Origin of the sequence: Pedobacter sp., from assembly GCF_965249885.1 — a bacterium.
Lineage (GTDB): Bacteria > Bacteroidota > Bacteroidia > Sphingobacteriales > Sphingobacteriaceae > Pedobacter.
The window spans coordinates 403,700-634,385 of sequence record NZ_OZ252254.1 but is presented as its reverse complement, the minus strand read 5'-3'; the positions used below and the strand labels follow the sequence as shown (position 1 = coordinate 634,385).

The 230,686-nt window shown below is 38.0% G+C and carries 206 protein-coding genes and 1 tRNA gene (2 of these 207 cut by a window edge); 95 read left to right on the top strand and 112 right to left on the bottom strand.

Annotation, left to right across the window (positions count from 1 at the left end; all coding sequences use genetic code 11):
- The 3 genes in view from ACY2A0_RS02715 to ACY2A0_RS02705 are tightly spaced (at most 45 nt apart) and all read left to right on the top strand, a layout consistent with a single transcriptional unit that may run on beyond the window.
- Window positions 1–3,680, top strand: partial view of an Ig-like domain-containing protein gene (locus ACY2A0_RS02715; RefSeq protein ID WP_461791237.1) — the end only. 3,817 nt of this gene lie to the left of the window's left edge; 3,680 of the gene's 7,497 nt are visible here — the last part of the coding sequence; its start codon lies off the left edge, out of view; it ends in the stop codon at window positions 3,678–3,680.
- A gap of 45 nt (window positions 3,681–3,725) precedes the next feature.
- Window positions 3,726–4,718 (top strand): PorP/SprF family type IX secretion system membrane protein, encoded by a 993-nt coding sequence (locus ACY2A0_RS02710; protein WP_461791236.1) that lies wholly within the window; start codon window positions 3,726–3,728, stop codon window positions 4,716–4,718.
- Between the two features lie 12 nt (window positions 4,719–4,730).
- Window positions 4,731–6,743: an OmpA family protein gene (locus tag ACY2A0_RS02705; RefSeq protein WP_461788070.1), complete on the top strand. Its 2,013-nt coding sequence runs from the start codon at window positions 4,731–4,733 to the stop codon at window positions 6,741–6,743.
- A 501-nt stretch (window positions 6,744–7,244) separates the two neighbouring features.
- Here ACY2A0_RS02705 and ACY2A0_RS02700 read toward each other — a convergent pair.
- Window positions 7,245–8,327: a hypothetical protein gene (locus tag ACY2A0_RS02700; RefSeq protein WP_461791235.1), complete on the bottom strand. Its 1,083-nt coding sequence runs from the start codon at window positions 8,325–8,327 to the stop codon at window positions 7,245–7,247.
- A 417-nt stretch (window positions 8,328–8,744) separates the two neighbouring features.
- On the opposite strand from ACY2A0_RS02700, the gene ACY2A0_RS02695 reads away from it, so the two are divergent.
- Together ACY2A0_RS02695 and ACY2A0_RS02690 are read left to right on the top strand one after the other, a co-directional pair.
- On the top strand, window positions 8,745–9,845 hold the full coding sequence (locus ACY2A0_RS02695; protein WP_461788068.1) for a hypothetical protein: 1,101 nt from the start codon (window positions 8,745–8,747) through the stop codon (window positions 9,843–9,845).
- A 305-nt stretch (window positions 9,846–10,150) separates the two neighbouring features.
- Window positions 10,151–10,609, top strand: a complete 459-nt coding sequence (locus ACY2A0_RS02690) for a JAB domain-containing protein (protein ID WP_461788067.1) — start codon at window positions 10,151–10,153, stop codon at window positions 10,607–10,609.
- 592 nt (window positions 10,610–11,201) lie between these two features.
- Here the strand turns inward: ACY2A0_RS02690 and gap are convergent.
- The 3 genes from gap to pfkA form a co-directional block, all read right to left on the bottom strand.
- Window positions 11,202–12,200, bottom strand: a complete 999-nt coding sequence (gap, locus tag ACY2A0_RS02685; RefSeq protein WP_461788066.1) for a type I glyceraldehyde-3-phosphate dehydrogenase — start codon at window positions 12,198–12,200, stop codon at window positions 11,202–11,204.
- Window positions 12,201–12,319: 119 nt separating this feature from the next.
- A complete protein-coding gene (locus ACY2A0_RS02680) occupies window positions 12,320–13,162 on the bottom strand; it encodes a hypothetical protein (RefSeq protein ID WP_461788065.1) in 843 nt (280 codons plus the stop codon).
- A 5-nt stretch (window positions 13,163–13,167) separates the two neighbouring features.
- Window positions 13,168–14,157, bottom strand: coding sequence for a 6-phosphofructokinase (gene pfkA / locus ACY2A0_RS02675; RefSeq protein WP_461788064.1), 990 nt, complete (start codon window positions 14,155–14,157; stop codon window positions 13,168–13,170).
- A gap of 123 nt (window positions 14,158–14,280) precedes the next feature.
- Between pfkA and ACY2A0_RS02670 the strand changes: the two genes are divergently transcribed.
- Window positions 14,281–14,970: an NUDIX hydrolase gene (locus ACY2A0_RS02670; RefSeq protein ID WP_461788063.1), complete on the top strand. Its 690-nt coding sequence runs from the start codon at window positions 14,281–14,283 to the stop codon at window positions 14,968–14,970.
- A gap of 758 nt (window positions 14,971–15,728) precedes the next feature.
- Here ACY2A0_RS02670 and ACY2A0_RS02665 read toward each other — a convergent pair.
- Window positions 15,729–16,580 (bottom strand): BadF/BadG/BcrA/BcrD ATPase family protein, encoded by an 852-nt coding sequence (locus tag ACY2A0_RS02665; protein ID WP_461788062.1) that lies wholly within the window; start codon window positions 16,578–16,580, stop codon window positions 15,729–15,731.
- A gap of 450 nt (window positions 16,581–17,030) precedes the next feature.
- On the opposite strand from ACY2A0_RS02665, the gene ACY2A0_RS02660 reads away from it, so the two are divergent.
- Entirely contained in the window at window positions 17,031–18,053 is a 1,023-nt protein-coding gene (locus ACY2A0_RS02660; protein ID WP_461788061.1) for a threonine aldolase family protein, read from the top strand.
- Between the two features lie 164 nt (window positions 18,054–18,217).
- Here the strand turns inward: ACY2A0_RS02660 and ACY2A0_RS02655 are convergent, their stop codons facing one another.
- Entirely contained in the window at window positions 18,218–18,658 is a 441-nt protein-coding gene (locus ACY2A0_RS02655) for a DUF2721 domain-containing protein (RefSeq protein WP_461788060.1), read from the bottom strand.
- 306 nt (window positions 18,659–18,964) lie between these two features.
- On the opposite strand from ACY2A0_RS02655, the gene accC reads away from it, so the two are divergent.
- From accC to ACY2A0_RS02640, 3 genes are read left to right on the top strand one after another with little or no spacing between them, the layout of a single operon-like run.
- Window positions 18,965–20,452, top strand: coding sequence for an acetyl-CoA carboxylase biotin carboxylase subunit (accC, locus tag ACY2A0_RS02650; RefSeq protein ID WP_461788059.1), 1,488 nt, complete (start codon window positions 18,965–18,967; stop codon window positions 20,450–20,452).
- Between the two features lie 39 nt (window positions 20,453–20,491).
- On the top strand, window positions 20,492–21,079 hold the full coding sequence (locus tag ACY2A0_RS02645) for a riboflavin synthase (protein ID WP_461788058.1): 588 nt from the start codon (window positions 20,492–20,494) through the stop codon (window positions 21,077–21,079).
- Between the two features lie 32 nt (window positions 21,080–21,111).
- A complete protein-coding gene (locus ACY2A0_RS02640; protein WP_461788057.1) occupies window positions 21,112–21,579 on the top strand; it encodes a DUF4268 domain-containing protein in 468 nt (155 codons plus the stop codon).
- A 268-nt stretch (window positions 21,580–21,847) separates the two neighbouring features.
- Here ACY2A0_RS02640 and ACY2A0_RS02635 read toward each other — a convergent pair whose 3' ends face one another.
- Complete coding sequence (locus ACY2A0_RS02635; protein WP_461788056.1) at window positions 21,848–22,987, bottom strand: tetratricopeptide repeat protein; 1,140 nt, start codon at window positions 22,985–22,987, stop codon at window positions 21,848–21,850.
- 118 nt (window positions 22,988–23,105) lie between these two features.
- Between ACY2A0_RS02635 and ACY2A0_RS02630 the strand changes: the two genes are divergently transcribed.
- Window positions 23,106–23,405, top strand: a complete 300-nt coding sequence (locus tag ACY2A0_RS02630) for a hypothetical protein (protein WP_461788055.1) — start codon at window positions 23,106–23,108, stop codon at window positions 23,403–23,405.
- A gap of 112 nt (window positions 23,406–23,517) precedes the next feature.
- Here the strand turns inward: ACY2A0_RS02630 and ACY2A0_RS02625 are convergent, their stop codons facing one another.
- Window positions 23,518–25,281, bottom strand: coding sequence for a sensor histidine kinase (locus ACY2A0_RS02625; protein ID WP_461791234.1), 1,764 nt, complete (start codon window positions 25,279–25,281; stop codon window positions 23,518–23,520).
- Between the two features lie 174 nt (window positions 25,282–25,455).
- On the opposite strand from ACY2A0_RS02625, the gene dnaE reads away from it, so the two are divergent.
- Together dnaE and trxA are read left to right on the top strand one after the other, a co-directional pair.
- On the top strand, window positions 25,456–29,886 hold the full coding sequence (dnaE, locus tag ACY2A0_RS02620; protein ID WP_461788053.1) for a DNA polymerase III subunit alpha: 4,431 nt from the start codon (window positions 25,456–25,458) through the stop codon (window positions 29,884–29,886).
- A gap of 212 nt (window positions 29,887–30,098) precedes the next feature.
- A complete protein-coding gene (gene trxA / locus ACY2A0_RS02615; protein WP_113639635.1) occupies window positions 30,099–30,416 on the top strand; it encodes a thioredoxin in 318 nt (105 codons plus the stop codon).
- A 104-nt stretch (window positions 30,417–30,520) separates the two neighbouring features.
- On the opposite strand, the gene ACY2A0_RS02610 is transcribed toward trxA, so the two are convergent.
- A complete protein-coding gene (locus tag ACY2A0_RS02610; protein WP_461788052.1) occupies window positions 30,521–30,994 on the bottom strand; it encodes a GyrI-like domain-containing protein in 474 nt (157 codons plus the stop codon).
- A gap of 277 nt (window positions 30,995–31,271) precedes the next feature.
- On the opposite strand from ACY2A0_RS02610, the gene ACY2A0_RS02605 reads away from it, so the two are divergent.
- Window positions 31,272–32,192 carry a DUF58 domain-containing protein gene (locus ACY2A0_RS02605; RefSeq protein WP_461788051.1) on the top strand — a complete coding sequence of 307 codons (921 nt, stop codon included), beginning with the start codon at window positions 31,272–31,274 and terminating at the stop codon, window positions 32,190–32,192.
- 60 nt (window positions 32,193–32,252) lie between these two features.
- On the opposite strand, the gene ACY2A0_RS02600 is transcribed toward ACY2A0_RS02605, so the two are convergent.
- From ACY2A0_RS02600 to ACY2A0_RS02575, 6 genes are all read right to left on the bottom strand, one after another.
- Window positions 32,253–32,534: a GNAT family N-acetyltransferase gene (locus tag ACY2A0_RS02600; protein WP_461788050.1), complete on the bottom strand. Its 282-nt coding sequence runs from the start codon at window positions 32,532–32,534 to the stop codon at window positions 32,253–32,255.
- A gap of 98 nt (window positions 32,535–32,632) precedes the next feature.
- On the bottom strand, window positions 32,633–32,830 hold the full coding sequence (locus ACY2A0_RS02595; RefSeq protein WP_461788049.1) for a hypothetical protein: 198 nt from the start codon (window positions 32,828–32,830) through the stop codon (window positions 32,633–32,635).
- 112 nt (window positions 32,831–32,942) lie between these two features.
- A complete protein-coding gene (locus tag ACY2A0_RS02590; protein WP_461788048.1) occupies window positions 32,943–34,271 on the bottom strand; it encodes a sensor histidine kinase in 1,329 nt (442 codons plus the stop codon).
- An 11-nt stretch (window positions 34,272–34,282) separates the two neighbouring features.
- Window positions 34,283–34,960, bottom strand: a complete 678-nt coding sequence (locus tag ACY2A0_RS02585; protein ID WP_461788047.1) for a response regulator transcription factor — start codon at window positions 34,958–34,960, stop codon at window positions 34,283–34,285.
- Window positions 34,961–34,966: 6 nt separating this feature from the next.
- Window positions 34,967–36,172, bottom strand: coding sequence for an aspartate aminotransferase family protein (locus ACY2A0_RS02580; protein WP_461788046.1), 1,206 nt, complete (start codon window positions 36,170–36,172; stop codon window positions 34,967–34,969).
- A 40-nt stretch (window positions 36,173–36,212) separates the two neighbouring features.
- Window positions 36,213–36,569, bottom strand: a complete 357-nt coding sequence (locus tag ACY2A0_RS02575) for a LytR/AlgR family response regulator transcription factor (protein WP_461788045.1) — start codon at window positions 36,567–36,569, stop codon at window positions 36,213–36,215.
- Between the two features lie 237 nt (window positions 36,570–36,806).
- Between ACY2A0_RS02575 and ACY2A0_RS02570 the strand changes: the two genes are divergently transcribed.
- The 3 genes from ACY2A0_RS02570 (at window position 36,807) to ACY2A0_RS02560 (ending at window position 40,670) form a co-directional block, all read left to right on the top strand.
- Complete coding sequence (locus tag ACY2A0_RS02570; RefSeq protein WP_461788044.1) at window positions 36,807–37,118, top strand: hypothetical protein; 312 nt, start codon at window positions 36,807–36,809, stop codon at window positions 37,116–37,118.
- A gap of 145 nt (window positions 37,119–37,263) precedes the next feature.
- A complete protein-coding gene (locus ACY2A0_RS02565; RefSeq protein ID WP_461788043.1) occupies window positions 37,264–38,022 on the top strand; it encodes a GLPGLI family protein in 759 nt (252 codons plus the stop codon).
- Window positions 38,023–38,024: 2 nt separating this feature from the next.
- On the top strand, window positions 38,025–40,670 hold the full coding sequence (locus tag ACY2A0_RS02560) for a hypothetical protein (RefSeq protein WP_461791233.1): 2,646 nt from the start codon (window positions 38,025–38,027) through the stop codon (window positions 40,668–40,670).
- Between the two features lie 164 nt (window positions 40,671–40,834).
- Here the strand turns inward: ACY2A0_RS02560 and ACY2A0_RS02555 are convergent, their stop codons facing one another.
- The 5 genes from ACY2A0_RS02555 to ACY2A0_RS02535 form a co-directional block, all read right to left on the bottom strand.
- A complete protein-coding gene (locus tag ACY2A0_RS02555; protein ID WP_461788041.1) occupies window positions 40,835–41,293 on the bottom strand; it encodes a hypothetical protein in 459 nt (152 codons plus the stop codon).
- A gap of 63 nt (window positions 41,294–41,356) precedes the next feature.
- Window positions 41,357–41,968, bottom strand: coding sequence for a hypothetical protein (locus tag ACY2A0_RS02550; RefSeq protein WP_461788040.1), 612 nt, complete (start codon window positions 41,966–41,968; stop codon window positions 41,357–41,359).
- Window positions 41,969–42,007: 39 nt separating this feature from the next.
- Window positions 42,008–42,559, bottom strand: coding sequence for an RNA polymerase sigma factor (locus ACY2A0_RS02545; protein ID WP_461788039.1), 552 nt, complete (start codon window positions 42,557–42,559; stop codon window positions 42,008–42,010).
- 92 nt (window positions 42,560–42,651) lie between these two features.
- On the bottom strand, window positions 42,652–43,608 hold the full coding sequence (locus ACY2A0_RS02540) for a transketolase family protein (protein ID WP_461788038.1): 957 nt from the start codon (window positions 43,606–43,608) through the stop codon (window positions 42,652–42,654).
- Window positions 43,609–43,755: 147 nt separating this feature from the next.
- Window positions 43,756–44,601 carry a transketolase gene (locus tag ACY2A0_RS02535; RefSeq protein ID WP_461788037.1) on the bottom strand — a complete coding sequence of 282 codons (846 nt, stop codon included), beginning with the start codon at window positions 44,599–44,601 and terminating at the stop codon, window positions 43,756–43,758.
- A gap of 223 nt (window positions 44,602–44,824) precedes the next feature.
- Here ACY2A0_RS02535 and ACY2A0_RS02530 point away from each other — a divergent pair, with 223 nt between their 5' ends.
- The 4 genes from ACY2A0_RS02530 to ACY2A0_RS02515 are packed head-to-tail and all read left to right on the top strand — an operon-like array spanning window position 44,825 to window position 51,365.
- Window positions 44,825–47,188 (top strand): hypothetical protein, encoded by a 2,364-nt coding sequence (locus ACY2A0_RS02530; RefSeq protein ID WP_461788036.1) that lies wholly within the window; start codon window positions 44,825–44,827, stop codon window positions 47,186–47,188.
- On the top strand, window positions 47,188–48,393 hold the full coding sequence (locus ACY2A0_RS02525) for a gliding motility-associated C-terminal domain-containing protein (RefSeq protein WP_461788035.1): 1,206 nt from the start codon (window positions 47,188–47,190) through the stop codon (window positions 48,391–48,393). Before ACY2A0_RS02530 ends, ACY2A0_RS02525 begins: the two co-directional genes overlap by 1 nt.
- A 3-nt stretch (window positions 48,394–48,396) precedes the next feature.
- Window positions 48,397–49,374: a PorP/SprF family type IX secretion system membrane protein gene (locus tag ACY2A0_RS02520; RefSeq protein ID WP_461788034.1), complete on the top strand. Its 978-nt coding sequence runs from the start codon at window positions 48,397–48,399 to the stop codon at window positions 49,372–49,374.
- 11 nt (window positions 49,375–49,385) lie between these two features.
- Window positions 49,386–51,365 carry an OmpA family protein gene (locus tag ACY2A0_RS02515; RefSeq protein ID WP_461788033.1) on the top strand — a complete coding sequence of 660 codons (1,980 nt, stop codon included), beginning with the start codon at window positions 49,386–49,388 and terminating at the stop codon, window positions 51,363–51,365.
- Window positions 51,366–51,444: 79 nt separating this feature from the next.
- Here the strand turns inward: ACY2A0_RS02515 and bcp are convergent, their stop codons facing one another.
- The 4 genes from bcp to ACY2A0_RS02495 form a co-directional block, all read right to left on the bottom strand.
- The gene (gene bcp / locus ACY2A0_RS02510) at window positions 51,445–51,909 is read right to left on the bottom strand and encodes a thioredoxin-dependent thiol peroxidase (RefSeq protein WP_461788032.1); all 465 of its coding nucleotides are present in this window, start codon (window positions 51,907–51,909) and stop codon (window positions 51,445–51,447) included.
- Window positions 51,910–51,988: 79 nt separating this feature from the next.
- The gene (locus tag ACY2A0_RS02505; RefSeq protein WP_461788031.1) at window positions 51,989–53,710 is read right to left on the bottom strand and encodes a M23 family metallopeptidase; all 1,722 of its coding nucleotides are present in this window, start codon (window positions 53,708–53,710) and stop codon (window positions 51,989–51,991) included.
- Window positions 53,711–53,719: 9 nt separating this feature from the next.
- A complete protein-coding gene (locus ACY2A0_RS02500; RefSeq protein WP_461788030.1) occupies window positions 53,720–54,331 on the bottom strand; it encodes a fumarylacetoacetate hydrolase family protein in 612 nt (203 codons plus the stop codon).
- A gap of 110 nt (window positions 54,332–54,441) precedes the next feature.
- Window positions 54,442–54,951: a T9SS type A sorting domain-containing protein gene (locus tag ACY2A0_RS02495; protein WP_461791232.1), complete on the bottom strand. Its 510-nt coding sequence runs from the start codon at window positions 54,949–54,951 to the stop codon at window positions 54,442–54,444.
- A 172-nt stretch (window positions 54,952–55,123) separates the two neighbouring features.
- On the opposite strand from ACY2A0_RS02495, the gene ACY2A0_RS02490 reads away from it, so the two are divergent.
- Together ACY2A0_RS02490 and ACY2A0_RS02485 are read left to right on the top strand one after the other, a co-directional pair.
- A complete protein-coding gene (locus ACY2A0_RS02490) occupies window positions 55,124–56,722 on the top strand; it encodes an arylsulfatase (protein WP_461788028.1) in 1,599 nt (532 codons plus the stop codon).
- A 71-nt stretch (window positions 56,723–56,793) separates the two neighbouring features.
- Complete coding sequence (locus ACY2A0_RS02485; protein WP_461788027.1) at window positions 56,794–58,758, top strand: KUP/HAK/KT family potassium transporter; 1,965 nt, start codon at window positions 56,794–56,796, stop codon at window positions 58,756–58,758.
- A 74-nt stretch (window positions 58,759–58,832) separates the two neighbouring features.
- On the opposite strand, the gene ACY2A0_RS02480 is transcribed toward ACY2A0_RS02485, so the two are convergent.
- Together ACY2A0_RS02480 and yihA are read right to left on the bottom strand one after the other, a co-directional pair.
- Window positions 58,833–59,690, bottom strand: a complete 858-nt coding sequence (locus tag ACY2A0_RS02480; protein WP_461788026.1) for a UbiA-like polyprenyltransferase — start codon at window positions 59,688–59,690, stop codon at window positions 58,833–58,835.
- Window positions 59,691–59,714: 24 nt separating this feature from the next.
- Complete coding sequence (gene yihA, locus ACY2A0_RS02475) at window positions 59,715–60,356, bottom strand: ribosome biogenesis GTP-binding protein YihA/YsxC (RefSeq protein WP_461788025.1); 642 nt, start codon at window positions 60,354–60,356, stop codon at window positions 59,715–59,717.
- A 199-nt stretch (window positions 60,357–60,555) separates the two neighbouring features.
- On the opposite strand from yihA, the gene ubiE reads away from it, so the two are divergent.
- The 14 genes from ubiE (at window position 60,556) to ACY2A0_RS02405 (ending at window position 74,204) form a co-directional block, all read left to right on the top strand.
- Window positions 60,556–61,284 carry a bifunctional demethylmenaquinone methyltransferase/2-methoxy-6-polyprenyl-1,4-benzoquinol methylase UbiE gene (ubiE, locus tag ACY2A0_RS02470; protein WP_461788024.1) on the top strand — a complete coding sequence of 243 codons (729 nt, stop codon included), beginning with the start codon at window positions 60,556–60,558 and terminating at the stop codon, window positions 61,282–61,284.
- Window positions 61,281–62,027 (top strand): type IX secretion/gliding motility protein PorT/SprT, encoded by a 747-nt coding sequence (gene porT / locus ACY2A0_RS02465; RefSeq protein WP_461788023.1) that lies wholly within the window; start codon window positions 61,281–61,283, stop codon window positions 62,025–62,027. The genes ubiE and porT overlap by 4 nt, the downstream gene beginning before the upstream one ends.
- A gap of 47 nt (window positions 62,028–62,074) precedes the next feature.
- A complete protein-coding gene (locus ACY2A0_RS02460; RefSeq protein ID WP_461788022.1) occupies window positions 62,075–62,833 on the top strand; it encodes an SDR family NAD(P)-dependent oxidoreductase in 759 nt (252 codons plus the stop codon).
- A gap of 132 nt (window positions 62,834–62,965) precedes the next feature.
- Window positions 62,966–63,412, top strand: coding sequence for a GatB/YqeY domain-containing protein (locus tag ACY2A0_RS02455; RefSeq protein ID WP_461788021.1), 447 nt, complete (start codon window positions 62,966–62,968; stop codon window positions 63,410–63,412).
- 104 nt (window positions 63,413–63,516) lie between these two features.
- Window positions 63,517–64,281, top strand: coding sequence for an alpha/beta fold hydrolase (locus tag ACY2A0_RS02450; protein ID WP_461788020.1), 765 nt, complete (start codon window positions 63,517–63,519; stop codon window positions 64,279–64,281).
- 56 nt (window positions 64,282–64,337) lie between these two features.
- Window positions 64,338–65,000, top strand: a complete 663-nt coding sequence (locus tag ACY2A0_RS02445; protein WP_461788019.1) for a CBS domain-containing protein — start codon at window positions 64,338–64,340, stop codon at window positions 64,998–65,000.
- Window positions 65,001–65,069: 69 nt separating this feature from the next.
- Window positions 65,070–65,951, top strand: coding sequence for an NAD kinase (locus ACY2A0_RS02440; protein WP_461788018.1), 882 nt, complete (start codon window positions 65,070–65,072; stop codon window positions 65,949–65,951).
- The gene (gene porG, locus ACY2A0_RS02435) at window positions 65,952–66,758 is read left to right on the top strand and encodes a type IX secretion system protein PorG (RefSeq protein WP_461788017.1); all 807 of its coding nucleotides are present in this window, start codon (window positions 65,952–65,954) and stop codon (window positions 66,756–66,758) included.
- Between the two features lie 17 nt (window positions 66,759–66,775).
- Window positions 66,776–67,516, top strand: coding sequence for an isoprenyl transferase (locus ACY2A0_RS02430; RefSeq protein WP_461788016.1), 741 nt, complete (start codon window positions 66,776–66,778; stop codon window positions 67,514–67,516).
- Window positions 67,517–67,579: 63 nt separating this feature from the next.
- Window positions 67,580–70,120, top strand: a complete 2,541-nt coding sequence (gene bamA, locus ACY2A0_RS02425; protein ID WP_461788015.1) for an outer membrane protein assembly factor BamA — start codon at window positions 67,580–67,582, stop codon at window positions 70,118–70,120.
- A gap of 29 nt (window positions 70,121–70,149) precedes the next feature.
- Window positions 70,150–70,680 (top strand): OmpH/Skp family outer membrane protein, encoded by a 531-nt coding sequence (locus ACY2A0_RS02420; RefSeq protein ID WP_461788014.1) that lies wholly within the window; start codon window positions 70,150–70,152, stop codon window positions 70,678–70,680.
- 32 nt (window positions 70,681–70,712) lie between these two features.
- Window positions 70,713–71,306, top strand: a complete 594-nt coding sequence (locus ACY2A0_RS02415; protein WP_461788013.1) for an OmpH/Skp family outer membrane protein — start codon at window positions 70,713–70,715, stop codon at window positions 71,304–71,306.
- Between the two features lie 57 nt (window positions 71,307–71,363).
- Window positions 71,364–72,188: a glutamate racemase gene (murI, locus tag ACY2A0_RS02410; protein WP_461788012.1), complete on the top strand. Its 825-nt coding sequence runs from the start codon at window positions 71,364–71,366 to the stop codon at window positions 72,186–72,188.
- A gap of 114 nt (window positions 72,189–72,302) precedes the next feature.
- Complete coding sequence (locus ACY2A0_RS02405; RefSeq protein ID WP_461788011.1) at window positions 72,303–74,204, top strand: amidophosphoribosyltransferase; 1,902 nt, start codon at window positions 72,303–72,305, stop codon at window positions 74,202–74,204.
- Window positions 74,205–74,266: 62 nt separating this feature from the next.
- Here ACY2A0_RS02405 and ACY2A0_RS02400 read toward each other — a convergent pair whose 3' ends face one another.
- Window positions 74,267–74,725: a type I restriction enzyme HsdR N-terminal domain-containing protein gene (locus tag ACY2A0_RS02400; protein WP_461788010.1), complete on the bottom strand. Its 459-nt coding sequence runs from the start codon at window positions 74,723–74,725 to the stop codon at window positions 74,267–74,269.
- A gap of 121 nt (window positions 74,726–74,846) precedes the next feature.
- Between ACY2A0_RS02400 and holA the strand changes: the two genes are divergently transcribed.
- Window positions 74,847–75,866: a DNA polymerase III subunit delta gene (holA, locus tag ACY2A0_RS02395; protein WP_461788009.1), complete on the top strand. Its 1,020-nt coding sequence runs from the start codon at window positions 74,847–74,849 to the stop codon at window positions 75,864–75,866.
- Between the two features lie 155 nt (window positions 75,867–76,021).
- Complete coding sequence (locus tag ACY2A0_RS02390; protein WP_461788008.1) at window positions 76,022–78,589, top strand: zinc-dependent metalloprotease; 2,568 nt, start codon at window positions 76,022–76,024, stop codon at window positions 78,587–78,589.
- A gap of 74 nt (window positions 78,590–78,663) precedes the next feature.
- Here the strand turns inward: ACY2A0_RS02390 and ACY2A0_RS02385 are convergent, their stop codons facing one another.
- The 12 genes from ACY2A0_RS02385 to ACY2A0_RS02330 all read right to left on the bottom strand — a co-directional run bounded on the left by ACY2A0_RS02385 (window position 78,664) and on the right by ACY2A0_RS02330 (window position 89,532).
- A complete protein-coding gene (locus ACY2A0_RS02385) occupies window positions 78,664–79,680 on the bottom strand; it encodes a hypothetical protein (RefSeq protein WP_461788007.1) in 1,017 nt (338 codons plus the stop codon).
- Window positions 79,674–80,387 (bottom strand): NRDE family protein, encoded by a 714-nt coding sequence (locus ACY2A0_RS02380; protein WP_461788006.1) that lies wholly within the window; start codon window positions 80,385–80,387, stop codon window positions 79,674–79,676. The genes ACY2A0_RS02385 and ACY2A0_RS02380 overlap by 7 nt, the downstream gene beginning before the upstream one ends.
- On the bottom strand, window positions 80,375–80,875 hold the full coding sequence (locus ACY2A0_RS02375) for a hypothetical protein (protein ID WP_461788005.1): 501 nt from the start codon (window positions 80,873–80,875) through the stop codon (window positions 80,375–80,377). Before ACY2A0_RS02375 ends, ACY2A0_RS02380 begins: the two co-directional genes overlap by 13 nt.
- A 143-nt stretch (window positions 80,876–81,018) precedes the next feature.
- Entirely contained in the window at window positions 81,019–81,414 is a 396-nt protein-coding gene (locus ACY2A0_RS02370; RefSeq protein ID WP_461788004.1) for a DoxX family protein, read from the bottom strand.
- A gap of 10 nt (window positions 81,415–81,424) precedes the next feature.
- Window positions 81,425–81,886, bottom strand: coding sequence for a YHS domain-containing (seleno)protein (locus ACY2A0_RS02365; protein WP_461788003.1), 462 nt, complete (start codon window positions 81,884–81,886; stop codon window positions 81,425–81,427).
- A gap of 4 nt (window positions 81,887–81,890) precedes the next feature.
- Entirely contained in the window at window positions 81,891–82,352 is a 462-nt protein-coding gene (locus tag ACY2A0_RS02360; RefSeq protein WP_461788002.1) for a YHS domain-containing (seleno)protein, read from the bottom strand.
- A gap of 54 nt (window positions 82,353–82,406) precedes the next feature.
- Window positions 82,407–83,105, bottom strand: coding sequence for a Crp/Fnr family transcriptional regulator (locus tag ACY2A0_RS02355; RefSeq protein WP_461788001.1), 699 nt, complete (start codon window positions 83,103–83,105; stop codon window positions 82,407–82,409).
- A 144-nt stretch (window positions 83,106–83,249) separates the two neighbouring features.
- Window positions 83,250–84,083 (bottom strand): hypothetical protein, encoded by an 834-nt coding sequence (locus ACY2A0_RS02350; RefSeq protein ID WP_461788000.1) that lies wholly within the window; start codon window positions 84,081–84,083, stop codon window positions 83,250–83,252.
- Window positions 84,084–84,309: 226 nt separating this feature from the next.
- Window positions 84,310–84,504, bottom strand: a complete 195-nt coding sequence (locus tag ACY2A0_RS02345) for a YqaE/Pmp3 family membrane protein (RefSeq protein ID WP_461787999.1) — start codon at window positions 84,502–84,504, stop codon at window positions 84,310–84,312.
- A 133-nt stretch (window positions 84,505–84,637) separates the two neighbouring features.
- Window positions 84,638–85,963 (bottom strand): UDP-N-acetylglucosamine 1-carboxyvinyltransferase, encoded by a 1,326-nt coding sequence (gene murA, locus ACY2A0_RS02340; protein WP_461787998.1) that lies wholly within the window; start codon window positions 85,961–85,963, stop codon window positions 84,638–84,640.
- A 49-nt stretch (window positions 85,964–86,012) separates the two neighbouring features.
- Window positions 86,013–86,666, bottom strand: a complete 654-nt coding sequence (locus ACY2A0_RS02335; protein WP_461787997.1) for a DUF4290 domain-containing protein — start codon at window positions 86,664–86,666, stop codon at window positions 86,013–86,015.
- Between the two features lie 577 nt (window positions 86,667–87,243).
- Complete coding sequence (locus tag ACY2A0_RS02330; RefSeq protein ID WP_461787996.1) at window positions 87,244–89,532, bottom strand: ATP-dependent helicase; 2,289 nt, start codon at window positions 89,530–89,532, stop codon at window positions 87,244–87,246.
- Window positions 89,533–89,726: 194 nt separating this feature from the next.
- Here ACY2A0_RS02330 and ACY2A0_RS02325 point away from each other — a divergent pair, with 194 nt between their 5' ends.
- Window positions 89,727–90,050, top strand: coding sequence for a DUF493 domain-containing protein (locus tag ACY2A0_RS02325; RefSeq protein WP_461787995.1), 324 nt, complete (start codon window positions 89,727–89,729; stop codon window positions 90,048–90,050).
- 294 nt (window positions 90,051–90,344) lie between these two features.
- Here ACY2A0_RS02325 and ACY2A0_RS02320 read toward each other — a convergent pair whose 3' ends face one another.
- From ACY2A0_RS02320 to ACY2A0_RS02305, 4 genes are read right to left on the bottom strand one after another with little or no spacing between them, the layout of a single operon-like run.
- Entirely contained in the window at window positions 90,345–90,983 is a 639-nt protein-coding gene (locus ACY2A0_RS02320; protein ID WP_461787994.1) for an alpha/beta fold hydrolase, read from the bottom strand.
- A 15-nt stretch (window positions 90,984–90,998) separates the two neighbouring features.
- Window positions 90,999–92,513 (bottom strand): PH domain-containing protein, encoded by a 1,515-nt coding sequence (locus ACY2A0_RS02315; protein ID WP_461787993.1) that lies wholly within the window; start codon window positions 92,511–92,513, stop codon window positions 90,999–91,001.
- Between the two features lie 4 nt (window positions 92,514–92,517).
- Complete coding sequence (locus tag ACY2A0_RS02310) at window positions 92,518–93,042, bottom strand: PH domain-containing protein (RefSeq protein WP_461787992.1); 525 nt, start codon at window positions 93,040–93,042, stop codon at window positions 92,518–92,520.
- A gap of 5 nt (window positions 93,043–93,047) precedes the next feature.
- A complete protein-coding gene (locus ACY2A0_RS02305; RefSeq protein WP_461787991.1) occupies window positions 93,048–94,346 on the bottom strand; it encodes a DUF2268 domain-containing putative Zn-dependent protease in 1,299 nt (432 codons plus the stop codon).
- Window positions 94,347–94,441: 95 nt separating this feature from the next.
- On the opposite strand from ACY2A0_RS02305, the gene ACY2A0_RS02300 reads away from it, so the two are divergent.
- Complete coding sequence (locus tag ACY2A0_RS02300) at window positions 94,442–94,888, top strand: DUF2059 domain-containing protein (RefSeq protein ID WP_461787990.1); 447 nt, start codon at window positions 94,442–94,444, stop codon at window positions 94,886–94,888.
- An 85-nt stretch (window positions 94,889–94,973) separates the two neighbouring features.
- On the opposite strand, the gene hscA is transcribed toward ACY2A0_RS02300, so the two are convergent.
- Together hscA and ACY2A0_RS02290 are read right to left on the bottom strand one after the other, a co-directional pair.
- Window positions 94,974–96,833, bottom strand: a complete 1,860-nt coding sequence (gene hscA, locus ACY2A0_RS02295) for a Fe-S protein assembly chaperone HscA (protein WP_461787989.1) — start codon at window positions 96,831–96,833, stop codon at window positions 94,974–94,976.
- Between the two features lie 99 nt (window positions 96,834–96,932).
- A complete protein-coding gene (locus ACY2A0_RS02290) occupies window positions 96,933–97,358 on the bottom strand; it encodes a VOC family protein (RefSeq protein WP_461787988.1) in 426 nt (141 codons plus the stop codon).
- A gap of 159 nt (window positions 97,359–97,517) precedes the next feature.
- Between ACY2A0_RS02290 and ACY2A0_RS02285 the strand changes: the two genes are divergently transcribed.
- Window positions 97,518–98,546 (top strand): quinone-dependent dihydroorotate dehydrogenase, encoded by a 1,029-nt coding sequence (locus ACY2A0_RS02285; RefSeq protein WP_461787987.1) that lies wholly within the window; start codon window positions 97,518–97,520, stop codon window positions 98,544–98,546.
- 36 nt (window positions 98,547–98,582) lie between these two features.
- On the opposite strand, the gene tamL is transcribed toward ACY2A0_RS02285, so the two are convergent.
- On the bottom strand, window positions 98,583–101,000 hold the full coding sequence (gene tamL / locus ACY2A0_RS02280; RefSeq protein ID WP_461787986.1) for a translocation and assembly module lipoprotein TamL: 2,418 nt from the start codon (window positions 100,998–101,000) through the stop codon (window positions 98,583–98,585).
- Between tamL and ACY2A0_RS02275 the strand changes: the two genes are divergently transcribed.
- The 3 genes from ACY2A0_RS02275 to ACY2A0_RS02265 all read left to right on the top strand — a co-directional run bounded on the left by ACY2A0_RS02275 (window position 100,991) and on the right by ACY2A0_RS02265 (window position 102,127).
- A complete protein-coding gene (locus ACY2A0_RS02275) occupies window positions 100,991–101,731 on the top strand; it encodes a TrmH family RNA methyltransferase (RefSeq protein ID WP_461787985.1) in 741 nt (246 codons plus the stop codon). The genes tamL and ACY2A0_RS02275 overlap by 10 nt on opposite strands.
- A gap of 117 nt (window positions 101,732–101,848) precedes the next feature.
- Window positions 101,849–101,919 (top strand) — tRNA-Cys (locus ACY2A0_RS02270).
- 37 nt (window positions 101,920–101,956) lie between these two features.
- On the top strand, window positions 101,957–102,127 hold the full coding sequence (locus tag ACY2A0_RS02265; RefSeq protein ID WP_113639047.1) for a spore protein: 171 nt from the start codon (window positions 101,957–101,959) through the stop codon (window positions 102,125–102,127).
- Between the two features lie 150 nt (window positions 102,128–102,277).
- On the opposite strand, the gene ACY2A0_RS02260 is transcribed toward ACY2A0_RS02265, so the two are convergent.
- The 11 genes from ACY2A0_RS02260 to ACY2A0_RS02210 all read right to left on the bottom strand — a co-directional run bounded on the left by ACY2A0_RS02260 (window position 102,278) and on the right by ACY2A0_RS02210 (window position 111,535).
- Window positions 102,278–102,805, bottom strand: coding sequence for a hypothetical protein (locus ACY2A0_RS02260; RefSeq protein ID WP_461787984.1), 528 nt, complete (start codon window positions 102,803–102,805; stop codon window positions 102,278–102,280).
- A gap of 1 nt (window position 102,806) precedes the next feature.
- Window positions 102,807–105,116 carry a patatin-like phospholipase family protein gene (locus ACY2A0_RS02255; protein WP_461787983.1) on the bottom strand — a complete coding sequence of 770 codons (2,310 nt, stop codon included), beginning with the start codon at window positions 105,114–105,116 and terminating at the stop codon, window positions 102,807–102,809.
- 47 nt (window positions 105,117–105,163) lie between these two features.
- Window positions 105,164–105,652, bottom strand: a complete 489-nt coding sequence (locus tag ACY2A0_RS02250) for a TspO/MBR family protein (protein ID WP_461787982.1) — start codon at window positions 105,650–105,652, stop codon at window positions 105,164–105,166.
- A gap of 89 nt (window positions 105,653–105,741) precedes the next feature.
- Window positions 105,742–105,897, bottom strand: a complete 156-nt coding sequence (locus ACY2A0_RS02245) for a DUF5522 domain-containing protein (RefSeq protein ID WP_461787981.1) — start codon at window positions 105,895–105,897, stop codon at window positions 105,742–105,744.
- Window positions 105,898–105,910: 13 nt separating this feature from the next.
- On the bottom strand, window positions 105,911–106,858 hold the full coding sequence (locus ACY2A0_RS02240; RefSeq protein WP_461787980.1) for an MBL fold metallo-hydrolase: 948 nt from the start codon (window positions 106,856–106,858) through the stop codon (window positions 105,911–105,913).
- A gap of 40 nt (window positions 106,859–106,898) precedes the next feature.
- Entirely contained in the window at window positions 106,899–107,504 is a 606-nt protein-coding gene (coaE, locus tag ACY2A0_RS02235; RefSeq protein ID WP_461787979.1) for a dephospho-CoA kinase, read from the bottom strand.
- The gene (locus tag ACY2A0_RS02230) at window positions 107,504–108,427 is read right to left on the bottom strand and encodes a YbbR-like domain-containing protein (protein ID WP_461791231.1); all 924 of its coding nucleotides are present in this window, start codon (window positions 108,425–108,427) and stop codon (window positions 107,504–107,506) included. Before ACY2A0_RS02230 ends, coaE begins: the two co-directional genes overlap by 1 nt.
- 102 nt (window positions 108,428–108,529) lie before the next feature.
- Window positions 108,530–108,838 (bottom strand): preprotein translocase subunit YajC, encoded by a 309-nt coding sequence (gene yajC, locus ACY2A0_RS02225; protein WP_461787977.1) that lies wholly within the window; start codon window positions 108,836–108,838, stop codon window positions 108,530–108,532.
- An 85-nt stretch (window positions 108,839–108,923) separates the two neighbouring features.
- On the bottom strand, window positions 108,924–109,382 hold the full coding sequence (locus ACY2A0_RS02220) for a DUF1573 domain-containing protein (RefSeq protein ID WP_461787976.1): 459 nt from the start codon (window positions 109,380–109,382) through the stop codon (window positions 108,924–108,926).
- A 56-nt stretch (window positions 109,383–109,438) separates the two neighbouring features.
- Window positions 109,439–110,389, bottom strand: coding sequence for a transcription antitermination factor NusB (gene nusB / locus ACY2A0_RS02215; protein ID WP_461787975.1), 951 nt, complete (start codon window positions 110,387–110,389; stop codon window positions 109,439–109,441).
- A 57-nt stretch (window positions 110,390–110,446) separates the two neighbouring features.
- A complete protein-coding gene (locus ACY2A0_RS02210) occupies window positions 110,447–111,535 on the bottom strand; it encodes a Glu/Leu/Phe/Val family dehydrogenase (protein WP_461787974.1) in 1,089 nt (362 codons plus the stop codon).
- A 245-nt stretch (window positions 111,536–111,780) separates the two neighbouring features.
- On the opposite strand from ACY2A0_RS02210, the gene ACY2A0_RS02205 reads away from it, so the two are divergent.
- The 3 genes from ACY2A0_RS02205 to ACY2A0_RS02195 all read left to right on the top strand — a co-directional run bounded on the left by ACY2A0_RS02205 (window position 111,781) and on the right by ACY2A0_RS02195 (window position 115,057).
- Window positions 111,781–113,562, top strand: coding sequence for an ABC transporter ATP-binding protein (locus ACY2A0_RS02205; protein WP_461787973.1), 1,782 nt, complete (start codon window positions 111,781–111,783; stop codon window positions 113,560–113,562).
- A 101-nt stretch (window positions 113,563–113,663) separates the two neighbouring features.
- Window positions 113,664–113,987, top strand: coding sequence for a DUF3276 family protein (locus ACY2A0_RS02200; protein WP_461791230.1), 324 nt, complete (start codon window positions 113,664–113,666; stop codon window positions 113,985–113,987).
- Between the two features lie 152 nt (window positions 113,988–114,139).
- Window positions 114,140–115,057 (top strand): serine hydrolase, encoded by a 918-nt coding sequence (locus tag ACY2A0_RS02195; RefSeq protein ID WP_461787971.1) that lies wholly within the window; start codon window positions 114,140–114,142, stop codon window positions 115,055–115,057.
- Here the strand turns inward: ACY2A0_RS02195 and ACY2A0_RS02190 are convergent.
- Window positions 115,054–115,227 carry a hypothetical protein gene (locus ACY2A0_RS02190; protein ID WP_461791229.1) on the bottom strand — a complete coding sequence of 58 codons (174 nt, stop codon included), beginning with the start codon at window positions 115,225–115,227 and terminating at the stop codon, window positions 115,054–115,056. The genes ACY2A0_RS02195 and ACY2A0_RS02190 overlap by 4 nt on opposite strands.
- Window positions 115,228–115,247: 20 nt before the next feature.
- The gene (locus ACY2A0_RS02185) at window positions 115,248–115,508 is read right to left on the bottom strand and encodes a hypothetical protein (protein WP_461791228.1); all 261 of its coding nucleotides are present in this window, start codon (window positions 115,506–115,508) and stop codon (window positions 115,248–115,250) included.
- 312 nt (window positions 115,509–115,820) lie between these two features.
- On the opposite strand from ACY2A0_RS02185, the gene ychF reads away from it, so the two are divergent.
- Complete coding sequence (gene ychF / locus ACY2A0_RS02180; protein ID WP_461787969.1) at window positions 115,821–116,915, top strand: redox-regulated ATPase YchF; 1,095 nt, start codon at window positions 115,821–115,823, stop codon at window positions 116,913–116,915.
- An 86-nt stretch (window positions 116,916–117,001) separates the two neighbouring features.
- On the opposite strand, the gene ACY2A0_RS02175 is transcribed toward ychF, so the two are convergent.
- The gene (locus ACY2A0_RS02175) at window positions 117,002–117,265 is read right to left on the bottom strand and encodes a hypothetical protein (RefSeq protein WP_461787968.1); all 264 of its coding nucleotides are present in this window, start codon (window positions 117,263–117,265) and stop codon (window positions 117,002–117,004) included.
- A gap of 28 nt (window positions 117,266–117,293) precedes the next feature.
- Window positions 117,294–118,526: a glycosyltransferase gene (locus ACY2A0_RS02170; RefSeq protein ID WP_461787967.1), complete on the bottom strand. Its 1,233-nt coding sequence runs from the start codon at window positions 118,524–118,526 to the stop codon at window positions 117,294–117,296.
- A 189-nt stretch (window positions 118,527–118,715) separates the two neighbouring features.
- On the opposite strand from ACY2A0_RS02170, the gene ACY2A0_RS02165 reads away from it, so the two are divergent.
- Window positions 118,716–119,297, top strand: coding sequence for a MiaE family protein (locus ACY2A0_RS02165; RefSeq protein WP_461787966.1), 582 nt, complete (start codon window positions 118,716–118,718; stop codon window positions 119,295–119,297).
- Between the two features lie 18 nt (window positions 119,298–119,315).
- Here the strand turns inward: ACY2A0_RS02165 and ACY2A0_RS02160 are convergent, their stop codons facing one another.
- Window positions 119,316–120,374 (bottom strand): DUF3810 domain-containing protein, encoded by a 1,059-nt coding sequence (locus ACY2A0_RS02160; protein WP_461787965.1) that lies wholly within the window; start codon window positions 120,372–120,374, stop codon window positions 119,316–119,318.
- Between the two features lie 34 nt (window positions 120,375–120,408).
- Window positions 120,409–121,743, bottom strand: coding sequence for a dihydroorotase (locus ACY2A0_RS02155; RefSeq protein ID WP_461787964.1), 1,335 nt, complete (start codon window positions 121,741–121,743; stop codon window positions 120,409–120,411).
- A gap of 131 nt (window positions 121,744–121,874) precedes the next feature.
- Between ACY2A0_RS02155 and ACY2A0_RS02150 the strand changes: the two genes are divergently transcribed.
- From ACY2A0_RS02150 to ACY2A0_RS02135, 4 genes are all read left to right on the top strand, one after another.
- Window positions 121,875–123,188: a DEAD/DEAH box helicase gene (locus tag ACY2A0_RS02150; protein WP_461787963.1), complete on the top strand. Its 1,314-nt coding sequence runs from the start codon at window positions 121,875–121,877 to the stop codon at window positions 123,186–123,188.
- 305 nt (window positions 123,189–123,493) lie between these two features.
- Window positions 123,494–123,829 carry a gliding motility protein GldC gene (gene gldC, locus ACY2A0_RS02145; RefSeq protein ID WP_461787962.1) on the top strand — a complete coding sequence of 112 codons (336 nt, stop codon included), beginning with the start codon at window positions 123,494–123,496 and terminating at the stop codon, window positions 123,827–123,829.
- Window positions 123,830–123,859: 30 nt separating this feature from the next.
- Window positions 123,860–125,707, top strand: coding sequence for a response regulator (locus ACY2A0_RS02140; protein ID WP_461787961.1), 1,848 nt, complete (start codon window positions 123,860–123,862; stop codon window positions 125,705–125,707).
- Between the two features lie 16 nt (window positions 125,708–125,723).
- Complete coding sequence (locus ACY2A0_RS02135; RefSeq protein ID WP_461787960.1) at window positions 125,724–126,128, top strand: hypothetical protein; 405 nt, start codon at window positions 125,724–125,726, stop codon at window positions 126,126–126,128.
- On the opposite strand, the gene ACY2A0_RS02130 is transcribed toward ACY2A0_RS02135, so the two are convergent.
- The 15 genes from ACY2A0_RS02130 to ACY2A0_RS02060 all read right to left on the bottom strand — a co-directional run bounded on the left by ACY2A0_RS02130 (window position 126,121) and on the right by ACY2A0_RS02060 (window position 137,878).
- A complete protein-coding gene (locus ACY2A0_RS02130; protein WP_461787959.1) occupies window positions 126,121–126,690 on the bottom strand; it encodes a Maf family nucleotide pyrophosphatase in 570 nt (189 codons plus the stop codon). The two genes, ACY2A0_RS02135 and ACY2A0_RS02130, sit on opposite strands and share 8 nt — an antisense overlap.
- Window positions 126,691–126,767: 77 nt before the next feature.
- Entirely contained in the window at window positions 126,768–127,175 is a 408-nt protein-coding gene (locus ACY2A0_RS02125; RefSeq protein WP_461787958.1) for a hypothetical protein, read from the bottom strand.
- 183 nt (window positions 127,176–127,358) lie between these two features.
- Window positions 127,359–127,883 (bottom strand): KdsC family phosphatase, encoded by a 525-nt coding sequence (locus ACY2A0_RS02120; protein WP_461787957.1) that lies wholly within the window; start codon window positions 127,881–127,883, stop codon window positions 127,359–127,361.
- A gap of 76 nt (window positions 127,884–127,959) precedes the next feature.
- Complete coding sequence (gene iscX / locus ACY2A0_RS02115) at window positions 127,960–128,202, bottom strand: Fe-S cluster assembly protein IscX (RefSeq protein ID WP_113639019.1); 243 nt, start codon at window positions 128,200–128,202, stop codon at window positions 127,960–127,962.
- A 117-nt stretch (window positions 128,203–128,319) separates the two neighbouring features.
- The gene (locus ACY2A0_RS02110; RefSeq protein WP_113639018.1) at window positions 128,320–128,652 is read right to left on the bottom strand and encodes a 2Fe-2S iron-sulfur cluster-binding protein; all 333 of its coding nucleotides are present in this window, start codon (window positions 128,650–128,652) and stop codon (window positions 128,320–128,322) included.
- A gap of 41 nt (window positions 128,653–128,693) precedes the next feature.
- Window positions 128,694–129,461, bottom strand: coding sequence for a Rossmann-like and DUF2520 domain-containing protein (locus ACY2A0_RS02105; RefSeq protein WP_461787956.1), 768 nt, complete (start codon window positions 129,459–129,461; stop codon window positions 128,694–128,696).
- Window positions 129,461–131,926, bottom strand: a complete 2,466-nt coding sequence (locus ACY2A0_RS02100; RefSeq protein WP_461787955.1) for a heme lyase CcmF/NrfE family subunit — start codon at window positions 131,924–131,926, stop codon at window positions 129,461–129,463. The genes ACY2A0_RS02105 and ACY2A0_RS02100 overlap by 1 nt, the downstream gene beginning before the upstream one ends.
- Window positions 131,926–132,360: a cytochrome c maturation protein CcmE domain-containing protein gene (locus ACY2A0_RS02095; RefSeq protein WP_113639015.1), complete on the bottom strand. Its 435-nt coding sequence runs from the start codon at window positions 132,358–132,360 to the stop codon at window positions 131,926–131,928. Before ACY2A0_RS02095 ends, ACY2A0_RS02100 begins: the two co-directional genes overlap by 1 nt.
- Before the next feature lie 145 nt (window positions 132,361–132,505).
- Window positions 132,506–133,927 (bottom strand): Glu/Leu/Phe/Val family dehydrogenase, encoded by a 1,422-nt coding sequence (locus tag ACY2A0_RS02090; protein WP_461787954.1) that lies wholly within the window; start codon window positions 133,925–133,927, stop codon window positions 132,506–132,508.
- 138 nt (window positions 133,928–134,065) lie between these two features.
- A complete protein-coding gene (locus ACY2A0_RS02085; protein WP_461787953.1) occupies window positions 134,066–134,284 on the bottom strand; it encodes a CcmD family protein in 219 nt (72 codons plus the stop codon).
- Between the two features lie 5 nt (window positions 134,285–134,289).
- Entirely contained in the window at window positions 134,290–134,946 is a 657-nt protein-coding gene (ccsA, locus tag ACY2A0_RS02080; protein WP_461787952.1) for a cytochrome c biogenesis protein CcsA, read from the bottom strand.
- 85 nt (window positions 134,947–135,031) lie between these two features.
- Window positions 135,032–135,694: a heme exporter protein CcmB gene (locus ACY2A0_RS02075; protein ID WP_461787951.1), complete on the bottom strand. Its 663-nt coding sequence runs from the start codon at window positions 135,692–135,694 to the stop codon at window positions 135,032–135,034.
- Between the two features lie 170 nt (window positions 135,695–135,864).
- Entirely contained in the window at window positions 135,865–136,587 is a 723-nt protein-coding gene (locus ACY2A0_RS02070) for a ZIP family metal transporter (protein WP_461791227.1), read from the bottom strand.
- Entirely contained in the window at window positions 136,587–137,150 is a 564-nt protein-coding gene (locus tag ACY2A0_RS02065; RefSeq protein WP_461787949.1) for a phosphatase PAP2 family protein, read from the bottom strand. The genes ACY2A0_RS02070 and ACY2A0_RS02065 overlap by 1 nt, the downstream gene beginning before the upstream one ends.
- Window positions 137,147–137,878, bottom strand: coding sequence for a class I SAM-dependent methyltransferase (locus tag ACY2A0_RS02060; protein ID WP_461787948.1), 732 nt, complete (start codon window positions 137,876–137,878; stop codon window positions 137,147–137,149). Before ACY2A0_RS02060 ends, ACY2A0_RS02065 begins: the two co-directional genes overlap by 4 nt.
- A 231-nt stretch (window positions 137,879–138,109) precedes the next feature.
- On the opposite strand from ACY2A0_RS02060, the gene glmM reads away from it, so the two are divergent.
- From glmM to ACY2A0_RS02040, 4 genes are all read left to right on the top strand, one after another.
- On the top strand, window positions 138,110–139,498 hold the full coding sequence (glmM, locus tag ACY2A0_RS02055; RefSeq protein ID WP_461787947.1) for a phosphoglucosamine mutase: 1,389 nt from the start codon (window positions 138,110–138,112) through the stop codon (window positions 139,496–139,498).
- Window positions 139,499–139,655: 157 nt separating this feature from the next.
- Window positions 139,656–140,804 carry a cysteine desulfurase family protein gene (locus ACY2A0_RS02050; RefSeq protein WP_461791226.1) on the top strand — a complete coding sequence of 383 codons (1,149 nt, stop codon included), beginning with the start codon at window positions 139,656–139,658 and terminating at the stop codon, window positions 140,802–140,804.
- A 325-nt stretch (window positions 140,805–141,129) separates the two neighbouring features.
- Complete coding sequence (locus ACY2A0_RS02045; RefSeq protein WP_113639007.1) at window positions 141,130–141,414, top strand: DUF485 domain-containing protein; 285 nt, start codon at window positions 141,130–141,132, stop codon at window positions 141,412–141,414.
- Entirely contained in the window at window positions 141,411–143,327 is a 1,917-nt protein-coding gene (locus tag ACY2A0_RS02040; RefSeq protein WP_461787945.1) for a solute symporter family protein, read from the top strand. The genes ACY2A0_RS02045 and ACY2A0_RS02040 overlap by 4 nt, the downstream gene beginning before the upstream one ends.
- A 111-nt stretch (window positions 143,328–143,438) precedes the next feature.
- Here ACY2A0_RS02040 and ACY2A0_RS02035 read toward each other — a convergent pair whose 3' ends face one another.
- Together ACY2A0_RS02035 and ACY2A0_RS02030 are read right to left on the bottom strand one after the other, a co-directional pair.
- Window positions 143,439–143,990 carry a DNA-3-methyladenine glycosylase I gene (locus ACY2A0_RS02035; protein WP_461787944.1) on the bottom strand — a complete coding sequence of 184 codons (552 nt, stop codon included), beginning with the start codon at window positions 143,988–143,990 and terminating at the stop codon, window positions 143,439–143,441.
- A gap of 64 nt (window positions 143,991–144,054) precedes the next feature.
- Entirely contained in the window at window positions 144,055–144,711 is a 657-nt protein-coding gene (locus ACY2A0_RS02030) for an oxidoreductase (protein WP_461787943.1), read from the bottom strand.
- Between the two features lie 17 nt (window positions 144,712–144,728).
- Between ACY2A0_RS02030 and ACY2A0_RS02025 the strand changes: the two genes are divergently transcribed.
- The 4 genes from ACY2A0_RS02025 to ACY2A0_RS02010 all read left to right on the top strand — a co-directional run bounded on the left by ACY2A0_RS02025 (window position 144,729) and on the right by ACY2A0_RS02010 (window position 148,424).
- The gene (locus ACY2A0_RS02025; protein ID WP_461791225.1) at window positions 144,729–145,001 is read left to right on the top strand and encodes a hypothetical protein; all 273 of its coding nucleotides are present in this window, start codon (window positions 144,729–144,731) and stop codon (window positions 144,999–145,001) included.
- A 59-nt stretch (window positions 145,002–145,060) separates the two neighbouring features.
- Window positions 145,061–145,963, top strand: a complete 903-nt coding sequence (locus tag ACY2A0_RS02020) for an MBL fold metallo-hydrolase (RefSeq protein WP_461787941.1) — start codon at window positions 145,061–145,063, stop codon at window positions 145,961–145,963.
- Between the two features lie 134 nt (window positions 145,964–146,097).
- Window positions 146,098–147,417, top strand: coding sequence for a cytochrome ubiquinol oxidase subunit I (locus ACY2A0_RS02015; RefSeq protein ID WP_461787940.1), 1,320 nt, complete (start codon window positions 146,098–146,100; stop codon window positions 147,415–147,417).
- Between the two features lie 2 nt (window positions 147,418–147,419).
- The gene (locus ACY2A0_RS02010) at window positions 147,420–148,424 is read left to right on the top strand and encodes a cytochrome d ubiquinol oxidase subunit II (RefSeq protein ID WP_461787939.1); all 1,005 of its coding nucleotides are present in this window, start codon (window positions 147,420–147,422) and stop codon (window positions 148,422–148,424) included.
- Between the two features lie 42 nt (window positions 148,425–148,466).
- Here the strand turns inward: ACY2A0_RS02010 and ACY2A0_RS02005 are convergent, their stop codons facing one another.
- A complete protein-coding gene (locus tag ACY2A0_RS02005) occupies window positions 148,467–148,922 on the bottom strand; it encodes a YciI family protein (protein WP_461787938.1) in 456 nt (151 codons plus the stop codon).
- On the bottom strand, window positions 148,919–149,239 hold the full coding sequence (locus tag ACY2A0_RS02000; RefSeq protein ID WP_461787937.1) for a hypothetical protein: 321 nt from the start codon (window positions 149,237–149,239) through the stop codon (window positions 148,919–148,921). Before ACY2A0_RS02000 ends, ACY2A0_RS02005 begins: the two co-directional genes overlap by 4 nt.
- Window positions 149,240–149,928: 689 nt before the next feature.
- Here ACY2A0_RS02000 and ACY2A0_RS01995 point away from each other — a divergent pair.
- On the top strand, window positions 149,929–150,354 hold the full coding sequence (locus ACY2A0_RS01995) for a hypothetical protein (protein ID WP_461787936.1): 426 nt from the start codon (window positions 149,929–149,931) through the stop codon (window positions 150,352–150,354).
- A 270-nt stretch (window positions 150,355–150,624) separates the two neighbouring features.
- On the opposite strand, the gene ACY2A0_RS01990 is transcribed toward ACY2A0_RS01995, so the two are convergent.
- The 6 genes from ACY2A0_RS01990 to tgt all read right to left on the bottom strand — a co-directional run bounded on the left by ACY2A0_RS01990 (window position 150,625) and on the right by tgt (window position 157,799).
- Window positions 150,625–150,771 (bottom strand): hypothetical protein, encoded by a 147-nt coding sequence (locus ACY2A0_RS01990; RefSeq protein WP_461791224.1) that lies wholly within the window; start codon window positions 150,769–150,771, stop codon window positions 150,625–150,627.
- Between the two features lie 292 nt (window positions 150,772–151,063).
- Window positions 151,064–151,345, bottom strand: a complete 282-nt coding sequence (locus ACY2A0_RS01985; protein WP_461787935.1) for a LapA family protein — start codon at window positions 151,343–151,345, stop codon at window positions 151,064–151,066.
- Between the two features lie 16 nt (window positions 151,346–151,361).
- Window positions 151,362–154,136 (bottom strand): TolB family protein, encoded by a 2,775-nt coding sequence (locus ACY2A0_RS01980; RefSeq protein WP_461787934.1) that lies wholly within the window; start codon window positions 154,134–154,136, stop codon window positions 151,362–151,364.
- Between the two features lie 848 nt (window positions 154,137–154,984).
- Entirely contained in the window at window positions 154,985–155,482 is a 498-nt protein-coding gene (locus ACY2A0_RS01975) for an SRPBCC family protein (RefSeq protein WP_461787933.1), read from the bottom strand.
- A gap of 82 nt (window positions 155,483–155,564) precedes the next feature.
- Window positions 155,565–156,668: an LptF/LptG family permease gene (locus ACY2A0_RS01970; RefSeq protein WP_461787932.1), complete on the bottom strand. Its 1,104-nt coding sequence runs from the start codon at window positions 156,666–156,668 to the stop codon at window positions 155,565–155,567.
- Entirely contained in the window at window positions 156,669–157,799 is a 1,131-nt protein-coding gene (gene tgt / locus ACY2A0_RS01965; RefSeq protein ID WP_461787931.1) for a tRNA guanosine(34) transglycosylase Tgt, read from the bottom strand. It abuts the gene before it with no gap.
- Between the two features lie 587 nt (window positions 157,800–158,386).
- Between tgt and ACY2A0_RS01960 the strand changes: the two genes are divergently transcribed.
- On the top strand, window positions 158,387–159,508 hold the full coding sequence (locus ACY2A0_RS01960; protein ID WP_461787930.1) for a glycosyltransferase: 1,122 nt from the start codon (window positions 158,387–158,389) through the stop codon (window positions 159,506–159,508).
- 70 nt (window positions 159,509–159,578) lie between these two features.
- A complete protein-coding gene (gene rsmG, locus ACY2A0_RS01955; protein ID WP_461787929.1) occupies window positions 159,579–160,208 on the top strand; it encodes a 16S rRNA (guanine(527)-N(7))-methyltransferase RsmG in 630 nt (209 codons plus the stop codon).
- On the opposite strand, the gene ACY2A0_RS01950 is transcribed toward rsmG, so the two are convergent.
- A complete protein-coding gene (locus tag ACY2A0_RS01950; RefSeq protein WP_461787928.1) occupies window positions 160,209–162,134 on the bottom strand; it encodes a M56 family metallopeptidase in 1,926 nt (641 codons plus the stop codon).
- Window positions 162,134–162,502 carry a BlaI/MecI/CopY family transcriptional regulator gene (locus tag ACY2A0_RS01945; RefSeq protein WP_461787927.1) on the bottom strand — a complete coding sequence of 123 codons (369 nt, stop codon included), beginning with the start codon at window positions 162,500–162,502 and terminating at the stop codon, window positions 162,134–162,136. Before ACY2A0_RS01945 ends, ACY2A0_RS01950 begins: the two co-directional genes overlap by 1 nt.
- A gap of 108 nt (window positions 162,503–162,610) precedes the next feature.
- Here ACY2A0_RS01945 and dprA point away from each other — a divergent pair, with 108 nt between their 5' ends.
- On the top strand, window positions 162,611–163,705 hold the full coding sequence (gene dprA, locus ACY2A0_RS01940) for a DNA-processing protein DprA (RefSeq protein WP_461787926.1): 1,095 nt from the start codon (window positions 162,611–162,613) through the stop codon (window positions 163,703–163,705).
- Between the two features lie 187 nt (window positions 163,706–163,892).
- Window positions 163,893–165,254 carry a pyridoxal-phosphate dependent enzyme gene (locus tag ACY2A0_RS01935; protein ID WP_461787925.1) on the top strand — a complete coding sequence of 454 codons (1,362 nt, stop codon included), beginning with the start codon at window positions 163,893–163,895 and terminating at the stop codon, window positions 165,252–165,254.
- A 61-nt stretch (window positions 165,255–165,315) separates the two neighbouring features.
- Here ACY2A0_RS01935 and ACY2A0_RS01930 read toward each other — a convergent pair whose 3' ends face one another.
- Window positions 165,316–166,023 (bottom strand): hypothetical protein, encoded by a 708-nt coding sequence (locus ACY2A0_RS01930; protein ID WP_461787924.1) that lies wholly within the window; start codon window positions 166,021–166,023, stop codon window positions 165,316–165,318.
- Between the two features lie 177 nt (window positions 166,024–166,200).
- Between ACY2A0_RS01930 and ACY2A0_RS01925 the strand changes: the two genes are divergently transcribed.
- The 6 genes from ACY2A0_RS01925 (at window position 166,201) to ACY2A0_RS01900 (ending at window position 173,894) form a co-directional block, all read left to right on the top strand.
- Window positions 166,201–167,829 (top strand): acyl-CoA carboxylase subunit beta, encoded by a 1,629-nt coding sequence (locus ACY2A0_RS01925; protein WP_461787923.1) that lies wholly within the window; start codon window positions 166,201–166,203, stop codon window positions 167,827–167,829.
- 36 nt (window positions 167,830–167,865) lie between these two features.
- Complete coding sequence (locus tag ACY2A0_RS01920) at window positions 167,866–168,501, top strand: toxin-antitoxin system YwqK family antitoxin (RefSeq protein WP_461787922.1); 636 nt, start codon at window positions 167,866–167,868, stop codon at window positions 168,499–168,501.
- A 23-nt stretch (window positions 168,502–168,524) separates the two neighbouring features.
- Window positions 168,525–169,682 (top strand): dipeptidase, encoded by a 1,158-nt coding sequence (locus ACY2A0_RS01915; RefSeq protein ID WP_461787921.1) that lies wholly within the window; start codon window positions 168,525–168,527, stop codon window positions 169,680–169,682.
- A gap of 243 nt (window positions 169,683–169,925) precedes the next feature.
- Window positions 169,926–170,882: a thioredoxin-disulfide reductase gene (trxB, locus tag ACY2A0_RS01910; protein ID WP_461787920.1), complete on the top strand. Its 957-nt coding sequence runs from the start codon at window positions 169,926–169,928 to the stop codon at window positions 170,880–170,882.
- Window positions 170,883–171,036: 154 nt separating this feature from the next.
- On the top strand, window positions 171,037–172,953 hold the full coding sequence (locus ACY2A0_RS01905) for a beta-N-acetylhexosaminidase (protein ID WP_461791223.1): 1,917 nt from the start codon (window positions 171,037–171,039) through the stop codon (window positions 172,951–172,953).
- Window positions 172,954–173,288: 335 nt separating this feature from the next.
- Window positions 173,289–173,894 (top strand): hypothetical protein, encoded by a 606-nt coding sequence (locus ACY2A0_RS01900; protein ID WP_461787918.1) that lies wholly within the window; start codon window positions 173,289–173,291, stop codon window positions 173,892–173,894.
- 31 nt (window positions 173,895–173,925) lie between these two features.
- Here ACY2A0_RS01900 and ACY2A0_RS01895 read toward each other — a convergent pair whose 3' ends face one another.
- Genes ACY2A0_RS01895 through ACY2A0_RS01885 form a run of 3 tightly spaced genes read right to left on the bottom strand, consistent with a single transcriptional unit; the run spans window position 173,926 to window position 175,586 of the window.
- Window positions 173,926–174,465, bottom strand: a complete 540-nt coding sequence (locus ACY2A0_RS01895) for a DUF922 domain-containing protein (protein ID WP_461787917.1) — start codon at window positions 174,463–174,465, stop codon at window positions 173,926–173,928.
- Between the two features lie 31 nt (window positions 174,466–174,496).
- Window positions 174,497–175,102, bottom strand: coding sequence for a hypothetical protein (locus tag ACY2A0_RS01890; protein ID WP_461787916.1), 606 nt, complete (start codon window positions 175,100–175,102; stop codon window positions 174,497–174,499).
- Entirely contained in the window at window positions 175,089–175,586 is a 498-nt protein-coding gene (locus ACY2A0_RS01885) for an RNA polymerase sigma factor (protein WP_461787915.1), read from the bottom strand. Before ACY2A0_RS01885 ends, ACY2A0_RS01890 begins: the two co-directional genes overlap by 14 nt.
- A 206-nt stretch (window positions 175,587–175,792) precedes the next feature.
- Here ACY2A0_RS01885 and ACY2A0_RS01880 point away from each other — a divergent pair, with 206 nt between their 5' ends.
- From ACY2A0_RS01880 to ACY2A0_RS01790, 19 genes are all read left to right on the top strand, one after another.
- Complete coding sequence (locus tag ACY2A0_RS01880) at window positions 175,793–177,208, top strand: dicarboxylate/amino acid:cation symporter (protein WP_461787914.1); 1,416 nt, start codon at window positions 175,793–175,795, stop codon at window positions 177,206–177,208.
- 105 nt (window positions 177,209–177,313) lie between these two features.
- Window positions 177,314–177,817, top strand: coding sequence for a hypothetical protein (locus ACY2A0_RS01875; protein ID WP_461787913.1), 504 nt, complete (start codon window positions 177,314–177,316; stop codon window positions 177,815–177,817).
- Entirely contained in the window at window positions 177,814–178,317 is a 504-nt protein-coding gene (locus ACY2A0_RS01870) for a hypothetical protein (RefSeq protein WP_461787912.1), read from the top strand. The genes ACY2A0_RS01875 and ACY2A0_RS01870 overlap by 4 nt, the downstream gene beginning before the upstream one ends.
- 390 nt (window positions 178,318–178,707) lie before the next feature.
- Window positions 178,708–179,580, top strand: coding sequence for a hypothetical protein (locus tag ACY2A0_RS01865; RefSeq protein WP_461787911.1), 873 nt, complete (start codon window positions 178,708–178,710; stop codon window positions 179,578–179,580).
- Window positions 179,581–179,687: 107 nt separating this feature from the next.
- Entirely contained in the window at window positions 179,688–182,405 is a 2,718-nt protein-coding gene (locus tag ACY2A0_RS01860; RefSeq protein ID WP_461787910.1) for a beta strand repeat-containing protein, read from the top strand.
- A 77-nt stretch (window positions 182,406–182,482) separates the two neighbouring features.
- Window positions 182,483–183,226, top strand: coding sequence for a FadR/GntR family transcriptional regulator (locus tag ACY2A0_RS01855; protein WP_461791222.1), 744 nt, complete (start codon window positions 182,483–182,485; stop codon window positions 183,224–183,226).
- Window positions 183,227–183,276: 50 nt separating this feature from the next.
- Complete coding sequence (locus ACY2A0_RS01850; RefSeq protein ID WP_461787908.1) at window positions 183,277–185,409, top strand: heparinase II/III domain-containing protein; 2,133 nt, start codon at window positions 183,277–183,279, stop codon at window positions 185,407–185,409.
- Window positions 185,410–185,496: 87 nt separating this feature from the next.
- Window positions 185,497–185,832: a cupin domain-containing protein gene (locus ACY2A0_RS01845; RefSeq protein ID WP_461787907.1), complete on the top strand. Its 336-nt coding sequence runs from the start codon at window positions 185,497–185,499 to the stop codon at window positions 185,830–185,832.
- Window positions 185,833–185,897: 65 nt separating this feature from the next.
- The gene (locus ACY2A0_RS01840; RefSeq protein WP_461787906.1) at window positions 185,898–186,767 is read left to right on the top strand and encodes an alpha/beta hydrolase fold domain-containing protein; all 870 of its coding nucleotides are present in this window, start codon (window positions 185,898–185,900) and stop codon (window positions 186,765–186,767) included.
- 21 nt (window positions 186,768–186,788) lie between these two features.
- The gene (locus tag ACY2A0_RS01835) at window positions 186,789–187,808 is read left to right on the top strand and encodes a right-handed parallel beta-helix repeat-containing protein (protein ID WP_461787905.1); all 1,020 of its coding nucleotides are present in this window, start codon (window positions 186,789–186,791) and stop codon (window positions 187,806–187,808) included.
- Complete coding sequence (locus ACY2A0_RS01830; protein ID WP_461787904.1) at window positions 187,809–189,089, top strand: MFS transporter; 1,281 nt, start codon at window positions 187,809–187,811, stop codon at window positions 189,087–189,089. It abuts the gene before it with no gap.
- 19 nt (window positions 189,090–189,108) lie between these two features.
- Entirely contained in the window at window positions 189,109–189,861 is a 753-nt protein-coding gene (locus tag ACY2A0_RS01825; RefSeq protein WP_461791221.1) for an SDR family NAD(P)-dependent oxidoreductase, read from the top strand.
- A 249-nt stretch (window positions 189,862–190,110) separates the two neighbouring features.
- Window positions 190,111–193,320: a SusC/RagA family TonB-linked outer membrane protein gene (locus ACY2A0_RS01820; protein WP_461787902.1), complete on the top strand. Its 3,210-nt coding sequence runs from the start codon at window positions 190,111–190,113 to the stop codon at window positions 193,318–193,320.
- 12 nt (window positions 193,321–193,332) lie between these two features.
- On the top strand, window positions 193,333–194,943 hold the full coding sequence (locus ACY2A0_RS01815; protein WP_461787901.1) for a RagB/SusD family nutrient uptake outer membrane protein: 1,611 nt from the start codon (window positions 193,333–193,335) through the stop codon (window positions 194,941–194,943).
- Between the two features lie 12 nt (window positions 194,944–194,955).
- Window positions 194,956–196,536, top strand: a complete 1,581-nt coding sequence (locus ACY2A0_RS01810; RefSeq protein ID WP_461787900.1) for a hypothetical protein — start codon at window positions 194,956–194,958, stop codon at window positions 196,534–196,536.
- A gap of 157 nt (window positions 196,537–196,693) precedes the next feature.
- Window positions 196,694–198,985 (top strand): chondroitinase-B domain-containing protein, encoded by a 2,292-nt coding sequence (locus tag ACY2A0_RS01805; protein WP_461787899.1) that lies wholly within the window; start codon window positions 196,694–196,696, stop codon window positions 198,983–198,985.
- A 1-nt stretch (window position 198,986) separates the two neighbouring features.
- The gene (locus tag ACY2A0_RS01800) at window positions 198,987–200,360 is read left to right on the top strand and encodes a polysaccharide lyase 6 family protein (RefSeq protein ID WP_461787898.1); all 1,374 of its coding nucleotides are present in this window, start codon (window positions 198,987–198,989) and stop codon (window positions 200,358–200,360) included.
- A gap of 98 nt (window positions 200,361–200,458) precedes the next feature.
- Window positions 200,459–200,824 (top strand): BlaI/MecI/CopY family transcriptional regulator, encoded by a 366-nt coding sequence (locus tag ACY2A0_RS01795; protein ID WP_461787897.1) that lies wholly within the window; start codon window positions 200,459–200,461, stop codon window positions 200,822–200,824.
- Between the two features lie 2 nt (window positions 200,825–200,826).
- The gene (locus ACY2A0_RS01790) at window positions 200,827–202,314 is read left to right on the top strand and encodes a M56 family metallopeptidase (RefSeq protein WP_461787896.1); all 1,488 of its coding nucleotides are present in this window, start codon (window positions 200,827–200,829) and stop codon (window positions 202,312–202,314) included.
- A 70-nt stretch (window positions 202,315–202,384) separates the two neighbouring features.
- On the opposite strand, the gene ACY2A0_RS01785 is transcribed toward ACY2A0_RS01790, so the two are convergent.
- The 7 genes from ACY2A0_RS01785 to ACY2A0_RS01755 all read right to left on the bottom strand — a co-directional run bounded on the left by ACY2A0_RS01785 (window position 202,385) and on the right by ACY2A0_RS01755 (window position 209,164).
- Window positions 202,385–202,879: a hypothetical protein gene (locus ACY2A0_RS01785; RefSeq protein ID WP_461787895.1), complete on the bottom strand. Its 495-nt coding sequence runs from the start codon at window positions 202,877–202,879 to the stop codon at window positions 202,385–202,387.
- A gap of 166 nt (window positions 202,880–203,045) precedes the next feature.
- Window positions 203,046–203,417 carry a DoxX family protein gene (locus ACY2A0_RS01780; RefSeq protein WP_461787894.1) on the bottom strand — a complete coding sequence of 124 codons (372 nt, stop codon included), beginning with the start codon at window positions 203,415–203,417 and terminating at the stop codon, window positions 203,046–203,048.
- A 9-nt stretch (window positions 203,418–203,426) separates the two neighbouring features.
- A complete protein-coding gene (locus ACY2A0_RS01775) occupies window positions 203,427–203,783 on the bottom strand; it encodes a YciI family protein (RefSeq protein ID WP_461787893.1) in 357 nt (118 codons plus the stop codon).
- Between the two features lie 76 nt (window positions 203,784–203,859).
- Entirely contained in the window at window positions 203,860–204,429 is a 570-nt protein-coding gene (locus tag ACY2A0_RS01770; RefSeq protein ID WP_461787892.1) for a Crp/Fnr family transcriptional regulator, read from the bottom strand.
- Between the two features lie 94 nt (window positions 204,430–204,523).
- Entirely contained in the window at window positions 204,524–207,172 is a 2,649-nt protein-coding gene (locus ACY2A0_RS01765) for a carboxypeptidase-like regulatory domain-containing protein (protein WP_461787891.1), read from the bottom strand.
- Window positions 207,173–207,237: 65 nt separating this feature from the next.
- Entirely contained in the window at window positions 207,238–208,182 is a 945-nt protein-coding gene (locus ACY2A0_RS01760) for a GLPGLI family protein (protein ID WP_461787890.1), read from the bottom strand.
- Window positions 208,183–208,261: 79 nt separating this feature from the next.
- Window positions 208,262–209,164 carry a GLPGLI family protein gene (locus tag ACY2A0_RS01755; protein ID WP_461787889.1) on the bottom strand — a complete coding sequence of 301 codons (903 nt, stop codon included), beginning with the start codon at window positions 209,162–209,164 and terminating at the stop codon, window positions 208,262–208,264.
- Window positions 209,165–209,488: 324 nt separating this feature from the next.
- Between ACY2A0_RS01755 and rplU the strand changes: the two genes are divergently transcribed.
- Together rplU and rpmA are read left to right on the top strand one after the other, a co-directional pair.
- The gene (rplU, locus tag ACY2A0_RS01750; protein WP_113639596.1) at window positions 209,489–209,800 is read left to right on the top strand and encodes a 50S ribosomal protein L21; all 312 of its coding nucleotides are present in this window, start codon (window positions 209,489–209,491) and stop codon (window positions 209,798–209,800) included.
- A gap of 58 nt (window positions 209,801–209,858) precedes the next feature.
- Window positions 209,859–210,263 carry a 50S ribosomal protein L27 gene (gene rpmA / locus ACY2A0_RS01745; protein ID WP_461787888.1) on the top strand — a complete coding sequence of 135 codons (405 nt, stop codon included), beginning with the start codon at window positions 209,859–209,861 and terminating at the stop codon, window positions 210,261–210,263.
- 299 nt (window positions 210,264–210,562) lie between these two features.
- Here the strand turns inward: rpmA and ACY2A0_RS01740 are convergent, their stop codons facing one another.
- The 11 genes from ACY2A0_RS01740 to ACY2A0_RS01690 form a co-directional block, all read right to left on the bottom strand.
- Window positions 210,563–214,297 (bottom strand): DUF3857 domain-containing protein, encoded by a 3,735-nt coding sequence (locus ACY2A0_RS01740; RefSeq protein WP_461787887.1) that lies wholly within the window; start codon window positions 214,295–214,297, stop codon window positions 210,563–210,565.
- A gap of 55 nt (window positions 214,298–214,352) precedes the next feature.
- Window positions 214,353–215,315: a polyprenyl synthetase family protein gene (locus ACY2A0_RS01735; RefSeq protein WP_461787886.1), complete on the bottom strand. Its 963-nt coding sequence runs from the start codon at window positions 215,313–215,315 to the stop codon at window positions 214,353–214,355.
- Window positions 215,315–216,499, bottom strand: a complete 1,185-nt coding sequence (locus ACY2A0_RS01730; RefSeq protein WP_461787885.1) for a carboxypeptidase-like regulatory domain-containing protein — start codon at window positions 216,497–216,499, stop codon at window positions 215,315–215,317. Before ACY2A0_RS01730 ends, ACY2A0_RS01735 begins: the two co-directional genes overlap by 1 nt.
- Before the next feature lie 63 nt (window positions 216,500–216,562).
- On the bottom strand, window positions 216,563–218,698 hold the full coding sequence (rnr, locus tag ACY2A0_RS01725) for a ribonuclease R (RefSeq protein ID WP_461787884.1): 2,136 nt from the start codon (window positions 218,696–218,698) through the stop codon (window positions 216,563–216,565).
- A gap of 208 nt (window positions 218,699–218,906) precedes the next feature.
- Window positions 218,907–220,118 carry an LVIVD repeat-containing protein gene (locus tag ACY2A0_RS01720; RefSeq protein WP_461787883.1) on the bottom strand — a complete coding sequence of 404 codons (1,212 nt, stop codon included), beginning with the start codon at window positions 220,116–220,118 and terminating at the stop codon, window positions 218,907–218,909.
- A 174-nt stretch (window positions 220,119–220,292) separates the two neighbouring features.
- Window positions 220,293–221,999 carry an ABC transporter ATP-binding protein gene (locus ACY2A0_RS01715; protein ID WP_461787882.1) on the bottom strand — a complete coding sequence of 569 codons (1,707 nt, stop codon included), beginning with the start codon at window positions 221,997–221,999 and terminating at the stop codon, window positions 220,293–220,295.
- Between the two features lie 91 nt (window positions 222,000–222,090).
- Window positions 222,091–222,804 (bottom strand): 3'-5' exonuclease, encoded by a 714-nt coding sequence (locus tag ACY2A0_RS01710; protein WP_461787881.1) that lies wholly within the window; start codon window positions 222,802–222,804, stop codon window positions 222,091–222,093.
- A 177-nt stretch (window positions 222,805–222,981) separates the two neighbouring features.
- Complete coding sequence (locus ACY2A0_RS01705; protein WP_461787880.1) at window positions 222,982–224,373, bottom strand: arginine decarboxylase; 1,392 nt, start codon at window positions 224,371–224,373, stop codon at window positions 222,982–222,984.
- Between the two features lie 531 nt (window positions 224,374–224,904).
- Window positions 224,905–225,822 carry a citrulline utilization hydrolase CtlX gene (gene ctlX / locus ACY2A0_RS01700; RefSeq protein WP_461787879.1) on the bottom strand — a complete coding sequence of 306 codons (918 nt, stop codon included), beginning with the start codon at window positions 225,820–225,822 and terminating at the stop codon, window positions 224,905–224,907.
- Window positions 225,823–225,888: 66 nt separating this feature from the next.
- Window positions 225,889–227,331 carry an arginine deiminase family protein gene (locus ACY2A0_RS01695; RefSeq protein ID WP_461787878.1) on the bottom strand — a complete coding sequence of 481 codons (1,443 nt, stop codon included), beginning with the start codon at window positions 227,329–227,331 and terminating at the stop codon, window positions 225,889–225,891.
- Between the two features lie 1,126 nt (window positions 227,332–228,457).
- The gene (locus ACY2A0_RS01690; protein WP_461787877.1) at window positions 228,458–229,408 is read right to left on the bottom strand and encodes a hypothetical protein; all 951 of its coding nucleotides are present in this window, start codon (window positions 229,406–229,408) and stop codon (window positions 228,458–228,460) included.
- 519 nt (window positions 229,409–229,927) lie between these two features.
- Between ACY2A0_RS01690 and argS the strand changes: the two genes are divergently transcribed.
- Window positions 229,928–230,686 carry the 5' portion of an arginine--tRNA ligase gene (gene argS / locus ACY2A0_RS01685; RefSeq protein WP_461791220.1) on the top strand. Its footprint extends 1,014 nt past the window's final position, so only the first 759 of its 1,773 coding nucleotides appear in the window; it begins with the start codon at window positions 229,928–229,930; its stop codon lies beyond the right edge, outside the window.

Sequence of the window (230,686 nt, the reverse complement as noted above, 5' to 3'; positions counted from 1 at the left end):
CACTATCGGTATTGCCTTCGATTAGCGTACTTACTTATAACGGTACCAACAGTAATAATGATGCAATAACTGCCAATAGCTCGTTAGTTAATCTAGAGTTATTAAGCGACGGAAGTGCAGCAACGCTGACCTTTGTGCCAACGCAACAATTTGATGCGATTGAATTACGCTTGAATTCAGGTTTAGTGAGCGCATTTAATTCCATTAACTTTAATTATGCACAGCGTATCGGTGTAGCTCCTCAAGTAGATGTGGCTGCGGTAACTGCGTGTGCTGGTGGTTCTGCGGTATTAAGTGTAAGAAATCCAGTGCCAGGTGTTACCTACAGATGGTATTTGAATAATACAGGTACGGCTAACGAAGGTGCGAATTTCACTACGCCTAACAATTTAGCGGCAGGCACCTATAATTACTATGTAACGGCGGTAGTAAATGGCTGCGAAAGTGCAGGTACAAAAGTGGAAGTTACCATATTGCCAGTGCCAGCTCCTCCAGTTCCGCTGAATACTAATCCAACCAATATCTGTTTTGGAGCTAGCGCAACTTTAGGCGTGGAGAGCGTTGCAGGTGTATCTTTCAACTGGTATAATGCTAATGGAACTTTAGTAGCATTAAACACTGCAACCTATACCATACCTGCCAATCTACCAGTTGGAAGTTATACCTATTCGGTAGAGGCAACTAACGCTAACAGTTGTGCAAACGCCACTAGAACATCCATCACTATCAATATTGGCGAAAGAGCAGTTGCTAACGATATCATGGTAGTTGGAGCTGATATTTGTGCTTCAAACGCAGCTACGTTAACTGCAAGCAGTACCACGGTGACTAACCCTCAATTTAAATGGTATGCTGATGCAGCCTTAACTGTTCCATTGGCAACAACAGCCACATACACTACGCCTGTAATTAATAGCAGCGTTACGTATTACGTTACGGTAAGTGGCAGCAATAAGTGCGAAAATTTACCAATGGATGCCAAAGCGGTAACTATCAATGTCAATCCACCGGCTACTGCATCTGATTTAATGGTATCTCCAGCAGTTGAAATTTGCGGAACCTCTAGTGTGAATCTAACAGCAAGTAGTGCTACTGTAGTTAACCCAGTATTTACTTGGTATACCGATGCGGCATTGACAAACGTTGCTGGTACAGGTTCTCCATTCGTAACGCCGGTATTAACAGCTAGCCAAACTTATTATGTGACTGTTAAAGGCGATAATAGATGTGAAAGTCCTGCTTCTCAAGCTAAAGCTGTAGTGGTAACTGTTAAAGCCAACGCTTTAGCTTCGGATATCACAGTAAACGGAAACAGAAATGTTTGCTTGAATTCAAGTACGATTTTAAATGCCACTACCACTACGGTAAGCAATCCTATTTTTACTTGGTATGAAGATGCTGCTTTAACTACAATTGCTTTTGTAGGAACTCCGTTCACTACACCAAATCTTAATGCCAACAAAACCTATTACGTAACGGTAAAAGGGGCTGATAAATGTGAAAATCAACCAGCAAATGCATTGAGAATCGATATCAATGTAAATAACAGGGCTGCAGCTGCTGATTTAACGGTATCTACACCAAATGAACTTTGTGGCCCTGGTGCGGTTACAATTACAGCGAGTAGTACTACGGTAACCAATCCTGTATTTACTTGGTATAGCGATGCCAATTTAACTACGGTAGCTGCTACTGGATCAAGCTTTACCACGCCTACCTTGGCCGCTAGTCAAACCTACTATGTAACTGTAAAAGGAGATAACCGCTGTGAAACTCCTGCTAGCGATGCGAAAGTAGTCACAGTAATTGTTAAACCATTTGCTACCAACGCTGATTTGGCCGTTGCACCTAGTACCACCGAAATTTGTGGGTCTGGTACAGCTACATTTACTGCCACCACCAATACAGTAACTAATCCTGTGTTCACTTGGTATAGCAATGCTGCTTTAACGAATGTAGCTTTTGTTGGTGCTAGTTTCACTACGCCTGCATTAACTGCCAATCAAACTTACTACGTTACTGTAAAAGGCGATAATCGTTGTGAAACACCAGCTGCCGATGCCAGAGCGGTTACGGTAACCATTAAACAAAGAGCGCTTGCTAGTGACATCACAATTAATGGCAACACCACTATTTGCGCCAATGGAACAACAACCCTAACCGCTAGCAGTACTACGGTAACTAATCCAATATTCACGTGGTATAGCAATGCTGCTTTAACTACTGTGGTGAACGTGGGTCCAGGTTTTACCACACCGGTACTTAGTGCAAATCAAACGTATTATGTTACGGTGAAAGGAGATAACCGTTGCGAAAACGCAGTGGGTACTGCCGCTAGTATCACCATAAATGTGGCTGCAGCACCTGTGGCACCAATTGTGGCAAGCACTGGAACTACCATATGCAGCAATAATGCTACGGTGTTAACGGTAAGCAATGTACAGGCTAATACCGTTTACGAATGGTATAACAGTGCCAATAATGGAACACTTTTATTCACGGGTTCAAGTTACACTACGCCTGTGTTAAATAGCAATACCACTTATTATGTTCAGGCAGTGGCCACTTCAGGTTGTACTACAGCTTCGGCACGCACTGCTGTGGCAGTTACGGTAAATGCCAGACCAGCCAACCCAACCGTTGCTTCGACGACTGTAACTACTTGTACCAATAGCACGGCAACTTTGACGGTAAGCAATCCAGTAGCAGGTGTAACGTATACTTGGTTCACTAGCGCAATGGGTGGCACGTCAGTTGGTACTGGAAGCACATTCACTACGCCAGCACTAAATGCCAACGCCACTTATTATGTAGAAGCCAGTGCTGGAAGTTGCGCTTCATCAGGCCGTACTCAAGTGAATGTGACGGTAGGTACGCAGCCAGCTCCTCCAGCTAATGTTACCGCTGCGGCAACAAGCATTTGTGCAGGCAGCACCACGGTACTCACGGTAAATAATCCTGTTGCAGGCGTAACCTACAATTGGTACAGTGCAGCCACAGGTGGAACATCGTTGCATAGCGGGGTAACTTACACTACCATGCCGCTAAATGTAACTACCACTTATTATATAGAGGCGGTAGCGAATGGTGGCAATTGCGTAAGTGTAAGCAGAACACCAGTTATTGTAAATGTGTTGTCGGTGTTACCTGCCCCAGTAGTAACGGTAGGCAATGTAACTACCAGCAGTATCCAATTCAATTGGAATGCAGTTACTGGAGCTTCGGTTTACGAGGTATCAATGGATGGTGGAAACAATTGGGTAACTACTATTGTGCCTAATTACTTAGCCGCCGGATTAAATCAGGGCCAGAGCATTACGGTAGTGGTAAGAGCAAAAGCAAGCTCGGCTTGCCAAACCAGTGCCAATTCAAATGCGGTAACGGCCAGTACCACCGAACCGTTCAAAGATGAACTGTACATCCCTAACACCTTTACGCCAAACAACGATGGCCGTAATGACTTCTTCTTGGCCTACGGCAACAACGTGGCTAAGTTCCGAATGAGGGTGTACAATCAGTGGGGCGAGTTCATCTACGAATCGCAGAATTTATTGCAAGGATGGGATGGTACTTATCGTGGTAGGCAACAGCCAAGTGGCGTTTACGTGTACTACATCGATGTAACCTTTAACAGTGGCGTAACTAAAACCTTTAAAGGTACTGTAACTCTGCTCAGATAATGATAAAAAAGAACATGGTTTTATTTAAAAATAGCACCAATGAAAATGACAAGAATAATAGTTACAGTAGTAGTTGTATTAACGCTAGCTGTGAACAATATACAAGCACAAATAGATCCACATTTTTCGCAATACTATGCCAATCCGTTATGGCTTAACCCGGCATTAACGGGTGTAACCGATGGGGCTTACAGGGCTAATTTAAATGCTAAGCAACAGTGGAACAATATCAATAATGGTTATTTAACGGTAGGGGCTTCATTTGATGCGGCCCCCAACCAAAAAAATATCGCCTTTGGCGCAATGGTGATTAACCAAAGAGCTGGGGAGGTGGCCTACAATCAATTAAGTGCGCTAGCATCGGCATCATATCGCATCCGTTTTGGTCAAGCTGGCGATAAGATCATTAATTTCGGTTTGCAGGCAGGCATCATCAACAAAAGCATCGATGTTTCCCGTATCACTTTGGGCAGTCAATACAATCCTAATATGGGTTACGACAGCGGAATGGGTTTTGATGAAACTTTCGCAGCCCAAAATTTTACAGCTCCTGATGTAAATGCAGGCATCATGTTTTTTGATGCTGCGGATTACAAATCTGTGAATGTGTTTTTTGGTGGGTCAGTAGCGCATTTAACCCGGCCAAAAGATAAATTTATAGGAGGAGATGCCAAATTGCCTATGCGTTTCACAGGGCATGGCGGAGCTAGGGTACGCTTGAATAACGTTTTTGATATCACACCTAATGCGCTATTTCTGAGACAAGGTAATGCCCAACAAATTGCTTTTGGCGCTTATGCACAAATGATGCTGAACACCGAAACAGATCTGCTTTTCGGTTCCAATTACCGGGTAGATGATGCTGCAATTGCCTTTCTTGGCTTCCATATCAAAAGCATGGTGTTTGGCGTAAGCTACGATTTCAACACCTCGGGATTAAACAGGGCCACCAGCAGTAGGGGCGGGTTAGAACTTTCCATTTCGTTTAATGCCCGTAAAGGTATTGTTGGTCCAAATTTCTTTTGTCCTCGACTTTAAAAAATTAAGCTCATGAAATCTTTTAAAATAATTGCGCTGCTCATCTGCTTTGCTAGTACAGCAGGTGCGCAAATTGGCCCAAGTGCCAAACGTATTGCCGATGTATATTTTCTCAACAAGGAATATTATGCAGCTGCCGAATACTATAAAAAAATGCTATCAATTTCACCAGATAGCGCCGGATTCGTGGTGCCTTACGCTTTTGAACAAAAAATGAAGGAAACTAGTCCGCGTAAAGATGATTACGAATATGCCGTGTATCAGCTGGCAACTTCATTGCGCTTGTACAAAAACTTCAGAGATGCAGAAAAATGGTATGCCATCTCTAATAAATTTACCAATCCTAAGTATGCGCAAAGCGAATTTTGGCATGGCGAATGTTTAAGGGCTAATTTGAAATATGAAGAGGCCATTAAAGCGTTTGAAAATTTCATCAGTAGGTACAAGGCTAATGATGATTGCATCCCGAAGGCGAAGCTAGAAATTGCCTCTTGTAAATATGCCATGAACGAAATGAAATATCCGCGGATGTATAAAATCTCCAGATTGAGCAATAACATCAATCAAGCGGGTTCAAATTATGCTCCTGCTATTAGCGATTCTGAATTTTATTTTACATCGTCGAGACCCATCGGTAGTGAAGGCAAAAATCAGGTGCTTGATGCTGGAAAAGGGAAACCAAAAATAGTGAAGAAGGAAACACCTTATATCAATACCATTTATGCTGTAGGCAACGATAGCCCAATGGCAGATCAGGTGAGTGTTCAAAAAATAGATATCGACCTGAAGAAAATGGAAACTGCGGCTGCAACTATTCATCCAAACGGGGAAATCATGTTTTTAACTGCTTGGGGAATGGATAAGGAAAATCAGAAACGCAACATCTACATCAGTAAAAAAGAAAAAGGAAATTGGTCTTCGCCGGTGGCGATGGGAAGTCAAGTGAATTTAATGGGCTTCAATTCCATGCAGCCTTCCGTAACCAGAGATGGCAAATATTTCATTTTCTCTTCAGATAGACCTGGAGGACAGGGCGGCTACGATTTATGGTATGCGGTATTACGCCCCGATGGCACCGTAGGCAATGCCATTAACATGGGCAGAAAAATAAATACGCCTGAGGATGAGCAAGCAGCTTATTACTTGCCTGCTACTAAAAAATTGCTTTTCAGCAGTAATGGAAGGGTAGGTTTAGGTGGTTTCGATTTTTATGAAGTCGCGGGAGACTTCGTAGAATGGTCGGAACCGGTAAATATGGGCTATCCATTTAATTCAGCAAAGGATGATATCTATTTCGCCGCTTTAGATGACAGTGGAAGAGAAGGCTATATCAGCTCCGACCGCGAATCCGTTTGTTGTTTAGAAGTTTTCCATGTGGTGCGTGAGTACCTAAGTGTACAGGGAACTATCATGGATTGCCTTACCCAAAAACCTTTAGCAGGCGCTACCATTACTGCGGTTGGCACCAATATCCCGCAACAAAGTGTACAAACCAATGCCGATGGTGTTTATACCTTGCAAGTGGGAAGTAACAGAGATTTGCAAATCCATGCGGAAAAGGATAAATATTTCGCTAAGAATATCAGTTTTAACTATGCTCAGTTGGTAAATGCCGATACTTTGCTTAGTGCAGAACTTTGCTTGGAACCTATGGAAATCAACAAACCAATTGTGCTTAAAAATATCCTTTATGAGTTTGATAGCGCCGAGCTAACAGAATCATCAAAAGTTACACTTGATACCCTTTTTCAGGTGATGATCGATAATCCGAAGATAAAAATTGAGTTGAGTGCCCATACCGATAATATCGGAACGGAAACTTATAACATGGATCTATCTGGTAAAAGGGCAAAATCTTGCGTGGATTACCTGTTAAGCAAAGGGATTACGGAAGACAGATTGACTTGGAAAGGCTATGGCTTCAGCAAACCAGTCGCACCAAATCAGCTCAAAAAAGGTAAAGACAACCCAGAAGGCCGTGCCTTAAACCGCCGAACAGAGTTTAAGGTATTGAGCGACAAATAATCCGCCATCTCGTTCTAGTTTATAGTTAAAGCCTAGGTAACAAGTTTACTTAGGCTTTGTTTTTATTGGTTCATTGGTTCAATAGTCATTGGTTCAATAGTTCACTAGTTCATTACGAATTTGTAGCTTCTTTAATCCTTGTCGTTTGTGATTTGATTATTGATGGTTGGTCAATTATCCACTGTTTATTATTTCACCACTTCCAATCATCTAATTATCAAATCATCTCATTGTCCAATTATTTATTGGTTCATTGGTTCATTGGTTCAATTGTGTATTGGTTATTATTTCACCACTTCATTCATTATCCGATTATCAAATTAGCTCATTATCCAATTATTTATTGGTTCAATTGTTCATTGGTTCACTAGTTCAATAGTCATTGGTTCACTACTTCATTTTTATTTTCACCGTTTCCAATCATCCCATTATCCCATTGATTATTAAAAAACGGGTCGCAGTTTACACCACTAACCCGCCTTAACATTAGGAGTATTAAATTTATTTTGCCTTAACAGTTATCGCTTCGCTATAAGTTGTGGCGCCGTCATGGTCAACTTGTACCAACCTTAAATAAATGGTATTGCCACTTAACGATTTTTCACCGCCCAAGTTAAGCGCTCCATCATTCTTTTCTTTGGCACATGCCGCAGCAACTACAGCAACCACCACTAAAAAAGCAAACATTCGATAGCGCTTGTTGGTGAAAGGCAATAATAGCAGTCCTAGCAAACCAAAGCCTGCCAAAGTCAACGTGCCAATGTTGGTTTCCACTTCATAGCCGGCGCCAGCAGTAGCATTTTCATCCGCGTTTTTGCGTACCAAATCCTTCCAAGTTTTGCCATCAGCAGAACCCTGCAAAATAAAATGGCTATTGTTTTTCTCCGAAGCAGTTTTCCAGTTAGCCTTTAAAACACCGTTGGTATTCAAGCTAGCGGTAAAGTTGGTAAGTGTAACAGGAAGCGTACTTTGTTTAACCCAGGTAAATGCATCAATAGCTAAATAGGTGTAGGCACCGTCGGCCGACACTTGAATTTCATCAATCGCTATGTTTGAATAGTTCTGTCCGTTCAAATTGGTTAAGTCAATTAACGTATAGCCGTTGTTTGTGGCCAGCGTAGTATTAAAACCTGTAGTTTTTGTTTGCGTAAACTTCGTTACACCAGCAAGTTTTCCTGTAACCGTTAGCGTACCAGTAACGTTTTGCTTTAATGCATTGTCCGATAGAAATGTCCAAAATTTGTTCACCTTAAATACTGAAGAACCAGTTTTAATACTAACTGAGGGATTTAGATTAGTTGGTAAAGCAGTTCCGCTATTGTCGATAAACTTAGAATCCTTTGAAGTCCCGGTCCATCCGGCATTATTAGCAAAATAAATGTCAAAAATACCTCTGTTATCCACAATATCGAATGTTACTCCATTGTCGGTAAATGTTTTGCTACCAGTAGTTTCATCTTCAAAGGTTTCGGTACTGGTTTGTGCGCTTAAATATGTGGGTAAAGTACATAAAGCGACAATTAACATAGTGCTTCCAATACCTTTTTGGCAGGCTTTAAAGCAATTAATTAAAGAAATTTTCATAATTATTGGTTTGAATAAAGTGACTTTGTTGATGCGTAAGTATCCATTCGTAATAGGAGTAGAGCGGATTTGTTTTCTGTTTAATTGAGCGCATACACAAAAGTAATAATATGTCACTATATGGTGACAAAAAAATGCAGTTTATTTTTTGAATGCCTGATTTTATTGAAGTAAATGGCAGTGATTTATACTACTTAATTCTTCCTGCTGCGCTGCGCTTGTGTAAAACATAGTCAAAGTCGTGCTGCGCACTTTTCCTTTGACACATGTACTCCGTTCGCAGGCGGTGAGCACACCTAGCAACGGAGTTGGAGGATTATTCTTAATCGCCTACTTCAATTGGAACACAAGAAACATCAACTTCTTTAAGTTTTGTGCAATCAAAATTATTTATATTGCATATAATAAAAGCTCTATATGAAAAAGACGTTGCGTAAACCAGAAAATTGGCAAGATTTTGAAACACTTTGTAAAAAGCTTTGGGGTGAAATTTTTTGTATACCAAATAATATTAAGAAAAACGGTCGCCTAGGACAAATGCAGAACGGAGTTGATGTTTATGGAATTCCTAAAGGTGAAAATAGTTATTGGGGGATTCAAGCTAAAGGAAAGGATGATTACTCAGATGCACGGCTGAAGAATTCGGAGATTATCATAGAAATAGAAAAAGCTAAGAAGTTCCAACCTACAATTAGCGTCTATATCATCGCATCAACAGCAAATAAAGATGTGGAAATTGAAGAGTTTGTTAGATTAAAAGATATTGAAAACCGAGCTAGTGGTTCATTTGAAATATTATTGTATTGTTGGGAAGATATTGTAGATTTAATTGAAGAGAATCCAAATACCTATAACTGGTATCTAAACGATATCAATCATAGGAGCAAATTTGATTTCAGCTTGTGGTTTAATGATTTTGAAGAAAAACTAACTTTAACTCCCATTTTCGAAAGGAATATCACTAGGTATATTTCAACAGATAAACCTGAAATGGAGATTCTTCGTCAAAATTTAGCTAATACAAGTTTAGTAAAATCGTACGACTTGAATTTATTCCAATTATACCGTTCAAATGAAGTAAATAAATCTTGGTGTAAATTTAAGATTATTATGGACAACACTGGTTCCGCAGTTTTAGAAGATTGGAAGTTAATATTGAAATTCACAAAAGGCGTTGAAAGACTTGACAGTGGAACTATCTTTTTTAAGAGAATATCTCTTACAAATCACATTGACGATGAAAGTAAAACAATAACGTATCGCCCAATAGGCGATAGACCTCTTATACAAAAAGATAATAGGAGTTTTGAAATTTCATTACTTCCTAGCACGGATTGTGAAAAAATTGTTGTCGAATGGGAATTGCTAGCTAGAGACTACAATAAAACAGATGTTTTTGAAATTGGTATTGTTCCGGAATTTATAGAAAGTATTAGTTATGAAGAAATAAGCGTTGAAGATGAATTGCCAGAAGAGAAGATTTCAATAACTTATAACGTGGTTGCGAAAACAAATTAGATGCTGCTCTATAATAGCTCTATAGAGGATGTAATTGAGTATTTTAGGTTACAATTTTGATTCTATTACTTTCGATTTTGATAGGTCTTGTTGTAAAGGCATATTAAGGATAACTATCAACAAGACGTATAAAGCAATATATATATATTAATACACTCCTCAAATTTAACCTTTCTCCCCAACACGCTTAAAGGAACTACGGCATAAACGCTCACGTGGCATTTCCGCAAAGGCTATTTATTCCGTTCCTCCTTTGCTTAGTTGTCGAGAAAGGCTGCTACTGTTCCATAATTAATTAAAATAACATGGAGCAAACAGAATTCTTTAACGTTGCCGAAGTGCAACTAAGCTACAAACCACATTTTAAAGCGCAAGAGCGCCCTCAAATCAACAGTGCTAGGCAAGCGTATCAAATATTGCTTGATAGTTGGGATAAGAGCTTGGTTAACTATTTAGAACAAGCGAAGATGATATTATTGAACCGAAACAATAGAGTTTTAGGTTTGGTTGATTTATCTACAGGAGGTGGAGCATCAACAGTAATGGATACTAGGGTTGTTTTTGCAATTGCTCTAAAAGCCACGGCTAGCAGCATTATATTAGCCCATAATCATCCAAGTGGTAATCTGAGACCTTCTAGCCAAGATATAACAGTAAGTGAAAAGCTAGTAAAAGCTGCCAAGATATTAGAGATAGATATTCACGATCATTTGATTATAAGCGAGAATGAATACTTTAGTATGGCGGAAGAGGGATATATTTGAAGTTGGATTATTCCAACAAATTCCAGCAAAACGATAATAAATAGATTAATAAACACGGAAGCATTGAAGGAACACAATTTTAGCTAGAAATAGTAGAAAGTACCTCTAGAGCTATTCTAACAGTATGTAAATGCCCATAAAAAAGAAAAGAGACAATCCATCCAGACTTGTCTCTCTTTCTAACCAAATATAAACCTGTATGAACGGGTGTATCTTAATTCCTTTGAAGGAGTATTATCAATATTTAATTGCTGGCCTAAACCAACACTACAAATGTAGGCATAATTTCGATTAGTGTAAAAAGTACACTAAGAAAATTTAATTTTGCGGCTTGTTATGACATATCTATGACTAAAATGCCGTTTTTAACGTTAAAAAAGCATATATCAATGTTAAAATAACATAGTTGTGCTTTTTATCCGTTGTTTAATGTTTTCTAAACGCAAATTGTAGAAGTACATTATTTCATCACCTCAGATTTAACTTTCCTTAACAATCATCGCCGGGCTTACATAGCTAAACTTTAGTAACGGGCATAAAAAAAGCAGCACTTTTAGCGTGCTGCCTTATGATTTGGTTTGGATATTTGTGCTTAAATAAATTTGCCTACTTCTTGAGCTAGATCAATGATTTTATTTGAATAACCCCACTCGTTATCGTACCATGAAACTACTTTAACAAAGTTATCATTCAATGAAATGCCAGCTTTAGCATCAAAAATTGAAGTGCGAGCATCACCTAAGAAATCTGTAGAAACTACTTCATCCTCAGTGTAACCTAAAATACCTTTCAATTCGCCTTCAGAAGCTTCTCTCATAGCCGCTTTGATATCCTCGTAAGAAGCAGATTTCTCTAAACGTACAGTTAAATCAACTACAGATACATCGGCAGTTGGTACGCGGAACGACATACCTGTCAATTTACCTTTCAACGATGGCAATACCAAGCCTACAGCTTTAGCCGCACCAGTTGACGAAGGGATGATGTTTTGGTAAGCACCACGTCCGCCTCTCCAATCTTTAGCAGATGGGCCGTCAACAGTTTTCTGCGTAGCAGTTACTGCGTGTACGGTAGTCATTAGCCCTTCTAAAATGCCATATTTATCGTGCAATACTTTAGCAATTGGTGCTAAACAGTTGGTAGTACAAGAAGCATTAGAAACGATATTTTGATCAGCTGTTAATTCTTTGTGGTTAACACCCATTACAAAAGTTGGGGTATCATCCTTAGCCGGTGCCGACATGATTACTTTTTTAGCACCTGCATCGATATGTTTTTGTGCCGTGTCCTGAGTTAAAAATAAACCAGTTGATTCAATTACAACTTCAGCACCAACAGCATCCCATTTCAAGTTAGCTGGATCTTTTTCTGCCGTTACACGGATCGTTTTACCATTAACTACCAAGTTACCATCTTTAACTTCAACAGTACCGTCAAATCTTCCGTGGGTCGAATCATATTTTAACATGTAAGCCATATAATCTGGCTCTACAAGATCGTTAATGCCAACAATTTCAATATCGTTGCGTTTTACTGCGGCTCTAAAGGCTAGGCGGCCAATACGGCCAAATCCATTAATTCCTATTTTCATCTCTTTTTATTTATTATTATTTGTAATCTATATTTTTAATTGTCATCATGAGCCTCAAAAGCTCGGTTTTAATCGCTATGCCGATGAAGCTATCTTTTCAAACAGTTTCATCCGTTTATCTAATTGGTGTAATAGTTTAATATATTATGTATAGGTTCTTTCGTAACCGACATAACCTTAATTTGACGTCTTTGGGCTACTTCCCGTAATTGATCCTGAAAGCTACCAGCTACTGAACCCACAAAGTGGATATCTTCGTCTGGGTGTTTTTCAAGTGTAGGAATAATGTAGGTATCAAAGTATCGCTCAAAACCTTGTTCAACCAATTGCTGTATAAATTTATGCTGGTTGTTTTCCAAATAAAAGTCCAAGAAAGATGCCAAATAGGTCTGCACTTGTGGCTTTCGGTAAATTCTTTCCAATATAGTTGGACGGTCCAAATTGTACTGCGCTTCCATTTTCAACTTCAGCTCTGCCGGAATCTTGTCTTCTAAAAAGTTTTTCAACAGCATTTTGCCGAAATAATTGGCCGAACCTTCATCTGCTAGGATATAGCCAAGACCATAATTATTTTTTTCGGGCTTTTTACCATTAAAATAAGCACAGTTGGCACCGCTACCTAAAATACCAACAATACCAGTTTTGTCATGACAGGCAGCAATGGCCGCACCGTATAAATCGTCCTTCACTTTAATTTTGCTATTTACAAAAAAGCGAGAAAGGGTATCTGCAAGCTCTTGCTGTTTGTCTTTAGCTGATGCACCTGCCGCAAATACATAAATCTTCCTAATATTCTCGGCATTATGTATCAGCGTGATATTTTTTCCAAGGGTTTGTAGCGTTTGCTTAGGATCGTTAAAACAAGGGTTAATGCCGGCCGTATGTGTCTCTACAATTACGCTGCCCTCTCCGGAAATTTTCCAGCAAGCATTTTTTGAACCGCTATATACTACTGCAATCATCCGCTTTAAATTGATAAAACATGAGTCATTTCCAATAAGTCATCCTCTAGCTTGTAATTGCTAAGGCCACTTAAAGCTTCGGCTAGCGTGGTAAGGCCAATTTCGTTACCTTTTAAACCTACCATTTTCATGGTTTCTCCAGCAATAAGTGCATTGGTAGCTGCAAAGCCCAATCTGCTTCCTAATATTCTATCAAAACCACTAGGACTCCCGCCGCGTTGCAAATGGCCCAAAACCGTCACTTTTGTGTCGTAGTGGGTGAATTTACGTTTTACCGCTTTGGCAATATCATAAGCGCCGCCATACTTGTTCCCTTCAGATACGATTACGATGCTTGATGATTTTTTGGTAGATGCTCCTGATTTTAATTTTACAATCAATTCTTTCAAGGAAGTTTCACGCTCTGGCAACAATACAGCTTCGGCGCCACTAGCAATGGCACTACGTAAGGCAATACAACCTGAATCACGTCCCATTACCTCGATAAAGAACAGCCTGTCGTGCGAATCGGCAGTGTCCCTAATTTTATCAATTGCTTCAATTACCGTATTAATGGCCGTATCGTAGCCCAAAGTAAAGTCTGATCCGTACAAATCATTATCAATGGTACCAGGTACGCCAATTACTTTAACGCCAAATTTTTCGCCGAATCTTTTCGCTCCGGTAAAGGTGCCATCGCCTCCAATTACTACTAATCCATCAATGCCTTTTTCTTGAAGATTTTTAAAAGCAATTTCCATTCCGGCTTCTTCCTTAAATTCTAAACATCTAGCGGTTTTAAGGATGGTTCCGCCCATATGTAAAATGTTGCTTACAGAGCGGGCGTCCATTGGAATGATGTTGTTGTTGATTAAACCTTGGTAGCCTTGTACGGCCCCAAACATGTTTCTTCCGTGGTAAATTCCTGTGCGTACAACTGCTCTGATGCAGGCGTTCATGCCCGGGGCATCGCCTCCAGAGGTGAGTACGGCTATGTTCTTAATATTTGGTTTCATTCTGATTATACGAATATAAGGTGTATTTTTTACACTAAGTAATTTTTTTTCAAAAATTTTATGAATTAACGAAATAAGTGTCTTTATTTTGTTCCAGATTTCGAACATTTAAACAGCTTAGTTTTGACAGCAGTGACCCCAGGTTTTGATTTCGCAGTTTCTATAGATTGCGTACTTTTTGGTTTTGACGGTGCAGAACTAAAAATTTTATTGATTGAGAGGAACGAGGAGCCATTTAAAGATTGGTGGGCCTTGCCAGGAAACCTCGTTAATCACGAAGAAAGTGTGGATCAATCTGCCCAGCGTATCTTGAAGGAACTTACCGGTTTAAGTGACATTTACATGGAACAATACTATGCGTTTGGCGAGGTAAATCGACATCCGCAGGGTAGGGTAATTTCTGTGGCCTATTATGCAATGTTACGCCTGGGTGGCGATAAACCGTTAAAACCGCTAAGTAATTATGCAAAAAAAGCGCAATGGGTTAACGTAGCCAACTTGCCTAAATTAGCGTTCGACCATCAACATATTTTGAACAAAGGTTTGGAGAAAATCAAGCGCCGTATCAAGCATTTGCCTCTGGCTTTTGAATTGCTTCCAGAAAAATTTACGCTAACTCAGGTGCAAAGTGTTTACGAGCTTATTCTGGGGAAAAAATTAGATAAACGTAACTTCCGCAAAAAGATATTGAGTTTTAAAGTTTTAAAAGAATTAGAAGAAAAACAACGTGGTGTTTCTTTTAGGGCCGCTACTTTGTATAAATTCGATAAACGCAAATACAATAAACTTTTCGGCAAGGAAATCTCTTTTTAGCGTGGGTTTCAAACGCATTAAATATTGAAAAAATCATTGGGCTGGGGTATTCCCGGCCTGTTTTTTTGAAAAGCAAGCGTAGTGGTTCTTGTTTCCCGATAGTCCCGCTATCCGCTTTACTTGCCTCATGCTTCGGCGGCGTGTTCGCTTTTATCGGGTTTAGTTGGCAAAGCCTGCTTAAGTTCGCCATGTTAACCGCTCTCATTCACTGCTGTATCATTTGCTGTAATTCTGCCACTCTACTACTCGCTGTCATTTCGCCATTCTACCACTTGCTGTCACTCCGCCGCTATACTCACTTGTTGTCATTCCGACGTTAGGAGGAATCTGTCTTGTTTTCTATAATTAGATCCTGAAACGAGTTCAGGATGACGGGTAGGGACGTTACTGCTTATAGCTGCGCTGTGGATGACAGTTAAGGAGCGTATTTCCCTAAGCTTCCCTCAATACCTTATACGACTCGCTGTCATTCCGACGCTAGGAGGAATCTGTCTTGTTTTATATAATTAGATCCTGAAACGAGTTCAGGATAACGGGTAGGTACGTTACTGCTAATAGCTGCGCTGTGGATGACAGGGATAGTGCATATTACCTTAAACTTCCCTAAGTACGCTACACTATCTGCCGTCTTTCCGCGGCTATGCCCACTCGCTGTCATTCCGACGTTAGGAGGAATCTCTCATCTAACTAAACCTACGAAACGAAAAAAGCCTCAAGTTTACCTTGAGGCTTGCGTTAACTTCTTAATTTGAAGTAAATTATTTTTTGCTTAAGTGGTAGTCAACCAGGTCATCTATTGGAGAACGGATAATTTTTCCAACGCCCATTTCGTACTTATCGGCAACTACGCTTAATCTATCTCTGAAACTGTAACCAACTGAACCAACCACGTTTAACAAGTGTTTTTTGTAGTTAGGGTAGTGCGTAACCAATTTCTCGAAGAAAGCAGTAAATGCAGTATCAACCACGTCTTCGGTATATTCTTGGTACACGGTTTTAAAATCGTAAAGAAACTTGCTGAAGCTAGCGCAAAAACGGTTAGGGAGCGGTTTGTTGTAAATATTATCGAAGATATCTTCGTTGCTTAACCCGTAAATATTGAAGAAACTTTCGCTCAATCCTTTAGGCATAAAACCTTTCATGTAATCAGCTAACAAGCGTTTGCCGATGTAGCTACCACTTCCTTCGTCTCCTAAAAAATAACCAAGAGAATCAATGTTCAGTGTAATTTCATTTCCATCATAAAGGCAAGTGTTGGTTCCTGTTCCTAAAATAGCGGCAAACCCTGGTTCGTCGCCCAATAAGGCACGGCAAGAAGCTAGCAAATCGTGATCTACATCAATCTTTGCATTTACGAAAACCTTCTGCATTGCATCCGAAACGATTTTCTTGTTCGCATCCGTAGAGCAACCGGCGCCATAATAATAAACCTCATCAACTTTCGAGGCGTCAAGGTTATCAGGCAAGGTTGTTCTTAGAGAATTTTCAATGTAGTCTTGCTTTGCAAAATAAGGATTATAGCCTTCGGTATTAAAATGGATTTTCCTGCCAGCTTCATTGATCAAACACCAGTTGGTTTTAGTAGATCCACCGTCTGCAATAAGTATCATTTTTTGGTTTGTTAAGTTGTGTAATTTGTAAAAAAGTTTAGCAATATATCAGCCTTTATTGGAAATAAAAAATTAATATTAAGTTTTTTATGTGTTAATGTTAAGGGCTTTCAAACGTTTGATTACGTATTATTAGAGCGGCTTTTTAATAAAGTGTAATTTTTACACTATTTGAGGGCGTTTTTTGAGATTTCCACATTTTTGAAAACGGCTAAAAAACGGTGGAAAAAAAAATAACCGAAGCTGTGTAATTTTTTCATTAATTAATTTTTTTGGTAGCGAAATATGAGATATTTGGTGAGAGATTTTGATGACGGGGATAATTGTTTTAATGTGATGATTGGATCATGTGATGATGGAATGATAGGAGGCAGTGAACTAATGAACTAATGAGCCATTGAACCAATGAACAACTGAACCAATGAACTAATAAACCATTGAACTAACAACATGAAAATAGATTTTAGAAGTGATACTGTAACTAAACCAACTCCGGGTATGCTGGCCGCAATGATGAGCGCAAAAGTTGGCGATGATGTTTATGGCGAAGATGAAACCGTGAATGAACTGGAAAACAAATTGGCATCAATGTTTCACATGGAGGCAGGTTTGTTTTGTCCGTCGGGTACCATGACTAACCAAATTGCCATTAAATGCTCCACGCAGCCTATGGATGAGGTGATTTGTGATCAGACTGCACATGTTTATCGCTACGAGGGCGGGGGAATTGCATATAATTCCATGGCTTCAGTAAGGCTGCTGCATGGCGAACGCGGAATTTTAACGCCTGAATTAGTAGAACCTGAAATTAACGAAGAGAATATACACTATCCTAAAAGTAGTTTGGTAGTGCTGGAAAATACCGTAAATAAGGGCGGCGGAAAATGTTACACGTTAGACCAAATTGCGGCAATACATCATCTTTGTGCTATTAAAGGAATTAAGCTGCATTTAGATGGAGCTCGGCTATTTAATGCATTGGTCGCTACGGGCGACAAGGCTTCGGATTATGGACAGTATTTTGATGGCATATCCATTTGTTTATCTAAAGGTTTAGGTGCGCCGGTGGGTTCGGTGCTGTTAGGTTCTGCAGAAATGATTAAACAGGCTAAAAGAGTAAGAAAAGTACTTGGCGGAGGTATGCGTCAGGCGGGTTTTTTAGCAGCAGCTGGAATTTATGCCCTAGATCATCATGTGGAGCGTTTGGCAGAGGATCATCATCATGCCAAAACATTAGCGGCAGCACTAATAGATACGAATTACGTAGAAAGTGTGATGCCAGTAGAAACCAATATTGTACTTTTTGATGTTGTTAAAGGTTTTAAAGCAGACGAAGTAGTGCATGCTTTGGGCAAGAAGGGGATACTATGCAATACCACATCTAATAAGACGATACGATTGGTAACACATTTAGATATTTCCGCTGCAATGATTGATCAGACAATTGAAGTCATCAGTAAATTAGCGATTTAAAGTTACTTAATCTAAACCAGCATATTTTTCTACTAAGACGATTTTTTTCTAGACAAAAGTAGGAGGTAAAGTAATGTTATCAGAGTTTGCGCTTGGCTAGAGTAATTGTTCTGTTAGTGGAGCGTTGGCTTACTTTATCTGTCTGTGCTTTACTTTCAACTTTATCAGTGTTCAAACTTCTTTTTAATTTTTGTTACGATAGAATCGTCGTCTATACCTTCAATAGAACTCAATTCCAATTCTAATGCTTTAGTACTCAATTGAATTTCCAATAAAGAAATCAGTAAAGAGATCATAAAGAAGGATAAGCTTAGTGCAAAAAATACTTCTGCGGTTACCGCATTTTCGAGGTAGATAAAGAGCATGCAAAACAAACAGCAAGCAAAACTCAGTACGCCAAAAGCCTGCATATTTTTAATTAGTTTCAACCGGTAGCGCAAATTTTTGATTTGTTTGTGCAACGCTGCGTTTTTGTCGGTTTCCTCGTATTTAGATTTAAGACTCCTAACCAAACTAGCTAAAGCCAAAAAACGATTAGTGTAAGCCAACATAATCAAGCTGATGGCGGGAAAAAATAGCGCAGGTACATTTAAGCTAAGTTGCATCGGTGGTACGTTAGTTTTTTTGGTGTTGGAAAGTCGATCCTAAAATTCCGTTACAAGTTAGTAAAATAAATAAACAATGAACTAATGATCAATGAACCAATGACCAATGACCAATGAACCAATGACCAATGAACCAATAATCAATGAACCAATAATCAATTAAACAATATCCAATAAACAATCCCAATATTCAGCAATGAACTATTGAACCAATGACCAATAAACCAAACAACCAACAAATTTGCAGTTTTTCAATAAATTCATCATCTTGTGCGGCGCAACCAAAAGGTGTAAAAATATTACGGTATGGATAAAATATTAGTTGCTAATAGGGGTGAAATCGCTTTGCGTATTATGCGCTCTGCAAAGGAAATGGGCATTAAAACGGTGGCTGTTTTTTCGGAGGCAGACAGGAATGCGCTTCATGTGCGTTATGCGGACGAGGCCATTTGCATCGGTCCTGCTCCTTCTAACCAATCGTACTTAGTAGGCAGTAAAATTATTGATGCTTGTAAACTTACGGGAGCGCAAGCCATACATCCGGGTTACGGCTTTTTATCAGAAAATCCAGCTTTTGCGCAACAAGTGAAAGATGCTGGATTAACGCTTATCGGTCCAACGCCAGAGGCAATGGAGATTATGGGCAATAAGCTGTCGGCAAAGGCGGCTGCTTTGAAATACAATATTCCCATGGTACCAGGTACCGAGGAAGCTATTACCGATATTGAAGAAGCGAAGCAAAGGGCAATTGAAGTAGGATTTCCGATTTTAATTAAGGCGGCTGCTGGCGGAGGCGGTAAGGGGATGCGCATTGTAGAAAAAGCTGACGATTTTGAAGAGCAAATGCACTTGGCAGTTAGCGAAGCTACTTCCGCATTTGGTGATGGAGCGGTTTTTATTGAGCGTTACGTTACCTCGCCTCGACATATTGAAATTCAGGTTTTAGGTGATACACATGGAAATATCGTACACCTTTTTGAGCGTGAATGTTCAGTTCAGCGTCGCCACCAAAAAGTGGTAGAAGAGGCGCCGTCATCTGTGCTTACACCAGAAATTAGAGAAAAGATAGGTAAGTGTGCCGTAGATGTAGCAAGGTCGGTGAGCTATGTTGGCGCTGGTACAGTAGAGTTCATTTTAGACGAAAACTTGGATTTCTTCTTTTTGGAGATGAACACCCGCTTGCAAGTGGAGCATCCAGTTACCGAAATGATTACTGGTTTAGACTTAGTGAAGGAACAAATTAAGATTGCTAGGGGAGAAGCACTCAGTTTCAAGCAAGAAGATTTAAAAATCAGCGGCCATGCCATGGAATTACGCGTTTATGCTGAAGATCCATTAAATAATTTCCTTCCAGATATAGGAACGCTGCAAACCTATCAAACGCCAAAAGGATATGGTGTGAGGGTTGATGATGGTTTTGAGCAGGGAATGGAAATCCCGATCTACTATGATCCGATGATTGCCAAACTCATCACCTTTGGTAAAGACCGTACGGAGGCCATTGAGCGAATGATTAGAGCAATTGACGAATATGACATTACGGGAATACAAACTACCTTAGGCTTTGGTAAATTTGTAATGCAACATCCAGCCTTTGTTTCTGGCAAGTTTGATACACATTTTGTAGGCAAGTACTTCACTGCCGATAGTCTCAAAAATGAGAATGAACAGGAGGCAATGATTGCAGCTTTGTCGGCAGTTTTATTGTTACAAAAGCAGCAAAATAGTACGCAAGCTTCGGTCACGGAAACAACGAAAAAAAGTAGCTGGATGCAAAATAGAAAAACGTATTAAGGTAGATTCAAATTTTAATTTACCTGTTAACTTAAATGTATGTTTACCGGAATTATAGAAACTTTAGGCACTGTACAAGAAATTAGGGAAGAGGGTGATAACATCCATTTTACTATCCAATCCAACTTTAGTAACCAATTAAAAATTGATCAAAGTGTGGCGCATAACGGCGTTTGCTTAACCGTGGTTGCTTTAAGTGAAAACTCTCACACGGTTACGGCTATTGATGAGACCTTAAAAAAAACTAACCTTGGAAATTTAAAGCAAGGCTCGAAGGTAAATTTGGAGCGTTGTATGCAAATGAATGCTCGCCTCGACGGTCACATTGTGCAAGGTCACGTTGATCAAACTGCCACTTGTATTTTAGTGAATGAATTGGATGGCAGCTGGGAGTACAGATTTAAGTATGATGCTTCAAAGGGTAACGTAACTGTAGAAAAGGGATCTATTTGCGTAAATGGCATCAGTTTAACGGTAGTAAATTCTGCTGCGGACGAGTTCTCTGTTTTCATCATTCCATATACGTATGAGCACACTAATTTGCATCAGGTAAAAGCGGGAGATACGGTTAACTTGGAATTCGATATTATTGGGAAGTATGTGGCTCGCCTAATGGGTAAAAATTAACTTGTCGGCTTTTAAAAATTTTAACTTGACTGATGTTTAGCAGAGAAGAGGCGGCACGTTTAAGGCAACAGTTTTGGATTAGCTTTGGGCAATACATGAAACCAATATTAGGTGCCGAAGGCTTGCCGGTAAATTGGATCAACTACAAAACCGGAATCAAACATCTGTTCTTCCGCATGGATGCCGAACAAAAGTTTGCCAGCATAGCGATTGAGTTTGCGCATCCGGACGAAGGAATACGAGCTTTGTTTTTTGAGCAGTTTCAAGAGTTTAAACTCATGTTCGAAAATGCACTACAAAATGAAGTGTGGAATTGGCAGCTCAACGGTACAAACAGTTTCGATAAACAGGTGGTGCGTATTGAATGTACTTTGCCCAAAGTAAGTGTGTTCAATCAACAACATTGGCCGGATATCATTGCTTTCTTAAAGCCGCGTATCATTGCGCTTGATGAATTTTGGACAGACGTGAAACCTGTATTCGAAGATCTTTTAAATTGACGTGAGTTAGGAATAAGAGAATTATGCCATTTGCTAGCGATAGCGCTTCAGGATCTCCGTTCAGCTAATTTTCGGTCTCTTATTTTTCGGGCTGCGCCAATAAGCCAAAGCACCTTCTTTCAAAGAAAAATAAGCAACCGAGAGTTTTTGTTACTTTTTGCGGTCAAAAAGTAAGAGCCCAGCGGCGGCGAGCTAAAACAAATACGTTTAATGCAAGTTTTTCAAAAAATGTAAAAATACTTAATCCGAACTGACGTTAAATTAAATTTCACTTTTTCTTCGTTAACTCGTCCAATCGGCTTTTTACATAATCAATACTCGGCTGATCGTCCTTATCTAAATCTTTCCTCTTTAAATAAAGTTGATAGTTGGTGATCGCATTTTTTTGCTGTTTCAATTTCAAATCGTAAAGTAGCGCCAAGCGATAGTAGCTATTTTTGTTAAGCTCATAGCTTAAAGCCTTTTTGAAAGCAGCTATAGCAGGATTAAATTGGTTGTTCTGTTCATAAATACTCCCCAATAAGTTGTAGTACGCTGAAGTGTTACGTGAAATTCCCTCTGTAATGGTCAGCTTTGCGTATTTGGCAGCTAAATCATAAGCGGCTAATTCACGGTAGCATAAAGCGCTAAAGTATAACGTTGACTCATTTTGCATGTCCATTGCTTCAATCTCTTTGTAAAATGCAATCGCTTTTTTATAGTTTTTAAGATAGAAATAGGCTTTTGCAACATCCACCATCACTTTTGGATTTTTGTCATTCGATAATAACTTTTCGCCTATGGCGGTAACCTCGCTATACTTTTTCAATGAATTGGCGATAGGGAGCAGGGTCTGTTGCAGAACGAAATTTGCAGTATCAGCAGCTATTGCCGTTTTGAGTACCACATACGCAGGAGCGAAAACTTCCAGCTTTCGGTAAGAAAGCGCTAAATCGTATGCTACATCTGCTTCAGTTGGATTAATGGTATTCGCTTTTTTTAAATATTTGATTTTAAGGTTTAAACTATCAGCATAATCGGCTAATCTTTTATAAGCGTTGAAGTTATTAGTGTCGATTTTAATAATGTCATTTAAGTAGTTAATGGCATTTTTATTATTTCCACGTCTCGAGTTGATGTTGGCCAAATTGAAGAGTACGGGTAGCTGGTTAGGAGAAAGCTCATTAATTTTGAGGTAGTTTTTCTCTGCATCAACCAATTTACCAGCCATCATATTGCAGTATGCGATTTGTTGCAGTGCTTTTATATCTGAGGTTTCGGCAGGGTAGATGCTGCTTAAATAGCTTGCGGCTTCGGCATAACGTTGGCTTTGGTAAAGTTCCAATAATTTTTCTTTATCAATGTTTTGTTGAGCGAAGCTAAGCGCATAAACAAAGCATAGGAGCGTTAAAATCAAATATTTATTCATTCAACTAAATTATTAGTTGTTTTGCTTTAATCCAAATTTTAGCCTATAAATCAGTAAAAAATCAAACAAAACATGTTTTAAGTGGTTTTTTATAGAGTTTATCATTAAAAGAAAATTTATGGAAACATTAAAAAAGTTTGAGTTAATGGAGAAAATTGTGAGAGAATTGGAAGACTTACAAAACTCACAACAAGCCGTTATCCAAAAAATGGGAAAAATTGAAGTTGATAATATAGAACTTGGTGATAAAAAATTAGAGCAGGATTTGCCTGATATGCACCAAAGAGTGGCAGATAACCTAGATTCAATCAAAAGCATCCTGGATTATTTTGCAAGTAAAACAGAAACGTTTGGTAGCAAAAACAATGTTGATGAATTGAAGGAACGCCAAGCGATCAACGAAGCCGTTGGTAAATAGCGGCAATTGAAAATATAGGCTGTTTTGCTAAACAGAAAGGCACAGGTACTGGATGCTTTTTAAGTATGGACGTATTTTGGAGTCGAGTTCCGTATAGCAAAATGGCCTTTTTTTATGCTTTGGTTGGTAATGTGATGCAGAAAGTACTTCCAACCCCTTCTTCACTGTCTACCGTAATATCGCCGCCATTACGTTGCATAAAATCTTTACAAATCATCAAACCTAAGCCTGTTCCTTTTTCATTTCTTGTCCCTCTTGAGCTAAAGTTTTCTTCAGTAAAAAGCTTTTTCTGAAGTTCGTTGGATATTCCAACCCCATTGTCTTTGATGCAAACTTTTAGCATTCCGTTATTTTGATAGGATGCAGTGATCAAAATCTCGCAGCCCTCGTGGCAAAATTTTATGGCATTATTGATGATATTCCTAACTACAATTTGAAACATCAGCACATCTGCATAAGCAATCTCATTCGGAAATACATCATGAATAATGTTAATGTTTTTTAAGTTGGCAGATGGCAGATGATAGTTTATTTCGTTGAGAATAATATTGCGTACATTGAAAAATTCCTTATTAATCCCAAAACCTTTTAGTTGACTACGCGACCAATGCAAAATGTTTTCCAACAAGTCTGTAGTGTAAACAATGTCTTTGCTCAGGGTAGGAGCAATCTTTTTAAATTCATCATCCTTTAACTCATTATAGGCCACCATTTTGAGTACTTCCGATAGATTTACCATTGGTCCACGCAAATCGTGAGCAATAATTGAGAAAATCCGATCCTTTAGCTGATTTACCTTTGCAAGTTCCAAAGCTTGTTCTTTTGCAAGTATAGCATCTTTTTTGGCGGTGGTAAGGTCTTGAAGTTTGATGATTGTAATTACATCATTAATGTTGTTTTTATCCAGTACTAAAAGTTCAGCTTCAAAATATTTTACTTCCCCGTTAATGGTAGATTGGATTTCGGCTCTTCCAACAAAGCCATTTTCGATGTGTTCAATTAGGCTTGGATGTTCACGTAACACCTCTTTTGCCGTATGTCCAATCATTTTTTCGGTTGTTGGAAAAGTGGTGTAATTGTAAAGCGAAACATTATAGTCGATGATGCGTTGTTTTTCGTCGACAATCAAAAAACCGTCATCCATCAATTCCAATACCTTTTCCCTGGCTATTGGAACAATATCGAACAGCTTAAATCGGTAAGTGCCTAAAAACACCAAAAAGTTGGTGAAAATGAAACTATAAGGAGTGATATCCAGATGGTGTATTGGTCGTATTCCAATTAAGTATAGGATATTACCAACCCAGGGGATCAACGCTGCAATTAAGATGCTGTAGTTTTGTTTTCTGTAAATGGAATCTGAATGTTTGAACTTAATTAAGATCAAATAGCAGCCACAAGCCAACAAAATATAAAAGTAAACAGTAAAAATGCGATACCAAACACCAGGGGTAATATCCACCATTGGGAACGGACCATTTAAGGCTAGCTTCACATCCTGATAGTGTAGATGATGAAAAGAGTTAGTCCAAACCATCACCAAGGTAGCCGCTGAGGGTAGCAGTAAAAAAGTAATATTTAGCGGCTTTTTATACCAGCATCCCTTGTCGCAAAAGCTTAAGCAAAATAAAAACCAGTTAATGGGCAAAGTGGCAATTCCAATATATTCAAAGTTGATGAGAAATAGCATGTCCTTCAAATTGGAACTGGAAAGCTCTAAGCCATAAGTGATTGACCAAATGGCGCTTGAGCCCATCATTAAACCAAACCAACGTACTGCACTAGTCCCCCTGCGATAAACATACACCGCCATAATGGCCATTAAAGCGCCAAAAAACAACAGAACTAGTCCGTAGGCGTTAAAGTTTAGGTTCATAGCGTTAAAAGAATATATATTCTTGTAAGTTGTAAATGTAGTTATTTTCTTTTTGGTAAAAGAAGTAAAATCACCTGTGTCCAAACCGGAAAAAGTTCATGCCATATGTTGATAAATTCGTGACTAAAGCCGACTAGTTTTTAGTTAATTTTGATATCCTTTATTATCTCAGCTATGTACTTAATTTTTGATACAGAAACCACTGGTTTGCCACGTAATTTTAATGCCCCAATTACCGATACGGATAACTGGCCACGTTGCGTGCAAATTGCTTGGCAATTGCATGATGAGATGGGAAATTTAGTTGAGCATCGAGATTATTTGGTTAAGCCAGAAGGCTTTAATATTCCTTATGATGCCGAGCGTATTCACGGTATTTCTACTGAGTTAGCAACAGAGCAAGGCATATCATTAGCCGAGGTGTTACAACAGTTCAACGAGGTTTTAGCAAAGGCAAAATTTGTGGTTGGGCAAAATATCGGCTTCGATATCAACATTATGGGGTGTGAACTCTATCGTTTTGGTGTCGAAAATAACTTGGCCCAAATGCCTGTGCTGGATACTTGTACTGAGGTAACTGCCGACCTGCTTAAAATCCCGGGAGGTAGGGGAGGAAAATTTAAGTTGCCAACCTTAACCGAACTACATCAATATTTATTTGGTGTGCCTTTTGGTGAGGCCCACAACGCTACTGCCGATGTGGAAGCAACTACCCGTTGCTTTTTAGAACTCATCAAGCAACAGGTTTTTACCAAAGAAGAGCTGCAAGTTGATACGGATTATTTCCTGAAATTTAAGGAAGCGAATCCATTTCCAATTAAGCCAGTAGGTTTACAGCATATTAACCTCAAAGCTGCCTCAGATGAGATAAGGAAGAAAAAAGGAACTGATACTGGCGGAGTTTCTAAACAAACTCTTGCTGATAATAAAGCTTTACTGGCCGACGCTACTTTTGTACATCTACACAACCATACGCAATTTTCGGTGCTTCAAAGTACCATCGGAGTGAAGGATTTGGTAAAGGCGGCAGCAACACATCAAATGCCTGCAGTGGCCTTAACCGATCACGGTAATATGATGGGCGCTTTCCATTTTGTGAACGCAGTTTTAGGTCACAATAAAGAGGCTGAAGCGAAAAATGCCGCGGCTATTGAAAAAGGAGAGGCTCCTACGGCAACTGTAATTAAACCAATTGTAGGTGTGGAGTTTTTTGTTTGCGAAAATCACACCGATAAAACAAGAAAAGATGATGGCTACCAAGTTGTTTTTTTGGCGAAGAACAAACAAGGTTACCACAACTTGGCAAAAATGTCATCTATTGCTTATACCAAAGGCTTTTATTATGTGCCTAGGATTGATAAGCAAGTTGTTGAACAATATAAAGATAACCTGATTGTGCTTACCGGTAACCTTTACGGTGAGGTGCCAAGCAAGGTATTAAACATGGGCGAGCGCCAGGCGGAAGAGGCCTTACTTTGGTGGAAAGAACAATTTGGTGAAGATCTTTACATTGAATTGATGCGCCACGGTCAGGAAAATGAAGACCGTGTAAATGAAGTGCTCATAAAAATGGCTGCTCAGCATGGCGTAAAGGTTGTAGCAACTAACAATACGTACTACGTCAACAAAAAGGATGCCCATGCTCACGATATTTTACTTTGTGTAAAAGATGCCGAAAAGTTAGCTACCCCAATTGGAAGAGGCCGTGGATTTAGGTACGGGATGCCTAATCACGAGTACTATTTCAAATCAGGTGAGGAGATGAAAACGCTTTTTGCGGATTTACCTGATGCCATTACAAATATCCAAGAGGTAATTGATAAGATTGAAAGCTATAAGTTGGCGAGGGAAGTATTGTTGCCGAAATTTGATATTCCTGAAGAGTTTTTGGTAGCAGAGGATGATGTGGACGGTGGTAAACGTGGTGAAAATAAGTATTTACGTCATTTAACTTATGTTGGTGCGCAAAAACGCTATGGCGAGTTAACTTCTGATATCACCGACCGACTTGATTTTGAGTTGGCTACCATTGAAAAAACCGGTTACCCAGGTTACTTTTTGATCGTACAAGATTTCATCGCGGAAGCTAGAAATAGAGATGTATCCGTTGGACCAGGTCGTGGTTCGGCAGCTGGTTCAGCAGTGGCCTATTGTTTGGGTATTACCAATATCGATCCTATTAAATACGACCTCCTTTTTGAGCGTTTCCTAAATCCAGATCGTGTATCCATGCCGGATATTGATATCGACTTTGATGATGAGGGCCGTGGTAGGGTAATGGATTATGTGATCAACAAATATGGCTCTAGTCAAGTAGCGCAGATTATTACCTATGGTACCATGGCCGCCAAATCATCTATACGTGATACGGCAAGGGTGCTTGATTTGCCTTTGTTTGAGGCCGATAAAGTGGCGAAGCTAGTGCCCAATATGAAGCTTTCTAAAATATTCAATTTAGAAGATAAAGCTCTAAAGGATGCACTGCGTGGTGATGAATATGAAAATGTAAATCAGTTAAAGGCTTTAGCTTCTGGTAAAGATTTGGCTGCTGAAACGCTTCAACAAGCCATCGTGTTGGAAGGATCGGTGCGTAACACGGGTATCCACGCCTGTGGAGTAATTATCACGCCAGATGATATTACCAATTTTGTGCCGGTAGCCACAGCCAAAGACAGTGATTTGTATGTTACCCAGTTTGATAACTCGGTAGTAGAGAGTGCTGGTTTGCTGAAAATGGACTTTTTAGGGTTAAAAACATTAACGCTAATTAAGGATACCGTTAAGCTGGTTAAAAAGCGTCATGACATTGATTTGGATCCAGATAATTTTCCAATTGATGACGTAAAAACTTATGAGCTATTCCAACGCGGTGAAACGGTAGGTATTTTCCAGTACGAGAGTCCGGGTATGCAGAAGTACATGAAGGAACTAAAGCCTACCGTATTTGGTGACTTAATTGCCATGAATGCACTTTACCGTCCGGGACCAATGGAGTATATTCCAAGCTTTGTTAAGCGTAAGCACGGTATTGAGCCTATTACTTATGACTTAGATGCTTGTGAAGAATACCTGAAGGAAACTTACGGTATCACGGTTTACCAAGAGCAGGTGATGCTTTTGTCCCAAAAATTGGCTGGTTTTACCAAAGGTGAAGCCGACGTACTGCGTAAAGCCATGGGTAAAAAGCAAAAGGACGTACTGGATAAAATGAAACCCAAGTTCGTTGCACAGGCTGCTGAAAAAGGTCATGCTCCAGCTACATTAGAAAAAATTTGGAAGGACTGGGAAGCGTTTGCGTCTTACGCTTTTAACAAATCTCACTCTACCTGCTATGCTTGGATTGCCTACCAAACGGCGTATTTAAAAGCGCATTATCCTGCCGAATATATGGCTGCGGTACTTTCCAACAACATGAGTGATATCAAGCAGGTGGCTTTTTTCATGGAAGAATGTAGACAAATGGGAGTGCCAGTATTGGGCCCTGATGTAAATGAATCGGAAATGAAGTTCTCGGTAAATGCCAAAGGCGAAGTACGTTTTGGTTTGTCTGCAGTAAAAGGGGTGGGCGATAAAGCGGTAGAAAGTATCATCGAAGAGCGTACGGCTAACGGTCCTTATACCTCAATTTTTGAGTTTGCCAAACGTTCTAATACGCGTATCGTTAACAAAAAGGCTTATGAAAGTTTTGTGTACAGTGGCGCTTTTGATGCTTTTGGCTATAACAGGGCGCAGTACTTTTTCATCGGACCAAACGATAAGCTCAACGGAATAGAGAAGTTGATCAAGTATGCTAACGATTTTCAAAACAATCAGAATTCGTCACAATCATCTTTGTTTGGCGGTTCAAAAGCTGATTTAATTTTAGAACCTTCTTTTGCCATGACGCCTGAATGGGGATTAATTGACAAGTTGAAATACGAAAAAGATGCCATTGGTATTTTTCTATCTGGGCACCCGCTAGATGATTATCGCTTTGAATTGGAGCGTTACTGCGCTAATAAGGTTAGGCACTTGAGTATCATCAACAAAGTGCGTATGGGCGATAGCAATGAGGAAGTTTTGGCAGAGTTTGAAACGCTAAAAAATAGGGAGTTGGTTGTAGGTGGTTTGGTGGCAATAGCTTCGCAACGCATTACAAAAACTGGCAAGCCATTCGGAACGTTTGTATTTGAAGATTACGATGATAGCTGTGAAATTGCGCTGTTTGGTGATGATTTCTTGAAGTTTAAACAGTTTTTAACGGAAGGGTACTTCTTGCAAATTCGTGGTAAATTGGGCTTGCGCTTTGGAAAAGAAGGCGATTGGGAGTTTAAAATTACCAGTATCGATTTACTTTCTGGATTGAGAGATAAATTAACGAAATCGCTTACTTTATTATTCCCGATAGAGGTGTTGAACGATAGCTTTATGCAACAAATACAGGCTATTTTGGATGAGAATAAGGAAAGTGCAGAAACACAAAACTGTAAGCTTAATTTCGAAGTTTATGATGTAGAAAAAGGTTTGAAATTGGAAATGCCTTCAAAAAATCAACGGATTAATCCCAATAATCAGTTTTTAAATGAAATTAAGAACTTAAATTTTGTGGACTATAGGTTGAATTAGGAACTAGGAGTTAGGAGCTAGGAGTTAGGAAATAGTAGCTAGGAATTAGTGATTAGTGTTAAGGCGTAAGTAGTTAGGGCATTCAACCAATGAACTAATGAACCAATGAACCAATGAACAGTTAAGCCAATGAACAAAACAATGTCAAAATGACATTACACTTTTGATGGCACTTTAATTGATAATATATTTGTAACATAAAAAATTTAAATATGGCTTTAGAAATAACAGATGCTAACTTCGAGGAAGTAGTATTAAAATCGGATAAACCTGTTTTGGTAGATTTTTGGGCAGAGTGGTGCGGTCCTTGCCGTATGGTTGGTCCAGTGGTAGAAGAAATTGCTAAAGAATACGAAGGTAAAGCTTTAGTAGGTAAAGTTAATGTTGACAACAACCCTCAAATTTCAATGCAATTCGGTATCCGTAACATTCCAGCGTTGTTATATTTCAAAGGCGGTCAGGTAGTTGATAAGCAAATTGGAGCAGTGCCAAAATCGGTATTGGCTGGTAAATTAGATAGCCAATTGTAAAATTGAATCAATGTGCTGTCCTTGCATGGCAGACTTTAAAATATCATTCCGATGTAAGTTATTTACATCGGAATTTTTTTTAGCTTTAATTACTTCATCAAATCTCAATTTTCCGAGGTTACAGAAATAAAAGTACTCACTTCAGCTTGGTCGCCAAGGTAGTATTTCTCTCCGTGAATAGTGAAATCAGCATGATAAGCCCTCCGCAAATTCAGAGCTTCGTCATTCCATATTTCTAACCAGGTATTTAAAATTGCTTCGGGCATTTTCCCTTTGGAAATATAGTTTTCGTATTGATTTGACTCAATACTGATGCCTACAAAACCTTCAGGTATTTTATTTAGTGAGCTTACCGAAGCTCCAATAATGGTAGTGTAAGCGCCAGTGTAATCAGTTTCATAATCCGTATAAACAGCGTAAATATCGTTATTAATTTTGTTTGGAATTTGATGATGAATTTCCTCTTTCCAAAATTTTCCCCAGAGCGCTTCGATATCGATCGCTGATTGTCCATTAGCGTTAGTAGTGCGCACCGCAATGCCAATAATGTTAATTTGTGAAATGATGTGTTGTTGCATATAAATTAATTTAAAATGGTTAAATGCAAAGCTCAGCACGGGTGGTGACAATCCTATGGCAGTCAAGCTTCCACTATAATAAAAATGTTAATTTTTTGAATTGCTTTGCCAAATAAACCCGGTAGTAGCGGATACCGGCCAAGTGATGAAGGCCTGAGCAGTATGAGCGAATAACGGGGCTTGCTTGGATAGCTGTAGCCTATTGCTTTTCAAAAAAACTTAGCTCATTTAAAGATGTACATTCGCTTATCGCATCTTTTTTAGTTAGTTTTACTGTATGCAAGTTTCGCAAAAACCAGAAGATATTAGATTTGAAAGTAGCCTGGAGCTGTTAGCCAAACAGGTGGTTGAGGGTTTTATTACCGGATTGCATAAGAGTCCGTTTCATGGTTTTTCTGTTGAATTTGCAGAGCATAGGCTCTACAACAATGGCGACAGTGTAAAAAGCATTGATTGGAAGTTGTTTGCTAAAACTGATAAACTTTTTAGTAAGCGTTATGAAGAGGAAACTAATCTGAGATGTCAGTTTGTGATTGATATGTCGTCATCAATGTATTTTCCTAACGATAAATACAACAAACTTACATTTGCCGTGCAAAGTACTGCCGCTTTAATATATTTGTTAAAACGTCAACGAGATGCGTTTGGCTTGAGCTTGTTTACCGACGAATTAAAACTTAACAGCCCGGCAAAATCTACCGGAGTACATCAAAAATATTTGTTTGCCAAATTAGAAGAGAGTTTAGCTAGTGGTAAGCTCAATGTTAAAACAGATTTACCACAAGCATTGCATCAAATTGCCGATTTGATCCATAAGCGTTCGTTGGTGGTTGTGTTTAGTGACATGTTCCAAACATCTAATGACACCGATCAGCTTGATAGGATTTTTGCAGCGTTACAACATTTGAAATTTAACAAGCACGAAGTGGTTGTTTTTAATGTAATGGACAAAACAAAAGAGTTCAATTTTGATTTTGAGAATAGACCCTACGAATTTATTGACATGGAAACTGGTACTGTGCTTAAAGCGCATACGTCTAAAGTGAAGGATGCCTACTTGGCGCAAATGAGCGAGTTTAAAACAAACTTGAATCTAAAATGTGCTCAATACAAAATAGATATAGTTGACGCGGATATTAACGCAGGATTTAACCATGTTTTGGAAGCTTATTTAATTAAGCGGCAAAAAATGGGTTAAGTGATGGTTGTTGTTTAGTAATGTGAATGGTCGATAAGTATATTTTGTCAATGCCGCTCCTCAAAATAATACATCGGCAATTTCGGGATTTTTGTCAAAAACAGATTTTGCAAAGGTGCATAACGGCATTATCTTCAGTTGATTAGCCCTAGCATATGCCACCGCTTTCATCACTAGTTGCTTTCCAACACCTTTTCCTTTAAATTCTGGATTTACTTCAGTATGATCTATGATGAACTTGGTAGTGCCTGCCCAAGTGTAAGTCATTAAGCCTGCCTCTTCTCCGTCAATTATTGCTTTAAAGTTGCCTTTGCGATCTTCGTTATGTTGCGTAATTTCCATGATTTTAATATGTGATAAATATAGCTCACCGTTGTCGCATTATAAAATAAAAAATGCGCAAAGGGTTACTTTGCGCATCTGCTAGAAGGAAGCGGTTTTTATTTTACTTTTTTGTGTGCTTTATGTCCAACTTTTTTAGTGGTGTCAGCTTTAGCCTCTGCTTTAGCTGCTTTTTTCTCTGCTTTAGCAGGAGCAACAGTTTTTACAGGAGCTTTTGCTGGTGTAGTTTGTGCGTTAGCTGCGTTTACCATAAATGCTGCTACTAGGGCTACCATTAAAAATTTTACAGTTTTCATTTTCTTGTCGTTTTAGTGAACAATGTTGTTATTTAATGATACTAAGTTCCAAACCCCACATGAAGAAATGATGAAGTTTATTGCTAATTTGAAAAAAAATTAATTGTATAGATCAGACCAAATTTGATAACGGAAAAGTTAAGGTTACTTTGGTGCCGGCATCTTTTTGAGAGGAGATATCTACCGCAATATGATGGAATTTGGCTATACTGTTAGCGATAGCAAGCCCGAGTCCGGATCCGCTAATGTGATCATTATTTCCGCGTTCGAATCTTTGAAATACTTTTTCAAGAATTTTGGGTTCCATGCCTACGCCTGAATCTGAAATATGTAACTGGTAACCTTCATCATCAATTTCGTCAGTTAGCGTAATTGAACCATGGTTTGGCGTGTATTTTATGGCATTGTTTGTTATGTTCATCAATAAGATATGTATCAGCGCCTTATTGCCTTTAATTACCACTTTTTCTTTTAATAATTGCTGATAAATTAAATTTTTTGCTGCTATTCTCTCTTCAAGCTCTTCATAAATATCGTCAGCTTCGTCCAATATGTTCACTTGGTCGGTCTTAAGATATTGCTCATTCTCAATTTTGGATATGAGCAATAAACTGTTGATAATGGCTTTGAGTCGGCTCAATGTTTTTAGCGAAGCAATTAATTTTTCTTCATGCTCTTCGTCGAGTTTTTCTGATGCAAGTATATTTTCTAATCTGCCATTTAAAATGGAGATGGGCGTAAGTAATTCATGAGATACATTGGCGATAAACTGTTTTTCTAGTAAAAATAGGTCGCTAAGTTTTTTCATCAGTCCATTTATGCTGTTGTCTAAAAGCACAAAATCTGCGGTGCTGGTAGCTATTTTACTGTAATCAAAAGCAGTTGGATCATTCACTTTGTTTATTTTCTGATCAACGATTTTATAAAATGGTTTTAGTAAAAATCTGGTAAATGCGTAATCTGTAACTAACGTAATGCTGAGAGAAACCATTAGCACGATAAACATGTACATTCCTAAGGATTTTTTGATGGAAAGGGCGCCACTTGCGGTTGTGCCTAAGTTCAGTTCATAATACTTATCTTCATATTTGAACTGTTTAGTCAGTATCCTATAAGTTTCAATATCGCCAGCAATTTCTCTGTCTCCAGTACTAAATTTTGCAATAGTATCTATTTTGAGCTTACTGTTTAATGGCGTTAGCACGATAAACTCATCTTTCAAGATATTATAGTCAGTAAAAGTTTGTTGTGCATTTAGCAAGCTGTCAACTTCACTATCGTTTAGGTTTGCAATCAGTTTTGTCTCTTTCTTTAACAGTCGGTTATCAAGATGGTGTATTGAAATTTTTTCGAGAGAAAATAAAATGATGCTGCCTAAAATGAAGATTAAGATGAGCTTGGTGACCGCGTTGTATAATGTAAATTTCTCCTGTAATCTCATCTCTAATTCAATTAAAGTGTAATTCGGTAACCAACACTTCTAACGGTTTCCAACCAATCTGTTTTGGCGTAAATGCTAAGTTTTTTGCGTAAATTTTTCACATGTACATCTACAAAATTGGAATCAGAGTTGATTTCCAAAATGTCGCCCCAAACATGTTCGGTTAAGCTGGTTCTTGATACTACTCTGTTTTTATTGAGCACCAAATAATTTAATATTTCGTATTCTTTTTTGGTGAGATGGATTTTTTCTTTTTCAAAAGATACTGCTCTGTTTTGAATATCAAGTACGAAATCATGTACTTTGACGTCATTACGTTCGAGCTTATGTTTACGCCTAGTTACAGCGTGCATTCTAGCTAGCAGTTCATTTAGTGAGAATGGTTTCGGCAGATAGTCATCTGCACCTTCCTCTAATCCTTTGATCCTGTCATCAACCTCGCTTCTTGCAGTAAGAATGATAATGGCATCGTCTCTGTTTTTTAAGCTCTTGATTAGCTTCAGCAATTCAAATCCGTCACCGTCTGGTAAGCCCAAGTCCAGTAATATAAAATCGTAATTGTTGATCAGTATTTTCTCCTCGGCAGATGATTTTTTGCGAGCATGTTCAATGATATACCCTTCTTTACCCAAAAAATCATTGATTTCTAAGGCTAAACTTTTTTCATCTTCTACAATTAGAACGTTCATGTTATTTTAGTTTGTAGGACATGTCACCTCGATGTTTTTCAATATAATAGCGCATGCTTTTTCAATTTCCGCATAGGTAATGGTTAATGGCGGTGCTATGCGCATGGCATCGCTGCAATATAAAAACCAGTCGGTTATAATTCCATCCGCTATGCAGGCATCAATAATCGCTTTATTCGTTTCAAAACTGTCGAAACCTATTGCAAGCATTAATCCTTTGCCTCTAATTTCGGTAATTGCTGGGTGTTTTAGAAGTTTTTTAAAAAGTTCACCTTTCGCCTCTACGGTATTGATGATTTCATCTTCCAACAAAGTATTCAACGTTGCTAAACCAGCTGCACAACAAACAGGATGACCACCAAAAGTAGTCATGTGCCCTAAAATAGGGTTATTAGATAATACCGACATGATTTCTAGCGAACTGATGAAGGCGCCAATCGGCATGCCACCACCAATTCCCTTGGCTAGTAGAAGAATGTCGGGTTGCACGTCGTAATGTTCGAAAGCAAACATTTTTCCTGTTCTTCCAAATCCAGATTGTATTTCGTCAAAAACGAGAAGTGCACCTGTTTCATCGCACCTTTTTCTCAAGGCGGCCAAGTAGTGCTTGTCGGCAGGTCTAACACCAGCTTCGCCTTGCACTGGCTCCACAAATACAGCAGCAGTATCTGTAGTTATTTTTTCTAAATCATTAATTTGGTTATGGTTGATAAAGCTTACGTGTGGTAAAAATGGACCATAACCCGCTGAATAATATTCTCCATCACTGCCTTTCATTAAGCTTTCAGCACCTTGCGTACTGCCGTGGTAAGCGTTGTAGCATGATACGAAGCCTTTTCTTCCAGTATAGCGTTTCGCCAATTTCATTGCACCTTCCACCGCTTCGGCGCCAGAGTTCACGAAATAAGTACTGCTCAGCTGTGGCGGCAAAACCGAAGCTAAGGTAGCTGCAAAATTCACCTGCGGAGTTTGTACAAACTCACCATAAACCATCAAGTGCATGTAAGTTTCGGCCTGCTTTTGTACAGCGCTTACCACATTTGGATGGCAGTGCCCAACATTACTTACGCCAATTCCAGCAATAAGGTCAATGTATTCTTTTCCTCCGGTATCGTAAATATGAACACCCTTTGCTTTCACAAATTCCAGTAACAAGGGAGTTGGCGAAGTTTGTGCGTTATGTTGTAAAAAAAGTTGACGTTTGGTAAGCATGGTGCAAAAGTAGCAATATGTGTATCTATTTTGAAATTAGTTACCGTAATAGCTTTGCTTTTATCATTTCTTCAAAAGCTTTCTTGTATAATCTTCCAATTGTTATTTTAGTCTCGTTAGATAGTTCCACAACGTTGCCTTCAATGCATTTAATGAAATTTTCGGAGATAATAAATGACCGATGGACTTGGATAAATTCTTTGCTATCTGCAAGTATTTGCTTTATTTTTTCTAATGTTAGATATAAACGTACTGTAGAATTGATGGTATGGATTATGATTTGGTGGAGCTGGCTTTCGAAAGCGATAACTTCATGAAGATTTATCTTAATTACTCTATTCCCTTCTTTAATATAGAAGGAATTTCCCAATGGTTTTTTTGAAGCGTTTGTTTTCATTTAGAAGGTAGATGTTAGGTGTATACATAGATTCCATAAAAATGAGAAATATTTTCAGATGGAGCAATAGCTATTGGATTTTTTAATAATGACGATACTTCTGCACTGCTTTTCATGTTGTGCAATTGGTAATTGGTGTATGTATATTGGTTTTATAGCCATTTTTTTTAAAGCTCTAGGACTAATAATTAAGTTTGACGCATTCAATAAAATCATTAACCTAAAAAAACAAAATCTATGAAAAAATTAATTTTATTGTGCTGTTTTGCTCTTTTAGCATCTTTAGTGAAAGCTAACGATACTGTAAATGCAAGTAATATAGTATACCAGAGTACAACCAATAAAGAGAATATGAGAATAACAGGAACTTTTTCAACTAAATGTGGAACATGGAGTTTTGTTATTCATGCTGATGATTTCTTAGATGCGGCTGTTAGGCTGTTGCGCCTACAACAAAAGGCAATTGAGGCTTGTGATACTGGAGCTACTGCGGTCACTTCTAGTGATGAGGAACCAGCGGACAATACAGATACACCGGCGGATGTTTAAAATTAAAGAGAAACACTTTATGTCTAGATCTAAAGTGTTTCTCTTTATTTCATGGATAGTTTGAATTGCACTAAATGTTTTTCGCCTTTTATTACAACCATTTTATTGATTAATTTTTAAGTCTTATAATGTTATTGTCAGCGTTATGAAAATGATCAAAGTTCTAATAGTTTTACTGTCTATGCTCTATTTTGAAAGGGGAAAATGCCAAAGCAAAATTGAAAATAAGATTTCGTTTTATGCGGATTATAAGTGTTCATTCATATCAAGTGGAAAAACGGTATTATCAGACGTTTGTAGACTTGAAATATCGTCTGACTTAAGCTACTTTTATAGTTTGGGAGAATCGGAGTATATAAGCAAGTTACAGGATAAAATCAGAAAAGCTATGGTATCTGGTGTAAGTATTGATTTAAAAGGAGATGAGTTAAAAGCGGATTTCTATAAATTCAAAGTTTTAAAGGATTATAAGCTTAAAAAGGCTATTGTCGTAGAGCAGATTGGTGAACAAAATCTTGCTTTCGTGAAAGATTCTCTCAGTTTAAAGAGATGGATTATTCAGAAAGAAACTAAGATTGTCAACGGATATTTGTGTCATCGAGCTATGACAGAAAAAGATGGCGTATCAATATCTGCTTGGTTTTGCCTAGAACTTCCATATAGAGAAGGTCCTCATTATTTTTATGGATTGCCCGGCCTAATTCTCTACGCAGAAAGCAGCAAAGGATGGAAATTTGAATTACGTTCGATTAATTATTTAAACGGAATGAATCAAAAGATAGCACCTGTTTCTTACACTTTAACTACGGAGAGTAAAATAGCTAAGGCTAAACTGAATGAAAGACTAAGAGCGAAATTTGGAGAGGAAGCCAACGGCGATAGGCTTGAAAGAGTAAAAAATTGATAGTGTTGTTCAGACTCAGGATTTTTATTTTTATTTTGCTCGTATCAATTAATTCCTTCAGTCAGCAAGTAGTACAAGGTAATCTAAAAAGCTCTGGCATAGCAGTAGTCGGCGCAAATGTAATTCTTTTTTCAAAATCAAAAGATAGTATCTTGGGCTACACTTCTAGTAATAATCTTGGTGATTTTATTGTTAGATACAAATCTCTTGAAGATACTTTACGTCTAGAGATAAAAAGTTTAGGGTATAAGAATTACATTTTATTTCTGCCAAATAAGGATATACAATATTTAGATTTAGAGCTTAAAGTATCTGAGATCCAATTGCCGGAGGTTCTTATTAAAGAAGAAAAATTTATTTCAAAAAATAATGATACCATAAACTATAATGTTAATTCTTTTGCCCATAAAAGCGATCGAGTAATCATAGATGTGATTAAAAACCTACCGGGGATTAAGGTCACGGAGAGTGGACAGATATTATATCAGAACAAAGCAATTAATAAGTTTTATGTCGATGGTAAAGATTTGTTGGAGGACAGATATAGCATTGCTAGTAACAATTTACCCGTTAATGCCGTAGAATATATTCAGTTACTAGAAAATCATCAGCCTATAAAAATGTTAGATGGCATAGAACAAACTGAAAGGGCAGCGATAAATATTAAGTTAAATGACGACGCTAAATTAAAGCTGTTAGGGAACGGTAATGTAGGAATCGGCTTATCGCCATTTCTACGTGATAATAACCTTTCGCTGTTGAAGTTCAGTAAAAATATACAGTACATTAGTTCTCTCAAAAACAATAATGTCGGTGTAAACTTAGATAAAGAGCTCAACGAACATAACTTTAGCCAAAATTTGGTTCAAAGCAGCAGTTTAAAAAGAGATTTACTCGGATTGGTTAGGACCGCTGTGCCACCAATTGATGCAAACAGATATTGGTTCAATAACAACTCTCTAGTCAGTACCAATTACTTAGTTGGCCTTAATAAGTTTTTAAATTTAAAGTTTAACGCGGTTTATGAACATGATAAAATACAAAATAGCGATAACGCTACCACCAATATATTTTTACCGAATGATACAATAGTAATAGAAGAGAATCATATCGGAGAACGCTATTATCACAAGTTTTTAACGGGATTAATATTAGAAGCGAATACAAAAAAAAAATATTTAAAGGATAATTTAAAATTTCAGCGTTTATGGAGTGTTGAAAATGATTTTATTTCTTCAAGTGGGATAAATCAAATTTTGATGAACCCATTCGTAAATCTTATCAATGATTTAAGTGGTATATTAAATATTGAAGATAATTTATTAAGTATTAATTCTTTTGTAAGCTATACTAATCTGCCACAAAAATTAGGTGTAGCACCCGGTCAATATAATAGTATTTTAAATGGCGGTCAACCCTATAGCGAACTTATTCAGTTCGCACAATTGAAAGAATTTTTTAATAATAATTCTCTGTCTTACGGCAAAAAGTTAGGTGTTTTTAACGTTAACACTAAAGTAGGCGTATTGTTGAAGATGCAGGACCTATGTAATAAACTTGAATTAATTGATAATGAAAATAAATTTCCAGCAACTGGAAATTTTGATAATATCATTGAAAGAAATACGCTAAAAATTTATGATGAAACATCAATCGGTTTTATAAATAGAAGAATAAGTGGAAAATTGGGTGTAAATATTAATTTTAACACTTTAAGTAATAATGGCGGAAATTTAAAACAAGGAACTCAAGATTTATTTATCAATCCAAATTTAAATTTTAGGTACGCTATAAGCTCATGTTGGGACACAAATATCGGTGTGTCCTTCGATCGGAATTTGAGCTATTTATCTAATCAAAGTTTTATCTTGCAAAATTACCGTAGCTTAATCAATAACGATATTCCACTTTATAGAAAGAATAGCAGAAACCTTAATTATAGTTTAAATTACAGAAATATAATCAACGCTGTTTTTGCAAATTTAGGTGTCAGTTACTCATATGATGTCAGCAATGTATTAGTAGAAACAGAGTTTAATAGTGTTTTGATCACTCAAAGTGCCATTTTACAAGATAACCCTTCCGCAAATTTAAGCATAACGGCAGATGTTAATAAGTATTATTTAGCATTAAAAACAAGTATAGATGTCCGTTTAAATTATAGCATCAATAATTTGAAGCAGGTGCAGCGAAGTGTTTTAACAGATTTTGAAACTAGAACAATTGGATTTGGAATTAGGGTGAGTAGTAAAATTAACAAAGCCTTTTCACTTACACACGGTCTAGAGTTGACCAGATATAAAAGTTCCACAGTGCAAATGGACGTACCAACTTTTTTTGATCCAATATCTTTCTTAAAACAGCACTTATCACTTGATATATTTATGCCTAAAGATTATTCTGCAAAGTTAATTGTTGAACACTATTACAACAACGCAAATCAGACCAGTCCTGTAAATTATTATTTTGCAGATTTTAAATTGCAAAAAACTTTAAAAAAGCCAAGATTAGATTTTTCCGTAGCCGTCAACAATATTTTCAGCGTTAAATCTTATTCTAACTATACTTATTCCAATAACTATCTTTTAGAAGCTAATTATTTTTTAAGGGGCAGGATGTTATTATGTAAGGTTGGATTTCAGTTTTAGATCAAAATCTTAAAACAAGTACAGCTTTTTTTAATTCAAAACTGCTTAGATAAAAAAAATTAAAGATTAATAGCATTATGCTGCTACAAGACAAATATCTTTTTTTCAAAATACTCTGAGGGAATTCGTAAAAACATCCTTTTAAAAAACAACCTAACCAAACGCTAGTTGCCGGGAGGAGGAGGTCCACCAGCCCTGAACTGTTGTAAAATTTCTTTTTTGAAAGCCTCTTGTGCTCTGTAAAATTTTCCTACGGTTTTTATAGGAAGACTAGATTTAAACTTATTGTAGTATTTACGTTCAATATTCAAATCTCGTTGTCTAAAATTGAAATCGTTTAAAATTAAGGTTTGAATTTCTTCGTCGTCTAAATCTTCAATTTCTTTTAGCTTGCGAAAACTGATCATTTTTTGAACGCGTTCTTTTCGCAAAGCCGATATTTCTCTTACATAATCATTATATATAGGCCAAAATATTTTTGCCTCATCGGCCGATAAGTCTAGCTTTGTCGTTAAAAAGGCTACTTTTCGGGCTTCCATTTTTTCGCCGCCGCCACCACGCGGGCCTTGCGCAAGTAGCAAGTTTGGTAGGAGGATAAATAATGCAAAAAATAGGTTTTTCATCTGTTTAAATTTGCTTTTTGTTTTCGATGATGCTAATCTTGCAGCCTCATCATAACTATATTTTTATAAACTATTCGACAGTTCGTGAGCAGAAAAATTATCTAAAATGTAGTTTTCCATTTCACTATCAGATACATTAGCCGTTTTGGTATTTTGCGTTTCTTGCATGTATTCCAAAATCACACTTTCGTCAATGTCGTAAAGTAATTGTTCTTTAGCCAATTCGGTATTACGTAATTTAGTAGCTTGATATTGTTTGTTCGCAAACCAGCCCGTGGTTGATGCCAAAACTAAACATGCCGAAACAGCATATTTGAATAAGGGCTTGTGCCAAAGCTTAATTGTTTTGCTTGACTTAGTTTTTGCTACAATGCTGCTTTGTAACTGATTGAAATATCCATCAGGAACTTTAAAGCCGCTTTCGCTATCAGCTGTTAGTTGCTCAATAGTTAACCTGCTATTAATTTGTTCTTGCAGCGTTTCAAAGTAGTTTGCAGGTACTTCAAAGCCTGATTTTGCTTCGTTTTTTAAAGACTCAATAAAAATTAGGCTTTGCGTACGTTGACTTAATTCATCAAAATAATTAGCAGGTACTGTAAAAGGGTTCCTTTTTTCCAGTTTCGCTAGTTCTGGCGCTTCATTTTCCCATTCCATATTATCGGCCATTTTACTCATATATATTTATTGATGCTTTTTCAGGTAAAAGGTTTAATATCAATCCTGATTTAATAATATTGTTTCAATTTTTTTAACTGCTATGTGAAAGGAAGCTTTGAGTGCACCAACACTGGTGCCTAGTACTTCTGATATTTCTTCGTACTTCATATCGTCAAAGTACTTCATATTAAAAATAAGACGTTGTTTTTCAGGCAGGGTAAGAATGGCATTTTGTAACTTTCGTTGTATTTTATCGCCATCAAAGTAAGTAGATGAAGCTAAAGTTTCCGATAGGTCGGTGTCAACATCATCAATTGAAACATTGTTTTTGTTTTTCTTCTTGTTAAGAAAAGTGATTGATTCGTTGGTGGCAATTCGATAAATCCAAGTGTAAAGTTGGGAGTCAGCCCGGAAATTTTGCAGGTTTTTCCAAACTTTAACAAAAGTTTCCTGCACTAGGTCATCTGCATCGTCATGGTCAATTACCAAGCGGCGAATATGCCAATATATTTTTTGCTGATATTTTTGTAGAAGCAGGTTGAAGGCAGCATTGCGAGTTTTTTCCTCATTAAACTTCGAAAGAATTTCTTCGTCTTCAACTTGTTTCATTTTATTGCTATAATATTTGTAACCCACAAAGACTCAAAGAACACAAAGTTTTCGGTAATTCTTTGGTGTACTTGGTGCCTTTGTGGATGTTCTTAACCTTTTCTTGAAATTGCTTTTTGTGCAGCAGCAACAATATCAGATGGATCTAACTTGTACTTTGTCATTAATTGATCTGGGGTACCGCTTTCGCCGAAGCTATCATTAACAGCCACAAACTCTTGAGGGGCCAAATAAGTTGTAGTCAAAAGATGAGCAATGCTTTCTCCTAAACCACCTAATTTGTTATGCTCTTCACAAGTAACAATACAACCAGTTTTTTTAACTGATTTTAAGATGGCTTCTTCATCTAAAGGTTTAATGGTGTGGATATTTATTATTTCTGCGTCGATACCCAATTTCTCCAATTCTTCACCAGCCTGTATTGCTCTCCATACCATGTGTCCTGTGGCAACAATTGTAACGTCTTTACCTTCGTTTACCATCCAAGCTTTTCCGATTTCAAATTTTTGATCTTCTGGAGTAAATACTGGGATAACCGGACGACCGAAGCGAAGGTAAACAGGTCCTTCATGATCCATTATAGCTAAAGTAGCCGCTTTGGTTTGGTTGTAATCGCAAGGATTAATTACCGTCATGCCAGGAAGCATTTTCATTAAGCCTATATCTTCCAAAATTTGGTGTGTTGCTCCATCTTCTCCTAAGGTTAAGCCAGCATGCGATGCGCAAATTTTAACATTTTTGCCAGAGTAGGCGATAGACTGTCTGATTTGGTCGTAAACTCTTCCTGTAGAAAAGTTAGCGAAAGTTCCAGTGAAAGGAATTTTACCTCCGATAGTTAAACCCGCCGCAATGCCCATCATGTTAGCTTCAGCAATTCCGATTTGGAAAAAGCGTTCAGGGAAATCTTTAATAAAGGCATCCATTTTTAGCGAGCCAACTAAATCAGCACAAAGTGCCACTACATTTTCGTTTTTTTTGCCTGCTTCATGTAAGCCAGCTCCAAAACCGGAACGTGTATCTTTTTTATCTGTGTATGTATATTTCTTCATTTTTATGAAATATCAGATATGAGATATTAGATATGAGATTGGTTGTTTCCAAATTCTTTATCTGCGTTCTCAAATCTCTGTCTGTTAAATTAAATATTTCATTTAGTTTGTAAGTCTAAAATCCAATATCTAACTTCTAAAATCTAATTAATAATCTCCAATTGTCTCTTTGATTTGCCCTAGTGCGCTTTCTAACTGCGCATCGTTAGGAGCAGACCCATGCCATTTGTGTGTGCCTACCATAAAGTCAACGCCATACCCCATTTGGGTACTCATTAAATTTAAAATAGGTTTTCCTTTTCCGGTTAAAGATTTAGCATAGTGTAAGCTTTTTAAAATTTCTTCCATGTTATTCCCGTCAGAAGTAATGACATGCCATCCGAAAGCTTCAAATTTTGCTTGCAAATTTTCTAAAGAAAGCACTTTGTCTGTTGGGCCATCAATTTGTTGTCCATTATAATCTATACTTGCAATAATGTTGTCAACTTTATTGTGTGGAGCAAACATAAAAGCTTCCCAGTTTTGTCCTTCTTGTAACTCGCCATCGCCCAAAAGTGCAAAAACTAAAGAATGATCATTGTTAAGTTTTTTTGCCAAAGCTGCGCCAATTGCAACAGAAAGCCCTTGTCCTAAAGATCCGGAAGCGATACGAATACCAGGCAAGCCTTCGTGAGTTGTTGGGTGTCCTTGAAGTCTCGAATCTAGTTTTCTAAAAGTTTTAAGTTCGGTCACATCGAAATAACCTGCTCTGGCCAAAACGCTATACCAAACTGGCGAAATATGACCATTTGACAAAAAGAAAAGATCTTCGTTTTTACCATCCATGTTGAATTCAGGATTATGGTTCATTACTTCAAAATAGAGTGCCGTAAAAAAATCGGCGCAACCTAAAGATGCTCCAGGATGTCCAGATTGTACTGCATGTACCATTCGCAGGATATCTCTTCTCACTTGTGAGGCGATATCTTCTAGTTCACTGATTGTATGTTTCATCAAAAAAAATAATTATATAATATAACAAAGTTAATTTAAATATCCATTTGTTAACTACCTGAAACCCAATTTTTATGGCTTAAAGCTTTAAACTATGGTTGTAGTTTTCCACATTTAAAATAAATTTTAGCATAAAAATGTTGATAAGTTTGTAATAATGAAAAATATACTCTTATTTTGAGTAAGTATTTACCCAAAAATCAACGAAACAACATTTACGCTTATGAGGATTTTTACCTTTTTAACATTCTTGTTTTTTACATCAGTGGGCTTTGCCCAAACTGGTAATATAGGTATAGGCACAAGTACGCCAAACGCAAAATCTGTATTAGATATCTATTCTACTGAAAAAGGAATTTTGATTCCGAGATTGACAGAAGTGCAGCGAAATAAATTGCAAGCCGATGGTACGTCAAATGCAACCATCAATGGTTTGCTGATTTACAATACTACAACTAATAAGTTTAACGTTTGGAATGCCGATAAATGGGAGGAGTTATCAACAGGTGCTGGAGCAAAAGGAGATAAAGGTGATACTGGTCCACAAGGCCCTGCAGGATTAACTGGTCCACAAGGTCCCAAAGGTGACAAAGGTGACACCGGTAGCCAAGGTTTGCAGGGATCCGTGGGGTTAACAGGCCCAGCCGGTCCAGCTGGACCTCAAGGTACTAAAGGTGACAAAGGCGACCAAGGTGAAAAAGGAGATGCGGGCGTTAACGGTTTAAGTGGCGCTACTGGTCCGCAAGGTCCGCAGGGGCCTGCTGGGACTAATGGCGTAAACGGTAATAAAGGAGATCAAGGTGAAAAAGGTGACAAGGGCGACAAAGGGGATCCCGGTGATAATGGCGCTAATGGTGCTACATGGTCTAACGGTAATTTGAATCCTCCTGCGTCGGCTTCAGAGCCAGCTGGATCAAAAGACGGCGATTACTATCTAAATAATAATAACGGTAAAGTTTTTATCAGAAACAGTGGCACTTGGCAGGAAGTTGCAAACTTAACAACTGGCGTTGTTGGTCCCATTGGGCCAGCTGGAGCGCAGTGGTATAATGGCACATTAAATCCACCTAGCAATGCTACTGAGCCTGTGGGCGTAAAAGAAGGTGATCTATATCTCAATAATAATTCTGGAAATGTCTTTAAGCGCCAAGCAGATGGGACATGGACTTCTGTAGCAAACTTGACAACAGGGATAGTAGGACCTCAGGGCCCTCAGGGCGCCGTTGGGCCAACTGGTCCACAAGGGCTGCAAGGAGCGAAGGGCGACAAGGGTGATGCTGGCGTAGCTGGCCCTCAAGGCCCCGTTGGCTTACAAGGTGCGATTGGTCCTGCAGGTCCTACTGGATTGACTGGGCCCGCTGGTCCTCAAGGTCCTGTTGGGTTAACTGGCCCTGCTGGTCCACAAGGTGTAAAAGGTGATAAAGGAGATACTGGCGCCGTTGGTCCTACAGGCCCTCAAGGCGTTCAAGGCATTAAAGGCGATAAGGGCGACAAAGGAGATACAGGAGCTACTGGTGCCGTTGGCCCGCAAGGTGCTATTGGTTTAACCGGTGCTACAGGTCCTGCGGGTCCAACCGGAGCTAAAGGCGATAAAGGTGATACTGGTTCAGTTGGTCCGCAAGGTCCAATAGGTTTAACTGGCCCCCAAGGAGCAAAAGGTGATAAAGGAGATACCGGTGCCGTTGGTCCACAAGGAGCCATAGGCTTAACCGGATCAAAAGGTGACAAAGGCGATACAGGTGCTGCTGGTCCTCAGGGTCCTCAAGGTCCTGCCGGTGCAACTGGTCCGCAAGGTTTGCAAGGTGCGAAAGGCGATAAGGGTGATAAGGGCGATACTGGTACAGTAGGTCCTGCTGGCCCACAAGGTTTGCAGGGTTTGAAAGGTGACAAAGGCGACAAAGGTGATACTGGAGCAGCAGGTGCAACTGGTCCTCAAGGCCCTATCGGATTAACTGGCCCTGCCGGTCCCGCCGGACCGACTGGTGCTACCGGAGCAACTGGTGCAACGGGCGCCGCTGGTCCTAAAGGAGATAAAGGCGATAAAGGTGATCAAGGAAACGTAGGTCCAATGGGCCCGCAAGGTGTTCAGGGTGATCCAGGGGAGCAAGGCCCAGCAGGTCCTCAAGGTCCTTCGGGTAGTGCCAGTGCTTGGTTACGAAACGGAAACGGAATGGGTAACGTGGGGGGAACTACCACGCCGGGTGTAAACGATGATTTTGTAGGAACTACGGATGCCAAGGAAGTCGTTTTTGCTTCGAATAGAAAAGAGGGATTGAGAATAGGCACTGACGGAAAGGTTCGTATTGGAGTAACGGGTAATTATGTTGCTTCTGTTCATAAAGCTGCTTTAACCGCCGATTTGCCATCAATTGCGTCTAAAGCTTCCTTCAAACAAAACTTTATAATTGCTGGCGTTGGTATTGATGCAAGCGTATCGGTTTCATCCAGCATTGAGCTTCCTAACGGTTTAATTATAGCTTATGCTAGGGTAGTTTCGGCTAATACTATTGAGGTTAAATTTACCAACGTAGGTGATTTAGCAATCGATCTTGCGTCGGCCACGTTTTACATTAGTGCGATACAATAATGAAGATTAAGCTTCGATATATTTCTTTTGCGGCTGCACTACTTCTTGTAGGTAATAGTGCACTTGCACAAATGGTCAATAATGGTGTCGATATACTTGTTGGTCAAAATGCAATGCTGTATATAGATGCTAAGTTTATCAACAACAAAGGCACTATATTGAACAAAGGAGAAATGGTTATTGGCGGCGATTGGGAAAACAATGACCTTAATACCAACGTATTTCATTACTTGTCCAACGGCTCGGTTACTTTTACCGGTAGAAATGTTGTTTTTTCTGGAACGGCCTTAACTACATTTCCAAGGTTGATATTAAAAGGTGACGGTACCTTTGTAATGAATACAGATATTGACGCTTTGTTGTCGCTAGATTTGGATAACGCAGAACTTCAAACCGGTGACTATAGATTTAGGTTGGCTAATTATGATGCTAACACGTTATACTTCAATAATGGTTTCGTGAATACTACGGCGAAGGGGAGTTTTGTTAGATGGATGAAAGGGAGCGACAGCTATTTATACCCAATGGGATCGAGCAAGTTAGGTATTAAGCGCTTTGTGGGACTATCTTCAAAAGCTGCGCCTGAATCTTACGTGGGTGTCTCTTTTGTAGACAATGATGCCAATAACGATGGTTACAGTAGATCAAGCAAAACTGCTGCGGTGACTGAGGTTAATGAGGGTTACTACCATGTTATTTCTCAACTTAAAGGCGCTGATTTGTCGCTAGATCTATCATTCTATACCACTGCCGCTGAAAAGTTTAACGGCTTGGTGAGCTGGGCAACAAAGAATCAATGGGACAGGCTTGTGCCGGTTGTATTCCAAGATAATGCAGCAATTACTGCTGGACTTTCCAAGTCATTCTTCTATAAGACATTAACCTTAGGGTCGGATAAAAGTATTCCCATTGCTTTTGCGAACGTGACTAATGCAAGTCCGCTAAATTTTTACAATGCATTTTCTCCTGATGGTGATGGGAAAAATGACACCTGGGAAATCAAAAATATCGATGCTTTTCCTGATAATGATTTGAAGATTTTTGACAGGTCTGGCAATTTGATTCATCGAGTTAATGGCTATAGTTCTTCAAAGTTCTGGGACGGACAAAATGCTCCTTCTGGTACTTATATCTACATTTTACGAGTAAAGATAGATGGTAAGGACGAGTATTTTAAAGGTTCAATTACTATGGTTAAAAACTAAAACATGAGAAGATTTTTACTCCTGCTTTTAATAGTGTTTGGCCCATTTGCAGTTATTGCGCAAAACGAGGTTACGTATAGTCAATATATGTTCAACAATCTGTTGGTTAATCCTGCTTATGCTGGCTATAAGGAAGATATCAACATTAATTTGTTGAGTAGAAACCAGTGGATAGGCATTAAGGGCGCACCAATAACACAGTCGTTAATTGCCGATGGCGCATTTTTTCACAATAAGAACGTGGGTTTAGGGATAGCCATTATGAATGATAAAGTAGGTATCCAAGGGCAAACGTCTATTATGGCAAACTATGCTTATCGTTTGCAATTGAATGGAGATTCGCGATTAAGTTTTGGAGTTGGATTGGGTGCGGTGCAATTTGCGTTAAATAATGATGAGGCCGTGATTGGCGACCCAACTGATAATACGTTTGCAGGCACACAAAATTACCTTTCACCAGATGCCAAACTCGGCATTCACTTTAGTAACGACAAGTTTTACGCTGGAATATCAGCAAATAACTTATTAACTACTGCCTTAAATAAAAATAAACAGCAAGCAAGGTTCATCGCTTTGCCACCTATCCACATCTTCTTAACAGCTGGTGCAATAATAAATGTTAATGAAAATGTGAAGATGAAACCATCTATCATGCTAAGAGATGACCCACAAAGTATGGGTAATTTCGATGTAAACACATCTTTTTTGTTTAAAGATGTACTCTGGTTAGGAGCATCATATAGGGTGGGTGTTGATATGTGGAAAAATACTAACAATTTAAATGCTACTTTTCAACAAAATTCGCTTGTTGGATTAGTTGAAGTTTTTGTAGCAAAAAAGTTTAGAGTGGGATATGCTTATGATTACAGTCTTTCAGATCTGAATTCATATTCATCAGGTAGCCATGAGATCTCTTTAGGATACACTATTGGCAATAAAAACTATAAAAACAGTGCTTTAACTTCTCCGCGGTATTTCTAACGCAGAGTGATATGACATTTAAAAAGTTTTTCAGAGTTTTTTCCCTTTTCCTGTTTATTTATCTCCTGCCATCGGTACTATTTTCCGACGACATCAAAGAAGCCGATAAACTTTATCGACAGCTTGATTATAAATACGCGTTAGAGATTTATGAGAAAATTATGAACGTAAATCCCAGCGTTGAAGTTGCTCAGAAAATCGCGAATTGCTACCGCTTTATCAATAATACAGAAGCGGCAGAAATTTGGTATAACAAAGTGATCGCCTATCCAGATGCGAGTGCGGATAACTATAAATATTTAGCGGAAGCACTAAAACAAAACGGCAAATTCGACGCGGCCGCTGCTAATTTAAAAATTTGGGGACAGAAAAACCCAACACAAGCTTCGGAAGCTGAAAGGCAAGCCAACATGTGTACAACTGCTAAAAATTGGTTTGAGAATCCAGATATTGGTGCCAAGGTTGAAAACGAGATTGGCTTCAATTCAGAGAACTCTGATTTTAGCCCTGTAAAATTGGGCAACGACATGTTATTGATTTCCGACAGATGGCAAAAAAATAAAAAAGGTGAAGAAGTATACGGATGGACAGGTAATCCTTACTTAAAAATTTATGATGTATCCCTTGCATCGAAAGAAGTGAATTTAGTTAAAGGTAGTATCAATAAGGGCTTCCACAGCGGTCCATTAGCAGTTTATCCAACATTAGATACTATCTTATTTACCCGGGCGGTAATGTCAACTAATAAAAACACAAAAGCAGGCGATGTGGGCAAGCAGTATTTACTTATGGCAGTAAAAAAGGGTAACGAATGGATTGCAAAAGATAAACTTCCATTTAACAATGATGGTTCATTCTCAGTTCAGCACCCAGCGTTATCCCCAGATGGCAAAATTTTATACTTCGCTTCAGATATGCCAGGCGGATATGGAGGGATGGACTTGTATTATGCTGAGAAGATGCCTAACGGTACTTGGAGCAAACCTGCTAATTGCGGCGATGCTGTAAATACTGCTGAAGATGATGTTTTTCCAACGGTAAGACAAGATGGTAAATTTTACTTTGCATCTAGGGGACATATTGGAATGGGCGGATTGGATATTTTTTCGGCAATAGGAAATCGTAATAGTTTTAAAGATGTAGAAAATCTACGTGCTCCAATCAATTCTCCGAAGGATGATTTTGGGGTGCTATTTAACAGCGATTTAAATACCGGATACCTTTCCAGTAACAGAAACGGAGGTGTCGGCTTGGATGACATCTATAGGTTTAAAACCGGTATAAAAATGCAGCAAAGTCCGCAAGACAACGTTTACGCCGTAAATGGTTTAGTGGTAGAAAAAGGCACTAACACGCCAATTGCGGGTTTGGAAATCTTGTTGATCAATAAGGACAACGGTACATCAACTAAGGTTTTGTCAGATAATGATGGAAAATTTAACTTCAAACTTGAAAAGGAAACAAATTACTTAGTGAAGGGAGATCCCCAACAATACTACACTACCCAAACTGGTGAAATTTCTACAAAAGGTGCTAATCAATCTACTATTTACGATATCCGGTTCGAATTGGAACGTTCTAAAGATGTTTACACTATTAAACTCAACAATATTTTTTACGACTTTAATAAATGGAATATCAGGAAAGATGCCGTGGCGGATCTGAATAAAGTGAACGATTTTTTAAATAGCATGCCGAACGTAAAAATGGAGTTGGTAGCACACACTGATGCCCGAGGTGCTGCAGCATATAATCAGGTACTATCTGATAAAAGAGCGAACAGTGCGAAAGATTATTTGCTTAATAAAGGTGTAAATGCAGATAGGTTAACAGCCGTGGGCAAAGGAGAAACCGAATTGTTAAATCAATGTGCCGACGGAGTGAAATGTACCGAAGCCCAACATCAGCTTAATAGACGTACGGAATTTAAAATTGTTAAAGTGACGCCAGTACTGGCAATGACTCAGAAGCTAAGTCACCAGTTAAATTAGTTTGAATTAATTCGATAGATAAAAAAGATCCCTCAATTATCAGTAATTGAGGGATCTTTTTTTATTTAATGCTTCCGCTTTACGCCTCCAATAATGATAGTACCTGTGCCGTCGAGTTTTTAGTATCAACTTTCTTAATAATGTGGGCAATATTACCTTCTTCGTTTATGATGAATGTCGTTCTGTTGGTGCCCATATACTTTTTACCGTACATGTTTTTTTCTGCCCATACGCCATAGTCTTCTACAATTTTTTTGTCGGTGTCAGCTAATAAGGTAAATGGCAAACTATGTTTAGTCACAAATTTTTGGTGAGATTTTTCATCATCCACACTTACACCAAGCACCTCAATACCTTTTGTTTTTAATCCTTGATAGTTGTCTCTAAAATCGCAAGCTTCGGCGGTACATCCTGGTGTATCATCTTTAGGATAAAAATATAGCACTACTTTTTTGCCCTTAAATTGATCCAGGTTTACCGTATTGCCATGCTGATCTTTTGCTGAAAACATTGGCGCTTTGTCGCCCTCTTGTAATGTACTCATATTTTAATAATTGAATGATTAAGTTATAAATACCTAATATACACCATATCATCGAACCTTTGTATATCAATTAGATTCGTTAGCGATAAAATTCAACCATATAGCGTTTGGTATTGTCTTTCATGTCTGTTACAACCAGCTCAAGGCGATGTTTTCCTTTAGCTGTTCTGTCGTCGAAGGTGTGCCAAAGGTTTGCTGTTTTAGCATCAAACTCCATCAACGCCCATTTTCCGTCGATGTAACCATTAAAACTTTTAATGCCAGATAGGCCGTCACTAATTCTAAATTTTACACTGCTGATGCCCGCCATATTTTTTCCATTGGCAATGTTAAGCGGCACAATACTAGGAGGGATCGTGTCTATGGCTACAAAGAAACTTCCAAAAGTGCGTGGTTTAGCTTTTACCCATCCGTTTTCGAAATAGCCACCTTGCGATGATCGGTTAGTATTTACAATTAAAGCCTTGCTTTGGTACCTTAGCAGCGTACTATCAGGTTTAATCCATAAGTCAAATCCGGTGTGCAGCGGTGTTAGGGCATTATGAATTTGATGCACTTCGGAATAGGCATTTGTTTGTGGCTTAGCCGTTTTTTTGTAGGTGAAATTTAAATCGTTATATAATGTTCCTTTGGGCAACACTACTTTTACGTCATCTTTATTAAATTCGTTTTGCCTGCTGTAAATAAAATTTGTCCCAACTGGAAGCTCTGGTGTATTAATTACAGCTTTTGGATCAGCCAAGACATTAAATGATAGGGTGCTTTTGTTCCCACGAGAATCGCTTATTGTATATACTACCTCATGTAGTTTGCCATCATTAAATACAATTCGTCCATTGTTAACTAGGTTGAAGTAGATTTGAAGCGGATTGCCGGGTTCCACAAAACTTTTTTGTATACTTTGTTTGGTCCGCTGGTAAGTAGGATAGTCGATGTGCGAGTTAATTGCCTTACTATTTTCGAATGAAAATCTCTCTAAAGCCGACGTGTAAATCTTATTGCTATCAACAGTTAATTCAATAGAGTAGACTCCGTTGTTACCAGAAGCGCCGTTATGTCTGTCGTTAACCACTATTCCAAAACCTACTTCACCACTTAAGTGTATGGTGTTCACTTGGTTGATCTTGTATTTGCCGTTGCCTCCCGCAATTTGAAAATACTGTTTCGGGGTAAATTCGTTAAAAGGTTTTTCATTTGTTCGATACACGTACATCGCATGGATTACTGGCGGAATGTTATCAGGAATGTCTATTCCTAATAGTTGAGGGTTAATGGTTGCTTCGGTTTTGCTGTCCCTAATTTCAAAATGAAGATGTGGCCCTCCAGAGCTGCCTGTATTTCCGGTATAGGCTACCACTTCCCCTTTTCTAACAGGAATTAAGCTCGACGCAGGAAATTCATCGATTTCATAGGATTGTTTTTTGTATTGGATATCTTTTACAATCTGTGCTATTTTCGGATTAAATCTCGAAAGATGTCCATATACGGTTGTGTAACCATTCGGATGTGTGATGTATAAAGCTAAACCGAAACCACTGTTTTGTACACGGAGTCGGGAAATAAAGCCATCAGCAGAAGCATAAACAGGATAGCCAATCCGTTGGTTGGTCCTGAAATCAATGCCCGAGTGGAAGTGGTTAGATCTTAATTCCCCGAAAGAACCCGCCAAAGCCGGCGGTGTAATATCTAGTGGTGACCTAAAATCTGTTAATGGGTAACTATTTTTGCTGAAAATTTGTTGTGCATGTAAGGAGATGGCGCTGGAAAAAAGTAGTAGAAAGTATAAAATATAGTTACGCATTAAATTTATTTATTTTATTTCGAAGTTAAGAAGTTGCTGTCCCTCAAGCCATGCTTCCAATCGATCACCTTGATTTACTGGGCCTACGCCCTCCGGAGTTCCTGTGAAAATAAGATCTCCTTTTTTCAATGTAATATATTGTGAAACAAAAGCTATAATTTTTTCAAATGAGAATAAAAGATTAGCCGTGTGCCCCAACTGTTTAACCTCACCATTTTTATGCAATTCAAATTTTAGATCGTACATGTTTGCAAAATCATCTTTGGGAATGAAATCACTAATAACCGCTGAGTTGTCAAATGCTTTGGCTAATTCCCAAGGCAACCCTTTCTCTTTATGTTCTGCTTGAATGTCTCTAGCCGTAAAATCCACACCTAAGCCAATTTCATTATAATAATTAGAAGCAAATTTCTCGGCAATATGTTTTCCTTCTTTGCAAATTTTTAACACTACTTCCAATTCATAATGGATATCATTTGAAAAGTCGGGCAAGTAAAAAGGCTTATTGTCCTTTAGTACAGCAGTATCGGGTTTTAAAAAAATGATAGGTTTTGTTGGGATAGCATTGTTAAGTTCCGCGGCGTGTGCAGCATAATTTCTGCCTATTGCAATAATTTTCATACCGCAAAAATATAGTTTTTATTGAGGAAAATGATCTTTAGTTGGAACCACTCCTAAATCAATTTCAACTTCAAACAAAGTATTAATTGCTAAAGGATTTGCATATATGGTTAAAGCACTGAAATTCGCTTGATAAGAGGCTCTCCGCCAGCTACAATACGTAGGAAATAAATACCTGCATTAAGTTTAGAGGGCATATTGTAGGTTTTTGTATGTTCGCCGGCAGGCATCTTCTCATTGGAAAGCGTTACAATTTCGTTGCCAAGCAAATCAGTAATTTTAATAGATACATTAGTTTCCTTTTCCAGTCTTAAGTTGATATTTAATTGCTCAACCACTGGATTGGGATATATCTTTAATATAGTTAACGTTTTTGCACTTTTTTCGCGATTACTTTCTCCGCCCGCATTGGATGAGGAAAGTACGTTGTAACTAGGTCGGTATGGTTGCACACTTCCTCTTATCACAGGAATTCTGCTTGCCACTTTCGCTTTTGGCTTAAGCCAAATCTTATTCGTATCTATCTTTTGTGCAAACACTGAAAAACAACCGAAAACAAGCATCACAATCAAGTATGCTAGACGGCTTTTGAGCGCTATTTTCACTGCGGTTGTCTTCATTTAAATGTTTAACAAAAATATAAATAATTAAACAAACAATTTAAATAAAAAGAAAGACTAACTTATTTTTTAACAATATTTAACAGCATGTAATTCAGTATTAAATTTTTCATTTGTTTTCTTTTAAATTTCGATTTATTGTATATTGATTTCGAATTATTATAAACGAAATATGAAGAAGATTTTTTTCGCTTTGTTAACGTTGGCGTTTGGTTTAGCAAATGCTCAACATAAGCCTAATATTGTGGTTATATTGGCTGATGACATGGGGTATTCTGATCTTTCGTGTTACGGGTCTGAAATTAAAACTCCGAATATTGATGCGATAGCAAAATCAGGTGTGCGCTTAAAACAATTTTACAATACTGGAAGATGTTGTCCTACTAGAGCATCGCTGTTGACTGGGCAGTATGCGCATAATACAGGCCTTGGATTTATGACTGGATTTGATCAAAACAGCTACGGATACAGAGGAGAAATCAATAAAAATTGTGTAACTATTGCGGAAGCGCTGAAGCCTGCAGGCTATAAGAGTTACGCCAGTGGCAAGTGGCATGTCTGTGCTAATATCAAACCAAAAGGCGATAAAAGTAATTGGCCTTTACAACGTGGCTTTGATGGCTATTTCGGAATTTTACAAGGTTCAGCAAGCTATTTCACTCCTAAAACGCTTACCTCTGGCAACAAGCCGCTTAAAATAGAGCAGGGCTTTTATTTAACAGATGCAATTGCAGACTCGGCTGCGCATTTTATCAGTCAACAGGACAGTAAGAAATCGCCATTTTTCTTGTACGTAGCGTACACGGCACCTCACTGGCCGTTGCACGCTAAAGAAGCCGATGTGAAAAAATACATTAGCGTGTACGAAAAAGGATGGGATAAACTGCGTGAGGAACGTTATGAAAAGCAGAAAAAAATGGGTCTGGCGGGTAATGATATTAAATTAAGTCCAAAAGATACCATTCCAGCATGGGATAAAATTCCAGTAAAAGATAGGGCAATGTGGGTAAAGCGGATGGCGATCTATGCGGCTCAAGTTGATTGTATGGATAAAGGTGTGGGCCGTATCACTGATATGTTAAAGAAAAAAGGACTTTACGATAACACCATTGTAGTTTTCATGTCCGACAATGGCGCTTGTGCCGAATATTTAAGTCGCAGTACACCAACTATGGAAACGATTGGTACTGATGATAGTTACGAAAGTTATAGAGGCTATTGGGCAAATTTAAGCAACACTCCCTACAAAGAATACAAAACTAGAAGTTATGAGGGTGGTATTAAGACTTCTTTTATTGTAAGTTGGCCAAATCAAATTAAAAATACTGGGCTTATTCTCAATAATAACCAGCCCGCCCACGTGATTGATTTAATGCCTACTTTTTTAGCGGTAGCGGGGGTGAAGTATCCAACAATTTATAATGGAAATACAATTAACAAAGTTAATGGACAAGATATTTTGCCTTTGTTAATGGGCAAGACCATCGCTCCACGCACACTATATTGGGAGCACGAAGGCAACATGGCAATTTTGGATGATCAATGGAAGTTGGTTTCTAAAAGTACCGAAGAGTTGCCTTACCAAGGGATTTGGGAGCTTTACAATTTGAGAAATGACGGTGCCGAACTGAATGACTTGGCACGTAAAAATCCACAAAAAGTAAAAGAGCTTGAGGCAAAATGGATAGCGTGGGCTAAAGCAAATAACGTTTACCCAATCAACGGCACAAGTATGAAAAAACGTGGCGAGACGTTTGCTCGCGAGCACTAATTACAGCTATTTTCAGAAATAGATTTTTATCCGCTATATATTTATGTAATTTTGCTTCAAAATTATACTGAGTGTCAAATCATAAGAACGCTAATGCCCTTACTGCCGGTGGGTTGTTAGTAACATTGGGAATCGTTTTTGGCGATATTGGTACATCGCCACTATATACGTTAAAAGCAATATTTAAATCAGTCGTAGATTCCGGTCAGTCGGTTAATGAACCTATCGTGTTAGGAGCATTATCTTGTATCATCTGGACTTTAACTTTACAAACTACCATTAAATATGTGATAATTACCCTTAGGGCCGATAACAAAGGTGAAGGGGGAATCTTCTCGCTTTATTCTTTGGTGCGTAAGAAGGCGAAATGGTTAGTAGTACCCGCAATAATCGGAGGAGCAGCGCTTTTGGCAGATGGTATGATCACGCCAAGTATCACCGTAACTTCCGCAATTGAAGGTTTAAAGCTGAAATTTCCTGAAGTTCCAGTGATCCCGATTGTAATTTCGATTATTGCTGGTTTGTTTATCATACAACAGTTCGGAACTAATTTGGTAGGTAAGTTATTTGGTCCGATCATGTTTTTTTGGTTTGCCACGTTGGGGGTAATTGGTTTACTGCAAGTATTGCATGATCCATGGATTTTTAAAGCCTTAAGTCCGTACTACGCCATTCATTTGTTGGTTACAAATCCGCAGGCTTTACTGATATTAGGGGGAGTGTTCCTTTGTACCACAGGTGCTGAGGCTTTGTATAGCGATTTAGGGCATTGCGGTAAGAAAAATATTCGCGTTAGCTGGGTCTTCGTTAAGTCGATGCTTATCCTTAACTATTTAGGGCAAGGCGTTTGGGTATTGAAAAATGCTCAAGGGTATAATCCACACGATGAATTGTCAAATCCTTTTTTCCAGTTAGTTCCGGAAAACTTGGTGTTATATCTCGTGATATTAGCCACCACAGCAGCCGTAATTGCTTCGCAGGCAATGATTTCCGGCTCGTTTACGCTAATTTCTGAGGCAGTGAGGTTAAATCTTTGGCCTAAGGTGCGTATCAATTACCCTAGTGTACAGAAAGGACAGTTGTACGTGCCATCAATCAACTGGTTGCTTTGTGTAGGATGTATCATCATCGTACTTGCGTTTCAAAGATCTGATAATATGGAGGGCGCTTATGGATTGGCGATTAATTTAACTTTCTTAATGACTACCGTTCTAGTTGCGGTTTACATGTTGAGGAAGAAATTTCCAATGTATTTAATTGTACTTTTCGTAATTGTTTACACCGGTATTGAAGTGGCCTTTTTAGTAGGTAATATGGCCAAATTCATTCATGGCGGTTGGGTAACTTTAATGATTAGTATGTTGTTGTTGAGCGTAATGTGGACGTGGTATGCAGCAAGAAAAATCAAAAATAGATTTGTTAAATACGTTGAAATTGAAGATTACTACGATATTATAACTGAGCTTAGCAACGATACCTCAGTTCCGAAATATTCTTCGCAATTGGTTTATTTAACTAGCGCTAATTTTAAAACCGAAATAGAATCTAAAATCATTTATTCGATCATACAAAAAGAGCCAAAACGTGCTGATGTGTATTGGTTGGTTCACGTTGATGTAATGGATGAGCCGTACACTATGGATTATAAAGTGGAGTTTTTAATCCCTGGGAAGCTGATTCGTATTGATTTTAAGCTTGGATTTAGGATTGAACAGCGTGTAAACCTACTTTACAGAAAAGTAGTAGAAGAATTGGTGAAAAACGGCGAGGTGGATATTACCAGTCAATACACTTCCTTAAATAAACATAAAATAGCCGGTGATTTCAGATTCGTGTTACTAGAAAAGACTTTGAGCAGATTTACCAATTTGAGTTTCTACGAAGAAACCATCATGGATTACTACATGATTCTTAAAAAATTGAGTTTATCTGAAGTAACCAGTTTTGGTTTAGATTCAAGCTATGTTGATGTAGAAAAAGTGCCATTGATCTTCGTTAGCCCAGATGATATCGAAATGCACAGGTTACCTGTATAAAAACGTGTTGATAAGCATTAAGTTAGCCTAGTCAATTGGATTGAATTTTTGCTATAAATTCAGCGACTAATGAATTACCTGCTTCTTAAAAAAACATCTACTAAAAAACAAATTGCAAACACTACTGAGGCGTAACCATTGGTTGTTGCAAATGCTCTATCAACTTTACTGATGTCGTTCGGTTTAACTAGGCGATGTTGGTAGATCAGCATGCTGCAGAAAAATATTACTCCGATGTAGTATGGCCAGCTGAAGGGTGAGAAGTATAACGGAGCAATTACGCATACAGCAGAGCATACGTGCAATAGGGACGATAAGTTGAGCGCATTTTTGCGTCCCAAAGCTTGTGGTATAGAATGCAGTTTTTCTAAACGGTCAAATTCCTCGTCCTGTAACGCATATATGATGTCAAATCCGCTAACCCAAAATAATACAGCAAAAGAATATAACACAGGAATTATGGCGAACTGGCCAGTTACTGCAATATAAGCTCCTATTGGTGCCAAACCCAGGCCCAAGCCTAAAACTAAATGACAAAGTGCGGTAAATCTTTTAGTGTAACTATAAAATAAAACTACAAAAATAGCAATAGGCGAGAGGTAAAAACACAGTTGATTGATGAAATAAGTGGTAGTTACAAACAATAAGCAGTTTATAATTACAAAAGTTAGCGCTTCATTGGCTGATACTCTTCCCGCCGGGATATCTCTTGTTACTGTTCTCGGGTTTTTCGCATCGATGTCTCTATCTAAATACCTGTTGAATGCCATTGCCGCATTTCTGGCAAATACCATACATAAAACTACAGCGAGTAATAAGTACCAATTGAAAGGTTGGTCGGTATTTGTTACGCCAAGAAAAAAACCAATCAAGGCAAAAGGCATGGCAAATATCGAATGAGCAAATAAAACTAACGAGAAAAATTTTTTCATGTTAAACCGACGTAAAGAATATGTTTATTGTGGCTGAGCGTTATGGTCTGGTTTTTTTAAGATAGGCATCACAAAGTCTTCATTAACCTCTTGTATAAATTCAAGGATTTTTTCGCGTCCTAAGCCGCTTTCAGAAGAGGTCACGAAAAAAGGTGGGATTTCTTCAAACCAATTCTTTAAAGATTTATGGAACTTTGACACATTTTGGTCGGTTTTTACACCACTTTGCTTATCTGCTTTAGTGTAAATTAACGCAAATGGAATGCCGCATTCACCAAGCCAGCAGCAAAACTCCAAGTCAATTTTTTGTGGTTCCAGCCTACTGTCAATCAGTACGAATACACATTGTAAATTTTCTCTTTTAGTAAGGTAAGCCCTGATAAACTTTTCCCATTTTTCTCTGCTGGTTTTGGAAACCTTCGCATAACCGTATCCAGGTAAATCCACAATGTACCATTTCTCGTTTATTAGAAAGTGATTGATAAGCTGTGTTTTTCCGGGTTTTTGAGATGTTTTTGCCAAACCACTTTGATTAACAAGCTTGTTGATTAATGAGGATTTACCTACGTTAGAACGACCAATAAAGGCATATTCGGGCATGTTTGCCTCCGGAAGTGCAGATACTTTTGTGTTGCTAACTACGAATGTTGCTGATTTTATGATCATATAGCAAAGGTAAGCAATGATGTTGGAAGAGGCTGTATCTTTAAACTTTTTATCTGCTTTATACCTCGTTGCTGTGGTTTGTTTGGATTTAATCGGTTGATACCAATTGCCAGCAAAGCATCATTTTACACGGCTATGTACTAATCTGTATTCAAACAATTTAACAATTCAGCAATTAAACTTATCTTTGAACTCGTATATGAATCCACAAATTACTCCTTATTCAGGTCCTGAAACTAAGAAAGAACAAGTAGCAAGTATGTTCAATAACATTTCTGGTACTTATGATTTTCTAAATCACTTTTTATCTTTAGGTATTGACATTGTTTGGCGTAAAAAGGCGATTAAGGAGCTGCTAAAAGATCAGCCTCAAAAAATATTAGATGTGGCAACAGGAACAGGGGATTTCGCCTTTGAGTCCATCAAAATATTGAAGCCAAAGCAGGTAATAGGCGTTGATATTTCAGCGGGAATGCTCGACGTAGCAAGGAAAAAAATTAATGATCGTAATTTATCGGAGGTATTTTCGGTGCAACTTGGCGACTCGGAAGGGTTGCATTTTGATGATCATACATTTGATGCAATCACCGTGGCTTTTGGCGTACGTAATTACGAAAATTTAGAAAAAGGACTTGCCGATATGCTCCGCGTATTGAAACCCGGAGGTAAAGTGGTGATATTGGAGTTTTCTAAGCCACGAGTTTTCCCTATTAAACAGCTTTATCACTTTTATTTTAAGTATGCTACTCCGTTTTTTGGCGGCCTTTTTTCAAAGGATAAAAAAGCTTACGCTTACCTAGAAGAATCGGTGCAAGCTTTTCCAGACGGCAACAATTTTACTGCCTTGATGGAAAAAGTTGGCTACAAAAATACCAAACACAGACCGCTTACGTTTGGTATAAGTGCCATCTACACCGGTATTAAATGAAACAAACATTACTAATCGCCTTATTTTGGTTAACCTTATCATCCGCTAAAGCTCAAAATTGGGGCGGCGGTATTGATCAGCAAGATTTTAATTGGGGATTCACTTTTCAATACATCGCTTCGGAATATAAAATTATTCGGTCTCCTAACTGGCGAGAGGTATTTTTGGACTATGAAAATAATAATCGTCCAATTACAGACCCACTGAATTCGATTAGTTCACCTTTGTCTACCGGGTTTGGGATTGGCTTTGTAATTAATAAAAAAATTAATAAAAATTTCGATTTAAGAACTACACCTACCCTAGTTTTTGATGACAGATTGGTGAATTACGAATACCAACAACCAGCAGTTTACAATACAGAATTCTCTAGCATTCAGCAAAAAATAGCAGCAACAATGGTAGAGTTCCCTCTTTCGCTAAAGCTGAAATCTGAGCGTAGAAAAGATTTTAGGGCTTATGTATTGGTTGGTGCGAAATATTCCATGGACTTAGCTTCTGGCAAAAAAACGGATGATGCCAATAAAGACTTGATCAATAAAGTACTGAAAAATAGAAAGAATTATGCGTCTTACGAGGCTGGCATTGGGTTCGATTTGTATTTTGAGTATTTCAAAATGTCGCCAGAAATAAAAATATCACATTCTTTTACTGATGTGCTCAAACATGAAAATCACCCTTACGCAACACCAATTGAGAAGGCTATTTTGAGGAATTTTACTTTTAGCTTGTTTTTCGAGTAAGGCGCTTTTAAGAAAAAGTATAACTTTGTGCTAAAGTTTTACATCTAATGGCAAAAATAGTATTAATTACAGGAGCAACATCTGGTATAGGAGCAGCTTGCGCCGATACTTTTGCGGCCCAAGGCTATCAATTAATTTTACTTGCCCGCCGAGAAAATCTCTTGCTTTCACAAGCACAACAGCTTGCTGAAAAATATCAGGTAAAGATAAAAACCATACAAGCCGACGTTCGTGATAAGGAAAATATCAATTATGTATTGGAAACGCTTTCTAGCGAATGGAAAGATGTTGATGTGCTAATCAACAATGCCGGTTTAAGTCAAGGTTTAGATCCCATTGATAAAGGTGATACTGATGATTGGGATACGATGATTGATACCAACGTAAAAGGTCTACTTTATGTAAGTAAAGTAGTGTCGGGTTGGATGGTTGAGCGCAAGAAAGGTCATATCATTAATATTGGCTCAATTGCAGGTAAAGAAGTTTATCCAAATGGTAATGTGTATTGTGCCACTAAACATGCGGTTGATGCGCTTAGCAAAGGCATGCGTATAGATTTACTGCCTCATGGAATAAAGGTAACGGCTATCCATCCGGGTATGGTAGAAACAGAATTTTCAATTGTGAGGTTCAAAGGTGATGAAAACCGGGCGAAAAAAGTGTACGATGGTTTTGAGCCGCTAATAGCAGAAGATATTGCAGATGCGATATGGTATGCGGTAAGCAGACCTGCACATGTGAATATTAACGATATGTTGATAATGCCAACAGCACAAGCCGCTGCAACGATTGTAAAAAGAGATTAGATTGGTTAACTGTTTTCACTGTTGAAGTCGGTTAATCGACAGCGAAGCAAATAGCCCTACAAACTTTTGAAGTTGGTTAATCTGTAGGCAAACAATTACCATTTAACCGAACACCAATTAACCATTTTAAAGATGATATCAACAAATATAGATCAAGAGATCAAGCAAGCCATGTTGGCTAAAGATCAAGTTAAATTAAGAGGTTTAAGAGCCATTAAAGCTGCCATTCTTTTAGCTAAAACAGAAAAAGGTCACACTGATGAGCTTAATGAAGATGCTGAAATCAAGATTTTACAGAAATTGGTTAAACAGCGCAAAGAATCTGCTGATATCTATAAATCACAAGGTAGAGATGATTTATACCAGGTAGAGCAGGAAGAGATAGATGTGATTACACAGTATTTGCCTAAACAGTTAGATAGGAGCGAAGTAGAAGCGATAATTGACTCTATTATTGCCGAAAGTGGTGCAACCTCTGTTAAAGAAATGGGCAAGGTAATGGGATTAGCCAATAAACAGTTGGCTGGTAAGGCTGAAGGAAAACTAATTGGCGAGATAGTAAAAAGTAAGCTCAATTAGCTCTGTAGGTAAAACACGAGTAAAAAATAGGATATTGTTTAATATTAATTACATTTACGCTGTTAACTTAGTAGCATTTACCGAAAATACACACAATAATATTTATGAATTACGAAGTAATTGAACAAGAAGGTTTTAAGTATATAGAGGTTGGCGAAGGGGAACCTTTGGTATTACTTCATGGGTTAATGGGCGAATTAAGCAATTGGGAACACACGGTTGAAAAGTTTAAAGGCCGTTACAGAGTGTTGGTGCCTATTTTGCCGATTTATGAGTTGCCTATCTTAACCCTTGGTGTAAAAAGTTTATCCAAACATTTACATCGTTTTTTGAAATTTAAGAAGCTTAGCCAAGTAGTGTTAATTGGTAATTCGTTAGGTGGACACGTAGGTTTAGTATTTACGGTTGCCCATCAGGAATTTGTAAAGGCACTGGTGCTCACTGGCAGTTCTGGGCTTTATGAAAATGCTTTCGGAGGTTCTTTTCCGAGAAGAGAAAGTTATGATTTTATAAGGGAAAAAGTTGAATTCACTTTTTACAGCCCTGAAACTGCAACTAAAGAATTGGTTGATGAGGTGTTCAAAACGGTTAATGATAGAGCAAGGGTGATAAGAATTTTAGCTTTGGCTAAATCAGCTATTAGACATAATATGGCTAAGGAGCTTAAAAAGATTACCATTCCAGTGTCTTTAATTTGGGGCAAACAAGATAAGGTTACTCCACCCGATGTTGCACAGGAATTTCATCAGTTACTGCCTAATTCTGAGCTAAATTGGGTAGATAAATGCGGTCACGCACCAATGATGGAGCAGCCCGAGGTATTTAACAATTACTTGGAAAAATTTTTGGACAGAATTTTGCTAAAGTAATAGCAAGTAGCAGACTTAGTCTTTAATAAATTGACAAAGTCGTAAAATAAAAGTAAATGATAGCAGGAGAACTCATATCGAATATTATACCACCTTTACGTACTTCTGATACAGTACGTAAAGCGCTGGATCGTATGAGCGAATTCAAGTTATACCATCTGCCCATTGTTAATGAAATACAGTATCTAGGTTTAGTTTCTGAAGAAGAACTGATGGAGGTAAGGGATACTGAAATTGCGATTGGTGCATTGCCGCTAACCTTACTAAATTCATTTACGTTTGAAAATGCACATATCTACGAGGTGATCCGCTTATTGAGCGAACTGCAACTTTCAGTGGTTCCGGTTTTGGATCAGCAGAAGAACTACTTAGGCTTGGTATCCATAAACAAGCTATTGAATTTCACAGCAAACCTTTATTCCGTAAATGAGCCTGGAGGTATAATCGTACTTTCAATTAGCAATAGGAACAATTCATTAGCGCATATGGCGCAAATCGTGGAATCTGATAATGCACAAATTTTATCATCATATATCAGTTCTTTTCCAGATTCTACCAGGCTAGAAGTAACTTTAAAAATCAATAAAACAGATCTTTCGGGCATTGTTGCCACGTTTGAACGCTATGATTATGAAATAAAAGCTGTATTTAACAACAGTAGTAATGATGATGGCTCAATGGACAGATTTAATTCCTTCATGAATTACCTCAACGTATAGAATTATTGAGCTAATTTAGCGAAACCAAACTTCCGTTACGTTCAAATAAATGAAAAAACAGAATAACGAATGAAGATAGCTATTTACGGTCGAGATTTTAATGACAACGTATTGCCTTTTGTTCAGCAGGTAATTGATGCTTTGGCAAGTACTGAAATCGACATCGCTATTTATAGAAAGTTTTTCCAGTTTGTTGAAAAAAAACTTGTGCTACCAAACAATTTAAGCACATTTGAAAGTCACGAAGATTTGCCTGCTAAAGCTGACATCCTGTTAAGTTTAGGAGGCGATGGAACCTTGCTAGATACTATTTCGTTTGTTCGGGATTCGCAAATACCGGTAATTGGAATCAATTTTGGCCGCTTGGGTTTCTTGGCCAGCATCAATAAAATTGAAATTAGTGCTGCAATTAACGCCTTAGTAAATGGCGAATATACTATTGATCAGCGCAGTTTGCTCAACCTTGAGTCGAAAAGCGGATTATTCGGTGAAGAAAACTTTGCTTTAAATGACATCACTATCCATCGGAGGGATAACTCTGCGATGATGATCATACACGCTTATTTAAATGGCGAATTTCTGAACTCCTACTGGGCAGATGGCCTTATAATAGCTACGCCAACCGGATCTACCGCTTATTCATTGAGCTGTGGTGGGCCAATTATTTTGCCAAATGCACAAAATTTTGTCATCACTCCGGTGGCTCCGCATAACCTTAACGTTAGGCCAATTATCATTCCTGACGATGTGGAATTGGCTTTTGAAGTAGAAGCTCGAAGCACGAAATTTTTGCTAACCTGCGATTCGCGGACTGAAACCGTAGATAGAAATGTGAAAATAAGTATCAACAAAGCAAAATTTAATATAAATCTTATTCGCCTTAACAATGAAACCTTTCTAACTACGTTAAGGAATAAACTGCTTTGGGGTATTGATACCCGCAACTACTAAATGAACTGCAAACAAACACTTTTAGTTACAATTTTTTCAGTATTCTCTCTTACTCAAACCAAAGCTCAGGTATGGGAAGTTGGTGCGCAGGCTGGAGGTGCAGGATATATTGGTGATTTAAATCCCACTAATCCGTTAGCAATTAGCGGGATTTCATTCGGCGGTTTTTTAAGGGCAAATTTTGATCCCAATTGGACCTTGTCGTTTAATTACTATATGGGGAAAATTAAGGCTGAAGATTCCAAATCTAGCAATGAACAGTTCAGACAGCGTAATCTTAGCTTCAGCAATACGATACAAGAGTTTAGTTTCATAGTTGATTTTAATTTTTTCGACTATTTTTCGGGTGGGGGCTATTCCAGATTTTCACCGTATTTATACACAGGTGTTGGCGCAGTCCTGTTCAATCCAAAAACTACCTATAAAGGCACTACCTATAAATTGGCTATGTACGATACAGAGGGCTACGATTATAAAACCTATGCATTAAGCATCCCATTTGGGTTTGGATTGAAGTACAATATCAAGAATAATTGGACCGTTTTCACTAACATAGGATATCGAAATGCTTATACGGATTACCTAGATGACGTAAGTGAGAACTATATTGATCCTGAAAAGTATGCTGCTGATGCCAACACAAGACGAACGCAAATTCTTCTTTCTGATCGCTCAAACGAGGTTTTGGGTTATAATGTTGGCGGAAAGAATATTCAACGAGGAGATTTTAGAAAAAGAGATGCTTATATGTTTGTAGGTATTGGCATAACTTATACCTTTGTGAGCCAAAAGTGTTTTAACTTTTAGCCGTGTCAAACACAGTAATGAATTTTAAAGATCAAATAGATGTAAGCAGATTGCCGCAACATATCGCCATTATTATGGATGGTAATGGACGTTGGGCAAAAAATCAGGGGAAATTTAGGGTTTTTGGTCACGAAAGCGGTGTGCTCTCTGTTAAAGATATCGTGGAAGGCTGTGTAGAAATAGGAGTAAAATACCTCACGGTTTACGCTTTTTCCACAGAAAATTGGAACCGTCCTATTGAAGAGGTTAACGCTTTAATGGAATTGCTTATCTCTACCATTAACCAAGAAGTGGAGACACTTAACAAAAATAATATTAAGCTAAATGCAATAGGAGATTTAAAATCATTACCACAAAAATGTATTGATGATTTAGCGGCTGCTATGGATAAAACAAAGGCTAATACCAGTTGTACCCTTACACTTGCGCTAAGCTATAGTGCTAAATGGGAAATTGTTGAAGCAGCCAAACAAATTGCATTACAAGTAAAAGAACAAAACTTAAGTATCGATCAAATAAACGAAGAACTGTTTGCCTCTTATTTAACAACGGCAAAAATTCCTGATCCTGAATTGATGATCCGCACCAGCGGTGAGCATAGAATTAGCAATTACCTGTTGTGGCAAATGGCTTATACTGAATTATATTTCACAGAAACACTATGGCCTGATTTTAGAAGAGAAGATCTATTCGAAGCCATTGTGGATTATCAAAAACGTGAACGTCGCTTCGGGAAAATTAGTGAGCAATTGAACTAATTTTTCTTTTAACACTTTTTAACATGAGTTTAAATTAACTTAGCAACGTTTTTTAGATTGTAAATGAGAAGAATATACCACCTTGCATTTTTGCTTTTGATTGCTTTGCCATCATTAGCTCAAATTCGTAACCCACAACAAGCTGCACCTTCATTAAAAGTAAATGGCCTTGATTTAGACTATTTTACTCCAAAAGAATATATTATCGGCGGCACTACTTTAACCGGTTCTAAATACTTGGATAAGGATGTAATTATAGTGCTATCTAAATTAACTACTGGTGAAACTATCATGTTACCTGGTGAAGCTACAGCTAATGCAATTAAAAATCTGTGGGCGCAAGGTTTGTTTGATGATATTAAGCTTAACGTAGCTAAAATTAATGGCGATACGGTTTATTTTAATATCGACGTAGTTGAACTGCCCCGATTGAGCGGTTTTGAATTTACAGGAATTAGTAAATCGCAAAAAACTGATATCGAAGAGAAACTTGGAGATAGGGCAGGAAAGTCGATCATCAATGACAACCTATACAACACTACCAGATCGGTAATTAACAAATATCTTTACGAAAAAGGGTTTTTCTATACAAAGATCAACTACAAGTCTAAACCCGATCCAAATCAAGAAAATAGTGTTATCCTTCAGGTAAATATCGATAAAGGTAGAAGGGTAAAGGTTCAAAAAATTGAATTTGAGGGTAATAAAGAGTTTAAATCAGCGAAGCTTAGGAAATACCTTAAAAAGACAAAACAACGTGCTTTTTACAAAGTATTTGGTAGTGGTAAATTTAATAAAGAAAAATACGAAGAAGATAAATTGAACTTCGTATCTAAACTACATGAAAAAGGATATCGTGATGCGGTTATCATTAGTGATAGCGTTTATCGATATAATGATAAAACTGTAGGTATTAAAATCAAAATGTACGAAGGCCCTAAGTATTACTTTGGTAATATTAGTTGGGTTGGTAACGCTAAATACAGTACCGAATTTTTAGAGAAAATTTTTGGTATCGAAAAAGGCGAAGTTTTCAGCGAGGAGAAATTGGAAAAGAAACTTCGCGGCAGCGCTAATGGTGATGACGTTTCAAGTTTGTACCTTAACGATGGATATTTAACTTTTAATGTTGATCCGGTACAAACAAAAATTCATAACGATACCGTTGACGTTGAAATGCGTATTTATGAAGGCCCGAAATATACGATAAACAAAGTGAGTGTTTTGGGTAACACCATAACCAATGATAGGGTAGTATTAAGGGAGATCAGGACTAAACCCGGAGATTATTTTTCGAAGGAATTACTTATTCGAAGTGTTCGTGAAATTGGCCAATTGGGTAATTTCGACGAGTCAAAAACTAACCCTGTACCTAAACCAAATCCAGCTGATGGTACTGTCGACATTGTTTATAACGTAGAAGAAAAACCTTCAGATCAAATCGAATTATCAGGCGGTTTTGGCGGTGGACGTGTAATCGGCACGCTTGGTTTAACGTTTAATAACTTCTCCTTGAGAAATTTATTTAAAGGTGAAGCTTATCGTCCGCTTCCAAAAGGAGATGGACAACGACTAAGCTTACGTGGACAAACCAATGGTAAGTTCTATCAATCGTATAGTTTCTCTTTTTCTGAGCCTTGGTTCGGAGGGAAAAAACCAGTTAGTTTTGGTGTAAGTGCTTTTACTTCATTACAGTCTAACGGTTTGGCCAAAAGTAATAGCAGCTATTATGGTATTCGTTTAAACGGGGTTTCATTTAGTTTGGGTAGAAGGTTGAAATGGCCAGATAACTGGTTCTCTTTAAGCCATTCCATCAATTTGAACCAATACATTTTGAACAATTATCCAGGGTATTTATTTAGCACTGGTGAGTCGTACAACTTGAACATTACACAAGAAATTTCGAGAGATTCAAGAAATCATAATATATTCCCAACAGGTGGTGCTTATTTAAGATTTACGATACAAGCAACGCCTCCATATTCATTATTCAACAATGTAAACTACGCAACAGCGTCAGATAAGCAACGTTATAAATTTACGGAGTATCATAAATGGAAATTTGAAGCTCAATGGTTCGAATCTGTAGTGGGTAAATTAGTGTTTAAAGGACAGGCACAATTTGGTTTCCTAGGTTCGTATAATAAAGCAGTGGGTCAATCAGCGTTCGAACGTTTTAAATTAGGAGGTGATGGTATGCAAGGTTTTGATTTCTTACAAGGATCAGAGATTATTGCAATGCGTGGATATTCCAATAACTCTGTAATTCCAGTTGGTGCTAACCCAACCATTGCTCAAAGTTCTGGTAGTCCAATCTTCACCAAGTATGTAATGGAATTAAGATATCCAGTAATTAGTTCGCAGCAGGCAACTGCCTTTATGACAGCGTTTGGTGAGGCTGGTAACACTTGGAACAGCTTCCGCGATTTCAATCCGTTTAACGTTAGAAGATCAGTTGGTGTTGGTGCAAAGATATTTTTACCAATTTTTGGATTACTTGGCATAGATTATGGTTATGGATTTGATAAGATTCCAGGTTTGCCAGATGCTAATAAGGGTCAATTCCACTTTAGCATAGCACAACAACTTGGTGGATTTAACTAATTAACACACACTTAAAGGGACTACTAAGTATGAAAAAATTATTTTTAGCAGCATTTTTACTTCTAACGACTTTAGGAGTATCCGCACAAAAAATGGCTTATGTTGATACAGAATATATCTTGAAACATATTCCAGATTATAAATCTTCGTTAACACAGGTAGAAGGTTTGTCAAAACAATATCAAAAAGAAGTAGATGACGTTTTCAAAGAAGTGGATGCCATGTATAAAGCTTATCAGGCAGATCAGGTATTGCTTACAGACGATATGCGCAGAAAGAGAGAAAATGATATCATCGAAAAGGAAAAAAAAGCGAAAGAGTTGCAAAGACAAAAATTTGGTCCGGAGGGAGATTTATTTCAGACTCGTACTAAATTGATGAAGCCAATTCAAGAAAAAGTTTCTTCTACCATTGCAGAAGTGGCAAAAAACAAATACATTGACTTCGTTTTTGATAAAAGCAGTGAAAGCACTATGATGATTTACGCTAGCCCTGTTTATGATATCAGCAACGATGTAATTATCAAGCTTGGTTTTAAGCCAGGTACATTAGTAAAATAACGCACAATAGAAACAAACATTAGGAAAATAAAATGAGAAAGTTAATTAACGGATTATTTGTAGCTGCTGGATTATTGTTAACTACCCATGTTGCAAATGCACAACAAAAATTTGGACACCTAAATTCAGACGAGATATTTTCTACCTGGTCGGAAGCTAAAACAGTATCAACAACAATTGAAAACTTGGCAAAAACTAAACAAGCTGAAATTGATAAAATGATTACTGAGTATCAAAATAAATTGAAAGCAGCTCAGGAAAAAGAAAGAACATTGAGCGAAGCTAACAAAGATGTAGTGGTGAAAGAATTACAAGCTGCACAAACAGAATTGAACGACTTGCAGAAAAGAATTGAAGATGCTCGTAACAAGGCTAGAGAAGCAGTAGAAGCAAAACAAGCAGAAGTGTTTCCTCCACTGCAACAGAAAGTAGCTGCAGCTATTGCTACAATTTCTAAAGATAAAGGTTTAGCTTATGTCTTCGATATCTCTGCTTCACAAGGTTTTAATAACTTGGTATATTTTGATGGCGGTGAAGACATCACAGGTGCTGTAAAAACTAAACTAGGTATTAGTGCCACTGCTGCTCCAGTATCTAAACCAGCTGCTGGAATTAAAAAACCATAAGAATTTTTTAAAAGTTAATGGCGGGATTAAGGTAACTTAGTCCCGTTTTTTATTGATATGAACTTAAGCAATTCTATAGGTATTTTTGATTCGGGCTTTGGAGGTTTAACGGTTTTTAAATCTATAGCCAAGCGTCTCCCTAATTATAATTATATTTACTTAGGAGACAATGCTCGTTCGCCTTACGGTGATCACAGTTTTGAAACCGTATACCAATACACCTTAGAATGTGTAGAGTGGCTTTTCAAAAAAGGGTGTCCTCTGGTAATTTTAGCTTGTAATACGGCATCCGCCAAAGCACTACGAAACATCCAACAACTTGATCTTCAAAAAAAGTATCCAAATCATAGGGTTTTGGGAGTAATTAGGCCAACGGCTGAAGTGATAGGAACTTTTACAAAAACAAATGCCGTAGGAGTACTAGGAACGAGGGGAACGGTAAAGTCAGAATCCTATTTAATTGAGATAAATAAGTTTTTTCCAGCGGTTGAAGTGTACCAACAAAGCTGTCCAATGTGGGTGCCTTTAATTGAAAATGGCGAGCACGACCAACCAGGTGCAGATTATTTCGTGAAAAAATATGCAGATGAACTACTGAATCAATCTGCTGATATTGATACCATCCTATTGGCTTGTACTCATTATCCACTGTTGATACCAAAAATCTCTAAATATATTTCACCCAAAATACAGCTAATTCCTCAAGGCGATATTGTGGCCAACAGTTTAACAGATTATCTCTTACGTCATCCAGAAATTGAGAGCAAATTAGATAAGCAACGCAAACAATTGTTCTATACTACAGGTGATACTCAAACTTTTGACGCCCAAGCATCTATATTTCTTGGTAAAAAAATTCTATCAGAGAAATTAAAATCCTAAAGTTTTCAGTGTCAAAAATATAACACAAAAATGATGTAAAGCTTCTAAAACAAGTAGTTTCTTGCTAGGTTTTAAAAGTTTAAAAGGCTAGATTTGCAGCTTCATTCACAATCAATGAGCGAACAGATCAAACACGAATGCGGTATAGCCTTTATCCGCTTGTTAAAACCTCTCTCATACTACCAAGAAAAATACGGTACTGCACTTTATGGCTTAAACAAATTGTATTTGTTGATGGAAAAGCAGCACAATCGTGGTCAAGATGGAGCTGGTATTGCCACTATTAAATTAGATATGAAACCTGGTAGCCGCTACATTAGTCGCTACAGATCGATGGCCCAAAATGCGGTTGCCGATATTTTTGGTTACGTACAAAACAAATTTGTTGGCATACAGGAAGAAACTCCTGAATTAATGAAGGACACCGATTTCCTGAAACAAAACGTTAGCTTCATTGGCGAAGTATTGTTAGGCCATTTGCGCTACGGCACACACGGTAAAAACAGTATTGAAAACTGCCACCCATTTTTGCGTCAAAATAACTGGATGACTAGAAATTTGGTAATTGCCGGCAACTTCAATATGACTAATGTTGATGAGCTATTGGAGCAATTGTACGAACTTGGACAGCATCCAAAGGAAAAAGCAGATACCGTAACGGTACTGGAAAAAATTGGACACTTTTTGGATGATGAAAATCAGGTGCTTTTTGACGAGTATAAAAAAGACGGTTTAAGCAATGTCGAAATCACTCAAAAGATTTCTACTAATTTAAATATTGCAAACATTTTGCGTCGTTCGGCCAAAAGCTGGGACGGTGGTTATACCATGTCGGGCATTGTTGGTAATGGAGATGCATTTGTGATGAGAGATCCAGCCGGTATTCGTCCTGCATTTTATTATGTAGATGACGAAGTGGTTGTGGCTGCTTCTGAACGTCCTGCAATACAAACTGCTTTTAAAGTACAAATTAAGAATGTCAAGGAAATTAAACCCGGACATGCCCTAATTATCAAAAAAGATGGTACTGTAAGCGAAGAAATGTTCCGCGAACCGCTAGAGAAAAAAGCCTGTTCGTTTGAGCGTATTTATTTTTCTCGTGGTAGTGATGCCGATATCTATAAAGAACGAAAAAGATTAGGAGAGTTGTTATGCCCTCAAGTATTAAAAACGGTAAACTACGATTTAAAAAATACAGTTTTCTCTTTCATTCCTAATACCGCTGAAGTTTCATTTTATGGTATGGTAGATGGTTTGCACAAATACATTAGGGACGTGCAAAAGGAAACCTTGCTAAAACGAAAAGAAGTGTTGGATGATGTAGCGCTGGATGACTTGTTGTCAATGCGTCCACGTGTGGAGAAGTTGGCTATTAAGGACGTAAAACTGCGTACTTTCATTACTCAAGATGCTGACAGAGGAGAAATGGTAGCCCACGTTTACGATACTACCTATGGCGTAATTAAAAACCATACCGACACTTTAGTTGCAGTTGATGATTCTATCGTAAGGGGTACAACACTTAAACAGAGTATCATAAAAATAATTGATAGGTTACATCCAAAAAAGATCATCATCGTTTCATCGGCACCTCAAATTAGATACCCCGATTGTTATGGTATCGATATGTCGAAAATGGGGCAGTTTGTTGCTTTTGATGCGGCTATTCAATTGCTAAAAGATAGAGGTCAGGAACATATCATTGAAGATGTTTACCAAAAATGTAAAGCCTCGCTTGAGCTACCTAAAGAAGAGATTATTAACCACGTAAAAGAAATTTATAAACCTTTTACGCCTCAGGAAATTTCTGATCAGATTGCTAAAATCATCACTCCTGCTGATACAGTGGCAGAGGTGGAAGTAATTTACCAAACGCTGGAAAATTTACACGAAGCCTGTCCGGATCATGCTGGTGATTGGTATTTCTCTGGAGATTACCCAACGCCTGGTGGAAATAAGGTGGTAAATAAAGCATTTATCAACTGGAAAGAGGGCAATAACCAGAGAGCTTATTAAGTTCATCAATAATTACGAAGGGAGAAATTCAAAAGGATTTCTCCCTTTTTGATTTGTAACCTTTATAGTAGCCCATAAATCGGTAATTCTTCGATGAATGAGAAACCTTTAGCTTCGTGATCAATCATGGCATAATAGTGGTTTAAACCATTGGTGATTGCTAGCCATTTGGCTTTGTAAACCGAATTGTATCTGGCCGCCTGATCAAAAGTAGCTTGAGTAATACTAACCGACGGCGCCTTGCATTCTACAACCATTAACTTTTCCCCAGTTTGGTTGTATACCAAAATATCACTTCGCTTTTTTGTTTGATTCAGATTTAGGCCACCTTCAATTTGCATTAAGTTTGGCGAAAATTGTTTTTCCTTAATCAGAAATTTGATGAAATGTTGTCTTACCCACTCTTCGGGTGTAAGTACTAGATGCTTTTTTCTAATCTCGTCAAAAATGAAATACATTCCATCTTTCTGGCTGATTTTGAATGGATAGTACGGTAAGTTAAGTGGAGTAGGATTAAACATCGCCAACAAAGTTAAAAGTTGAAAGTGAAAAGCGCTGATGGGAACTTCAAAATTTACTCACAATCTTCAGCAAATCTAAAATGGTTCCCGTACGTACGGGATAAAATTGTAATTTTGGATAATGACTGCCGAAGATATCATTAAGGATTTAAAAGCAAGAAAATTCAAGCCTGTTTACTTATTGCAAGGCGAGGAGCCTTATTACATCGATCAGATTGTGGAGTACATGGAGAAACACATTTTATCTGATGGTGAAAGAGGTTTTAACCAAACCGTGCTTTATGGTAAGGATACAGATATGGCAACTATTTTGAATGCAGCAAAGCGCTATCCAATGATGTCGGAGTATCAGGTTATTATTGTAAAGGAAGCTCAGGATTTAAAATGGGCAAGTGAAGGGAGCAGTAAAGAAGCCGAATTTACCTTAGCCTATTTTGAGAAGCCACTGCCTAGCACTATTTTGGTGCTCGCTTATAAATATGGTAATTTTGATAAGCGCAAGAAAGTTTATAAGGCAATTAATAACAGCGGCGTTGTTTTTCAGAGTGATCCGGTGCGTGATTATAAATTAGTACCTTGGATAGAAGATCACATCAAATCAAAAGGATACAAAATTGAACCTCAGGCGGTAGCGCTGATGGCTGAGTATTTGGGCACTGACCTCTCTAAGGTTGCTAACGAGGTAGAAAAGCTTTGCCTTAATGTAAATCCATCTACAACCATACAAGTTGATCACATTCAAAGAAACATTGGGATCAGTAAAGAGTATAACGTTTTTGAGCTTCAAAAGGCTTTAGCTACTCGGAATGTGCTTAAGTGTAACCAAATCATTAATTATTTTGCTGGAAACCCTAAAGCCAACCCATTGGTGATGGTGATGGCAAACCTAAATTCTTATTTCTCCAAAATCTTGAAGTATCATTATCTCCCTAATAAAAATGACGCTGCTAAAGAATTGGGGGTGAGTCCGTATTTTGTTAAAGACTACGAAGCTGCTGCCCGCACTTTTGGCGCCGGCAAAACCTTTGAAATCATCAGTTTATTACGTGAATATGATTTGAAAAGTAAAGGTTTAGACAGTAGCGGCAATACATCTGACGGAGATTTATTGAAAGAGCTGGTATTCAAAATGCTTCACTAATTTTCCAATCACATTTGTCTTTAGCGCCTTGCTATGTCAGTTTTTTGATACAAATCAAACAAATAAGTAGTGTAACTAATAAGTTATATCCTTTTAAGGAATATTCGTTTCCCTAAGCTTATTTTTACGTTACGATTAACTTATTCAACAAATTAATGAAGAAACATTTATTAACCGTATTAATGGTAGCTGGTACCGTAACTTTGAGTTACGCCCAACGCCCAACACAAGGTGGCGGTTTACCAGGCGACACAACCAGGCGTGGTGCTGGAGCTTTCGGCGCTGCCGCACCAAAAGCACAACCAAAACCTTATGACCAAGTAATCACCAATAAAGCACTGACGCGTAAAGGGATGATTACTTCTCACAGAATTGAGGATAAATTCTACTTCGAAATTGCTGATACAACTTTAAATAGAGATATTTTAGTAGTAAGCCGCATTTCAAAATCAGGTGCCGAAGTACGTGCCGCACAAGGCTATGCTGGTGATCAAATTGGAAGTTCTGTAATTCGCTTTGAGAAGGGACCAAATAACAGAATTTTTATGCGTAAAATCAGCTTTAGAGCTTATAGCGCTGACAGTACTTCGTCCATGTATCAATCATTGCAAAATTCAAGCGTACAGCCCATTGCTGCTGCATTTGATATTGCCGCTTATACACCCGGAAAAAACGGAAGTGTAATTGATGTGACTAGTTACATTAACAGCGATAATGACATTTTCTTCTTCGGTTCACCAATGTTTAAATCCCGATTCGGAATTGGCAGTCCACAGGCTGATAGGAGCTATATTCAGGAGGTAAAGAGTTTTCCAACTAACGTGGAGATTAAAACCGTGAAAACCTATTCAAAAACTGCTCCATCAACGGGTATGGGCGGTGGTGCTCCATCTTTTGGTGGCGGCGCCGGAGCAAGTGGTTTCGTAACATTAGAGTTGAACACCTCGTTGGTAATATTGCCAAAAGTGCCTATGAAAGCTCGTTATTTTGATCCGCGTGTGGGCTATTTCACTGTCGGTTATACTGATTTTGATGCCAATCCACAAGGTGTGAAGGAAATTGAATTGGTAAAACGCTGGAGACTAGAGCCTAAACCTCAGGATATGGCTAAGTATAAAAGAGGTGAGCTAGTTGAGCCAGCAAAACCAATTGTATTCTACATCGATCCGGCTACGCCTAAAAAATGGGTGCCTTATTTAATAGCCGGCGTTAACGATTGGCAGAAAGCTTTCGAAAAAGCAGGGTTTAAAAATGCTATTATTGGTAAAATGGCACCTACAAAAGCTCAAGACTCTACTTGGAGCTTAGATGATGCACGTAACTCGGCAATCGTTTACAAACCATCTGAAATTCCTAACGCAAGTGGTCCAAGCATCTCAGATCCTCGTACAGGTGAAATCATGGAAAGCCATATCAACTGGTATCACAATGTAATGAAGCTAGTACGTGACTGGTATTTCATCCAAACTGCAGCTGTTGATAAAAGAGCTCGTACGGTTAACTTTAGCGATGAGTTAATGGGTGATTTGATTCGTTTCGTTTCATCACACGAAGTTGGACACACTTTAGGTTTACGCCACAACTACGGCTCAAGTTCAACTGTGCCTGTTGAAAATCTTCGCAATAAAAAATGGGTGGAAGAAAATGGTCACACACCATCAATTATGGATTATGCCCGCTTTAATTATGTAGCACAACCAGAAGATAACATTAGCAAATCTGGATTATATCCACGTATTGGTGACTATGATAAATGGGCTATTGAATGGGGTTATAAATATTTTCCTGATAGCAAAAGTGTAGCTTCTGATATGAAAATATTGGATAAAATGACCACTGAGTCCGCTAAAAACAGACGTTTATGGTTTGGTACTGAAACTAATCCTGATGATCCGCACTCGCAAAATGAAGATTTAAGCGATAACGCGATGAAGGCTAGTGATTATGGTATCAAGAACTTGAAAGTGATTTTAGCTAACTTAAAAACATGGACTAAACAACCAGGTGAAAGTTACGACGAGTTGCAAAACATGTACGGACAGTTAACTACGCAATATGGTCGTTACATCGGTCACGTTGCGAAAAACATCGGTGGTATCTACGAAAATCCAAAAACGGTTGATCAAGCAGGTGTAATTTATGAACGTACTCCTGCCGCTACTCAAAAGGAAGCAATGGAGTTTTTAAATCGTCAGGTGTTTACTACGCCTCGCTGGTTGCTAGACCAAACTATTTTGGATAACACTGGTGAAAACCCAATGAATGTAGTAGCTAGATTACAAGGTATCGCTTTGTCACGTTTAACTTCTACTAGAGTGTTAGGCAACCTAGTTGCTGCTGAAGCTACTGATGGCGCTACTGCATATAAGATCTCTGATTTATTCACTGATTTGAATAGTGCGATATTTACTGAGTTAAAAGCAGGTACTCCTATCGATGTGTATCGTAGGAACTTACAAAAAGCTTACGTTGAAAAGTTAATCAGTATTGTTAACCCTCCAACAGCTCCTGCTAATGCAGCACAAACTTTCGGAAGAGGCGGAGGCAGCGGTGCTCCAGCAGGTTTATCAGCTAACCAAACTGATGTAATTTCAGTAGTGAAAGGCCAGTTACGTGAATTGGGTAAAGCGATAAAAGCTAACTCAGCTGCTGATACCTTAACTAAATATCACTTAGAAGATTTGTCTGATAGAATTGAGCAAGCATTAGATGCTAAAAAATAATTATTAGATTGTTTGAATTTTTGAATCCCTCGATGAATTTCATCGGGGGATTTTTTTGTGCCATACTTGAGCCATTAAGCGGATGAGTTAAAGCAATTGGTACGAGATCCGTTAATTATTTGAGGCTCCAGTTGTTTCTCTCGCTCAGCTTTTAAGTTGATACTTACAATTTCCTTTAAAATTTGCTGATGTTTAAGGATTTCTCGTTGAGCTTGCCAAAAGGATTTTTTTGGATCGTATATGTGGGTAGGCTCACTTTTCACACCGTTAAGTTCAATAATATAAAAGTGCTGCCCAATTTCTAGATCTTCAAAACACTGATATCTTATATCAAGTCGACCATAGTAAAAACCATCAATTTGATCCAATATGTGATTGAAAGTTTGCTCTAATTTTTCGGTGATTAGAGCCGTTCCATCTATAAATTGAGTTCCACGACTATGGTTTCCAAACGGAACCAAACAACGTTCTTCATTTTCTGGAAGTATTTCTTGAAGATTGATACTTTGTTTAAGCTTTGAAATTTGAAACTGAAAACGAGGGTTTTTTCGCAGAAGTTGCTCAACGCTGTCTTTGCCATTTCCCGTGATGCTAAGGAAATGTTTTATTGTAATTCCGGTAATTTTACCTTTTTTTTGGTTTGGTAAGCGATAGTAGAATAAACCAATTTCATTGGGAAATGATATCAGTTCCTGCACCAAAAAATTCTGACTCATGGAGCTGGCATAGCTAAAAAGTTCTTCGAAGTTACCTACTTTTTCTACACCAATCCCCCTACAACCCACATCAGGTTTTACTATCAAAGGGAAATTTAATCCGCTATATCTGATTTTTTCAATGATATTTTGTCTGTCTTCTTTTTGTACTAGTATTGTTTTAGGGAAAGATGATGGAGGTAAAATGTGATAAATCGACATCTTACTATCTGCATATAAGCCACCGTTTTTAATTTTTGGATTGGCAAACTTATAAAACTTAAATGATTTGAATTTGATCATCCACCAAAGCCAAATGAAAAATGTAGGAAGGTAAACCAAATAGTATGGCCAATATTCCCAATGCCTAAGTTTATGCCACCAAAGTTTTAACATAATTTTTCGGTTAAAATAGTTGTTGTTTGCTCAACTAAATCAATATGACGTAGGCTGAAACTTCCATTATGCAATATCCACTGCGTTACGCTTTTAGTAAGCATTTTTCCATTCCTATTGATAATTAAGCCATTATCCTTGTCATTGAGAGATGTATTAGTGTGAAAATCGATCAAGTCATCTGCATCTACGTCTTGGTTTTTTTTGCAGATAAATTCGTTAAACCATGTCCTTCTATCTTCAATGATTTTTGAAGAATAAAGTGTTGAAGAAGACCAAATCATCGATGAGCTTCCAGCTAGGGCTTTTTGTTCTTTTTTTTCTCCATCCCAGCGTAATTGTATCAGCTCGGCTTTTGCGTAGGCTATCACAGTAAACGGAGCAACATCGTTCAAATCAGTTTGGAGCCATTCGATGTTAAAATTATCAGCGGACGCAATCTCTAAAAGAACTACACCCCTGCTTTTACCGTAGTAGGATTTTGGAATATGATTAAATTCAGCTCCGTTGAGCAAAACGAACGCATCACCCTTTTCGTTAGCAACAAACCAAGTGCCTCCAGCTTTAGGATCTTTAGGGAAAAATAATCTTTTGCCAAAAGTAGAGTTGCTCTTGGGAGCGGTCGCATTCGGCCGGTGAACACTTTCGTCTCTATTCGAAGTAATAATTACTTGTTCTAGAGTCTTATAAAAACTTACTGTACACATTGTTTTTTATAGGCAATTGTTGATTTAGCTACGCCGAAATTCTCGCTTATCTCACCCTTGCCCAACAGGGTCATTCCAATTTTGATGATTGCCTGGTGGTGAATGCAATGTTCGATATTATAAATTAACTCTCGAAGATAGTTCGATGAAATCCCTTCGTCATTATCGGTATATAATGTACCAATTTTAAGTTCTTTATTGTCCCTACATAACCCAGTTACGATTGTAGCGATATTTTCAACTGCAAAATCAATGCTTTCTTGTAGCAGCGTATTTCTTTCACGCTCGTCATAGTTTACCACACCTAAGGTATAACCATGGAACAGTTGTTGAAACAATTCTATAATATGTCTGGTGTGTTCTCCAATGCTCGAATGACTTAGCATTGGGATTTTTTCTTTGTATTCATCCTTATTAAGCTGTTGAATTGCAAAGGCCAGTTGCAAAAGTATTTCTCTTGCTTCAGCGTGTGGTGACATGGTTTTCATAGACTTTCCTTTAACATCGATATGCCATGATTATTTTTTTGCCTAAAATTATTGTGCAAAGTGTTTTTCAATTGATTGTCATTGCAAATTAGGAACTGTTATAAATCCGTTCTGAAGCACCAAAAAGTTCAACACGAATTTGATTAAACGCTTGCTTTCTTAAATAATGAGATCACTTCTTCCTTACACCAAATCAGATAAATTGATGAGCAAATCAATACCGCCAAAGCAAGGGCGAAAAGTTTTCCATTATCATTAGATACACTGATACCTAATACCAAAAGATGAGAAATTACGGCGCCAACAATTATAATTAAACTGCTTATCATTCCTATTGTTTTTGTTTGAGGTAAAAGGATAAAGATGGCGACAATCAGTTCAATTATTCCCAAAGTTATTCGTCCCCAAGGCTCTACACCTAACGCAGAAAAAATATGAACTGAATCTGGATGGGCTGTAAATTTAAAATACAATGTTTGCAACAATATGAATGCTACAATAATTCTTAAGACGCTAGTAATTGCTTTCTTTGATTGCATGTGAGATAGGTTAATGTTTGAAGTTTTTCCAATTTTCATCAGCTTTTTGGATAAATTCTTGCTGATTTTTAACCCAACTTTCCTTTACTTTCATATTGTAGTTGAAATATAACTTGCCATTATCTATAGTCCAAGTATCAATTTCTACCGACGCCTTATAACCCCTGCTCATGCCAAAAGCACAATAACCGCCGTACTGAGGCAGGTAGTGTTCTGGATTTGCCTTAAACTTCGCTAAGTTTTCATTAGTAGAAAAGTACCAATTGGCCCCCTTATATTTTAGGGATATTTGTTCATTGCCCATTACAGGCTTACCTTCTGTGAAAAATGCAACAACATCGTAACCCGCAATAGCCATGTTGTTTTTAGAGAAAAATTCAGGTTTGCTATCTTGTTTAGGTTGATAACTCCAACTTAATAATGCGATAGTTGTTAATAATGCGATTGACGCAAAGATTGCTTTTAGTTTCATGTTTTTAGTTTATAAATTTGGACCAGTTTTTATCAGCTTTAGTTTTTAGCATTTTTTCGTCTTTATTCCAGCTTTTTAATGTGTTATTCCAGTACGCATTATAGAAGAGATACAGTTTTCCATCTAAAATTTTAAATGTTTTAGGATCAATTTCCACCTTTTCCGAATTATTTCCCATTGCATAAGCACACCAACCACCATATTGAGGCTCATATTTTTGTGGATTAGATTCAAATAACTTTTTATTTGCTTCGGTGGAGAAGTAATAAATTACACCTAGATGTGAAAGATTGATTTTAGGAGAGCCCTTTAGGGCTTTACCTTGAGTGAAATAGTTTACCGGATCGTAACCTTGTATAGCAATTTGCTTTTCGAGATTGTACTGCTTTGTTCTTTCTGATGCATTACTTTGCGCATACAGATTAGCAGAAATAAATAACAGAAAAATGGAAATGAAATGTTTCATGCTTTTTAACTTGTTTACTCAAAGATAAATTAGAGTTAAAAAGCAAAATGTAAACTACTTTACATTCTCCGCTAAATTTTTAATTTTTTTTACGTCGGGAATGAATATTTCTTTCTGTGAATAGCTTAGTAATCCCTCGTGTTCCAGTGTTTTGAACAAAGAGATGATGGTTTGTCGGGTAGTACAAATTAACTGTGAGATATCTTTTTGGGTCAGATAATTTGGTAGTTGATAAGAAGTTGATTGTATATTTTCCTTTTCAATAATCATATTGAGTAACAGCAAAAGTCGAGTTCTAGCATCTCGAAAAAGGATGTTTTTATAGCTGTTTTGGATTTTTTTGAAATTGAAGCCAATAAATTTGATATAGTTTAAAGCGAAATCAGGCTTTTTGTACATGATTTCTTCCAAACGTTCTCGATAGAATGTGCAAATGATGGCTTCCTCAGTAACAACTTTGAAAAATTCATCATTTTCAGTCGGCATTTCCAAATTCAAATCTCCGAAAACATCTCCCTCTTGCAATATGTCTATTAAAATTTCTTCTCCATCGCCATTCAATCGTAACAACTTAATAGCGCCTCTTTTTAGGAAATAAATTCGTTCTTTACTACTAAAAGGTAAGTCCAGCAGCTCATTTTTTTGGGATTTCTTGAACTTCTTTAGAATGCATAGCGAATCTATCTCAGAGAAACTCAAATTTCTAAAAAGCTGATGGTCATGTAAATACCAGTATTTTAAATCTGAACTCATTTGGCACTTTTCCCTTTCAATAAATATAGCAAATATGCCACAAAGAAACGTGCTTTAAAATATCAAGCGGAAAAATGTCAAATTTGATATAATTAAAACAATAAGCAGCTTACCTAAATAACAACGTCGGTCAACCAAATCATATTATTTAGCTAATTTTTCCCGATCATTTTTTGCATCCTTTTTTAATCCGTTATAGATGCTTTGCAAAATTGCGTAATCATCATCTACCCATTTGCCAGTACTTGTACCAGTGTATTTGTTGTCCCTCAAATAATTCTCGTATATCTGATACGCAATAGCAGCTTCTTGCTCACTGTAATAGGCATTTTTCCAAATAGGTTTTACTACCGCGAAGGGGAATTTACCAATTCTGCTGCTGTAAATTCGAATCGGTCCTTGTGACAATTCGAAAGATACTAACTCTGGTTTCTGCTGTTTAGCAACATATAAAATTAAGCTGACATGCTTAACGTAGTTTTCCAATCTACGTCTAAGTTGTGGGATTGATTCGGAAGCAGGGGCCTTTATGCGCCACTGGATGTTAGACGGATGAAAAGGTTCATTGCTTATGTCTTTAAGTGGTGAAGCTTCTCTATAAAATACACTCACATTGCTACTACCTTCATCTTTTAATTTGAGTATTTCGAGGCCGCTTTTGGTAGTCGAAAATTTCATCTGATAGTTTCTAGTTGACGAATTTTCAGCTTTTATAGTAAGCATGTCATTGTCACCATTTACAGTCCATTTGCCAATTTGTTGCGCTTCTTCACTAAGTATGCTTAGGGAATTATCGTTAAAAAGATTTAATAGCTCGCCTTCTTTTAAGCTACCTGTTTTATCACCTTGAGTTAACTTTTGTTCTATTCTTTTCAGTTTCCAAGTTCCCAAAACCGAATACTTTTTGGTATTGATGGGTAAACAGCTGTAACATAAAACAACAAATAGGATTAGGAGAGTGCGTAATGTATGTTTCATTAGATGGTTAATTAGGGTTGATTTACTCAGCTAGCCATATTAGCTAAAATTTGCTTCATAAAGCTACTTATTTTTTTAAAGTCGCTTGCCTAATATTAAGCACTAAATGGAATAATCGGATTTGGCTGAGAACATTAATTGATAAAAATACGGGAAGTTGATCTTCGGAAAAGAACCTGTATCAAAAGATTGAAATGCTAGTTTATCGAAAAGCTATTTACTTTTATTACCGTTTCATCGCCCTAATCAACGCTCTATTACGTCTGTCAGCACGAGCATTTTGTAAAGAAATTACAGCCCAAATAGCAGCGGGTATCCATCCAATTAAGGTAATTTGTAAAATCAAGCAAACGATGCCTGTTAATATTCTTCCTCGCAACAAAAAAGAAAGGAACGGGAAAAAGATAGCGATTAAAGTCATGCTAATTTGATGTGCTTAGCAGTAGCTTGTTACAAAGCAACATAAAATAAAAAGATCAAAGGGTGGTATAAAATAAAAGTCCCGGAACACTGTAAAGGCCGGGACTTTTTACTATAATGTTACTCCGTAACTTTTAATGACTTGGAGCGGCAGCATCTACACGCTTAATTTGCGCACCTAAGGCACGTAAACGAGTATCAATATCTTGGTAGCCACGCTCAATTTGTTCAATGTTAAAAATGGTCGATTTACCTTCGGCAGATAAAGCAGCAATTAGTAATGAAACACCAGCTCTGATATCTGGAGAAGTCATGCTAATACCTCGCAATTTGTATTTTTTGTCAATACCATTAACCGTAGCACGGTGCGGATCACAAAGAATAATCTGAGCTCCCATGTCAATCAGTTTGTCTACGAAGAACAAACGACTTTCGAACATTTTTTGGTGAATCAGCACGTTTCCTTTCGCTTGTGTAGCTACTACTAAAACAATGCTCAATAAATCTGGTGTAAAACCTGGCCAAGGAGCATCGGCAATGGTTAAAATAGAACCGTCAATAAAAGTGTCAATTTCGTAGTGTTTTTGTGATGGAACGTAAATATCATCGCCACGGCGCTCCAATTTAATACCTAGCTTTTTGAATACTTCAGGAATAACACCCAGCTCATCATAAGCTACGTTTTTAATGGTAATTTCGGATTCTGTCATCGCTGCCAAACCGATGAACGAACCAATCTCGATCATATCAGGCAACATACGGTGCTCGGTTCCACCTAATTTTTTAACACCTTCAATGGTTAATAAGTTAGAACCAATGCCACTAATTTTTGCACCCATGCGGTTAAGCATTTTGCATAACTGCTGTAAATAAGGCTCACAAGCAGCATTATAAATGGTAGTTACTCCTTTAGCCAATACAGCTGCCATTACAATGTTGGCTGTACCAGTAACAGAAGCTTCATCAAGTAAAATGTAGGTTCCTTTTAGGTTAGTGGCGTCTACATTAAAAAATTCTGCCTTGCTATCATAAACGAACTTCGCACCTAGTTTTTCAAAGCCTAAAAAGTGCGTATCTAAACGGCGTCTTCCAATTTTATCGCCACCTGGTTTAGGAATAGCAGCTTTACCAAAGCGTGCCAAAAGCGGTCCTACAATCATGATTGAGCCGCGTAAACCGCCACCTTTAGCTTTAAAAGTGTCCGACTGGAAAAAGTCGAGGTTAATATTTTTAGCTTCAAAAGTGTAGGTGTCTTTGTTTAAACGTTCAACTTTAACGCCTAAGTCACCTAATAAATCAATTAATTTATTTACATCTTTAATATCAGGAATATTGCTGATGGTAATTTTTTCTTCGGTTAAAAGTACTGCCGATAGGATTTGTAAAGCTTCGTTTTTGGCACCTTGAGGTGTAATTTCACCTTTTAATTTTTTTCCGCCTGTAATCTCAAATGCGTTCATTATTTACTATATTTTGGTAGTCCACTTAACGGTTTGTCAAGTATAAACGTTAATGTCTTTGTTTATTATTATTGTTGTTGTTGTTGTTGCGCTGGCGGTTTTTCTTGTTGTTTTGGCGACCGCGGTTATTATTTTGCCTATTGTTTTGCTGTTTAAATTCTACTTTCTGAAGATTTACGTTTTCTTCCAAAGCTAGTGCGCCGCCTGATAGCTCCGCCAAATTTTTAAGGATCACTTCATCAGCTACATTATCCTTATTCCACTGTACATAGGCCATTTTCATGAAATTGGCAATGCCTTGTACCATAGCCGCTTTCCGCTCCGGATTTTGCTCCTCAATAGCGGTAGCAATTAATTTTTCAACCGTTTTTCCATAGTGCTTGTACTTAATCCGTTGGTGCGGGTAACCAATATGGTCGGGCTTAAATTCCTTAGTTTCCGGAGTTGGCTTAGGGTAGGGGCTGTCTACATCAATTTGATAGTTAGAAATAATGTGCAAATGATCCCAAAGTTTATGCTTGAAATCGGCCACATCACGCAAGTGAGGGTTTAAAAAGCCCATCAAATCAATCACTGCTTGAGCATATTTATTGCGTTCTTCTTTAGTTGGCAATGAAATAATGTACTTCACCATATTTTGTACATTACGCCCATATTCCGCTAAAATCAGCTCGCTTCTGGTGGTATTATAATCGAAATTCATTTTGTCTAAAATTAATTATCAGAGATAATCTTAATATAAAATCTTTATTTTTTTAAAAACAATGTAAGGTGTTCTTGGCTACTGCAGTCCCGCTGTCCGCTATTATTTTTTTGTGGTTAGGCTATTGCTCTCTTTTGTCTGGCTGAGTTTATCGAAGCATCTGCAATTAACCTATAAAATCCTTCGACAAGCTCAGGATGACATCACACAAAAAAGATAACCGCTTCCATCAGGTTTAACTAACCACGTTGGTACACCAAGGTTAAAAGCAAGGTAGCTACAAAATCAAAAAGCAACAGCTATATTAAACCATTATGAAATAACTGAAACAGAAGCTAACGACTAAGGAAAAACCCTCAACTTCCAAAGATGTTTTTAGTTATGAAATTCACCGGAATGGTTTGTTGTTGCAAATATAAGGTTTTAGTCCAGAGTATAAAGTTGAAAGTGAAAAGTATATTATTGCCATCCGAGATTACGAAGAACCTATTTCTTAATTAGATTTCTCCTATCGTCGAAATGACAGCGTGTGATAAGTCAGTTGTCGAAACAACCAAACAACTAAATAACCAAACAACTATTTCACAATCCTCAATTTTGCAAATTTCAACAGTAACTGCTTGTTGCCCAAGCCTTGGAAAAACACAGTGGCTTTAACATCCGGCAGTTTACCTTCGAGCTGTACAATTTTCCCAAAACCAAATTTCTCATGCTCCACCTCCATGCCCATTTGAAATTCATGTGCTGCATTTGGTGTAAAACCAGCCGTTGGAACGTGTGCTTTTGGTAAAATAGAGGTAGTAGGCTTTGGTTTAAATGCCGTTTGCTGCGTAGTTGGCCGCTGAGGTAGCTCCCGTTGTTGGCTCCAACTTTTTCTCTCGGTATCAAAGCCGCCACTGCTATAACTAGGTTTTGCTTGTTTTAAGGCATCTAGCTCTAAATATGACGGATTAATTTCGTTAATGAAACGACTTGGTTCGCAGGAAGTTAACGTGCCCCAGCGGTAACGAGAAGTGGCATAAGTCAAAGTCAGTTTCTTTTCAGCTCTGGTAATGGCTACATAAAACAGTCGACGCTCTTCTTCCAAATCAGCCCTAGAATTTACCGACATTTGCGAGGGAAATAGGTTCTCTTCCAAACCAACCACAAATACATTTTTAAATTCCAAGCCTTTGGCCGAGTGTATGGTCATTAATGATACCGTATCCGCGTCTTTGTCCTTGTCTTTATCGTCATTGGTTAGCAAAGCTACATCTTGCATGAAAATAGCCAGGCCACGGTCTTCAATATCTTCACGCTCAGCAAACTCTTTAATACCGGCTAATAATTCTTGTATATTTTCGTAGCGGGCCCTGCCTTCAACGCTATCATCGCTGTGCAAATCCTTTAAAATGCCCGAATGCTGGGCAATGTATAAAGCGGTTTCGTAGGCATCTAACTTTGTAGACTCTGCAGCAAATGCTTTGATCATCATCGCAAAATCGTTCAGTTGGTTAGGGATGCGACCACCCAAATACTGGTGAGGGTCACAAATGACCTGCCACATGGTAATACCGTGCTCATTCGCTGCAACAGAAACTTTATCCAAGGTAGTGTCGCCCAAACCACGACGAGGATAGTTGATGACACGTTTCAAGGCTTCCTCGTCTGCCGGATTGAAAGTTAATCGGAAGTAAGCAATTAAATCTTTGATCTCTTTACGTTGGTAGAAAGAAAGACCGCCGTATATTTTGTAAGGCACATTGAGCTTACGCAAAGCCTCCTCCATTGCCCTACTTTGCGCATTGGTACGATACAAAATAGCGAAATCAGTATAATTTAAACCATTTCCGCTGCGCTCCTGCACAATGGCTTCGGCTACTAATTTACCTTCTTCGTTATCAGTAAACGCTCTTGATATCTTAATTTTATCACCTTTTTCATTGGCAGAAAATACATTCTTTTCCAACTGATTTTTATTGTTGGCGATAATGCTGTTGGCAACCTCAACAATGTTTTGTGTAGAGCGGTAGTTTTGTTCCAATTTGTAAACTTTCAAATCTGGATAATCACGCTCCACATTTAAGATGTTTTGGATATTAGCCCCACGGAAGGCGTAAATACTTTGCGCATCATCACCTACCACACAAATGTTTTCATGGGCTGCTGCAAGTTTTTTAACAATGGTGTACTGTGAGTGGTTCGTATCCTGGTACTCATCCACCATAATGTATTTAAACTTGTGTTGGTATTTGTTAACGATATCAGGGTTGTCCCTTAATAAAATATTGGTTTTAAATAAAAGATCATCGAAATCCATTGCCCCAGCTTTGTAACATCTGTCCCAATAGGCTTTGTAAATTCTTCCTAGTTCAGGTCTTTTATTGCTAATGTCTTCTGCTAGTATGGTTGGATTATTGATGTATTCTGCAGCAGAAACTAGGTTGTTTTTAGCAGAGGAAATACGGTTGTAAACGATATTAGCTGCATAAAGCTTATCGTCTAACTGCATTTCTTTAAGGATAGAACGGATTAAGCTTTTACAATCGTCGGTATCGTAAATGGTGAAATTACTTGGATAGCCAATTCTCTCCGCCTCTACACGTAAAATTTTAGCAAAAACCGAGTGGAAAGTTCCCATCCAAATACTTTTAGCTTCACTTCCCACCACTTTTTCGATACGCTCACGCATCTCCTTACTGGCTTTGTTAGTAAAGGTTAATACCAAAATATTAAATGGATCTACACCTTTTTGTATCAAGTGAGCTACACGATAGGTAATCACCCTCGTTTTTCCCGAACCTGCACCAGCTACAATCATTACTGGTCCCTCGGTATTCTCTACTGCCGCTCTTTGTTGTGGGTTTAATCCTGCTAAATAATCCAAAATCTTCTTCCTTTTTTAGACTTCAAAAATAAGAAATTGTAGGGGGAATTGGTAAATTGTTGAAAGGTTTGGTTGACTGTTTAAATTGCTGAACGTATTAAATGGCTTGAGCATTACAAATTGCCAACTGAAAACTGCGTACTGCCAAAATAGCATCTGTTTTAAAAGGGAATGGATTTTGTTTACATTGGGTTATGGATGAAAATAATTTAAATCATAAGTTAGACTTTAATGATATCCCGGAAGGGGACAATAATGATACATATGCAAATTTTAAAGAGAAGTTAGAAAGTGTTCAAACTTTCCCAGGTTTGTATGCTTTTAAATTTATTTTAACTGGTGGCGTAGATAAGATAAAGGAACTGAGAACAGTGTTACCTGAAGATGAATTTATAGAAACGCCATCTAAAACTGGAAAATATGTTTCAGTTACGGTTAAAAAATGGATGCAAGATGCGGATGCCGTTGTTGCTGTTTATAAAAAAGTTGGCGAAATTAAGGGTGTGATGATGCTTTAGGAGTTGAGAAGAACGGGTTATCGTGTCTAGAAGACGGCTATGATGTTAATAGATTCATCGCGATGCTCTGAATGACAAGTCGTCTAGCAAAGTTGCCCGTTTTAAATGTAGTTGATACGCTTCGAGATTTGCAATTAACGCTCTTTAATGCTCTTCGAGATTTGTAATCTCGAAGCGTTATGGTAGGATTTTTAATCCTTGTTTTGTCATCGGTGCACTCCTTTGGGTTTGCGTGTCGCTAGTTGGGATTCGCTTTTTAAGATGCTGAATTCAGGATAACGGATAGAGATGAAACTAGATGATGTTGTGTAGCGCTGCGCTCACTTGCTTCGCCTTATCCAGCACCATTAAATGTCCTCCATCTTCGATTACAATCACATCTCCTGCATTTCTGATAGGCAATATTTTATCCTTACTGCCGTGGATATGATATAGTTGTGGATGTAATAGCTGGTTATCCCATTTAACTATCACGTTAATTGCCCACCTTAAAAAGTCGATATCAGTATCGGCTAATACTTTTTGAAATAAATCCTTATCATTTTTTCTAATGACACCAAATAACCAATGGTTAAAAAAGGTATTGCTTTTAAGGAGGGAGTAAGGTATGATTTTATGCAAATTCAACTTCCCTGCGATACGATAAAGTAGCGGAATTTCATTTCTGGTTTTTAGTGAAGACAGTAATATTAACTTCTCCGTTGGAACAATCTTCGACATTTCGGTGGCCACAATTCCGCCAAATGAAAGTCCTATCAAAATCGAATTTTCATCTTTAATTTGTGCGCTTAACCGCTTGGCATAATCCGCTAGCGTTTCGTTTATTTGAGGCTTGATCCATTTTACAAAAGTGACTTCTAATCCAGTGAAATCAAGATATTTGAAAACCCGCTCATCTGCACCTAAGCCACTGAAAATGTAAACTTTCTTCAAATTATTCCTTTATTATTACATCCAATCCTTTTCTGTGCTTTCCACCTTATAAAGCCACCAATTTACCAGCGTTTTAATTTCGGTATAATTACCGTATAAAAATCTGATATCGCCAGCTGCGGTGTGTAACGTAATATGGCCAATGTCTAATTTACGGTGCCAAGGATATTGTGAAGTACTAATCGACTGGATTTTATGCGGCTCCATAATTTCCTGTGAAATGTCCCAAATTCCGCTTTGCTTAATGATGAAATCCTCAGAAACAATGATACGGTGCTTGGTGTAACTGATGTAGATCATCAAGGTTACCAATAAGACATAAATTATAGCTACACCGTAGAACGATCTTAATTCAGGAGCTAAGTTGCATATAACAACATAAACTGCTAGTGGTATAATAACAGTAAAGAAAATTGGGAGGTTTAAGAAACGAAAATTAGGCGAAAAAGTCCTGCCTCGTTCAGGGAGCTGCTTTAGAATCATCTTTAAAATTTCCTCTTTTTCAGCAGCATTACAGCCCGGAACTTCCATGTTGCTGCTCTTCATCTCATTTTCAGATGGCTGGTGACCGGCATGTGCTTGTTTCAAGGTCATGTTGAACAAGCCTATTTTCTTTTGAAAGTAGTTTTGACTGTAAGTAGTAATTTGTACCCTGCTTGGATGAAGCAAGGTGTTTTTCTTTGCGAACAATCCCGAGGAAATGAGTAACGACTTTTGATGCTTGCTGAGTTGGAAATCGAAATATTTTATGAAAGTGCGTATCACGTTAGTGGCCAATAAAATAATGATGATGCCTGCAAACAAAATACCTACTGAAATCAATGTAATGCCACTTTTGAAAAACTCTTCTAATTGTCCGCGATCGTTGTCGAAAGCTTTCAGCAGTTCTTTAATGTTATGAAACACCGCATATCCGAAACCTAATAATAACAAGATGCTTTGTCCATAATTACTGGTTAAGCCAACTTTTAACAAGGTGCTAGCTCCAATTTGAACTAAAGGAGTTTCTGGTACTTTTACAGTAGCATCATATTCGGGGTTTGCTTCGCTAGGCTGCTCGGCGATGTTGTTGCCGTTGAGCAAGTGTTCCTTAAGTGCGTAGGCAATTTCGCCATTAATGGCTTTGATGTTTACCTCTTTACTTTCCGTCCCTGCTGTATCTACTTGCAAGCTGTAAACACCTATCAACTTTTGCAAAAAGCCTTGATTGATATTTACCTGCTGTATCTTTTCTACGGGAATATTCAAGTGTTTGCGGCCAAATACACCTTTGTCGATGACAAATTCTTGCTTTTTCGGATCAAGATAAAAAGTGAACTTAAGGTAATAGAAGTACGCATAAATTAAAGATAATACCAAAACACCTGCTAAGCCCAAAACGGTATAAAGTAGTGCAACCTTGTTAGATTTGACGATAAATAGTGCCAACGGGATAAACATAGCTCGCACAAATTTTTGAACGATGTAGGCGCCATTGATTACTATGCCCGCTACCGATTGCCTTTGCGGCTTACTGAAATCTGTTAACATAGGGCTATTCATTTTCCGATTGAACTACCAAGCGTTGTACTAAGGCTTCTTTCATTATTTTAGCCTGCTCAATAGGGATACCCGCTATGCTGATTTGTCCGCTATTACCACCAGCAGTGTAAATTTGTAGCGTTCCCAATTTAAAAACTCTGGATAATACACCTTCATTTAAGGCTACATGTTGGATACGATTTAAAGGGACGATGGTAGTTGTTTCTGCGATAACCCCACTTTTATAAAGAACATCCTTTTCTCTTAAAGCGAAACCACGTCTTTTAAAACTAGCTCTATAAACTATAAAAAGAAACAACGCAAAAATCAAATACAAAACCATCCAAATTAGCCAACTCTCTCCAGCTTTTTCATTAACTAAAAGTAGTGCAGCTAAGCCTATACCTATTATGGCTAAAAAAATGCTGGTATTAATTGCCATTAATGTCCAATAGCTAGGATGTGGTTGAGTTAACGTAGTAGTTTCATACTTTGGGAGTTGATCCAAATCTACAGTTTCGTTTGTAAATGATATCATGATAGTTATTTATCAGTTTTAAAATTAATTAGATAGGGCATTAACGGAAAGCCGTTTTCATTTCTGAAACGCTCCGTTGCCACACTTTGGTAGATGCGATCAGGAACTAGGTTCACTTCAAAACTAAAGGATTTTTTATCGTCTGAGAAGCCAATCACACGCTGAACCATTAGCACATTTTTTTCTCCCGCTGGACCAAAGTCAAATCCTCGGTAATTTACATTCATCGGTTGCGAAAAATATAAAGTAACTATCTTAGTGTTAGGGTCTACATTTTGAGAATTGTTGGTAAATTCTTTAATGCCGATAACCTTTGGCCTTGATTTCTCGAAAGCTTCTTTGTACACATTTAACGGTTGGTCGAAATACGTCGATTTCTCTACGAAAGCAGTAAGTTCGCTTTCATTGTTGTAGTCGAGTTCTATCATTTCTTTGATAGCCAATTTTTTATCTCTGGCCTGTTCGTAGTATCTAGCGCAAATTGCATAACCTATATAGTATCCCAAATCACGTTGTTTGAATTGATTGTTAGCATTGTTGTAAAGCCAGTTTGATACAGAAGGAGAGAACATTTCTTTTTCAAAAGCTACTTTAATTTTAGCATCGTTGTTTTTCCCGTAAGCAATGGGTTCATTTGGTGAGTTTACATTGAGTGCTTTTTCTGCTAAAAACTCTGCGACACCTTCTAAAACCACTTGGGCTAGCAATACGTTGCCAATGGTAGTCTTTTGTTGTGTATGTACGTACTCATGTGTGTTTGTGAATATCAAGCCCTTAATGGGATTGGTGCCAAAATAATTAGGTAGATGTGGAAAATCGTTCTGCAATTCTGTGCTGTTAGTTTTTTCATCGGCCATTGAAATTTCTGCGCCAATTAAAACTTTATCGTTTAATGTGGTGCCACCAGTTCGCAATGCGCCAATACTGAAGTAGATACTTGCGGGTTTAAGGGGATACAGTTTACTTAAGGAAGCAATAGCTTTGTCAATATCCTTGGCATAACTATCCGCTTTTAAGGTGTTGTTTTTAATTGATTTCCAGTAGTTTGGATAACGATTGATGGCGTTTATAAAGCTTTGTGCAGTGTAATTTCTTACTTCCATTAAAGCTTTTAAACCTGGTGTGCCTTTATTGATGTATAAATTGTTAATGTATTCAATTTGTTTAGCGCTATCAGTTGTTGCTATAATATTTGCATAGGCTGTCCAGAAATTATTAATATCGGTGGTGATAATTGTTTTTTGTTGCCCAAAGGAAATGTGATAACAGATAGCAAATACAATTAGTAAAAGCGTTTTTTTCATATACTATTGTTTGGTTCACTAAATTAACAATCTATTTGATTAGAATAAGATTGCGATTGAAATTAATCTTATCTTGCCATAATTTAAAGTTAATTATGAAGAAACTATTTATCGCAATATTAATTGCGCTCCCATGTGCCGCTTTTTCGCAAACAGCACAACATTTAAAAGTAAGCGAGCAGTTTTTAGAAGTTTCAGGAGCTAGAAGTTCTTTCGACGATGTAGTGAACAGCATGCTGCAAACTCAAACTGGGTCAGTACCTCAAGAACATCGAGAAAAATTTATCGGTGTGATGAAAGAATTTATGGCTAAGTATTTTAATTATGATGTACTGAAACCTAAAATGGCAAAATTGTATGCGGATGAATTTTCGGAGCAAGAGTTAAAGGACTTGATTGCCTTTTATTCTTCTTCAACTGGAAAAAAATACGCTAGCAAAGTAAGTGTTTTAACCACTAAAGGAATGCAAATGGGGCAAGCTGCAGTTCAGGAACATAAAGATGAGCTTACCCAAATGATGCAAAAAGCATTCGGTCAGTAAGTTGAGACTATTAAAATTTGCTAGAAAGTTATGTATCGTTTGCTTCAACACGCGATACATAGCTTTAAAGATGATTTAACTTTCGTTAATCATCAATTTTTTTGCCTTTCATTGCTTGGCCAATCGCTGTATCCATTACTCTTTCCGCAAACGGACGGGTAAATTCATTCAGTTCATCTGTCTTTTTAAGAATTGTGTCTTTATCGCCACTTCCGAGAGCATCTTTTAAACGGTCAATATGTTGTTTGGTATCTGCAACCTCAATTTCGGTGAGTAATTGGCCATTTTTTTCAATGAAACGTTCTGCGGTATACACCAATTGTTCACCTTCGCTGCGTGCTTCAATCAACATCCGTTGCTCTACATCACTTTTGGCATTGGTGATGCTGTCAATCAACATTTTCTCTACGGTTTCATCGCTTAAACCATAACTAGGTTTAACTTCAATTTCTTGCTTCACGCCCGAGCGTAATTCAATCGCTTGAACTGTTAAAATGCCATCAGCATTCAACAAAAAGTTGATATCCACTTTAGGTAAGCCAGCAGGCATTGCAGGAATTCCTTTTAAATCAAACTCCGCTAGTTTTCGGTTCTCCTTTACTAAATCTCGTTCTCCTTGGTAAACAGAGATCTTCATGTTTACCTGCCCATCTACGGAGGTGGTATATTGTCGACCAGCTTTAGTAGGCACTTTGCTGTTACGAGCAATAATGACGTCCATTAAACCGCCCATTGTTTCAATACCCAGCGATAAAGGCGTTACATCCAGCAATAAAATATCCGAACGGTTTCCGGCCAAAATATCCGCTTGAATAGCGGCTCCCAAAGCCACAACTTCATCAGGATTGATATTGTCGTGAGCTGGTTTTCCGAAGAAATCGCTTACGGCTTTTTTAACATATGGGGTACGTGTAGAACCACCAACTAAAACTACTTCGTCAATGTCGGTCACGCTTAATTCGGCATCCTTTAAAGCCATTTTACAAGCTTCAATAGTTTCTTGAACTTTTGCTGAAATTAAGCCTTCAAACGTCTGCTTGTCTAAACTGCACCAAATATCTCCCAGTTTTTCGTTGTAAAGATTTTGGGTGCTCAACGCTTTTTTGGCTGCCTCGGCCTGTAAGCGCAAACTTTGAGTTAATGTATTGTCTTGAGCCAAAATTGCGGTGTCAAGCTTATTTTGCTCCGCCCAATAGTTGAAAATGGCACGGTCAAAATCATCACCACCTAAAAAAGTATTACCATTGGTGCTCAATACCTCAAAAATGCCATTTTGTATTTGAAGGATTGATACATCGAAGGTACCACCACCTAAGTCGTAAACGGCAATCGTTTTTTGTTGCGATGGATCCAAACCTAAACCATAAGCTAAACTAGCTGCGGTAGGCTCGTTCACAATACGCAATACATCGAGGCCTGCAAGCTTGCCTGCATCGCGTGTGGCTTGGCGCTGACTGTCGTTAAAATAAGCAGGAACGGTAATCACCGCTCTATTAACCGGAGTTTTTAGGGCATGCTCTGCACGTGCTTTTAGTTCCTTTAAAATCTCCGCAGACAACTCGATAGGGGTGTAAAACCTATCTCCGGCTTTAATTTTCACCAAAGCGTCACTCTCATCATCAATGATTTTGTAGCTAAAAATATCGCTGTGCTCAGCAACATCCTTATACGAACGGCCTAGCAGTCTTTTTACAGAAAAAATGGTATTGGTAGGATCTGTAGTTAAAAATGCTTTGGCTTCATTGCCTACTTCTGCATCGCCCTGCTCATTAAAATGCACTACAGAAGGCACTAATACGCCTTTGCCAGCGTCATTAATTACCTGCGGCTGTTGCTCAGGGTTGATAAAAGCCACCAAGCTATTGGTAGTTCCTAAATCAATTCCTACAATAATCTCTTCTTTTTGTAATGAACCCGTCGCCAGATTAATGGATATTTTTGCCATTCGGCAAAGTTACGAGAATGTTCGAACGTTTTGGAATTGCTTTTAGCTTGATTTGTTAAATTGTTGTAAGGTTTTGTTATCCTATTAAATATCCATCAATTAGTTCCTAGCATCAAATTCTACCATCCACTCTACGCCATACTTGTCTCTAAACATTCCGAAGTAAGTTCCCCAGGGGCTGTGAACAATGGGCATTTCGATATTGCCGCCTGCAGAAAGTCCGTTAAATAGTTTGTCTGCCTCGGCTTTACTTTCAGCGTTAATTACTATTTTACTTCGGTTTTCATTTTCGTTGGTACGGCCTAATACTTCTGGTACGTCGTTACCCATTAAAAAGTTTCCACCAATAGGTAAGGCAATGTGCATAATCTTATCTGCCTCGTGCTCAGCAACCTGAAAATTTTCGTTGGCTAAATCTTTAAAGCGAATGATCTTTTTGAATTCTCCTCCAAATACTGATCTGTAAAAGTTGAATGCCTCTTCTGCATTTCCATTGAAGTTAATGTGCGGGTTAATAATTGCCATGATTTTGTGTTTTATTTATTCAAAAGTATAGCATGATTTGATATTGAAAGGGGTATAAAAGCGTCAAAGAAAAGGGAGATTTGCGGCAAAAAATGCTTTGGGATTTTTAAAAATAAATTAAGGAAATCATAAAATTTCCTTTTTTACTATCTTCGCAGTATGTATCGTTTGGTAAAGCCCTTATTCTTCAAATTCGACCCCGAAAATGTGCATCATTTTGTGGTTAAACGCCTTAAATGGTTCAATGATAGTTTCCCTTTTGGTAAATCGGTTTTGCGAGGAAGCTTCGACGTAAGCTTTAAAGGTTTAGAGCGAGAAGTTTTTGGCCTGAAGTTTAAAAATCCGGTAGGCTTAGCTGCAGGCTTTGATAAAAACGGTGAGTATGTTGAAGCACTGAGCAATTTAGGCTTCGGCTTCATTGAAGTAGGTACAGTAACGCCTTTGCCTCAGCCCGGAAATGATAAACCTAGGATGTTTCGTCTCCCAGAAGATGCTGCATTGATTAACCGAATGGGCTTCAACAACAAAGGGGTAGATACCATGGCAGAGCGTTTACGTTTGTTAAAAGATCGTCATCCCGAGATTATTGTTGGTGGAAATATTGGCAAAAATAAAAATACACCTAACGAAGATGCCGTATATGACTACATCAAATGTTTTGATCGACTGTTTGATGTTGTAGATTATTTTGTAGTAAATGTAAGTTCGCCGAATACGCCAGGTTTGAGGGCGTTGCAAGAAAAAGAGCCGTTGATGGAGCTTTTGAATACCTTACAGAAGAGAAATTTAAAGAACAGCATATCACGACCGATACTACTCAAAATTGCACCAGATTTGACGGATGATCAGCTAAACGATATTATCGAAATCGTAAAAACTACCGGAATTGCTGGAGTTATTGCTACTAATACCACTATTGGGAGGGATGGCTTGTATGCACCTGAAAAGATAAAAAACGAAATGGGCGGTTTAAGTGGAAAGCCACTCACCAAGCGTTCAACGGAAGTGATTAAATATCTTGTCGAAAAATCTGGAAATGCTTTTCCCATTATTGGCGTAGGAGGAATTCACTCTGCAGAAGATGCGAAAGAAAAATTGGAAGCAGGCGCTGCTTTAGTTCAATTATATACTGGCTTCATTTACGAAGGTCCCGGATTGATTAAAAGTATTTGTAAGTCGCTGATTTAGTAGGTGTAACAGGCAAGCTTATTTGGTTCAAAGTATCTAAAAAGGCATTCCTATACCAAAATTGTATTGTAGGAATCGATATCGATCTGGACTGTGTGTAGCCAAATAGTTTTCTTTAAAGGTTTTACCTCCATTAATGAACTTGCTGATTACCCATTGCTCGCCAGCGGCAAATTGAGGGTCTTTTAGTTTCAAGCCAACATCAAAACGGAACACGAAAAACTGCACATCATATCTAAAACCTAAGCCCGTACCGATGGCAATTTGATCGCCAAGCTTATCAAATTTAAAATAGGTTTGTGATTGCGTATTTCCTTTTGCAATGTTCCAAATATTTCCTGCATCAATAAAAGTGGCGCCGTTAAGCTTGCCGCCCCAAAATTTTCGTGCCAGTAAAAATCTATACTCTAGATTTGCTTCGATTCTCATTTGCCCTAATTGGTCTAGTCCAAACGAAGACGCTCTGGCCTCTTGGCTAGTAATTACCTCACGGTTATAGTTTCCAGGACCTAACGTACGTGCCTGCCAAGCCCTAACGCCACTTGAACCTCCGGCATAAAATAGCTTTTCGAAAGGCATGGCCGTTGAATTGCCGTATGCATAGCCAATACCTGTATTTAAACGGGTAACCAATTGCGACTCGGCACCTAGACTTTTATACCACCTAATGTCAACTTCGGGCCTCACATATTGATTAAATGGCAATCCCAACACTGTTCCATAATCCCCATTTGAAGGGTCGTGTTTATTGCCCATTAGGCTCGAAATACCCTGTAACAAATTACCTGCAATGTCAATATTCCCCCGAAAATAAATGAAGCTGCGGTTTTGTAATAGTTTATCCGCATTTAATGAGTAAGCATACTTCATTCCTAACGTGAAATCTTTTCGGCCCAACAAAGTAATGTTGTAGGAATTTTGCTCAAACAACTGTTTATTCGCGTTATACTTTTCGATATTTGATTTATCAGCGGTATCAATAAGTATACTGCCAAATCGGTACTCAAAGTTTAATGGGGTTAAAGAGTGTAGTTTAGATTTTGTTTCCACCCAGTCGTAACTTACGGCGTTGATAAAAATTCTTCTTACGGTGATGTCCTTTTGCAACGCATAGAGGTAACTACTAGAAAAAGTAGTGTATGGAATTCCATTTTTGCCCATCGTTGGAATCCTGAATGGCACCATCAATCGGGGAACTGTTAAACTGGCACCAACGGAAAAGTCTCTTTGGTAAATATCCGAAAAAATCGATCTGCCATCAATAAACCTAGATTGTAGACCACCTTTCACCTGAAACTGAAACTTTTCTCCACCCTTAAGGAAGTTATTGTTGGTATAAGTATTACTCAGCGTAAAACCTACAGTAGCATTGTTAAACGGAATTTCACCTTCAATCCTGTTGTTCATTCTCTTTTGAGGAATCAACAAAATAACTGGGTCTATTACACCAGCTGTATCTTTATTTTTTAGGTACTCGATTTTTACATTTTTGAATACGTTTAACTCGTAAAGCCTGTCGTAAGTAAGCGTTTCATTGTCTATGTTGTAAATCTCCCCCCGTTTTAGGAAATCGTACCGCACAATCGGATTTCTTCTGAATTTCCCAGATAAGTCTGTAAAACGAATTCCGTTGAAACTTCTTTTGTTGAAAGTGATGGAGTCAGTAAATCCCTCTGTACTTGGTGCTATTAATATGTTTGTTTCACCAATGCGATAAATTTTGTGGGTATCTGTACTATCTATTGGGTCATCTATAATCAGTTTTACGCTAACCTTATTGTTGTTTTGGTTAGAATCTGGCGTAAAACGAACATAAGGTCTTACAAAATCGTAATAACCATTTTTACGCATTAATTTATAAATTTCCTCACGTTCATAAGATAGCGAATCTTCATCGTACTGCATGCCCACGCTCAAGTGTGAAAAGCTATTTTTATTGTTGAGATACAGGGATTTTACCGTGCTATCGGGAATTTCATTGCTAAGTTTATTCACCATGAAAGGTGCGCCAGTATTGGCAGTAAAAGTCAACGTAGCTTTCTTTTTACGAACTTTTATATCCGACTTTACTGTTGCATTGAAAAATCCTTTGCTTTTTAAAAATTTCTCTATCTGGCTTCGAGATATTTCTACCAGTGTACTGTCTAGTATTGGAGGAGGATTACCTAAAGGCTTGATGTTATTTTTTTTATACTTCCCGTTTTTGGTGTTAAATAAATTATAGATGAACACATTGATACCTAAGCCTTCAATGGGTTTAATATCGTTTTGTACATAGGTGTAAGCTGCTTCCTCATATTCAGGTGCTATGCTGTCTATCTTTACTTTTTTAACAATGGCTTGGTAATCTTCAATATACTTTGTTGAGGCACAACCTGCTATAAAAACAAGAATAAATAGTAATATTGCAAGAAGTTGAATGTCCTGTTTATTGTAGTTTTTATATGCTTTCAAAATCTCAGATCAGTTTTATTAAATCGCTCCATCAAAAAAAGTACCGTAAAGAAAACGGAATTTTTATTATCGAAGGTATAAAATCTATTATAGAATTTTTAAATTCTGATTATCAGTTACATAGCGTTTACTTTACTTCGAATGTTTTAGCTCAGCTACCTAAATTTGCTACAAATATAAACTTATTTGAAGTAAGCGATGCTGAGTTGCAAAAGATTAGTACACTACAAACGCCACAAGGTATATTGGCTTTAGTACACATTCCATCAGCAAAAAGCTTAGATATTGCGCTGCTAAAAAATCAATTTTCATTGGTTTTAGACGATGTACAGGATCCCGGGAATTTTGGAACAATTATTAGAACGGCCGATTGGTTTGGCATTAAAAATATCATTTGCTCTGAAAATACAGTTGAAGCCTACAATCCGAAAACGGTACAGTCTACCATGGGATCTTTATGTAGGGTGACTATTTCGTATACCAATTTAGGCGGTTTTTTGGATAAGGTTGATCTGCCAATTTTTGGGGCTTTACTTAACGGAAATGATATTTATCAAACCAACTGGGGCAAAGAGGGGGTGATTTTACTTGGAAACGAAGGGCATGGAATAGCTAAACAGCTGATAGAAAAAATTAATGTACCAGTAACGATTCCTCGTTTTGGTGCGGCAGAGTCACTAAATGTAGCGGTTTCAGCAGCAATTTTTTGCAGCGAATTAAGAAGGGAGTAGGAAACCGTAGCGAAGCTCAACTTAAGCTATCTTTAATATTGTTGTTTTTTGAAAATAAAAGTGAACATATTTTTGCAAGCTTACGATTAATTGCTATTTTTGCAACCTTGAAAATAAGGTCGAGTGGCCGAGTGGCTAGGCAGAGGTCTGCAAAACCTTGTACAGCGGTTCGAATCCGCTCTCGACCTCAAGATTGAATATTAAAAGACATAAAAGCTTATTATCATGGCAGTTACCAGATTAAAAAGAAAAGACAGATACAATAAAACTGTTTCTCGTTTAGAAGTAAAAAACTTGAAATTGGCAACTAACCTAGAGTTAGGTAGCCGTTCAAAGCAATCAACTAAAGATCAATTAGCTAAAAACAACGCTGTTTTAGCTTCTTTAGCAAAGTAATTTTTAGGTCCATACCTAATTATAAAAGGTTCTACAAATTTGTAGAACCTTTTTTGTTTTAAGCCATTTGCGATGTTTTCAAGTTGGCTTTATAAATGTAATGTACTGCTGATTACTAACACCTAGCCACTAATCCTTGGCTCCCGATATCTAAATCAACCCTTTTAAGTAATCAAAAATAGTTTCGAAATAAGTAGAGATATTTAGCCCGTTACTATAACTGAAGAAAAAGAAAATCAAGAATAGAATAACACCCAGGTAAATGAATTTCTTGAAGGCAAAAACCAAAATCAATATCAATAGGGGAATAATGATGAAGAAAATTCTACTAATGGTAATTGGGTTGAGGTTATTACTCTTTTTATAAACATAAAGCAACTTGCTGTGGGTACCATTGTCATTTTCATGTTTAATATATACAAATGTTGACTTGTCTATAGGTAAAGGCAAAATTGCTACGCCATCATTAAAATTTAATTGTTGGGTGAAGCCGCTTACGCTGAAGGTGTAAGTGCCATTGACGCTCTCTATCGGATTTTCAAGGCTATCGGCAGCTATTATAGCAATCTTGCTATTTTTTAATAAGCTTTCTTTTACGATAAAATTGTTGATACCTGCAGTTTGACAAAAGCCATTAATTGCAAAAAGGAAAAAAGCAGCAAAAAATAAAAGTCTCATTTTATTCTAAAGATCGTTTGTTGTAAATAAGGTAGCCAATATGTAACAATACGCTATGGCGGCGTTTGGTATCATCATATAAATTGTAACTAAAACTAATGGGCCCCAGCGGAGATTGATATACTAAACCCGTGGTGCCTGCATAACGCCATTTACTAATGGTGTTTTCGAAGCCAACTTGTTGAAGTCCTATTTTTTTAAATTCTTGATAAGGTAAAAATACATAACCTTCCACACGTAAATCAAATTTTTTATGCAGGTTAATGATATTTTTTATTCCAGCGGCGGCATAATTAAAAGCTCTGAAATTGGTCAAAAAAGTTGATCTACTATCCTGCAACGGATAAAATGCTGGAGCAGCTAATAGCGTTGCGTAATAGTTGTTAAATAATGGCTGGTTAGATACCGTTGCCTCAAGCGAATAGCCCAACGTGTATCGTTTAGTATGTAGTCCATAATTTTCATAAGCCACTTTTGCTTGAAACCATTGTCTAAAATTACCAGTTACTAATGGATTTAATCCTGCGCTCTTTTTTGCAATATTTCCGGGAGTGAAGTTTTCTTTAGCAGTGGTAAAGTTTACACTTGCGTAAATGCTTCTTCCGGCGGTAGCATATTGTTTCCTGTTGAGGGAGTTTTTCTCAAAGGTCAGTCCCGTTCTAAAACCGTTCAACACCGTTCGATCTAAAATATCGCCAACGGTAAAATCTCCGGTAGGGCTGTAATTATCACTGTTGTTGATAAAGGCTGCATTGAGTACCATCCGGCCATTCTTGTTCAATGGCATTCCAAATTTTAAGTCAATTTTACGGTCGGCTTGATCAATATAAACCGGCGAAGGATTCTCTACAAAAATTTTACTGGTGCTATAGTAATTCCAATGATTGTAAGTAAGCTCAGCTCCTAAAAATAGTGGTAATTTACTAGGGTAATCAATTCTGCCACTTAATTGCGCTGATTCGTAAAAACGTCCAGAGTAAAAATTGGTAGCAAAAGTATAGGCCTTTCTGTTCAGATAATTATATTGTACGCCCAAATAAACATTACTGATGGGACGGGAAGAAATATTGCCTCCAAAATCGATCTTTAAGCTTTTTTTTGGCTGTGCTACAATTTCAAAATTATAGCTATCTGTGTTGGCATCATAGGTAATTTTAGGATAAATCGCTTCAAATACTTCGTCCGCTACCAATTTATAATAGCCTCTTTTGATGTCACTTAAGTTGAAGCTTTCGTTGTCACTCTTAAATAACCTTTCCACATATTTGCGCTGCTGCGAGTTTACACCTTTAACAATGATATTGCTAAAAATAAGCTCCGACTTTTTATTGTTGAAATTAATCCTTTTCTTCTGTAGCTCCCTTGCACTGGTTCTCGTTTTCACTCTTGCTTTAATCTTGTCCATTTCGGCCATAGTTGCGTCGTAGCCTTGCTTAATCAGCTCTGCTACCGGCGTAAAGTTAGTAGCGCTATAAGCTGCCAAATTAGGTTCAATATATACGCCGTTTTTGCCAACCAAAGTAGAATCTGACTTTGCTAAAAACATGTAAATGAAGAAGCGATTAACAATTCGGTCATCATCTTTTGGATATTCATTAAAAGTTTTGGAAGAAACGTTGGCGCCAATAATGAAGTCCGGGTTAAATTCCTTTTTCATGACATCGGCTGGAAAGTTATTGTAAATTCCACCATCAAAAACAAATTGTTCATCTAATTTGATAGGTCGATAGACCAAAGGCACCGACATACTAGCTCTGACCGCTTCGGTTAAACTTCCGTTACCCACGGTGATACTCTTTTGTGAAAGTATATCCGAAACCATGCATCTGAAAGGTACCATTAGGTTGTCGAAATTATCTTTAGCAGCGGCAGATGCCTGCGAAAACAGTTCTAACAAAGCAAAATTAAGTGGGATATCATTAACTAGGTTTGGCCTAAAGCTTAACCGTAAACTCGTATCAATGGCCATTTTTGCGGTAATAGCGGTAGGATTAGGAGGTGATTTTTGGAAATAGAAGCTGTAATCACTTTGATATCTGCCGCTTACCCAATTTTGAAAATCTTCGCTAAGCGCTATTTTTTCTATTTGTGCGGGCGAATAACCGGCAGCGTACATTGCTCCAACAATAGCTCCCATTGACGTGCCAGTAATGTAGTCGATAGGAATTTTGTTTTCTTCCAGTGCTTTTAAGGTTCCGATATGCGCCAGTCCCTTTGCACCGCCACCACTAAGTACCAATCCAACTTTTTGTGCTTTAAGTTGAATACAAGAGATAAAAAGCAATAAGATTAAGATACTTTTGTAGCGCATGTTACCTATAAAAGTACCTATTTTCTTTAATTTAAGCTAGTTATTATTTAGTTAAGGATAAAAATAGTGTAGGTTAAATAGGTAGCAAAGCACGCCCAAAGAAAATAGGGTAAGAATAACCAACCCGCCAATTTATCAAAGCGATAAAAAATAAATCCGTTGAAAAGGATGGCAAAGAGAAGTAAAACGATTTCAATCAAGGCTAGTCCAATTTGCCTCATTTCGAAAAAAATGAGCGACCATGAGAAGTTTAAAATCAATTGTATGAAGTAGATGATAGCGGCGTATTTGAAACCATCAACTGCTTTTCGCCTATACCAAACGCGATAAGAAGCTACGCCCATTAATACATACAATGTAGTCCAAACGGGAGCAAATACCCAATTAGGTGGATTAAACGAGGGTTTGTTTAACGTTACATACCAAGTTTTTATTGAGTCGATGGTAATTGAGCTTACAAAAAAGCCTATTCCAATAGGAATTGCAATACAGATTAAAAAGGCAAATGCGTTAGGTATTGGACTTTTAGTGGCCATAATTTCTAAGTTAACAATCTGCTAGCTAAGCTGTTTAATTGTAAAATAAAAATTACTATGCAGTTTTTTGCCAGTCAGTTTACCTAACATTAGCTGTCCTTTGATTTATCGATTTTCTTTTTGCCAAAATTCCACGGGCAATGCTTGCATTTGTTTTTACAGCAATAGCCCCGCTTTAGGTGGTAAGCTTTGGTAAAAACCATCAATCCGTTTTCATTGAAATAAAAGTCTTCTCCTTCCTTCATCCTCTTGTTGCAATTAGTTCAATATCTTTACCACAAGCTTGTTCTCAAAATGATTTTTTAGTTGATTTCCATCGCCATGCAAAGTCCAAACCTCAGTAGGATTCACAGCCTCGATTGTCTTAATAATACCCTGCCAATCCACATGGTCAGAAATATACAAATGTAGTCCGTTCCCTTTTTGTAAATGCTGCCAACCAGTTGCAAACACTCTTACCACGTTAATCGCTCTAATGTAACTGTTAAAAACCATGGGTGGTACAATGTAAATATTACCCGTTAATTGCTGCTTCATTACTTTGCGGTCGTAGGGTTGATATTTTCCTAGTTTGATGCCAAGTTGTTCATAAATATGTACAAAAGGCAATATGCTATGATGAACTAAGATTTTTTTATCCGGGCAGTATTGGTTAATCAGCGCAATTAAACGCTGACTCTTCCCAAGAGCGTAGGCACCTAGCATGATGTTACTTTCCACCGTGTTTAGTTTCCTGATTTCTTCTGCAGCATTTGGATGTGCCAATTCAGGATTTGCGAAAGTCGTTTCCGTAATCAGAACATCAGCCTTTATGAATTCAATACTTTCGCAGGTATCGTCTGCCTCTGTTTTGTAATCGCCTGTATAAAGGTACTTAATGCCGCTATATTCCATTAAAATCATTGCTGAACCCAATATATGGCCCGCAGGATAGAAGGTGATGGTTACGCCATTTAAACTAAACTGCTCGCGATAGTTAATGATATGAAAATCTGCAGCGGCAAATTTTTTATAACGATGTTGCATGAACAACTGAGTGGCTTTTGTGCAATAAACTTGATGATTTCCGCTAAAAGCATGATCGCCATGTGCATGTGAGATTACTGCCCGAGTAACTGGCTGTTGTGGGTCTAAATAAAAATCACCGTAACGGCAGTATAATCCCGCCTTAGTTAGTTCAATGAAGTCTTGTAGGATATTATTCATTTATATGTTAGCCTGTTTGGAGCAGCGCTGTTTTTAGAAATTATTTGTGAGAAGCAGCAAGCGCCAAAAATGTTTTATGTAATGCTAAAACTTGTAAAATAACCGATTGGCTTTCGGTGTTGTTGATGTCGAAATCTGCTAATTTTATCTTCTCTTCGTCTTTTAATTGTTTGCTCACTCTCACTAAAACCTGTTCTTCGCTAACATTGTCACGTGCTGTTACACGAGCAATTTTAACGGCCATTGGCGCAGTTACCAAAATATTTTTATCACACATTTTGTAGGAACCACTTTCGAACAACAACGCAGCTTCTTTTAACGAGTAGGGGATGGTTTTTGGAAGTTGCGCATCCCAAGTATCAAAGGCTCTGAAGACAGCTGGATGCACCAATGCATTCAGTTTTGCAAGTTCAGCTTCGTTGTTAAATACAATACCAGCAATGTGCTTGTTGTTTAAGCTGCCATCTTCAAAATAACTTGCTGAACCAAAGGTGGTTTTGATGCCCTCAATCAAAGTAAAATCGGTGGTCATGATTTGTTTGGCCACCGTATCAGCATAAAAAACTGGTATTCCCAATGTCTCAAAAACTCTGCAAACGGTTGTTTTTCCGCTGCCTATTCCTCCAGTAATTCCAATCTTCAACATTACTTCTCTATAATAAAATCAACGTTTTGAGGTTCTATACGAACTACTGTTGAAAATGCCGGAAGTTGACGGACGTTTACCGAGAGTTTACGGTGATTTAATGTTTTCCATTCATTTAAATCAACGGCAGCTTTTACAGCATCCTCGTCTGCTTTCGAATAGTTGGACAATGCCACCAAAATAGTTACTTTAACCTTTTTAGGGTAAAGCTTCACATCGTAATACTCTTTGTTATTCAAAAGCGTTAATGGCACTTCAATAGTTTTTTCCGTAAACTCATCTACCGGAATTCTCACGCCCACATTGGTAGGATAAACGCTTACGTTGCTAATGGCATTTTTTAAGATGTTGATTCTGGTATCTACATTATTTTCAATGTTTTCTAGCTTTAGGCTATCCGTATGCCAAATGTGTATCTTGTCCAATTCTTCTTTAGGTCCGGATATGTTAACATAAGCAGGCTTGAGTTGAATGGGCTTCGCCACGCCGTGTTGTGGTAGAAAACTCAGTTTTGAGATTAGTTTCAGCGGCACACGCTTGTTGGTGCGCTTGGAGAAATCAAAATAAAGCGTGTCGGGCATTACCGAGATTACCTTTTGCGAACTTCCGAGCTGTTTGTTGATCTGTTCCAACTGCTCCGAAAAGACCACATAACTTCTACTGTTTAATTTCTGCAAGCTTACCGTTACAGAAGGCGGATTGATTCTCAAACGAGCAAATAGAAGTTGCCAGCCACTCCCTTCAACTTTTAGATCTACTGTGTCCGGCTGCAAGGCTTTAAACGCTTTTCCCTGGGGTTCGTCTTTGTATAACAGCTCAGTTTGCACCTGATAGGGATACTTCTTATTGAGCGCCAAAAACAACCAAGCGCCAATTGCACAAAAAATGCACAATAGCACAGTGCCGAAGCGTTTTTGTTCCAACTTGGTTAATTTGATAAACGGCATAACGTAAAAGTACAAAAAAAAGCCACTCCGACGGTATCGAAGTGGCCTTATTAAGTTGCTATGATAATTCTATTGAAATTATGCTTTCGGTGCAGCTGCTTTTGTAGCATCTAATGAAATAGCCGACTTATCAAAACGAATTTTGGTGCCGCCTTCTACTTCAATTAAAAATGTAGTTTCGTTTGATCCTACAATTTTGCCGTGAATGCCTGCCGTCGTAACAATTTTATCGCCAACACCAAGTTCTGCTATCATTTTCTTGTGGTCTTTTGCTTTTTTCATTTGAGGTCTGATCATGAAAAAGTACATTACAACAAACATCAATCCGAACATGATGATAGTTTGCATACCTTGACCGCCAGCCTGTAAAATTACTGTTGATACCATTATTTAATTTATTTTATTGTTTATTGATTATCTGTCAACTGTTTGTTGCCGCCGGACAACTATTCATTTAAAACGGTTAACTGCGTTATTTCTTAACATTGCCCACCAAGTGCAATTGCTCAAAAGCTGGATTTGCATTGGAAGTGATAGTCACTACTTTATCTTGTAAGCCTTCTTTTCCGGCACTATTGAATGTTACATTAATTGTTCCTTCATCACCAGGTTTAATTGGTTCTTTCGGGTACTCTGGTTGGGTGCAGCCGCAAGTTGCCGAGGCGTTAGTGATGATTAAAGGAGTTTTGCCTATGTTTTTGAATTTAAAAGTGTAGCTAACTTTTTCACCTTGCTTAATTTCGCCAAACTCATAAACTGCTTTTTCAACTTGCACTTTTGGAGCGTCGGGATCTGCAATCGCCGAATTTTCTGAGCTGTTAGCTTGGTTGGCTACGGCCGCTGAATTGTTTGCCGTGTCGGCAGTTTTACTATTGTTTTGGCAAGCGGTAAATGCTGCTGCACAAATGGCTGCAAAAAAAAGTTTTTTCATTATGCTTTTCTTTAAAGTTAGGTGTCGGATAAAACTAAGCTTTACTTTAAGTAAGGCTATTCAACCAATCCTCTACCTATTTTCTTAATGCTATTATTTTTCTTTAGATCGTTTAAAATCTTGTCCAAGATACCATTTATAAATGTATTACTTTTCGGCGTACTGTAATCTTTTGATAAATCTAAGTACTCGTTAATGGTAACCTTTACGGGAATAGAAGGAAAGTTCATCAGCTCGCAAATGGCCATTTTCATTAAGATGGTATCCATTAGTGCAATACGTTCCGATTCCCAGTTTTTTGTTCTTTCGGCAATTAACTCTTGATATTTGTCGTCGTTTTTTAATGTATAGGCAAATAAGTCCTTCACAAAAATGCTATCCTCTGCCCAATCGGCACTTATTGGTGTAAGTTTGTTTTTCAAAGGGTCTTCCGATTCGAAGTTTTTGATGGTTTTTGCGACCATGCCTTGCATCACTTCCCGATCCACTGGCCAGTTAATGAATTTATCTTCAAAAGTTTGAACGATATTTACATTCTTCAGTAGCATTTTTCGGAAAATGAACTTGATAATTTCTTTTGAACTCTCCAAAGTTTCTTCGAAATCTTCTGCTAAATAGTCTTGGTATTCTTTGCTTTCTTTTAATTTATTGAAAACAGATTTAACCAATTCTGGATCGGAAAACCAGTTGATTTGATATTTGTTAACGGCTGCAACATACTCTGGATTATGTTTTAATACGTTAGCAAATTTATTGTGCAGTAATTTTTGGTTTGGATTTAAATCTTCGGCCGTTGGCAAATGCTTGTTGGCTCTTTCAATAGCGTCATGGGCAGTGTAATCAGTAATGTCAACTATTAATGCTAACATTGAGATATACATTTGATAGACCTCGTCGATGCTCTTCATCAACAATTTCTGACTGCCTAAGCTGTCTCTTTTTTCGGTAGTGTGCCAAGCAAAAATATTCTGCAGGGCTTTAATTCTAAGGTGCCTTCTGTTTAACATGAATGTAAGAACGATTGCGGTAAAAATACCTCGTGTGTGTTATAAAGTTATAAATTATTAATATGATGATTTGATTTTTTTAATGTCTTCAATACGTTTTTCGGCAATGCGGGCCGCCGCTAAATTAGTAGGTATATTTTCTGCTTTTGATAATTTGATCACTTCTCTGGTAGCATCGTAAATATTGTCTATTAATTGCATGGTGCGTTTACGGCCGTAGCCTGTAAGTTCCGAATAGCAGCTAATGATACCACCAGCGTTGATTAGGTAATCGGGAGCATACAAAATGCCTTTTTCGTGAAGTAATTGTCCATGTGTACTCTCGTTTGCCAGTTGGTTGTTTGCCGAACCAGCAATAATGGAGAATTTCATTGTTTTTATGGTCTTGTCGTTAATGGTTGCGCCTAAAGCACAAGGAGCGTAAATGTCAGCCGCAATCGTGAAAATTTTGTCTGCATCAATTGCCTTTGCCTTGTATTTTCTGGCAATCACACGCATACGGTCTTCGTTAATATCGCTCACGTAAACCTCAACGTTATCGTTGCGAAGCAGTTCAACCAAATGTTCACCTACATTTCCAGTACCTTGTACCACTACTGAGCGACCAGCAAGTTCATCGGTGCCAAAAATTTCTTTTACACTTGCCTTAATTCCTAAGTAAACACCTTTTGCAGAATATGGAGCCGGGTTTCCAGCGCCGCCTAGTGATTCAGGTACACCTGTTACGTGCTGGGTTTCCATACGGATGTATTCCATGTCACGCACTGTGGTACCTACGTCTTCTCCAGCTATAAACTCGCCATTAAGGTTTTTAACAAAGCGTCCAAAACTGCGCATCAAAGCTTCAGTTTTCTGTCTTCTTGAATCGCCAATAATTACAGCTGCGCCACCGCCAACATTTAAGCCAGCAACAGCGGCTTTGTAGGTCATGCCTTTGGACAAACGTAATACATCTTCAAGAGCTTCGGCTTCAGAGTTATAGTTCCACATTCTAACACCGCCTAACGCAGGGCCTAAAGTGGTATCATGAATGGCAATAATTGCTTTTAGTCCGGTAGCTAAATCATTGCAGAAAACTACTTTTTTATGGCCAGAAAGGCTTAATTGCTCTAAAATCGAGGGGTTAGAAGAATTGTTTTCTGGCATAGCAAATAACTGTTGGGACCTACGATGCAAAGCTAAAACAAAAAAATCATTTAAGCTAAGCGTATTTTAAATAAACAATAACCAATGAAGCAAGGGACAATAACAAATAACCAATAAGCAATAAACAATAAACAATCATCAATGAACCAATAAGCAATAAGCAATGACCAATGAACCAATGACCAATGAACAAATGACCAATGAACCAAATTACAAACGAACTAATTCACTAACTTTGCTCCACCATGAAGCATCTCTTCTTTCTCAATAAATATTTTGTAAAATACAAATGGCGAGTTTTGCCAGGGATACTTTTTGTAGTTATTTCAAATATCTTCGGGACTGTCCCTGGGCAGGTAATTCGTCAAGCTTTCGATTTGATTACCGAGAACATTCAGGTTTATAGGCTTTATGCGGGCTTCGACCGGCAGGCGTTGGTGTACGATATTTTCAGTTATAGCTTGTTATTTTTTGGGGCGTTAATTTTGATGCTTTATCTCATCAGAGGTTTGTTTTTGTTTTTTATGAGACAAACCATCATCTTAATGTCGAGGCATATTGAATACGACATGAAGAATGAAATATATGCGCACTACCAAAAACTAAGTTTAGGTTTTTATCGTCGCAATAATACCGGCGACTTAATGAATAGAGCTACAGAAGATGTCAATAGGGTGCGCATGTACGTAGGTCCAGCAATTATGTACGCTATTAACACAACGGTGCAATCGTGTTTGGTGATTTATTTCATGTTTTCGGTAAATCGTACCTTAGCAATTTATACCTTATTACCTCTTCCAATCTTGGTGATCGTCATCTATCACGTCAATACCATCATCAACCATAAAAGCGAAAAAATTCAAGAGCAACTTTCTAGGCTATCCAGTTTTGTACAGGAGCGATTTTCAGGAATTAGGGTGATTAAATCTTATGTTAGAGAAAAGTATGCACAAGATATCTTCGCCAAGGAAAGTAACGCATATAAAAATAACTCGATGGATTTAGTGCGGGTGCAGGCTTTTTTTTATCCGGCAATGCTGCTTTTGGTAGGCTTAAGTACAATTTTAACCATTTATATTGGTGGAAACAAGGTAATTGATGGAGCAATTACGCCAGGAAATATTGCTGAATTTATCTTTTATGTAAATCAACTTACTTTTCCTGTAACCATGCTTGGATGGGTTACAACGCTCATTCAACGTGCAGCCGCATCGCAAAAACGTATCAATGAGTTTTTACAACTTGTGCCCGACATCAATTCTGGTGTGCAGGAAGTACAATTGCAAGGAAATATCAGCTTTAAAAATGTAAGTTTTACTTATCCTGATACGGGAATTGAAGCGTTAAAAAATGTAAGTTTTGATATTAAAAGTGGTGAGTTCGTGGCAATCATTGGGCGGACTGGTTCTGGTAAGTCTACGTTAGCGAACTTAATTATTCGGATGTATGACGCTTCATCCGGAGAGATTTTTGTTGAAGGCAAATCGCCCAAAAAGCTGAACCTGCAGCAGTATCGCTCGCAAATAGGTTATGTACCACAGGAAGTTTTTCTATTTTCCGACACCATTAAGAACAATATTGCCTTTGGGTTGGATAGCGTAAGCAATGAGAAAATTGAACAAGCTGCAAAAAATGCGGCGGTGTACCATAATATTATTGGCTTCGATCATCAGTTTGAAACGATGTTGGGCGAACGAGGGATTACGCTCTCAGGCGGGCAAAAACAGCGTGTCTCCATCGCTAGGGCATTAATCAAGGCTCCGCAAATGCTAGTTTTTGATGATTGCCTATCTGCCGTTGATACTAAAACTGAGGAGGAAATTTTATCTAATTTAGGTAAATTGATGAATGGAAGGACAAGTATCTTGATAGCGCATCGCATTTCTACCATTAAAAATGCAGACAAAATATTGGTATTGGATCACGGTGAAGTTGTAGAAGAAGGTACGCATCAGCAGCTGTTGAAGCTGAACGGAATGTATGCTGAAATGTACCAAAATCAGCTATTGGAAGAGGAAAATAACTAAAATCTCAAAAAAAAGCGTTATAACTGTAATTTCTATTTTGAAAGTTGGAAATTATTACATTATATTTACCCCAACCAAAACCACACTACACACACAATAAAATGGGAGATTTCGACAACAAAGAGAGAGAAGAGGTTTTTTCTAAGAAAGTAAGAGCTGGTAAACGTACTTATTTTTTTGACGTAAAAGCTACACGTTCAGGTGATTACTACCTTACATTAACCGAGAGTAAGAAAAGATTAGAAGATGGCGTTTTCGTAAAGCATAAAATATTCTTGTACAAAGAGGATTTCGAAAAATTTACAGAAGGCTTAACTGAAACTGTTGATTATATTAAATCTCGTCAGGAAGTAGTAGAAAAACGCTACGAGTATTCTGATAACCCAGAATATGCAGCCAAAACAGATGATGATTTTTCGTTCTAAGCGATAAAAAATAAAATGAATCCTTTCCATTTGGAAGGGATTTTTTGTTTAATCTAGATTCGCCATTGCAAGGTACGAAGCACTCTATATACATTCACAAAAGCTTTAAGATCGCTTCGTTCCTCGCAATGATGGTGAAAATCCTTAAAATAATGATGAAGAAGTTCTACGCATTTTTCCTTTTTAGCCTTTTATACTTTACAGCTTTTGCTCAAAGCGAAAAAGTGGATCAAAAGCTGACAAAAATGGTAAATGATCTTGCAAAAGGTTTCAATGGAGATGTTGGGATATATGTTAAGTCCTTAAAGACTGGTAAGATCGCTACTTTAAATGCAGATTCTGTTTTTCCAACGGCAAGTATGATCAAGGTTCCAATTACCTGTGGGATTTTTGACAAGATTGAAAAGGGGGAATTAGCGTACAATAGCCAGCTGGTTTATAAAGACAGTTTGTTGTACGCAGGCGAAGATATTTTGGGCTCGTTTAAAAGCGGTGAGAAAATTTGGCTTGCGAAAGTACTGATGCTAATGATTACCACTAGTGATAATACGGCAAGTTTGTGGTGTCAAAGTTTGGCCGGTACCGGGTTGGCAATTAATCAGCTAATGGAGAAGTACGGCTTTCAATATACACGTGTTAACTCCCGTACGCCTGATCGACAAGCAAACCAACGCAAATATGGCTGGGGACAAACAACACCTCGTGAAATGGCGACCTTGCTTACATTGATTAGAGAGGGTAAAATGATCAGTCCTGCCGCTTCAGAACGCATTTATAGAAACTTGATTCGAATTTATTTCGATAAGGAAGCGCTTTCGCAAATTCCACCTTATGTTCAAGTTGCTTCAAAATCAGGCGCAGTTAATGCTTCCCGTTCAGAAGTGGTATTGGTAAATGCGCCTCATGGTGATTATGTTTTCTGTGTAATTACCAATAATCAAAAAGATACCCAATGGCGTTATGAAAACGAAGGTGAAGTTTTAGTCAGGAATTTAAGTAAACTGCTTTGGAACTATTTCGAGCCGAAAAGTAAATGGGAGCCAGCAAAAGGGATGGAGAAATACCACTAAGCTACTCCTGCAACTTTCGAAAAAAACATCATTATGTACATGGCAATAAAGATAATTGCCAAAATGCCGTAGTATTTAAATAGCGATTTCAGCTTCGACATTGCCTCATCCAAATTAGCTTGTTCGCCATACAACACGCCATTTTTGGCTTTGCTTGCATATCTCAGCATCAAGAAACTTGGATAGAAAATTAATAAGCCATAAAATAGAAATACAATGCTAATGGTTGTACTGTCCATGCGCCTAACTGGCCTAGCATTTTAGCCATTTCTGGATTAGCATTCATCGCAGGTCCCAAAGTTAGGGCCGCCATAAACATAATCACAGCGAAGATACAGCCAACAATACCAAGAAAATTAGCCCATTTAGCCATATCATAAATATAGCTGCGCATATCTTCAGTAACAATTAATTGAGGCTGGTGGCTTGTTTCGGGTTGTTGCTCTTCCATTTTTCTTACTTTGTCGCTAAACTAGTTATTTTTTGCCTAAGTGGGAAATGGTAGGTCGGGAATCAGTTGTCAGTTTTTAGGAGTTAGGAGTTAGGGATTAGTTGTCAGTTGTCAGTTGTCAGGAATCAGTTTTCAGTTCTAAGCTTCGTAAATTATGCTTGAACTAAACAACCAAACAACTAAACAACTAAACAATCAACCACCCAAACAACCAACAGCCATTGCACTAACGAAACAATTAACTATCTTTGCGGCTTGATTTTTAGAGGGCTATCCAAACTAAAATCGTAAATCTAAAATCGTAAATAAAACATGGCATTACAATGTGGTATAGTTGGTTTACCTAACGTGGGAAAATCTACTTTATTTAACTGTTTATCAAACGCAAAAGCGCAATCTGCTAACTTTCCGTTTTGTACAATCGAACCAAATGTTGGTGTAATCACCGTTCCAGATGAGCGCTTAAATAAATTGGCAGAATTGGTAAATCCACAACGTGTAGTTCCTAACACTATAGAAATTGTTGATATTGCTGGTTTGGTTAAAGGCGCTTCGAAAGGAGAGGGCTTAGGTAACCAGTTTTTAGGCAATATCAGGGCAACAAATGCCATTATTCATGTATTACGTTGTTTTGATGATGGCAATATCATTCACGTTGATGGCTCTGTTGATCCAATCCGTGATAAGGAAATTATCGATACTGAATTGCAGTTGAAAGATTTAGATACAGTAACTAAGCGTATCCAAAAAATCGAAAAGCAGGCTAAGAATGATAAAGATGCAAAGAAGGAATTCGACATTCTTTCTGCAATAAAAAATCATTTAGAAACAGGGAAATCAGCACGTACGGCGCCAATTACACCAGAAGATTTTGAAGAGATTGCTGGCTTGGGATTGTTGACGCAGAAACCTGTAATGTATGTTTGTAATGTAGATGAAGGCTCAGTAGTAAGTGGCAATAAATATGTAGACTTAGTGAAAGCGGCAGTAGCTGATGAAAACGCGGAGGTACTAGTTATTTCTGCTAAAATCGAGTCGGAAATTGCTGAATTGGAAAGCTACGACGAACGTCAAATGTTCCTGCAGGATTTAGGCTTAGATGAATCAGGTGTAAACAAGCTAATTAGAGCGGCGTACAGATTGTTGGATTTATATACCTATTTTACAGCGGGAGTGCAGGAAGTAAGAGCTTGGACAATTACCAAAGGTTTTACGGCGCCACAAGCAGCTGGAGTAATCCATACCGATTTTGAGAAAGGTTTCATCCGTGCCGAGGTGATCAAGTATAATGATTTCGTAACTTTAGGCTCAGAAAATGCATGTAAAGAAGCAGGTAAGCTAGGTGTTGAAGGAAAGGCTTACGTAGTTGAAGATGGTGATATCATGCACTTCAGATTCAACGTATAACGATTTAAATCATATTAAAACAGCTGTCTAAGTTCCAATTTGAAGTTTGGTTTTAGACAGCTTTTTTTATGCATGTAGTTTTTGAACTATTGGGCAGATTGCCTTGATTGGATTTCTCGTTCAATTTCCTTCTCCAAAATAGCATTGTTCTTCGCATTTTTAACAATCGCATAAGTAATTATCAGCGGGAAAAAAGTGAAGAAACTGAAACCATTTGCTACTGCACTGTAGGCTACAACACCAATGGTTAATCCAACAAGTCCAGCATCTATAATTTTGCCGCTTTTTATTTTTTTAAGTCGTTGCTTAAGTTCTTGTTCGCTAAGTTCTTTTAGATTTTTCGAGCTCATGTGCTAATATTTTATTTGATCAATCAATTTATTTGTCGTGCCCTAAATGCTTATTTTTTTCTTCTATCCACAGGGATAAATATTTAGTGCTTTGTAAGGTATGGTGATACATAATTTCGCCTAAAATGTTGTTTTTACGATGCGCCGCAAGCTTATTTTCTAGTCGTGTAACCTCATCCATAAATGGCTTTTCGAAAGCACTTCTCGCATACATGTGTTTAATGATTTCGAATCCATTCTGCTGTGCTTTTAACCATTCTGTTTGATCTTGATATAGATTTACCACTTGGTTTAAAAAAGTGTTTACATCATCACTAATAACTCCGGGCCAGCTTAAATCCACCGCCATCCCCTCAGCTCCAACAGTGCTGGTAGCTATAGGCGTTCCAGTTTGCATAGCGTCAATGAATTTACCTTTTGCACCGGCACCAAATCGGAGCGGAGCCAGCAAAATGCGATGCCTAGCAATAGTTGCTCTGGCATTTTCAGCTCTGCCGTGAATGATGAAGTTTTCTTTTAGATTATGCAGTTGGGTAACCTTTTCAGTCATGTAGGCACCGTAAATATGTAAAGATGCCTGCGGAACTTCCTTTCTTAATAAAGGCCAGATCGTTGTTTTAAGATATTGTAACGTTTGCCAGTTGGGCTCATGTAAGTAATTGCCTATAAATACAAAATCCTTTCTTTCATCAAAACTAGGGCAGTTTTGTTTCGACTCAAGTGTGTCTTCTAAAAATGGGAGGTAGTAAAATAAATCTTCACTAATGTTAAACGATTGAAGTACTTCCATTTCTTTTAGGGAAATGATAAGAGATAAATCGCAGCGCAAAATGGAAGCAATTTCTCGCTTCGTAACGTCATTAACAAGATCTATCGCTGCATTACGTTTCAAAGCTTGTTGCCTTGCATAACGCAGAAAATGTAAATCTTCAGTGTCTAAAATGCGCAAACAATTGGGGCAGTGTTGCTGCACTCGCCAACCATATTGTTCTTCAATCATAAACCTATCGTAAACTACAGTATTAGGGTTTAGCGTTGCCACCCAAGTATCAAACGAATGATGATTGAGAATAATGGCATGTTCCTTAACCCCAAGTGAAGATAAATCGAAACTAAAGTCACTTTTAGATGCGGCTGAAGCGAAATGTACTTCATCGCCATTGGCTAAAAACAGTTGAACTAACTGGATAATTCGAGTGCCGGCTGCCGACGAAGTAGGTTCGGGCCAAACCAATCCAATGAATAAAACTTTTCTTGCCATGATGCAAAGTTGCGGTTTATTAACCACAGATACACAGATTTATTTTGTTAATGTTGTTCTGCAGCAAAACAATTTAGCTTCACAGTAATTGTTAAAATACTTGCGTTTACGCAGCAAAATATATTCCATGCCAATTTCAACTTTATAATTTTTCAATCCTTTCAACCATAAATTCTTAATTTTGCGGCCATGCTAGGATTAAAATTACTTACCGACCCACGTTGGGCCAATATTGCCGAAACCAATTTAGAGGAAATTTTAACTGACCATGCTTGGTGCGAACAAAAGGCAGCTAGCAATGCCATTACGTTGATCACCCAAAATTCGGAGCATCAGGATTTAGTGGATGAGCTTACCGCTATTGCGTTGGAAGAATTGCAACATTTTCAAATGGTGATTAATATCATTAAAGAACGTGGCTACACTTTGGGCAGGGAGCGCAAGGACGACTATGTGGGGCAGTTAGTTAAATTCAGTAAAAAGGACGGAAGTAGAAATCAAGCTTTTATCGATAGGTTATTGTTTGCGGCAATGATAGAAGCGAGAAGCTGCGAAAGATTTAGGGTGCTTTCTCAAAATATTCAAGATAAAGAATTGGCCAAGTTTTATCACGAGCTGATGGTTTCCGAAGCCACACATTACACTACATTTCTCAATTTCGCCCGTAAATACACCATTGATGTAGATGTGGATAAGCGTTGGAAAGAGTGGTTGGAGTTTGAAGGTAATTTGATCAAAAGCTACGGCAATAGAGAAGCCATACACGGTTAATTGGTTTCAAATCTTACCTTAAAGATCTTTTTTGTGATAGTTTACTAACCATAGCACAATATCCTGATAGCTCTTAATTCCTTTGTGCTGATTATTAAGCTTTAAGATTTGATCAAAAGTTTTGCTCATATAAACTGACATTGCACCATTGTATTTTGCCCAAAACTCCTTTTCTGTGTTGAATTTTTCCATTAACGAAGCTGGGATTTTCGCTACAATGTTGTTGTAGTCTTCTGGATATTTCAATCTGATTTCTACCAGTACATACCTTAGCATATTGTAATAAGCAGAGAACTTAAATTCGGTATTATCGGTGTTAGCAGCCACAATATAGCCTACTAAGTTCGCTTCGTCTTCTTTGGCTACACCGAGTTGGTGTGCAATTTCATGGCAGGTTACAAACGGAATCACAAAAACTGGCAACTTTTGGTTGATATTGGCCTCGCCAGATAATGGATTGTAGTAGCCTTCAATTCCCATTTTGCTGACTAACCACGAGTTGTTTACAGGTTTAACTGAAGGATATTTATAAGTAAAAAAGGGTTGTTGTTCCGCCAATCTATTATAAGTATCGGTAGCAATACCTGCAAGTTCCTCCGGATCGTATTCGAATTGACTGGTGTCTATTGATTTGTTTAATGTGCTGAGTTTTTTAATAAAAAAGGTGCTCAAATTAATTAGCTGTTCTTTTTGATAAGGTTCGTTGCTAATTTGCAACTGTTCATTAATTCTCGGTCTCGAATAATTCAAACCCCACAAAAGCTTAAACGAAATGTAAATCAATAAAAGGAAATTGACACACTTTAACACAAAATTGGCATAGTCGGCTTTAATTTTTCTCTGTTTGCTTGAAAAAAACACGATACTTTTTATCGCAACAAGTATTAAAATTAGGTACAGAAAATCACCAACAGCAAATGGTAAAAAAGACGATATTCCTCGAAGAATGGTAGAAACGACAGGATAAAATTGGTTGCTGTAATAGGTTTCAACCGCATTTGGGAAAAAACCAAAGCTAAAAATTGCAACGCTAACTACTAACAATACAACCAGTAGTTTTGTCTTTTTCTGTAACATCAATTTCTTTATTTTGAGTTAATCTGATGGTTTGCTATCGATCAAAAGTTAAACGTTGGCCCGTTTCGCTAGTCATGAACTTACCTTTTTGGTAAGCCAAATTTCCCGATACAAAAGTGTGGGTAATGCTTGCATTGAAGGTATCTCCCTCAAATGGCGACCAACCACATTTATACAAGGTATTAAGTTTCGTTACTTTAAAAGCATCATTCAAATCTACTAGTGCTAAATCTGCCCAGTAGCCTTCTCTTATAAAACCACGTTCGCTCAAATTAAAGCAAACAGCTACGTTGTGGGCAGCTTTTTCAGCTATTTTCTCTAATGAGATTTTTCCCTGCAAGTGCATTTCTAAAAGTGCTGGTAGTGCATGTTGCACCAGTGGGCCACCGGATGGCGCTTGTAGGTAGCTTTGGTTCTTTTCTTCGATGGTGTGCGGAGCGTGATCAGTAGCAATCACATCAATTCGGTCGTCTAATAAACCTTGTAAAACCCCTGCTTGGTCTACGGCTGTTTTAACCGCTGGATTCCATTTAATGAAATTACCTTTGGTAGCATAATCTTTATCATTAAACCAAAGGTGATGAATACAGGCTTCGGCCGTTATTCGTTTTTCAGCAAGGGGTAAAGTGTTATCAAATAGTGCTACTTCTTTTGCGGTTGAGATATGCAGAATATGTAGCCGAGTTTGATAGCGTTTTGCTAGCTCTACCGCTAATGACGATGATTTGTAGCATGCCTCCACGCTTCTAATCAAGGGGTGCATGTCGATGGTGATATCCTCTCCATATTTTTCTTTGTAAACCGCTAGATTGTGTCTGATTGTTGCTTCGTCTTCGCAATGTGTGGCAACCAAAATAGGAGCCTTGCTAAAAATATGCTCTAGGGTTTTTTCATTGTCTACCAACATATTTCCAGTTGATGAACCCATGAATACCTTTATTCCGCAAACATTTTTGGCGTCAGTTTTAAGTACTTCTTCTATATTATCATTGCTGGCACCCATATAAAATGAGTAATTTGCTAATGAGGTATGCTTAGCAATAGCGTATTTATCGGCAAGTAAATCTTGTGTCAAGGTGTTTGGTACTGTATTAGGCATTTCCATAAATGACGTAATGCCTCCCGCCACAGCAGCCATACTTTCGGTAAAAATATCTGCTTTATGCGTTAATCCAGGTTCACGAAAATGAACTTGGTCATCAATCATGCCAGGTAATAAATGAAGTCCTTCGGCATTAATTTCTAAATCTGCAACCGCATCAATTTGAGGTGCGATTTTTTCAATGCGACCATCTTTAATTAATAAATCGGAATTAAAAATTTGGCCTTCATTTACAATGTTAGCAGCTTTAATAAGGATCGTACTCATACTTCAAAGTTAAAATTATTGTTGGATATGTATTGGTTAAATACAGAAGATTTAGTCCTTTTCAATTCACAATTCAGTCATTAAAATTTCTTGTTGTCATTTGGTAAATCTAAAATCGTAAATTCGCAGCTATGCCAAAAAAATTCGACGAGTTCAAGCTTAACAGACAAATACTTAATGCTGTGGAGGAGGCCGGTTTTACCGAAGCCACGCCTATACAGGAAAAAGCAATCGGACCAGTACTTTCTGGACAAGACTTATTTGGCATTGCCCAAACTGGTACGGGTAAAACAGCTGCCTACGTACTCCCAATGCTGATGAAGCTCAAATATGCGCAAGGCGAACATCCTAGGGCATTGATTTTAGTGCCAACTCGCGAGCTTGCACTGCAAATTGAGGAGCAAGTACGCTTATTTTCAACCTATACGGATTTGCGTACCGTAGTAATTTTTGGAGGAATTGGTCCTAAAACGCAAAAAGAACAAATTGCCAAAGGGTTGGATGTTTTGGTAGCTACCCCTGGGCGCTTTTTAGATTTGTACCTCACTGGCGATATCAATACGAGGAGCTTACAATTTTTAGTACTCGATGAAGCAGATAAAATGATGGACATGGGATTTATTGGTTCCATACATCGAATATTGGAAGTAGTGCCTCGAAAGCGTCAAAATTTGCTTTTTTCAGCAACTATGAGTGAATTAGTGCAAAAAATCGCTGGCGATTTCCTTAAAAATCCGCTTACCATTGAAGTGGCTGCACAAGCAACGCCAGCGCAAACTGTAGCGCAAAAGATGTATGCTGTGCCCAACTTCAAAACGAAGATTAACTTACTGGCTCACCTGCTCAATAAAGATGAAGAGTTTACAAGATTGATTATTTTTTGCAAGACGAAAACAGTAGCAGATAACATTAATAACTTTGTTGCTCGCAGGTTCGGTGAAGATGCAGTGCGGGTAATTCACGCCAACAAAGGACAAAATACGCGTATCAATTCCATCAATAGTTTTAAGGAAGGTAATGTAAGGGTTTTAGTTGCTACAGATGTAGCCTCTAGGGGAATAGATGTGAGTGAAGTAAGCCACGTAATTAATTTTGATGTACCTATTGTTACCGAAGACTATGTACATCGAATTGGCCGTACTGGAAGAGCTTTTAGTGAAGGAACAGCAATCACTTTTTATAATGAAGCTGAGCGTTACTATATCGGTAAAATTGAGAAATTAATTAGGCAAAAAATACATGAGGAAGAAATTCCACAGTCTGTTTTTATAGAAGAAACGCCTTTTGACGAGCGTCAGACCATGGCAAGGGAAATTGATGCCCAAAAGCGGAAAGAAAATCCCGACTTCAAAGGCGCCTTTCATGAAAAGAAGAAGCAGTATAGCTCTTCTACAAAAAAAAATAACAAAAAAAATTACTCCGCTAAAAACAAAAAACGCAGATAAATTGAAATTAAAACTTACACCTCTAAATATTATTTCGGCGTTAAGTATCATGGCCGTAGGTGGTTTAATCACAAAAAAGGAGTGGCTTTTAGGGGCTAACAATCATGAGTTTAAAAACCCATTGATTGCTTTATTTACACTCGTTTTTTTTGTTTCGTTACTCTGCGATCAAATTTTTAGGAAATTTATTCCAAGTTTGGCAAGACTTTGGATGACACAGTTAATGCTCATTTTGCTAACTGTGTTATTCATTTTGGTCTTGAAAATAAGTGTGTTCGGATAAAATATAAATAACCATAAATAGAATGAAAAAAGCTGAGATCAAGATTACAGTTGAGCTAGATGAAAATAATGTAACTGAAAATTTGCTTTGGGAATCAACAGATTCGCAAAATACAGATAAAGTGGCTGCGAAAGCAATGATTTTAGCACTTTGGGACCATAACTATAAAAATTCAATGCGAATTGATTTATGGACTAAGGATATGCCAGTGGATGAAATGAAGCGTTTTTTTTATGAAACATTGCAAACCATGGGCGATTCCTTTTTAAGGGCCACAGGTGAAAAAAATATTGTGGAAGATCTGCGAGATTACTGCGCTCATTTCGCAGAAAAAATGGGCATTGATAACCAGAGCTAAATTGAACTAACTTAAGCTATTGATAAATAAATGGGCTCACCTGCTTTAAAACAATTACTTGCAAACTTTGCTATAAAGCTGTTGCTCACTTTAATACTAATTGGTTCGGGAGTCTATTTACTTGTCACTAACAACGATAATGCTAACTATTTGAGTCAAAAAGAACAACGTTTGGCTTCTCTAATAACGCTTAGCAAAAACCTCGAACAATGTAGTCACGCTTATTTACAAATAGCTAATTCCGATCACACCAAGATTGATAGCCTTAAGTCTTATTTGAATTCACTTGCTAAAAACAAGTCTTTCTTACCAAAGTATTTAGAGGACGCCGAGAATTACAAGAGTGAGGGGAAAGCGCTAGTAAACAGTTTAGAGGTAGAAGAAGCCTTCTATCACAAGCAGCTAAATTTGATACTGGAAACAGGGGTGGTATCTGCGGTTCCTCCTAACTTCGCAGAATTGATTGCTACGCAAAGTTTGCTCTATAAGTTTATCAAAGCCGATGCTGAAGATTTACACGTAAAAGGCCAACAAAATGCTAAATTACATCAACAATTAGCTTACTTGGTCATTGGCATAGGGATGTTAATAATGATCATGAATAGTTTGATTTATTATAGATCTCGCAAGTCGCTGCAGAAACAAATAGCGCATGAGAAAGAGATTTACAATGCAAAGTTGGCTGCGCAGTTAGCTAACAATGCTAAATCAGAATATTTAGCAATGATTAGCCATGAAATCCGTACGCCAATGAATGGGGTACTTGGAATGTCGAACTTATTGCTACAAGGTGCTTTAACAGATGAGCAAAAAGACTATGCCAAAACGATACATCACAGTGCAGAATCGTTGTTGCGTATTGTAAATGATGTGTTAGATTTCTCCAAGATAGAAGCCGGAAAAATTCAGTTAAATCATGCTGCGGTTGATATAAGGAATTTAATTGAGGAGTTGTTTGGCTTAATGCCAAATTCTACTGATCAGCTTAAAATAAACTTCGTAGTTGACGAAAGCGTACCGCAATTCATTTATACAGATGCTTTCCGCCTGAAGCAAATCTTGTTTAACTTTTTAAGTAATGCAAAGAAATTTACCAGCAGTGGAAGTATAAATTTAGAATGCAAAACGATAGATAAAGAAGAAAATGGAAACATTCGTTTAGGTTTTAGCATAAAAGATACTGGCATCGGGATTGCAGAAGAGAGGATTAAGCTGCTATTTAAGCCATTTGTGCAGGTTGATCACACCAGCGTCCGTAAATATGGAGGTACGGGGCTTGGTTTAAATATCGCGTACAACCTCATCTCAATGATGTCGGGTAAGGTGAAAGTAAATAGCGAAGTAGGAAAGGGCTCTGTGTTTACTTTCTATATCGTTACTAAGGAGATACAGCAAACAAAAAATGTGAAGCAAACGGTGCCACAGAAAGAGCATCGAGTGTTAGACAAAGATCTGTCAGATACATTTCCATTAAGAATTTTAGCGGTTGATGACAATGAAGTTAACTTAATGCTTATCACTAAAACATTGAGTAAGTTAGGCTATTCTTGTAAAAAAGCTTCTAATGGCCAATTGGCGTTAGATATTGTAAAACAAGAAGATTTTGACTTGATATTTATGGATATGCAAATGCCAATAATGGATGGGACTGTGGCTACTACCGAGATAAGAAAGCATTATCGAGTATACGAGTATCCAGTAGTTATTGCGCTTACCGCTAACGCCTTGGGTGATGGAAGAGATAAATGCCTAGAAGCAGGAATGCAGGATTTCATCGCAAAACCCTTTAAACCAGCAGAAATAGAAGAGGTGATAAAAAAATGGGCGCCTAAAATTGTAGTTCATCATAGTAAAGCTCAATCAATTTACTTAAGTTAGTGGTTTAAATTTTACTATGCTAGTTGTAAATAAACCAATGGCTTTAATTGGGCTGTTTTTGTTGCTGATTGCCGCTTTTTGTCCAATACTTCAGGTTCAGATTATTTTTAAGTTGGTAAGTTGGACGTTATATAAAACGGACGTTAGGCTATTTTTAATTACTTATGCTTTAGTAGCTTTAATGGCATTGAGTTTTTTTGTCAGACAACTGCGAGCATATAAAATACTTACTAGAGTGATGTTTGGCTGGATAATTTTGATGGCGGCAGCGGTATATTTCAAGTCAACACACTATTTCAATTTTAAAATAGCCGATAACTTATTGGGCAAGGCCATCCATTTTGAGTGGGGTTGGATTATTTTGTTGATAGGTAGTACCCTATTGTTGTTTAGCGTTAAGAAACCAAGCGTAGCTAACTAATCTTCAGCAGGTGCTGATATAGTTTTTCAGTAGGTAATCCCATTACATTGGTGTAAGAACCCGTTAGTTTTTCGACAACAGTAAGTCCAAACCAATCTTGTATGCCATAACTTCCAGCTTTGTCAAATGGTTGGAAGTTGTTGATATAGTATTCGATTTCTTCCTCATTGATGGTTCTGCAAGAAACTGCTGTACGGTCATAAAATGAACTGATTTTTCCGTTGTAGTTTATGCTTACCCCTGTGAAAACATCATGTGTGCTGCCCGAAAGTTTACTCAACATGCTTTTGGCCTCCGCATGGTCGGCGGGTTTTCCTAGTATTTCACCATTAATGGCTACAATGGTATCTGCGGTAATCACTATGGCATCTGGATTTCCCTCAAATGCCCAAGCTTTTTTTTCTGCTATATAAACTGCAATTTCCGCTGGACTTAATTCGGTAGGGAAGCTTTCATCAACATCTTTCAGCTCAACCGAAAAGTCAAGTCCCATTAACTTTAATAGTTCGTGCCGGCGTGGGGATTTTGAAGCGAGAATAATTGGAAGGCTAAGCTTTAACATTTGTTGCAAATTTGTACAAAAATAGCAAAAGCGGCTAATTTGCCGCTTTTGCTACTATAAAATTTTACTAGGTGTAACTAGTTGCCACCTCTGCGCTCACCCATTCTTTTTTGCATTTCAGCTTTTTGCTCTTCAAGCATAGCTGTATAAGTTTTTTTCTGATCGTCAGTTAAAACAGATGCGATTTTGGTTTCTAAATCAGCTCTCATTTTTTGCATTTTCTCCATCATTGCCTTTCTATCGCCGCCGCCTTGAGCCTCTTCACGAGCTTTTTTCTGCGCTTCTGCTTGTTCAGTAAAAATAGCTGTTAATTTAGTTTTTTGATCGGCGCTCAATTTTAGTTTTTCGTCCAATAGTTTTACTCTTGCTTCAGGATCCATGGCCATTCTTCCACCTGGTCCACCCATGGGACGGCCACCATCTTGTGCTTGAGCGAAAGCCACCATACCAAATAATAGCCCGCAAATCATCATTAATTTTTTCATGTTTATATCGTTTTACGTTTCTTTTTGGATAGTAAAACTTTGATTAGGTTTAATCCGCTGAGAAATATAAAATGTTAAATAATGTTAATGGAATTTGGAGTTGATGAAAGCATAATTAAATATTGAATATGGTGCTCTATTGGTAGTCAGTTGCGAATACAACGGTATACGCCTTCATGTTGTCTACTTACTTGCTTCAGCAGCTGAGGGAATGTTCCCGTTCCAGTCGCCACGTACTTTAAGCACCTTTTCAATCACATCTCTGGCAGCAGCTTCACCGCCATTTTTAGGGGAGATGTAGCGAGCCGCGGCCTTAATTTCATCAACAGCATCGCCAGGGCAGGTTGCAATTCCAACTAATTTCATCACTTCCAGATCTGGAATATCATCGCCCATATACAATACCTGACTAGGTGAGATCCCTTTTTGATGGATGTAATTATTGAAAACCTCGATTTTATTGCTAACACCTAGGAAAACATCAGCGACGCCTAAACCTTCAAAACGTTTATTCATGGCCACACCCTTGCCTCCAGAAATGATACAAATATGATAACCTTTTTTTGCCGCTAATTGAAGTGCGTATCCATCCTTAATATTGAAAGATCGAAGTAATTCGCCACTTTCGGTGGCTATTACTGAGCCATTGGTAAGCACACCGTCTACATCAAAAATAAAGGTGGTGATATTTTTAAGGTCTTGAAGCATAAAAAATATTCAAAGGCTAATTAGTTGATTCCAGTTACTTTAATATAACTGTACACTAAATGCCATTTCCTAATAATTATTGATTATCTCTCCACTCGTAAACCCAAGCAGATTGGATTTGCTCCAAATGACCTTCATTACATTCTTCCCTGGTTCCAGCGAAATTTGGAAGTGTTAAAACCCATTCAAGTAATTCGGTGAATCTGATTCTGTAGATTTTAGCCTCGTCAAATTCATCACCGAATTTTTCATAAAGTTCAAGCGCAATATCTTCGTAATCGTTCCAGTGAATAGGGAGTGCAAATTTATCGTTGTTCATGTTAATGTTGTAAAGTTTGAATGTTTAAATAGGTTAACTGTGTAATAGTTTAACGGCTAACTGATTTTGGAAACTGCCAAAAAAATCCTAATTCGTAAATCTAAAATCGTAATTGGCTTAGTGTCCTAAAAATCCAGACTGATCTGGGATTGTAATTTCAATATCTCCATCTAAAACCACACATTGGCAGGCTAATCGCGATGTAATTTTTGGTCTAACCGCACGATCCACAAAGTCTTCTTCTTTTTCTGAAATTTCCTGGATGTTATCCATTCCCTTGGTTACATAGATATGGCATGTGCTGCATCCGCATACACCTCCGCAGTTGTGTTGCAACTTTATTCCGTTATCTAAAACCACGTCCAGTACATCTTCACCAGCTGCAATTGGCAATTCAACAGGTGTTTTTCCTTCTTCTTCGAAATTTATTTTTAGTTTGAAAATACTCATAATTAATGCAAAAGTAAGCAGCCAAAAATTAAAAAACAGTATTATTTACTCTTTTTAATCTGCTCGCTTAATAGTTGATATATATTTACCCAATTAGGGTTTTCTTGTAGTAATTTTTCATGCTTCGCCATGGTCTGCTCGTCGTTACGTACTGCGGGGCCGGTTTGCACCTCGGTAGGTAAGGCGGTCTGCACTTTATGTGCTGTTTCTGCAATCAGTGGCCTAATCATGTCAAAACTAAGCTGATGCTGCGCTAATAATTGCTGTGCTACACTGTATAAGTAGTTTGGGAAATTACAAGCAAAAACTGCTGATAGATGCAATATTCTCCTTTGATCAGTAGCTACTTCGTAAACCTTTTGGCTCAATGTAACCGCAATGTTTTTTAGCATTTGCAAATTAGTCTCACTATTCGCCTCTAAACAAATTGGTACTTCGTTAAAATCAAGCTCTTTATGCTTAGAGAAAGTTTGCAAGGGATAAAATACCCCATAGTTTTGCAGTTTACTCAAATCGGCTAAGCTTGCCGCACCTGAAGTATGTACCACTAAACCTCTACGGTTAACTAAGGCCGAAGCCACTTCCGTAATAGCATCGTCTTTAACAGCGATAATAACCAGATCACTTCCGTCATCAGCAATTTGATTGATAGTAGTAGCTGCAGTTGCGCTGACAGTTTCTGCCAAAGTTTGGGCATTTTTAAAGTTTTGCGACCAAATGTGTAGCAATGTAGCCCCTGAATTTTTAAGCGCCTTGCTTAAATGAGTTGCAACGTTGCCTGAACCAATGATCGAAACCTTAATGTCCATTAATCTAGCTTTATTTCTCTTTTCCTTCTAAAAATCGAAATTAAGAAGCCAACTACCATCACAATTGTACCCATCCAATATAAGTTGATGAACGGAAATTCAATTGATTTGAACACCACCCAATCTTTAGCTTGCTGCGGTTTCTCAAAAATTTGAAGTTCAAATTTGTTCTCTTCTGGAATAATTTTCGTGAATCTAAGTCTAATGCCTAGCTCATCGTTTTTACGGGCAAAATCAAATGTGTTGTTTCCTTTGATTAAGAATAAAGGCTCCAAGTTATATACTTTGCCACTCACATTAATTTCGATAGGTAAGCTAACCGCTAAATCTTCTTTCTCAACTTTTAAATCTTTAACAACAGGTTTGTTGTTCAAATTTTTAACAGTCAAAATTCCGCTACTCACATGAAGTGTATCGCCTGCGGCAACTTTCACAATACGAGGAGCCTTGTAATTTTCATCCTCTGTATGTCCGTCGTGCTCTGCATGTTCTTCTTTCTTTTGAGCGGCGCTAGTAATGTGAGTATAGATGTCTTTTAATAGGTAATGTTTAGTGTCAGGAGAAGCAATTAAACCCATTCTGTCGTTTTCCTGAATGCTAGGATTTACGGTAAAATCTTCTTTTATTTTACCACTAGCCTGATCTATCACTTTAAAATTAAGTCTGTAATAAGTATTTGGCTGAATGGTGGTATCGCTGATATAAGTCACGGTGTACTTGCCCATTTGCTTAGGCTCATTTTTGTACAGCATGATATTTTCACCAGGTTTAGCAGCTTTTTCGAAATCTTTAACCGGAATGAAATTAGTTTCATTGATAGAGATGGGATTACTTGTTGCAGCCGAAACCAATGCGCCAACCAATAAAAGGGCAAAGCCGATGTGTGCAATGGCCGACCCGGCAAGCTTACTGCCTTTTTTAGTGAATGCACCAGTAAGTAACCTTGCATTTGCCAACACTGCAAAAATACAGCTGAAGGTTAAAATGATGTACATTAAGTTGGTATAGATACCGCTGATCCAAACGAAAGCTCCTGTAATTACCAGTGCGAAAACCACAGAAGATATTAAGCTGCTGTAGAATTTGCGTGGATCGGTTCTTTTGTACTTTAAAAATTGTGAAAAACCCGAAATCAAAGTGATTAGTACCGCAAATGGTGCTTGCCACTGGTTGTAGTATTTTAAATCTTTAGGAACATTGTTAGTACCGAAAATTTTATTGAAAACTGGTCCAGAGGTGGCAAAAATGATGTGAATACAAGAAACGGTCACTACTAAGGCACCGATGAACATCCAAAACTCACGAGAGTAGGTTTCTTCATCTTTGTGCGTAATTGGAAGTTCTTTCCATCTCCATACAATAAAAAACACTGCAAGAAATAAGAACACCACGATATAGGAAATCAACTGTCCGAACATTCCTAAATCGGTAAAGGAGTGTACAGAAGTTTCTCCTAAAATTCCACTTCTAGTTAAGAAAGAAGCATACAATACTAAAATGAAACTCACCAATGTAAGTGCCATTGCAGTGAAGTAAGCATGGCCAGTGTTTTTATAAGCGATAATTACGTGTAGACCGCCAATCAAGGTTAGCCAAGGAATGATTGAGGCATTTTCCACCGGATCCCAAGCCCAAAAACCACCAAAATTAAGTGCTTCGTAGGCCCAAAATGAACCCATGATAATACCAGTTCCTAAAATCATCACCGCAAAGGAAACCCAAGGTAGTACTGGTTTAACCCAATCTTTATAACGTCTTTGCCACAATGCTGCAATGCCATAAGCAAAAGGTACAATCATACTGGCGAAACCTAAAAACAGGGTAGGAGGGTGAATTACCATCCAGTAGTTTTGCAGTAATGGATTTAAACCGCGGCCGTCAGTAATGAAGGTCAGGTAGTTTTTATAGTTTTCAGGATCGGCGAAGACGGCTGGCGCCATTTCCTTTAAATTTACAGCGTCTCTTAATAAAATAAATGGAGATGAACCTACTCTAATCCCCAAAATATCTACCCCTAAAAGCATAGAGGCTAAGAAGGTTTGAGATAATGCAACGATGGTCATTACGCCATTTTCCCAAGATTTCGCTTTCCAGATTAAGATGACACCAAGCAATGTTTGCCAAAAAGACCATAGCCAAAAACTACCTTCTTGACCTTGCCAAAAGGCAGATACGATATAATAAACTGGAAGTTCTTTAGAAGAGTGGGAGTAAACGTAATGATACTCGTTATAATGGTTCAATATCAGATAAAACAACGTAACGCCAATTCCAATAATGCTGATACCATTTAACCAAAAGCCTACCCGTCCAATTTTAGACCAAGATTTATCTTCAATGTTTTTGTTTTGCGTAGCAAAGAAATAGGCAATGGTAGCAAGTAATGAAGCGGCAAACGAAAGTACGATGAAAAATTGGCCAATTTTGCCCGGAAGGAGGTTCTCTCCAATAAACTGTATATCCATTAAGATTTTGATTCTTTTACGTTTTTAGTAGGCTCTTTCACACTGCCATCCTTGTTCACTTCAACCATATTGTCGTTGTATTTAGAAGGGCATTTCATTAATATTTTGGAGGCGTAGAAAGTATCGTTCTGCATTTTCCCAATCAGTACTAATTTTTCAGAACGCTCAAAATCCTGAGGCTTTGAACCGTTAAGTACAACTTTGTTGATGGCGCCATTTTCATCTTTCATATAAAATGCAAAATGGTTAGGATCTTTTAAAGCATCGTAATACATGCCTTTTTCTTTCTCCCAGTAGCCCATCACGTGTTCTTCACGCTCTGATTTTGCGGCTTCTTTAAAGTTGGAATAAGAATCGGTTTCAGCATTTAAGCTCACCAAAAAACCAATGCAAATGGCAATGGTAATTAGACCTACAATAGCACTTTTTTTCATCTGGATTGATTTAAAATACAGCTAACAAAGATAGAAAAACTAAGCTGCTAGCGGATTGCCTATTGTGCATCTTTACAATTAGTTGATAAACAAAAAGCCCCGTAAATAATAATTACGGGGCTTTTGTATTGTTTTAAGATGAATGTTATGGCCAAACGCCTAAATTCATATAAGAAACTGCAATTTTGTCGATAGAATTTACGAAAGCGGCCGTTCTTAAAGTTTTAGTTTCTGGTTTATTTAACCAAGTTTCCCTAATTTCTCTGTAAGAATGGATCATCGTGTCTTCTAATCCTGAATTTACTAATTCCAACTCAGAAGCTCCTTTAACAATCATTAAGCGGTGCTCTGCAGGGATTGTTTTTCCTGTTAAGCTCTCTAAAGTATTGATCAAGTTAGCATTTGAGTTTTCTGCATAGCGATTTTCCATACGGCCGAAAGCTACGTGAGAAAGGTTTTTCAACCACTCAAAATAGGATACCGTTACACCACCAGCGTTGCAGTACATATCTGGAATGATCATACCACCCATTTCAGTGAAAATTTCTTCAGCCTCTGGCGTTACAGGGCCGTTAGCACCTTCAGCAATAATTTTAGCCTTGATGTTGCGGATGTTTTCACCAGTAATTTGGTTTTCTAAAGCAGCTGGAACTAAGATATCACACTCTTGCTCTAAACCTTCTTTTGAATTTTTAAAATCGGTAGCACCCGGGAAACCTAACAGTGAACCTGTGTTTTTACGGTGAGCAAATACTTCGTCCACATTTAAGCCATTAGCATTGTAGATAGCACCTTCGTACTCGCAAATACCTACAATGGTACCGCCAAACTCAGCAATAAATTTTGCAGAGTGATAACCTACGTTACCTAAACCTTGAACGATTACTCTTTTGCCATCTAAGCCTGCAGTTAGGCCCAATTTTTTCATGTCATCAGCATGGCTTACACACTCACGTACGGCATAAGCTACACCACGACCAGTAGCTTCTCTACGGCCGCGGATACCATGTAAAGCAATAGGTTTTCCGGTAACACAACCTAAAGCATCCAATGAACCTGGGTTCATAGTCATGTAAGTGTCGGCAATCCAGCTCATTTCGCGTTCGCCTGATCCGTAATCTGGAGCGGGAACATCGATACCTGGGCCAATAAAGTTCTTTTTAATTAATTCGGTAGTGTAACGACGAGTGATGGTTTCTAATTCTGCAACTGTATAATTTTTAGGATTGATACAGATACCGCCTTTAGCACCGCCAAACGGTACGTTAACGATAGCACATTTATAGGTCATTAGGGCGGCAAGAGCCATTACTTCATCCTCATTTACCATCTCACTGTAACGGATACCCCCTTTGGTAGGGCTCATGTGGTGCGAGTGCTCAACACGCCATGCGTCAATTACTTCAAAGCCGTTTCCTCTGCGTATAGGGAATTGGAAACGATAAACACTGTTACATGCTTTAATTTGTGCCAGTAAACCTTCTGGGTGGTTTGTGAATCTGGCGGCGTCGTCAAAGTTTTTACAAACATCGCTGAAAAAACTTGTTTCATTTGCTGTACTAGCCATTTTTTTGAATTTTGGTTTTATGCTTTTACGGGTGCAAAATTGCAGTAAAATAAACCACTCTTGCAAGTATATTTTGCTTAGTGTATGGTAAACACTATAACGTTTCGGTTCAAAAAAATGTTTCTAGGGCGTTTAAAATTAGTTTTTACGGTCAGATTTTTTTTCTAACAATTTCAAACGTTTGTCGAGGCTGAAAAGATAAAAAAGCAAACCAGCTAAAATTATCACGATACAAATCACCACAATGTAAATTTTACCGTTGTTTCGCAGTTGATCTGCCATCTCAATATCGTTGTTTTGCGCAAATAAAGTAAGGCTTGTAAACAACAATAAAAGCATACTTAATAACTTCTTCATTATCATTAAAGTTGTGAGTTTTCGATTGTTTTTATTCTGAAGCGAAGCGTGTAAATCCAGTAGCCAATTAATATCCATCCCAAACAGGCAGGGTAAAATACCATTCGCATTCTACTATCTAAATCGTAACTGTTGAAGCCTGGATTGCCACCGTTGCCCGGATGCAGCGAATCTTGCAAACGTGGAAGTACAAAAAGTAGCACTACCATCATTGGAAATGCAAATATGTTATAGATGGCCGCAATTTTAGCACGTTTTTGCTCTTCGTCTATCGCGTTGCGTAAAATAAAGTAAGCGAAATATAGTAGGAGGGATATTGCTGCGAAATTTTGCTTAGGATCAAAGCTCCAAAACTGTCCCCAAGTAAACTTTGCCCAAAAGGCACCTGTTACAATACCCAATATGCCAAATATGATCCCTGCATTTGCACTTTCAACTGCTTTGATATCATACTCTTCTTTTTGTTTATTTAAGGACATTACGCTGTACCACACAGAAATGGTGAACAAAACTACCATTGCGAACCACATAGGAACGTGGAAGTATAAATTTCTTATGGTTTCATTAAGGATAGCAAGTCGGGGCACCTCCAACAAAAATCCCGCAATTGCAGTGTAAACTACCAGTGCTGCGGCCAAAATTTTCCACCAAGTTTTATACATATAGGTTGGGTATTGAGTATTTAGATTTTAGTAGTTAAACAACTATGTAATTATCATATCATCAAATTACTAAATCATCACATTATTAATCTCGCCAAAGGTAAGGAAATAACAATAAAGCAACTGTCATCACTAATACATTTATCACTCCTAGCAATCCAATTTCATCTAAACTAACTGCTCTATCTAATCCATCAACCGCATTTTTTGCGAACTTAATTAGTACAATGAGTACAGGAATGATGATTGGAAAGCTCAATATGGCCATCAGCATACCGCCGTTGCCAGTTTTAGAAGCAATGGCTGATACCATAGTGAAAATGGTAGAGAAACTTAAGCTTCCCAATATGGCAGCAACGAAATACATTAAAATGTCAGTATCTTTTGGGAAATCAAAAACCAGTGTGTAAAACAATAGTGCAATTACTGTTAGGATCATCATTAACAGACTATTGTAAATGGTTTTTGCTAAGATCAGCGCTGTGGGGCTAATTAAAGTGTATATGTAAAGCTGTCGGCCTTTGCTTTCCTGAAGGAAACTTTTCGCAATAGCATTAATGGATGCGAATAACATGATGATCCAAAACAAGGCATTCCAAGTAAGTTTTTCAATGCTTAAAAACGACATGTAGCAAACAAAAACCGTAGAAACCACGTAAAGTAAAACACCATTGAGCGCATATTTTGAGCGCCACTCTAAAACGACTTCCTTTTTAATTAAATGTTTTACTTGTTGAGCCAGTTGCATTGGTTCAAAGATACAATGATTTACGATTTTAGATTTACGACTTTAGATTTTTGACACGAATGTTGAAATAGGTTAATTGACTTCAGATTTTACCAATTGTATTTGAACGATTAGATTTTGATCAGAATGCTTCCGCGTCTAGCTGCAATGGTAAATCGCAATTCGTAAATTTAGTGACTGTGTCCAGCGTAAAATCCAATTAATGCAATGGCGATACCGAGTAAAACCGCAAGCATTTTACGTTTATTGATTTTATGATCAGCATTTGATTCAAATAATATCGTAGTGGAGATATGTAGGAATATCCCGATTACGATACCCATAATTTTATTAAAGTAGGCTTCGATGCCTCCCAAAGATCCATTGCTTAAGCCTAAGCTAATCCAATAACCCAGCGGAGCCATAATGGCGAATACGGCAAGCAGAACCAACAATGAAGCTTTTTTAATTTGATTTTGGAGTAAAATGCTTGCTAAGGCAAACGCTGCCGGAATGTGGTGCAGTGAGATCCCGAAAATCAGTTCGTTATGTTGGTCTTTAGCTAAAGGCATTCCTTCCAAGAAAGCATGTAAGCACAAACTAATCATAATTCCATAAGGAAAAGCCGAGCTATGGTGATGTTTGTGGATGTGGCCGTGTTCGATACCTTCTGAAAATTGTTCCAAAAAAACCTGAAATAAAAAACCTATGAGGATATAGATGCCTATTTCATGGCTGTCAGATCCCTGATAAGCATCAGGAATTAAGTGTAAAACGGTAATAGCAAATAGGTATGATCCGCTGAATGACAGGATCAATTTTAGTAATTGAGATTTATCGTTTTTAACTAAAAAAATGCTTAGGCCGCCCAGAAAAGCAGAAAAAAACAAAATCAAAAATTTCCAAATTTCCATTAACTAATGGGTTTTACTTTATGATATATAAACGTAGTAAGTAAGCCTATGGCAACGCCCAGCAGCATTCCACAAAAAACATCAATTGGATAATGTACGCCAACATAAATTTGGGCAAAGCTGATAGATGCAGCCCATAAAATTCCAATCGGTAAAATAGCTTTCCATTTCCTGTAGAAAACCCCTATTAAAAATACGGCAATACCAAAATGGTTGGTTGCATGTGCCGAAGGAAAGCTTTTGCCACTCCCGCAAGGTACCCGATGAATAATTTGATCAGCCAGCCTTACTTCGTTACAAGGCCTCACCCTAGCCACATTGGGCTTAATGATGCGAGAAGCAATGATATCGCCCATGGCAAAAGTGACTAAAACGCCACCTATAATATATAAGCCAGCCTTTTTGTACTGCTTAATACAAAAAATCACTATAAACAAATAAAGCGGCGACCAAAAAAAGCGATTACGCAGTAAAGGCATTATCCAGTCGAAAAAGCCGTTACTTAATCCTCGATGTATTTTCAAGAACAGCTCGGTATCAAATTGTAAGAGCTCCTGCATCATACTTTTTTGCAAACCAAGATTAAACGATCTGATTTGAGTTCATCGAAGGCATCTAAATGATAATTGCCAAATTTTTCAATGATTTGAAGTCCACTCTTTTCGAGCATATTTTCAAAATCAGCCAACAAAAATGCTTGAACTCGCTCCTCAAAAGCGTAGTCTTTCATTCGATGTTCAAAGTTGATGTGCTTGATGATCTTTCCCTCGGAAACAAATTTGGACAAATGGAACTCAATGCCATCGATGGTTTTAATTTCCTGATTCGTGAGGTTTTTGATGATTTTCTGCGTGTTGAAATAATCAATTACAAAAGTTCCGTCAGCTTTTAAGCCTTTTCTAAACGCCTTTAGTGCATTTACGTGATCTTTTTCTGTTTCGAAATAACCGAAGCTGGTAAAAAGGTTAAGTGCAATATCAAAGTAATTGATGTAAGCCAACTTTCGCATGTCATGTACATAGAAATGCAGGTTTTTTTGTTCAAACTGCTGTGCGTACTTGATATTTTGTTCCGAAAGATCTATTCCAGTAACATCATAACCTTTTTTATTAAGGTAGATGGAATGTCGGCCTCTGCCACAAGCAATGTCAATTATTTTGCTATCGCTTTTGGGCTTCAGATGTGCTAACAGGTTATCAATTAATAATTCCGCTTCTTCATCATTGCGATTGCCATAAAGGATATGGTAATAAGGAGAGTTAAACCAGTATTGAAACCATTTGCGTTGCATTTTTTACTTGATTTGGGTGAACAAATATAAAGTTTATGCAATTATGTTGCATATAAAACTTGAAAGCTTGCTCATTGGACACAAACGTTTGAGTTAATTTTAATTTTGCTTTATCCTAATAATCAACTACCTAAACGCTAGTTTAAATAGTTTTTAAAATTTAAAATCAAACATAAATACAACAATTTAAAGTCTTTATTTTTCTTAATTTTGGCAAAAAAAATATTCAACTTGACTTTAATCAAATCTATTTCTGGTATCAGGGGTACTATCGGCGGCAAGGCTGGCGATGGCTTAACTCCAATTGACGTGGTAAAATTTACGGCAGCTTTCGGTTCATGGGTAATTAGCAAAGCAGATAATAAAAGAATTGTAATTGGACGTGATGCTCGGATATCTGGAGAAATGGTGAATAACCTAGTTATTGGCACGTTGCAGGGTTTAGGTATTGAAGTGATCGACTTAGGCTTATCTACCACGCCAACGGTAGAAATAGCTGTTCCAATGGAGAAAGCTGCTGGGGGAATTATTCTTACCGCTAGTCATAATCCTAAACAATGGAATGCGCTAAAGCTGTTGAATGCCAAAGGCGAATTTATCAGTGATGCGGATGGTAAAGAAGTGCTCGACATCGCCGAGAATTCAGATTTCAGCTTTGCGGAAGTTGACGAGCTTGGTCAAGTAAAGAAGGACAATTCCTATATACAAAAACATATTGATGCCATTTTAGCGCTGCCTTTAGTTGACGTGGAGGCGATCAAAAAGGCAAACTTTAAAGTAGCTATCGACTGTGTGAACTCTACAGGAGGAATTTTCTTGCCCCCACTGCTGAAAGCTTTAGGTGTTGAAACCATCTACGAATTGTACTGCGAGCCAAATGGGCAGTTTCCACATAATCCGGAGCCATTGCCAGAGAACTTGACAGAAATTGCAAAAGTAGTGCAGCAAAAAGGTGCACATTTGGGCATTGTGGTTGATCCGGATGTGGATAGGCTTTGCTTCGTAAATGAAGACGGAAGCATGTTTGGTGAAGAGTATACTTTGGTAGCTGTTGCTGATTATGTATTGAAAAATACGCCAGGAAATACAGTTTCCAACTTATCATCTACCAGAGCACTTAGAGATGTGACTGAAAAAGCTGGAATGCAATATAATGCAGCTGCCGTAGGAGAGGTTAATGTGGTTAATCAAATGAAGGCAACCAATGCGATTATCGGCGGTGAAGGTAATGGCGGGATCATCTATCCTGAATCGCATTATGGTAGAGACGCGTTAGTTGGTATTGCACTATTTTTATCGCACCTAGCAAAATTCGGTAAGCCGATATCAGTTTTGAGGGCAAGTTATCCTGCTTATCATATCTCAAAAAATAAAATTACTTTAACACCTGATATGAATATTGATGCCTTGCTAGAACAAGTGAAGGAAAAATATCAGCATCAGCCTCATAGTACCATTGATGGACTGAAGATTGAATTCGATAAGCAATGGGTACATCTGCGCAGATCAAACACTGAACCTATTATACGTATTTATAGCGAAGCCGAAAGTGAAACTATCGCGGAAAACCTCGCAAATAAGATTATTGCGGATATCAAGGAGATATTGCAGATAAATTAGGAATTAGGGACTAGGGATTAGGAGTTAGTAACTAGGGATTAGGGATTAGTCCTATACACTTTACTAACAACTAACAACTAATACCTAACCCCTAACCCCTAATACCTAACCCCTGATACCTGACCACTAAAAAGTGACTAACTAACACACTATAAAAATGAAACGAGTTTATTTGGACAATGCTGCTACTACACCGCTGGATCCAACGGTTGTGGCGGAAATGACCAACGTAATGCAAAATTACTACGGTAATCCTTCGGCAATACATGCCCTAGGCAGAGAAGTAAGAACTTTGGTAGAAAAAGCACGCAAAACTGTCGCAACTTTGCTTAATGCTTCACCTTCAGAGATTTTCTTTACTTCTGGTGGTACCGAAGCGGATAACACAGCAATACGTTGTGGCATCGCAGCTTATGGCATTAAACATGCTATCACCTCTAAAATTGAGCATCACGCCGTGGAACATACTTTAAATATGTTGCTTAAAGACGGCGTTATTGATAAGCTAAGCTTTGTAAATATCGACGAAAAAGGTAATGTTGACTACGCTCATTTGGAAGAACTTTTAGAAAACAATGAACGTAGTTTCGTTTCTTTAATGCATGCCAATAACGAGTTGGGCACATTAACCGACATGCAAAAAGTTGGCGATTTGTGCGAAAAATACAACGCTATTTACCATGCAGATACCGTACAAACCATGGGGCATTATACGCATGATGTACGTCAGTTAAAGGCGCACTTTATTGTATGTGCTGCACACAAGCTACATGGTCCAAAAGGCGTTGGTTTTTTATATGTAAATAACAGCATTAAAATCCCACCGATGATTTACGGCGGTGCTCAGGAAAGAAATATGCGTGGTGGTACTGAAAATGTTTATGGTATAGTAGGTTTGGCAAAAGCTTTAGAAATTGCTTATGCTGAAATGCAAGAACACCAAAAACATGTACAAGGTTTAAAAGACTACATGAAAGATCAGCTAATCGCTGAAATTCCAGGTATTTCTTTTAATGGCGAAACAGATGCCGAAAAGAGTTTATATACTGTACTTAACGTATCATTTCCGGAAATGGATATGGCCGATATGCTATTGTTCAATTTAGATATCAATGGAATTTGTGCTTCAGGCGGAAGTGCTTGTTCTTCAGGTTCAAACATTGGTTCGCATGTGCTAAACGGTATCAAAGCTGATCCGAACCGCCCAGCAGTAAGGTTCTCTTTTAGTAAATACACTACCAAAGAGGATATCGATTATACCTTAGAAAAAGTGAAAATGGTAGTGAAACAAAATGCATTAGCATAAACTATAACTACTCATAGCTAATACAAGGGCTATCTAAAAAAGCAGTTGTCATTATACAAATAAAAGTAGAATGGTGATTAAGTGCTTTTTGGGGTAGCCTTTTTTATTGTTTCCTGCTGCTTTAGGGTTTGTGTTTGATTTGTTTTTCGGGTATTTCCGGCATCCGAAAACTATCAATTGTCATTAAAGCCAATCAATCCACTATTTATTGGCTAAAATATTAAAGAAGCTAGTATATTTTTATTAGTATTGTGTACAGACACTACGTTGATTATCAACATAGAAATAACCTAACCTTTTATCAACCTTTTCGAACCTTTACGTTATGCATGTAAACAGCACAACCGAAGAGAAAGAAATCGTTACGCAGCAAAAATCTAAATTGGGCGTTCGATTATTCTTCGTTTACTTAATCTGCTATGCAGGTTTTGTAGCCATCGGTGTTTTTAACTACGAATTATTGTCTACCACTGTTTTTTACGGTTTAAATTTAGCCATCGCTTATGGCATAGGTTTAATTGTTTTTGCGGTGATAATGGGAATTATTTACAATTCCTACTGTACACGTTACGAAGACGAGGCTGAAAAAGCGGAAGGAGGTTTGAAATGATCTATGATATTTCGGTTACTGCACTAATTTTCTTCTTCATTTTTGTTGGCTTAGTACTTGGCCTGTCTTTTTATTTTGGAAGGAAAAAAAGCGACTCGTCATCTTATTATGCCGCCGGCGGACAAATTCACTGGGCGGTTAATGGTATTGCTTTCGCAGGAGATTACCTTTCTGCAGCTTCTTTTCTAGGGATTTGCGGGATGATTGCCGTTGCCGGATTTGACGGTTTTTTATATGCCATTGGCTTTTTGGCAGGGTGGATTGTTGCCTTGTTTTTAATTGCTGAACCATTTAAACGTCTGGGCAAATATACCTTCACCGATGCGCTGAACGCGAAATTCAACTCAAGGGCAATTACATTAGCGGCATCTGTTAGTACTTTAATTATCTCGGTGTTTTACCTCATTCCACAAATGGTGGGAGCCGGCGATTTGGTAATGCCGCTATTAGGTTTGCCACATTGGGCAGGAGTAATTTTAGTAGGTGCAATTGTAATTACTATTGTTGCCAGTGCTGGTATGGCTTCTACTACGTACGTACAATTCCTAAAAGGAGGATTGTTGATTATCCTTTCGTTGATTTTGACGGTTTTCATTTTAAAGAATGGTCTATCCCTTTCGCCAAGCACAAAAGATCATACTTATCATCAGTTTACTACCGTAAACCCTCAGCTTGACGGAACTAAAGTAACTGCGGCACCTGGCTGGCAAGTGTTAGCACAACAAGAAACAGCTGGAAAAACTTTTGTGAAGTTACAGCAAAATGGTATTGAGCGTTGGTTTTACTTGGGAAAAGAAGATGGAAAAGATGTGTTAAAGGAAACGTTAACCATTGTACAGAAAGTCAATGGGGAAAAACTATACAACGGAGAGTCGAAAGAAAAGAGAAAGTTTTATCAGGTGGGTCACTTGAGCAAAATTATAGTGAATGGCAAGGAACTTGACAAAACCGGTGCAGTAGGGCCATTTGAATTCTTATCTACTATAAAAGATAGCGAAATTACTCGCTTTTTGCAGGCAAAGTTAACCGATGGTACAGATCAAGTTACACTTTACTATCCAGAAGTTACGGCTGGCGCTAAATTTATGTTGCCCGGATTGAAATATAAAATTGGTGCTGGTGCCAGCTTGTGGAGTAAGTTGGATTTTGTATCGTTGATGTTGGCGCTGTTTTTAGGGACAGCTGCGTTGCCACATATTTTAATCAGATATTATACTGTAAAAACTCCTAGAGATGCAAGGAAATCTACTATTTTAGCTATTGCAGCCATTGGTGGATTTTACGTACTTACGCTTTTCATTGGTTTGGGCGCTGGAGTAAATGGGGTGATGGACGTAGAATCTAGTAACATGGCAGCTCCTTTGTTAGCGAAGGCTTTTGGAGCAGTATTGTTCTCCATTATCTCTGCTGTGGCTTTTGCTACAGTTTTAGGTACAGTAGCGGGTCTAATTGTGGCATCATCTGGAGCGATAGCGCATGATTTCATCGATATCTATTTAAAGAAAAATCTAAGCGACGACCGTAAAGTGAAAGTGGGCAAAATTGCCGCAGTTGCTGTAGGTGTTTTTGCCATTTTACTTGGGATGGCTTTCAAAGGAATCAACGTGTCTTTCTTGGTAGGATGGGCATTTGCCATTGCAGCATCCGCTAATTTGCCAGCCATTTTGTTTCTGCTGTTTTGGAAAAGAACCTCATCTACAGGGATTTCAGCGTCTATTGTGGTGGGTATCGTAGTTTCTCTTGCCATCATTTTAACATCACCAACCATGTGGGATAAATATGGCTTAGGTGCCGAAAATGCTTGGCATCAAATGGAAAATCCAGCGTTAATTTCTTTTCCGTTGGCGGTTTTAACCGTGTATGTGTTCTCTATTTTGTATCCAAAAAAAGAGCTAAAGGTTCAGCAAGTTTAATAGCTGAAAACTGAATAAAAAATGCGACCGATAAATCTTAGCGAAATGCAAGATTTATCGGTCGTTTTATTTTGAGTTCCGAAAAGGGGAGGTCCTAAAGTTAGTTCTTTGCTATACGCTAAGCCATTTAGGGTTGCTTTTCAATACTTTTTCCTGAATAGCACAAGATGTGTCGTGTGCACCAGGAAGATAGCCTATGCTCATCAAAAATTCGCCAACAATTTCGCCGCCAGTAAATTTAAAGGTTTTTTTAAAGAGCTTAACCCATTCGGGTTTGGTTTTTGGATGATGATAGCTCAGCCAATTTTCAAAGCTCCCAAACTCTTCTTGCAGCTGTAAGATGGTTTTTGCGTTTTCTATTGCTGCGTTTACCTTCAGCTTATTTCTTATAATACCTGCATCCTGAAGTAAACGTTCTCTATCATTCTCGTTAAAGTTGGCAACAGTTGTTACATCAAAATTTGCATATGCATTTCTAAATCCCTGCTCTTTCTTTAAAATGGTTTCCCAACTTAAACCTGCTTGGTTAATTTCTAAAATCAGTCTGCCAAATAATTCGTTGTCATCATGTATCGGAAAACCATAATGGTGATCGTGATAGTTAGCATGTAGGTTTTTTCTTTCTTCGGGCTGCATGCCTAAAATTGCGGTGCAATAACTCATATCAATAGGTGTTTAATTCCGCAAATTTAAAGTATTAACTGACAACCCTATGGCAGTGCAGAAATTAACGTGCTAATTTTTGCATATCCTCCCAATGGTAAATCTTTGGCTTATCTAATTCAGTTTGCGCTGCATTAATCATCGCTTTCGCAATTTTCTGAGCACTAATGCCTCTATATTTCTTCAGGCCTCCTATTAGAAGCGTATTGATCACTGAAAAAGCTTTGATGAACACCTTTTCTAGCGGTCTGCTTTCTTCCCTGTTGCCCATAATCATTGATGGTCTAAAAATATGGGTATGTTCAAAATTTAAAGCGATGATATCTCTTTCGGCTTCACCTTTGGTTTTAACGTAAAAAATTGATGAATTGGCATTTGCGCCAACAGCGGAAACAAGTAGCACGGACTTAGCTCCATTTGCTTTTGTCAGTTCGGCAGCTAAAACAGGATAATCGTGGTCTATTTGATAGTATTCCTTTTGATCAGGAGTTTTTTTCTTTGTGGTGCCAAGTGTGATAAAAACATCATCAGCAACTAAATAGGACTTGTTTTGCGGTAAATTATGGTAATCGGAGAGTAGCATTCGTAATTTCGGATGTTGTATGTTCAATGGTTTTCGAACCACAATAGTTACCTCATCATAAATATCGCTCTGTAGCAAATCATTCAATAAATAACTGCCTACAAAACCGCTTGCCCCAAAAAGAATTGCTTTTTTCATTGAATTAAAATTGATGTATGTTGTTACAAACAAACTTTGAAACCGGTTTGTTAGATAGATGTACCAAAAACATAAACATCATGGAAGATAAAAATAAAAATACCGAGAAAAAAGAAGTGAGAAATGATTTGATAGATATCGATGATACCAAACCGACAAGAACGGAGGAAAACATCGAGCAAACTTCGTCATCTAGTATCACTACTAAATTTACTAAAGATCATGGACGCAAACACGAGCCAATGGGCGGCGGCCATGAGCCTGGAACTAATCCGGGCACTGGATTTTAATCAATATTTGTTTAAATTTAAACCACGGCATTTCAGTCGTGGTTTTTTTATTTTACTATATGCAACGCAGACAGTTTTTTCAACAATCAGCAATGGCGATGGCCTTGCTCGCTTTTTATCGTTCAGATGTTTTTGCTGCGGGTTTGCAGCAGAGTTATCAGTTTAAGCCACTTAGGAACAATATTGGAGTTTTTACCGAGCAAGGTGGAACCATAGGCTGGCTTGATAGCAAAGATGGATTTGTGGTGATTGATTCACAGTTTCCCAACTCGGCACCACATGTAATTGAAGAACTGAAGAAATTGGGAAGCAAACCTTTCAAATATTTACTAAATACACACCATCACGGCGATCATACTGGTGGAAATGTTGCTTTTAAAGGCTTAGTTGAGCATGTTGTGGCGCATGAAAATTCCCTAAAAAATCAAAAAACAACAGCGGAAAAAGCAAATAGTTTAGATAAACAGCTGCTGCCAGATATGACATTTGGTAATAACGGATGGAAAACTAAAGTAGGCGCAGAGAAAATTACGGCGCATTATTTTGGTGCTGGCCATACCAATGGTGATGCGGTTTTTCACTTCGAAAATGCAAACATTGCGCATGTAGGCGATTTGGTTTTCAATAGACGATATCCTTTTATTGACACCGCTAATGGCGCAAATATCCAAAGCTGGATTGGCGTATTAGATCAAATTTCAAATAAGTTTGATAACGACACCTTATTCATTTTTGGACATAGTCGTGAGCCCGAAAAAATAACAGGTAATAAAGCGGACGTAGCAGCATTTAAAAACTATTTACAATCGCTAATGAGTTTTGTGGGTGCTGAAATTAAAGCAGGAAAAACTAAAGAAGATATTTTAAAAGCGACCGCAATACCTGGCGCACCAGAATGGCAGGGAGATGGGATTGCCAGAAGCCTTAATGCAGCTTATACAGAGTTAATGGTTGGAAAATAACCTGCAAAACCACTCGATACAAATTACTGTAATTTATAAACATTCTATATTTCAAATAGTTGCTAAATATCACTTGTAGGCCTTATCACATCAAATGATAAGGCCTATATTTGTTTAGTCCAATTCCTCAGCTCATGGATGATTTTTTAGCAGCTCGTTCGCAAATGGCCCTTTCGTTGGGCTTCCACATTGTTTACGCTTGTATTGGCATGGTGATGCCGTTTTTTATGGCGGTTTCGCACTATAAGTGGTTAAAAACTAATAACGAAGTTTATAAGCATATCACCAAAGCGTGGAGTAAGGGTGTAGCCATATTTTTTGCCACTGGTGCCGTATCTGGCACTATGCTCTCTTTTGAACTAGGCTTGCTTTGGCCAAAGTTCATGGAGCATGCAGGTCCCATTTTCGGAATGCCGTTTTCGTTGGAAGGTACCGCTTTTTTTATTGAAGCAATTGCCTTAGGCTTTTTCCTTTACGGATGGGAAAAGCTTAACAAGTGGTTTCATTGGTTCACAGGTGTTGTGGTAGGTTTAAGTGGTTTAGCCTCTGGAATTTTGGTGGTAGCGGCCAATGCTTGGATGAACAGTCCAGCTGGTTTCGACTTTGTTGATGGTAAATATCTCAACATTGACCCAATCAAAGCCATGTTTAACGATGCTTGGTTTACCCAAGCGCTGCACATGTGCCTTGCCGCTTTTACCGCCACTGGTTTTGCCGTTGCGGGCCTACATGCTTTAATGTTGCTTCGAAAACAGCACAACGATTTTCATTACAAGTCTTTCAAAATTGCAGCGACTTTTGCTACCATTTGTGCCTTGTTGCAGCCAATAAGTGGTGATATTTCTGCAAAAGATGTAGCCAAACGGCAACCGGCCAAGCTTGCGGCAATGGAGGCATTGTATACTACTGAAAAGCCTGCGCCGCTTTTAATTGGTGGTATTGTAGATGAGAAAAATAAAACGATAAGCAAAGCCATTGAAATTCCCGGTGCCTTGAGTTTTTTAGCGCATGGCGATTTTAAAGCAGAAGTGAAAGGCTTGGATCAAATTCCTGCAGATGAGCATCCGCCAGTAGCCATAACGCATTACGCTTTTCAAATTATGGTTGGTTTAGGTACACTGATGATGCTAATTGCAGTGACTTACTTCTTTATTCTATGGCGAAAGAAAACCGTTTTAACTAGCAATTGGTTACTGAAGCTTTTTGTTTTTGCCACGCCTTTAGGCTACATCGCTTTAGAAGCAGGTTGGGTAGTTACAGAAGTGGGCCGACAGCCGTGGATTATTAATGGTATCATGCGTACAAAAGATGCGGTAACGCCAATGCCAGGCATTGCTTGGTCTTTTTACCTATTCTCTGTTATTTATCTTTCGCTGAGCATTATTGTAATTTTTCTGCTTTACCGACAAATCAAAATGGTTCCAGTACATTATCAATCATCAAAAAACAACTAGCTATGGAACAAATAGTGATTGCCTTTTTATGTTTGGCTATTTTGCTCTACTTTTTACTGGGCGGTGCCGATTTTGGTGCGGGGATTATAGAGTTATTCACTTCTACGAAAAACAGAAGCCGCACTCGCCAAACCATGTACCATGCTATTGGGCCAGTTTGGGAGGCAAATCACATGTGGCTAATTATTGCGATCGTAATTTTGTTCGTGGCTTTTCCATTGATTTATACCACCATGTCGGTGCATTTGCACATCCCATTAGCCATTTTGCTCATCGGCATTATTGCCAGAGGTACAGCCTTTGTTTTTAGGCACTATGATGCGGTAAAGGACGAAATGCAGTGGCTTTACAATCGTATTTTTCGCTACTCGAGCTTTTTGGCAGCGCTTTTTTTGGGCATCATTGCAGGAAGTGTGATTTCTGGAAAAATCGATATAAACGCCACAAATTTTGCAGACGCCTATATTTACGGTTGGTTGAATTGGTTCTCTATCTCGGTGGGTTTGTTTACCACTGCGTTGTGCGGATTTCTAGCTGCTGTTTATTTAATTGGAGAGTGCAAAACAGTTGAGGATAAAAAGCGATTCATCAAAAAAGCCGAGTATATGAATTTGGCTGCGGTGGTTTTTGGTGCAATGGTATTTGTAAGTGCTCAGCTAGAAAATGTACCGCTAATAAACTGGGTGCTTTACAATAAGGTAGGTTTAGTTGCTGTAATTTTGGCCAGCTTGTCTTTGGTTTTGCTATGGTATTTGTTACTAAAAGGAAGCACTAAGATCTTAAGAGTCTTAGCCGGTTTTCAGGTTTCGATGATTTTGCTTGCCATTAGTTATGCGCATTTTCCAAATTTTATCCGTTTGAAAGATGGTAACTCTATTTCGCTGTATGATACCATTGGCCCTTACAAAACCGTGCAAAGTTTAGGTTGGGCCTTGGTTTTGGGCAGTATACTGATTTTGCCTTTTTTAGGATACCTGTTTTATAAATTTCAGCAAAAGGAAGAGTAAACTATTTGTACATTTCAACAGGTTGTGGCTGTAAAATTGGCCTTAAAAGCTACTCTTTTGTATTTTGTTGTGATAGTGGAGATATTCAGGTAATGCCGCCGAGCCGTACCAATTGAAGATTTCGGCGTCTAACAACTTAGCTTTAACGGCCGGGTCGGTTTGTAGTAAGGCTTTGGCTTCATCGATGGATTTAGTGTTTAAAATAAAGATGCCACGGTACTGATTGTCATTTTTACCCAAAGGACCAGCAACAATCAACTTGTTTTCTTTTGCCAGCCGCTCAATGTTGGTCATATGGCCTTTAAACAGACTGTCGGTTTCTGCTTTACCAGCAAAGGTATTGGTTCCAGTTTTTAGGATCACGAGTACGTACATCTTCATGCCATAGTCGTCTGCGCCTAGTTTTTTCGCTAATGCTTCATCGTAAGTTGGTTTTTCTTGAGCTTTTATAAAGCCAACAGTAAGTAAAAGCATTAGTGATAACAATACTTTCTTCATGATTTGAGGTTTTTAAGATTGGTTATTAATTCTTCAAGTATGGATTTTTCCAATGGAATTACTGATTCGATTTCCGTTGTTCCATTCTTTAGTAGAAGTATTCCCTTGTTCTCACCAGAGGGGTGTGGTTTAATGTAGTAATCAAGGTTTAGTGTTTCCATTTCTCGAACACGATCTTTAAACCAGCCATAGCTTACTTCGTAGGTAAGTTTGGTTGGGTTGATATAGATTTTTTCCTCGCCATAGGTATTCCAAAGTGTTAAACGAAGTAGGTATACGCCAGCAAACACGAAAATGCCAATTAATATGATAGACATGACGTTGATTTGTTTGCTTATAAATAACGAAATGATCCATGCAAGGGGAAACAGAAACAACAAAAAAGTGAAAATGAATAACACTATTCTGATGATGAGTGGTGTTTTTTTGACTTTTAAAGTCAGTAAATTGTCTTTTAGGAAGATTTGATTCATAAGGTGAGCTTATTCAGAGAATTAGGTGTTTGTTTTGGTTAGTGCTAATCTAATTATAATTCTTAGAAATTAGTTGCTTTACATGTTTGCGTTCTTCAAAACTTTGCGGTAAAAAAAACTCTTGTTGAAGTTGTTTTCTTACGTTCTTTTGGCTTGAACCAAAAGAACCAAAAGTTCAAGGCTGCTTGGCCTCGTTTTGCTCCAGCTCAATTGAGGCTCTTTAGCGCAAAATGAGCCGTTTCACTTCTACATTTTGCTTGTTGGTGCAAGTCCTTCGCAAATGCTACGCCCCAATCGGCTTGCGCTTCACGATGCCAAAAGGCCGTTTGACGTACTTGGGAAAGGTATTGCTAGTTGTACGTTAGTTTGCCTGCTACTTCTTTTAATTTACTTTCTACATCTAATTTCTTTTTCTTTCTTAGCGTTCTTCAAAACTTTGCGGTTGAAAAAATCTTGTTAAAGTTTGTCTTACATGTCTCTTGGTTTACTCGGGAAAGGTGCTGCTTTGGTAAGTTTTTTTACGTTCTTTTGGCTTGAACCAAAAGAACCAAAAGTTCAAGGCTGCTTGGCATCGTTTTGCTCCAGCTCGATTGTGGCTTATTGGCACAAATGAGCCGTTTCACTTCTCCATTTTGCTTGTTGGTGCAAGTACTTCGCAAATGCTACGCCCCAATCGGCTTGCGCTTCACGATGCCAAAAGGCCGCTTGGCGTACTTGGGAAAGGTATTGCTAGTTTTATGTTAGTTTGCCTGCTAAGCCGTTTAACTACTTCTACATCTAACTACTTCCTAAATCTTTGCGGTCTTCAAAACTTTGCGGTTAAAAAAAAACTTTTGTTAGAGATTGGTTTACATGTGGTTTTGCGTTGTTCTTTTGGCTTGAACCAAAAGAACCAAAAGTTCAAGGCTGCTTGGCCTCGTTTTGCTCCAGCTCGATTGTGGCTCTTTAGCGCAAAATGAGCCGTTTCACTTCTCCATTTTGCTTGTTGGTGCAAGTACTTCGCAAATGCTAGGCCCCAATCGGCTTGCGCTTCACGATGCCAAAAGGCCGTTTGACGTACTTGGGAAAGGTGTTGCTAGTTGTATGTTAGTTTGCCTGCTGCTTAACCTAATTGCCTTCTTTTTCTTTGCGGTCTTCAAAACTTTGCGGTTAAAAAAAACTTTTGTTAGAGATTGGCTTACATCTGGTTTGCGTACTCGGTAAAAGGCTTTGCTTCGGTATATGTTATTTTACGTTCTTTTGGCTTGAACCAAAAGAACCAAAAGGCCGTTTGGCGTACTTGGGAAAGGTATTTCTTGATTGTAAGTTTGTTTGCCAGCTACTCTTCTTAATTCCTTTCTACATCTAATTTCTTTTTCTTTCTTAGCGTTCTTCAAAACTTTGCGGTTAAAAAAAACTCTTGTTTAAATTGGCTTGCAAGACATCGTTGCTATGTAGGCTGTGATTGGAACTAAACAGAAAAAATGCTTTGTGTTGTATTTTGCTCAAAATAAATAAGCATTTACGATAATAACTGCACTGCCCCAATACTTTTGCTGTTTTGCAATGCACTTCGTACATAAAACCTGATTGAAGGCGGCAGCGCTCCCGATTTCAATTCGGGAGACTAAAGCCGAAAAGCAGGACTACCGTTGGTGAAGTGCTGCTACAGCGGCTTTTCAAAAAAAATTAACTGATGTAATCTCTGTCTTCGTCGCTTAAAGTACTTTTTTGCTCTTCGGCGTAGTTTTTCTCTACTTCATCATTGTAACTGCTGTAGGTTTTGCGTGGTCGTCCGGTAATAAAGCCAATGACAAAACCAATAAGGATGCAAATACCAATAACAATTAATTTTGATACTTCCACCGGACTTCCGATGATGAAATTAAATTCTACAGCGTCATTGTTGACCATTAAAAAAATAGTTAGTAATGCCGTTAGTGCTACGATAAATATAGTTTTGCCTTTCATTTTCTGCTTTATTGATTTAAAAGTAATAGTTAAACAATAATTCGAATATAGGGTTTTGGTTATAGATTTTATTCACGAAGATTAAACGAGCACCTACGTCGGCCAACGGTTGGTACCTTAACAGATTCATGTCGCTCTTTATTTCCAGGCCAAAGGTTTTAGGCTGGCTCAAATTTGTCTCGCTCCCGATATTTTCATAATGACTAAATAAACCAGCCCTTACGTTGCGAATGTAGGCTAGAGAGCCAATTTCTAAATCAGGGAACAAGAAAGGGAAACGATAGTTGAACAACAAACTGTTTTTGAGTAAGCTTTTAGCGCCCACTTGATTATACCCATATACTGTTGGAATATCATTAACGCTTCCGAATGTTCCGGAATTTTGTTGGTAGTTGAAGCTGGCTAAAAAGGTGTGGTTTTTTGCAAAGCCAGGAAAATAGAGATAGCTTTCGAAGGCAAACAACTTTCCCGTTAGGTTTTTGTCAAAAGGTAAATTCTGGAACTTCAAGTCGATTACCTGTGCCCATCGCGGAGCAATATCGCGTTCGGCACTTCGTAGCTGGTGGTTAAAACCAATGCGGTACGTCATTGGAAACGCAATGGTATTGGCTAGTCTGCCGGCATCAACTGGATTGAAGTGCCTATTCACGTAATAAGTTCCCGTTTCGCCAACAAAGCTAAAACGGTGGTTGAAGCTATTAAAGCTCAGTGGTAAATTTGCTTTTAGGCCAAAATAATCTTCACGCCATTGTGCCCGGTTAACGGTATTTTGAAAGCGATAATTAGCCAGCCTTGGTCGGTTGCGGTAGGTGAGATTAAAAACCGGATAAAGTGCTTTGTAGCTCAAGCCTGCGTTATATTCTACCCGTCGTAAGCTACTTTGGTAAGTAATACCCGCATAAAAGCTGGTGGTGTTTAGCAAATCGTTTGATTTAAGTTGCAAACCCACGTTTTCAACTGCACCATCCGAAGTGGGACTAATGCTGTGAAAGTTAAAAGCATGTTTAAAAGGGCTATAGCTTTTCGAGATAAAAGTGCTATCAGGGATATTGGAAAAAACGTAATCTTCCTTTTTCGTTTCAAGTCCGTAATAAACAAAGTTGCTAGCGGGGATTTCAGTAGCCCTAACATCGGCTTTTGCAATTTCCATTCCCATTAATTGATAGTTGTTAAAATACATTGTTCTGTTGTCGTCAGAAAAACTTGGATTGAAAGCGCCGTATTTTGACGCCGTTAGAGCGCTTATTTTTTTGCTGATAGGGTCTAGCTCATAAATGTTGTCGATACCGCTGTAATGAGCGTTAAATGCGATATTGTTGCCGAAAAAAATTGGTCTGCTAATTTGCTGTGTGGTATTGCTTATCAATTCAATGGTTTTTCCGTTGTTTTTTAAACAAAGTGATTTTCCATTTTCATTAACGCTAATCCAAGTTATTTTGCTTCCATCATAGTTTAGCGAAGGCGTTTGTAATTGGTCATTGGTTTGATTTGGGATACTATCCGTGATATTTCCATTGGTTACGTCAAGCATCACTAAATTGTGCTGATTACTTAAATTGATATTTATCGCTACCAGGTTTTTCCCGTTGGCAGAGATGGAAGGAGCAAACAGTCGAGTCCTGTGTGTGAGTTGCCTTAGCGCTCCAGTTTGCATGTCGTAAATACAAATCACATTGTAGCTGCGCTGTTTGTATCTCGGGTCTTCTCGTCGTTCATCCCAAACAATTTTATTGGAAGAATAGCTATACCAAGCTTGTTCTTGAGCGCCAATTTTTAGCAGGGTTCTTTCTTTTTTATTTGGGGAGATAAGAACAAATCTGGGGGTTTCACTTTTGCTTTGCTTGATACAAAGAATATCTCCGTTGGGAAGTGCAGTTGGCAAATGGTAGTTGGTTGCGTAGGTGCTGCGTTGGTTTAGGCTAGGGTAATTTATTGAATTATTTTGCTCGTCTTGTTGTTGCCAATCTTTGCGTAGTTGTTGTAAAGTTTGAAGGTAATATTGATTGGTGTTTTTTCCTGTTATTTTTTTTAAACTCTGAGAGAATGGATAGAGTCTCAGAGGCCTTTGGTTAATATCCGAAAGAATCTGATTTCCGATACTCGGACCAAACTGTTTTTGGAGTTGAGAATTGATCAAATATCCAAGTTGATAGTAGCCTGCTGTCACATCTTTTTCAGAGCCAAAATACGACTTAGAATAGGAGAAGTTTTTACCCTCTAAAATGGAGGTTCTAAATGGCATGATCCAGTTCGGTTGTCGGCCCCTTCCAGCATAGGTTAGTGCTGTCTCGGTACTCACAGCATCACCTTCCAAAAACCAGATAGGTGTACTTAGTCCGAGGTAGCCAAAGTTCACTTCTTCGGGGAACGGAAAACCAGTGGTGCCTGTGATTTTGTTGAACTGTGCTACGTGTCTTAGTTCGTGTACTGCAAGGCTGTTTAGCCAGTCTTGACTATCGAACTGTTGTGGTGAGATAGTGTACAGTTGTGATTTTTTAGGGGCAAGCTGCACAAAGCCGTTGGAGGTGGTTCCTTGGTTCTGTAGCACTACAGGAATTAACGTGTGTGATTGTGCCAGACTTCTGCCTACAGTAGGGTAGATGTAGGCAAGGGTATTTGCCATTCGCTGAGCGTCTTTTTCTATTGCTGCCGGATAGATGATTTTAAAGCCGCTATATTCAATTTGACGCCACTTTACACTAAGCGGCGTTTGGCTCTCATCAAAAAACTGAGCAAAACTGCTTACGAAAGTAAAACTTAAAATAATTGATATTAATACCTTGTTTTTCAATGTGTTTTTTGTTTTATAATTACCATTTATTTTATTTTACTAAAAATTTTAGTTTTTTAGTTGGTTTGGGTGGTGTGTTATTGTGAACTTAAAATTTCAATAATCAATATATTTAATTGATTTTTAAATGATTATATTTTATTGTTTTTTTGTGTTTTTGTGCTTTTATTTTGTGTTTTGCAATTGTTTTTAGGTCTCAACTGCTTAAATTTCGGTTCTCTAAGATAAGTTATTTTTTCTTTAAAAAATGTACACTATTTGCTTTGTTTTTTTTGCTCGTAAAATCGACGTTTTTTTAGAGATGTATACGAAATTTACGTTTCTTTAGATTTGACTTCAATGAAATTATTTAGAAATGAGTGTATTTTTTAGAGTAAAATTTGAGGTTTTCTTCTTGAATATACAGCTGATGATTAACTTGATTTTGATTTGACGTGATGGTTTTATTTAGTGTTTAAGGCGATAGTTAGTGTATTTTTTTATTTTGTTTTCATCAATAGTTTTTTGACTATTTATAGGATAGTGTAAAAATTGTGCTTTAATTTTTTCTTATTCGTTAAGTTTTGAAAGGATTTAAAGTTGTTGTTTGGATTAATAATTTCCGTTTTCCGCCTGATGGTTTTGAGGTAATTTTATGATTGCGTAAGTTCTTTAACTTGTTTTTTTCAGTTAGTACTGAGCAAGAAATGATCATTTTTTGGGCTAGCGAAAAAGCCCAGATTTCGATGCTGATATTTGTTGAGGTAGTTGTTTTTTAGGATGCCACATCGTCCTAAATTTAGGGGCTTTTTTGAAAGTTTTTAGGTAGCGAATACCGGTTGGTTTTTGAAGAGATGTGCTGCGGTTTATTAAGGTTTTTTAGCGTAATTTTTTTCGGCTAAAACCGACTTCCATTTTTCAGATTCTGCATAAAATTTGATCACTTCATTTCGTTTTAACAATAGTTTTTTCAAGTGATTTTCTAGCGTTAAGAAGTTGAAGATTTTGCCGAAAATACCGTAGGGAGATTCGAAGTAAAAGCAATCTTCCATAAAAGTTTTTCCGTGCTTCTGTTCAAATTTATGCTCGTGAATTATCAGCTTAAAAGCACCTTTTTGCTGTTCATCAACAAAATAAAATGGCCGTTGGAAAGCGGTGATTTTTGAAGTTAGACGTTGTGTGATACCATAATGGGTAGCTTCCCAAGTCACAGTTTCGTTTAAACCAATTAGTCCAGTGGTAACACCGTCTATTGCACGTTCGCTGGTTTGATTTGTTGAAATTTGATGGAGGTCTATACTTCTAGATAGGTCGAAGCAAACGTCGATAGGAGCATTGATCTCGGTATGTAAAATGATTTTGGGCATCACAAATCAGCATTACGCATTCAGTAATAAAAATGTAAGCAATTTTATGCTCAGCACACCTAGTGTATCTTGCCTTAATAATCTATTTTGGCGCTCTACGCAATAAATAAAGTCCTAAAGCAGCAAATACTATTACTGGTAGTAAATTTGCTATGAGTGGCGGCAAACCGCCCTTAGTGGAGAACATTTTGGCAAATTGGTTGAGGACAATGAACAAAAAGCTCAGTACAATTCCAATTCCAAGCGGTAGGCCAACTCCTCCACGTACTTTTCTGGATGACAATGCTACACCAATCAAAGTAAGCACAAATGCCGATAAAGGTTGTATATAACGTTTGTATTGTTCAAAACGTAAATCATTCATCACACCCGAACCTCTAATTTTTTCCTTTTGTATTTTATCCGCAAGCTCTTTGCTAGTCATACTTTCCACCACATTGTCGTATACTGAAAAGTCATCGGGTTTCATGTCTAAAATAGTATCTTTCGTCTTGTTAGTGGCATATTCCATCCTTTCTTTCAAGCCATTAATATTTCTTATAGAGTAGTTGGATAGCTTCCATACATGTTTTACAGAATCATAGCTTATTTGTTCGGCAACCAGTTTTTTCTGTAGGGTATCACCATTAAACCTATCTAATGAAAAACGATAGCCAATGTTGCTTCTATTGTCGAAATTATCAATATAGATGTAAGTGTTTTCATCTATTTTCATGTGTATATTCGACTTGGTGTAGGGATCATTTTTATTAATCACCTGATTTTCGAAGCTGTTTTTGATTTTGTTCGTGTACGGTAGTATGAACAAGTTAGAGATTAAGCTTACAGAAAAGATAATGAAAGCGGATATAAAATATGGCCTTAAAAAGCGGTTAAAGCTAACTCCCCCACTTAAAATAGGTACAATTTCAGTTTGATCTGCCATTTTAGCGGTGAAAAAAATCACAGCAATGAAATTCATTAATGGCGAAAGCATGTTGACATAAAATGGAATAGAGCCTGCATAATACTGTGTAATAATTTGCCACACAGTCATATCGTTTTCCAAAAAATCATCCAACTTTTCGGAGAGGTCAAAAATGATAATTACTACTACAAAAACGGCCAGGGTGTACACAAAGGTGCCCAAATACTTGCCTATAATGTAATTATCAATAATTTTTGATCTCTGCCTTATGAATTTCATCTACAGTTTTGTGCCTAAAATACCAACCATTTTGTTTTTCCACTCATAAAACTCGCCCGCAATAATTTTTTCTCGAGCCTCATTTACCAACCAAAGATAAAAATGTAAATTATGTAAGGTGGCAATTTGCGAGCCTAAAATTTCTTTGCTATGCATTAGGTGGCGTAAATACGCTTTCGAATAAACTTGGTCTGCCAATAAGTCGCTTTCTGCATCAATTGGCGAAAAATCACTTGCCCATTTCTTATTTCCAATATTGATAATGCCATTTCTAGTGAAAAGCATTCCATTTCGGGCATTTCTTGTCGGCATTACACAATCGAACATATCTACACCTAACGCTATATTCTCCAAAATATTGATTGGTGTGCCCACACCCATTAAATATCTCGGTTTTTCGTAAGGTAAAATGTCACAAACAACCTCGGTCATGGCGTACATTTCTTCAGCAGGTTCCCCAACCGATAAGCCTCCGATGGCATTACCTTCGCGGTTCATTGCAGCAATGAACTCGGCAGATTTCATTCTTAAATCTTTGTAAACCGAGCCTTGTACAATGGGAAACAAAGTTTGCTCGTAACCATATTTCGCAGGCGTAGCATCAAAGCGTTCGCAACATCTTTTTAACCATCTATGTGTCATGTTCAGAGAGTTCGCTGCATAGCGATAATCGCAAGGATATGGCGTACATTCATCAAAAGCCATGATAATATCTGCACCAATGGTACGCTGAATGTCCATGGCGTACTCAGGAGTGAATAGGTGTTTTGATCCGTCGATATGAGACCGGAAGGTTACACCTTCTTCTTTGATTTTACGCACTTTACTCAACGAATAAACCTGATAGCCGCCGCTATCGGTCAAAATAGGTTTGTCCCATCCTATGAATTTATGCAACCCTCCGGCTGGCTCTAAAATGTCTAAGCCTGGGCGTAGGTACAAATGGTAGGTATTTCCTAAAATGATTTGAGCTTTGATATCTTCTTTCAATTCTTTTTGATGTACCGCTTTCACTGTGCCAGCGGTACCTACAGGCATAAAAATTGGAGTCTGTATATCGCCATGAGCGGTGCTAATTACACCTGCCCTAGCTTTTGAGTTAGGATCTTTTGCCTGTAAATCGAATTTCATTTGTGTAAATCTGTGTAAAAAATCCTGCAAAAATACAATTAATTGTTTGTTGTGAGGAAGGTAACCAGTTGAATTTTTAATGTTATTTGAAAAGCAGCTGGCCGCTACTATTTACGTTCGTCCCGCTTTCCGTTTCAATCTTTTTGTTAAAGCCATTGCAAAACTTCCGAAGTTTCAAAAACTTCGGAAGTTAAATCCTAATTTGCTACAAAAAGTATTTCCACTTCACTCGGGTTTATTCATCAGTAAATTGTGCGATGTACAACGTTTGAGAACCGCCTCTAGCAAATGGATTTGGCGGTTTATCAAAGTTTAAGACGCTGCAATTAAAATTCTACATGATTCTTGTTCAAAAAAATCCCAGTTCAGTTATATCTTCACTTCTGCTGCTAGTGTTCCTCTATCAAATTTAACCTTTGGCAATATTTCCATCATCTATCGGATAGGAACTGGTTCTCTGAAAGAATGTGGTGCTACAGTAAACAGCGGTACAAATGGTAATGTGGGTTGCCTTTCCAAATCAAATACTAAAAAACTGAACAGGCAAATGAGCAAATTAATTACCTTTGCTGGCTTAAAATACCATTGTGGAATTTAACATACTCGAAATCTGCCTACTTACTGCGCTACTCTTATGTTTTTTTGTACAACTCTATTTTGTTTTTGGGGTACATTTAAAACTGGCTACATATCAAATCAAATCGCTGCCATCAGCCGAAAGTGAACCTATTAGCGTTATCATATGTGCTAGAAACGAAGCCGAAAATTTGGCCAAATACCTGCCTTCGGTTTTTGCGCAGCAATACGGTCAGTTCGAAGTGATTGTTGTAAATGATAGATCTTGGGACGGTACAGCCGATTTATTGGAGGCCATGCAAAAACAGTATGCCAATTTGAAGGTAGTACATGTGCCTGAAGGGGAGAAGTTTATTGCGGGTAAGAAATTTGCAGTAACCATGGGAATTAAAGCAGCTAGTTACGATTGGTTGGTATTCACCGATGCCGATTGTGAACCAGCGTCGGAAAATTGGCTGAAGGGAATGCAAAAACCCCAAGATAACGACGTGCAAATTATATTGGGCTACTCTCCATATTTCAAAAAAGGGAGCTTGTTAAATGCGTTAATCCGTTTCGAGACTTTTTTTACGGCAGTCAATTACCTTTCTTTTGCATTAAAAGGAATGCCTTATATGGGCGTAGGCAGAAATTTGGCCTACCAAAAGCAATTGTTTTTTAAAAATAAGGGCTTTGCCGCACACATGCATGTGCCCTCAGGCGATGACGACTTATTTGTGAATGCTAATGCTACTGCTGGCAACACCATAATACAAATTCATGCCGAAACTCAGGTGTGGAGCGAGCCGAAAACCACCTTCTTAAGTTATTTGAGGCAAAAGAAACGCCATGTAGGTGCAGGTAAACTTTATAAAGCAAAGCATAAATTTATTTTGAGTACTCAAATTATTTTACAGTTTTTGTTTTACGTTTTGACAATTACGTTGGCTTGCTTCCCTCAAACCCACATTGTTGCCGTTGCTGTATTTCTATTCAGTTTGTTATTGAGATGTTTTGTTTATCCCAAGTTGTTGCATCGTTTAAATTACAAAGAGTTAAAATGGTGGTTCCCAATTTTGGATATTCTGTTGATGTTTTTTTTAGTGTTCAACGCTGTTGCGTCGGTATTTGTTAGAAAGATACAATGGAAGTAAGATAAACACGAGCTTGGACTCGTTGATATAAAACTTACAACTTTAAACCTAAAACTTTAACTTTGCGTCCATGGCAAAACCTGAAATTGTTTTCAAGTACTTTAAGGACCTAAGCGATGTCCAAATAACACAATTCGAACAGCTTTTTGACTTGTATAGTTTTTGGAACGCACAAATCAATGTGATTTCTAGAAAAGATATCGAGGAGCTTTACGAAAGACATATTCTTCATTCGTTAGGTATTGCCAAGTTTTGTTCGTTTAAACCTGGTGAGCGAGTTTTGGATGTAGGTTGTGGAGGCGGTTTTCCGGGCATCCCACTTGCTATTTTGTTTCCTGAGACTGATTTTCATTTGGTAGACTCTATAGGCAAAAAGATAAAAGTTGTTACTGAAGTTGCGGCTGCCTTAGGGTTAAAAAATGTGAAGGCATCGCACAGTAGGGCAGAGCAAATTACCGATAAATATAATTTTGTGGTTTCAAGAGCGGTAACTCGTTTGGGCGAGTTCTATCCATGGGTGCGTGGTAAATTTGCCAAAGAAAACATCAATGCCATTAGAAACGGTATTCTTTATTTGAAAGGTGGTGATTTAGCGGAGGAGATAAAGGAAAGTAAACTGAAAGCAGAATTGTATCCACTTTCAGCTTATTTTGAAGAGGAGTTTTTTGAAACCAAGTATGTGGTTTACGTGCCTCAGTAATTATCTGATTTGAATAATCCCATTTTTTACTGAACCCGTATTTTTGTTTTTAACAAGGTAATAGTAAGTGCCACTTTCTAATTCCTTTGAAGTAAACTCATTGATATTGCCTTCAAGCCCATCCCAGTCGCTGTTGTAGTTTTTACTGACCCGAATCTCATCTGTCAACTCGTTATATGCTTTTAGCATCTTAATTTCGTTAGTGTTTGAAGACATATAGAAAGTTTGCATTTTACTTCCATCTAGCATCGTAGCTTGATCCGATTTTTTATTTTTTAGGTTTACTTGGTGCTGAAGTGTTTGGTCTTTCTGCGCTTCGACAGAGGGTTTTTCAGGGTTTAATGCTGGCGTTGGCGGTATTTTAACCTTTTTGTTAGTCGGAGGCGGTTCAATTGGCGGCGGCTCTGCTAAAGGCAGTTTGTTTAAATTTCTGCCAGTAATTTCCACTGCTCCATACCGTGCTTTTGTGCCGTATTTTTCTTCAGCATGTTTAGGATTTAAAAGAACAACACTTTCTGTATTTGCCACACCATAGAATGTGCTATTATCCGTAACTATCTCTCCATTTATCACGATTAATCGCGAATCAACTTTAATTGCTTTTTTATTGCGATAAGCGTTTGCCGGATAAAATGAGGATTGATTTCGAAGTTTTACCACAGGCGGTGGAAATTTAATCTGATCTTTCTTATTATATTGAATACGAGGTGGGGGCAATTTAACCTGGTCTTTTTGCACAGCAGTTTTAATCACCGGTGGCGGGAAGGTGTGAACCACATTTTCTCCATAAATCTCAACTGCTCCATTTTTCCCTTTTTCCGAACCGTATTTCTTAATGGCATTAGCACTGTTTAGAAAAACGATCTTATCTGCGTCTGCAGTTCCGTAATATTTATTTTTATCAGTAATGATCTTACCGTTTACGACAATCAGTCTATCTTCTAGCGAAATGTAATTTCCATTTTTGTCGTGTTTGTATTTTGGATAATACTTCTGCTTTTCTTTGGTTATTGGTTTGTCCTTTATCACTTGTTGTGGTAACGGAAATACATCATAGCCATAGCTTTTGCTAAAACTGAGTGTTGATACACATAGTAATCCAGCGCCAAGTGGAATGGCCAGCAAATACTTGAGCCTAGCCCAATTTGCCGTTTTCTTTTTGTTTAACATGTTGATTCTACTTTTTAATATTGATTGATTGAATAATTGATTGACAAGTGAAGATGAATAAGCAGCCATCGAGTTTTCGATTAAGAACATCGCATATTCGTGTTTGGTAATGTTAGCATCAGTAGTTTTTTCATCGGCAATGTATTCATGCAAAAGGGTTACATCTTTTTTCATCAAATACACTATCGGATTAAACCAACAACAGATTTTTAAAAGTTCTAACAATAGAATATCCCAACTGTGCTTTTCTCTGATATGAACAATTTCATGCCTTAGCACCGCATCGTTTTTCGCCATTGTGGGATGGATAAACAAGATATTGAAAAACGAAAAAGCGGTATGTTCAGATCTTAGCTCTACCAATGTATAGTCGTTTAGCTTCCTTTTCTTACTATTTAGGTAAATCTTCACAATCTTCGAGATAGATATCATGAACTTTAAACCTAAAAACATGGCAAGCAACAAGTAGCCATAAAAAATGTAATCTTGAGCAGTTAAAGTAGGAGGTTTCGCGATCACACTAATTTCGAGCGTTTCTAATGGCATTTCATAAGAAATTGTCTCAGTTTGTAGCAATAGCTGTGGCTTTAAAAATCCCAATTGAATTAGCGGTATAGTAAAAGCCGCCGCAATACTGAACACCAAAAAATATCGATTACTATTGTAAAACGTGGAGCGTTGCAATAACAGCTTGTACATAAAATAGAAAACGGCCAAGTACAGGTTTGCTTCTAAGAGATAATAGAGCCAATTCATCACTTTTTGTTTTTAAGTTGTTCTGCAATTGCTATAATTTCATCTAGTTGCGCCATATCCATCTTTTTTTCTTTCACAAGAAAGGATACTAGGCTCTCGTAGCTATTTTCGAAATAGTTGTTCATCACTTTATCAAAAGCGAAATGTTTGTATTGCGCTTCGCTAACGATAGGGAAGTAGATATGTGTATTGCCAACAGCCTTGTGGTCTATAAATCCCTTGCCTTCTAAAACTCTAATTACGGTAGAAACGGTGTTGTAAGCAGGCTTCGGTGGGTCCATTTGATCAATCACATCCTTAACGATTGCTTCTTTTAGTTCCCAAAGTATTAGCATCACTTGTTCTTCTGCTTTTGTTAATTCCCTCATAATAAATTATCTTGTGTTTTACCTAAAGTTAAAACTATAAAAATAGTTTTCAAACTATTTTTATAGTTAAATTATTAAAATGCTGTAATACAGTGTTTTATTTTATCTATGAACAAACAATATCAAATTGCCTTAACGCTTATCGATGGCGTTGGCACGTTAATCGCTAAAAAATTATTGCACCATTTCGGTAGTGCTGAAGCCGTGTTTGCCGCAAATTTCAAACAATTAACACAACTTGACGGAATTGGAAAGAAGACCGCTGATGCAATCTTAAATACGAATGCTTTGAAATTAGCAGAGCAGGAGTTAGCATTTATTGAAAAACATGATATTCAGGTGTTGTTTCAAGACGATGAGAACTACCCTAAACGCTTGAGGAACTGCTATGATGCGCCGCTGCTCCTATATTACAAAGGAACTGCAAATCTTAACCAATCTCGTATTATTAGCATTGTTGGAACTAGAAATGCAACCAGTTACGGCAAAATGCTATGCAAACAACTTATAGAGTTGCTTAGACCATATAATGTGCTTATCTCTAGCGGTATGGCTCACGGTATCGATGCTGCTGCACACAAAGAGTGTTTAGCATCAAATATTCCGACGGTGGGTGTAATGGGACATGGCTTGGATCGCATCTACCCAGCGGTACATCGTGAGTTGGCAGCTAAAATGCTTAAAAATGGAGGCTTGCTTACCGAATTTTTGCCGGGTACTAATCCAGATCGAGAGAATTTTCCTAAACGTAACCGCATCATTGCCGGTATGGCCGACGCCACCATTGTAGTGGAAGCTTCTATCAAAGGCGGAGCTTTGATCACCGCTGAAATTGCCAATTCTTACAATAGGGATGTTTATGCATTTCCGGGAAGAATTAACGATGAATTTTCTGAAGGTTGCAATTTCTTGATAAAAACCAATAGAGCTGGTCTAATAAATCATCCCCAGGATTTGATTTACTACCTAGGTTGGGATCACAATAATGCCGAACATAAGAAAACTTTACAAGCTCAGTTACCTCTCAATTTAAATAAAGAAGAGCGATTAGTAGCAGAGGCCTTACAAGCGGAGTCTTTAGGAGTTGATGAGTTATTTCTGAGAACAAAGCTCCCTCAAAGCAAACTGGCTATGATTTTATTAACCATGGAAATGAATGGACTAATTGTTGCGTTGCCTGGAAAGTTATTTAGATTAGCTTAACAGTATATGTAGTGGCTTTGCGAATTTAAACTCCTTAACAAATGTGTTTTACCAAATTTTCGTGATAAATAGTATACCTTTTTGGTAGTTTATAGAACTAAATTTTTTGATTTGAACTTTATCGAAATTTAGTTTTGAATAAATATTAGCGTGTGAAATACTTGTTGCTGTTCCTTATTTTTGTGTCATGTGGTATAACAATATATTAGAAACCATCGGCAATACGCCATTGGTGAAATTAAACAACATCGTTAAAGATATTCCTGCAACTGTTTTAGCGAAAATAGAAACAACTAACCCAGGTAACTCAATTAAAGACCGTATGGCTATAAAGATGATTGAGGATGCGGAGAAAAGCGGGAAACTAAAACCCGGAGGTACTATCATCGAGGGGACATCCGGCAATACGGGTATGGGCTTAGCGATGGCGGCAATCATTAAAGGTTATAAATGTATATTCACCACAACCGATAAACAATCGAAAGAAAAGGTAGACGCTTTGCGTGCTTTCGGCGCTGAGGTGATTGTTTGTCCTACCAATGTTGATCCGGAAGATCCACGTTCGTATTATTCGGTTTCTTCACGTTTAGAAAAAGAGGTGCCAAATTCTTGGAAGCCTAACCAATATGATAATTTAAGCAATTCGCAGGCACATTATGAACAAACTGGTCCAGAAATTTGGGAACAAACTGAAGGAAAAATTACGCACCTAGTGGTTGGCGTGGGAACGGGCGGCACCATTTCTGGTACAGGTAAGTACTTAAAAGAAAAAAATCCGAACATTAAAATTTGGGGTATTGATACTTACGGTTCGGTGTTCAAGAAGTATAAGGAGACTGGAATCTTTGATAAGAATGAGATCTATCCTTACATTACTGAAGGTATTGGGGAAGATTTTTTACCTGCCAACGTTAACTTCGATGTTATTGATTTATTTGAGAAAGTAACAGACAAAGATGCGGCGTTGATGACCAGAGAAATTTGTCGTCAAGAAGGTATTTTTGTAGGTAATTCAGCTGGTTCAGCGGTGGCTGGCCTATTGCAATTGAAAGATCAATTAAAACCAGAAGACGTGGTTGTAGTGATTTTCCATGATCATGGCAGCCGTTATATGGGTAAAATGTACAACGAAGATTGGTTGCGTGAACGCGGTTTCCTTAAAGATGAAAAGTTAACCGCTAGAAGCATCCTTTCTAAAAAAGATACTGCAGAAATTGTGACCATTGATTGTGAAAAGACGGTTTCCGAAGCATTCAATACCATGAGTACCTTAAATATCTCTCAAATTCCAGTTACACAAAAAGGAATGTTGGTAGGTAAATTAGAAGAAAGTGATATCCTTGCAGCACTCCTTGAAAATCCAAGCGTGAAATCGGCTAAAGTGGAAAGTATTATGGGAGCAACATTCCCGTTTGTAGATTTGAATACTTCGATCGATAGGTTGTCATCATTAATTAATAAAGATAATAGCGCTGTATTGGTAGAGTTGGAAGACGGCAAATTTGATATCATTACGCAGTACGATATCATTAATGCAATCAAAGGCTAAATAGGTTAAAGGTTTAAAATGAAGGTTGAAAGATTGGTCATCAAGGCCAATCTTTCTTCGTTTATAGGTAATTATCCTTGGTAATTTCCCAAGTCCAAGGTTTTTTAAAATCTTTTAGTGTACGCCTTGAACCGAAAAATAAAATGTCTTTTTCTTTGTAGTTCAGGATGTTTCTATTAAATATGCTACCTATTACCGTGTTTATCGTACGATCTACAAAGTCATATTGTTTATCTACCATTTCGCCGCTGTCTTTGTGGTAATAAACATTGTTTGCGGCAACCAAAGCCCATTCTTTCTGCTGATACTCAAATTCATAATTCAGTTTCCAACGCCAATCGTTACCACCTTCAAAAGATAGGATGAATTTATTGCTGTCTATCCTCAATCCTTTAAAAGGGTCGCCCATTTTACCACCTTCTTCAGAGCGCAATACGAAGTCATTGTTCTGAATAGCCAAACGGTAAAATTCATCTTTTTTAAAGTAAATGGCGAGCACTCTTGGTTTTTGCGTTTCGGTTATAAGTTCAATTTCATAGTTCCCATAAGCTCTATCTTCATCAACTGCCTTGTTAAACTCTAAAATTAGTACAATATCGTCCTGCTTATCTTGATCTAAATCGCCTTTGGCCGAATCTATCAATTTCCAATTTTTAGGGATGAGTTGCGAGACGGAGTTTCCCCGCTGGGGCAACTTCGGGAAGTTGAATTTTTGCGCAAAACTGGAGCTCACGCCGGAAAGTAACAGAAAAAATATCAGCCATCTCATGCTACTACAACGGTTAAAATGCTATTTTAGCATAATTGCGTTGAACCTAAATATTACGTCATTCTGAATTTATTTCAGAATCTGTTTTTAATTGTTGCTAATAAGCCGACCCTGAAATAAATTCAGGGTGACGATGATGAAAGTGAAGTGCTAAAAACCAAAATATAAATAGCCTATATGGACTTAATATTTAATAAAAACGAAGATTTTAATAAGCAGCAGGTTTACGACCTTAAAGTAAGGCTGAAGAAGATATACCAAGGAGGCGGAGAGAAAAGTGCCGCTAAGCAAAAGGAAAAGGGAAAGTTGCTGGCAAGGGAGCGCATCGCGTACCTGCTAGATAAGGACAGTCCGGTAATAGAAATAGGTGCATTTGCTGCCGATGGCATGTACGAATCTGAAGGTGGTTGCCCCAGTGCAGGTGTGGTGGTGAAAATTGGTTATGTAGCTGGCCGACAATGTGTGGTTGTTGCTAATGATGCAACGGTTAAAGCTGGAGCTTGGTTTCCTATGACGGCTAAAAAGAACTTAAGAGCGCAAGAAATTGCGATGGAAAACAGATTGCCAATCATTTATTTGGTTGATAGTGCTGGCGTTTATTTGCCAATGCAGGATGAAATTTTTCCTGATAAGGAGCATTTCGGTCGAATTTTTAGAAATAATGCCATCATGTCGTCCGAAGGCATTGTTCAAATTGCGGCTATCATGGGCTCATGTGTAGCTGGTGGTGCATATTTACCTATTATGAGCGATGAAGCCATGATTGTAGACGGAACAGGATCGGTTTTTTTAGCAGGCTCCTATCTGGTAAAATCTGCCATAGGCGAAGATATTGATAACGAAACTTTGGGCGGAGCTACAACGCACTGTGAAATATCAGGTGTTACCGACTACAAACATCCTAACGATGAAGCTTGTTTAGATAGCATCAGAAACATCATCAGTAAAATGGGTGCTTCACAAGATGCGGGCTTTAATCGGGTAAAATCGGCTTTGCCCAAACTAAATGAACAGGATATTTATGGTATCTTACCCGATAACCGCGAAAAGCAATTTGACATGAGAGAGATTATTCTGCGCTTGTTAGACGATTCGGAGTTTGAGGAGTATAAAGAACTTTACGGACAAAGTATCATTTGTGGTTTGGGCCGAATTGATGGATGGGCCGTTGGCATAGTGGCAAACCAGCGTAAGGTAGTTAAATCCAAGAAAGGTGAAATGCAGTTTGGAGGTGTAATTTACTCTGACAGTGCCGATAAAGCCACAAGGTTTATCATGAACTGTAACCAAAAGAAAATTCCTTTGGTATTTCTACAGGATGTGACGGGGTTTATGGTGGGAAGTAGATCGGAACATGGCGGGATCATTAAAGATGGTGCGAAAATGGTAAATGCCGTTTCCAATTCGGTGGTGCCAAAATTTACCATCGTGGTAGGGAATTCTTATGGCGCAGGTAACTACGCCATGTGCGGGAAAGCTTACGATCCGCGTTTAATTTATGCTTGGCCAAGCGCTAAAATTGCGGTGATGGGCGGAGCACAGGCAGCAAAAGTACTGTTACAAATACAGGAAGGTGCACTTAAAGGTAAAGGCGAAACGTTAGATGAAGACAAGAAAAATAAGTTGTTAGACGATATTACAGCAAAATACAATGCGCAAACTACACCGTATTACGCCGCTTCGCGTTTATGGGTAGATGGCGTTATTGATCCATTGGAGACCAGAAAAGTGATTTCAATGGGAATAGAAGCTGCTAATCAGTCACCCATACAAAAGCCTTTTAATGTAGGTATTATCCAAACCTAGTAATCGATATTAAACATCATTAAAACACACACACAAATGAAAATTAACATTAACACTCCGTTTAAATTACTACTGCTGCTCGTCGTATTGATTTCCTCAACTTGTTTTAAAACATTTGCACAAGTTAAATCCATTTATTTCGACGGTAACAGAATTACCACAAATCCGAATAAAGCGACATCCTACGGTGTCTATGGTAAACTTTCAGGCCAGGATTTGTGGGTGCTAAAAAGATACGATTTGTATGATAATATGATGTTGTCTGGCAGTTATAAGGATGAGCAATTATCAAAACCGCACGGGAAGTTCATATTTTATGGCAGCATAGCTGATTATAACTATCAAAACTTCAGTAATTTTAAGAATCCAAATACTGATAGGTATATCACACAGCAAGGTGAGTATGTAGACGGCTTGGAAGAAGGACGATGGACAGATTATTTCCCGGATGGTGAAGTAATGGGCTATAGAAACTACGAAAAAGGTAAATTGGAAGGTAAGGTAGAGTTTTTCAACTACAGGGGCAGACGATTAATTCTTGGGCACTATAAAGACGGTTTAAGGACTGGAACTTGGTATGATTTGAAAAGAAAAGTGAAAGAGGTTTTTGATAAAGATCAGCTGGTAAGCACTGCTAAACTTACCAAAGCAGAAATTGCAGATATAGAATAACTATGCCTTAACGAAATAATACGATGAAAATCTCCTTCACATTAATTGTTTTATCATTGCTTGGCACAAACTTATTGGCTCAGGATGCTGAAAAAATCCACTTTAAGTCAATTGTGGTTGATACTCACGGCGATATATTGTATAATCAAATCCAGTCGGGAATTGATATTGGAAAGCTGCAAAACACCGGAAATTTTGATTTGCCACGAGCGAAAAGTGGTGGTTTAGATGCGCAAGTGTTTTCTATTTGGTGCGATGAAAAAGGTGGATTTGATATGGCCAACCGTCAAATAGATTCGCTTTATAGCTTAATCAAAAGATATCCTAATCATATTGAATTGGTAACCAATGCCACGCAACTGAAAAATGTGGTGAAGCAACAAAAATTAGCTGCTTTAATTGGCGTAGAAGGCGGACATATGATTGAGAACGATTTGAGTAAGTTGGAAGCTTTAGCTAAAAGAGGCATGATTTACCTCACCTTAACTTGGAACAATAGCACGCCTTGGGCTAGTTCGGCGGCTCAGGAAAGCAAAGGTGAAATTGCCATGCCTGGGTTGAGCGACTTTGGAAAATCAGTAGTACGCAAATTAAATGAACTAGGTGTTTTGGTTGATTTATCTCACGTAGGTGAGCAAACTTTTTATGACGCCATCAAGCTTTCCACCAAACCTGTGCTAGTTTCTCATAGTTGCGTTTATGGCATTAACCCAGTGCCCCGTAATTTAAAGGATGATCAGATTAAGGCAGTTGGCAAAAATGGAGGTGTAATATCTATCAACTTTTATAGTGGTTTTCTAGATCCAACTTTTTCAGCAAAACAACAAAATTTCTTAATTAAACATAAACCAGAGCTAAAAGAGCTTACCGATAAATACGGACGATCAAAAGCGATTGATACGCTGATAGCCTTGCACAAAGACGAAGCTGAGGAGAGTAGACCGAGAATTGATCGAGTGATTGATCATATTGATTATGTGGTTAAGTTGATAGGGGTGGATCATGTTGGCATCGGTGCCGACTTTGACGGAGCGGAGTCTTTTCCTAAGGGTATGGACAGCGTTGCTGATTACCCTAAAATCACAGAGGCGCTTTTGAAGAGAGGGTACAGTGAAGCTGATGTACAAAAAATTATGGGTGGCAATTTTGTAAGGCTGCTGCGAGAAAATAAAGGACATTAATTGGAGAAATAGGGAAGCGTATGTTTGGTTAATTGATTAATTGTTAAATTGGCTAACTGTTTAATCGTTAACTGTAAGGTTGTGCTTCCAACTAGCCCCTAAAACCTAGCTCCTAATACCTAACTCCTAATCCCTAACTCCTAATCACTAATCCCTAAAAAATTATCTCCACAATTTCATCTTTCTCCACAAGTATTGCGCTTTATTTAGTAAAGATTAAATTTGCATCACAAATTACACACAATGTCGCAACAAGAAGAATTAGAACATGTAGAGTGCCTTATCATAGGATCGGGCCCAGCAGGTTATACAGCCGCTATTTATGCTGCCAGAGCTGATTTGAAGCCTGTTTTATATACTGGTATGGAAATGGGAGGTCAGCTTACCCAAACTGCAGACGTAGATAATTTCCCAGGCTATCCAAATGGTATTATGGGACCTGAGATGATGGAAGATTTCAAAAAACAAGCTGAAAGATTTGGAACACAGATCCGCTTTGGTTATGTAAGTTCAGTAGATTTTTCATCGCTACCTCATAAAGTTACCGTTGATGAAAGTAAGACGATTTTAGCTGATTCGGTAATCATCGCTACTGGCGCAAAAGCGAAGTGGTTAGGCTTACCTAGCGAGCAGCAATATAACGGCTTTGGCGTATCCGCTTGTGCTGTTTGTGATGGTTTCTTCTTTAAAGGACAAACCGTAGCTATCGTAGGTGCGGGCGATACGGCGGCCGAGGAAGCTACTTATTTAGCTAAGCTGTGCAAAAAAGTTTATATGCTAGTTCGCAGAGACGAATTCCGTGCTTCAAAGGCAATGGTTCACCGCGTTTTAAATACCGAAAATATTGAAGTGCTGTATAACACGCAAACTACCGAAATATTAGGGAATGGCAAAAATGTAACTGGCGTACAAGTATTTAATCACCAAACTGAGGAAGCAACTACGTTAGCTATTGATGGCTTTTTCGTTGCTATTGGGCATAAACCAAATACGGATATGTTTAAAGGTTGGTTAGATATGGATGATACTGGTTATTTGCAAACTATCCCAGGTACTTCAAAGACAAATATAGAAGGCGTTTTTGCTTGTGGCGATGTTCAGGACAGCTATTACAGGCAGGCTATTACCGCTGCTGGATCAGGTTGTATGGCAGCGCTTGACGCTGAAAGATATTTAGCTGCAAAGGCAGATGAAAAATAAATAAAACATTCAATAGTGTTGTAAAACCTTTCCAAAAAAGTTTGGAAAGGTTTTTTTATGTTTTATAAATTTTCGTTTGTTCTGTTTTAATGCCTATCTTGCTAATCAACTTAGTGACTTCATTTTACTATCAAACCAAAACCTATTCGTTTTAATGAGAAAGTTATTCTTCGCCTTTTTAGCTACCGTGTTAATTTCAAAAGCTAACGCCCAAACAGACATAAACCTGGGCATCATTCCTGCCCCAGTTTCCGTTACAAAAACATCTGGAAATATCACGTTAGGTGATAATGTGCTTATCTTGGCATTGCCGAGCAACCAAGCTATCGCATCAACTTTAAAGCAGTTTTTGGCTGCCAAGGGCATAACAGCAAAAGTGGTTTCGGCTAAAACCCCATTAACGGCTAACCAAAGGGCCATCGTTTTACGTAACGATGCAGACCAAAAGTTGCCGAATGAAGGCTATCAAATTTCTATTAAAGCAAACAGGATTATTTTGGACGGTAGAAACGCAGGGTTGTTTTATGCGCTTCAATCATTCATGCAAATGTTTCCTGCTAACAGAACAAATGCATCTTACAGCCTTCCAAATGTAGAAATTAACGACTATCCGCGTTTTAGTTACCGTGGTTTGCATTTGGATGTAGGCAGGCACTTTTTCCCAATTTCATTCATCAAAAAATACATTGATGTAATGGCCGCTTACAAGTTAAATAACTTCCATTGGCATTTAACAGAAGATCAAGGTTGGAGATTGGAAATAAAAAAATATCCTAAATTAACAGAAGTGGGGGCAAGTAGAAATGGAACCATTATTGGCAATCATCCAGGTAGTGGAGGAACTGATAATGAGCTATACAACGGTTATTACACGCAGGCGGAAGCCAAAGAAATTGTTGCTTACGCAGCGGCTAGATATATTAATGTGATTCCTGAAATTGAACTTCCGGGACATAGCTCTGCAGCTATTGCGGCCTACCCGGAATTGAGTTGTTTTCCTGATAGAGATACTTACATCGCTGCCAATACACCTTGGTCGGGTCCCCGTACGGGAAAACAAGTGCAACAAACGTGGGGCGTTTTCGATGATATTTTTGTGCCTTCTGAAAACACGTTTAACTTTTTACAAGATGTGCTTGATGAGGTGCTAGCCATTTTTCCTTCTAAATACATTCACATTGGTGGTGATGAAGCACCAAAAAAATATTGGAAGGAATCACCTTTTTGTCAGCAATTAATAAAAGAGAAAGGATTGAAGGATGAACATGAATTGCAAAGTTATTTTATCCAGCGTATTGAAAAATATTTGAATGGTAAAGGTCGATCTATTATTGGTTGGGATGAGATTTTAGAAGGCGGATTGGCGCCAAAAGCAACCGTGATGAGCTGGAGAGGAGAAAAGGGAGGTATTGAGGCTGCACAACAACACCATGATGTGCTGATGACACCTAGCACCAACGGATTATACTTTGACCACAAACAGTCAACCGCTGAAGATGAGCCGCTGACCATTGGCAGAAACGGAAAAGGCTTTGCCCACTACAGCAAAGTGTACAATTACGATCCAGTTCCTGCGGTATTAAATGACGATCAGAAAAAGTATATCAAAGGTGTACAAGCTAATTTGTGGACCGAGTATATCGAAACTCCGTCAAAAGCGGAGTACATGATTTTTCCAAGAGTATACGCCTTGGCCGAAATTGCTTGGACACCATTGGAAAAGAAGGATTTCAAGAACTTCAGCGAAGAACGACTACCGCTACATTTGGCGAAACTAGATCAAACTGCCACCAACTTTTGGGTGCCAATACCTTTTGGACAGCCAGATGCAACTGTAAATGGCGAAAATTATGTAGTAGAATTAAAGGCACCGGTAAATGGCGCTAAAATTTATTATACTTTGGATGGCTACCGTCCATCGGAAAATGCGGCGGAATACACTGCGCCATTAAAAATTAATGTGCCTTCAGGTCAGAAAAAAGTGCTGAAAACTATCGTGATAACGCCTAGTGGCAAGAGAAGCATAGTTAGTCAAAGTATCTTCAATAACGGTGCAGCCGATGTAAAATAAGAACTTGGATTCGATTTTAAAGGTACTTTATAGTTTTTACTAATCAATACTAAAATAATCCGCTTCGCAGCTATGGTGTTGTCAGGGCTGATGTCAAAGGTGTTATGCCGAATTGCATTGGGGTGGAACTTATTTTAACTTGAACCCCATATTTCAGTTAATTAGCAGTTTATCATTGTTAGCTTGATTGAAAAATGTTAGTCACTGCGGTGGATGAAGTACCTGCAGAGTCTGCTCGGATATGTCCTGTTTTTCAAATTGATACAAGTCAAATTAACACTCTTGCATAAAAAGTTCAAAACACATAAATTGGCGTCACCATAAACTTATAAAAAATGATTTTGAAAGATATATTGAGAACCGGTTTTTTCATCGGTGCAACTTCGTTATTTTTAATTGCCTGCGGTGATGACAATAAGCCCGCTCAAACCGAACAACGGGCGGCAGAGGTGAAACAGCCAAATCCATTTCCATTTTATAAAAGTATAGAAATTAAACCCGGTTACTATTTCGAAGTGGTAAGTTGGGGTAAAGGCGTGGATAGTGTAGGTGGCTTTTTGATTTTAATGTCTGATTCACTTAAAAATAATTACAGATCCGTTTCGGTAGAACGAGCAGGCATTATCACCGATGCATGGAATATGGATTTGGATAATGACGGTAACCCTGAAATTTATGTGCAAACTTTAGTGCGCAAGAACGTTAACGATTTAAATGTGTACGAATTTGGCAACGATTTTAATAAGATTAGTTTTCCCGGTATCAGCAGCATGAAAGGCTACAAAGGTGACGACAAATTCTTTGTTAAGAATGGTGATTTATTCAGGTCGGTGCCAATTGTGCAAACAGACAGCGGTAAAACTACTACGTTAGTCAAAACTTTAAAATATCGGCTGTCGGGTAACAGTTTTTCATCTTCAGAAGTAAAACCGGGAGAGTAACGTTAAGAATTTTTTGATGGTTGGGCCAGCGTTAAAACTTGCTCAACTCATTTTCAAAGAAATCATCCCATTTTTTCTGTGCTTCTGCATCTGAACCATGTTTAGTTTCTGCATCATAGCGCTCTTGCATGTCGTTATAAAAATTACTAACCTCTTTGGCTTTGCGCTCTACAAGTCGCTTGTAATTTTGTACGGTATAAGGTTGGTTGCGTAAAACGACTTCACCATTTTTTAATAGCAGAAAGTTGATGTAGACATGACCTTGCTCGTGGTTAAGCAATATTCTGCTTGTGGCACGATCTCTTATTTTATCACGTTTAACCCATGATTTGTTAGCATCAACCCCGCCCAAAAAGCTAAAGTCTATTTTCAACTGATTGCCTCTTATTGTTGAGTTGTAGCCATATTGCCAAATGGTGCTAGTAACCGCGGCATACGGTGAGCTCTGGTCTGCTGGTGCTCTAAAATGGGTATTCCAATCTAATTGTTCAGGGAAAATACGTTCGTGCGGTGTAAAAGCACAAAGTAAGGTTACTAATGAAGCGAAAATAATGTTCTTTAACGGTGTCATTTAACGTTACAAGAACGAAATTTGTGCCAAATTATTCTGTCTCTTTAAACTGGTTGCTAATTCGCTCGAATTTCTCTATCAGTAGGGCAATTCGTTCCTTATCTCGTTTAATCACCGCTTTTCTGATGATCGTAGAGCACAGCACTACCCAACCGAAGCTAAGTCCTAGAATTAGAACTTGAATCCAAGGCGTTAGGTTGGTTAAAATTTCTACAAAATACAAGCTCATACCTGCTGACAGTGCGATAGCGTAAAACCAATACAACTTGTTATACAGCTGATGTCTTTGTAACTGGTACAACTTTAAGTTTTGTAAAAAGATGTTCGGATTTTCAGTGAAATCTGTTCTGGAAATCACCCTATGGTTATTATATAAAATTACTGTGTATACAGCAATGGAAAACACGATAATGCTAATTCCAAGATGGGTAAAGATAGAATTGAAATCTAAAAATAACCAAATTGCTGCCACTGCAAAAATCGATAATGCCATTCCCACAATGTTTAGTAGGGATTTAGTGCGCATAGCATTTACGTCTTTTTTTGCCTGCTTCAGCATTTCGTCGGCAGATATTTTTACATCAACCGTATGCTTTGCTTTAGCCCATATTGCTTCTATGTGATCAAATTCTTGCATGTTGATTGTAAATTTCGGTTAGTTTTTGTTTGATACGATGAATTTTTACTCTCAAGTTTCCTTCACTAATGCCCGAAATCTCTGCAATTTCGTTATAAGGAAGCTCATCGAGTACCATGGTAATGATTAGTCTATCGTTTTCTTCTAGTTTAGATATTGATTTATATAGCAGTGCTATTTGTTCGTTTTTTTCTGAATATTCCTCAACCCTACTTTCAATAATATTGTCAGTAAGTTCGTCTTTTGCCTGCCGTTTTTCCGAACGTAAATAAGTTAAGCAGGTATTTACCGCAATACGGTAAATCCAGGTAGATATCAAAGATTTGTTTCTGAACTTATCTAGATTTTGCCATACTTTTAAGAATGTTTCCTGCAAAAGGTCATTGGCCGAGTCAGCGTCACCTGTGTATCCATAACACAAGTTGAATATCTTCTTTGAGTTTTTATCGAAAATTTCCTTAAATAGCTGGTCTCTTCGGTCCATTTAGCGTTATCGTATGTCTATTAGAATAGCATAACATTAAAATGTTACACCATAAACATCGGCTAAATTAATAAATGTTTGGTGGCTAAGCGCAAATATTTAATTTTGTTGCTCAACTTATAACAATTCTACCTAATTGTTTGAGAAGAACAATATAATACAAGTAACCAAATATGCCTTCGGGGCAAAACACTAAAACAAACTAAATGAAAAAAAGCAAAATAGGTTTCATAACCCTTATTTCTATATCCATTGCGCTAATAGTCACTTTGTTGAAAGAGTTTAATATCCTTCAAATTTCTGAAATGGCAATGATGTGTGTGCGTTGGATAGTGGGCATTGTTTTGGTTAGCTTCGCTTTATCAAAAAGAAGTTTAACAACATGGATTTTAGTTTGTATGTTACTGGGCGTTTTTGTAGGCGTAGACTTTCCGAATGTTGCTGCTGCCCTACATCCGTTAAGCAAAGGCTTCATTAAGCTGGTAAAAACTATTGTAGGTCCTATACTTTTTGGAACTTTAGTTTACGGTATTGCTGGTCATTCTGATCTAAAACAAGTGGGGCGTATGGCTTGGAAATCGATGCTATATTTTTTCTGTGCAACTTCCTGTGCTATATTTATCGGTCTGGCGGTAATCAATATTACGCATGCCGGAGTAGGTGTTGATGTACAGCACATGCCACAAGAACAACTTCCAGCGGTTAAGGCAGCCGATACTGAACTAGAGCGACTACCGGCCGATGTGCATGGCGTTTATAAATTCACTAATTTTTTCTACGATTTGTTTCCAGAAAATATTGTGAAGTCGATGTATGAAAATAGGGTATTACAGATTGTGGTTTTCTCAGTACTGTTTGGTATAGGATTAGCAATGGTAGAAGAAAAAAAGCGCAAACCTATTGTTGATTTCGCCGAAGGGCTTTCGGAGGTAATGTTTAAATTCACGAATTTGATCATGTACTTTGCGCCTATTGGTGTTGGTGCGGCAATGGCTTTTACGGTGGGCCATTTGGGAGTTGATATCCTGAAAAATTTATTTATGCTACTGGGTTCTCTGTATATCGCATTGGTGGTTTTTGTGCTTTTAGTGTTTGTACCCATCATGCTTTTCCTTAAAATTCCCATCAAAAAGTTCATTCAAGCGGTAAAAGAACCTGTTTCTATTGCATTTGCAACTACCAGCTCGGACGCTGCGTTGCCAAAGGCGATGAGTAATATGGAGAAATTTGGTGTCCCTCGTAAAATCGTATCATTTGTAATTCCGACGGGATACAGTTTTAATCTGGATGGAACCTCATTATATCTTTCACTAGCCTCTATTTTCGTTGCTCAAGCAGCTGGAATGCATTTGAGTATCGGTCAGCAATTAGCCATTGCGTTTACTTTAATGATTACCTCAAAAGGTGTTGCCGCGGTACCAAGAGCTTCTTTAATTGTACTAATTGCCACTGCTGAGCAATTTGGGTTGCCTGTATTTATTATCGCTGCTATTTTAGGTATTGATGAGCTGATGGACATGGCTCGTACGTCAGTAAATGTGATAGGAAACTGTTTGGCGACCGTTGTTATTGCAAAATGGGAAGGGGAATTTGACGAAAATGCGACCGCTGATGATTTTTAGTTCCTTAGTTTTGCGTCCAAACTGATTGCTGGAAGATTGGCATAGCGTTTTGATACGCACTAATTGATCACAGACAATAGTTAATGGAAACTGACAATTCAAAGCATGAGTTCAAGAGCAAAGAAGTTATTTTTAATCATGAGTGTGGTAGTGCCATTTGTGATTTATAGCGCAGTGTACTACGCACCTATTATAAGGAATGCCCCTTTTCAAGAAAAATATTTCGTATCGTTAGAATACAAGTGGGGCGGTGCAAAGCTTGAAAACAGCTATAATTCTGCTACAGGTGAATTTAAATACTTAGATAAAAATGATTCTCTCATCAATACGAGTATTAAACTAACCACTAGAGACATTAAATATCTGGATAGCATTGCTGATGTGCAAGGCTTCTGGAATTTGCCTGGCATCATTGCTAATAATGAAAGTGATTTGAAAAATGCTAATCAGCTACGCTACGTTATCAAGTTCAACTATCAAAAGAAATCCAAAGAAGTAACCTATTTCCCAAGTTTCAATGGAAATGAGAAAATGAAAGGTGCTGCCAGTAAAGTGCAGAAAGAAATTGAGCTAACATTAATTGATAAAGAAGACGAAGCGAAGCAATGACGGGCAAGCAGAAATTGTATCTTAAATTAGCCGCCGTAGTTTTTATAGTTATTGTTGGCGGTTACTATGTTTCTAAGCTACGTAGTGGAGGTAAACGTGCCGCTGCTTTTGTTAGTTTAAATTACCAATGGGGTATGGGCGATACCTTGCAAAATAGCTACGACTCTAAATCGGGTGCATTTGTTTTTCTTGATCAAAGCGATCGAGTAATTAAAGAAAATTTCAAGTTAAGAACTAATAACGTTATTTTTCTCCATAGCAAAATTAATCAGGATGATCTATTGAATATTCCTGATACTATAGCTAATAAAGGTGCAAATTTGAAGGATCCGAAAGTTTTGCGTTACGAATTCAAGTTTGTGTATGATGATACTACTAAAAATATCATCTACTTAACTAATTACGATCAGGATCCATTGATTGCTACAAAAGCCAGCGCCTTACAAAAGGTAGTTCAACAGGTTGTTTCCGAGGCAGAAGAGCGTTTCGCAAGAAGATAATACGCTTTTCGTAGCATTAGGCTTTATTCCAACTTAATCCGAACAATAATCAATAGTAGCGCCTTATGGAATCTTTCACTAGTGGCGTTTTGTCATTCTGAGCGCAGCGAAGAATCTATTTATTAGATGTCTGGTAACTTCGACATGACAGGCAGGATAGGTACTTTCCCATAACCGAATGTTTCTCATCAAATATTAGCAAAAATCTATAACATCCAATAGAGATTCCTTTATCCCTGCATGAAAGGAGGGATAATTACACATTTCGATATCGACGAAAATCATCCATCTCAAAAAATATTTCAAAAAGTTTGGTTGATAAATTTATTTCTATAAATTTGGTTAACCAAATATTGGTCAACCAAAAATTAGTTAACCAAAACCAGTTGTATGTATAGGCAAATTTTGCTTCTAGTTTCGTTAGTGACTTTGTTTTGCAATTGTGGCAAGCAAAAAAGTAACACTGTCCCTGAAGTTTCAAAATCCGAAGATCAAGTTAAAATTAGTACAGATGGCCCAACGCTCACTGCTAACGGCACTACTGATACCTATCAGCTTATCAACAGTATTTTTGGTGGTACAGGAGATGTAATTGAGGCTCCGGATTGCAGTCATCCAGGATTCGGTAAACACATTACGCAAGTGTATGATAACGATTTGAAACGTCATGTATTTGCATTTTTGATACACGTAAGTCCCGATAACGATAAGTGTGAAGATTCCGATCGCCAGCGCAATGAAATTAAAACATATGACAGATCGCCAGAAAACTTAAAGGCAAGTAAAGATGAAAGGGTATTGTACAGATGGAAATTTAAGCTCGATGCAAACTTCAAACCTTCTAGCGATTTTACGCATATCCATCAATTGAAACCCATTGACGGCGACAATCAACTACCCATTATTACGCTTACGCCACGTTATAGGGCTGCTGGCGACGTGATGCAGGTAATTCATACTGGCGAAACAGACGCTACTTCGCAAAAATACATCGTTAGCGTACCCCTGTCTGATTTTAAAGGGCAATGGGTTGAAGTAACTGAACGAGCAACCTTTTCTTTCGATGGTAAGTACGAAATCCAAATTAATAGAATTAGCGATGGTAAGGTTTTGGTGAAACAAGCCTTTACCAATATCGAAATGTGGCGTAAAAACTGCACGAGTAGCAGGCCAAAGTGGGGGATTTATAGGCGCTTGTTACAAGCGGATGCGCTTAGAGACGAAACAGTTTTATTCAATGATTTCAATATTACAGAATATTAGTTGAGTGAATTACCATGCCATTTGCAGGGTCAGAAATAAATAATTCAAATCAGTAATTAACAGGAGGTTTTTAATCTCCGTAACCTATAACCAAAAATAAAAAATGTATGAAAAGACTTTTACTACTATTGTTTTTTAGCTGTTTGGCGGCAGTTAGTTTTGCACAAACCACTTATTATTGGGTTGGAGGAACTTCCGAAGCTAATATTGGAACGGCTTCCAACTGGAATACTCAATTGAATGGTACTGGCACAAGTCGATCAACAATATCATCTACTGATATCTTAGTAGTAGATGGAACCAACATCGGAGGTGCTGCACTAACCACAGGCACAGCGTTGATACACCTTAATGCAGCAACTACAGCGCAATTAAAAATTATCAACGGTGCTTCAGTAAATCTGGTTCGGGTGGCAAGCTCTAACGGTACGCTAACCATTGCGAACAATACCTTGGGGGAGGCTGGTTTAACTATTGATGCTACTTCGTCGTTGTTATTGAACAATGCCAGCTACGTAGGTAATGTTTATATTGATTTTCCTGCTACTTCTACTGGAAGCATTGCAGGTACGTTTAAGATCACTCAAGGGGGATCCACCGTCACATCTTCTAGCCCACGCGTAACCTGTCGTACGGTAGGAGGTTTGGTGTTTGCAAGCGGAGCTACATTTGAATACGATAACACGTTAAACTATCCCTTTGGTTCAGTTGGTACGGCTGTTAGTAACTCTTCAAATGCGGCAGTTGTATTTCAAAGCAGCGCAAATTTAATATGTAATAGCGTTTATAGCCCTTTTGGAAGTAGTTCTACTAATGCAATTGTTGACTTTAGACCTGGAAGTAACTACTATATTAGAAAAACCATAGCTAACGGTTCGGTGACCAATGCAAAAACATTTGGAAACGTATTTATCCAAAATGGAGCTACGCTTACCACTGATGGTGCTGCAATGAATAAAATCGAGAATTTTACTATTGATGCTGGATGTAACCTAAATGTGAATGGTTCTACTAGTACGCCAATTCCATTGTTGGGGAACTTAGTGGTTAATGGTAATATCAACGGTACAACTTCAGGAGCTGGGAATTTTATTTTATCGATGTCCGGAAGTAGCCCTCAAACGATCAGCGGAAGTGGAAGCATTACCGTAACTGGCTTTGTAGTTGGTGATCACTCAACGGTTACGTTAGAAAAAAATATCACCGTAGTGGGAAGTTCTAACGTTTATGGAACGTTGAATTTTGGTACTTTTCAAATAGACGGTGCGGGGAGTTTCACTTCAAGGGTCGGATTCGAATCCACTTCTGGTACAAGTTATACTAACGCTGCTAATACAATTACTGATGGCTCTTATCAAATCACTATCCCAGTTAGTTTAGGTTTGTCATCATTAACAGGATTGGAAATTACCGGTCCAGGTATTCAGGCAAATACAAATATCGTTTCTTATTCAAGCGGTAATGGACAGGTTAACCTTTCTAAGCCAGCTACAGCAAGTTCTTTAGGTGCAACAATTTCGTTTAAAAGTAATACATCTACCCTAATAACCAACAACGCTAATGGACTTAGTTCAACTGGAAGTATTGCCGTAAGTGGCACTGTTAATACTAACGCTGGCACAAATGTTATTTTTAATGCAGCAACGGTTAATCCATTCACAACAAGTAATAATGCGCTAGGCAACGTTACCTTTAATGCGGCCGCTACTACTAACAAGAGCTTTACAGTTAATGGAAAACTTACATTGAATAACAACAAACTCACCATTCGTGAAGGAGATGTGTTGACTATGGGTGCTGCTGCTACTTTTGATAGTGGACTAGGTACTAATGCCTATGTCGTAACTTCAGCAAATACGAGTACTGGTGATGTTGGAAAAATTAAATTAACAGACGTAGCAATAAGTACTGTAATTCCAGTGGGTACGGCTACAAACTATTTGCCAGTAACTTTAAGTCCAACTACGGCTTCTTCATTTGAAGTTAACGTTTTTGCCGGCGCTACTGCTGATGGAACACCTAACGGAACACCATTAACGGCTGCTCAGAAATTACGCATGGTTGATGCCGTTTGGAATGTAGTGCGTACTAGCGGCTCTGGCAATGCTGACTTGACAGTTAGCTGGCCAAATGCGCTTGAGGGAGTTGATTTTTCTGTGTTTGGGAATGCTTCAATCGGCATAGCGAATTATAACTCAGGTGTTTTTGGTACTTTCTCAGGATTAGGCAATGCTTTGGCAAATACAGCCACCGTTAACACGGGTAATTTCTCAGCCTTTATAGTAGGCGAAGCAAATACGACTTTACCTTTAACCATGTTGGGCTTTACGGCAAAGCAAAACTTAAATACCGTGAAGTTGGATTGGAGGACTACCGATGAAAGAGATTTGAAAAACTATGTTCTTCAGCACAAAAGAGATGGCAACTATGAAACGATTTATACTGTCACTCCAAATAACAAGTCGGGTATATTTAATTACGGCTTTGTTCACGCTACGCCATCAGCAGGTACAAACTATTACCGTTTATTAGCAGTTGATCTTGATGGTACTACCCGCACATTTGATGAAACGGTTAAGGTGAACTTAACTAATGCAATGAATGTTTACCCTAATCCGGCAATTGGAAACAGTATTACGGTTTCAGGAGTAGTTAAGGGAGATGTGATCAAGTTGCAAAATATTCAAGGGCAGGTGATTACTAAAAGGGTAGCAAGTAGCAACGCAGAACAAATCGATGTGCAGTCGATAGCCGCTGGTACATATTTGATTTCCATTGAAAATGAGGGTAAAACGACTAGCACTAAAAAAGTGATTAAAATTTAAAATATGTTTTTGATTGCAAGTCTGAATGTTTATTTTTGGTAGACCAATTAATTGGTCTACCAAATTAAAAATGTAAAATGAAATCATTGATAGAAAATATAACCGCTATTCGTTTAGAATCTCCAGTAGATAAGATTATCGGCCAGCTCAAGCAATTGATTGTTTCTGGACAGTTAAAACCTGGTGATCGGCTTCCGGCTGAAAGAGTGCTCTCTGAACGTTTTGGCGTGGGAAGAAGCTATATCCGCGAAGCGATTTTGAAGTTGGAGTTTTATGGCTTGCTGAGAACTAATCCACAAAGCGGTACTTATGTCGCTGGTTTAAGCATTAATGTAATTGATAATATCATTTCTGATATCATTAAGTTTAATAAAGATGATTTCAACGCTTTGATTGAAGCTCGTTATCATCTTGAGTTAAACGCTGTAAAACTAGCTGCCGAACGTCGTACTGAGGAAGATTTGCAAAGCCTACTGGAAGCAATGGAGGCCTATGAAAATAAAGTGGCTATTGGCGGTGACGCAGTGGAAGAGGACATGGTGTTCCATATTAAAATTGCAAAGGCAACTAAAAATTCAGTCATCGAGTCAATGATTTTAATACTGGTTCCTGACTTGATTAAGAACATCGTACAAAACAAGATTTGTGGTGATAATAGGGCAAAAACTGCTATTGAAGAACATCGGATGATTTATGCAGCTATTGAATCAGGCGATATGTCAAAGGCAGAAGAGGCGATGGCAGGACACTTAGACGAAATTTGGCAAATTAGCAAAGCTGGTTTTGCAGCTCAAAATATCATAGAAAAAGCAGAAATATAACTCACATATAGGACTATCCTAGTTTAATCCATTTATATTAAAATAAGCGTATGAACTACTTCAAAAAAGTGGTATTAGTATCTTTTTGTGCCATATTTTCTTCAGTTGCTTTAGCTCAGGTGCATCCAAGTTTGATGCTTACCAAAGCCAATGTCGCTGCAGTAAAAAAGGGTATTGCTAGTTATCCATTGCTAGGGCAATCGTTTCAAACGGTTAAAGCAGCTGCTGATAAAGCATTGTTGGAGCCAATTACTGTGCCGGTACCACAGGATGGTGGAGGTGGATATACTCACGAGCAGCACAAAAGAAATTATAGTAATATGCTTAACTGCGGCATCGCTTATCAAATATCATGGGATAAAAAATATGCTGATTATGTGAGTAAGATGCTGTTAAACTACGCGGCTCAATATCAAAAATGGCCGCTACATCCCAAAAGCAAAAACAAAGCCGATGCCGGTCGTATTTTTTGGCAATGCTTGAATGATTTCGTGTGGCAAATTTATACCATACAAGCTTATGATCTAGCATATAACGGAATTGCAGCGTCGGAAAGAAAGACAATTGAAGAGCAGTTGTTTACGCCAATTTTAAAGTTTTTTACGGAAGATAAAGTGGAAGTTTTTAATAAAATCCACAATCATGGAACTTGGAATTTGGCCGCAGTGGGTATCACTGGTTATGTGTTAAACAAAAGAGATTATGTGGAAAAAGCATTGAAAGGATCTAACAAGGATGGCAAAAGTGGCTATTTGGCTCAGGTAGATCAGCTTTTTTCGCCGGACGGCTATTATATGGAAGGTCCTTATTACCAGCGTTACGCCCTGCTTCCGTTTATACTATTTGCCAAAGCAATCAACAATTATGAACCTCAACGCAAAATTTTCGAATACCGAAATCAGTTGCTTGCCAAGGCGATACAAACTTCCTTACAAACATCTTACACAGATAAAACTTTTTTCCCAATTAATGACGCCATAAAGGATAAAACCTACGAATCTGTTGAGTTGGTTTATGGCGTTGATTTGGCTTATGCCGATATCAAGCCAGAGGTTGATTTATTAGATATCGCTCGTCAGCAAAACAGGGTAATTGTATCTGACGCAGGTTTAAAGGTTGCTGCGGATTTGGCCGCAGGTAAAGCAAAGCCTTTCAAATATCAATCGTTATGGATTAGAGATGGAGGTAAAGGTGATGAAGGCGGTGTTGGAATTTTGCGCTACGGCGCTAATACGGATCAGCAAGCCGTGTTGTTGAAAGCCTCTTCGCAGGGAATGGGACATGGCCACTTTGATCGTTTGAACCTACTGTTCTACGATAACACTACGGAGATATTTCCTGATTATGGCTCAGCTCGTTTTTTAAATATCGATACTAAAAATGGCGGCGGTTATTTACCCGAAAATAATACTTGGGCTAAACAAACAGTAGCTCATAATGCTTTGGTGGTTGATGAAACCTCTCATTTTGATGCCGAGTTGGATCCAGCTAGTCTGACTAGTCCTCAGTTACTTTATTTCAATAACTCACCTGAACTAAAGGTGGTAAGTGCTACTGAGCCAAAAGCTTACAAAGATGTTCAAATGACGAGAACTGCCGCATTAGTAAAATTGGAAGGAATGGAAAAACCATTGTTGATTGACGTGGTGCAGGCAAAATCAGATAAAAACCACCAGTACGACTTACCGTTTTGGTATAAAGGACAATTGGTAAATACCTCTTTTCCGGTGAAGGCGGTTACCAACCAGCTGAGCGCATTGGGTAACAAAAATGGCTATCAACATTTGTGGCTAAATGCAAGCAATAAGTTGCAAAGCCAATCTGGTTTGGTGGGTCTACTGGTAAAGAAGCGTTTTTACACCACGCATTTTGTATCTAATAATCCTTTAGAGGTGAAGCTGGTTTCTATCGGAGCTAATGATCCTGAAATGAACTTAGTAGATGGAAAAGCTTTTATACTGCGCAGTAGCGGACAACACCAAACTTTTGTAAACATTACAGAAACACATGGCGGTACAGATCCAATTAATGAAACCGTAGCCGCGGCATTGCCCGCTATCAGCGAACTAAAACTATTGCAGTCGGACGAGCAAAAAACAATAGTGACTTTTAAGTTTAAAAATAGGATGTACACCTACCAAATCAATTATACAGACAAACAGAATTATATCAATTTTAAATAGGAATTAGGCTAGTCAAATAACCAATTAAACAAATAACCAATTGACCCAAACACCAATAACCAAAGATCAATTAAACAATATCAATATATGCAAAGCGAATTATTTCAAATAGAAACTGAAACAACCTGGGAAGATTTAGGAAATGGCATACAGCGCAAAATTTACGGTCACGATGATAAAATCATGTTGGTTAAGGCCAAGTTTGAAGCCGGTGCAGTGGGCACTTTACATGAGCACTACCACGTACAAGTAACTTATGTAGAAAGTGGCGTTTTTGAAATGACCATTGGCGACGAGAAAAAAATCATCAGAAAAGGAGATGGTTATTACGTGCCACCTCATGCTGTACATGGCTGTGTTTGCATTGAACCGGGAATTTTAATTGATGTTTTTGCCCCGCATCGTGAGGATTTCATTAAATAGATAAACCAAATTTTTAGCGCTCTTATCAAATATAATCAACCAATTAAACCTAAAAATATTTGAACATGAAAAAACTATTGATAAGTTGCTTTTTGATAGCAGCAGTAAGTTTTTGCAAAGCACAGGAAACCACTGAGTTTAAAAAAGTAACCTACCCAACGGGCTACACAGAGCAATTGAATGTGGTGTATGCTAAAGTTGGCGATTGGGAGGGTAAAATGGACCTTTATTTAGCTCCACAAGAAAAAGGTCCTTCACCAATTGTAATTAATATCCATGGAGGAGGCTTCAACAAAGGGAGTAAAGAATCTCAAACTGGTTTCAATACCTTCTTTAAAAATGGTTATGCAGTAGCTAACATTGCTTACCGTTTAGTACAAGTTGCACCAGCGCCAGCGGCAGTACAAGATGTGCGTTGCGCATTAATCTATCTCATTAAAAACGCTAAATCTTTAAATATTGATCCCAATCGTATTGTGATTATGGGCGGTTCGGCAGGAGGTCACTTAGCTTTAATGGGTGGCTTATTAGGTAACGATACTAGGTTTGACAACAACTGCCCGGGCGTGAAAGAAGTGAAAGTTGCAGCTATTATTGACAAGTACGGTATTACTCATGTAGGTAATTGGAAAAGTCGCTCGGCTACTTGGTGGTTGGGAGATAAATCTAATGATCAAGCTTTTATCCAATCTGTTTCGCCGTTGTATCAGGTAAAGAAAAACAGTCCGCCGGTATTTATTGTACACGGAGATGCCGATCCGGTAGTGCCTTATCAGCAATCTGTTGACTTAAAAAGTAAGTTAGATGAAATGGGGGTGAAAAATAAATTCATGACCGTACCGGGTGGTGAGCATGGCAAGTTTCCAGCAGATAAAAACTCTGAGGTAAACAAAGCCATCATCGATTTCTTGAAGGAACTGGGTATCCATAAATAAGCCAAAGGCGAGATTCAACTAATGAAAAAAATCTTCAACATATATTTGGTTATGGCTGCTATTGCTAGCTTGAGCTTAGGTTTAAGCTATGCAATACAGCCTTTTTCAACAAGGGTAGCTCAGCCAATTATTGTGGCCAATAGCATACAGCTTAAGCGAGTTTTAGCTACTGCTAAGCCTGGAGATTCGATCATATTAAAAGATGGTACCTACGATGGCAAGTTTGTAATTGAAGCAGAAGCTAGTGGTACGGCCAAACAACCTATTGTGCTTATTGGCGGCAGGGGCGCAATTTTAGATGCTGGAAATAACCAAACTGGCTACGTACTTCATTTAAAAGCTAATTTTTGGAAGCTTAGAGGCTTTACCGTAAAAAATGCACTAAAAGGCATTGTAGCAGATGGTGCTTGCAATAATTTGATTGATGGTGTGTTGGTAACCGATTTAGGGGAAGAAGGTATTCACTTCAGAATGTTCTCCAAACACAATGTGGTACGCAATTGCGAAGTTAACCATACGGGGAAGAAAAATCCCGGTTACGGTGAAGCAATTTACATCGGCTCTGCTTATAGCAATTGGCCAAAATATACTGATGGAAAACCTGATCAATGTGATTCTAACCAAGTCATCAATAACAAATTAGGTCCTTATGTTGCCGCCGAGTGTATCGATGTAAAAGAGGGTACTACAGGTGGCATTATCAGTGGAAATACTTTTGAAGCGCAGGGAATTACTGGTGCAAATAGTGCAGATAGCTGGATGGACATCAAAGGCAATCATTACCTCATCATCAACAACACAGGTTACAACACACAGCCTTCCGTACTTACGGATGGTTATCAGGTGAATTGTGCTTACGAAGGATGGGGGAGTTACAACAAATTCATCAATAACACTTGCAATGTAAATGCTGAGGGTTATGGCATTAACGTACGCTTAAAAAGTGGTAAAGGTGAGGCTGTTGGCAATGAAGTTTATGCCGACAATAAAGTAATAGGCGCTGCAAAAGGTGTCACTAATATTGATATAAAAAATAAATAAATGAAAGTAAAAGGCTTAAGGTGGTGGATTATTGCCCTTATTGGTTTAGCAACCGTAATTAATTATGTTGACCGAAGTGCGATCAATATCCTTTGGCCTTATATCTACAAGGAATTTGGCATAGCCGATGTGGACAATAAAAGTGCCTTGGCGTTAATTACCACATTTTTTATGATTGCTTATGCTTTAGGCCAAACCTTTACAGGTAAGCTGATGGATGCAATTGGTACAAGATTGGGCATGGCTTTTTCCATTATTGCTTGGAGTGTATCTATCGCCCTTCATGCTTTTGCCAAATCGCTAATGTCGTTCAACATCTTCAGGTTCATGTTAGGTTTCAGTGAAGCTGGAAACTGGCCTGGCGCCACAAAAAGTAACGCAGAGTGGTTCCCGGCAAAAGAAAGGGGAATTGCCCAAGGTATTTTCGGTGCAGGAGCTTCCTTAGGTTCCGTAGTTTCGGCACCAATTATTGCTGCACTGTATTTAATGTTCGGCTGGAAAATGACCTTCGTGCTTATTGCTGTTTTAGGCTTAATTTGGATTATTCCGTGGTTGTACATCAATAAAGCTACGCCTGATCAGCATCCTTGGATTACAGAAGAAGAGCGTAACCACATTTTAGCTAAAACTGAAGTAAAAGAAGTAAATGCTGCGGTAGATCAAGCGCCAGTACTGACTTGGAAAGAGCTGCTGAAGTTTAGAAATACTTGGGGTATCATTACTGGCAGATTCTTCATTGATCCGGTTTGGTGGTTGTTCGTGACATGGTTGCCAACTTTTTTAAAAGAACAATTCATGTTCGATATCAAACAAATTGGAGCTTTCACCTGGGTGCCGTATCTATTTGCTGCCATCGGTAGTTTATTGGGGGGCTACCATGCTTCTGCACAAATTAAAAAAGGTATCGAGCCACAAAAAGCTCGTAAAAATGCCATTGCTGTTGGCAGTGTAATTATGCTGGCTTCTTTAGTGGTTATCGTTTATCAGCTAGGCACGTTAAAGGATACGCCAACCTTGGCAATGGTATTAATCGGCCTAACCTTATTCGGTTTTCAATACCTTATTGGCAACATACAAACGTTACCTAGCGATTATTTCAATGGTAAAAATGTGGGAACTGTAGCAGGTATGGGCGGTACAGCGGCAGTAGCAGGTACCTTGCTTACTACGTGGGCAGTTCCAGTAATCACACAAACCAGTTATGTGTCGTTTTTTGTGCTGGCTGCGGTTTTAGTGCCAGTTTCTTGGTTATGTATTAAATATATTTCATCTAAATCATAAAGAATTAAATAATAACAATATGCGTTTAAAAAACAAAGTTGCAATAGTTTCTGGAGGTTCTAGGGACATAGGAATAGCAGTTTCTTTGCAATTGGCAAAGGAAGGTGCAAAAGTGGTAGTTAATTACTTCGATAATGAACAATTAGCAGAAGAAACTTTGCAAATGATTAAAGATTTGGGAGGTGAGGCGATTATAGTAAAAGCAGATATGACCAAAGCGGCCGATGTTGAAGCTTTAGTAGAGCAAGCTAAAGCGGCTTTTGGTAACGAAATTAACGTCTTGGTAAATGTTGTAGGTGGCTTGGTAGCTCGTAAAACAACCGCAGAAATGGATGAAAATTTCTGGGATTTCGTGATGAACGTTAATTTGAAATCGGTGTTTTTAGCGGTTAAGGCAGCTTCACCTTATATGCCTTCAGGTTCTTCTATCGTTAACTTCTCTTCGTTAGCTGCCAGAGATGGTGGAGGCCCAGGAGCAAGTGCTTATGCTACTTCAAAAGGTGCGGTAATGACTTACACCAGAGCTTTAGCGAAAGAATTTGGCCCCAAAGGGATTCGAGTGAATGCGCTAGCTCCGGGAATGATTGCAACTACTTTCCACGATACCTTTACTAAAAGCGAAGTGAGAACAAATGTAGCTAACGCCACTGCCCTAAAAAGAGAAGGCGATGCCAAGGAAGTGGCCGATTTAGTGGCTTACTTAGCGTCAGACGAATCAAGTTTCCTAACCGGTAATAACATCGATATCAATGGCGGTTTAGCATTCTCATAATGTTGCCGCAATTATAACTGTTGCCAATCATCAAAACGTTGGCAACAGTTTAACATCCTAATAAACTCTCCTCCATCATTTAAAAGCGCTCTCTTTTAAAGCAACCAAACCAAAATATTCCAATTAACAATCAAATATTTTTGGAATATAAATAATAATGATATATTTGGTAAACCAATTTTTGGTCGACCAATTTAAACCAAGCATTAATTTGATATTGATGCACTAACCAATATAAAACTGATTACTATGACATTAAAAAATCGCGTTAGCAGCGTTGTTTTTTTACTGGCTTGTATGTGGACTATTTCTGTGTGGGCACAAACAACGGTAAAAGTCAAGGGCGTTGTCAAATCTGAAGATGGACAGGGAATCCCGGGAGTTTCTGTAACTATCAAGGATACCAACAAAGGTGTTTCCACTAACGAAAAAGGTGAATACGAAATATCCGTTCAGAAAGGCAAGATACTTGAATTCAAATCATTAGGTTATAAAAGTTTTTTTCAAGCGGTAAATAATACCACTACGATCAATGTTACTTTGCAGGAAGATGTAAATTCTATGAGTGAAGTGCTGGTAGTAGGTTACGGAACACAGAAAAGATCTACCGTAAGTTCTGCAGTTAGCAAATTAGAGAACAAAAATCTCGATGAAATTGCAACATCAAGGCTCGATAATGCTTTGATTGGTAAAATTGCAGGTTTAACGGTACAAAATAACAGTTCGGAAGTAGGTTCCGATCCAACGCTGCGTATTCGTGGAGCGGCATCCATTAATGCTAATGCAGAACCTTTAGTTGTAGTGGACGGACATCCAATTGCTGATGGTTTAGCCTTTATCAATCCTTATGATGTGGAGTCAATTGAGGTGTTGAAAGATGCAGCTTCTTCAGCAATATATGGTTCTAGAGGTGCCAACGGAGTTATTTTAGTAACCACTAAAAAAGGAATTGCTGATAAGCCAAAATTTACTGTGAAATCATTTTATGGTTTAAAAGAAGCTTATAAGGTGTATCCAATTCTATCAACTACGGAATATACAGAATTGCTTTTTGCAGAAGCTAAATTGAGGGAAAATGATCCTAGCGTACCCGTTGCTTCAAGAAATCTGATTACTGCAAATGAGCGTGCTGCTTACATCATTGAAAATCAAATCAGCGGTTCGCCTACAGATTGGCAACAGGAAGCACTACGTAATGCTGGTATTTACAACCTGCAGCTCAATGTTGCTGGCGGTAAAAAAGACCTACGTTATTACGTGTCTGGAAACCTTCAACAAGATCAAGGTGTGATGAAGTACAGCGAAAATAACAAAGGCAACGTACGTGTCAAACTAGATGTCAATTTATCGCCAAAGTTGATGCTGAATGTGAACATCAATCCAACTTACACTAAAATTCAAAGACCATCAGAAAACTTTACCAATTACTACCGTTTTCCTTCATTTTTGCCAGTTTTCCACTCTGCATTTACCTCAGCTTTCGTAAACCAGAATGCACAATGGTCTAATTTAAGATCGGGCGATTGGGCACAAGCTCGCCACTTTACTAACTTAAACTACGCAGGGACCATGCCTGATGGCTCTTTTTGGCAAAGTACAGGAGCGGTTTCTCCTTTTTCTTCTACCAATAACACCCCGCTGTCTCATGCACAACGAGAGGAAAGGTATTCGGAAAGCTATCGTTTTCAGGCTGGAACCGATTTAACTTATAATCCAACTAAAAACCTGTCTTTCAAATCATCAGTTGGTACTTATTATTTATCAAGAGAAGATAAAAACTTAATTAGAAGTGAGGCTCGTAAAGATGGCGATGTGAACTCGGCGACTATTACCAATGGAACAACTGTAGATATTTTGTGGGAAAATACCATGAACTACAATAAAAGATTTGGCAACCACAATTTCACTGGTTTATTAGGTTTTACCATGCAAAGTAACTCGGTAACTGGTTCGCAGCAAATTGGTTATAATTTTCCTTCAGATGACTTTACTACTTTAAATCAGGCGGCCTATTTTGATCAGGCACCTGCATTGCCGGTAAACGTAAAAACAGGCTTGATTTCTTATTTAGGTCGTATCAACTACGATTATAAAGGAAAATACATCGCTACAGCGAGTTTACGTACCGATGAAAGTTCAATTTTTGGGCCAGGTAACAGAAGAGGTTGGTTCCCTGCATTTTCTGCTGGTTGGAATATTGCAAGCGAGCCATTTATGAAAGGTTCGAGAAAGTGGCTAGAAACTTTAAAATTAAGAGCAAGTTATGGCGGTACCGGTAACAACCGAATCACGCCATTCTCTTACTTAGATCTATTGTTCCGCTCTAATTATGTTTTTGGTGATGGTACCGGACAGGTTAGCCCAGGTCAATCGCCTAATAACGTAGTAACTTTCGGAAGAGATATTACTTGGGAAACAACCAACTCAACGAACATCGGTTTAGACTTAGGCTTGTTCAAAAACAAAGTACAGTTAAGCTTAGAGTTCTATCGTTCAATTACCAACAACTTATTGCTACAGCAGGCGCAGCAAGCCATTACAGGATCTGATGCTTTCTGGACAAATAACGGTAAAATCAGAAATCAAGGCTTTGAAATTGAATTCACTTCAAATAATATAGGCACTAAAAACTTTAACTGGACTAGCTCCATCAACTTTTCTGCTAATCGTAACAAGTTGCTAGGTTTAGGTGGTGATCAACCTTATTTGTACAACTACGGAGAGCGTAGCGAAATTTATGCATCTATAGTGGGTCAGCCTTATGTTCAGTTTTTTGGTTACAAAACCGATGGAGTTTGGGTATCACAAGATGAAGCAAATGCCGCTCAGGCCGCAGGGCAAACTTCAATTTTGCAAAGTTACTACAGAGAAGGTGGAGTTAAACTGAAGGACATCAACGGCGATAATAAAATTGATGTGAACGATAGGGTAATTGTCGGTTCTCCTTTCCCAGATTTTACTTGGGGGATTACCAACACTATTCGCTATAAAAAATTCGACTTAAATGTATTGATCCAAGGTTCGCAAGGTGGTCAGTTAATTAATGGCGATTTGTTCTACAACGAATCTAAACGCCAAAATGCGAACTACATTAAAAACCGTTGGGTAAGCCCGGCTAACCCTGGTGATGGAAAAACGCCTTACTCAACCAACGGTATCGCTGCAGATTTACTATTAACTGATTACGGCGTGGAAAGTGCTACTTATGCCTACATCAGAAATGTAATTGTTGGTTATACCTTACCGACAAAAGCAACCAAAAAATTGAAGATCAATAGCTTAAGGTTATATGCTACGGTTGATAACTTGTTCTTCATAACTGGAAGCTCATATAGGGGTATCAATCCAGAGGCAAGGTTAACCACAGCTGATTATGCTTCTCCTGTAATTGTTGGATATCAACGTGGTGGTTTCCCGGTTAACCGTACTTATACATTTGGTCTTGACTTTAACTTTTAATGCCATTTTATCATGAAACAATTCTATAAACTATCAATTCGCTTCATCATAGTGGTATCTCTGGCTTTAGCATCTACAGCTTGTAAAAAGCTAGTAGATCAAGAGCCTATATCTAATGAGGTGGTTGACAACTACTATAAAAATTATAAAGAAGTAAGTGTTGCTTTAAGCGGCTGCTACAACGGTATGCAGGAGCCTTTACTAAACGAATGGCAATTTACGGAACTAAGGTCCGATAATGCTCGTCAACGTTCAGTAAACAGTACCACTAACGTCAACATGGAACTTAACGTGCTTAACTTGTACACGGCAGGTCCATCGCACCAGCAAATTTACAACTACTGGTTAGCGGTTTACAAAAGCATCCGCAACGTAAACTATGTGTTGCGTAGTTTGGGCGTAAGCTATCAAAACAATCAGTTGGTTTTTGGTAAGCCTACCGCTAACGTTACCGATGCGCAACGCAATGAACTGGCCGGACAAGCGCTGTTCATTAGAGCTTATCATTATTTCAACTTGGTGCGTTTGTACGGTGGGGTTTTCATTGTAACCGAACCTGTGGATGCTGCTCAAGCTCGTAAAATCAATCGTTCTTCAGTAACTGAGTGTTATAATTTGATCGTTAAGGATTTAGAAGCTGCTGTTAATTTAACAAGTGCTAGGCCATTCGGTCAAATTCCATCTACCGACTTAGGAAGAGCTAACTCGTGGGCTGCAAAAGGTATGTTAGCGAAAGTGTTTTTGACCTTGCCAGTGCCACGCAATGCTGATGCTTTAGCACTACTGAACGATATTATCGCCAACAGCGGCTATGGTTTAGAAAGCACTTTCCCTCGTGTGTTTGCCATCAATAATGAAATGAATAAGGAAATTTTGTTCGCAGTGCGTTACAAATCGGGGTTAGTTGGTTTGGGAAATCCAATGCCAAATTTATTTGCTCCTGCAAGTAGTGGTGACGCCATTATCAATGGCGACGGTAGTGGTTTTAATTACCCAAGTACAAGTATTTACGGCGCATTTACCACTGGTTCAACAATTGCTAATGATGCCCGTAGAGATGCAACAATTTCTATTTATGCCAATAGTACCACGCCGTACTACGTTAATAAGTTTTTTTCTAAAGTGGTAGTTGCTGGTGATGGTGAAAACGACTTCACAGTATTGAGGTTCGCAGATATTCTATTAATGAAGGCCGAAGCTCAGGGTTACGATGGTCCGGCTGGATCTTCTATGGCTCTGATCAACCAAATACGTGAAAGGGCAGGAGCGGTTAATTACTCCACCGGTACGTTTACATCGGCGTTTTATAAGTATCCAGCAACGGGTGCTAATGCCATCGCTACAAATACAGATTTCCAGTCGGCACTGCTTAAAGAACGCCGTCTAGAGTTTGCATTTGAAAATCAACGCTTGTTTGATTTGATCCGTTTTGGTCAAGCGGTTAGCACTATTCAAACGCATTATGCAAACGAGTATCAGGAGTACTACAGAAGGTTTACGCCAGTTATCCCTTTGGCTACTTTGCAGGCTAATGTAACTAACGACAAGCTGTTGCTGCCTATTCCACAACGTGAGATAGATACAAATACAGATATTAAAATTCAACAAAACCCGGGATATTAAAAGAATTGAATAATGAAAAAAATCCTTAACATATTATCATTTTGCTGTTTCGCAACATTGATAATTATTGGTTGTAAAAAGAATGAATTTTCTGATGTTGGCGAAGGAACTGTAAGTGCCCCAGAGTATACCTTTAACCGGGCAACTAAAACATTTGATTTAGGTGATGAGCTGAAAAGTGATATCTCGGCAGCAGACGGTGTGAAATTTGTTTATTGTTATTTGGTACGTACCAATAAAACAGATTCGCTAATCCACGTTACCGATAATAAAGGCGCCATTACACCAACTTACCAGTTAGCCATTCCTTTGGCGGCATTTCCAGTAAACAGCATGAGCGCTGTTAAAGGAGTTAAAGTTTTGGTGAAACAAGGTAATAATACTTCGTTAGAAGGTTTTATTACCATTAAGTATTTTGATCCAACTGTACCGCAATTTAATGCCTTTCCAACTGCAATTACAGCCGATTTAGGTGGTGGTGCCACGGCAATTGGTGGTAATATCACTTCTGATTATGGCATAAAACAGGTTGATATTTTAGACGATTTTCAAACCGAAAATGTTTACGTTTTGGTGAACAGCATTACCGGCATCAATAACCTGAAGCAGTATGCGCTAAATTATGCTTACACCTATCGTAAAGCTGCTCAGCATATCAAAGTTAGGGCTACAGATATTTACAATCAAACCAGCGAGATTATCATCAATATGCCGGTTGATGTTTCTATTTTCAAGCCTAAGTTTCTAAATTTTTCTGCATCGGTTACCCCAAATACATCGGGTGCTACGGCCGTTAATGGACAAATCACGTCAGTTACTGGATTAAAAAGGGTAGATATTTATGATGATAGGGATGGTACTTACAAGTTGTTAGGATCAACTAACAATTTGAATGGTGTGAAAACGTATACATACAATGGTAGTTACAACTATGCAATGCGAGCGGAGCATATCAAGTTGATTGCCGTTGATACTGATGATTTACAGTCGGAATTAGTTATTCCGTTAAATGTTACCTATTTCAGTAAAGTGTACAGAGACGTAACTATGACTGCACAAACTGCCGGCACCAATACCATTTTCTTCGATACAGATGGAAGTACCAAAGGCAACTGCGAATTAAATGCAAGTGAATTGACCATGGCATTTTTGTTTTATGCTACAAGCAGTGGTCCAACATTTTATGCGCCTACCAACACTACCAATGTGGCTTCGAACTTCAGATGTAATGGTGTATCGTGGGTACTTTCGCGTCCAGCTGCAGACATGCGTGCTACCAGATTTAGGGTATTATTGCCAACTGTAACGGCGGAAAAACTAGTTTACGATGACTTGGCTGCTGGCAAATTGGATGATTTAGCAACGAGAGTCGGGGCCTTGTCTATCAGTAGTAGTGGACCTAGATATGATGCTGCTGCAACGCCTAGCAGTTCGATATTTAATGCTACCAACGCCAACTTAATTGCAGTGAGGATCCCTGACATCGGCAATCCAAACTCTTCCAAATTGGCGGTAATTCATGTGAAAGAGTGTGTGCTTGCTCCAACGGTTGGAAACTCTACTATAAAATTTGATATCTACATGCAGAAATAAGATTTTTTTGGTTTATATGTGCTTGCATGCATTTCGGTCGGCTTGAAGATTGTTCTTCTACCGATCGATAGCGGCAGGTTAAATAGCAAAATAACCAATAACCAATAATCAATAAGCAATAACCAATAACCAAAATCCAACACCCAAACAACCAAAAATGTCCAAGTTTCTTTGCTCAATCTTTTTCCTATTCGTTGCCGCTCGTTCCCTTTATGCTGAAGAAATATTAGTAAGTAGTCCGTCAGAATTAAAAACAGCCGTCGCAAAGGCTAAACCAGGAGACGTGATTTTACTCAAGGATCAAATTTGGGTTGACGTACAGTTGGTAATTTTTGGTAAAGGCACTAAATCGCAGCCTATTTGGGTAAAGCCTGAAAAAGGCAATAGCGTAAAAATTACAGGGAAATCTAACCTTAAAATTGGTGGCGAATATATTTACGTTAAAGGATTTCATTTCAATAATGGCTACAGCCCAAAGGAACATCTAATTACATTTCGGGTTGATAATAATAATTTGGCCAACCACTGCCGTATCACGCAGTTTGCCATAGAAAATTTCAGTCAGCCAGAGCGTTTTGCAGCTGATTCATGGGTGGCGCTTTGGGGTAAAAATAACCGTGTGGATCACAACACATTTACCAATAAATTAAATGCTGGGCCTGTAATTATTGCCGAATTGAATGATGAAAGAAGCCAGCAAAACTATCATAGCATTGATTCCAATTACTTCAACGGTCGTCAACGCTTTGGTTCCAATGGTGGCGAAACTATCCGCATTGGCGTTTCCAGATATTCCTTAACCGCATCTAATACGCAAATCGTTCATAACTACTTTGAAAGATGCAGCGGTGAAGTTGAAATCGTTTCCATCAAGTCAGGCGAAAACAACATCAGCTTCAATACTTTTTTTGAATGTGAAGGAAGTTTGGTGTTGAGGCATGGCGCTAAAAATGTGGTGCAGGGCAATCTATTTTTGGGCAACAACAAGCCTTTCACCGGCGGCGTAAGGGTAATCAATCCAGGTCATAAAGTGATTGACAACGTGTTTAAAGATTTAAAAGGAACTGCGTTCAGATCGCCATTGGCTTTAATGAACGGTGTGCCAAATTCGCTCATCAACAGATATTATCAAGTAGTAGATGTACAAATTGCTAACAACACTTTCATCAATTGTCAAACCTTGCTATTTGGCGCAGGAAAAGATGCAGAACGTACTTTATCACCACAAAAAGTACTATTTTCAAAGAACTTACTTATTACTCCAGCGGCCTCAATTTATGCTGATGAAAATAACGATAAAGGCGTAGTTGTGTCTAATAATGCACTGGGATCAAATGTAAAAGCTCCAAGTGGCTTCGTTTTTCAAAAACCAAGTTCGATAACCATCAATGGCATGTCTTTTCCTTATTTAGAAGGTTATGGTGCGCCGCTGAAAAAAATGAGCTTTGTTCAGAAAAATGATGTTGGTGCTACTTGGTACAAGCAAGAAATAAAATCTACCAATGCCAACCCCAAAACAGTTCGTGTTGCTATTAAAGAGAGTAAAAAGCTACCACAAATGATAGCAACGTTGGCGGACGGAGATGTACTGGAACTAACCGATACTGGCTTTTACGAGCTGGAAGATGAAATTACTGTCGATAAATCCATCACCATCCGAGCAGCTGCGGGTTTGAAAACAAAACCAGTGCTGGTAAATAGTAGCATTAAAACCTTGGCTGCATTTATCACCATCGAAAATGGAGCATCGGTTAAAGTTAAAGGTGTAGCTTTTAAAGGCGCTTTTGGAAGTAGTGGAGATGTCCGTTGCGGCATTCGATCTACCGAAAAGCCGATGAACAAAACTTACAAAGCATTTATTGATGGCTGCGAATTTTACGACTTTAACGAAAGTAGTTTTGCTGGCTTTAAAGGCAGTAAATCAACTTTGGCGGATAGTTTGGTTATCACTAATTCTTTGTTTAGAAATATCTCTGGCTCAGGTATTAACTTGGCTGAAGAGAAAGATGACAAAGGAATTTATGGCGCAGAATATACCATCATCAAAAACTGTGTTTTTTCTCAAATTTTGGGAAGTGCCATCAACGTTTATCGTGGTGGAAATGATGAAAGTACTTTAGGTCCTTTCGTTACCATTGAAAACTGTACCATTAACGAAGTGGATAATAGAGAACAAGGTGCCGCGATTAAACTTTTGGGTGTGCAATACGCAAGGGTAATCAATTCTAATTTTGTAAATAGCGGAAAAGGCGGTAGGTCTTTAGATTTTAGGGAGTTCCGCTGGGATGATATTCTGGTGAACAACTGCAATTTTTATCAATCTGGTAAAATAGACTCATTTTATGGCAAATTGATAGGTGCAAATATTTTTAAACTACAGCCAAACCAAAAGCTTTTGGTAAAAAGCCCTAACGGAAAAATAATTGGCGCAAATTTACTTAGCAATTAATATGAAAAATTCTAAAAGCTTAATTTTGGGCTTTCTGCTCATTAACCTCATTGGTTTCAGTTCTTGTGCCGCATCTAATGTTGATGATGCTGTAAAGCAAAAGGAACAAGAGGCACCGCAAAACAAGAATAATGTGTACACGGTGAGTTCGGCAACAGAATTGAATGCACTTAGTTTGGTAGCAGGGGATAAAGTGATCATGAAAAATGGTGACTGGAAAAGTCAGCAAGTTAATTTTAAAGGTAAAGGAACAGCTGAAAAACCGATTACTTTAATTGCAGAAACAAAAGGATCAGTAATTCTTAGCGGCAATTCCAATTTAAAGATTGACGGAGAGTGGCTAACTGTAGATGGTTTATCGTTTAGAAATGGTTTTTCATTGAAAGATGATGTGGTGATTTTTACCAAAACCAGTAGTAATTGCCGCCTCACCAATACCAGTATCGAAGATTACAATCCTTCTGATAAAACAGTGGACTACAAATGGGTTTCCTTGTATGGTACAAAAAATCGGGTAGACCATTGTTCCATCTCCGGCAAAACTCACCAAGGCACTACATTGGTAGTTTGGTTAGATGATAAGGCAAATTATCACCAAATTGATCATAATTATTTCGGTCCGCGACCAGATTTAGGCGTTAATGGCGGAGAAACCATCCGTATTGGTACAAGCACTTACTCCATGAATGATTCCTACACAACGGTGGAGAGTAATATTTTTGACAAGTGCAATGGCGAAATTGAAATCATCTCCATTAAATCTGGCTACAATAAAATTATCAATAACTTATTCTACGAATGCGTTGGTACGGTAACTTTTAGGCATGGCAATCATTCAGAGGTAAGCGCTAACTATTTTATCGGGAATGATGTGTCGAATACTGGCGGCGTACGTATCATCGGCGAAAATCAAAAGGTATACGATAATTACCTGTACAAAATAGCGGGCACTTCGTTAAGAGCTTCCATATCTATCATGAATGCCTTTGAAAACCCGGCCTTAAGTGATTACTGGCAGGTAAAAAATGCTGACGTTCAAAGAAATATCATAGTAAACAGCAAAGAAGCGTTTGTGTTGGGAGCTGGTAAAGATGCCAAAAGGGTAGTAGTTCCAGATGGCGTTACTATTAGCGGTAATTACGTGCTTAATCCTGGCACATTAATTACCATGACGGATGAACCTGCAAATCTGAAAATACAAAGTAACCAAGCGGAAGGCACTAGTTTAAGCACTGGTTTTGTAAAACTGGGTACTGATTTGCAACTTTCAGATGGGATTTGGCAACGAAAATCAGCCCTTAAAAAACCTTTTTGGATTGATGTTCCTGTAGGTCCAGAGTGGAAAAAGGATAATCGTAGCTTCTTGTTCAAATAATTGGTTTAAGCCCATCTTCAAACTATTTTAAATTACTGTTTGCCTGACTGGTAAATAAGAAATAGTTTCGTATATTTACGATTATTTCGTAGCGATAGATGGAAAAACTAACACAACAAGAAGAAGAAGCAATGTTAGCCGTTTGGCAGGTAGGTCCAGGTTTTATTAAGGATTTCATGGATGCCATGCCTGAGCCAAAAGCACCGTATACTACTGTGGCCTCCACTGTAAAAAATCTAGAACGTAAGGGTTATTTAAAAGGTGAGCGTTATGCTAACGCGATAAGATATAGCGCTAAAGTGAAAGAAGCCGATTATAAAAAAAAGTTCATGAACGGCTTTGTGAATAGTTATTTCCAAAATTCTTACAAAGAATTGGTTGCTTTTTTTGCTAAAGACAAGAAAATTAGTGCAGCAGAGCTGAAGGAAATAATTGACCTTATCGAGAAACCTCAAGATCAGTAGCTATGCCACAGCTTTTTATCATCCTATTAAAGATTAATTTGGTGCTGCTTTTATTTGCGGCAGCTTATCACCTCGTACTTCGAAGGTTAACTTTTTATATGTTAAATCGTTGCTTTTTAGTGCTAGGTATTCTGTTTTCAACGGTTTATCCTTTTATTGACTTGACGGATTTTTTCCATCAGCAACAAATGGATAATGGCGTAGTTGCTTACTTGCCCCAACTCAATCAACAGGCTGCTGATTTAATGCCGAAGGGATTTTTCATCAACAATTGGCCTATCTTAAGTGCAGTATTTTATTTAGGGGTACTTTTCATGACTTTACGTTTGGCTGTGCAGTTCATATCATTGTATAAAATTCATCGTAAGTCGAGCCCTGGTAAAGTGGCCAATTATCAAGTACGTTTATTGAAAGAGAGTGTAAGCCCATTTTCATTTTGGCAAACAGTGTATGTAAATCCAAATTTGCATAGCGATAATGAGTTGGATGCGATTTTAGCACATGAAATGGTGCACGTTAAACAGTGGCATACTTTGGATATCATTTTGGCCGAATTAAGTGTGGTTTTCTATTGGTTCAATCCAGGGGTGTGGTTAATGAAAAAAGCGGTTAAAGAAAACCTGGAGTTTATCACCGATCAGCGCATTTTGAAAAAAGGCATGGATAAAAAGGCCTATCAGTACAGTTTGCTGGGAGTAGGACAATTAAATGCATCGGTCGCCATTGTCAATAATTTCAATCTGTCAGATTTAAAAAAACGCATTCAGATGATGAATTTGAAACGTTCATCGAAAATTAATTTAGGTAGATATGCGCTAGTTGTGCCGGTATTGGCGGTTACCTTAGCTTTTACCGTTTCAAAAAAGGATATCAAAACACATATCCCAATGTTATCAAAAATTGTTGGCATAGACACCGTTCAAACGGTAACGTCTAAATCTAACCCTAAAAAAGCTCGGGCAACATTTGTAAAAAGCGGCGTAAAAAAAATCGCTCTTCCAAAAAGCAATCATCGCGATACGGTTTCCTTTGCAAATGTTGTGGTTAATTCCATCAGCATAAATAGGGATAGTTTGAAAAAAGGAATACCTAATTTAGATGAACTGGTTGCTCAGCTACGTGTAAAATTCAATATTCCTGAAGATGCTAAAATCATACGTCATTCTTTGGAAAAAAACTTTGTTTTCGTTAGAGTCGATAGCAGTAGTAAAGCAGATAAGCCAGTAGTTAATGACGTTACTATTGGCGTTAGGAGATCAAGAGCTAGCGAAATGCCTCCTGCAAACGGTGAAAAGAGAATTGTTATTAGAGCCGTTAAAATAAGCGATACCGCCAATATCGGTAAGCAGCAAGTAGAATACTTAGTGAACGGAAAAGTGGCAGATGTGGCTGATTTCAATAAGATTAATCCCAATGAAATTGTTCAGGTTAATGTAATGAAGAATAACCCAAGCAAGGCACAAATTTTTATCGAAACTAAAAAGAACTAAATCAGACGATAGGTTTATTTTATAAGGCAGCACGCTTAATTGTTATTAGCGGTGATGCCTTTTTTGTGTTTTATTTTACTTCATTTAACCTTACATTCCCATTATTAGCCTTATCTACCACAATGGCCAAATTTGGTCTGATTTTATAAGATTGTTTTTGTCCAGTTATTACCCTGTAACTAAGTACAATATCACCGTTTTCAACTTTCTGTAAGCTAACTGCTTCAATGTTGGTAGCTAAATCCGTTTCTGGTAATATAATAGCAATCACGTATTGTTTATTAAAGTCAATTTCAGTCGGCCTACCATCTTTGCCCATCGTCGTTGCCATACCAAAAGCGGCATTAAACCTATCAGCAGTTTCAATTTTCGCACTATCCAGCTTAGTTAGCGTGTTATTCGCGAAATAGTTTTTCGCCACAATAAATGCGATATTTTTTTCTGCTTTGCTTACTGGTTGTTCAGTTTTTGCATTTTTGTTTTCTCCGCTTGTTGTTGAACTGCTTTGGCAGGCCGTAAACAATAAGCTCGTTGCTACTGTTAACACTACAATTTTTGTATTCATTTTGATGTTATGATTTTAGGTAGATATTCATTGCGCTGTAGGTTTGCCCAACGTATGGCTAGAATATTTCCTTAAATATAACAAAGTTTGCTCTAAATAATTAGCCATTCTTAAACATCGGCAATCATATCATTGATGATAATCGAAGCAAATCGTGATGATTTAATTAACCAGTTAAACGCTTGTCGTTTGCAACGTATTTAGCGTAAATCAGTAATGCACCAATAATCATTAAGTTCCTAAAAATGTTGAGCATGTCGTTTTCGTATGCCGCCGCCCGGGGAATGTGCACCATAATAATCATTAACGTAACATAAGTTGCCATTAGCAAACTTGCCAACTTATCGTATCGGCCAACTAAGCAGCTGATGATATATGCAAGTATCAGTAATCCGGTGAAGTAGTTCCAAAAAAGTGGAAACGGAAGCCAAGTTGGTATGAAACTGATTCCAACCTCGGGTTTGCCAAAATGAAGCGCTACATAAAGCAAAAATGATAGTGGGAAAAGGTATCTTCCTAACGTTAAAAATTTATCCATTTTAACCTCCTAACTAATTGGGAATGGAACCAAAGCCCTAATTTCTACCGAGCTTTTAGGGTATTTTAGGATAGGACAACTTTTGCTCCATTGTTGTACTTCTTCTAGGCTATCACTTTGACAAATTAAAAAACCAGATACCAAAACGCTACTTGCTTCTTTGTAGGGCTGAGCGTTTTCTGTGCTTTCCGCAGTTACAATTGAGCCATGGTATTGGATTGGGGCGGTGCTAACTAGCTTTCCATTCATGGCGATATTCCCAATCCATGCTTCCCATTTAGGCATGTCGTCTGCCATGTCTTGCGAAGTAGCTAAATAGCCATCTGCTGCACTCGCATTTCGAAATAATAAAAGATACGATGTCATTGTTAAAAAATTAAATTGTGAATGATAGTGCAATTTGCAAATCACAATTTTTTTGAACGATGACAAAAGTCTACAATTAAAGTTTGGCTTTAAGGCGACTGAAAACGTCTTTGTTGATACCTAGGTAAGATGCAATAAGCTTGCTTGAGAATCGTGTCATCATTCCAGGCCTATGCTGCATCAGCCATTTAATGCGATCCAATGCCGAAAGCGACACAAAGGTGTTGATCCTGTAAACTGAATTTGCATAGGAAGCTTCTAAGATTTGCCGATATACTTTATCGAATTGCGGTACAGTTTCCATCATCTCTTGAAAACCCTTTCTATCTATGGCTAGTAATTCGGAAGGTTCTATGGCTCTAATGTTTTCCGTGGAGGGCTGTCCGCTACCAAAACTGATCAGTTCGCTGCACCAATGATCTTCAGTTACGATGTCACGAGTGGTTTCACGCATTTCACTGTCGTGTGTATATACCTGTAAACAACCCTTTGCAATAAAATACACGTATTTGCAGATTTCACCTTGAGTGAGGATTTGCTGATTTCTGGAAGTTTGGAGTGGTTTGAATTTCTTTAAAACAATATCCAAATGGTCGATATCATTCCCAAGTCGTTTGGTGATGTGCTGCTCTAAAATTGCTATCATTTTTGTTCTTCATTGGTCTTATCCAAATATAAAAAAGTCTTGCATAAATCAATCTAACCAATCGATGATGCAAGACTTAAATTTGATAAAACTACTAGTAGTTGAAGGTCGCTTTAAGCATCGCTACCCGACCCGGAATTTCATAAGTGCCCACTGTTAACGAGTTGGCCGATACGTTGATAGCTTCGAATCGTTTGACGTTAGCAATATTGGTAATGCCGAATTCTAAATCTGTTTTCAGTTTCAGTACTTTATATCTAATGTTGGCATCGGCAAATAGGTATTTTAAGTCTGGCTGACTAGATTGATGGGTAAAAATGTGTTCAGCAGAAAGATTTAAAAATACGGATTTAAACATGGTAATGGCTAAGCCGCCTTGTTGTCTTAATTGTTGATAGTTATTGCTCACGCCCGTCCCTTTAGCCTTATTGATGTTGTTGGAGAAAGTTCCGCTGTAGGAGAAATTCATAAACTTGTTGAGCTTGGCTTCAATGCCAGCTTTGTAGGAGTAAGCATCATTAATAAATGGCAGCAATTGGTTATTCTGCAGTTGTTGGTATTGGCTCCTATTAACGGCAAACCCGGCACTTACGGTACTTCTGAGGGAAAATAAGTATTTGCTCAATCCAGTGTTTAAGCCTAAACTTTTCATTTGGTTCTGTAGGGGAAGTACAATTCGTACCTGGCTATTGTTGCTAATAGTGTAGGATGATATGGTATTCATATCGGTAATATTGTAGTTAAGTGCAATGTTTCCGAATATCATATCAATAGCTTTTTTAAAGTTGAAAGCTCCAGAAAAACCATGTTGTGAACTTTCTGATAAGGGAGCATTATTGGCGAAAAAAGAACGGTAATTTCTTAAAACGATTCCATTGTATAAGTCGTCTATTGTGCCAAGGTTATTACGGAAAGAATAGGCAATATTCACGTAATTTTCAGGGCTTGTTTGATATTTGATGGTCAAAGAAGGATTTACAAAAAAGCGATCTACGTTTTCATTCAAATCGTGATTGATATCGCTGTATTTGATCGTATTGTAACTGATAGGAATGCGCAAGCCCGCCGTCAATTTGTCTGAAGTATATTCGTACAAATTTTCTATATACCATTTAGAGCGAAGCCACTCTAAATCATTCAAGCTGTTGGCCGTGGCAAGCTCTGTAAGCCCGCTATTTTGGGTTTTGTTAAGTGTGCTTTCCAAAGTTTGCTGTTGCACTAAAAATCCAGCCCTATAGGTTTGCACAAACTTACCTTTCGGAAAAGCCATAGCAACAGAATTGTTGGTGTAAAGTGTAGGTAAATCCAAAAATTGATTTAAGCCACTGTACGGATTTCCGCTATTCAAAATATCTTGGTTGAGACCAGGTTTAATGTCTAGATTTTCCGGCTGTGTGCTGCGGCTTAAAGAAGAGGAAAAATGTAACATATTACCCGATTTGAATTTTTTGCGGTAAGCCAAATCATTGGAGAGCGTAAACATATCCTGTTTTAAAGATTGGAATGCGCCTACACCGTTAATAAATACATTAGAATTTGTGCGAACAGGTAGATATTCAGCAATAAAAGCATTATTAAAATAATAATCATTAGTGTTTCCAGTTAAAGTAAATTGTCCTCGTAGTTTTTGTGGGTTGATGTAGTTATCTTGGTTTTCCTGATAGGCGAAAGTTTGTCCGGCAAGTATGGTTTCAGATGATTTGTTGTAAACTTGCTTGCGCTCGTCATACAGGTAAGAAACATTTGCCCTCAGCTGTAAATCGTTTTTGAATTTGAATAAGTTATTGAAGTTGGCTTGCCCTGCTTTGTTAAATAAGGTTCTGTTTTGAGGAAGTACTGGTACACCAGCCGCTCCAGCAGATAAAAGGTTAGAAGGCTTCGTATTTTCGCTTCCCAAAGGATTGAAAGCCATTAAATCCAATCCCGGATCAACACCAATATTATTGCCTTTGATGTTATTTAGAAACTTCACTTTTTTGTTAAATAACATGGCGTTTGCATTGCCGTCAAATCTATCTGGCGTTCCTAAACCCGCTTTAATATCACCCATCATCTTTAGTTTCGCTTCATCTTTTATCACTAAATTGAGTGCAACATCATCACTAGTATTGTTTTTTTGAAGCATCTTAATGGGCTGATCTTTTTCGATTACCTGCACCTTATCTACGGCGCCATGCGGAATACTTTTGGTTCCGATTCCATACTTATCCTCCAATAAATTATCGCCGTCAATGTACATGTTGGAGATATTCTTGCCATTATAGCTTATTTTTCCATTTTCAGCTACTTCGATTCCTGGCATTTTCTTAAGCACATCACCAATGCTTCTGTCTTGTTTATCAGAAAAATCCGAAGTTTTGTAATTTAGCGTGTCTCCGTTTGCACTTAAGCGAGGTCGGTTTTTTACCTCCACTGTTTTCAAGTTAATTTGACTTTCCGTTAAAGTAACTTCCGCATTTTTGCTTAACTCAGCCAAGCTAAGGTTCTTTTTTTCATAACCTATAATGCTGAATTCTAAAAAAAGGTCTGTTCCCGCTTCATCAGTACTCAGGTTGAATTCCCCCTTTTCATTGCTTCTTGAAAAGCCAAGTGTATTTCCCTCCTTATCTTTTAAACTAACCATGACAGAAGGGATAGGCTTGGTATGCTGATCTTTAACCTTTCCTTTAATTTGTTTTTGGGCATTAGCCGATAGCAAACAAAAGCTAAATAAGCTGATGAGTAGGAACAGTACCTTTTTCATTTTGATTTGTGTGTTTGGTTTTTTTCAAAAGGAGACCTAACCTTAATCTCCTTTTTAAATAGTTGTTATTTTTTCTCTGGTAATTCGATAGGGTTATTGATTACGATTTTCTTAGGCCCACCAGGAGCTGTAACTACCCTTGAACTTACGCTTACATTTGAATTGATTCCACGTGCTGCCATTTGTGCATTCATAAAGCCTTGTGGATCTTTGTCTCTGGCTTCCTTCAGTTTGTCTATTTCCTTTTGAGTGGTTTTTATCGCATCGCTTGGTAACTTAATTTCACTACCCAAATACGAATCTGCATCCATTCCTCCAATTCTAACGATACCAGTAGAACCATTTGCCAATGTTACTGGTTGTTCGCTATCCTTAGCTTTATTGTCGCCTTCAACCTTATCAATGCCTGCAAATTGAAACTTCACCTCATTTTTATCGTCATGTGCCTCAATGATTAAGCCGGGTAAGCCGTTTAATTTCCAAGGACCACTCTGGAAGGCCAAATCAGGAGCAAACCAAGCAATCCAGTTTCTGCCCTTAAAACGTGCGGTTGCTTTTTGGCATTTTACCCCTGAAAAACTTGCTGTATCCTTACTGATTTTCCAAGCGATTTTCGGTGCTTCTTCCTCAATTAAATAACTGGTAATGATTCGGTCTTTGGTGTAAAACTTGTTTTCGTTAACGAAGTAGAAATAATCAACAGCGGTAACAGGTTTGGAGCCCGTCCGGTTAATATTGATACTTGTTGGTCCTCCTGCCTGATTTTTGATCTGATCTTCAATCTGTTTACGCATTTCCATATCACGGTTAATTTTATCGTAACTGGTGTAAACTGATGCGTTTTTCCCTACTACTAACAGCATGTTTTCAGTGTATAAATTATCGCGTTGTGTAGTGTCGCGTAGGTGGGAGAAAGTGTACCTTACTCTCGCCAAAGCTTTATCAGGATTTTGTGCAAATGCGCTGGCGCAAAATAGGCCCGCAATTAAGGTTGTTTTTAGCATTTTCATATAAGTCATCATTTGTTTGTATTAAACTCTACGATTTTTTCGTAGATAAAAACGTGTTTTTAAGATATCTATATTTGATTTATTTAATTTCTATGGGATTGTTGGTGATAGGTGCAGGGTTGGCATTTGGCGTCGCCATATTGCTTTTGGATGCCAGCTCCGCAAGTTGGGCAAATGGTGTTCCCGAAAGTTGCGCTTTTGCAAAACCTGCCGGATTTTCACTGCTAGCCTTCGTTAGTTTTTTGAGCTCTTCTTTGCTCGTTTTAATGGCTTTATTGTTTACCTTAATTTCATTAGCCATAGCGAAGGTATCTAAGCGCTCAACAACCTTTTGTTTAGGCCTGTCCTTTTCTGAAATATTGGTGGCTTCAAATCCTGTAAACAAAAATTGGATATCTTTTTTGTCATCATAGGCTTCTACGATCAATCCCGGTAATCCATTCAATTTCCAAGGTCCAGCTTGAAAGGGGAGGGATGATGCAAACCATGCAATCCAGTTTCTGCCTCCAAACCTAGCGGTAGCTTTTTGGCATTTGATACCCGAAAAATTCGCTGTATCTTTTTTAATTTCCCAGTCGATTTTTGGGATACTGTCTTCTACTAAATAATAGTTGATGAGTCGGGCCACCAAGGCTGTTTTATTGTGGTTGAAGAAAGTAAAGTAGTCTTCGTTAAGTGTAGCCCTTTTACGGTTAGATTTTATACTCAACCCATTAAATGTTCCGCCGTTGGCTTTTATTTGGCTTTCTAAGCCGGTCATAAATTCAAGCTCTTGCTTAAACCTCACATTACTGGTAAACTTACTGCAGTTTTTGCCAAGCATTAATAACATTTCTTCCTCGTAAGGCTTGCTGCGGTTATTCGTATCCCTAACATGAATAAAATTGTAAGTTACCTTTGCCACCGCCAATTCGGGAATTTGCTGTGCAAAAGCAGCATCAATTGAAAGTATTGTTATGAAAAAGAGTACAAGTTTTTTCATGTGATTTTTATTCATTCGTAAAACTACGAAATATTCGTAACACAAAAGAAATGTTTTAACAAAATTTAACTACTGGAGCAGAAATATTGAATGACCAATGAACTAATGATCAATGAACCAATGAACCAGTGACCAAATTCCAATAATCAATGAATGAACTAATGACCAATGAACCAATGACCAGATAACCAATAAATCAATGACCAATGAACCAATGACTAATGCACCAACAACCCAATTAATTTTTTGATAAGCTATTGTGTATGAAAAAGAATTGTTCTATATTTGCACCTCGTTTAATAAAAATAAAAAAATATTAAAACAATGTACGCAATAGTAAATATAGCAGGGCAACAATTTAAAGTTGCAAAAGACCAGCACATCTTTGTACACCGTTTACAAGGGGATGAAGGCGCTAGTATTGAATTTGACAATGTATTGTTGGTTGATAATGGTGGTAAAATTTCTGTAGGAGCACCTGCAGTTAAAGGAGCTAAGGTTTCAGCTAAAATCGTGTCTCATTTAAAAGGTGATAAAGTAATCGTTTTCAAAAAGAAACGTAGAAAAGGTTACAAAAAGAAAAATGGTCACCGCCAGTCATTCACCAAAATCCAGATTGAGAGTATCACTCTGTAGTTAACTTATTTGTAAATTCACTAATTAGCTGATTGGCTAATTGTAAAAATATAGTAAAATGGCACACAAAAAGGGAGCCGGTAGTTCAAAAAACGGTCGCGAGTCGCACAGTAAACGTCTAGGTATTAAAATCTTTGGTGGTCAAGAGGCTATCGCTGGAAACATCATCGTTCGTCAGCGTGGTACAAAACACCATCCAGATAAAGGTGTAGGCATTGGTAAAGATCACACTTTATTTGCATTGGTACCAGGTATTGTAACTTTCAAAAAGAAAAGAGATAACAAATCATATGTTTCAGTATTGCCAGCTGTTGTAGAAGACGCTGCTCCTGCAAAAACGGTAGCTGCTCCAAAAGCTGAAGCTAAAAAAACTGCTGCTCCTAAGAAAGCTGCAGCTGAGAAAGCACCTGCAAAAAAAGCTGCTAAAGCTGAAGAAGCACCTGCTGCTGAGTCTGCAGAATAATCTTTGTTATTCAGAATATTCGAAGCCCTTGAGATTTTCTCAAGGGCTTTTTAGTTGCTCGTATTTTTTAAATTGATATTGGAAGTTTTGAATTTTTTATCACAGATCAATTACTGTTAAGCTAAAAGAGTTAGAGCTATGCGATACTATTAATGTTAGATATTATCCATTCCACTTGTAGCTGCAACTGGATCTGTTAAGTGAAATAGAATCGCGAGTAGCAGGAATTAAATCACAACAAAAAGGTCGGAGTTTTTAAGCTCCGACCTTTTATCCAAATTAAACAGTTAGTTAATTAATTATTTATAAGCTAACTGCTGGTTATCTGCTTCTACAACTTGTTTGTAAAGGTTGTTGAATTCAACTACTTTTTCTTTACTCACAAAATCTTTTTTCAGGCTCATCTCCCGCTTAATGATAATCGCGTTGCCTTTGATAAAGCTATTCAGTTTATAGCTGAAATATTCATTATCGATATTCAGTGGCTTAACTGCTTCTATAAGTTTTTTGCCTGCGGGTAGTGTTAATTCAATTTGTTCGTCATTTAAATCAGACCAAAATAGTTGATTAAGATCGACGCCAAAATGTCTGGGTTCAGTGATTGTTAAAGACGATGGAGAAACCGACGTAGTCCACGGTAGTGAAAAAATAAGCATACCGGCAACGGGTTTACAAACCTTTAGTAAATTGTAGGATGAACTTGCTTTCAGCGTGTCTGATAAAGCTTTTTTCGGATCAAGATTTTCAAAGCTTAGAGAAATAGCTTCATTGTCTGGATATTTTGCACTGATATCCTCCTTCATTTTTTTCAGTTGATCTTTTGCGGATAAATCCTTAAAACCGTTACGAATGAAACTAGCTACAGAGCCGGTACAGAAATTGGTTTCTGTAAGCTGCATATCAGCGTCCTTAACCAAAACTTTTGTGGTATAGCTCATGCGGTTTTGTACTCTGTTTTTAGGTTGCAATTTCACCAATTTATTGCTGTTAGCATTAATCGGAAGAATGGATGCGCCTAAATCTTCATTACTAAAAGAAGAAAATGGCAGTACACTAGAAGTAAGTTCAATGTAATGTTCGGTTCCATTCACATTAGCCTTTGCAATGCAATGGTTGAAATCGATACTTGGTAGCAACAAGGTATTTTGGCCATTATCTCTTGTTTTTACAAGTACCAACTCGGCGTCAACCCCAACTTGTTTGCACATTGCTACAAACAAGGTAGAAACATCTTTACAGTCGCCAATTCTGGAATTAATTACTGTAGCCGGAGATTGAGGTACAATACCACTTTGTCTAAAAGATACAGAGCTGTAGGATATATTCTGCGTAATGTAATCGTATATTTTTCTCACTTTTTGAATGTCACTGAAATTTTTACCGCTGAATAGCTCGTCGGTTACATTTTTAATTTCGTAACTGCTCCTAGCTTTCGCTGTAGCTAAATTATTATACCAATTCGCAACAAACTGCCAGTCGGGAATGGTTGAAATATATAGCATATTTGCAACATCATCTAAAGGAGGCATTTTATCTTCATAAGTCATCCCTTCAACTTTATTTGCCTCCCATTTGTATAGGTCAAATTCATCAGCTGCTACTTTTTTCACCGGGATATCATTCAATGAAAATTTATAGTTGAATTTTTTGTTTTTACTAATTAGCAGAGAATATTTGGTGTTCACGTAAGGACTTCCATGCGAGAAGTAGAAAGATGTCCAGAAATGCGACTTCAAACTGCCCATATTATAATTGCGTAGCTTGTACCTAATGTTGATTACATCGCCCACCTCTAAGTTTGTAAAAACTAACTCACCTTCGCTTTGTTCGGCGGGTGTCTTACTGCCGTTGGCTTTTATGGTTTCTGCCACTTCTACCGTCAGCGATTGATCGCTATTATAAGAAATATTGTATTGTTTGTAGTTTTCGAGACCTTTTTGGGTAAGTATTTTCGAAGTAACGAAGTGCTTTTCTTCGGAACCGCCATTTTCATAAACAACGGCTTGAACTTCCTCGTTTAAAATTACAGCATGATCATCGGGATAATCTGTAGCTTTTGGTGCACTTTTTACAAGTTCTACAATGTTTGGCTGTTCAAAGTAGCTAAATACATCTTTATTATTTTTAAGCTTGCGAAGTTTTTCTAATGCTTCATAATCATTTGGATTGATGTTTAATGACTTTTTATATTCTTCTTCTGCTTTAGCCGGTTCTTTTCTTGCTTCGTAAATTGTACCTAAGGAGTTGTGGTAAGATGCAATGTAAGGTGCTAGGGCGATGGCTTGATTAAGATACTCTTCAGCTTTATCGTGTTTTTGCAAAGCATAATACTTGGCACTTAAATCGCTATAAATGCCGGTGCTTACTGGGTCGGTTTTCAATTTTTCTAAGTAAACATCCAAACCTGCTTTACTATTGCCCTTGTTAAAGTAAGCGTTTGAAAGCATGGTTGCATACTCATAATCGTCATTCTCATTTAGGTATTTTACAATAATGGCATCTGCTTGAGCATTCTTTTTAACCTCTTTTTCTAAAACATATTTTAAGTATGAAAAGCCTTTTACTTCAGGCCAAGTTTTATAAGCTTTCTCGACTAAGCCGATTATCTTTTCTTGTTGATTTCTTTTACCTGCTAAGCTTATCTTTTTACTTATGATATCCTTGTCTTCGCCAAATCTTTTTTCTAGTTCATTTAGAATTTCTTCGCATTTGTCGAAATTTTCTTGGTTAAAATACTCGCTATACGAAAGCCACAAAGCATAGGTGCTTTCTGGATCATATGTTTTAATCTCCTCCTGCAAAGTTTCTACTCCTGTACGATTATCCTCTTTTGAATGTAGGGCAATCATCAAAGTGTTTACATATGTGCTTTGTGGAAACTTCTGTTTTAACTTTTCTAGGATGATTCTAGGCTCAAATACGAAATCGTCTCTAAGGTAAAGTTTTGCTAGCAGTAATTGGTTGAGGTAGTTGCTGCTATCTGAAGCGATAAGTTTTTTAAAGTGGGTGTAGGCTGTGGGCACAATGCTTACTGGTTTGAAGGTGCTCTCTTTTTGGTAAGCCTGGTAATCAGTGGTGTGTGTAAGGTTAGGGATTGCGTATCCGTTATTGTCTGTAAGTCTTAACAAGAAATTTGAGTTGTTGGCGTAACTCTCTCCAATTTGCACTAAAATTCTGTTGTACCCTTTGTTCAATTTAACAGATGAAGCGTAAGAATCTAGATCATTGTTCCGTTCCTCAGCTTCTGATATCAATAATTGGTCATTGACCCAAACTTTAGCTGATCCAGAAACGCCGAATCTAAGTTGTCCTTCCACATCCGTAGGGGAGTAAACAAATGTTTGCGCAAATACAATTGCATTAAAGGGATCGTCATAAAAAGTAAAATCAAACCATTTATCGCGTTTTAAATGGGGAACTTTCCTCCAGCCAAAGGCGATATTTCTTTTACCTGTGAAGGTCGCGTCAGTTTGAGGATTAAGAATTGGTGCGTGAACTTTATCGAAGCCGCTGGTAGAAATATTTTCGAAAGTGCTGGTGATTAGCCATTGATCAATACTTCCAATTTGGCTGAAGGCTTTATCTGCATCCATCCTTTTTTTTACACTATTAAAATGCTTGCCTAATACAGCGTAAGCCATTGCATTTAAGGAACCGTCATAGGCTTTATTTTTAATAATTTCATTCATCAACACCAAGGCAGCAGGTGTTATTTTGCCATAGCTGTTATTTACAGCAGGGCTTCGCCATAGGGCATAAAGGTAGGGGGCTGCTGCATCTTTGTCAGAAAGATAAAATTTTTGAAAGTGCTTAAAGGCATCTTCATCTTTTTGTTCCATTTCTGTCAATAGGCTGAGCGATAAATAAGCTTCTTTTGCAAATTCGGGATTTTTGGAAAGTTCTTCGAAGCTTTTGCGTGCTGCTTCGTTATCATTTTTTAAGAAGCTTTCCCACGCACTTTTTAAACTGTTTTGCGCAATTGCGTTACAACAAATTAAAAGTGAGATCGATAATAAATAGATAAATTTCTTCATAATCCAATAATAGTCAATTTTTTTTGACTAAAATATACCGAAGAAAAAATACCTATCAGCTTTCTCTATCCATAATTTGTTTTGCCAAAGTACGTAGGTAGCTTTTACGTTCTTCTGGTACTGAAAGCGCATTGAGTGATTGGAATGCCATGGTAAGATAAGCCTCCATTTCAGCATTTGCCAAGTCCCTCAATCCATAAGTGTTATACAACTGAGTAACGGCAGCTACCTTTTTCGAATCATTTTCATGACTACCTAAAAGCACTGCTGTTTCTTCAGAATTAATAAGCTCTTTTGCTTTTAAGTGTAAGAAGGTTTTTTTGTTGGAAATGATGTCGCCGCCTACCTGTTTGCCAAATTTTTCTGGATCTCCATACACATCTAAAATATCATCCTGCAGTTGAAATGCAATTCCTAAATTTTCACCGAATTGATACAATAAACAGGCATCTTCATTGCTAGCGCCGCTTACAATTGCACCTAACTTCATGGCTCCGCCCAGCAAAACTGCTGTTTTTAATCGTATCATTTCGATGTATTCAGTAATGCTTACATTGTCGCGGCTTTCGAACTCCATATCTAATTGCTGCCCTTCACAAACCTCCTGTGCCGTTTTGTTGAAGGTATCAAGTACTGGCTTCAATACATTAACGTCAACTTTAGAAAGATGTTTATTAGATTCCACCATCATCACATCGCCACTTAAAATGGCGTTATTAACTCCCCATTTTTCGTGAACAGTTTGTTTACCTCGTCTTAACGGAGCATTATCCATAATGTCATCATGCACAAGCGTGAAATTATGGAAGGTTTCAATTGCCAAAGCAACGTCCATGGCTTTAGCCACCTCATCGGTGAAAAGTTCAGCGGCCATTAGTACCATTACTGGCCTAATTCTCTTGCCTCCCAAACTCATGATGTATTTGATAGGCTCGTATAAATTTGCAGGTGTGGATGGGTAGCTGATTTGCTGTATAGCGTTTTCTATTAGGTCTTGTAATTGTTTTGGGTTGTGCATTAGTTGGGATTTATCATGGTTCCAAAGGCCGATTTACTTTCCATCATTTTAATGAATGAATCTTCTAAAGCAGTTTGCTTCACTATGGGATTGTTTTGCCAAAAATCTGGATCGTATTTTAATGATTCTACAGTTTCTTTATCATTTACAGCTATTTTTAGTCGGATGAATTTTTTATCATTTAAATTTTTATGTAGCTGATATAGGGTTAGCATTGAGCTGACGATAGAATTTATTCGGACACCGCCGATGTTTAAATTTACATATAATTTGGTAGATACATTTTCTAATATAGGAATGGCACTTTCTTTCTTGTTAAAGGTGGCAATCGTACTTGCTACAGGTGGCATCAAGAGATTGGAGTTAGTAGTTTTTAGTGGAAGATTAAAGATGCTATTCTCTAGGCGATAGATATTATGGTCGTCCATGCCGACGTAGTAGGTAGAGTTAACATAGAACTGCTTTTTGTTCCCCTTGAATTTGCACGAAATCACTGCTATATCCTGGTCTTTTTGTTCGATGTACTTTTCAACTGTAATTTCGAAATCTTTTAGCGTTTTTAACTTGGTCAGATTTCCCTTTTTTTCTTCAAAAAGATAGCCAGCAAACGAAAAAGTGAGGAAAGATTGGTTGTTCATACTAAAAGAAATGCCTTCGTTGAGCTGTGCATATCTGCTCTGATTGGCAATCCAACCATTCACTTTGGTGATGTCGAAATTCAAGTCGTAAAACAGCTCGTAAATTTGGCTAGGTTTACCGTTGATGGCGGTAAGCTGTCTGTAGAAAGCTTTTCCATAAAAAGTCTGCTTTTCGTAAGTTTTAGCTTTTTCTAGTGCCTTTTTTAATATTCTCTGACCTAGATATGGATCAATCACAACAGGTTTTAAATTGATGGCAGCTGGCTGCAACTTGACCATCAAGTTGTTATTTTCAGTATCTATTTCCTGTTCAGCCAAAAAATAACTCACATGACTAAATCTCAGCTTTGCTGGGAAAGAGATATTTTTTAGCACAAATTCACCAGCATCATTGGTTACTGTAGCATTGTTGGTGCCTAAAATTCCAATGGAAACAAAAGGAATGGCCTCGCCGGTATTGATATCAACTACTTTCCCTTGCAAGGTTTGAGCCTTGGAAAAGCTAATAGTAAAAATTAGTAGAAATGATAGAAAAAAGCGAGGCATGTTTAAAAGCCAAAATTAACAAATCAGTAACAAAATATGATACACAAATGTAAACTGTGAAACTTAATCTTGCATTAATGTAAAATCAATTTGACGTTTCGATAAATCCACTTTTTTCACTCTAATCTTCACTTCGTCGCCAAGTTGATATGTACGTTTTTTGCGCTGACCAACGATACAGTAGTTTTTCTCATCCAATACATAGAAATCATCGCTGATATCACGTAGCCTAATCATTCCTTCGCATTTATTCTCTTCAATTTCTACATACATTCCCCATTCAGTTACGCCAGAAATCACGCCGTCGTATACTTCGCCAATGTTATCTTCCAAATACTCGGCTTGCTTATATTTTACCGATGCTCTTTCGGCGTCAGCTGCTCGTTTTTCCATTGCAGATGAGTGAACGCATGCTGCTTCGTATGTTTCGGCGTCGGCCGATTTGCCACCATCAAGATAATGAGCCAATAATCGGTGTACCATTACATCGGGATAACGACGAATAGGAGAGGTGAAGTGGGTATAATAGTCGAATGCTAATCCGTAGTGACTCGTTTTTTTGGTCGTATAAATGGCCTTTGCCATGGAACGTATTGCCAAAGAGGTAAGGATGTTTTGTTCTTTTTTGCCTTCTACATCTTCCATTAAATAATTAAGCGATTTGGCAATTTCCTTATCGGATTTAGTATTGATCTTGTAACCAAATCTCGCTGCAAACGAAGCAAAATTGTTTAAGTTCTCTAGGTTTGGAGAATCGTGGGTACGATATACAAAAGTATATTTCTGCTTGCCCTTTCCTTTTTTAGCGATAAATTCAGCTACTTTTTTATTGGCCAACAGCATGAAATCTTCGATCAGCTTGTGCGCATCTTTACGCTCTTTTACGTATACACCGATAGGTTTTCCAAATTCATCCAACTTAAACTTAACCTCAGTGCTTTCAAAGCTTATGGCTCCATTCTTAAATTTAGCTGTCCGTAAAATATGGGCAAGTTCGTTGAGCTTTAAAATTTCTTCTACGTAGTCGCCGTTTTTTGTTTCAATTACTTCTTGTGCTTCCTCGTAGGTAAATCTCCTGTTGGAATGAATCACCGTGCGACCGAACCATTGGTCTAAAATATTAGCCTGGTCATCTAGTTCAAATACTGCTGCAAAACAAAGCTTATCCTCATTAGGGCGTAACGAACAAACGCCATTGCTCAGTCGTTCAGGCAACATTGGTATCACCCTATCTACCAAATAAACGGACGTAGCTCTATGATATGCTTCTTTTTCCAAATTGGTGTCAGGAAGTACATAATGAGATACATCAGCAATGTGAACACCAATTTCGTAGTTGCCGTTGTCTAGTTTTTTAAAGGAAATGGCATCATCAAAATCTTTTGCATCAATCGGGTCTATGGTGAAAGTAACGGTGTCTCTAAAATCCCTTCTTCCAGCTAAGTCTGATTTGCTAATCTCTTCAGGAATGGCATTAGCCTCTTTTTCAACTTCTGATGGAAAGCTTAATGGAAACCCATATTCCGCCAAAATTGCGTTCATTTCGGTGTCGTTCTCGCCTTCCTCGCCCAAAATATGAATGATTTTTCCTACGGGATTTTTTGCTCCTTCTGGCCAATCCTCCAATGATACCTGTACTTTTTGTCCATTTTTGGCGCCATTTAGGTCGCTTAGCGGTACAAAGATATCGTGAAGCATTTTCTTGTCGTCGGGGATAATAAACGCAAATCTTTCAGATATTTTAGCGACACCAATGAATTCCGTTTTAGCACGTTTGATGATTTCTACAATTTCTCCTTCGTTTTTGCGTCCACTACGTTTTTTCCCAAACACGTACACCTTTACCTTATCACCGTGAAGTGCGTTGCGTAAACGCCTAGGTGCAACGAATATGTCTTTCTCGAACTCATCGTCAGGAACAATAAACGCTGATCCATCGGCGGTCATATCCACCGTACCAGTTACAAATGTTTTTAAATCTTTTAATTTGAATTTGCCGCGTTCTGGTCTTATAAATAACCCTTTCTCGGTTTGTTCAATCAGTACTTCTAAAATGGTGTCAATAGCATTTTTATCTGTTAGGTTCAGCTTTGAAGCAACCTGCTTATGATTTAGTGCTATATTTTTATTTTTTTCAAATATGTCGGTTATCAGTTGAGTGAGAACGAGTTTGAATTGTGCATTTTTACTTTTTGCCATAATTGTTTTTCAATTGTTCCTAAGATAACAATTTAGGCTGGTTTAAGGTGTTTTAAAATAAAAAGAGACATTAAGATGTTGCGGCTCACGATCAGTAATTGTAGCCTAATTTTCTCCTAAATCTCTTTAAACAAAAAAGGCAACCTCCTTTCGGAAAATTGCCTCAGCTATTATTTGTTTAACTACTTTTTGCTGTTAAATGCTTTGGTTAAGCTTTTGGTTTTAAAGTGAAAACATATGTTCCCTTAGTGCCGCAGGTAACAACTACTTTGTCGCCAGTTACGTGAACATTGTTGATTACGAAGTTGCCAGCACCAAATGTGCTTTCAAAGTGAGTTTTAGCCAACAATTTTAGGTGTCCGTTTTCAATGGTAGCTACCACAATACTGTTACCAGCAGCGATGTAAATTTTATCGTTAACAACAGAGATTGAATAAATCCATCCACCTAAATCAACTTGATCAATTAATGTATTGGTAGCTTTGTTTACGTAAATAAGTGCGTAGTTGTTTCCGAAAAGGAAGTTGCCGTTAGGCGCTGTTGTTAATGCGCCAATCTGTACATCATCACTTCTTACAGGCCACGATTGTAAATTCAATAGTTCGGCTGTATTTGGATTGAACTTTGAATAGCTATAGGCATTAGATGCAAACAAATCTGATCCTGAGAAAGCAATTGCTCTTAAAGCGCCATAGTATGAAAAGCTGGTTAAAGAAGGTGTTCCATTGTTGAAAGAAATTACACTTAAACCGCCATTTTCAGCTGATGCTGCATATAATTTGTTGTTGGCTGCCGAGTAATCCAAGTCGGTTACCGAATAGCCTTTTAATGGAATGTATTGTGGATTTTGTAATCCTGTGTTGTTGATGTCAACCATGCCTACTACTGCAGGTGCTTGGAAGTTGCGAGCTTCGTAATCTTTTAAATCAACACCTAAAAATATTTTATTGCCACCAATTTTGATTTTGTTGATATCCGCATTTGGAGAGGTCACACTTGAAATCAACTCGGGATTGTTGTTAGCCGAAAGCTTGAATACATCAACACCACCGTAGTATTTTTCGCCAATTGTCATGTAGGCTACACCGAAATAATTATTTCCTAAAGAGGTAACGTCTAAAGCACTTAGTGGCTTGTTTTGGTTGTCTTTAATCGGGTTGATTTTACCATTATAAATCAACTCGTATGGATAAACTGCAGCAGTAGCCTGTACTGACTTGCCAGTTGTTTCCATGGAAGTGAAAGGAACTGATGCACCATCATTGGAAACATCAACACGATCAGATTCCACTTTGTTAGAAATTTTTAAAATAGGATCAGCTTCTTCAGTATTAGTGATAGCGTCTGTATTTTTTTTACACGAGAAAATAGTTACCGTTAATAAAAGCGAGCAAACTACGAGAAATTTATTCTTTGACATAAAGTATTAATTATATCATCTGTATTCCTAATAATTGTGCCACAAAGTTACTTCTCGTGGTAAATTGCTGTAGTGAAGCTTTTTAAATGTTAGTTTTTTAGAGATTTTAGTTGTTGTTTGGTCAATTGTGTAGAAAGGATACTTGAGGAATGGGTATAAAATTCCCCAGTATTCTTAGATATTCCCCGGAATTGCATCTATTAGCTTTTTGGTGTAAGCCGCTTTAGGGTTCCTATAAATCTCATCTGGGAATCCAAATTCTTCGATTTTGCCTTTGTTCATGATAATCATTCTGTCCGAAATGTGTTTAACCACAGCCAAATCGTGGGAAATGAAAATGTAGGTTAAGCCAAATTCTTCCTGCAAATCTCTCAAAAGGTTAAGTACCTGAGCCTGTACAGATACATCCAACGCAGATACAGATTCGTCACAAATAATGAATTTAGGCTTTAACGCTAGGGCTCGGGCAATGACAATCCGTTGTCTTTGTCCGCCAGAAAACTCATGTGGATAACGATCGAAATATTCAGCGCCTAAATTTACTTTGTTAAGCAATTCAATTACGTGTTCTTTCCGTTGGATATTGTTTTCGAAAATACCATGAACTACCAAAGGTTCCATGATAGATTGACCAACCGTGATTTTAGGATTTAATGAGGAATAAGGATCTTGAAAAATAATTTGGATATCGCGTCTTAAAGCCCTTAGCTGACTTTTGCCTAAGTGTGTAATGTCTTTTCCGTCAAAAATCAGTTGGCCCGAGCTAGGTTCTACCAAACGTAAAATGGTGCGGCCAAGCGTAGTTTTCCCGCAACCTGATTCTCCTACCAAACCTAATGTTTCTCCAGGAAACACTTCGAATGACACGTGGTCAACTGCTTTTACAAAGTCGGTTGCTTTTCCGAAAAGACCCTTTTTTATGGGATACCAAGTGCATAAATCTTGAACTTCTAAGATTGGCTTTTGTTGGTACAATTTGTTGCGTCTTTCGGCAATTTCCTCCGTAGTGATGCTATTTGCAGCTAACAGATGTTGTAAGCCAACAGCCTTGTCTTCATTAAGAAAGTCGGCTACGGTGGGAAGTTTTTTTAATAAAAGCTTTGGCGACGGTCTGCAGGCTAGCAGCCCTTTAGTATAAGGATGCTGTGGATTGGTAAAGAGCTCTTTTGCCGAGCCCTGTTCCACAATATCACCTTTGTACATTACCAATAACTCATCGGCTATTTCGCTCATTAACCCTAAATCATGCGAAATGAAAATCATCGCCATGTTACGCTCCGTTTTTAGGCGCAGCAGAAGTTGAAGGATTGTTTTCTGCACCGTAACGTCAAGTGCAGTAGTTGGTTCATCAGCAATAAGTAGTTCTGGATTGCAACTCAGGGCCATCGCAATCATCACCCGCTGTTTTTGACCGCCAGATAACTGGTGCGGATAGCTTTCAAAAATGTTTTCAGGTCGTGGCAGTTGTACTTCGTTAAAAAGCGCTATGGTTTGTGCTTTGGCTGTTTGTTTATCTACCTGTTGATGTAGCATAATGGCTTCAAGTACCTGTTCGCCACAAGTAAAAACCGGATTAAGCGAGGTCATCGGCTCCTGAAAAATCATCGCTATTTTATTTCCGCGATACTTTCTAATTTCTTGGTCGCCTAAGTCAAGCAAGTTAACCGTGTCAAGAGCTATCTTTCCATTAATTTCAGTGTTTTTGCTATCATGCAAACGCATAATGGAAAAGGAGGTGACCGACTTTCCGGATCCAGATTCACCAACAATTCCTAAAACTTTACCTCTTTCAAGGCTAAAACTAACTTTGTGTACGGTTTCTAACCAAACTTTGTCTTCTTGGTTGTAAAATTTAACGGCTAGATCTTTTACTTTCAGCATTTAAAATGGGGTTGACCACATAGAAGCATAGATTTATTGACTTAATTAAATTGGAAATCAAAAGTACTATGTGTCTATGTGTTTCATTTTGTTATTTCACTAAAGTAATATTTTCTTGCGGAATTATGGGCAAACCTTTAAAACGTAACAACAATTGTGCTGTAGTAATCACATCATTTTGGCAATATCTAGCAATTCGTGTTAAGTCTTTTTCTTGATAGTACACTTGTTTTACCTTGCCGCCATCTATATCATTTTTAGGAGTTGGCAGGTCAAAAATCGCTGCCAATAAGTTTAAAGAAGTATAGTTTTTATGATCACCAAATTTCCAGAGATCCATTGTATCCAAATGGTTAACTTCCCAAGGTTTTTTACCATGTAGCTGTAGTTGTAAAGGGATGTTGATACCGTTAATTAGCAATCTTCTACATAAATAAGGGAAGTCAAATTCTTTGCCGTTGTGAGCGCATAGCTGCAGGTTTTTCGATTGCCTGTTTAGTAAAGTTGCAAATTGTTTGAGGACTATTTGCTCATCAGTATCGAAAAAGGATCGCACTCTAAAATTAATTTGTTTACGCTCAAGGTAGAAAACGCCAACGCTGATACAAACAATTTTTCCAAACTCCGCCCAAATGCCAGCTTTATCGTAAAAATCTTCAGCGGTTTCGCCGCTTTTACGTTGGTAGGCACTTTTTTGTTCCCATAAGTTCTGTAGGTTGGTTGGCAATTCGTTGAAATTTTCCTTTTGCGGAACGGTTTCAATATCAATTACAAAGACATTGTTTAGTTTAAGGTCTTTTAGCATAGTAGGATAGATGTATATCCAAATTACTAAATTTTTCTCAACTACAAAGTTTTAGTATTCGATAGCAAATGATGATAGAGAGATATTTTGAAACGGATTTATTTGGTTAGCAGGAAATAAAAAATCCCTTCCGAAACGGAAAGGATTTGTATTGAAAGTCTTTGTCCTTTACTCCAATTAAACGTAGCCTAGAATTTTAAGAACTTGTTTACTGTTTTGTTCTTCGCCAAAAACCTCAAAGTTAAAAGTCTCATCTCGGTTACGACGAATAATTACATGCTTAGGGCTTGGCAACAAACAATGGTGGATACCGCCGTAGCCACTTAATACTTCCTGATAAGCACCAGTATTAAAGAAACCTAAATACTGCACTTTACGGGTTTTAGGCATAAATACACTGTTCATGTGCGCTTCTTGGTTGTAATAATCCTGTCCATCGCAAGTAATGCCGCCTAGGTTAACACGTTCATATTCCGCATCCCAATTGTTGATTGGCAATAGCACATATTTTTGGTTTAATGCCCAAACGTCAGGTAAGTTAGTGATAAACGAACCATCTAACATCAACCATTTTTCACGATCGTTCTGTTGTTTACGACCCAACACTTTGTATAAAATTCCCGATGCTTCAGCTACCGTGTATTTCCCAAATTCAGTAATGATATCAGGTTCAACTACGTCATGTTCCGCACAAATTTCTTTAATACGCTTCACAATTTCGTTCACCATGTATTCGTAATCGAAATCAAACACCAAGCTATCCTTGAATGGCATGCCACCACCAATATCTAAGGTGTCTAACTCAGGATTAATTTTTTTGAACTTGCAGTAAAGCGTTACATACTTTTCTAATTCGTTCCAGTAATAAGGCGTATCAGAAATACCAGAATTAATGAAGAAGTGTAATAATTTAACCCTGAAATTAGGATTGGCCGCAATTTTACTGTTGTAAAAATCAATTACATCTTCCATTCTCACACCTAAACGCGATGTATAGAATTGAGAATCTGGCTGTTCTTCAGCCGCAATACGGATACCCAAGTTGCAAGGCGTATCCATTTCAATTTCATCATCGTAAAGGTTAAATTCCTCTTTATTATCCAATACAGGGATGATGTTTTTGAAGCCATCATGCAACATATCAATAATGTATTGCTTGTACTGGAACGTTTTGAAACCGTTGCAAATAATGGTGGTGTCTTTAGTAAGATTCCCCTTTTTTTCCAAGGCCTCAATCATTGGCATATCAAAAGCCGACGAAGTTTCTAAGTGGATATCGTTTTTCAGCGCTTCTTCAACAATATGTTTAAAGTGCGAGCTTTTGGTACAATAGCAATATTTATAGTCGCCTCTATAATTATTTTTAATAATAGCCTGTTGAAATAACAATTTTGCTTGTTGAATTTTCTTGCTCACCATTGGTAAGTAAGTGAAGCGCAACGGCGTGCCGTAGGTTTCAATCATTTCCATTAAGTTTAAATCATGGAAATATAATTCATCATCTATAATGCTATATCCTTCCTGCGGAAAACCAACACTTAGATCAAGAAATTCTTCGTAACTCTGCATCGTTCAATTTTTTTGCAAAAATGTAATTTTAATTCGATAAAAATGTAGCCTAAATAACATTTTTATATTAACTCTTAAAAAGCAGTTTAGTTTTTGATTTTTTGTAAGCTAAGCTGAGTTTTGTCGTTTATGTAAATATTTGATTTTCTTAATGTTGTGTTTGTTTTTTTTCAGAAGGCTAACTTCGGGGAGCAAACTAAAATTGCTAATGAGTTTTGCTGTAGAAATCACTACTTTGCTAAGACAATTTTTGTGAAGCAATTTCAATGGCATTTAGGTTAGGGAAGTCCCGCTTTTCACTCCAATCTTTTTGTTGCCACTGTCGTTAGCAATTGTGATGGCGAGCTTGCCGAAGCATCTGCTACTGAAAACAATCCTTCGACAGGCTCAGGATGACACCTGCAAAAAGTATTTTCGTTTCAATCGGGTTTGGTTAATGAAAGACAGTGCTAGAAACTTTGTCAATTTTACGTGTAAGTTGCACATTAATATTGACAAAGTTAAAGTTAGTGCTGCCAAACAGTCGTTGGCTTAGTGCTGTTTCACAGGTAAATGAACCTCCGCCAACATGCATCTGGCGCTACCACCTCCATTTTGTTCAATGGTATAGATAGGAGCGGTTACTATTTTTGAAAAAGTAGATAGTGCGGTGATTTGTGTGCCGTGTAATGCTTTCAAAGCCTGTTCAGACATTACTAATAAGCTTTCTCCGTTTTTATTATGCACCTCTAGCATATTGCCTGCAAAGTGATTCATTTGGTCAAAAGAAATGTCAATCACCGTTTTTTTAGTAGCTTTAAAACTCTCTAATACTTTGATTTTATCTGCCGTTGAAGCGATACTTTCCAAACAAACCACAGCAAACTTTTCACCAATGCACATCATTACATTGGTATGGTAAATAGGAAAGTGATGTTGATCAACCGCAGTAAAGCTCACCAATTGATATCCTGTTAGTGCGGCAAAATTCTTGAGCACTTCTTCATCAGTTCTAACGCTCAAACAAGCATATACAATCTTGTTGATACGATCCAGAACCATGCTTCCAGTTCCTTCTAAAAACAGGTGCTGCTGTTCAAAAAAGCTCAGGTCCGTTACGTGGTTTACCTCAAAGTTTTGACTTAAGGTCTCAATAATATCCTTGCGTCTTTCTAATCGGCGGTTTGGGGAGTGCATAGGATAAAGAAATACACTGCCGTCGTCATGGAAAGAAACCCAGTTGTTAGGGAAAATCGAATCCGGCGTTTCTGGATCTAATGTATCCTCAATTACGGTAACATCAACTAAATTTTCTCTCAGTACGTTTACGAAGCCATCAAATTCCGCTAGTGCTTGTTGTTGCACATTGCTTTGCTCGCTAGCCACTTGGAATTTGTTGTTATCGGCAGTTTGCTGGTTGAATTTGAAATCAACCGGACGTATCATGAGGAGGTGCGAAGTGGTCTGCATTTTTTATTGTTCAATGGTTCATCGGTTCAATGGGTTTTGCCTATCGAACCGATGAAAAAAAATAATTTATTTTAATCCGTCTCTAAGTATCGGTAAGCTCATACAGTGAAAACCACCTCTGGCTCTTGAAAGTTCAGCCGATGGCATAAGCACCAATGTGTCTGTCAAGGTTTCTGCAGTTACGTTGCCATTTTCTAAATCTTGGATCAAATCCTGTACTTTTACTACATTAAAGCCATTTTGTTTGAATGCCTCAACTGTTTTATCGTTACGGTCGTAGCCCAAAACAACGCCTTCTTTAATGGCTAGCAAATTACATGAATCAGTCCATTGCTCTCTGCTATCGTAAGGGAAAGTGTTTCCACCACTGTAAATAATTTTGGTGGGCGTAGTGCTACCCAAATCATTTTTGCTGATATCATTTAGCAACGCTTCTACATGTTCGTAATATTTGGGTTGACCGGGCTTATCCTTATGAAATTGAATCGCGGTAGTGGCTTCCAGTTTCTCAGGTTCCTTTAAAAAATGGATCGGTTCGTTTGCATTGTAGGCCGGACTATGCGCAATGCTATGCAAAATTACCCAAGTGTCTCTTTTAACCTGCGTAAAAACCGTGTCAAGATGCATATAATCGCGTTTTGCAGGTATTTTAACCACAGTTACTTTTTCCACCACATTCTTTTCAAACAATAGCTTAATCGCTTCATTAGCGCCCTCTTCCGAAGTACGTTCGCTAACACCAATTAGTAAGTGGTTTGGAGCCACCATCATCACATCTCCCCCCTCAAGTGTAGTTCGAAATTCAGGTTCGTCGCCGGGGCGCAAAAAGTGCATCGTAGGATCGGGGATTTCGATAATATTGTTTCTATAGTTGGCAAAAAATGGATGGTTGAAGAAAATGTAACGCATTAACATTGTTTCACGCACACGAGCTTTTTTCGCCGGTTTATTCAGCAAAATATGATCGTTTACAGTGGTGCCTACATCTCTCGTAAAGATCAAGTTTGGTACTGGCGCAAAAATCATCGTATCATCAGCCATAGTGCCCGAAATAAAGATTTCAGCCAACTCTTTTGGGTCGGTCGCCGCAAGTTTCAATTGCAATTGATAGGTGCATCCTTCAATGGCACAAACTGCAGCGGTCAATTTTTTTCTGATGTATTCGTCAGCTAAGATATCTGAAAGTAAATTTTGCACTTCCACCACATTTTCGGAGTTATGAAATTTAGGGTGGTTAGGTTTATAAAAGCCTCTGTTTGACTCCTCGCTGTCTATCTCCGCCAGTTTTCCCTTAATCTTTTCAGGATCTAGAAAATACATCAATAGCTTAGTATAATAGTCATACTCGTCTTTGCGTATGGTGTCTAAGTGCACAATGTCTTCAAAAAGCCAATCTTGCGCTTTAGATGGAACCACTTTGCCCAATCCGCTATCAGGACTGTGAACCAACAATTTTCTTAAACGTCCAATTTCAGTGGCAACTCCTATGTTGAAAGGATGATTTTGCATGTTCATATCATTTTGGTGTCGCTACAAAACTATTCTTTTTTTTCGAAGTCAGAAGTGCGAGACCCGAAGTCTAAAGATATGGCTTTATAATTTTTAGAAAAGCAGTACCGGTGCTACTATGAAAATGTAGCCCTGCTTTACACTATAGCCCTCGGGCGTAAACGCTTCCTCGGGGCTGCCGTTTCAATCAGGTTTAAGTGTTACAAAACTGTGGTAATATCAAATTACAATAAATATAAATATCGAATTGGCCTTTGCGGCGCTTTGCAAGAACTTCCAAAACATTGCGGTTAATTACTTACCGCAAAGAAAAATAAGAGTTCCGCGAAGGACGCAAAGAAGCAAACGCTCTCATTTACACATTGCATAATTCAATTAAGATTTAGATGTTTTGAAATTCATATGAAAATATATATCCTTTGCGGCGCTTTGCGAAAACTTCCAAAACTTTGCGGTTAATAAATGTTTACCGCAAAGAAAAATAAGAGTTCCGCTAAGCACGCAAAGAAGCAAAACGCTCTCATTTACACATTGCATGACGCAAGCAAAATTTAGATGTTGGAAATTCATCTTAGCGTTTTAAATTTAAGATATGAAAATATAGCCTTTGCGATACTTTGCGAGAACTTCCAAAACTTTGCGGTTAATTATTTAACGCAAAGAAAAATAAGAGTTCCGCGAAGTACGCAAAGAAGCAAAACGCTCTCATTTACACATTGCATGATGCAAGCAAGATTTAGATGTTGGAAATTCATCTTAGCGTTTTAAGGTTAAGATATGAAAATATAGCCTTTGCGATACTTTGCGAGAACTTCCAAAACTTTGCGGTTAACATTTGACGCAAAGAAAAATAAGAGTTCCGCTAAGCACGCAAAGAAGCGAAACGCCCTCGTTTATGCATTGCATAATGCAAGCAAGATTTAGATGTTGGAAATTTATTTTTGTGTTTTAAGGTTAAGTTGTGAAAATATAGTCTTTGCGGCGCTTCGCGAAAACTTGAGAAAACCTTTGCGGTTAACATTTAACGCAAAGAAAAATAAGGGTTCCGTTAAGCACGCAAAGAAGCGAAACGCTCTCGTTTATGCATCCGATAGCAGTAAATAAGGCGTATAAATTGCAATTTCTATTAATTCAAATTTATATCTGCTTTTTTAACCCAGCCGTAAACTTGTGTCGGTTGCTCTGTAAAAACGTCAAATTGGGTTTGAGTAATTTTGTTTTCCTTGTTCATAAGCACTAAAGCCCATACTGTTCCATTCTCAACTTTTTCTCCAATAGCAACACCAGTTGAATGCTTTGGATAAATAGCAATCATATTTCCATTATTCCCATACATCGGATGTTCGCCGTCATATTCAAAACAGCAATCTCGTAAGTATAGTCGATCAGCCGTTGCCGTAAAACGAACTGGAGCTTTATATTTTTTGGTGGGCATTTCATAAGATTTTGTGTAGCCTACACTGTTTCTCAAACTAAAAACTGGAGCAAGGGCAGTTTTGTAGCTGACATCGTATTCATAATCAACCACACTAGCATCAGCACAACAACCTGGATTGGAAATAAAAAGTTTTACCATTTTTCCTTCGACAAATTTGATGTGCGTAATGTTTTGCCTGGCTTCGAACATTTTTACGAAATGCCCATTGTTATTGATAATGAGGTGTGAAACGTTACCCTCACCAATGGTTGGACCGTCATAAATGATGTCCTTTTGTCCATCGCCATTTAAATCAATAGCAAATAAAGACGATAAAAGCGTTGAATTGTCATAATGCCACTCGGGATCGTTGTTACTGATCAAACTGATGTTATTCTTCAAAAAAAGCAGTAAAGATGATGTATCCCTGTCTTTTTCAAGTGCGGCAAAAGCACTATTTTTTTTGTCTTTATATTTAAAAAACTTAGTATAACGGCCATAATCAAAATATCTTTCTAGCATAATAGAATCGGCAATAGGAGTATCAACCTTGTTGTTGAAAGTTAAGGAGTCTGTTTGAACAGAATTGATTGTTTTATTAGATTGGCAGGCAAATAAACTAATTACGACGCTAGCCAAGAGCAGATGTTTGAAATTCATTTTTTACGTTTTCAGGGTAAGATATGAAAAGATATAGTCTAAGATATGAATATATATAGTCTTTGCGGCGCTTTGCGAAAACTTGAGAAAAACTTTGCGGTTAATAAATATTTAACGCAAAGAAAAGTAAGAGTTCCGCGAAGGACGCAAAGAAGCAAACGCTCTCATTTACACATTGCATAATTCAATTAAGATTTAGATGTTGGAAATTTTTTTTTAAAGTTAAGTTGTGAAAATATAGCCTTTGCGGCGCTTTGCGAAAACTTGAGAAAAACTTTGCGGTTGATATTATCGCAAAGAAAAGTAGGAGTTCCGCTAAGCACGCAAAGATGAAATGCTACACTTGCCATTTAAACCCGATAGTAGCGTAAAGCCCGTAAGCGAGTGCAACGAGTGCGGACTTGAAGTGGATAGCGGGACTGAAGAATAAAGCGCCACTTTCAGTGCTTTTCTAATTAACCAACAAACCGTTTAGCATTAGTCTTTAAGCTTTCATCATTAATCGCTATTTTTGCCGCTATGAATTTTATCGTAGCTGGTGCAATTAGTGCCGTTAAAGAGTTATATGGGCAGGAAGTTGCCGAAAATGTGATCAATATACAGGAAACCCGTAAGGAGTTTGAAGGACAGGTTACCATTGTGGTGTTTCCTATTGTACGCTTTTCGAAAAAATCGCCTGAAGAAACGGCTAACGATATAGGTGCCTATTTAAAAAAGAATGTAGCAAATGTTGAAGCATTTAATGTGGTTAAAGGCTTCTTGAACCTCAGCATTGCCGAAAGTTATTGGAAGAATTTATTCAACCACACTTTGTTGCAACCTAACTTTTTAAAGCCAAAATCTCGCGGCGAAAAAGTAATGGTGGAATATTCGTCGCCAAATACCAACAAACCACTGCACTTGGGGCATGTGCGTAACAACTTATTGGGCTACTCGGTATCGGAGTTGCTAAAAGCTGATGGTTACGATGTAATTAAGGTTAATTTGGTGAACGATAGAGGGATTCACATTTGTAAATCCATGTTAGCTTGGCAAAAATGGGGCAATGGCGAAACACCAGTAAGTGCTGGGATTAAAGGCGACCATCTGGTTGGAAAGTACTATGTAGTTTTTGATAAGGAATACAAAAAAGAGATAGATGCGCTAAAAGCTGAGGGGCAAACTGAGGATGAAGCGAAGAAAAATGCACCATTAATTAAGGAAGCACAACAAATGCTGCTAAAATGGGAGCAAGGCGATACTGAAGTGGTGTTACTTTGGGAGAAAATGAACGGCTGG

Coding starts and splice junctions, on each gene's coding strand:
- ACY2A0_RS01925 (WP_461787923.1), top strand. CDS start 166,201: ATGGACTTAATATTTAATAAAAACGAAGATTTTAATAAGCAGCAGGTT.
- gap (WP_461788066.1), bottom strand. CDS start 12,200: ATGAAAATAGGAATTAATGGATTTGGCCGTATTGGCCGCCTAGCCTTT.
- coaE (WP_461787979.1), bottom strand. CDS start 107,504: ATGTTGAAGATTGGAATTACTGGAGGAATAGGCAGCGGAAAAACAACC.
- ACY2A0_RS01735 (WP_461787886.1), bottom strand. CDS start 215,315: ATGCACAACCCAAAACAATTACAAGACCTAATAGAAAACGCTATACAG.
- ACY2A0_RS02150 (WP_461787963.1), top strand. CDS start 121,875: ATGCCAAAAAAATTCGACGAGTTCAAGCTTAACAGACAAATACTTAAT.
- ACY2A0_RS02655 (WP_461788060.1), bottom strand. CDS start 18,658: ATGCAACTTAGCTTAAATGTACCTGCGCTATTTTTTCCCGCCATCAGC.
- ACY2A0_RS01820 (WP_461787902.1), top strand. CDS start 190,111: ATGACATTAAAAAATCGCGTTAGCAGCGTTGTTTTTTTACTGGCTTGT.
- ACY2A0_RS02260 (WP_461787984.1), bottom strand. CDS start 102,805: ATGAGACTTTTATTTTTTGCTGCTTTTTTCCTTTTTGCAATTAATGGC.
- ACY2A0_RS01845 (WP_461787907.1), top strand. CDS start 185,497: ATGCAAAGCGAATTATTTCAAATAGAAACTGAAACAACCTGGGAAGAT.
- ubiE (WP_461788024.1), top strand. CDS start 60,556: ATGAATCCACAAATTACTCCTTATTCAGGTCCTGAAACTAAGAAAGAA.
- ACY2A0_RS02570 (WP_461788044.1), top strand. CDS start 36,807: ATGAAAAAATTAATTTTATTGTGCTGTTTTGCTCTTTTAGCATCTTTA.
- ACY2A0_RS01885 (WP_461787915.1), bottom strand. CDS start 175,586: ATGGACCGAAGAGACCAGCTATTTAAGGAAATTTTCGATAAAAACTCA.
- ACY2A0_RS02505 (WP_461788031.1), bottom strand. CDS start 53,710: ATGCGTAACTATATTTTATACTTTCTACTACTTTTTTCCAGCGCCATC.
- tgt (WP_461787931.1), bottom strand. CDS start 157,799: ATGAAATTCGATTTACAGGCAAAAGATCCTAACTCAAAAGCTAGGGCA.
- iscX (WP_113639019.1), bottom strand. CDS start 128,202: ATGAACAACGATAAATTTGCACTCCCTATTCACTGGAACGATTACGAA.
- ACY2A0_RS02500 (WP_461788030.1), bottom strand. CDS start 54,331: ATGAAAATTATTGCAATAGGCAGAAATTATGCTGCACACGCCGCGGAA.
- ACY2A0_RS02405 (WP_461788011.1), top strand. CDS start 72,303: ATGAGCGAACAGATCAAACACGAATGCGGTATAGCCTTTATCCGCTTG.
- rsmG (WP_461787929.1), top strand. CDS start 159,579: ATGGCAAAACCTGAAATTGTTTTCAAGTACTTTAAGGACCTAAGCGAT.
- ACY2A0_RS02300 (WP_461787990.1), top strand. CDS start 94,442: ATGAAGAAACTATTTATCGCAATATTAATTGCGCTCCCATGTGCCGCT.
- ACY2A0_RS01840 (WP_461787906.1), top strand. CDS start 185,898: ATGAAAAAACTATTGATAAGTTGCTTTTTGATAGCAGCAGTAAGTTTT.
- ACY2A0_RS02190 (WP_461791229.1), bottom strand. CDS start 115,227: ATGCTGAGATATGCAAGCAAAGCCAAAAATGGCGTGTTGTATGGCGAA.
- ACY2A0_RS02360 (WP_461788002.1), bottom strand. CDS start 82,352: ATGAAACATTTCATTTCCATTTTTCTGTTATTTATTTCTGCTAATCTG.
- ACY2A0_RS02025 (WP_461791225.1), top strand. CDS start 144,729: ATGTTGTTACAAACAAACTTTGAAACCGGTTTGTTAGATAGATGTACC.
- bamA (WP_461788015.1), top strand. CDS start 67,580: ATGAGAAGAATATACCACCTTGCATTTTTGCTTTTGATTGCTTTGCCA.
- ACY2A0_RS01890 (WP_461787916.1), bottom strand. CDS start 175,102: ATGCAAGAATTTGATCACATAGAAGCAATATGGGCTAAAGCAAAGCAT.
- ACY2A0_RS02495 (WP_461791232.1), bottom strand. CDS start 54,951: ATGAAGACAACCGCAGTGAAAATAGCGCTCAAAAGCCGTCTAGCATAC.
- ACY2A0_RS01975 (WP_461787933.1), bottom strand. CDS start 155,482: ATGCCCAAAATCATTTTACATACCGAGATCAATGCTCCTATCGACGTT.
- hscA (WP_461787989.1), bottom strand. CDS start 96,833: ATGGCAAAAATATCCATTAATCTGGCGACGGGTTCATTACAAAAAGAA.
- ACY2A0_RS02310 (WP_461787992.1), bottom strand. CDS start 93,042: ATGATATCATTTACAAACGAAACTGTAGATTTGGATCAACTCCCAAAG.
- ACY2A0_RS02515 (WP_461788033.1), top strand. CDS start 49,386: ATGACATTTAAAAAGTTTTTCAGAGTTTTTTCCCTTTTCCTGTTTATT.
- ACY2A0_RS02075 (WP_461787951.1), bottom strand. CDS start 135,694: ATGCAACTGGCTCAACAAGTAAAACATTTAATTAAAAAGGAAGTCGTT.
- dnaE (WP_461788053.1), top strand. CDS start 25,456: ATGTACTTAATTTTTGATACAGAAACCACTGGTTTGCCACGTAATTTT.
- ACY2A0_RS02105 (WP_461787956.1), bottom strand. CDS start 129,461: ATGGACATTAAGGTTTCGATCATTGGTTCAGGCAACGTTGCAACTCAT.
- ychF (WP_461787969.1), top strand. CDS start 115,821: ATGGCATTACAATGTGGTATAGTTGGTTTACCTAACGTGGGAAAATCT.
- ACY2A0_RS02365 (WP_461788003.1), bottom strand. CDS start 81,886: ATGAAACTAAAAGCAATCTTTGCGTCAATCGCATTATTAACAACTATC.
- porT (WP_461788023.1), top strand. CDS start 61,281: ATGAAACAAACATTACTAATCGCCTTATTTTGGTTAACCTTATCATCC.
- ACY2A0_RS02335 (WP_461787997.1), bottom strand. CDS start 86,666: ATGAATTTCGATTATAATACCACCAGAAGCGAGCTGATTTTAGCGGAA.
- ACY2A0_RS02045 (WP_113639007.1), top strand. CDS start 141,130: ATGCATGTAAACAGCACAACCGAAGAGAAAGAAATCGTTACGCAGCAA.
- rpmA (WP_461787888.1), top strand. CDS start 209,859: ATGGCACACAAAAAGGGAGCCGGTAGTTCAAAAAACGGTCGCGAGTCG.
- ACY2A0_RS02175 (WP_461787968.1), bottom strand. CDS start 117,265: ATGAGCTCGAAAAATCTAAAAGAACTTAGCGAACAAGAACTTAAGCAA.
- ACY2A0_RS01815 (WP_461787901.1), top strand. CDS start 193,333: ATGAAACAATTCTATAAACTATCAATTCGCTTCATCATAGTGGTATCT.
- ACY2A0_RS02325 (WP_461787995.1), top strand. CDS start 89,727: ATGGATGAAAATAATTTAAATCATAAGTTAGACTTTAATGATATCCCG.
- ACY2A0_RS02380 (WP_461788006.1), bottom strand. CDS start 80,387: ATGTGTACAGTAAGTTTTTATAAGACTCTAGAACAAGTAATTATTACT.
- ACY2A0_RS01830 (WP_461787904.1), top strand. CDS start 187,809: ATGAAAGTAAAAGGCTTAAGGTGGTGGATTATTGCCCTTATTGGTTTA.
- murA (WP_461787998.1), bottom strand. CDS start 85,963: ATGAACGCATTTGAGATTACAGGCGGAAAAAAATTAAAAGGTGAAATT.
- ACY2A0_RS02545 (WP_461788039.1), bottom strand. CDS start 42,559: ATGAAACAAGTTGAAGACGAAGAAATTCTTTCGAAGTTTAATGAGGAA.
- ACY2A0_RS02160 (WP_461787965.1), bottom strand. CDS start 120,374: ATGTTACAGAAAAAGACAAAACTACTGGTTGTATTGTTAGTAGTTAGC.
- ACY2A0_RS02595 (WP_461788049.1), bottom strand. CDS start 32,830: ATGAAAACTGTAAAATTTTTAATGGTAGCCCTAGTAGCAGCATTTATG.
- ACY2A0_RS01775 (WP_461787893.1), bottom strand. CDS start 203,783: ATGACATCGTATCTTTTATTATTTCGAAATGCGAGTGCAGCAGATGGC.
- ACY2A0_RS01810 (WP_461787900.1), top strand. CDS start 194,956: ATGAAAAAAATCCTTAACATATTATCATTTTGCTGTTTCGCAACATTG.
- ACY2A0_RS02445 (WP_461788019.1), top strand. CDS start 64,338: ATGATAGCAGGAGAACTCATATCGAATATTATACCACCTTTACGTACT.
- porG (WP_461788017.1), top strand. CDS start 65,952: ATGAACTGCAAACAAACACTTTTAGTTACAATTTTTTCAGTATTCTCT.
- ACY2A0_RS01790 (WP_461787896.1), top strand. CDS start 200,827: ATGCCACAGCTTTTTATCATCCTATTAAAGATTAATTTGGTGCTGCTT.
- ACY2A0_RS02610 (WP_461788052.1), bottom strand. CDS start 30,994: ATGCAACAACACATCATTTCACAAATTAACATTATTGGCATTGCGGTG.
- ACY2A0_RS02430 (WP_461788016.1), top strand. CDS start 66,776: ATGAATTTTAAAGATCAAATAGATGTAAGCAGATTGCCGCAACATATC.
- ACY2A0_RS02250 (WP_461787982.1), bottom strand. CDS start 105,652: ATGGCCACTAAAAGTCCAATACCTAACGCATTTGCCTTTTTAATCTGT.
- ACY2A0_RS02680 (WP_461788065.1), bottom strand. CDS start 13,162: ATGATTGCAGTAGTATATAGCGGTTCAAAAAATGCTTGCTGGAAAATT.
- ACY2A0_RS02345 (WP_461787999.1), bottom strand. CDS start 84,504: ATGACTTTAATCGCTATCTTTTTCCCGTTCCTTTCTTTTTTGTTGCGA.
- ACY2A0_RS01710 (WP_461787881.1), bottom strand. CDS start 222,804: ATGCTAAAAGACCTTAAACTAAACAATGTCTTTGTAATTGATATTGAA.
- ACY2A0_RS02165 (WP_461787966.1), top strand. CDS start 118,716: ATGCTAGGATTAAAATTACTTACCGACCCACGTTGGGCCAATATTGCC.
- ACY2A0_RS01740 (WP_461787887.1), bottom strand. CDS start 214,297: ATGAAGAAATTTATCTATTTATTATCGATCTCACTTTTAATTTGTTGT.
- ACY2A0_RS02130 (WP_461787959.1), bottom strand. CDS start 126,690: ATGTTAAAGCTTAGCCTTCCAATTATTCTCGCTTCAAAATCCCCACGC.
- ACY2A0_RS02005 (WP_461787938.1), bottom strand. CDS start 148,922: ATGAAGAAAGTATTGTTATCACTAATGCTTTTACTTACTGTTGGCTTT.
- dprA (WP_461787926.1), top strand. CDS start 162,611: ATGAACAAACAATATCAAATTGCCTTAACGCTTATCGATGGCGTTGGC.
- ACY2A0_RS02390 (WP_461788008.1), top strand. CDS start 76,022: ATGAAGAAACATTTATTAACCGTATTAATGGTAGCTGGTACCGTAACT.
- ACY2A0_RS02600 (WP_461788050.1), bottom strand. CDS start 32,534: ATGGAAATTACGCAACATAACGAAGATCGCAAAGGCAACTTTAAAGCA.
- ACY2A0_RS02170 (WP_461787967.1), bottom strand. CDS start 118,526: ATGGCAAGAAAAGTTTTATTCATTGGATTGGTTTGGCCCGAACCTACT.
- ACY2A0_RS02710 (WP_461791236.1), top strand. CDS start 3,726: ATGACAAGAATAATAGTTACAGTAGTAGTTGTATTAACGCTAGCTGTG.
- ACY2A0_RS01945 (WP_461787927.1), bottom strand. CDS start 162,502: ATGAGGGAATTAACAAAAGCAGAAGAACAAGTGATGCTAATACTTTGG.
- ACY2A0_RS02040 (WP_461787945.1), top strand. CDS start 141,411: ATGATCTATGATATTTCGGTTACTGCACTAATTTTCTTCTTCATTTTT.
- ACY2A0_RS02350 (WP_461788000.1), bottom strand. CDS start 84,083: ATGAAACATACATTACGCACTCTCCTAATCCTATTTGTTGTTTTATGT.
- ACY2A0_RS02370 (WP_461788004.1), bottom strand. CDS start 81,414: ATGCAATCAAAGAAAGCAATTACTAGCGTCTTAAGAATTATTGTAGCA.
- ACY2A0_RS01860 (WP_461787910.1), top strand. CDS start 179,688: ATGAAAAGACTTTTACTACTATTGTTTTTTAGCTGTTTGGCGGCAGTT.
- ACY2A0_RS01705 (WP_461787880.1), bottom strand. CDS start 224,373: ATGCAGAGTTACGAAGAATTTCTTGATCTAAGTGTTGGTTTTCCGCAG.
- ACY2A0_RS02085 (WP_461787953.1), bottom strand. CDS start 134,284: ATGAAGAAGTTATTAAGTATGCTTTTATTGTTGTTTACAAGCCTTACT.
- ACY2A0_RS02375 (WP_461788005.1), bottom strand. CDS start 80,875: ATGAAAACCATGTCACCACACGCTGAAGCAAGAGAAATACTTTTGCAA.
- ACY2A0_RS02100 (WP_461787955.1), bottom strand. CDS start 131,926: ATGGATATACAGTTTATTGGAGAGAACCTCCTTCCGGGCAAAATTGGC.
- ACY2A0_RS02455 (WP_461788021.1), top strand. CDS start 62,966: ATGATATCAACAAATATAGATCAAGAGATCAAGCAAGCCATGTTGGCT.
- ACY2A0_RS01760 (WP_461787890.1), bottom strand. CDS start 208,182: ATGAAAATGCTAAAAACAACCTTAATTGCGGGCCTATTTTGCGCCAGC.
- ACY2A0_RS01855 (WP_461791222.1), top strand. CDS start 182,483: ATGAAATCATTGATAGAAAATATAACCGCTATTCGTTTAGAATCTCCA.
- ACY2A0_RS01935 (WP_461787925.1), top strand. CDS start 163,893: ATGTGGTATAACAATATATTAGAAACCATCGGCAATACGCCATTGGTG.
- ACY2A0_RS02535 (WP_461788037.1), bottom strand. CDS start 44,601: ATGAAACATACAATCAGTGAACTAGAAGATATCGCCTCACAAGTGAGA.
- ACY2A0_RS02635 (WP_461788056.1), bottom strand. CDS start 22,987: ATGAATAAATATTTGATTTTAACGCTCCTATGCTTTGTTTATGCGCTT.
- ACY2A0_RS02450 (WP_461788020.1), top strand. CDS start 63,517: ATGAATTACGAAGTAATTGAACAAGAAGGTTTTAAGTATATAGAGGTT.
- ACY2A0_RS02540 (WP_461788038.1), bottom strand. CDS start 43,608: ATGAAGAAATATACATACACAGATAAAAAAGATACACGTTCCGGTTTT.
- ACY2A0_RS01930 (WP_461787924.1), bottom strand. CDS start 166,023: ATGAGATGGCTGATATTTTTTCTGTTACTTTCCGGCGTGAGCTCCAGT.
- accC (WP_461788059.1), top strand. CDS start 18,965: ATGGATAAAATATTAGTTGCTAATAGGGGTGAAATCGCTTTGCGTATT.
- ACY2A0_RS01715 (WP_461787882.1), bottom strand. CDS start 221,999: ATGCTGAAAGTAAAAGATCTAGCCGTTAAATTTTACAACCAAGAAGAC.
- ACY2A0_RS02135 (WP_461787960.1), top strand. CDS start 125,724: ATGCTAGTTGTAAATAAACCAATGGCTTTAATTGGGCTGTTTTTGTTG.
- ACY2A0_RS02605 (WP_461788051.1), top strand. CDS start 31,272: ATGCAAGTTTCGCAAAAACCAGAAGATATTAGATTTGAAAGTAGCCTG.
- rnr (WP_461787884.1), bottom strand. CDS start 218,698: ATGGCAAAAAGTAAAAATGCACAATTCAAACTCGTTCTCACTCAACTG.
- ACY2A0_RS02580 (WP_461788046.1), bottom strand. CDS start 36,172: ATGCTTACCAAACGTCAACTTTTTTTACAACATAACGCACAAACTTCG.
- ACY2A0_RS01880 (WP_461787914.1), top strand. CDS start 175,793: ATGAAAAAAAGCAAAATAGGTTTCATAACCCTTATTTCTATATCCATT.
- ACY2A0_RS02035 (WP_461787944.1), bottom strand. CDS start 143,990: ATGAGTTATTGCACCGCAATTTTAGGCATGCAGCCCGAAGAAAGAAAA.
- ACY2A0_RS02155 (WP_461787964.1), bottom strand. CDS start 121,743: ATGAGTACGATCCTTATTAAAGCTGCTAACATTGTAAATGAAGGCCAA.
- ACY2A0_RS01985 (WP_461787935.1), bottom strand. CDS start 151,345: ATGAAAGGCAAAACTATATTTATCGTAGCACTAACGGCATTACTAACT.
- ACY2A0_RS02660 (WP_461788061.1), top strand. CDS start 17,031: ATGAAAATAGATTTTAGAAGTGATACTGTAACTAAACCAACTCCGGGT.
- ACY2A0_RS02585 (WP_461788047.1), bottom strand. CDS start 34,960: ATGAACGTTCTAATTGTAGAAGATGAAAAAAGTTTAGCCTTAGAAATC.
- ACY2A0_RS02195 (WP_461787971.1), top strand. CDS start 114,140: ATGATGAAGAAGTTCTACGCATTTTTCCTTTTTAGCCTTTTATACTTT.
- ACY2A0_RS02695 (WP_461788068.1), top strand. CDS start 8,745: ATGAAAAAGACGTTGCGTAAACCAGAAAATTGGCAAGATTTTGAAACA.
- trxA (WP_113639635.1), top strand. CDS start 30,099: ATGGCTTTAGAAATAACAGATGCTAACTTCGAGGAAGTAGTATTAAAA.
- ACY2A0_RS01785 (WP_461787895.1), bottom strand. CDS start 202,879: ATGAATACAAAAATTGTAGTGTTAACAGTAGCAACGAGCTTATTGTTT.
- ACY2A0_RS01730 (WP_461787885.1), bottom strand. CDS start 216,499: ATGCCTCGCTTTTTTCTATCATTTCTACTAATTTTTACTATTAGCTTT.
- ACY2A0_RS02220 (WP_461787976.1), bottom strand. CDS start 109,382: ATGAAAAAACTTTTTTTTGCAGCCATTTGTGCAGCAGCATTTACCGCT.
- ACY2A0_RS02385 (WP_461788007.1), bottom strand. CDS start 79,680: ATGTTAAAACTTTGGTGGCATAAACTTAGGCATTGGGAATATTGGCCA.
- ACY2A0_RS01915 (WP_461787921.1), top strand. CDS start 168,525: ATGAAAATCTCCTTCACATTAATTGTTTTATCATTGCTTGGCACAAAC.
- ACY2A0_RS02315 (WP_461787993.1), bottom strand. CDS start 92,513: ATGTTAACAGATTTCAGTAAGCCGCAAAGGCAATCGGTAGCGGGCATA.
- gldC (WP_461787962.1), top strand. CDS start 123,494: ATGAAAAAAGCTGAGATCAAGATTACAGTTGAGCTAGATGAAAATAAT.
- ACY2A0_RS01870 (WP_461787912.1), top strand. CDS start 177,814: ATGACGGGCAAGCAGAAATTGTATCTTAAATTAGCCGCCGTAGTTTTT.
- ACY2A0_RS02520 (WP_461788034.1), top strand. CDS start 48,397: ATGAGAAGATTTTTACTCCTGCTTTTAATAGTGTTTGGCCCATTTGCA.
- ACY2A0_RS01950 (WP_461787928.1), bottom strand. CDS start 162,134: ATGAATTGGCTCTATTATCTCTTAGAAGCAAACCTGTACTTGGCCGTT.
- ACY2A0_RS01770 (WP_461787892.1), bottom strand. CDS start 204,429: ATGATAGCAATTTTAGAGCAGCACATCACCAAACGACTTGGGAATGAT.
- ACY2A0_RS02210 (WP_461787974.1), bottom strand. CDS start 111,535: ATGCCAGAAAACAATTCTTCTAACCCCTCGATTTTAGAGCAATTAAGC.
- nusB (WP_461787975.1), bottom strand. CDS start 110,389: ATGTTAAACAGAAGGCACCTTAGAATTAAAGCCCTGCAGAATATTTTT.
- ACY2A0_RS02185 (WP_461791228.1), bottom strand. CDS start 115,508: ATGGAAGAGCAACAACCCGAAACAAGCCACCAGCCTCAATTAATTGTT.
- ACY2A0_RS02700 (WP_461791235.1), bottom strand. CDS start 8,327: ATGAAAATTTCTTTAATTAATTGCTTTAAAGCCTGCCAAAAAGGTATT.
- ACY2A0_RS02305 (WP_461787991.1), bottom strand. CDS start 94,346: ATGAAAAAAACGCTTTTACTAATTGTATTTGCTATCTGTTATCACATT.
- ACY2A0_RS01690 (WP_461787877.1), bottom strand. CDS start 229,408: ATGAATTTCAAACATCTGCTCTTGGCTAGCGTCGTAATTAGTTTATTT.
- ACY2A0_RS01780 (WP_461787894.1), bottom strand. CDS start 203,417: ATGGATAAATTTTTAACGTTAGGAAGATACCTTTTCCCACTATCATTT.
- ACY2A0_RS01850 (WP_461787908.1), top strand. CDS start 183,277: ATGAACTACTTCAAAAAAGTGGTATTAGTATCTTTTTGTGCCATATTT.
- ACY2A0_RS01720 (WP_461787883.1), bottom strand. CDS start 220,118: ATGTCAAAGAATAAATTTCTCGTAGTTTGCTCGCTTTTATTAACGGTA.
- ACY2A0_RS02550 (WP_461788040.1), bottom strand. CDS start 41,968: ATGAGTAAAATGGCCGATAATATGGAATGGGAAAATGAAGCGCCAGAA.
- ACY2A0_RS01970 (WP_461787932.1), bottom strand. CDS start 156,668: ATGAAATTCATAAGGCAGAGATCAAAAATTATTGATAATTACATTATA.
- ACY2A0_RS02240 (WP_461787980.1), bottom strand. CDS start 106,858: ATGAATAATATCCTACAAGACTTCATTGAACTAACTAAGGCGGGATTA.
- ACY2A0_RS01765 (WP_461787891.1), bottom strand. CDS start 207,172: ATGAAAAAGGTACTGTTCCTACTCATCAGCTTATTTAGCTTTTGTTTG.
- ACY2A0_RS02060 (WP_461787948.1), bottom strand. CDS start 137,878: ATGCAACGCAAATGGTTTCAATACTGGTTTAACTCTCCTTATTACCAT.
- ACY2A0_RS01835 (WP_461787905.1), top strand. CDS start 186,789: ATGAAAAAAATCTTCAACATATATTTGGTTATGGCTGCTATTGCTAGC.
- rplU (WP_113639596.1), top strand. CDS start 209,489: ATGTACGCAATAGTAAATATAGCAGGGCAACAATTTAAAGTTGCAAAA.
- ACY2A0_RS02665 (WP_461788062.1), bottom strand. CDS start 16,580: ATGATACTTATTGCAGACGGTGGATCTACTAAAACCAACTGGTGTTTG.
- ACY2A0_RS02630 (WP_461788055.1), top strand. CDS start 23,106: ATGGAAACATTAAAAAAGTTTGAGTTAATGGAGAAAATTGTGAGAGAA.
- ACY2A0_RS01920 (WP_461787922.1), top strand. CDS start 167,866: ATGAAAATTAACATTAACACTCCGTTTAAATTACTACTGCTGCTCGTC.
- ACY2A0_RS02110 (WP_113639018.1), bottom strand. CDS start 128,652: ATGAGTATTTTCAAACTAAAAATAAATTTCGAAGAAGAAGGAAAAACA.
- ACY2A0_RS02705 (WP_461788070.1), top strand. CDS start 4,731: ATGAAATCTTTTAAAATAATTGCGCTGCTCATCTGCTTTGCTAGTACA.
- ACY2A0_RS02525 (WP_461788035.1), top strand. CDS start 47,188: ATGAAGATTAAGCTTCGATATATTTCTTTTGCGGCTGCACTACTTCTT.
- ACY2A0_RS01905 (WP_461791223.1), top strand. CDS start 171,037: ATGAGAAAGTTATTCTTCGCCTTTTTAGCTACCGTGTTAATTTCAAAA.
- ACY2A0_RS02565 (WP_461788043.1), top strand. CDS start 37,264: ATGAAAATGATCAAAGTTCTAATAGTTTTACTGTCTATGCTCTATTTT.
- ACY2A0_RS02010 (WP_461787939.1), top strand. CDS start 147,420: ATGGAACAAATAGTGATTGCCTTTTTATGTTTGGCTATTTTGCTCTAC.
- ACY2A0_RS01755 (WP_461787889.1), bottom strand. CDS start 209,164: ATGAAAAAACTTGTACTCTTTTTCATAACAATACTTTCAATTGATGCT.
- ACY2A0_RS02490 (WP_461788028.1), top strand. CDS start 55,124: ATGAAGAAGATTTTTTTCGCTTTGTTAACGTTGGCGTTTGGTTTAGCA.
- pfkA (WP_461788064.1), bottom strand. CDS start 14,157: ATGAAACCAAATATTAAGAACATAGCCGTACTCACCTCTGGAGGCGAT.
- ACY2A0_RS01865 (WP_461787911.1), top strand. CDS start 178,708: ATGTATAGGCAAATTTTGCTTCTAGTTTCGTTAGTGACTTTGTTTTGC.
- ACY2A0_RS02415 (WP_461788013.1), top strand. CDS start 70,713: ATGAGAAAGTTAATTAACGGATTATTTGTAGCTGCTGGATTATTGTTA.
- ACY2A0_RS02015 (WP_461787940.1), top strand. CDS start 146,098: ATGGATGATTTTTTAGCAGCTCGTTCGCAAATGGCCCTTTCGTTGGGC.
- ACY2A0_RS02480 (WP_461788026.1), bottom strand. CDS start 59,690: ATGAAAAAATTTTTCTCGTTAGTTTTATTTGCTCATTCGATATTTGCC.
- ACY2A0_RS02420 (WP_461788014.1), top strand. CDS start 70,150: ATGAAAAAATTATTTTTAGCAGCATTTTTACTTCTAACGACTTTAGGA.
- ACY2A0_RS02095 (WP_113639015.1), bottom strand. CDS start 132,360: ATGAAAAAAAGTGCTATTGTAGGTCTAATTACCATTGCCATTTGCATT.
- ACY2A0_RS02625 (WP_461791234.1), bottom strand. CDS start 25,281: ATGAACCTAAACTTTAACGCCTACGGACTAGTTCTGTTGTTTTTTGGC.
- ACY2A0_RS02200 (WP_461791230.1), top strand. CDS start 113,664: ATGGGAGATTTCGACAACAAAGAGAGAGAAGAGGTTTTTTCTAAGAAA.
- ACY2A0_RS02245 (WP_461787981.1), bottom strand. CDS start 105,897: ATGAAGGAAGGAGAAGACTTTTATTTCAATGAAAACGGATTGATGGTT.
- murI (WP_461788012.1), top strand. CDS start 71,364: ATGAACTTAAGCAATTCTATAGGTATTTTTGATTCGGGCTTTGGAGGT.
- ACY2A0_RS02000 (WP_461787937.1), bottom strand. CDS start 149,239: ATGTCTATCATATTAATTGGCATTTTCGTGTTTGCTGGCGTATACCTA.
- ACY2A0_RS02065 (WP_461787949.1), bottom strand. CDS start 137,150: ATGATGCAGGAGCTCTTACAATTTGATACCGAGCTGTTCTTGAAAATA.
- ACY2A0_RS02140 (WP_461787961.1), top strand. CDS start 123,860: ATGGGCTCACCTGCTTTAAAACAATTACTTGCAAACTTTGCTATAAAG.
- ACY2A0_RS02120 (WP_461787957.1), bottom strand. CDS start 127,883: ATGCTTCAAGACCTTAAAAATATCACCACCTTTATTTTTGATGTAGAC.
- ACY2A0_RS02090 (WP_461787954.1), bottom strand. CDS start 133,927: ATGGCTAGTACAGCAAATGAAACAAGTTTTTTCAGCGATGTTTGTAAA.
- ACY2A0_RS02030 (WP_461787943.1), bottom strand. CDS start 144,711: ATGAAAAAAGCAATTCTTTTTGGGGCAAGCGGTTTTGTAGGCAGTTAT.
- ACY2A0_RS02020 (WP_461787941.1), top strand. CDS start 145,061: ATGCAACGCAGACAGTTTTTTCAACAATCAGCAATGGCGATGGCCTTG.
- ACY2A0_RS02255 (WP_461787983.1), bottom strand. CDS start 105,116: ATGCGCTACAAAAGTATCTTAATCTTATTGCTTTTTATCTCTTGTATT.
- ACY2A0_RS01825 (WP_461791221.1), top strand. CDS start 189,109: ATGCGTTTAAAAAACAAAGTTGCAATAGTTTCTGGAGGTTCTAGGGAC.
- ccsA (WP_461787952.1), bottom strand. CDS start 134,946: ATGTATAAAACTTGGTGGAAAATTTTGGCCGCAGCACTGGTAGTTTAC.
- ACY2A0_RS02070 (WP_461791227.1), bottom strand. CDS start 136,587: ATGGAAATTTGGAAATTTTTGATTTTGTTTTTTTCTGCTTTTCTGGGC.
- bcp (WP_461788032.1), bottom strand. CDS start 51,909: ATGAGTACATTACAAGAGGGCGACAAAGCGCCAATGTTTTCAGCAAAA.
- ACY2A0_RS01805 (WP_461787899.1), top strand. CDS start 196,694: ATGTCCAAGTTTCTTTGCTCAATCTTTTTCCTATTCGTTGCCGCTCGT.
- yajC (WP_461787977.1), bottom strand. CDS start 108,838: ATGGTATCAACAGTAATTTTACAGGCTGGCGGTCAAGGTATGCAAACT.
- ACY2A0_RS02050 (WP_461791226.1), top strand. CDS start 139,656: ATGAAACGAGTTTATTTGGACAATGCTGCTACTACACCGCTGGATCCA.
- ACY2A0_RS02275 (WP_461787985.1), top strand. CDS start 100,991: ATGCTTTCAAAATCTCAGATCAGTTTTATTAAATCGCTCCATCAAAAA.
- ACY2A0_RS02530 (WP_461788036.1), top strand. CDS start 44,825: ATGAGGATTTTTACCTTTTTAACATTCTTGTTTTTTACATCAGTGGGC.
- ACY2A0_RS02355 (WP_461788001.1), bottom strand. CDS start 83,105: ATGAGTTCAGATTTAAAATACTGGTATTTACATGACCATCAGCTTTTT.
- ACY2A0_RS02265 (WP_113639047.1), top strand. CDS start 101,957: ATGGCAGTTACCAGATTAAAAAGAAAAGACAGATACAATAAAACTGTT.
- ctlX (WP_461787879.1), bottom strand. CDS start 225,822: ATGCAGACCACTTCGCACCTCCTCATGATACGTCCGGTTGATTTCAAA.
- ACY2A0_RS02555 (WP_461788041.1), bottom strand. CDS start 41,293: ATGAAAAACCTATTTTTTGCATTATTTATCCTCCTACCAAACTTGCTA.
- ACY2A0_RS02400 (WP_461788010.1), bottom strand. CDS start 74,725: ATGTTTAATCCTACTCCACTTAACTTACCGTACTATCCATTCAAAATC.
- ACY2A0_RS02645 (WP_461788058.1), top strand. CDS start 20,492: ATGTTTACCGGAATTATAGAAACTTTAGGCACTGTACAAGAAATTAGG.
- ACY2A0_RS01795 (WP_461787897.1), top strand. CDS start 200,459: ATGGAAAAACTAACACAACAAGAAGAAGAAGCAATGTTAGCCGTTTGG.
- ACY2A0_RS01895 (WP_461787917.1), bottom strand. CDS start 174,465: ATGACACCGTTAAAGAACATTATTTTCGCTTCATTAGTAACCTTACTT.
- yihA (WP_461788025.1), bottom strand. CDS start 60,356: ATGATCATAAAATCAGCAACATTCGTAGTTAGCAACACAAAAGTATCT.
- ACY2A0_RS02125 (WP_461787958.1), bottom strand. CDS start 127,175: ATGAAAAAATTAATGATGATTTGCGGGCTATTATTTGGTATGGTGGCT.
- ACY2A0_RS02290 (WP_461787988.1), bottom strand. CDS start 97,358: ATGGCAATTATTAACCCGCACATTAACTTCAATGGAAATGCAGAAGAG.
- ACY2A0_RS02460 (WP_461788022.1), top strand. CDS start 62,075: ATGGCAAAAATAGTATTAATTACAGGAGCAACATCTGGTATAGGAGCA.
- ACY2A0_RS01875 (WP_461787913.1), top strand. CDS start 177,314: ATGAGTTCAAGAGCAAAGAAGTTATTTTTAATCATGAGTGTGGTAGTG.
- ACY2A0_RS01695 (WP_461787878.1), bottom strand. CDS start 227,331: ATGCAAAATCATCCTTTCAACATAGGAGTTGCCACTGAAATTGGACGT.
- trxB (WP_461787920.1), top strand. CDS start 169,926: ATGTCGCAACAAGAAGAATTAGAACATGTAGAGTGCCTTATCATAGGA.
- ACY2A0_RS02205 (WP_461787973.1), top strand. CDS start 111,781: ATGAAGCATCTCTTCTTTCTCAATAAATATTTTGTAAAATACAAATGG.
- holA (WP_461788009.1), top strand. CDS start 74,847: ATGACTGCCGAAGATATCATTAAGGATTTAAAAGCAAGAAAATTCAAG.
- ACY2A0_RS02440 (WP_461788018.1), top strand. CDS start 65,070: ATGAAGATAGCTATTTACGGTCGAGATTTTAATGACAACGTATTGCCT.
- ACY2A0_RS02640 (WP_461788057.1), top strand. CDS start 21,112: ATGTTTAGCAGAGAAGAGGCGGCACGTTTAAGGCAACAGTTTTGGATT.
- ACY2A0_RS02285 (WP_461787987.1), top strand. CDS start 97,518: ATGTATCGTTTGGTAAAGCCCTTATTCTTCAAATTCGACCCCGAAAAT.
- ACY2A0_RS02690 (WP_461788067.1), top strand. CDS start 10,151: ATGGAGCAAACAGAATTCTTTAACGTTGCCGAAGTGCAACTAAGCTAC.
- ACY2A0_RS01800 (WP_461787898.1), top strand. CDS start 198,987: ATGAAAAATTCTAAAAGCTTAATTTTGGGCTTTCTGCTCATTAACCTC.
- ACY2A0_RS01900 (WP_461787918.1), top strand. CDS start 173,289: ATGATTTTGAAAGATATATTGAGAACCGGTTTTTTCATCGGTGCAACT.
- ACY2A0_RS02590 (WP_461788048.1), bottom strand. CDS start 34,271: ATGAGATTACAGGAGAAATTTACATTATACAACGCGGTCACCAAGCTC.
- ACY2A0_RS02575 (WP_461788045.1), bottom strand. CDS start 36,569: ATGAAAACAAACGCTTCAAAAAAACCATTGGGAAATTCCTTCTATATT.